At 48.6% G+C, this 230,686-nt stretch carries 188 protein-coding genes and 1 tRNA gene (2 of these 189 only partly in view); 112 read left to right on the top strand and 77 right to left on the bottom strand.

What is annotated here, in order from left to right:
• The 3 genes in view from HHL17_RS13140 to HHL17_RS13150 are tightly spaced (at most 55 nt apart) and all read right to left on the bottom strand, a layout consistent with a single transcriptional unit that may run on beyond the window.
• Positions 1 to 541 carry the 5' portion of a TetR/AcrR family transcriptional regulator gene (locus tag HHL17_RS13140; RefSeq protein WP_169225167.1) on the bottom strand. The gene continues 38 nt to the left of window position 1, outside the view, so the window shows 541 of its 579 coding nt (coding positions 1-541); the start codon lies at positions 539 to 541; the stop codon falls past the left edge of the window.
• Positions 542 to 596: 55 nt separating this feature from the next.
• Positions 597 to 1,283 (bottom strand): LytR/AlgR family response regulator transcription factor, encoded by a 687-nt coding sequence (locus HHL17_RS13145; RefSeq protein ID WP_169225168.1) that lies wholly within the window; start codon positions 1,281 to 1,283, stop codon positions 597 to 599.
• Positions 1,261 to 2,316: a sensor histidine kinase gene (locus tag HHL17_RS13150; RefSeq protein ID WP_169225169.1), complete on the bottom strand. Its 1,056-nt coding sequence runs from the start codon at positions 2,314 to 2,316 to the stop codon at positions 1,261 to 1,263. Before HHL17_RS13150 ends, HHL17_RS13145 begins: the two co-directional genes overlap by 23 nt.
• A 190-nt stretch (positions 2,317 to 2,506) precedes the next feature.
• Between HHL17_RS13150 and HHL17_RS13155 the strand changes: the two genes are divergently transcribed.
• Positions 2,507 to 3,922: an alpha/beta hydrolase family protein gene (locus HHL17_RS13155; RefSeq protein WP_169225170.1), complete on the top strand. Its 1,416-nt coding sequence runs from the start codon at positions 2,507 to 2,509 to the stop codon at positions 3,920 to 3,922.
• 39 nt (positions 3,923 to 3,961) lie between these two features.
• Here HHL17_RS13155 and HHL17_RS13160 read toward each other — a convergent pair whose 3' ends face one another.
• On the bottom strand, positions 3,962 to 6,337 hold the full coding sequence (locus HHL17_RS13160) for an ABC transporter permease (protein WP_169225171.1): 2,376 nt from the start codon (positions 6,335 to 6,337) through the stop codon (positions 3,962 to 3,964).
• A gap of 223 nt (positions 6,338 to 6,560) precedes the next feature.
• On the opposite strand from HHL17_RS13160, the gene HHL17_RS13165 reads away from it, so the two are divergent.
• Together HHL17_RS13165 and HHL17_RS13170 are read left to right on the top strand one after the other, a co-directional pair.
• The gene (locus tag HHL17_RS13165; protein ID WP_169225172.1) at positions 6,561 to 7,136 is read left to right on the top strand and encodes a DUF4256 domain-containing protein; all 576 of its coding nucleotides are present in this window, start codon (positions 6,561 to 6,563) and stop codon (positions 7,134 to 7,136) included.
• A gap of 82 nt (positions 7,137 to 7,218) precedes the next feature.
• Positions 7,219 to 8,493, top strand: coding sequence for a MutS-related protein (locus tag HHL17_RS13170; RefSeq protein WP_169225173.1), 1,275 nt, complete (start codon positions 7,219 to 7,221; stop codon positions 8,491 to 8,493).
• Positions 8,494 to 8,567: 74 nt separating this feature from the next.
• Here HHL17_RS13170 and HHL17_RS13175 read toward each other — a convergent pair whose 3' ends face one another.
• The gene (locus HHL17_RS13175; RefSeq protein ID WP_169225174.1) at positions 8,568 to 10,928 is read right to left on the bottom strand and encodes an ABC transporter permease; all 2,361 of its coding nucleotides are present in this window, start codon (positions 10,926 to 10,928) and stop codon (positions 8,568 to 8,570) included.
• 221 nt (positions 10,929 to 11,149) lie between these two features.
• Between HHL17_RS13175 and HHL17_RS13180 the strand changes: the two genes are divergently transcribed.
• Entirely contained in the window at positions 11,150 to 11,641 is a 492-nt protein-coding gene (locus HHL17_RS13180) for a hypothetical protein (protein WP_169225175.1), read from the top strand.
• A gap of 50 nt (positions 11,642 to 11,691) precedes the next feature.
• Here HHL17_RS13180 and HHL17_RS13185 read toward each other — a convergent pair whose 3' ends face one another.
• The 4 genes from HHL17_RS13185 to HHL17_RS13200 all read right to left on the bottom strand — a co-directional run bounded on the left by HHL17_RS13185 (position 11,692) and on the right by HHL17_RS13200 (position 14,840).
• On the bottom strand, positions 11,692 to 12,324 hold the full coding sequence (locus HHL17_RS13185; protein ID WP_169225176.1) for a DAPG hydrolase family protein: 633 nt from the start codon (positions 12,322 to 12,324) through the stop codon (positions 11,692 to 11,694).
• 17 nt (positions 12,325 to 12,341) lie between these two features.
• Positions 12,342 to 13,460, bottom strand: a complete 1,119-nt coding sequence (locus HHL17_RS13190) for an MFS transporter (protein WP_169225177.1) — start codon at positions 13,458 to 13,460, stop codon at positions 12,342 to 12,344.
• 27 nt (positions 13,461 to 13,487) lie between these two features.
• On the bottom strand, positions 13,488 to 14,174 hold the full coding sequence (locus HHL17_RS13195; protein WP_169225178.1) for a DAPG hydrolase family protein: 687 nt from the start codon (positions 14,172 to 14,174) through the stop codon (positions 13,488 to 13,490).
• A 78-nt stretch (positions 14,175 to 14,252) separates the two neighbouring features.
• The gene (locus HHL17_RS13200; protein WP_169225179.1) at positions 14,253 to 14,840 is read right to left on the bottom strand and encodes a Crp/Fnr family transcriptional regulator; all 588 of its coding nucleotides are present in this window, start codon (positions 14,838 to 14,840) and stop codon (positions 14,253 to 14,255) included.
• 74 nt (positions 14,841 to 14,914) lie between these two features.
• On the opposite strand from HHL17_RS13200, the gene HHL17_RS13205 reads away from it, so the two are divergent.
• Together HHL17_RS13205 and HHL17_RS13210 are read left to right on the top strand one after the other, a co-directional pair.
• Positions 14,915 to 15,277 (top strand): DUF1801 domain-containing protein, encoded by a 363-nt coding sequence (locus HHL17_RS13205; protein WP_169225180.1) that lies wholly within the window; start codon positions 14,915 to 14,917, stop codon positions 15,275 to 15,277.
• 357 nt (positions 15,278 to 15,634) lie between these two features.
• Complete coding sequence (locus tag HHL17_RS13210) at positions 15,635 to 16,501, top strand: 2OG-Fe(II) oxygenase (protein WP_317166552.1); 867 nt, start codon at positions 15,635 to 15,637, stop codon at positions 16,499 to 16,501.
• Positions 16,502 to 16,573: 72 nt separating this feature from the next.
• Here the strand turns inward: HHL17_RS13210 and HHL17_RS13215 are convergent, their stop codons facing one another.
• The 9 genes from HHL17_RS13215 to HHL17_RS13255 form a co-directional block, all read right to left on the bottom strand.
• On the bottom strand, positions 16,574 to 18,235 hold the full coding sequence (locus tag HHL17_RS13215) for an ArnT family glycosyltransferase (protein WP_169225181.1): 1,662 nt from the start codon (positions 18,233 to 18,235) through the stop codon (positions 16,574 to 16,576).
• A 139-nt stretch (positions 18,236 to 18,374) separates the two neighbouring features.
• Positions 18,375 to 19,304, bottom strand: coding sequence for a DUF5007 domain-containing protein (locus HHL17_RS13220; RefSeq protein WP_169225182.1), 930 nt, complete (start codon positions 19,302 to 19,304; stop codon positions 18,375 to 18,377).
• A gap of 37 nt (positions 19,305 to 19,341) precedes the next feature.
• The gene (locus tag HHL17_RS13225) at positions 19,342 to 20,016 is read right to left on the bottom strand and encodes a hypothetical protein (protein ID WP_169225183.1); all 675 of its coding nucleotides are present in this window, start codon (positions 20,014 to 20,016) and stop codon (positions 19,342 to 19,344) included.
• Between the two features lie 28 nt (positions 20,017 to 20,044).
• Entirely contained in the window at positions 20,045 to 21,514 is a 1,470-nt protein-coding gene (locus HHL17_RS13230) for a RagB/SusD family nutrient uptake outer membrane protein (RefSeq protein ID WP_169225184.1), read from the bottom strand.
• A gap of 10 nt (positions 21,515 to 21,524) precedes the next feature.
• Positions 21,525 to 25,055 (bottom strand): SusC/RagA family TonB-linked outer membrane protein, encoded by a 3,531-nt coding sequence (locus HHL17_RS13235; RefSeq protein ID WP_169225185.1) that lies wholly within the window; start codon positions 25,053 to 25,055, stop codon positions 21,525 to 21,527.
• 44 nt (positions 25,056 to 25,099) lie between these two features.
• Positions 25,100 to 26,284: a FecR family protein gene (locus HHL17_RS13240; protein ID WP_169225186.1), complete on the bottom strand. Its 1,185-nt coding sequence runs from the start codon at positions 26,282 to 26,284 to the stop codon at positions 25,100 to 25,102.
• Positions 26,285 to 26,370: 86 nt separating this feature from the next.
• Entirely contained in the window at positions 26,371 to 26,943 is a 573-nt protein-coding gene (locus HHL17_RS13245; RefSeq protein WP_169225187.1) for a sigma-70 family RNA polymerase sigma factor, read from the bottom strand.
• 219 nt (positions 26,944 to 27,162) lie between these two features.
• Positions 27,163 to 29,436, bottom strand: coding sequence for a hypothetical protein (locus HHL17_RS13250; protein WP_169225188.1), 2,274 nt, complete (start codon positions 29,434 to 29,436; stop codon positions 27,163 to 27,165).
• 127 nt (positions 29,437 to 29,563) lie between these two features.
• Complete coding sequence (locus HHL17_RS13255) at positions 29,564 to 30,700, bottom strand: serine hydrolase domain-containing protein (protein ID WP_169225189.1); 1,137 nt, start codon at positions 30,698 to 30,700, stop codon at positions 29,564 to 29,566.
• Positions 30,701 to 30,884: 184 nt separating this feature from the next.
• Here HHL17_RS13255 and HHL17_RS13260 point away from each other — a divergent pair, with 184 nt between their 5' ends.
• On the top strand, positions 30,885 to 31,439 hold the full coding sequence (locus HHL17_RS13260) for a dihydrofolate reductase family protein (protein ID WP_169225190.1): 555 nt from the start codon (positions 30,885 to 30,887) through the stop codon (positions 31,437 to 31,439).
• Positions 31,440 to 31,457: 18 nt separating this feature from the next.
• Here HHL17_RS13260 and HHL17_RS13265 read toward each other — a convergent pair whose 3' ends face one another.
• The 4 genes from HHL17_RS13265 to pxpB are packed head-to-tail and all read right to left on the bottom strand — an operon-like array spanning position 31,458 to position 35,056.
• On the bottom strand, positions 31,458 to 32,633 hold the full coding sequence (locus HHL17_RS13265) for an NRAMP family divalent metal transporter (RefSeq protein WP_317166553.1): 1,176 nt from the start codon (positions 32,631 to 32,633) through the stop codon (positions 31,458 to 31,460).
• The gene (locus tag HHL17_RS13270; RefSeq protein WP_169225191.1) at positions 32,630 to 33,370 is read right to left on the bottom strand and encodes a 5-oxoprolinase subunit PxpA; all 741 of its coding nucleotides are present in this window, start codon (positions 33,368 to 33,370) and stop codon (positions 32,630 to 32,632) included. Before HHL17_RS13270 ends, HHL17_RS13265 begins: the two co-directional genes overlap by 4 nt.
• Positions 33,357 to 34,349, bottom strand: a complete 993-nt coding sequence (locus HHL17_RS13275) for a 5-oxoprolinase subunit C family protein (RefSeq protein ID WP_169225192.1) — start codon at positions 34,347 to 34,349, stop codon at positions 33,357 to 33,359. The genes HHL17_RS13270 and HHL17_RS13275 overlap by 14 nt, the downstream gene beginning before the upstream one ends.
• Positions 34,346 to 35,056 carry a 5-oxoprolinase subunit PxpB gene (pxpB, locus tag HHL17_RS13280; protein ID WP_169225193.1) on the bottom strand — a complete coding sequence of 237 codons (711 nt, stop codon included), beginning with the start codon at positions 35,054 to 35,056 and terminating at the stop codon, positions 34,346 to 34,348. Before pxpB ends, HHL17_RS13275 begins: the two co-directional genes overlap by 4 nt.
• A gap of 464 nt (positions 35,057 to 35,520) precedes the next feature.
• Between pxpB and HHL17_RS13285 the strand changes: the two genes are divergently transcribed.
• The 3 genes from HHL17_RS13285 to HHL17_RS13295 all read left to right on the top strand — a co-directional run bounded on the left by HHL17_RS13285 (position 35,521) and on the right by HHL17_RS13295 (position 38,551).
• The gene (locus HHL17_RS13285; protein ID WP_169225194.1) at positions 35,521 to 37,152 is read left to right on the top strand and encodes a WD40/YVTN/BNR-like repeat-containing protein; all 1,632 of its coding nucleotides are present in this window, start codon (positions 35,521 to 35,523) and stop codon (positions 37,150 to 37,152) included.
• Between the two features lie 247 nt (positions 37,153 to 37,399).
• On the top strand, positions 37,400 to 37,960 hold the full coding sequence (locus HHL17_RS13290) for a YybH family protein (RefSeq protein ID WP_206155976.1): 561 nt from the start codon (positions 37,400 to 37,402) through the stop codon (positions 37,958 to 37,960).
• A gap of 282 nt (positions 37,961 to 38,242) precedes the next feature.
• Positions 38,243 to 38,551: a YdhR family protein gene (locus HHL17_RS13295; RefSeq protein WP_169225195.1), complete on the top strand. Its 309-nt coding sequence runs from the start codon at positions 38,243 to 38,245 to the stop codon at positions 38,549 to 38,551.
• Between the two features lie 245 nt (positions 38,552 to 38,796).
• Here HHL17_RS13295 and HHL17_RS13300 read toward each other — a convergent pair whose 3' ends face one another.
• The 3 genes from HHL17_RS13300 to HHL17_RS13310 all read right to left on the bottom strand — a co-directional run bounded on the left by HHL17_RS13300 (position 38,797) and on the right by HHL17_RS13310 (position 41,152).
• The gene (locus tag HHL17_RS13300; RefSeq protein WP_169225196.1) at positions 38,797 to 39,942 is read right to left on the bottom strand and encodes an MFS transporter; all 1,146 of its coding nucleotides are present in this window, start codon (positions 39,940 to 39,942) and stop codon (positions 38,797 to 38,799) included.
• Positions 39,943 to 40,021: 79 nt separating this feature from the next.
• Positions 40,022 to 40,594 carry a Crp/Fnr family transcriptional regulator gene (locus HHL17_RS13305; RefSeq protein WP_169225197.1) on the bottom strand — a complete coding sequence of 191 codons (573 nt, stop codon included), beginning with the start codon at positions 40,592 to 40,594 and terminating at the stop codon, positions 40,022 to 40,024.
• A 195-nt stretch (positions 40,595 to 40,789) separates the two neighbouring features.
• A complete protein-coding gene (locus HHL17_RS13310) occupies positions 40,790 to 41,152 on the bottom strand; it encodes a nuclear transport factor 2 family protein (RefSeq protein WP_169225198.1) in 363 nt (120 codons plus the stop codon).
• A 609-nt stretch (positions 41,153 to 41,761) separates the two neighbouring features.
• On the opposite strand from HHL17_RS13310, the gene HHL17_RS13315 reads away from it, so the two are divergent.
• The 7 genes from HHL17_RS13315 to HHL17_RS13345 are packed head-to-tail and all read left to right on the top strand — an operon-like array spanning position 41,762 to position 57,725.
• The gene (locus HHL17_RS13315) at positions 41,762 to 42,484 is read left to right on the top strand and encodes a DUF6577 family protein (RefSeq protein ID WP_169225199.1); all 723 of its coding nucleotides are present in this window, start codon (positions 41,762 to 41,764) and stop codon (positions 42,482 to 42,484) included.
• Positions 42,484 to 44,499, top strand: coding sequence for a methylation-associated defense system DNA methyltransferase MAD2 (mads2, locus tag HHL17_RS13320; protein WP_169225200.1), 2,016 nt, complete (start codon positions 42,484 to 42,486; stop codon positions 44,497 to 44,499). Before HHL17_RS13315 ends, mads2 begins: the two co-directional genes overlap by 1 nt.
• Positions 44,496 to 45,902, top strand: coding sequence for a methylation-associated defense system restriction endonuclease subunit S MAD5 (gene mads5 / locus HHL17_RS13325; protein WP_169225201.1), 1,407 nt, complete (start codon positions 44,496 to 44,498; stop codon positions 45,900 to 45,902). The genes mads2 and mads5 overlap by 4 nt, the downstream gene beginning before the upstream one ends.
• A complete protein-coding gene (gene mads6, locus HHL17_RS13330; RefSeq protein WP_169225202.1) occupies positions 45,887 to 50,032 on the top strand; it encodes a methylation-associated defense system protein kinase MAD6 in 4,146 nt (1,381 codons plus the stop codon). Before mads5 ends, mads6 begins: the two co-directional genes overlap by 16 nt.
• Positions 50,033 to 50,034: 2 nt before the next feature.
• The gene (gene mads7 / locus HHL17_RS13335) at positions 50,035 to 51,597 is read left to right on the top strand and encodes a methylation-associated defense system protein MAD7 (protein WP_169225203.1); all 1,563 of its coding nucleotides are present in this window, start codon (positions 50,035 to 50,037) and stop codon (positions 51,595 to 51,597) included.
• The gene (gene mads8 / locus HHL17_RS13340; protein WP_169225204.1) at positions 51,598 to 57,024 is read left to right on the top strand and encodes a methylation-associated defense system ATP-binding protein MAD8; all 5,427 of its coding nucleotides are present in this window, start codon (positions 51,598 to 51,600) and stop codon (positions 57,022 to 57,024) included.
• Positions 57,021 to 57,725: a PP2C family protein-serine/threonine phosphatase gene (locus HHL17_RS13345; protein WP_169225205.1), complete on the top strand. Its 705-nt coding sequence runs from the start codon at positions 57,021 to 57,023 to the stop codon at positions 57,723 to 57,725. The genes mads8 and HHL17_RS13345 overlap by 4 nt, the downstream gene beginning before the upstream one ends.
• Before the next feature lie 79 nt (positions 57,726 to 57,804).
• Here HHL17_RS13345 and HHL17_RS13350 read toward each other — a convergent pair.
• Positions 57,805 to 57,878, bottom strand: a tRNA-Pro gene (locus HHL17_RS13350).
• A 78-nt stretch (positions 57,879 to 57,956) separates the two neighbouring features.
• Complete coding sequence (locus HHL17_RS13355; protein ID WP_169225206.1) at positions 57,957 to 58,772, bottom strand: AraC family transcriptional regulator; 816 nt, start codon at positions 58,770 to 58,772, stop codon at positions 57,957 to 57,959.
• A 100-nt stretch (positions 58,773 to 58,872) separates the two neighbouring features.
• Here HHL17_RS13355 and def point away from each other — a divergent pair, with 100 nt between their 5' ends.
• Positions 58,873 to 59,445 (top strand): peptide deformylase, encoded by a 573-nt coding sequence (gene def / locus HHL17_RS13360; RefSeq protein ID WP_169225207.1) that lies wholly within the window; start codon positions 58,873 to 58,875, stop codon positions 59,443 to 59,445.
• 16 nt (positions 59,446 to 59,461) lie between these two features.
• Entirely contained in the window at positions 59,462 to 59,959 is a 498-nt protein-coding gene (locus HHL17_RS13365; RefSeq protein ID WP_169225208.1) for a hypothetical protein, read from the top strand.
• On the opposite strand, the gene HHL17_RS13370 is transcribed toward HHL17_RS13365, so the two are convergent.
• The gene (locus tag HHL17_RS13370) at positions 59,956 to 60,417 is read right to left on the bottom strand and encodes a hypothetical protein (RefSeq protein ID WP_169225209.1); all 462 of its coding nucleotides are present in this window, start codon (positions 60,415 to 60,417) and stop codon (positions 59,956 to 59,958) included. The two genes, HHL17_RS13365 and HHL17_RS13370, sit on opposite strands and share 4 nt — an antisense overlap.
• A gap of 80 nt (positions 60,418 to 60,497) precedes the next feature.
• Between HHL17_RS13370 and HHL17_RS13375 the strand changes: the two genes are divergently transcribed.
• The 12 genes from HHL17_RS13375 to HHL17_RS13430 all read left to right on the top strand — a co-directional run bounded on the left by HHL17_RS13375 (position 60,498) and on the right by HHL17_RS13430 (position 81,200).
• Positions 60,498 to 61,406, top strand: coding sequence for a LytR/AlgR family response regulator transcription factor (locus tag HHL17_RS13375; protein WP_169225210.1), 909 nt, complete (start codon positions 60,498 to 60,500; stop codon positions 61,404 to 61,406).
• A 254-nt stretch (positions 61,407 to 61,660) separates the two neighbouring features.
• Positions 61,661 to 64,411 carry a TonB-dependent receptor gene (locus HHL17_RS13380; RefSeq protein ID WP_169225211.1) on the top strand — a complete coding sequence of 917 codons (2,751 nt, stop codon included), beginning with the start codon at positions 61,661 to 61,663 and terminating at the stop codon, positions 64,409 to 64,411.
• Positions 64,412 to 64,434: 23 nt separating this feature from the next.
• Entirely contained in the window at positions 64,435 to 65,715 is a 1,281-nt protein-coding gene (locus tag HHL17_RS13385; protein ID WP_169225212.1) for a parallel beta-helix domain-containing protein, read from the top strand.
• Positions 65,716 to 65,792: 77 nt separating this feature from the next.
• Positions 65,793 to 66,845 (top strand): SO2930 family diheme c-type cytochrome, encoded by a 1,053-nt coding sequence (locus tag HHL17_RS13390; RefSeq protein ID WP_169225213.1) that lies wholly within the window; start codon positions 65,793 to 65,795, stop codon positions 66,843 to 66,845.
• 606 nt (positions 66,846 to 67,451) lie between these two features.
• The gene (locus tag HHL17_RS13395) at positions 67,452 to 68,009 is read left to right on the top strand and encodes an RNA polymerase sigma factor (protein ID WP_169225214.1); all 558 of its coding nucleotides are present in this window, start codon (positions 67,452 to 67,454) and stop codon (positions 68,007 to 68,009) included.
• Between the two features lie 69 nt (positions 68,010 to 68,078).
• Entirely contained in the window at positions 68,079 to 69,284 is a 1,206-nt protein-coding gene (locus HHL17_RS13400; RefSeq protein ID WP_169225215.1) for a FecR family protein, read from the top strand.
• Between the two features lie 247 nt (positions 69,285 to 69,531).
• Positions 69,532 to 72,852, top strand: a complete 3,321-nt coding sequence (locus HHL17_RS13405; RefSeq protein WP_240975215.1) for a TonB-dependent receptor — start codon at positions 69,532 to 69,534, stop codon at positions 72,850 to 72,852.
• Between the two features lie 19 nt (positions 72,853 to 72,871).
• Complete coding sequence (locus HHL17_RS13410) at positions 72,872 to 74,506, top strand: RagB/SusD family nutrient uptake outer membrane protein (RefSeq protein WP_169225216.1); 1,635 nt, start codon at positions 72,872 to 72,874, stop codon at positions 74,504 to 74,506.
• Positions 74,507 to 74,516: 10 nt separating this feature from the next.
• Entirely contained in the window at positions 74,517 to 76,040 is a 1,524-nt protein-coding gene (locus HHL17_RS13415; RefSeq protein WP_317166554.1) for a sulfatase family protein, read from the top strand.
• Positions 76,041 to 76,052: 12 nt separating this feature from the next.
• Positions 76,053 to 77,555: a sulfatase-like hydrolase/transferase gene (locus HHL17_RS13420; RefSeq protein WP_169225218.1), complete on the top strand. Its 1,503-nt coding sequence runs from the start codon at positions 76,053 to 76,055 to the stop codon at positions 77,553 to 77,555.
• Between the two features lie 213 nt (positions 77,556 to 77,768).
• Complete coding sequence (locus HHL17_RS13425) at positions 77,769 to 78,596, top strand: Rossmann-fold NAD(P)-binding domain-containing protein (protein ID WP_169225219.1); 828 nt, start codon at positions 77,769 to 77,771, stop codon at positions 78,594 to 78,596.
• Positions 78,597 to 78,821: 225 nt separating this feature from the next.
• The gene (locus tag HHL17_RS13430; protein WP_169225220.1) at positions 78,822 to 81,200 is read left to right on the top strand and encodes a TonB-dependent receptor; all 2,379 of its coding nucleotides are present in this window, start codon (positions 78,822 to 78,824) and stop codon (positions 81,198 to 81,200) included.
• Between the two features lie 77 nt (positions 81,201 to 81,277).
• Here HHL17_RS13430 and HHL17_RS13435 read toward each other — a convergent pair whose 3' ends face one another.
• Positions 81,278 to 82,252, bottom strand: coding sequence for a DUF6268 family outer membrane beta-barrel protein (locus HHL17_RS13435; RefSeq protein WP_169225221.1), 975 nt, complete (start codon positions 82,250 to 82,252; stop codon positions 81,278 to 81,280).
• 56 nt (positions 82,253 to 82,308) lie between these two features.
• Entirely contained in the window at positions 82,309 to 82,770 is a 462-nt protein-coding gene (locus HHL17_RS13440) for a hypothetical protein (protein WP_169225222.1), read from the bottom strand.
• Positions 82,771 to 82,804: 34 nt separating this feature from the next.
• Here HHL17_RS13440 and HHL17_RS13445 point away from each other — a divergent pair, with 34 nt between their 5' ends.
• Positions 82,805 to 83,746 (top strand): DUF6528 family protein, encoded by a 942-nt coding sequence (locus HHL17_RS13445; RefSeq protein ID WP_169225223.1) that lies wholly within the window; start codon positions 82,805 to 82,807, stop codon positions 83,744 to 83,746.
• Between the two features lie 38 nt (positions 83,747 to 83,784).
• The gene (locus tag HHL17_RS13450; protein ID WP_169225224.1) at positions 83,785 to 85,113 is read left to right on the top strand and encodes a DEAD/DEAH box helicase; all 1,329 of its coding nucleotides are present in this window, start codon (positions 83,785 to 83,787) and stop codon (positions 85,111 to 85,113) included.
• 83 nt (positions 85,114 to 85,196) lie between these two features.
• Here the strand turns inward: HHL17_RS13450 and HHL17_RS13455 are convergent, their stop codons facing one another.
• From HHL17_RS13455 to pepE, 3 genes are read right to left on the bottom strand one after another with little or no spacing between them, the layout of a single operon-like run.
• Positions 85,197 to 85,535: a hypothetical protein gene (locus HHL17_RS13455; protein ID WP_168869028.1), complete on the bottom strand. Its 339-nt coding sequence runs from the start codon at positions 85,533 to 85,535 to the stop codon at positions 85,197 to 85,199.
• A 6-nt stretch (positions 85,536 to 85,541) separates the two neighbouring features.
• A complete protein-coding gene (locus tag HHL17_RS13460; RefSeq protein ID WP_169225225.1) occupies positions 85,542 to 86,132 on the bottom strand; it encodes a TetR/AcrR family transcriptional regulator in 591 nt (196 codons plus the stop codon).
• Between the two features lie 40 nt (positions 86,133 to 86,172).
• Positions 86,173 to 86,880: a dipeptidase PepE gene (pepE, locus tag HHL17_RS13465; protein WP_169225226.1), complete on the bottom strand. Its 708-nt coding sequence runs from the start codon at positions 86,878 to 86,880 to the stop codon at positions 86,173 to 86,175.
• 162 nt (positions 86,881 to 87,042) lie between these two features.
• On the opposite strand from pepE, the gene HHL17_RS13470 reads away from it, so the two are divergent.
• A complete protein-coding gene (locus HHL17_RS13470) occupies positions 87,043 to 88,203 on the top strand; it encodes an aldose epimerase family protein (RefSeq protein WP_169225227.1) in 1,161 nt (386 codons plus the stop codon).
• 48 nt (positions 88,204 to 88,251) lie between these two features.
• Here HHL17_RS13470 and HHL17_RS13475 read toward each other — a convergent pair whose 3' ends face one another.
• Positions 88,252 to 89,727, bottom strand: a complete 1,476-nt coding sequence (locus HHL17_RS13475) for a RagB/SusD family nutrient uptake outer membrane protein (RefSeq protein ID WP_206155977.1) — start codon at positions 89,725 to 89,727, stop codon at positions 88,252 to 88,254.
• Positions 89,728 to 89,738: 11 nt separating this feature from the next.
• On the bottom strand, positions 89,739 to 92,738 hold the full coding sequence (locus tag HHL17_RS13480) for a SusC/RagA family TonB-linked outer membrane protein (RefSeq protein WP_169225228.1): 3,000 nt from the start codon (positions 92,736 to 92,738) through the stop codon (positions 89,739 to 89,741).
• Positions 92,739 to 93,795: 1,057 nt separating this feature from the next.
• Between HHL17_RS13480 and HHL17_RS13485 the strand changes: the two genes are divergently transcribed.
• Positions 93,796 to 94,860: a hypothetical protein gene (locus HHL17_RS13485; protein WP_169225229.1), complete on the top strand. Its 1,065-nt coding sequence runs from the start codon at positions 93,796 to 93,798 to the stop codon at positions 94,858 to 94,860.
• Between the two features lie 12 nt (positions 94,861 to 94,872).
• Here HHL17_RS13485 and HHL17_RS13490 read toward each other — a convergent pair whose 3' ends face one another.
• Positions 94,873 to 95,469: a DUF4159 domain-containing protein gene (locus tag HHL17_RS13490; protein WP_206155978.1), complete on the bottom strand. Its 597-nt coding sequence runs from the start codon at positions 95,467 to 95,469 to the stop codon at positions 94,873 to 94,875.
• Positions 95,470 to 95,644: 175 nt separating this feature from the next.
• Here HHL17_RS13490 and HHL17_RS13495 point away from each other — a divergent pair, with 175 nt between their 5' ends.
• From HHL17_RS13495 to HHL17_RS13535, 9 genes are all read left to right on the top strand, one after another.
• The gene (locus HHL17_RS13495) at positions 95,645 to 96,628 is read left to right on the top strand and encodes an AAA family ATPase (protein ID WP_206155979.1); all 984 of its coding nucleotides are present in this window, start codon (positions 95,645 to 95,647) and stop codon (positions 96,626 to 96,628) included.
• A 5-nt stretch (positions 96,629 to 96,633) separates the two neighbouring features.
• Positions 96,634 to 97,518, top strand: a complete 885-nt coding sequence (locus tag HHL17_RS13500; protein WP_206155980.1) for a DUF58 domain-containing protein — start codon at positions 96,634 to 96,636, stop codon at positions 97,516 to 97,518.
• A gap of 27 nt (positions 97,519 to 97,545) precedes the next feature.
• On the top strand, positions 97,546 to 98,877 hold the full coding sequence (locus HHL17_RS13505; protein WP_169225232.1) for a BatA domain-containing protein: 1,332 nt from the start codon (positions 97,546 to 97,548) through the stop codon (positions 98,875 to 98,877).
• The gene (locus HHL17_RS13510; RefSeq protein ID WP_169225233.1) at positions 98,870 to 101,005 is read left to right on the top strand and encodes a DUF4175 family protein; all 2,136 of its coding nucleotides are present in this window, start codon (positions 98,870 to 98,872) and stop codon (positions 101,003 to 101,005) included. Before HHL17_RS13505 ends, HHL17_RS13510 begins: the two co-directional genes overlap by 8 nt.
• Positions 101,002 to 102,441 (top strand): hypothetical protein, encoded by a 1,440-nt coding sequence (locus tag HHL17_RS13515; protein WP_169225234.1) that lies wholly within the window; start codon positions 101,002 to 101,004, stop codon positions 102,439 to 102,441. The genes HHL17_RS13510 and HHL17_RS13515 overlap by 4 nt, the downstream gene beginning before the upstream one ends.
• A 166-nt stretch (positions 102,442 to 102,607) precedes the next feature.
• Positions 102,608 to 104,245: a TldD/PmbA family protein gene (locus tag HHL17_RS13520; RefSeq protein WP_169225235.1), complete on the top strand. Its 1,638-nt coding sequence runs from the start codon at positions 102,608 to 102,610 to the stop codon at positions 104,243 to 104,245.
• 10 nt (positions 104,246 to 104,255) lie between these two features.
• Positions 104,256 to 105,590 (top strand): TldD/PmbA family protein, encoded by a 1,335-nt coding sequence (locus HHL17_RS13525; protein ID WP_169225236.1) that lies wholly within the window; start codon positions 104,256 to 104,258, stop codon positions 105,588 to 105,590.
• Between the two features lie 213 nt (positions 105,591 to 105,803).
• On the top strand, positions 105,804 to 107,438 hold the full coding sequence (locus tag HHL17_RS13530; protein WP_169225237.1) for a TldD/PmbA family protein: 1,635 nt from the start codon (positions 105,804 to 105,806) through the stop codon (positions 107,436 to 107,438).
• Between the two features lie 3 nt (positions 107,439 to 107,441).
• Positions 107,442 to 108,779, top strand: coding sequence for a TldD/PmbA family protein (locus tag HHL17_RS13535; RefSeq protein ID WP_169225238.1), 1,338 nt, complete (start codon positions 107,442 to 107,444; stop codon positions 108,777 to 108,779).
• A 54-nt stretch (positions 108,780 to 108,833) separates the two neighbouring features.
• On the opposite strand, the gene HHL17_RS13540 is transcribed toward HHL17_RS13535, so the two are convergent.
• The gene (locus HHL17_RS13540) at positions 108,834 to 109,244 is read right to left on the bottom strand and encodes a hypothetical protein (protein ID WP_240975224.1); all 411 of its coding nucleotides are present in this window, start codon (positions 109,242 to 109,244) and stop codon (positions 108,834 to 108,836) included.
• 103 nt (positions 109,245 to 109,347) lie between these two features.
• On the opposite strand from HHL17_RS13540, the gene HHL17_RS13545 reads away from it, so the two are divergent.
• Genes HHL17_RS13545 through HHL17_RS13555 form a run of 3 tightly spaced genes read left to right on the top strand, consistent with a single transcriptional unit; the run spans position 109,348 to position 111,570 of the window.
• Positions 109,348 to 110,166, top strand: coding sequence for an alpha/beta hydrolase (locus HHL17_RS13545; RefSeq protein ID WP_169225239.1), 819 nt, complete (start codon positions 109,348 to 109,350; stop codon positions 110,164 to 110,166).
• Between the two features lie 57 nt (positions 110,167 to 110,223).
• Complete coding sequence (locus HHL17_RS13550) at positions 110,224 to 110,580, top strand: hypothetical protein (RefSeq protein WP_169225240.1); 357 nt, start codon at positions 110,224 to 110,226, stop codon at positions 110,578 to 110,580.
• A 3-nt stretch (positions 110,581 to 110,583) separates the two neighbouring features.
• The gene (locus HHL17_RS13555) at positions 110,584 to 111,570 is read left to right on the top strand and encodes a hypothetical protein (protein WP_169225241.1); all 987 of its coding nucleotides are present in this window, start codon (positions 110,584 to 110,586) and stop codon (positions 111,568 to 111,570) included.
• 175 nt (positions 111,571 to 111,745) lie between these two features.
• Here HHL17_RS13555 and HHL17_RS13560 read toward each other — a convergent pair whose 3' ends face one another.
• A complete protein-coding gene (locus tag HHL17_RS13560; protein ID WP_169225242.1) occupies positions 111,746 to 112,462 on the bottom strand; it encodes a 3-ketoacyl-ACP reductase in 717 nt (238 codons plus the stop codon).
• A gap of 105 nt (positions 112,463 to 112,567) precedes the next feature.
• Between HHL17_RS13560 and HHL17_RS13565 the strand changes: the two genes are divergently transcribed.
• Together HHL17_RS13565 and HHL17_RS13570 are read left to right on the top strand one after the other, a co-directional pair.
• Entirely contained in the window at positions 112,568 to 113,437 is an 870-nt protein-coding gene (locus tag HHL17_RS13565) for an aldose 1-epimerase family protein (protein ID WP_169225243.1), read from the top strand.
• An 8-nt stretch (positions 113,438 to 113,445) separates the two neighbouring features.
• Positions 113,446 to 114,120, top strand: a complete 675-nt coding sequence (locus HHL17_RS13570) for a hypothetical protein (RefSeq protein WP_169225244.1) — start codon at positions 113,446 to 113,448, stop codon at positions 114,118 to 114,120.
• 188 nt (positions 114,121 to 114,308) lie between these two features.
• Here the strand turns inward: HHL17_RS13570 and HHL17_RS13575 are convergent, their stop codons facing one another.
• The 7 genes from HHL17_RS13575 to HHL17_RS13605 form a co-directional block, all read right to left on the bottom strand.
• Positions 114,309 to 114,725, bottom strand: a complete 417-nt coding sequence (locus HHL17_RS13575) for a hypothetical protein (protein ID WP_169225245.1) — start codon at positions 114,723 to 114,725, stop codon at positions 114,309 to 114,311.
• Positions 114,726 to 114,768: 43 nt separating this feature from the next.
• The gene (locus HHL17_RS13580; RefSeq protein WP_169225246.1) at positions 114,769 to 114,972 is read right to left on the bottom strand and encodes a hypothetical protein; all 204 of its coding nucleotides are present in this window, start codon (positions 114,970 to 114,972) and stop codon (positions 114,769 to 114,771) included.
• 148 nt (positions 114,973 to 115,120) lie between these two features.
• Positions 115,121 to 115,624, bottom strand: a complete 504-nt coding sequence (locus HHL17_RS13585; RefSeq protein ID WP_169225247.1) for a hypothetical protein — start codon at positions 115,622 to 115,624, stop codon at positions 115,121 to 115,123.
• A 62-nt stretch (positions 115,625 to 115,686) separates the two neighbouring features.
• Positions 115,687 to 118,812, bottom strand: a complete 3,126-nt coding sequence (locus tag HHL17_RS13590) for an efflux RND transporter permease subunit (RefSeq protein ID WP_169225248.1) — start codon at positions 118,810 to 118,812, stop codon at positions 115,687 to 115,689.
• 10 nt (positions 118,813 to 118,822) lie between these two features.
• A complete protein-coding gene (locus tag HHL17_RS13595; RefSeq protein ID WP_169225249.1) occupies positions 118,823 to 119,872 on the bottom strand; it encodes an efflux RND transporter periplasmic adaptor subunit in 1,050 nt (349 codons plus the stop codon).
• Between the two features lie 10 nt (positions 119,873 to 119,882).
• Complete coding sequence (locus tag HHL17_RS13600; RefSeq protein WP_169225250.1) at positions 119,883 to 121,391, bottom strand: TolC family protein; 1,509 nt, start codon at positions 121,389 to 121,391, stop codon at positions 119,883 to 119,885.
• A 388-nt stretch (positions 121,392 to 121,779) separates the two neighbouring features.
• Positions 121,780 to 122,394, bottom strand: a complete 615-nt coding sequence (locus HHL17_RS13605; RefSeq protein ID WP_169225251.1) for a TetR/AcrR family transcriptional regulator — start codon at positions 122,392 to 122,394, stop codon at positions 121,780 to 121,782.
• A gap of 430 nt (positions 122,395 to 122,824) precedes the next feature.
• Here HHL17_RS13605 and HHL17_RS13610 point away from each other — a divergent pair, with 430 nt between their 5' ends.
• The 4 genes from HHL17_RS13610 to HHL17_RS13625 are packed head-to-tail and all read left to right on the top strand — an operon-like array spanning position 122,825 to position 127,900.
• Positions 122,825 to 125,371, top strand: a complete 2,547-nt coding sequence (locus HHL17_RS13610) for a GAF domain-containing hybrid sensor histidine kinase/response regulator (protein ID WP_169225252.1) — start codon at positions 122,825 to 122,827, stop codon at positions 125,369 to 125,371.
• A 23-nt stretch (positions 125,372 to 125,394) separates the two neighbouring features.
• On the top strand, positions 125,395 to 126,216 hold the full coding sequence (locus HHL17_RS13615; RefSeq protein WP_169225253.1) for a CheR family methyltransferase: 822 nt from the start codon (positions 125,395 to 125,397) through the stop codon (positions 126,214 to 126,216).
• Between the two features lie 3 nt (positions 126,217 to 126,219).
• Positions 126,220 to 126,807: a chemotaxis protein CheB gene (locus HHL17_RS13620; protein WP_240975231.1), complete on the top strand. Its 588-nt coding sequence runs from the start codon at positions 126,220 to 126,222 to the stop codon at positions 126,805 to 126,807.
• Complete coding sequence (locus HHL17_RS13625) at positions 126,797 to 127,900, top strand: sensor histidine kinase (protein WP_169225254.1); 1,104 nt, start codon at positions 126,797 to 126,799, stop codon at positions 127,898 to 127,900. Before HHL17_RS13620 ends, HHL17_RS13625 begins: the two co-directional genes overlap by 11 nt.
• Positions 127,901 to 127,904: 4 nt before the next feature.
• Here HHL17_RS13625 and HHL17_RS13630 read toward each other — a convergent pair whose 3' ends face one another.
• The 3 genes from HHL17_RS13630 to HHL17_RS13640 form a co-directional block, all read right to left on the bottom strand.
• Positions 127,905 to 128,744: a hypothetical protein gene (locus tag HHL17_RS13630; RefSeq protein ID WP_169225255.1), complete on the bottom strand. Its 840-nt coding sequence runs from the start codon at positions 128,742 to 128,744 to the stop codon at positions 127,905 to 127,907.
• A gap of 26 nt (positions 128,745 to 128,770) precedes the next feature.
• Positions 128,771 to 129,226 carry an alpha/beta fold hydrolase gene (locus tag HHL17_RS13635; protein ID WP_169225256.1) on the bottom strand — a complete coding sequence of 152 codons (456 nt, stop codon included), beginning with the start codon at positions 129,224 to 129,226 and terminating at the stop codon, positions 128,771 to 128,773.
• A gap of 101 nt (positions 129,227 to 129,327) precedes the next feature.
• Positions 129,328 to 130,323, bottom strand: a complete 996-nt coding sequence (locus HHL17_RS13640) for a YncE family protein (protein ID WP_169225257.1) — start codon at positions 130,321 to 130,323, stop codon at positions 129,328 to 129,330.
• Between the two features lie 76 nt (positions 130,324 to 130,399).
• Between HHL17_RS13640 and HHL17_RS13645 the strand changes: the two genes are divergently transcribed.
• Positions 130,400 to 131,053, top strand: coding sequence for an HAD family hydrolase (locus tag HHL17_RS13645; RefSeq protein WP_169225258.1), 654 nt, complete (start codon positions 130,400 to 130,402; stop codon positions 131,051 to 131,053).
• 66 nt (positions 131,054 to 131,119) lie between these two features.
• Positions 131,120 to 131,755, top strand: a complete 636-nt coding sequence (locus HHL17_RS13650) for an NUDIX hydrolase (RefSeq protein WP_169225259.1) — start codon at positions 131,120 to 131,122, stop codon at positions 131,753 to 131,755.
• Between the two features lie 162 nt (positions 131,756 to 131,917).
• Here HHL17_RS13650 and HHL17_RS13655 read toward each other — a convergent pair whose 3' ends face one another.
• A complete protein-coding gene (locus tag HHL17_RS13655) occupies positions 131,918 to 133,792 on the bottom strand; it encodes an alkaline phosphatase (RefSeq protein ID WP_169225260.1) in 1,875 nt (624 codons plus the stop codon).
• A 154-nt stretch (positions 133,793 to 133,946) separates the two neighbouring features.
• Positions 133,947 to 134,492 (bottom strand): RBBP9/YdeN family alpha/beta hydrolase, encoded by a 546-nt coding sequence (locus HHL17_RS13660; RefSeq protein WP_169225261.1) that lies wholly within the window; start codon positions 134,490 to 134,492, stop codon positions 133,947 to 133,949.
• 423 nt (positions 134,493 to 134,915) lie between these two features.
• Here HHL17_RS13660 and HHL17_RS13665 point away from each other — a divergent pair, with 423 nt between their 5' ends.
• Positions 134,916 to 135,722, top strand: coding sequence for a DUF4350 domain-containing protein (locus HHL17_RS13665; RefSeq protein WP_169225262.1), 807 nt, complete (start codon positions 134,916 to 134,918; stop codon positions 135,720 to 135,722).
• On the opposite strand, the gene queG is transcribed toward HHL17_RS13665, so the two are convergent.
• The gene (gene queG / locus HHL17_RS13670; protein ID WP_169225263.1) at positions 135,719 to 136,639 is read right to left on the bottom strand and encodes a tRNA epoxyqueuosine(34) reductase QueG; all 921 of its coding nucleotides are present in this window, start codon (positions 136,637 to 136,639) and stop codon (positions 135,719 to 135,721) included. The two genes, HHL17_RS13665 and queG, sit on opposite strands and share 4 nt — an antisense overlap.
• Before the next feature lie 75 nt (positions 136,640 to 136,714).
• Between queG and HHL17_RS13675 the strand changes: the two genes are divergently transcribed.
• A complete protein-coding gene (locus HHL17_RS13675; protein WP_169225264.1) occupies positions 136,715 to 138,742 on the top strand; it encodes a DUF3858 domain-containing protein in 2,028 nt (675 codons plus the stop codon).
• A 4-nt stretch (positions 138,743 to 138,746) separates the two neighbouring features.
• Positions 138,747 to 140,648, top strand: coding sequence for a DUF3857 domain-containing protein (locus HHL17_RS13680; protein WP_169225265.1), 1,902 nt, complete (start codon positions 138,747 to 138,749; stop codon positions 140,646 to 140,648).
• A 123-nt stretch (positions 140,649 to 140,771) separates the two neighbouring features.
• On the opposite strand, the gene HHL17_RS13685 is transcribed toward HHL17_RS13680, so the two are convergent.
• On the bottom strand, positions 140,772 to 142,055 hold the full coding sequence (locus HHL17_RS13685; protein ID WP_169225266.1) for an OmpA family protein: 1,284 nt from the start codon (positions 142,053 to 142,055) through the stop codon (positions 140,772 to 140,774).
• 400 nt (positions 142,056 to 142,455) lie between these two features.
• On the opposite strand from HHL17_RS13685, the gene HHL17_RS13690 reads away from it, so the two are divergent.
• From HHL17_RS13690 to HHL17_RS13705, 4 genes are read left to right on the top strand one after another with little or no spacing between them, the layout of a single operon-like run.
• Positions 142,456 to 143,559, top strand: a complete 1,104-nt coding sequence (locus tag HHL17_RS13690) for a hypothetical protein (protein WP_206155981.1) — start codon at positions 142,456 to 142,458, stop codon at positions 143,557 to 143,559.
• Positions 143,560 to 143,573: 14 nt separating this feature from the next.
• A complete protein-coding gene (locus HHL17_RS13695; RefSeq protein ID WP_240975238.1) occupies positions 143,574 to 144,779 on the top strand; it encodes a quaternary amine ABC transporter ATP-binding protein in 1,206 nt (401 codons plus the stop codon).
• An 11-nt stretch (positions 144,780 to 144,790) separates the two neighbouring features.
• Positions 144,791 to 145,624 (top strand): ABC transporter permease, encoded by an 834-nt coding sequence (locus HHL17_RS13700; RefSeq protein WP_169225267.1) that lies wholly within the window; start codon positions 144,791 to 144,793, stop codon positions 145,622 to 145,624.
• Between the two features lie 7 nt (positions 145,625 to 145,631).
• Complete coding sequence (locus tag HHL17_RS13705) at positions 145,632 to 146,477, top strand: glycine betaine ABC transporter substrate-binding protein (RefSeq protein WP_169225268.1); 846 nt, start codon at positions 145,632 to 145,634, stop codon at positions 146,475 to 146,477.
• Positions 146,478 to 146,690: 213 nt separating this feature from the next.
• Here HHL17_RS13705 and HHL17_RS13710 read toward each other — a convergent pair whose 3' ends face one another.
• On the bottom strand, positions 146,691 to 149,033 hold the full coding sequence (locus tag HHL17_RS13710) for a PDZ domain-containing protein (RefSeq protein WP_169225269.1): 2,343 nt from the start codon (positions 149,031 to 149,033) through the stop codon (positions 146,691 to 146,693).
• A gap of 208 nt (positions 149,034 to 149,241) precedes the next feature.
• On the opposite strand from HHL17_RS13710, the gene clpB reads away from it, so the two are divergent.
• The gene (gene clpB / locus HHL17_RS13715) at positions 149,242 to 151,842 is read left to right on the top strand and encodes an ATP-dependent chaperone ClpB (protein WP_169225270.1); all 2,601 of its coding nucleotides are present in this window, start codon (positions 149,242 to 149,244) and stop codon (positions 151,840 to 151,842) included.
• A 114-nt stretch (positions 151,843 to 151,956) separates the two neighbouring features.
• Positions 151,957 to 152,436: a nucleoside deaminase gene (locus HHL17_RS13720; RefSeq protein WP_169225271.1), complete on the top strand. Its 480-nt coding sequence runs from the start codon at positions 151,957 to 151,959 to the stop codon at positions 152,434 to 152,436.
• Positions 152,437 to 152,561: 125 nt separating this feature from the next.
• Here the strand turns inward: HHL17_RS13720 and HHL17_RS13725 are convergent, their stop codons facing one another.
• From HHL17_RS13725 to HHL17_RS13740, 4 genes are all read right to left on the bottom strand, one after another.
• On the bottom strand, positions 152,562 to 152,915 hold the full coding sequence (locus HHL17_RS13725) for an anti-sigma factor family protein (protein ID WP_169225272.1): 354 nt from the start codon (positions 152,913 to 152,915) through the stop codon (positions 152,562 to 152,564).
• Positions 152,916 to 152,933: 18 nt separating this feature from the next.
• Positions 152,934 to 153,515: an RNA polymerase sigma factor gene (locus HHL17_RS13730; protein WP_169225273.1), complete on the bottom strand. Its 582-nt coding sequence runs from the start codon at positions 153,513 to 153,515 to the stop codon at positions 152,934 to 152,936.
• 148 nt (positions 153,516 to 153,663) lie between these two features.
• Positions 153,664 to 154,782: a zf-HC2 domain-containing protein gene (locus HHL17_RS13735; RefSeq protein ID WP_169225274.1), complete on the bottom strand. Its 1,119-nt coding sequence runs from the start codon at positions 154,780 to 154,782 to the stop codon at positions 153,664 to 153,666.
• Positions 154,775 to 155,344, bottom strand: coding sequence for a sigma-70 family RNA polymerase sigma factor (locus HHL17_RS13740; protein ID WP_169225275.1), 570 nt, complete (start codon positions 155,342 to 155,344; stop codon positions 154,775 to 154,777). The genes HHL17_RS13735 and HHL17_RS13740 overlap by 8 nt, the downstream gene beginning before the upstream one ends.
• A 91-nt stretch (positions 155,345 to 155,435) precedes the next feature.
• Between HHL17_RS13740 and HHL17_RS13745 the strand changes: the two genes are divergently transcribed.
• A complete protein-coding gene (locus HHL17_RS13745) occupies positions 155,436 to 156,212 on the top strand; it encodes a C40 family peptidase (RefSeq protein WP_169225276.1) in 777 nt (258 codons plus the stop codon).
• A gap of 95 nt (positions 156,213 to 156,307) precedes the next feature.
• Here the strand turns inward: HHL17_RS13745 and HHL17_RS13750 are convergent, their stop codons facing one another.
• The 4 genes from HHL17_RS13750 to purE all read right to left on the bottom strand — a co-directional run bounded on the left by HHL17_RS13750 (position 156,308) and on the right by purE (position 159,316).
• Positions 156,308 to 156,847 carry an inorganic diphosphatase gene (locus tag HHL17_RS13750; RefSeq protein WP_206155982.1) on the bottom strand — a complete coding sequence of 180 codons (540 nt, stop codon included), beginning with the start codon at positions 156,845 to 156,847 and terminating at the stop codon, positions 156,308 to 156,310.
• Positions 156,848 to 157,080: 233 nt separating this feature from the next.
• Positions 157,081 to 157,560 carry a DUF4878 domain-containing protein gene (locus tag HHL17_RS13755; RefSeq protein WP_169225277.1) on the bottom strand — a complete coding sequence of 160 codons (480 nt, stop codon included), beginning with the start codon at positions 157,558 to 157,560 and terminating at the stop codon, positions 157,081 to 157,083.
• 242 nt (positions 157,561 to 157,802) lie between these two features.
• Positions 157,803 to 158,762 (bottom strand): PhoH family protein, encoded by a 960-nt coding sequence (locus HHL17_RS13760; RefSeq protein ID WP_169225278.1) that lies wholly within the window; start codon positions 158,760 to 158,762, stop codon positions 157,803 to 157,805.
• 98 nt (positions 158,763 to 158,860) lie between these two features.
• Positions 158,861 to 159,316: a 5-(carboxyamino)imidazole ribonucleotide mutase gene (purE, locus tag HHL17_RS13765; RefSeq protein ID WP_169225279.1), complete on the bottom strand. Its 456-nt coding sequence runs from the start codon at positions 159,314 to 159,316 to the stop codon at positions 158,861 to 158,863.
• Between the two features lie 288 nt (positions 159,317 to 159,604).
• Here purE and HHL17_RS13770 point away from each other — a divergent pair, with 288 nt between their 5' ends.
• Positions 159,605 to 162,253 (top strand): PAS domain-containing sensor histidine kinase, encoded by a 2,649-nt coding sequence (locus HHL17_RS13770; protein ID WP_169225280.1) that lies wholly within the window; start codon positions 159,605 to 159,607, stop codon positions 162,251 to 162,253.
• Between the two features lie 8 nt (positions 162,254 to 162,261).
• Positions 162,262 to 162,651, top strand: coding sequence for a response regulator (locus tag HHL17_RS13775; protein WP_078670933.1), 390 nt, complete (start codon positions 162,262 to 162,264; stop codon positions 162,649 to 162,651).
• Here the strand turns inward: HHL17_RS13775 and rpe are convergent.
• From rpe to HHL17_RS13805, 6 genes are all read right to left on the bottom strand, one after another.
• Positions 162,632 to 163,297, bottom strand: a complete 666-nt coding sequence (gene rpe, locus HHL17_RS13780) for a ribulose-phosphate 3-epimerase (protein WP_262889049.1) — start codon at positions 163,295 to 163,297, stop codon at positions 162,632 to 162,634. The two genes, HHL17_RS13775 and rpe, sit on opposite strands and share 20 nt — an antisense overlap.
• Before the next feature lie 61 nt (positions 163,298 to 163,358).
• Positions 163,359 to 164,366, bottom strand: a complete 1,008-nt coding sequence (locus HHL17_RS13785; protein ID WP_169225281.1) for a tetratricopeptide repeat protein — start codon at positions 164,364 to 164,366, stop codon at positions 163,359 to 163,361.
• Between the two features lie 23 nt (positions 164,367 to 164,389).
• Positions 164,390 to 165,685: a threonine synthase gene (gene thrC / locus HHL17_RS13790; RefSeq protein ID WP_169225282.1), complete on the bottom strand. Its 1,296-nt coding sequence runs from the start codon at positions 165,683 to 165,685 to the stop codon at positions 164,390 to 164,392.
• A 20-nt stretch (positions 165,686 to 165,705) separates the two neighbouring features.
• The gene (locus HHL17_RS13795) at positions 165,706 to 166,632 is read right to left on the bottom strand and encodes a homoserine kinase (RefSeq protein WP_169225283.1); all 927 of its coding nucleotides are present in this window, start codon (positions 166,630 to 166,632) and stop codon (positions 165,706 to 165,708) included.
• A 76-nt stretch (positions 166,633 to 166,708) separates the two neighbouring features.
• Positions 166,709 to 169,153, bottom strand: coding sequence for a bifunctional aspartate kinase/homoserine dehydrogenase I (gene thrA, locus HHL17_RS13800; protein ID WP_169225284.1), 2,445 nt, complete (start codon positions 169,151 to 169,153; stop codon positions 166,709 to 166,711).
• Positions 169,154 to 169,761: 608 nt separating this feature from the next.
• A complete protein-coding gene (locus HHL17_RS13805; protein ID WP_169225285.1) occupies positions 169,762 to 170,424 on the bottom strand; it encodes a hypothetical protein in 663 nt (220 codons plus the stop codon).
• A gap of 476 nt (positions 170,425 to 170,900) precedes the next feature.
• Here HHL17_RS13805 and HHL17_RS13810 point away from each other — a divergent pair, with 476 nt between their 5' ends.
• From HHL17_RS13810 to HHL17_RS13915, 22 genes are all read left to right on the top strand, one after another.
• Positions 170,901 to 172,058, top strand: coding sequence for a homogentisate 1,2-dioxygenase (locus HHL17_RS13810; protein WP_169225286.1), 1,158 nt, complete (start codon positions 170,901 to 170,903; stop codon positions 172,056 to 172,058).
• Positions 172,059 to 172,150: 92 nt separating this feature from the next.
• Positions 172,151 to 173,281 carry a 4-hydroxyphenylpyruvate dioxygenase gene (gene hppD, locus HHL17_RS13815; RefSeq protein ID WP_169225287.1) on the top strand — a complete coding sequence of 377 codons (1,131 nt, stop codon included), beginning with the start codon at positions 172,151 to 172,153 and terminating at the stop codon, positions 173,279 to 173,281.
• A 505-nt stretch (positions 173,282 to 173,786) separates the two neighbouring features.
• Positions 173,787 to 174,602: a hypothetical protein gene (locus HHL17_RS13820; RefSeq protein ID WP_169225288.1), complete on the top strand. Its 816-nt coding sequence runs from the start codon at positions 173,787 to 173,789 to the stop codon at positions 174,600 to 174,602.
• 274 nt (positions 174,603 to 174,876) lie between these two features.
• On the top strand, positions 174,877 to 175,626 hold the full coding sequence (locus tag HHL17_RS13825; protein ID WP_169225289.1) for a L,D-transpeptidase family protein: 750 nt from the start codon (positions 174,877 to 174,879) through the stop codon (positions 175,624 to 175,626).
• 181 nt (positions 175,627 to 175,807) lie between these two features.
• Positions 175,808 to 176,383 carry a gluconate 2-dehydrogenase subunit 3 family protein gene (locus tag HHL17_RS13830; RefSeq protein ID WP_169225290.1) on the top strand — a complete coding sequence of 192 codons (576 nt, stop codon included), beginning with the start codon at positions 175,808 to 175,810 and terminating at the stop codon, positions 176,381 to 176,383.
• A 76-nt stretch (positions 176,384 to 176,459) separates the two neighbouring features.
• Positions 176,460 to 178,157, top strand: a complete 1,698-nt coding sequence (locus tag HHL17_RS13835; RefSeq protein WP_169225291.1) for a GMC oxidoreductase — start codon at positions 176,460 to 176,462, stop codon at positions 178,155 to 178,157.
• A gap of 124 nt (positions 178,158 to 178,281) precedes the next feature.
• The gene (locus tag HHL17_RS13840; protein ID WP_206155983.1) at positions 178,282 to 179,979 is read left to right on the top strand and encodes a GMC oxidoreductase; all 1,698 of its coding nucleotides are present in this window, start codon (positions 178,282 to 178,284) and stop codon (positions 179,977 to 179,979) included.
• A gap of 99 nt (positions 179,980 to 180,078) precedes the next feature.
• Entirely contained in the window at positions 180,079 to 181,887 is a 1,809-nt protein-coding gene (locus tag HHL17_RS13845; protein WP_169225292.1) for a glycoside hydrolase family 35 protein, read from the top strand.
• 363 nt (positions 181,888 to 182,250) lie between these two features.
• Positions 182,251 to 182,694: a CBS domain-containing protein gene (locus HHL17_RS13850; protein WP_169225293.1), complete on the top strand. Its 444-nt coding sequence runs from the start codon at positions 182,251 to 182,253 to the stop codon at positions 182,692 to 182,694.
• A 225-nt stretch (positions 182,695 to 182,919) separates the two neighbouring features.
• Positions 182,920 to 183,396 carry an NADH-quinone oxidoreductase subunit A gene (locus tag HHL17_RS13855; RefSeq protein ID WP_206155984.1) on the top strand — a complete coding sequence of 159 codons (477 nt, stop codon included), beginning with the start codon at positions 182,920 to 182,922 and terminating at the stop codon, positions 183,394 to 183,396.
• 46 nt (positions 183,397 to 183,442) lie between these two features.
• Entirely contained in the window at positions 183,443 to 184,081 is a 639-nt protein-coding gene (locus HHL17_RS13860) for an NADH-quinone oxidoreductase subunit B (protein ID WP_169225294.1), read from the top strand.
• A 93-nt stretch (positions 184,082 to 184,174) separates the two neighbouring features.
• Positions 184,175 to 185,920: an NADH-quinone oxidoreductase subunit C/D gene (nuoC, locus tag HHL17_RS13865; protein WP_169225295.1), complete on the top strand. Its 1,746-nt coding sequence runs from the start codon at positions 184,175 to 184,177 to the stop codon at positions 185,918 to 185,920.
• 107 nt (positions 185,921 to 186,027) lie between these two features.
• Positions 186,028 to 186,492 carry an NADH-quinone oxidoreductase subunit NuoE gene (gene nuoE / locus HHL17_RS13870; protein WP_169225296.1) on the top strand — a complete coding sequence of 155 codons (465 nt, stop codon included), beginning with the start codon at positions 186,028 to 186,030 and terminating at the stop codon, positions 186,490 to 186,492.
• Positions 186,493 to 186,508: 16 nt separating this feature from the next.
• Entirely contained in the window at positions 186,509 to 187,789 is a 1,281-nt protein-coding gene (gene nuoF / locus HHL17_RS13875; RefSeq protein ID WP_169225297.1) for an NADH-quinone oxidoreductase subunit NuoF, read from the top strand.
• A complete protein-coding gene (gene nuoG, locus HHL17_RS13880; RefSeq protein ID WP_169225298.1) occupies positions 187,770 to 190,463 on the top strand; it encodes an NADH-quinone oxidoreductase subunit NuoG in 2,694 nt (897 codons plus the stop codon). The genes nuoF and nuoG overlap by 20 nt, the downstream gene beginning before the upstream one ends.
• Positions 190,464 to 190,467: 4 nt before the next feature.
• Positions 190,468 to 191,421 (top strand): NADH-quinone oxidoreductase subunit NuoH, encoded by a 954-nt coding sequence (gene nuoH, locus HHL17_RS13885; protein ID WP_169225299.1) that lies wholly within the window; start codon positions 190,468 to 190,470, stop codon positions 191,419 to 191,421.
• A gap of 16 nt (positions 191,422 to 191,437) precedes the next feature.
• Positions 191,438 to 191,953 carry an NADH-quinone oxidoreductase subunit NuoI gene (gene nuoI, locus HHL17_RS13890; RefSeq protein WP_169225300.1) on the top strand — a complete coding sequence of 172 codons (516 nt, stop codon included), beginning with the start codon at positions 191,438 to 191,440 and terminating at the stop codon, positions 191,951 to 191,953.
• Positions 191,954 to 191,965: 12 nt separating this feature from the next.
• Positions 191,966 to 192,496 (top strand): NADH-quinone oxidoreductase subunit J, encoded by a 531-nt coding sequence (gene nuoJ / locus HHL17_RS13895; protein WP_169225301.1) that lies wholly within the window; start codon positions 191,966 to 191,968, stop codon positions 192,494 to 192,496.
• Entirely contained in the window at positions 192,493 to 192,801 is a 309-nt protein-coding gene (nuoK, locus tag HHL17_RS13900) for an NADH-quinone oxidoreductase subunit NuoK (protein WP_078670908.1), read from the top strand. The genes nuoJ and nuoK overlap by 4 nt, the downstream gene beginning before the upstream one ends.
• 31 nt (positions 192,802 to 192,832) lie before the next feature.
• The gene (nuoL, locus tag HHL17_RS13905; RefSeq protein WP_169225302.1) at positions 192,833 to 194,728 is read left to right on the top strand and encodes an NADH-quinone oxidoreductase subunit L; all 1,896 of its coding nucleotides are present in this window, start codon (positions 192,833 to 192,835) and stop codon (positions 194,726 to 194,728) included.
• A gap of 24 nt (positions 194,729 to 194,752) precedes the next feature.
• Positions 194,753 to 196,204, top strand: a complete 1,452-nt coding sequence (nuoM, locus tag HHL17_RS13910; RefSeq protein ID WP_169225303.1) for an NADH-quinone oxidoreductase subunit M — start codon at positions 194,753 to 194,755, stop codon at positions 196,202 to 196,204.
• Entirely contained in the window at positions 196,191 to 197,630 is a 1,440-nt protein-coding gene (locus HHL17_RS13915) for an NADH-quinone oxidoreductase subunit N (protein ID WP_169225304.1), read from the top strand. Before nuoM ends, HHL17_RS13915 begins: the two co-directional genes overlap by 14 nt.
• On the opposite strand, the gene HHL17_RS13920 is transcribed toward HHL17_RS13915, so the two are convergent.
• The 3 genes from HHL17_RS13920 to HHL17_RS13930 all read right to left on the bottom strand — a co-directional run bounded on the left by HHL17_RS13920 (position 197,627) and on the right by HHL17_RS13930 (position 201,954).
• The gene (locus HHL17_RS13920) at positions 197,627 to 200,065 is read right to left on the bottom strand and encodes a TonB-dependent receptor domain-containing protein (protein ID WP_169225305.1); all 2,439 of its coding nucleotides are present in this window, start codon (positions 200,063 to 200,065) and stop codon (positions 197,627 to 197,629) included. The two genes, HHL17_RS13915 and HHL17_RS13920, sit on opposite strands and share 4 nt — an antisense overlap.
• A 62-nt stretch (positions 200,066 to 200,127) precedes the next feature.
• Positions 200,128 to 200,406, bottom strand: a complete 279-nt coding sequence (locus tag HHL17_RS13925) for a hypothetical protein (protein WP_169225306.1) — start codon at positions 200,404 to 200,406, stop codon at positions 200,128 to 200,130.
• A gap of 279 nt (positions 200,407 to 200,685) precedes the next feature.
• Positions 200,686 to 201,954 carry an aspartate kinase gene (locus tag HHL17_RS13930; protein WP_169225307.1) on the bottom strand — a complete coding sequence of 423 codons (1,269 nt, stop codon included), beginning with the start codon at positions 201,952 to 201,954 and terminating at the stop codon, positions 200,686 to 200,688.
• A 144-nt stretch (positions 201,955 to 202,098) separates the two neighbouring features.
• On the opposite strand from HHL17_RS13930, the gene fbp reads away from it, so the two are divergent.
• From fbp to HHL17_RS13955, 5 genes are all read left to right on the top strand, one after another.
• Positions 202,099 to 203,109 carry a class 1 fructose-bisphosphatase gene (gene fbp / locus HHL17_RS13935; RefSeq protein ID WP_169225308.1) on the top strand — a complete coding sequence of 337 codons (1,011 nt, stop codon included), beginning with the start codon at positions 202,099 to 202,101 and terminating at the stop codon, positions 203,107 to 203,109.
• 167 nt (positions 203,110 to 203,276) lie between these two features.
• A complete protein-coding gene (locus HHL17_RS13940) occupies positions 203,277 to 203,765 on the top strand; it encodes a CAP domain-containing protein (protein ID WP_169225309.1) in 489 nt (162 codons plus the stop codon).
• A 182-nt stretch (positions 203,766 to 203,947) separates the two neighbouring features.
• Complete coding sequence (locus HHL17_RS13945) at positions 203,948 to 204,712, top strand: ABC transporter ATP-binding protein (RefSeq protein ID WP_169225310.1); 765 nt, start codon at positions 203,948 to 203,950, stop codon at positions 204,710 to 204,712.
• Positions 204,713 to 204,723: 11 nt separating this feature from the next.
• The gene (locus HHL17_RS13950; protein ID WP_169225311.1) at positions 204,724 to 205,251 is read left to right on the top strand and encodes a YfiT family bacillithiol transferase; all 528 of its coding nucleotides are present in this window, start codon (positions 204,724 to 204,726) and stop codon (positions 205,249 to 205,251) included.
• Between the two features lie 15 nt (positions 205,252 to 205,266).
• Positions 205,267 to 205,818, top strand: a complete 552-nt coding sequence (locus HHL17_RS13955) for an NUDIX hydrolase (RefSeq protein WP_206155985.1) — start codon at positions 205,267 to 205,269, stop codon at positions 205,816 to 205,818.
• Here the strand turns inward: HHL17_RS13955 and HHL17_RS13960 are convergent, their stop codons facing one another.
• From HHL17_RS13960 to HHL17_RS13970, 3 genes are all read right to left on the bottom strand, one after another.
• Entirely contained in the window at positions 205,819 to 207,108 is a 1,290-nt protein-coding gene (locus HHL17_RS13960) for a bifunctional folylpolyglutamate synthase/dihydrofolate synthase (protein WP_169225312.1), read from the bottom strand.
• 9 nt (positions 207,109 to 207,117) lie between these two features.
• Entirely contained in the window at positions 207,118 to 208,566 is a 1,449-nt protein-coding gene (locus HHL17_RS13965; RefSeq protein ID WP_169225313.1) for a DUF5723 family protein, read from the bottom strand.
• A 137-nt stretch (positions 208,567 to 208,703) separates the two neighbouring features.
• Positions 208,704 to 209,600: an energy transducer TonB gene (locus HHL17_RS13970; protein ID WP_169225314.1), complete on the bottom strand. Its 897-nt coding sequence runs from the start codon at positions 209,598 to 209,600 to the stop codon at positions 208,704 to 208,706.
• A 140-nt stretch (positions 209,601 to 209,740) separates the two neighbouring features.
• On the opposite strand from HHL17_RS13970, the gene HHL17_RS13975 reads away from it, so the two are divergent.
• Together HHL17_RS13975 and HHL17_RS13980 are read left to right on the top strand one after the other, a co-directional pair.
• The gene (locus tag HHL17_RS13975; protein WP_206155986.1) at positions 209,741 to 210,970 is read left to right on the top strand and encodes an MFS transporter; all 1,230 of its coding nucleotides are present in this window, start codon (positions 209,741 to 209,743) and stop codon (positions 210,968 to 210,970) included.
• A gap of 68 nt (positions 210,971 to 211,038) precedes the next feature.
• A complete protein-coding gene (locus HHL17_RS13980) occupies positions 211,039 to 211,968 on the top strand; it encodes an AraC family transcriptional regulator (protein WP_169225315.1) in 930 nt (309 codons plus the stop codon).
• Here HHL17_RS13980 and HHL17_RS13985 read toward each other — a convergent pair.
• From HHL17_RS13985 to HHL17_RS13995, 3 genes are all read right to left on the bottom strand, one after another.
• Positions 211,965 to 213,260: a radical SAM protein gene (locus HHL17_RS13985; protein ID WP_169225316.1), complete on the bottom strand. Its 1,296-nt coding sequence runs from the start codon at positions 213,258 to 213,260 to the stop codon at positions 211,965 to 211,967. The genes HHL17_RS13980 and HHL17_RS13985 overlap by 4 nt on opposite strands.
• A gap of 117 nt (positions 213,261 to 213,377) precedes the next feature.
• A complete protein-coding gene (locus HHL17_RS13990; RefSeq protein WP_169225317.1) occupies positions 213,378 to 213,965 on the bottom strand; it encodes a hypothetical protein in 588 nt (195 codons plus the stop codon).
• Between the two features lie 4 nt (positions 213,966 to 213,969).
• Positions 213,970 to 215,013: an agmatinase family protein gene (locus HHL17_RS13995; protein ID WP_169225318.1), complete on the bottom strand. Its 1,044-nt coding sequence runs from the start codon at positions 215,011 to 215,013 to the stop codon at positions 213,970 to 213,972.
• Between the two features lie 238 nt (positions 215,014 to 215,251).
• On the opposite strand from HHL17_RS13995, the gene HHL17_RS14000 reads away from it, so the two are divergent.
• From HHL17_RS14000 to HHL17_RS14030, 7 genes are all read left to right on the top strand, one after another.
• Positions 215,252 to 215,650, top strand: a complete 399-nt coding sequence (locus tag HHL17_RS14000) for a cytochrome c maturation protein CcmE domain-containing protein (RefSeq protein WP_169225319.1) — start codon at positions 215,252 to 215,254, stop codon at positions 215,648 to 215,650.
• 102 nt (positions 215,651 to 215,752) lie between these two features.
• Positions 215,753 to 218,281, top strand: coding sequence for a cytochrome c biogenesis protein CcsA (gene ccsA, locus HHL17_RS14005; protein WP_169225320.1), 2,529 nt, complete (start codon positions 215,753 to 215,755; stop codon positions 218,279 to 218,281).
• Between the two features lie 105 nt (positions 218,282 to 218,386).
• On the top strand, positions 218,387 to 219,388 hold the full coding sequence (locus HHL17_RS14010) for an alpha/beta hydrolase (RefSeq protein WP_169225321.1): 1,002 nt from the start codon (positions 218,387 to 218,389) through the stop codon (positions 219,386 to 219,388).
• Between the two features lie 90 nt (positions 219,389 to 219,478).
• Positions 219,479 to 220,105, top strand: coding sequence for a DUF4294 domain-containing protein (locus tag HHL17_RS14015; RefSeq protein WP_169225322.1), 627 nt, complete (start codon positions 219,479 to 219,481; stop codon positions 220,103 to 220,105).
• Positions 220,106 to 220,123: 18 nt separating this feature from the next.
• The gene (locus HHL17_RS14020) at positions 220,124 to 220,624 is read left to right on the top strand and encodes a hypothetical protein (RefSeq protein WP_169225323.1); all 501 of its coding nucleotides are present in this window, start codon (positions 220,124 to 220,126) and stop codon (positions 220,622 to 220,624) included.
• Between the two features lie 48 nt (positions 220,625 to 220,672).
• A complete protein-coding gene (gene bshB1, locus HHL17_RS14025) occupies positions 220,673 to 221,401 on the top strand; it encodes a bacillithiol biosynthesis deacetylase BshB1 (protein ID WP_169225324.1) in 729 nt (242 codons plus the stop codon).
• A gap of 147 nt (positions 221,402 to 221,548) precedes the next feature.
• On the top strand, positions 221,549 to 222,454 hold the full coding sequence (locus HHL17_RS14030; RefSeq protein WP_169225325.1) for a serine hydrolase: 906 nt from the start codon (positions 221,549 to 221,551) through the stop codon (positions 222,452 to 222,454).
• Between the two features lie 25 nt (positions 222,455 to 222,479).
• Here HHL17_RS14030 and HHL17_RS33720 read toward each other — a convergent pair whose 3' ends face one another.
• Entirely contained in the window at positions 222,480 to 222,605 is a 126-nt protein-coding gene (locus tag HHL17_RS33720; RefSeq protein WP_262488163.1) for a hypothetical protein, read from the bottom strand.
• A 274-nt stretch (positions 222,606 to 222,879) separates the two neighbouring features.
• On the opposite strand from HHL17_RS33720, the gene HHL17_RS14035 reads away from it, so the two are divergent.
• The 9 genes from HHL17_RS14035 to HHL17_RS14075 form a co-directional block, all read left to right on the top strand.
• A complete protein-coding gene (locus HHL17_RS14035) occupies positions 222,880 to 223,434 on the top strand; it encodes a peroxiredoxin (RefSeq protein ID WP_169225326.1) in 555 nt (184 codons plus the stop codon).
• Between the two features lie 73 nt (positions 223,435 to 223,507).
• The gene (locus tag HHL17_RS14040; protein WP_169225327.1) at positions 223,508 to 224,095 is read left to right on the top strand and encodes a carboxymuconolactone decarboxylase family protein; all 588 of its coding nucleotides are present in this window, start codon (positions 223,508 to 223,510) and stop codon (positions 224,093 to 224,095) included.
• 205 nt (positions 224,096 to 224,300) lie between these two features.
• Positions 224,301 to 224,537 carry a 50S ribosomal protein L28 gene (rpmB, locus tag HHL17_RS14045; protein WP_078670880.1) on the top strand — a complete coding sequence of 79 codons (237 nt, stop codon included), beginning with the start codon at positions 224,301 to 224,303 and terminating at the stop codon, positions 224,535 to 224,537.
• 31 nt (positions 224,538 to 224,568) lie between these two features.
• Positions 224,569 to 224,751, top strand: a complete 183-nt coding sequence (gene rpmG, locus HHL17_RS14050) for a 50S ribosomal protein L33 (RefSeq protein WP_089896023.1) — start codon at positions 224,569 to 224,571, stop codon at positions 224,749 to 224,751.
• Positions 224,752 to 224,821: 70 nt separating this feature from the next.
• On the top strand, positions 224,822 to 224,995 hold the full coding sequence (locus HHL17_RS14055) for a DUF4295 family protein (RefSeq protein WP_078670879.1): 174 nt from the start codon (positions 224,822 to 224,824) through the stop codon (positions 224,993 to 224,995).
• Between the two features lie 234 nt (positions 224,996 to 225,229).
• A complete protein-coding gene (gene ftsY / locus HHL17_RS14060) occupies positions 225,230 to 226,192 on the top strand; it encodes a signal recognition particle-docking protein FtsY (protein WP_169225328.1) in 963 nt (320 codons plus the stop codon).
• A gap of 214 nt (positions 226,193 to 226,406) precedes the next feature.
• Complete coding sequence (locus tag HHL17_RS14065) at positions 226,407 to 227,288, top strand: cupin-like domain-containing protein (protein ID WP_169225329.1); 882 nt, start codon at positions 226,407 to 226,409, stop codon at positions 227,286 to 227,288.
• 355 nt (positions 227,289 to 227,643) lie between these two features.
• Positions 227,644 to 228,951, top strand: a complete 1,308-nt coding sequence (gene rimO / locus HHL17_RS14070) for a 30S ribosomal protein S12 methylthiotransferase RimO (RefSeq protein WP_169225330.1) — start codon at positions 227,644 to 227,646, stop codon at positions 228,949 to 228,951.
• Positions 228,952 to 229,028: 77 nt separating this feature from the next.
• On the top strand, positions 229,029 to 230,686 hold the 5' portion of the coding sequence (locus tag HHL17_RS14075; protein WP_169225331.1) for a DEAD/DEAH box helicase. The gene runs 115 nt beyond the window's last position; 1,658 of the gene's 1,773 nt are visible here — the first part of the coding sequence; the start codon lies at positions 229,029 to 229,031; the stop codon falls past the right edge of the window.

Below are 230,686 nucleotides of genomic sequence, written 5' to 3' on the forward strand. Positions count from 1 at the left end.
TTTCCAGCATGGCTTTATCGTTATGCAGCAGTTGCATTTGCCAGATGCTGGCAAAATTGGCTACAATGAAAGTGGCCAGCTGTGTGGCGTCTTTACTGCGGCTGACCTGCTTTTCGGCCTGCGCTTTGTTGATCCAGCTGGCCATCATATTGACCATGGACTTATTCTGTTGTTGCAGAAACACCCTTACTTCCGGGTCTTTACCAGCCAACTCAAAGGTGGAACGAACTACCAGGCAGGCCTTTTTCTCCTTGAGGGAACGCCTCACCGCCGAGTGAATAATGGCCTTGATGGCGTCGAGGGGAGAGGCTGCACTACGGGCTGCCTGCTCATAATCTTCCATCGTTTGCACGCTGTACATTTTCAGGCTTTCCAGGAACAACTGATGTTTGTCCCTGAAAGTACCGTATATACTGCCGGGATTCAAAGACATAGCGTTGACGAGGTCCTTCATGGACGTATTGTAATACCCCTTGTCCCAGAATACGTCCTTTGCATTTTCAAGGCGTTCTTCCAATACAAATTCTTTGTTCCTTGCCATAATGATGCAAAGATATGTTTGTTGAATGAATGTTCAAGAATTATTTTTGAAGCCGTTATTTGCGGTTTAACCGTTCGAGGAACTGTTGCCGGTAGGTGAGCCCTATCGGTAATGACAGTTTATGTAACATCACCATGTTTTTTTCGTACATCGTAATATGCCGGAGGGATATGACATAAGATTTATGTATCCGGATGAAATGCTGAGCAGGCAATAGTTCCATCAGTTCGTTCATGCTCATCAGGGCCATCAGTTTTTTCTCTGCCATATGAAACTGCATATAATTGCCGGCAGCTTCAATATACAGGATGTGATCTATCCGGACGCGGTGCCACTGCGAACCGCTTTTGATCACGATCTCCTCGTCCGCAGGGGTGCCGGTTGATCTTGTGTTGGCGGCTGCGATGGCTTTATTAACAGCTTTCAGGAAGCGGGGATAGTTAATGGGTTTTAGCAGATAGTCAACAGCGTTATACTCATAACTTTCTGCCCCAAATTCTGCATAGGCGGTGGTAAACACCACCATGGGCTGCACTGGCAGGGAAGCCAGCAGGTGCATGCCGGACAATCCCGGCATATTGATGTCGAGGAACAATAGATTTACCTCCTCCCGCAAGAGATAGTCCATGGCTTTAAATGGATTGGTAAAGCTGCCGGCCAACTGAAGCTGGGGCGTTTGTTCAATGTACCGTTGCGTTAATGCCAGGGCTAAAGGTTCGTCATCCACCACTATACATTTCATGGCTGTTTAAATTTATTTCAAGCAGGATATCAAAATGATGATCACTGTTATGGATATGCAGTTGATGTGCTGAAGGGTATAGCAACGAGAGCCGCTTTTTTACATTGGCCAGTCCTACGCCGCCCACCTGCGGCATGGCTGCTGCCGGCGTTCCTCCTGCACTGTTTTTTACATAGAAAGATAATATATTGTCCACCACTGATAACTGTATGTCGATGTAGGAGAGTTCTCCCAGCCTGATGCCATGTTTAAAGGCATTCTCCACAAACGGAAGCAATAACAGCGGCGCAATTTGATGATGGCTGTCTGCCTGGTGGTGAAACCGGATATCCGCCCGGATCTCATCGGATATCCGGTATTGTTGCAATTCAATATAATCTTCGATGTACGTGATTTCCTGCTCCAGCAATACCCGGTCTTCATTGCTTTCATACAACATATACCTGATCAGGTAGCTGAGTTTATCGATAATACCAGCGGTACGGGCATCGCCATATAGGGTGGCGCTGGCATAAGCGGTATTGAGCGTGTTGAAAAGAAAATGTGGATTGATCTGCGCTTTCAGAAAGTTCAGTTCAGCTTTCAGTTTTTCCTGTTGCATCACCTGCTGCTGCGCTTCTTTTTTTATCCAGGTACGTGTGAAACCATATCCCATGGCGAGGCTTAGCAGGATGAAATCGAAGACGATATTAATGATTATCTGCTCTTCAAAAGGTTCTTTTTGTGTAGACACGATGCTGTCAAAAAAGAGAAAATCGATCACAGACTTCAGGATAGTAGTGCCAATAAAAAGTAACAGCAGTTGTAACACCAGTGGTTTCTTGTTTTTCAGTGCTGCTCCCCGGGGGATCATGATGAGCGATGCTGTATAAAACATAGCAGCATTGATCAGCGTACCCACCGTCAGCGGATAAAAAAGCGTATGCTCTCTGCTGCTGAAAACGCCAATGGTATTGGCTACAAAGGCAAAGAGCAGATAGGCGCCGGTCCAGATGAACACGTGAATGATAACCTCTATGCTTTTTCTTTTCAAGTGCGGTGATTTGCGGATGAATGTAAAGCTATTCCGGTGTATGGGGAAAAAGAGTTGACGAACTGTTGTTTTTTTATTTGAACTGCGTTGACAGTTTTAACCGGAAGGTACGGATAGCCGTCCCCGTTGTTGGTGTAATGGCCGTGACCGGCGTTGGATACATGGCTAAGTTTGCCGTAAATCACAACACATGAAACGGTATTTTACATCACTCTTGTTACTAACGCTAACGTCTTCCATCAACGCACAGGACCTGAAAGGTATTTGGGTAGGAACGGTGAACCTCACCGGGATGGAGCCTCCGGAAGTAGCCTTTGAAATTTCTGCGAACAGCGCGGGACAGCTCCGGTCACGCATGCATATCATCAACCAGAAGGTTTTTAATATCGAAACGGAGAACCTGGTCGCCGCCGGGGGACAGCTGAAAATGGACATCCCGGCCATGAGCACACATTATGAAGGCCGGCTGATCAACGACAGTACCCTTTCGGGCTTTTTCCTGATGAAGGACAAACGCAAATTTTCATTCGAGCTGAAAAAGCGTGACGCGCTGCCGGTTGCTGCGCAGAAGCGGCCGCAGGAGCCGGTCCCGCCACTGCCGTACCAGGAGGAGGAGGTGACGTTTGAGAACCGCCATGCGGGCGTATCGCTGTCAGGTACGCTTAGCCTGCCTACAGGGAAAGGCCCCTTCCCGGCAGTGGTGCTTATTCCCGGTTCCGGCCCCAGTGACCGCAACGAAACAATTTTCACCCACAAGGTTTTCCTGGTGCTGGCGGATTACCTCACCAGGGCAGGCATCGCGGTGCTGCGGGCAGATGACCGCGGCGTGGGTAAAAGTACCGGGAATTATGAATCTGCTACCAATGAAGACTTCGCGGAGGATGCGCTGGCAGGGGTACGTTACCTGCAATCCAGGAAAGAAGTGAATCCTCGTGCCATTGGACTGATAGGGCACAGCCTCGGCGGAGAAATAGCGCCTATCACCGCGGCTTCACCAGATGTGGCCTATGCGGTGCTGATGGCCGGCAGCGCGTCGGATATGGCCACCGCCTATAATGAATCCATCACGGCCGTCGGCAAGGGGAGTGGCGCCAGTGCAGCGGCTATTAAAGTAAACGTCAGGCTGATGGACAAAGTCCTGGAAGTGATAGGAGCGGAACCGAATGACAGCATCGCGAAAATAAAACTGGCGGCGGCATTGCTACCGTTCGATAAGGAGGTGGCCCAACTCTCTGCCCGCGACCGGGAAATCATGGAACTAACGCAACCTCTGCATGCAGAAGAGTTTTATCCTTTTTTGTCAGGCCCAAGGCGGGCAGACTTTTTCCGTAACCAGGCCGCGATACTGCAAAAAGTGAAATGTCCGGTGTTGGCCATCAACGGCAGTAAAGACGTACAGGTGTTGCCGGCACAGTTGCCCCGCATTGAAAAAGCATTGCGTGACGGGGGCAACAAACAAGTCACCATTAAATTGTTTCCCGGGAAAAATCATTTGTTCCAAAACGCTAAATCAGGGCTTCTTGCTGAATACCCGGACATTGAGCAAACGATCGCTCCTGATGTATTGGCTTATATGGCAGCATGGATAAAACACAGGGTCTATTAATTAATAGCGGCCATTATCAAATGGCCGCTATTATATGTTTTACTCTGCCTTCAGGCTTTTTACCGGATCTGCCAGTGCTGCTCTGATGGACTGAAAACTCACGGTTATAATGGTAATCGTCACCGCGCCCAATGCGGTAATGAGCAATACGCCGACGCTGATATTGATCCGGTACTCATATTGCTGTAACCACCGCTGCAACACATACCAGGTGAGTGGTGCGGCAACGATACAGCTTAATACCACCAGGACTACAAAATCTTTGGAAAGCAGCAGCCACACCTGGGATATGGAAGCTCCCAACACTTTCCGGATACCGATTTCTTTGGTGCGTTGCTCTGCCATATAAGCCGCCAGGCCGAAGAGGCCCAGGCAGGAAATGAAAATGGCCAGTACGGCAAACACGCCGGCCAGGTTACCTACCAGTGTTTCGAACCTGAACTTGTCGGCATACGCATCGTTGATGAACTGATACCGGTAGGAATAGAACGGGTTATGTTTGTTGAAGACGGTTGTCAGTGTGGCGATCGCTTTATCGGTAGGTACACCCGGCGATAAGCGGTAGGTGATGACATTCGCCCAATCAGGATTGTAAAGGAACATGCAGGGTGGTACTGATGAATAGGGAGAACCCATCAGGGCGTCTTTTACAACACCAATCACTTTCTGGACTTTCACCGGGTCGCTCCAACGGATGATCTGATCGATAGGGTCTTTGAGGCGCATACGTTTAACGGCCGATTCATTCAGTATCACATAGTTGGTGTCAGCTCCCAGGTTGCCGGAGAAGTTCCTGCCGGCAACAATCGTCATGCCGGTGGTTTTAAAGTAATCTGCATCGGAAACGGCGGTGGTGCCTAATTCCAGCGATTCGCCGGGTTGTTTGCCCTGCCATTCCCGGATGTTATTGGTCATCCAGATACCGGTAACCGGGCTGGAAGACTTAGTGACGCTGGCTACCACGCCGGTTTGCAGCAGGTCGTTTTTCAGCGCTTCGTAGTTTTGGTTTATGTCCGGACTGTTGTCAGTCATCATCAGCCGTTGCGCATCGTAACCGGTAGGGCGGTCTTTGGCATGTTGTATCTGCTGATAGATGACAATCGTGCTGATCATCAGTGCAACGGAACAGGTGAACTGTACCATCACCAGCGCTTTTCTCGGCAATGAGGCGGCTTTTCCGGTTTGCATGGTCCCTTTCAGTACCTTCACCGGCTGGAAGGAAGAGAGATAGAACGCTGGCCTTCCTCCTGCCAACAAGGCTGTCAGCAGCACATAGGCCATCAGTATACACCAGAAAACAGCACTGTCGTAAGGGATACGGATATGCGTGTTGGTAAGGGCATTGAAAGCCGGAAGTGTCACCTGTACCAGCAGCAACGAAATCATAAAGGAGATCAGGGTAATCATCAGTGATTCCAATAAGAACTGGAATACAAGGTCATTGCGGTGAGAACCGATCGCTTTTCGTATACCCACTTCCCGTGCCCGTTTTTCAGAACGGGCGGTAGAGAGGTTCATAAAATTGATACAGGCAATCAACAAAACCAACAGCCCGATAATACTGAACATCTTCACATAGTCCAGTAATCCGCCTGCAACTACGCCGTTCTTAAATTCTGCCTGCAGGTGCCACTGTTTCATCGGTTGCATGAACAGCTCGCTTTTGGCGATGCTGTATTCGTCCACGCTATATTTTTTCAACAGCATCTTCATGTTGGCAGATACCTGGTCAAAAGAAACATTAGGCTCGAGGCTTACAAACGTCTGGAGACTGTTGTTGCCCCATTGGGTGCCCCAGTGCTGCACTTTTACCATGTAGTCCAGTGGTATGATATAATTGAACTGGAAAGTTGAGTTGGTGGGTACATCTTCCAATATGCCCGTCACTTTTAAGTCTGTCTGGTTATCGATACGGACGATCTGATCGATAGGGTCTGCATCACCGAACAGTGATTTTGCAGTGGATGCTGTGAGTACAATGGAATGCATGTCATTCAGCACATCGCCGGCTTTGCCACGCAACAGCGGATATTCAAACACTTTCAGGAAATCGGGGCCGGCTGTTACGCCATTCAGGTACAACTTTTTCTCCTTTGCCACCAGTCCGTGTGAGGATGTCCAATCTGTTTGCACTACATACCGGACACCGGGGACTTCCTTTTTTAGTACTTCCGCCAGCGGATAGGCGGTAGACCGCTGCGTGAGGATATCGCCGTTATAAACGGTCCTGTACATTACCTGGTTAGTATGCTGATAACCCGGCAGAAAACGGTCATAGGAAAACTGGTAGTGTACCCATAACCCAATCAGCAGCGCTACTGCCATCCCGATGGCCAGTCCGAAAATGTTCAGTGCGCTATAGGCTTTGTGGTTGATCAGGCTGCGCCAGGCTGTTTTGAAGTAATTCAGCAACATGAAAAAGGAGTTAGTCTGCGGTCAGGTCTGAATAATAATGCCATAAAATAATCTATTTAAATGTAATGAATTATGATTTATAAAATATTTTATATTGTTCGGTTTTAAAACAACTATGTCCGGTTTTAACAGGCTTATTATCTTTGAGACAAACTATCTGATTAACCGGAGCCAGCACGCTTCCCCTACGTGGTGATCCTTCATCCTCCAAACAACCTGTAATATGGGCAAAAGTAACAGTAACAAACAGAAATTATCACCGGAGCAACAGGCTACGCTGTTGGCTACACTGAAATCACGTTTTGAAAAAAACATGCCGAGGCATAAAGGCCTGGAATGGAAAGAGGTGGAAGCAAAGCTGAAAGCCAGCGGCAACAAACTATGGTCGCTTCAGATCATGGAAGAAACCGGTGGAGAACCGGATGTGGTGGGGTTTGACAAAAAGACGGGGGAGTACACATTTTATGATTGTGCCGCGGAAACGCCCGCAGGGCGAAGGAATGTGTGTTACGACCGGGAGGCGCTGGACGCCAGGAAAGAACATAAACCGGGAGACAGTGCGTTGGACATGGCAGAGGCCATCGGCATCACCTTGCTGACAGAAGAGCAATACCGGGAATTACAACAGCTGGGGAAATTTGACCTGAAAACATCCAGCTGGATAGAAACGCCGGCCGCTATCAGGAAATTGGGCGGAGCACTGTTTTGTGACCGCCGTTATGATCATGTTTTCGTTTATCATAACGGGGCATCTTCTTATTATGCGGTAAGAGGATTCAGGGGGGCGTTAAAAATATAAACTTACGTTGAATACTATACGAAAATGACCAGGGCTTAAGAAGGCTTGATTTTTGCAATCAGGCCTTCAAAGTCTCTTTTGAATGATGACAGAGAAAACCTATATCAACCGGGAAATAATATCGTTGTTTGATTATACCAACAATTCCGGCGCAAAAGCATCCCTGAATGCGCTGTTTGACAGAGCAGGGTTGACCCGTGATCATGTGATGGCCAGACAGGTATTACTGCGCGCTTTTGTGGAACAATGGGATATACTGGAAGATCTCAGGTATCAACGGTACGATTTTGAGGAAGTTCACCGCTTCACCACAACGTTGAAACACTACTACGGAGAAGAAGGGCCGGACAGGTTTTTTTTGATGTTCAGTAAGGATAAACACCGCCTGAAGGCGAGTTGTGCACAGACGGTCCTGTTTTTTGATCGCTTATACAAACAATATTTTGAGAAGATAGAACAGGTGAAATTTCCAGGGGCATTTCAATCTTGTCCTGAAAGGATTTGTACCTTCCTCTCCGGAACCGAAACCGCGCAACTGGCCATGGCGGTAAGCAGGGGAACGGCGTTATCCATCCATGATATTTCCGGGTTGTTGAAATGGCTGCTGAAGAAGGATGCCAGCCATGAGCTGGAACATTTCTGGCAATCCTTGTTTGAGTTTGAAGCTATCTGGTCGGTGGCGAAAGGCATTAAAACACGGAACTTTGTTTTCCCGGTATTCACGCAGGAGGTATTGCTGTTGGAGCAGTTTTATCATCCCATGCTCAAAAATCCTGTCCGCAATGATTTCAGTACCCGCAACAATGTGATGTTGCTGACAGGGCCTAACATGGCTGGCAAATCCACAGTCCTCAAATCTGTCACTATTTGCGTGCTGCTGGCGCACCTTGGCCTGGCCGTGCCGGCACAACGATGCGAAGTGCCATTTTATGATGAGTTCCTGATTTCCATTAACGTGACGGATGATATCCAAAGTGGTTACAGCCATTTTATGCAGGAGATCATGAACCTGAAAACGATCATGCAGCAGGCTGTAAAAGGGAAAAAGTGTTTCGCGGTATTTGATGAGCTTTTCTGCGGAACAAATATTGACGACGCGATTGATATCACCTGTTCTACGGTAAAGGGATTGTCACAACAGAAAGGCTCCCTGTTTATGGTTTCCACACATCTCTATCAGCTCGATGATCTCTTGCCCAGCGACAGCTTTGAAGCTTATCAGTTGGAAGCCATGATTGAAGAAGGGATGCCCAGGCATACCTACGTTTTGAAAAGAGGTTGGTCGCGGCTGAAGTTTGGTAAATTACTGTTTGAAAAGGAAGGACTGGACAGATTGCTGAATGGGATACCGGGATAAACCTGGACGGAGGTATTTGATAAAGGCAACCTGAAAAAATCCATGTGACCGGAATAGGACCACTGCCAGTGATCTTATTCCGGTTTTATACTTTTAACCGGATTAGCGAGTGCCGCTTTGATGGCTAGTGAGCTGACCGTTAAAAGAGCTATGATGATCGCGAGCATACCGGCTGCGATGAATATTCCGATACCAGGTGTTATCCGGTAGTAAAACTCCTTCAGCCATTGTTGACTGATCCAGTAGGCAACAGGGGAAGCTATCAGAACGGCTATCACCACCAGTTGCACAAAATCCCCCGATAGCAATACTACAATATTGCTCACAGAAGCACCCAGCACTTTCCGGATACCGATCTCTTTGAAGCGGCTTTCAGCCATAAACGCTGCCAGCCCGAATAATCCAAGGCAGGAGATGAAAATGGTGAGTCCTGCGAAGATGGCCGCCAGTTTACCGGTGAATTGTTCATTCCCGAATTTGCTGGCATAGGCGTCGTGGGCAAAATTGATTTCCAGAGGAAAAGCGGGGTTATATTTTTTGAACACCTTTTCCATGCCAGCAATATTGGCGGCAAGGGGCTGTTGATCGTTCAGCTTTACGAGAACCGTTCCTGTCCAGCTTTTCGGGCCTTTTATGATGATGGGCTTTACGGGCATGTACGGTGACTCCTGTATGAAATCTCCGACTACGCCCACTACATGAAAGTTGTCCGGGTCATCAAAAATTTCCTGTCCGATGGGATCTTTAAAGCCCATCAGTTTCACGGCCGCTTCATTGATCAGGCAGGCGGTGGAATCAGTGGGGTATTGTTTTAAGTCGATGTCTCTGCCCTGTATCAGCCGCATGCCGGCTGTTTTGACCAGGTCGCCCTCCGAAGTATACCGGTTCACCTGCACCTTCATGTTTTCCGGTTTGCCCTTCCAGCGCAGGCTCAATCCATACGCCCAGTTTTCAGATAACGGCGACATGACTTTGGATACGGAGGTGGCATAGCCTGAAGCAATCAGTTCCTGTTTGATCAGGTGGAAGTTCTTGTTCATTTCATCATTCAGGAATACATGCACGAGATTGTCCATGTCGATACCGGTTTTCCTGTTCTCCCCATACCTGATTTGTTTGGTAACAACGATCGTGCAGATGATCAGTACAATGGCGAAAGTAAATTGTAATACCACCAGGGCACGGCGTGGCGTGATGAGCGTATGAACGCCTTTGTTCGATCCTTTGAGTGCGGATACGGGTTTGAAACCGGAAAGGAAGAAAGCAGGATAACTGCCGGCCAATGTGCCGGTCAGTATGATGAAACCAATACCGGACAACCAGTAATATGGGTTACTATATTCCAGGTGCAACTGTTTGCCGGTGATCTGATTAAAAGCAGGCAGGCTGATGGCCACAATAAGCCACGCTATCAGACCAGCTATAACGGCCAGTGTGATAGATTCTGTCAGGAACTGGAGGATAAGCGAATGTTTCTGTGCGCCCACTGCTTTACGTACGCCTACTTCCTTAGACCTTTTACCGCTTCTGGCAGTGGACAGGTTCATGAAATTAATACAGGCAATCAGCAGGATAATCATGGCTACCAAAAAGAATGTTCGTACGGTGGTAATGCGGCCACCCACCGGTATGCCGTTCTCAAAATGGTCGTATAGCCGTAGGCGGCTGACAGGGTACAGGAATGATTCGGTGCCGGCATCTTTGGCATGTTCGGGGGCTATACGCCGGATTTTCCGGTTGATTACCTCCATGGAGGCGTTGGGGCGCAGCAGCGCAAAAGTAGAAACGGAAACGTTGCTCCAGTCTTTATCGATATGACCGGCCAGTGTTTCTTTTTCGTAGGAGAGCAGATACTCCGCATAGCTGAATTGTGTGTTGTCCGGAAGGTTCTTCAGGATGCCGGACACTGTATAATCTACGCTGCCTGCTTTTATTATTTTCCCTATCGGGTCATCATGTTGAAAAAGTTTCTGTGCTAATTTTTCCGTGATGACAATATTGTTCGGGTCTTTTAATACAGTTTGTTCGTTTCCTGCCAGGAGCGGGAAGGAAAACATGGAGAGAAAACCGGGATCAACCACCGCACCGGCGGACATCAGTTTTCTGTCCTGTTGCGGGGCCAGCAGCAGGTTGCGTGTCCAGCGTACACGCGTGGCTTCTTCTATCTCCGGGTAATCGGTTTTCAGGGAGGGAGCCATGATTTCCGGGGTAATGGCCATGGACCTGATCTTACCTTGTATGCTGTCGTTGGACCATACCTGGTATAACCGGTCTGATTTGCTATGGAAGCGGTCGTAGCCGACTTCGTCTTTCACCCATAGTAAAATAAGGATGGCACTGGCCATACCAATGGCTAATCCGCCGATGTTGATCAGCGAAAAACCTTTATTGCGGAACAGGTTCCGAATAGCGATGTTGAAGTAGTTCCTGAACATGTTACCCGGTACGACGAAAAAGATGCCAGCCTCTTAAGTTTTTGGTTATAATAGTATTATGAGTTGGTAAACCTCCGGAAATGTCCGTTTTTGGTACAGGGAAATGTACGATTGCGGACATATTAATTGCGTCGCTAAAATAGCGGTATAACCGCTGCATAACCGCTGCATAACAGATAGCTCTTAAGGTAAATTCTATTTTCGTTGCTTAAAATAATTTTATGGGCAAACGGAAAAATATAGAGCCATTACTACAATTTCTAAAGCGCCGAGACTTTTTATCAAGCCTTGTTTTGATAGTTGTCACACTGATGGAAAAATTCAATTTCAATTTTTTGGATGCTCCTAAATTTTGTGGTTTCTTGTTTGTCGCAGTCGGAATGAGGATCTATTACGGAATGCAGGAGAAAAATGGTATCATCAAGTGGTTGATTTTGCCACTAGGATTGCTGGTTGGGTTGCAGGTACTAATATGGGGTCTTAGCTTTTGGCGTCCCAGCCCTTTGCTGACGCTGGTGTCGGAACTTATGATACTTTATCTGTTTAGCTTTCTTTTACCCGGATTGGTGGATGCAACTATCCATTTTTATAAACAGAAAGGTTGGCTTAAAAAGCATAGTCCTATGTTGATAGCATATCTCGGTATTTATACAGTGCTGGTTCCTGCAATTCTTGGTCATATGTGCACTACATGGACCTTAATCGTCCGCTAGAGATTTCATAAACCCTCTGTTGGCGGGTAAAACCAACAGAGGGCTGTTGATCACCCATGCTGTGACTTGTATAGCTCCGGCAGGAACTGCCCGAGGATGCTCATTTCTTCGTGGCAATGTTTCTGTAAACCGATACCTACTTCATCAGGGTATATGCGTACCCGTGTGTCATAGTCATTTTGCAGATGGTTGTCAGCGAAGCAGCCGAGCCAGAAGCGGCTTCTCATTTCGCAGCCGTAGGGGGTGTCTCTTACGAGGTGGACCATTTTAGCTGTCCAGCCGGGGGCGCCATCTTCTCCGAGGCGCGCATGTACGGCGGTGCTCACGCCTGCCGCTGCAAAATGTTCGATTGCCAGCAGTTCAGCAGGAGGGCGGAAATTGATTTTCAGTTTGTGTACCGTATCACCGCCCAGCCTCTCATGTGCGATGTGGGTGCCTCCGATATAGTTGCCGGTGCCACGTTCCCCTATCCAGTCGCTATACACATGATCTTCCGGATGCCATTGTTTGTATTGTTCGGTGGTATGCACGTAGCTGAACCACCAGTCGATCATATGTCCTTTTACGTTAATAAGGCTGCTGCGTGCGGCTACTAAAAGAATACCGTTGTCGAGTCTTTGGTAACCGGCTTCAAAAGGCAGGTAGCCGGGTTGCAGGAGTTGATTTGCTTCTTCTGGTTTCATAAAAATATATTTCAGGATTATTGATTTTTTTTCATTGACGGGATGATGATCATCAGGGAGATGATAACACCGCCGATACCTGTGAACAGGAAGAGGTGCGGCAGTATCACAACGAAGACGGCGAGGAACTGTCCTCCGAAAACAGCCATGGCATAATATCCCAGGCTGGCGCCCCGGTTGTCGGCAGTGCTAACGTTGACGGTCATATGATTTAATAGTGGTATGGTAAATCCGAATCCGCCGCCAAGACAAAGGGCTGCGAGCAGCAGCGGTGGCAGTTGACCGGCGCTGTTCAGTAACAGGTTCCCGGCTGCCAGCAGCGCAAAACCGGTAGCAAGCGTAAATCGTTCTGAAGTACGTTTTACCATTACTGTTAGTCTGCCTGCGGCGATCACCGCCAGCAGGGACACGGCGCCCATATAGTAGCCCGTCTGCGTGGCGCTGAATTGAAAACGCTGGTGCAGTAGTTCCGGCAGTTGAAGGATACACGTGAAAAAGAGCAACATGGCTGCCGCTGCTCCGGCTACAATCACATAGACTGCCGCGGGTGCTGTCCCCTTACCGGAGCTGTTTGCCGCCTGGGGTTGCGGGCTTTGCGGAACGGTGCCCGTCATCATCAGCCACAGTACCCATGCCAACAGATAAATACAGAAGGGTAGCCGCCAGTCGATATCGCCAAGTATGCCGCCGGCGAGGAGGAACAGCGCGCCACCTAGTTCAATGGCCATGCCTTGCGCTGCCATTATTTTGAGCCGTGCTTCTCCCTGAAAATGGGTGGCCAGCAAGGCGGTGCCGGCAGCCATGACGGCTGCGGTTGCGCCTCCCAGCAGGAAGCGGATAGAGAGTATCAGCATGGGGGGCAACGGAAGCACCGCTGCTATGCCCAGCAGGCCGTAGCCTGCCAGTCCGGCCTGCATGGTGGTGTAAGCACCCCTGCGGTCTATCAGTGCCCCGGTAAGCGGAGAGAATACTATCACACCCAAAGATGGTAAAGTGATCAGCCATTTGCCCATCGTGTCCATATGCAACCGGGGGGCTATGATGTTGAGCGATGGCGCAATGGCCGTTCCTACCATAATGGTCAGGCAGCTGGTCAGCAGGAGCGTGGCGGTGCCTGTTACAGATAATTTCTGCATAAGTATTGAAATCGGATGAAGAAGAGGCTACCAGAGCTTGGGCGCGTGGTCGCCGTTTTGATTTTCCGCGTAATAGAGCGATGGCAGAAAGTGGGAGAGGTAGCTGAACTCGGAGTAACAATGTACCATCAGTTGTAACCCTGTCTCGTCCGGTACAGGATGTTGTGCGCCAAGGTAGAAACGGCTCCGCAGCACGCAGCCCCATGCTGTATCGCGCAGTATGTGAAACATGTAGCCGTCAAGGGGATCTCCGTTGGCGTCCTGCGGGGTGTCCTTACCGAAGCCGATACGTGCATATACGGCGGCGGATACCTCGTTCCGCGCATAGGCTACTTCCAGCTGATGCGGGTTGAATACTTCCGCCGGATGATGGAACTTGATGGTGGCGGGCACGGGTGGGATACTACCCAGCGACTCGGTGGCCTGGATAGTGGCGCCAATATAGTTCTCATGCCGCTTCCAGTGCTGGTCCCAGCCACCGTGCTGCACGTGGTCATGCGGGTGCCACCATTTGATATGCTGCGTGGTCTCGAAGAATTTAAACCACCAGTCCACCATACGGCCCCTGCAACCGTGGAGGTCTGTGCGCACGGATACCTGCAACATACCATTGGATAAACGATGGATGCCTGTTTCCAGCGGCAGTGGCCGGGCTGAGAGTAAATGGTCAATATCTGTAAACAGTTCTTTCTCCAATGCTGTTCCTGTCTTCATATGATCTTCTTTTTGATGAATGATTAAAATGACAGATCAAATGTAGACTGGACAGGAGGTTGGAAAACTTGATCAGGGTTAAGTTTTATGCTGGCTTTTTTTGAGTATGCGGCTATAGGCTTCCGCGGTAATGCCCAGGTACATGGCGATATGTTTATAGGGTACCAGCCGGATAATATCGGGGTAATGTTCCCGCAGCTGGTGCACCATTTCTTCTTTACTGTAGAGGAGTTTCATATCGGTCAACCAGATATCTTCCGCCATGATCTCCAGGATCATTTTCCTGAACAGCACACCGGGGCCATTGCTCCGGTAATAGTGCCGGAGAAACTCCACCGCCGGGATACTGATCACCTGACAAGTAGTAACGCTCACTATCTGAAACCGGGAAGGCACCTGTGTCAGCAGGCTGTCGAAATTGCTGCAAAGGGCGCCGGGGAGAAAGAACCGGCCAATCACCGTTTTGTCTTCCACACTGAATTCGGAGGCCAGAATACCTTCGGCTACCAGTAATACTTCTTCACTTCGTTTACCTCTTTTCAGGATGACTTCATTCTTTTTATAAGTGCGGACACTGGCACTGTCCATCAGGCTGCCCCATTCCGGGTCTTCCGGCTGAAAAGAGGGGCCTGCCTTCATTTGCAGGTAAGCTGTTATCTCGTCCATGGTGGTTACACTCTCCGGGCGAATATAGCCATAATAATTTTTTGAGGTAACTTACATACAAGCGCTGATTTTTTATGAAGATGGACACAGACATATTATCCTTCCTGGACGCTTATCCCGCAACAGTGGCCACCCGGGTGAAGGGCCTGCGCGACATGCTGCCAGGTATCATGGAGCAGCTGGATGTGCCGGCCAAAATGATCGCTTATAGTTACGGTCACAAATACACGGAGATGATCTGCACCATTATCCCTTCGCAAAAGGGCGTAAAACTGGGGTTCTATAAAGGCAACGAGCTGCCTGATCCTGCGGGCATATTAAAAGGTACCGGTAAAATATCCCGTTATGTGGAGATTCCCGATGAAGGCGCCATACACAGTGCCGCGCTGAAAAAGCTGGTGGACGCCGCGCTGGCGGCATATAAGAAAAGGGTATAACAGCTTACAGGTGAAAAATAAGTAACGAAAAAATAACGCAACGCGACTGAAATGATGACCTATTTGTACACGGCACAAATATCTATTTTTGTTCACTCGGTCAGGAGGAGGATAGGATTACGCTCGCCTATGCCATATATGCAAAAGACAGGCCCTGGATTGAATATCCCATATACTTCGGCAAGTAGCGGGCTCTTACGCCTGATGACCCTGAAAGCGGGTGGTTACTGTCAGGTGGCCCTGAAGCATGGCTGGTGGGCGCAGGGGGAAAATATTTTGACGATCCTCTTGCTAAAACGAATAATATTTACATTATATTTATGGCTCCTTTGAAGGTCATGCCTAAAAACTCACTAAGTGCAAACTATCACTGAAACAGCGGAAAACACGCAATTATTCGATTATGCTCATTGGAATGCTCAGTTGCCTACGCTAAGCAATGATTACCAGGGGGCCAGTCCTTATCCTCATATTGTATTGGAAAATTTCATGAATCCCGATGTGTTGGCTACCTGCGCCCGGGAGTTTGATAAATTGAATGAGGAAGAAGGATGGATCAACTATGTTCATTACAATGAAAACAAAGCCGGGTTGAATAAACTCGACCTCTTGCCAGCCACTATCAAGCGGACGATCAATGAACTGAATTCTCCCGAATTCCTGGAATTTCTTAGTACGTTGACGGGCATCAAAGGTTTGATGAAAGATGACCTCCTGGAAGGAGGCGGCATACATCAGTCCAAAAGAGGCGGTTACCTGAATATCCATGCCGATTTCACGGTACATCCGCACCATCGTCACTGGCAGCGCCGGGTAAATGTGCTGGTATACCTCAACCCCGACTGGGTAGAGGAGTGGGGCGGTAAGCTGGAACTGTGGGATACACAGATGAAGGCTTGCGAAAAGAAAGTGTTGCCCATTTTTAATCGCTGCGTGATTTTTAATACAGACGCCGATTCCTACCACGGCCATCCGGAACCGACTACCTGCCCGGAAGACCGCCACAGGAGATCCATCGCGCTGTATTATTATACCGAAGAAGCTCAGCCTTTCCGCAGAGCTACCCATTACATGGTACGCCCCGGGGAAGAGAAAAAGAAATTTATGGTGAAACTGGATAATACCATGGTGGCTGTTTATACAGAAATCAAAGGTATGCTGGGGTCAAACGATAAAGTGATCAGTAAGGTATTGCGGTTCTTCTCCCGTAAGAAAAAGAAATAGCATACCGGCTTCAAATAATAAAAGAAAAGGCGTTGAAATTATTTCAACGCCTTTTTTTTATCCTATAACCGGTTACTTCACCGGTATTTCTCTTTTCAGGAATACAAATCCATTCTTACGATACAGCTCTTTTAAGGAATATTGTTTGTAATCATCTACCCGGTCTACTTTGGTGACAAAATAAGTCGGTTTGTCAATATCGCCTGATAACAGCCAGGATTCCTCATAAGAGTTTGGATTCGTTGGCTTCTCTTTGTGGGTATAGAAGAAAGGGGCGTAGCTCCAGTAACCTAAGCAGGTCACATAACAATCTTCTCCCTGGCGCTGCTCGAAAAACTCAATTGCGGCGGCTTGTGAGTACTTCTCCACTTTCGGCACAATGATAGCGGCGGCCATGAAAATAACCAGGCCTGTTCCTACAAAGTAAGCGGTGGCAGCTTTGATAAAGGCGTGTTTGCGCAACTGTATTAATCCTATAATAATAGTCACTACCATCAGGATGCCCACTGAACCTTCCAGTCCGCTCCAGTGTACATCGGCAGCCATATTGGCCTGCGCAAAGGTGTCGTGAACATAAGGTATCAGTCGTTTGATATTGAGGGCAATCAGCGTAACAGCCAGCAGTACGATGGCAATAATCGCTCCCAGGATGGTGGTTAATACGCCCACATATTTTTTGTAATCCATCTCTTTTCTATCCCATTTATAAAAGGAATAGGCGGCGAGGAAGGTAACCGGGAACCAGGCGAGCGACGAGTAGTGGATAATACGGGATTGTACTATGGTAAACAAAACCGTTACCACCCAGAACAACAGGATCATCCAGATTTTAAAATCTTTATCATACTTGCTGGTGTAACGTCCTTTGAAGAAGGCGGGGATCGCAAAAAGAGAGGCCGGGAAACAGCCGATGAGCAGCACTATGTAGTGATACCCGAAGAAGCCTGCCTGTCCGGCATCGTGAGTGGTAAAGAGACGGTATTGGTACTTTAAGAACTCAGTAATAAACCACGGGCCGTTTTTGGCTGTTTCGTATCCGTACCAGGTGAGGGTAACCAAAGCTGTCACGATCAGGAACAGCAACGCATGCCACCAGTTAAAATAGATCCTGAAACGGTTGTAAATGAAATACACGCCCAATACCATCAGGAACACCATCAGCGCTACCTGTCCTTTGGTAAGGATGGCCAACCCCATAAAAATACCCGACCAAACGGCATAAACGACCGGTTTTTTATCCAGCCCTTCCTTATCAAATCCGTTTCGCTTCCAGTGGTACAATATGAAGTAGTAGAGTGCCAGGAAGGTAAACAGGTTAAACCACGGATCGATAATACCGGATTTAAAGTACATATTAGGGAAAAGGGAGCCGCCAAAGGCCAACGCCCAAAGAATACCAAACTTTCTATCGTATAACCGGGTACCACAAACGAAAAGTACTATCAGCGTTACGATGCCACAAACAGCGTTGGGAAAGCGTGCAGCAAATTCATTGACCCCAAATATTTTCATGGACAAGCTTTGCATCCAGAAGAACATGGGCGGTTTCTCCCAAAACGGCTTAAAATTGACATAAATCCTGGTATAATCGTCCAGCTTCAGCATTTCCCTGGAACATTCAGCAAAGTTGATCTCGTCCCAATCGAACAGGTGCACACGCCCCAGGAAAGGAATGAAAAAAAGCGCTGCAATCACGGCCAGTAATAGAATAGTCGATAGTTTGGGTGTACGCATATGTACTATATGTAAATGATTGTATTGAACAAATATATGTTGGTATATTATCATTTACAAATCTGCCGGGGAAATGGCTGCCATCAATCCCCTGCTGCCTCCCTGGAAAGGAAGCAGGCAGGGGGATTTGATTCAGGGCTCAATTATACTTCAGTTGGATAGTGATTTTCCATATACCAGGTTTCCGGATAGCAAAGTCAAACCAGAAATTAAAGTAATCGCCATTAATATCACCGTTGTTGTACAGGTCAATTCTGCGCACCTTGCCCTGCACATAAGGTATCGGAAAGGTCTCCACTTCCAGTTCCAGGTGGTCCGGGAAAGCGGTGTACTTCGTCGGGTTGTTCAGTCCCAGGTGATGCCAGTCCCTTAGGTCCTCCACTGCGGGATCAGTGGAGTAATCATATCCTATCAGTTTTTCCGGGTCAACAGGCGTGCCGTCTTTTTTTAAGACATATACCAGGATTTTATTACCGGTTTCTGACAACCTTTCAAAAGTGCCGTCAATACCGGTTAATTTCCCATCAATACCGGGCGATAAAAAGGAGTAGGGCAATGCATAGCTGATATCCAATTTCATGGCACTTTTCAATAGTTGCTCGCCTGCACTGTTCTTCACTTTTACATCAATGAGGTATTTGCCTTTGGTAAGCCGGAAGGAATCCGTTGCTTCGGGATATATAATGATGTCGCCATTCTCCGGGTTGATATCAATAGCGGGGCGGTTTACTTTGGTCCGCTTACCATCTGTTTCCTGTGCTGTTTTATCTTTATCGGAGTACTCAGCATTCCAGAAGTAAGTATCTACCCTGTAGTTCATCACTTTGTCGGCTATATCACCATTTTCATAACGGATAGCCTCTATGGTAAACTGCAACGGCTTGGTGGATTCATCTGTTACCATGGCGCCTGTCCGGATAAGTGTTGCGCCAACACTCACCTTGACCGATGGATTGGTGTATTTGAGCGCCGGACTTAAGAAACCATCTGTCTTGTCTTTCTCGCAGGAAATAACAAACAGCGGGACCATCAGCCACAACAGGTATTTTATTGTCAGTGTTTTTTTCATGATGATAATAATTGAAACATGATGTAATGGCTGTATCCTATCGGTTATACAGCTGCTTTAACCCGGCACCGAAACTGGAACCTTCATTCAGCACATGTACAACGGCATTGGCGGTGATCAGGTTATGTGTCTGCATCTTGCCGACATATTTTACGGTATCTGTTCCGGGGATTTTGAGGTGTTCAAATTCAATGGTGAAGGCCGACGTTTGTATTGTGCTTCCGCCGGGTTTTATCCCGCCGTCAGTACCATAGATGTATAAGCTGTCTCCGTTGCCGGCACGGTAGAATTTCTTCTTGTCCTTTACAGCCTGCTCCAGCGTTATTTTTGCGTTGGGGATAATAAACCTGTTGAGCAGCAACAGCAAGGTGTCTTTCGGAATTTCGGCCAGTGGTTTGGGGGCTTGTTTGTCATCCGGCACATAATTCAGCTGGAGGCGCCTGATGCCTTTATTAGGCACTGCAAAAAAAGTGATGTTCGCCTGGTTGACAAGCGCCTTTGAATTGGTGAGATCAATGATCTTTACCAGTGAATCAAACATGTGGTTGGACCTGCTCGCGAGAAAATCATATACAGAAAGATTTTTCTCGGCTTCTGACTGGCCTGACAACCCTCCGTCCATATAGTAATTGTCCTTTCTGCAGGAAGCCAGTGCCACAGCGGCAGCTATTATAACTAATACGATTGTTCTAATTGAAATATTCTTTTTCATACGATATCATTTTCAGGGACTGTAAAAATTATCTCCAGAAATCGTTTTGCGTGATCATAAAATTACTTTTCGCGATGATGTTCTGATCGATCGGAAGCAGCCATGCACCGCGTTCGTACCAGTCGGTCATGGTAATCTTCGAATCTTTGTTCAGCTTCCTCGTCCTTACCAGGTCAAAGAAATACTGCCCTTCTCCGATCAGCTCTTTCCTGCGTTCCAGCAGAATAGTATCTCCCAGGATGCCGCCGCCCGTATAAGCGGGAGCAAAGGCCCGGGCCCTTACCTGGTTCAGGAGCAAAATAGCTTCGCCGGTCCTGCCTACCGACGGATGGGCGAGCGCCTCTGCACGCAGCAGCAGGATATCCGGCAAGCGGGTAATGATAATGTTGGACTCATTGATATTTTGTGAAGAGGTATCGCCTTTCAGTTGTAACGTTCTGTATTTGCCTAGAAATACCCGCTTTTCAGCACCTACAGGTTGCAAAACAGTTTCTTTGATAAACCAGGTAAAGAAGCGTGCATCACGGACAGCTGTAGGGAACATGGTCGTGAGTTGCACCTGGGAAGGAGAAAGAATGAACCTGTCAGTTCCACCACCGCCATCTGAAGCATCGGTGTACCAGGGCCTGCCCAGTGTTCTGTTAAATACGCGGTTTTTCTGCAATTCCCTCGAAGCAGCATCAAAATTGAGTTCGAAGATGCTTTCTTTTGATTTGCCAACGAAGATGCTCAGCAGGTTGGTGGTATCAGTAACAAGGCTATACGTTCCTTTGGTAATAACACTGTCGCATAATTTTTCACAGCCGGAAAAATCCTGCAGCCATCCTAGCACGTGCGCCTTGATAGCCCATGCCGCACCCCTGGTAGCTCTCACTGCTCTGTCACCATCGCCATAGTCAATGTCCAGGTTGGCAATAGCCACGTCCAGGTCTGCCTTGATCTGATCGAATACTGCTGCCTGCGGTGTCCTCGCAAGATTTTCTATATTCACGCTTTTAAGGTTCAGTGGTACATCCCCCCAGAAACGCACGAGATAAAAGTAGGTGAGCGCACGGATAAAACTGGCTTCCCCGGTATGTCTTTTTCTGAGCTGCTCGTCGTAATTATTGATCAGCGGAATTTTTTCCAGTACCAGGTTACATTGTGCTATCACGGTGTAGAACTGTGCCCAGTTGCCACCACCGTTGTTGATAAGGGCATTGGCCGAATTGGTGGCAATGGGTGTTTCCACACGAACGTTTACACTCTGGCTATAGCTGGAGAACACATCTGCACGTACATCGCCCATGAGAAATATCTTATCGGGAACGACTGCACGAAGAAAGGAGTAAGCTGCGGCGATCCCTTTTTCCACGTCTGCGGAAGAGGTAATGGCATTCTCCGCGGTAGGCAGTTCTATGACGGCAGGTTCCAGTATCTTTTTGCAGGAGGAAACGAACGCAACAGACACCAGCAAAACGATGATCAGTATATGTTTTGGGTAATATATCTTTTTCATATGACTAAAATTAAAAGTTGAAACCACAGTTAAATTTGTAGGGGATCGGGTACCCGTTTCCAAGGTCATAACCGTAACTGTCTACGTTCTCCGGATCTACCCCGCTGTACCTGGTGAGAATAAACACATTGTTCATACCACCGTATACCCGCAACCTCCTGATGTGTAAACGGCTCAGCATGGAGGTGGAAAAATCATAGGCGAGGTTGACGTTATTGAGCCTGATAAAGCTGCCGTCTTCCAGGAACAGGTCTGTGTTGGTTTCGTAGTTGCCGATGAAATCATAGCTGGACAAGCCATAGTACCGCCATGGATTCAGTACTGGGTATTTGGCATGGGTATGATCGGGGCGCCAGAAATCAAGGTCCGATACGTCCAGCAGGTTTCTTTGTCCGCCGGGATAGTTCACATTTTCGCTGGCAGTCCAGCTGACGGCTTTGATACGGTCGGCCAGTACTTTATTGAAAACTTTTCCGCCAACAGAATAGTTGAAGAAGAGGTCCAACTGTAGGGTGGAGTTGTTTTTGAACCGGTAACTGAAATTGTGTGAAAAGCTGCCGGAAAATTTAGGATTGGGGTCGCCGCAGTAAACACGGTCTGAATTGTCCATCACACCGATTCTGCCATCGCCATTTACATCCAGCAGCGCAATGTCTCCTGCACGGTACGGGTCCTGCGAGGCAAAGCCGCTTGTATTGGGATACAGCCGGGTGCCGGTATATTTATTGACCGGAACAGATGCATCATCCGGATATACTCCCAGGTACTTCAGCAAATAAAAGCCATTTAGCGGACGGCCTATCTGCAGGTAAGGTTGACCAACGGCATAATTGCTCCTCGACACACTTCTGCCGAAATCGGGTAATCGCGTCAGCTCATTGCGGTTGACGGCGCCGATGAAAGTGGTGGAATACTGGAAATTTTTCCCCGGCCTGGTAATATAGGCGGTGATAGCGGCTTCGTAGCCATAGTTCCTTACAGCGCCACTGTTGACAAAGCGGGACGCATATCCGCTGGTGCTGTTCAATGCATCCGGGAACAGGAAGCCGTCGGTGTTCTTGTTGTAATAATCGAGCGTCATGGTTAACCGGCTGTTGAAGAACTCCAGGTCCAGGCCAATACCCTGATCTTTGGTCGTTTGCCAGGTAAGCTGAGGCAGCGCTATACCGTTGCCACCACCGTAGTTCGGCGCCAGCAGGGGTACATTGTTGTAAGTGGCATTATCGCCGCTCTTTGTTTGATAGGCTCCTACTGCCAGGTAGTTGTCTTCATACTGCGTACCGGACTTCCCTGTACTAGCCCTGATCTTACCGAAGTTCAGCCAGCGGCCGATATTTTTGCGCACGAATTTTTCTTCTGTAAACACCCATCCTGCTGACAGGGAAGGGAAATATCCCCATCGGTTGTCCTTACCGAATTTGGAAGATCCGTCAGCACGGATCACCCCTTGCAACAAATATTTTTTATCATAGTTGTAAGACAGCCTGGAGTAATAGGACAGCAATCCATATCTGATATTATGTGTTTCCAGTTTGAGGTTGGACTGCGGATAACCCTGTATTACCTGCTGTGCGTCGCTGGGTCCGCCGGTGGCAGCACCCAATATGTTATTGTTCTCACTGGTGTTGATGGTATTCCCCACCACAACATCAACGCTATGTTTGTGGAACGTCTGGTAATAGCGGAGGAATGTTTCGCTCAACAGGTTGACCCTTTCCTGTGAATAATAGGACGCTGCCGCTTTATTGTCCGTCCTGGTAGCAGACGGCTCAAAGTTGCGTGTGCGGTAGAATTCATAGTTACCAGAGGCCCTGGAGGTAAGGTTCAGGAATTTGAAGATATCATAACTTACTTCCAGTTGTGCCAACACTCTCCTGGTAAGATCGATGTTCACCCCCTTATTATACGATTCCAGGAATGAATCAAAAAAGCCGCTATTGGGGCCCGGACGGAAAGAAGAAGAGAAGTTGTTGCCCACTACTGCGGCATTGTAGGTATCGCCTCTTTTCTGGCTGGCGTCTGTCTGGCTTAAATTGGCACGACCGGTAATCGTTAATCTCGAAGTAGGTTTGAAGATGCCGTTATAGGTTAAAGAGAACCTGGAGAAACCGGAGCCGAGCACAATGCCTTTCTCCTTGTAATAGTCCACTCCAATGCGATAGCTGGCGTTTTCCGTAGCGCCGCTGATACCCAGGTTTATGTTTTTTAGGTCAGCATCGCGGAAGTATAACCGCTGCCAGTCGGTAGAATTATTATAGAAACTGTTCAGGCTATCTGTGAGTTCGATAGGCATATCGGTAGATCCTCCGCCTACCTTGGAGGATTTATATTGATTATAGAGTGCTATTTTATAATCACGTTCTGCTTTACCTCCCAGCGTCTTACGGAGAGAAGGGTAATAGGTTAAGCCATATTGTGCATTAAGCGTTACAATAGGTTTGCCTATTTTACCGCGTTTGGTGTTGATGATGATAACGCCGTTGGCGCCTCTTGATCCGTAGATAGCTGTTGCGGATGCATCTTTCAGTACATCTACCGATTCCAGGTCAAAGGGACTGAAACCTGCGAGCACACTGGTAATTGCCTGACGGGGATCAGAAGGGTTGAATACATCCTGTTCCAGCGGCACCCCGTCAATGATAAAGAGGGGCGTGCTCACCACATTCGAATTGGCGGAATTGGAGAAAGAGGCAAGCCCCCTGATCTGTACCATGCTGCGTCCTCCTGGCATACCGGAATTATTCTGTACCAGCAATCCCGGTGCAAGGCCCTGCAACAACCCCTCAATAGAAGCGCTGGGTTTATTTTGTAATTGAGAGCCTTTGATGGTGGAGATGGCCGCCGTGGTTTCCCGTCTTTTTTGGGTGCCATAACCTACTGTTACGTTCACCTCCTGTAGTTGAGAAGAGGTAGGTTGCAGGGTAATGAGCAGGCTTTGTAAGGTGTTTCTTACCAGCTGATGTTTCTGGGAGGTATTGCTGACGCTGATCTGGCCATTGTTTAGCCGGAGCACAAGCGGATCAAATCCGACGGAAGTGATAACGAGCGCGCCGTTCTCCGGAACACGTGCGAGACTGAATTTCCCGTTTTCATCAGCGGTGGTGCCTTGCCGGGAGCCCTGTACCATCACGGTAGCACCGATAATAGGCTGATTGTCCGGACTGAGAATACGGCCGGCGACCGATACCATCTGCTGCGTTGCCTGCTGTGCAGCGAGCACTGTGACGATCTTGTCATTGATTTCAAAAGTAAATGGTTGGTCCTTGAAAACCTGTTCCAACGCGTTTTGCAGCGAGGTGTTCTTCAGGTTTACGGTCACGGGCAGCGCATTTTGGGCAAACCGTGCATCGAACACAAAGGAATGTCCTGTTTGGGCACGGATAGTAGCAAGTACCTGCTCCAGCCGGGCGCCCGTGACCTGGATATTTACTGGCTGTGAAAAGGCCGCTGCAGTAGTTTCCAGAAACAGGCAGGCCGAGAGTATGACCCAACGGGCATAGCTCTTCCAATGGCCCACCACGTGGCCACATGTAGTCCTCATAAAAATTGATTTTGGGTGAGTGAATCTTGGTTGATATCCCCCGGTTATTGTTTATCTACTGATAACCGGTCATTGTTCAGTTTAAACTTTATATTGCTTGTTTTCTCAATGGCGCTTAAAAGCTGTGGCAATGGCGTGCTTCGTGGCAACTGACCATATAATCTTCCGGCGGGCAGAGAAGAAAAATCTACCTCCACATCATACCATCGTTGCAACTGATGCAGTACTACACTGAGTTCCGTGTTGGAGAAATAAAACAGGTCTGACATCCAGGCAATACCTTCCTGTGGGTCTGTTTTTTTTACCCGCAGCAGACTGTTTTCCAGTGTCGCCTGTTCTCCGGGAGCGAGTACGGCTGCTTTGCCGCCGTTTTCCGGTTCAATGCTGATGCTGCCTTCTACCAGGGAGGTGTTGGTATATGGTTCGTCCGTATAGGCTTTGACGTTAAAGGAAGTCCCCAGCACCCTGACGGCTTGCTGGCTTGTTGCTACCAGGAATGGTCTGTTGGCATCTTTGGCCACTTCAAAATATGCTTCTCCGTCCAGCTCTACTTTCCGCTGTGCATTATTGAAAAGAGTGGGGTAACGCAGGGAGGAAGAGGCATTGAGCCATACCCGCGTACCGTCGGGGAGCACTACTTTAAAATGTTTACCTCTTGGTGTGGAGAGCGTGTTATACGTGGTGGTGGCTCCGCCCGTTGTTGACTGCGCGATATAGGTAAGCGTTCCTTTTTCACTGTTGACGGCCTGTGTGCCCTGCTGGTCAATGACACGCCCGCTGGCAGTGGTGTCCAACGTCACCTGCCGGCCATCGGCAAGTACCAGCGTAACGCCGGCATGTTTATGTATAGGTCCGGCGGCAGCCAGTGTTGCTTTTTCACCTGTATGACGGGATGGTATGAAAAAACGATAGGAGATAACAGACAACAGCAGGGCCAGGCTGGCGGCGGCCCCGATCAATACCGGCTTTAACCGGAATACGGGCTTCTTTTTCCCGGTTTCCTGCATGCCACTGCTATGGGCTATCCTGCTTAGCAAAGCGGCTGCTTCGCTGGCGGAGAACATGTTTTCCTGCGCGGCGGTGAGGTCCGGCAACTGCGCAAACAGTTCATCATACCGCTCCCTTGCGCCAGGATCGGCGAGTAGCTCATGCAGCTCCTGCCGCTCCGCGGGGGTAATGCGGCCATCTATAGCCCGGTGAAACAAATAATTCAGCCTGTCTTCCTGCATAGGGAGTCCTTTGATTTTGGTTGTCTGTATATATAAAGACAACAAAAGGGGCAAAAAAGGAGATATGGAAAGGAAAATATTTTTCGCTATTTAAAAAAATCGCTGGCGGCGAGCGAAAATAATATGGTGACACGTAGACTTATAAACTGATGGATAAACCTAAGTGCCAGCTGATTGTATTTCTTTACAGAATCGGTGGACAGGTTCATACGGTTGGCAATTTCCGGGTTCTTGTAACCCTGGGCCCGCAACAGGAAAACGGTCCGCTGCTGCGCGGGAAGCGCATCTATGGCTTTATCCAGGATATCCAGGCGCTCATCGGACTTGTTGTCCTGCTGTAATACGTTCCTGAAATATTCTTCCTGTTTCTTTCTTTCTGTAACGAGCTTTGTAAGATAATTAAGCGTGTGATTCCGTAAAATGATAAAGAGGTAGGCGTTGAACTGTTTGACCTGCAGGAGTTTTTCCCGGTCTTTCCACAGCTTTACAAATACATCCTGCAGTATTTCCTCTGTTTGTTCCCGGGAACAAACAATCGCATTGATGACAATGCCCGCGTTGTTAACGTAGCCATGAAAAAGCTGTGCGAACGCCTGCTCACTGCCGCCGGCAATTTGTCTTATTATTTCCTGCTCATTATCTATACTCTTCAGACTCATGGTTGATATAGAATATTGGTTGGCTGTGATTTTGGTAAGTCTGGTGGGATACAAGGCAATATTAGCTATCCTGGTTGAAATAATGAATTATTTTTTAACATTAGACTATTGTAAATTATCCGTGTAACGAATTTAATCAAAAAAAAACCGGACAAAGGAAGAATAATTCCACTTTGTCCGGTTGCCGCCGGAAGCGAGCTTATTATTGGGTCGTTTTCATCAATATCCGCGGGCTCTTGTCAGCCGTACAAACAATTTTTTCCCCGAGCCATCACGGTTTGTTTTATACAAATTCCAGGTGTTGGCATCTACCGCCTCCAGGTGAAATGACATGGAAGGCTTCGCTAGTTCTGTTCTTACCCAGCGGGGGAAGGCATTCGCAGCCCTGGCATCTTCCCAGGTCCTTATCGTCTTAAAAATCTCGTTCTTCTGAGGGCAGCTCTCCACATCCTTCTGGTTCAAATATAAACTATAGGTGGTGCCTACCCCTACGGAAATGGCCTGTATGTGTTCATATTGTATAGCGGTTGAATGGGCCTTGATAGGGAAATTACCGCCCATGCCTACCGGGAAAAAGTTGGCATAAGTAACGTCCCGGAGATCTTTACCCTGGCTGGTGGTGCTTCCCCACTCCCTGGTATCGGCATCGTACAGGTTCTTTCCCCCGCCTACATTCCAGATACTTTGGTAGTGCCAGGAACCTTCCGATAAAGTAGCGCCGGTAAAGCGGATGGATGGCAACCCCAGCTTAGCGGCTCTTTCAAACATCTTGCGGAAGAAACGTTTGGCGGAGTAGTAGCCATGTCCATTGTTAAACAGAAACTCCTGGCCATCGAGATCATAGTATCTTAAGCCATTGAGGTGGCAGACATCCGCATAGTACGCCGCAATTTCATCCTGTAACTGCATATTCGGAATGATGCCGTCATATCCATAATTAATTGTTACCTGGAGTTTATAGACGGTATCCCTCACCTGATGGCTGGCTGGTTGTGTATGCCAGTAGCCCCGTTTTACATTGAGCAGCCGGTAAGGCGCCTTATCCGAAACGCCCAGGTAGTGGATCAATTCCTTCCCGATTTTTATCATATTGAGATTGGCGCAATGTCCTTCCCAGCTGGCAATTTCTTCCAGGTGCTTAGGGTCATCCACTACAATGATGGTGTCGGTAGGGCTAAGGGCTGTCATCAGCAAACGGCGCTGCTGGTAGCACAGGCTGTCACTCGGTACAGGGCTTGCGTCCAGGGTACCCGGCGCCAACGCATTGGTGATCGTGGTCCTTCCTATGGTAACACCATGTTTAGCGGCCATGTCGGCAAATGTTTTGTGCGACACGTTGCCTGCGGTCAAATGTATGGGCTGCTTCTCAAAATTCTTTCCATCGATGTAACCACTATTGCCCCGGTCGGGTCTTAAGAAACCCTGATCATATAAGCTGATGGTCTTAAAGCCCAGCCTCGCCGTATAGGATATAATGCTGTCATACAAATTGCCGCTGGTAATAGCGTCCGGAACATAGGCCGCCGGGTCTTTTACCCATCTGCCATTAATCGTTGGATAAGGAAGTTGCTCCGACAGTACAATACGCTGTACCACGTCCAGCAAAGCAGTACTGTCCGGGCTGCCCCATAAGGCGATGGAAGAGCCTATATAATCCACTCCCGGTAATGGCTGCACTTGTATGTGGTTAGGAATGTTGGCCGGCATATTTGGGATCAGCGAATAGTTCACCTCTCTTTCAAAAGAGCGGTCCCTCGACTGGTAAATAATGGATATCCTTCCTTTGGCGTCAACGCTGGCCGCATTGCCATACATGATCCTGTAATAGGGTTCCTTGTGGGCATAAAAAGCTACGTCGCTCACGCCATCGCCGCCCAGCGAAAATACCTGGCCTTCATGCAGACTGTCAGGCAAGGGGTAACGTTTGGCATCAGGAGAATGGATAATATATTGGAACGGCGCCGCGTCAGCGATAGTTTCCGCGGTCCCTCCCAGGGTATTGTCATTTAAGGCAAACATGCCAATGGCGTAATTCACGGCACGACTGGTGTCGCGGCTCACGCCAATGATTTCGCCGAACAGGTTGGTGATATTGGTATGATACGCCCCCCATTGAATGACATCGATGCCATTCCGCGGAGCAAGCGATTGCAGGGTTAGTTTGAAATATTTTTCCTGTGGCAGAATGGCAATTTTTGCCACTGATCCGTTGGCGTAACTAAGCAACAGGGTTTTATCACCCTTGTTATAGGTAGCTTTTATGGGTTGATAGGATACTTTTTGCTGGCTGTTATATAAGCTCATCAAAGGAGAAGGCTTGTCGGCCGGACTGAATTCCCTGTTGGGTGTCACGGTGGTATTCTTCATACTGGTGATCCATCCCTTGCCATCAATGTGAATTTTAAAATAAGCAGTATTAAAATCACATTGCGCAAAAAGGCCGGTGGTAAGCGTGCATGCAGTAACCAGCGTAATAATTTTCTTTATGACCATTGTGTAAAAATAGGGAAGAAAGGGGGCGGAATACAGTGCGAAATTAGCTAATTCCTATGTTTTATTTGCCCGAGGGCCCTTCTTCCCGCACAACAGTAGCAGATTTTACGCCGGAGCGGTAAGGTGGCTACTGCATGAATTTCCGGATGTTGTTTTCCAGCTGTCCCAACCTTTCCTGACCGGCCACATCGTTGGCAATAAGAACGATCCCCAATTGTTGGTCCGGGTACAGGGTACAAAGTGTATTGAATCCAAGTTTGGTGTTTCCGTCGTGATAAAAATAACGTTGCCCGTTTTCCAGATTTGTCATCCAGCCGAGGCCCAGCCCAAACCCGTCTGTTGTTTTATGAAAGGTGATCTGATGAGACAGCTTTACAGCCTTGTTTTTCTCTGCCAACTGAGCCTGCAGATAACTGACCATATCACTGATCGTCGCATTCATGGTAGGGCCTATAAAATAGCCTTCCAGGTTAATGTATGTTACCTGGTTGCCCTGGCGATTGTATCCCTGCGCCGCATGGCTTAGCTCAGCCTGGGTAAGTATAGGCGTGGTATGCGACATGCCAAAGTGCTTTTGCAGGTAGGTGGTTACTACCTGGTCATAGGGCTGCTGATAAATCCGTTCCACTATCCATGTCAGTAACATATAGGCTGCACTGTTATACCTGAACCTGGCGCCTGGTAAGGTGTCGGGCTTCAACTTATGAAGGTCAGCGAGCAGGCTGTCCTGGTTGTAGGTGGCGAAAAAGGCAGCCTGTTCAGGGAGTGATTTCCCTTTGAGGAGGTTGGCGGCCCAGGAATAGTCATGAAACGTGGTGGGCAAGCCGGAAGTATGATTCGCTAAATCCACCAGCCGTATGGGCTGACCGTTGAATTGCAGATTGTCGAATGTTCCGGGTAAATATTTCCGGATATCGTCCTGGAGGTCCGCTTTTCTGTCAACCACCGCCGCAGCTAGCATGGTTGCAACAAACGTTTTAGCCACGGAGCCGATATTATAATAAAGCTCCGAAGGCATAAGCTGGCCACTGCCTTTTACATTTTCGCCATAACGGTATAGCTGCCGATGTCCGTTTTGGGTTAATCCGATGACCAAACCATTGGCAGAGCTGTCTTTCAGATAAATCAGCGCTGCCTGGTGCACCGCTGAATCAAGCTTGCTTTTTAAGGGATTATCAGTCAGATTGTTTTGTTGGGCACGGGTTTTAACGCCTGCGAATAAACAGGTTATGGTGATGACGCTTATGCTAAGGGCGCTTTTCATATTTTGTATGTTTATAGTAAAGTTGGACCGGCGGAGTTTGGTCATGTGAATATAAGTAAACGGATAACAGCAGGCAATAAGGGGCCATACATTCCAGTCATAATATCCCCCTCATAATGTCGTATCTTCCTACTGTGGTTGCGAAAAACCATGGTTATCTTTATCAAACAGAATCCAAAAAAAAATGAGGAAATTAATTGCGGCAATCAATATGACGCTGGATGGCAATTGCGACCATAGGGCGGGGATAGCGGATGATGAACTACATCACCATTATACGGAACTGTTACGCCATTCCGACACCGTCCTGTATGGAAGAATAACTTACCAGCTGATGGAAAGCTATTGGCCGGATGTGGTGAAAAATCCTACCGGCAACCCATCAACGGATGAATTTGCGGTAGCAATGGAGAATATCTCCAAAGTGGTTTTTTCCCATACGCTGAAACATCTTGACTGGGAAAGCGCCACACTGGCGAAGAGAGACATTGAGGAAGAGGTTTTAGCGCTGAGGCAACAACCCGGCAAAGATATTTTGGTAGGCAGCCGGAGCTTAATTATAACCTTACTGAACCTCCATTTGATTGATGAATTCCAACTCTGTATTCAGCCAATTATAGCAGGAAAGGGCCTGTCATTATTCGAAAACATCAACGATAGAATTGTTCTTCACCTCAAAAAAACAAAGACCTTTGGCTCAGGCGCGACCGTGTTTTACTATGAACCCCGTAAACCGTGATGTTGCGGTATATCGTGATTACTTTATCCATGCTATCAGCGTTACAGCGCTTAGCCACCCCATAATGAGCACCACGCACCAACCTATCACCTGCATCCATACCGGGTACCTGTAGTCGCGCATCAGTTTCTTTTTTACCGTAGCTATCAATATAACGGCCAATGCTACCGGTAAGATAAGGCCATTTAATGCACCGGCTGTAATTAGGAGCTGTACCGGGTTTCCAACGAAAACAAAGATGATGGTGGAGAAAACAATAAAGAAAGATATGACCCAACGTTCATAGGCTGATATCAGCGGGTGAAATGTTTTAAGAAAAGACACAGAGGTATAAGCAGCGCCCACAACTGATGTAATGGCTGCGCTCCACATGACCACCCCGAAGAACCGATAGCCTGCTATGCCCGCCACTATGCGGAATACGGAAGCCGGTGGATTGCTGCTGTCCAGTGAAATGCCTTTGGTCACTACGCCCAGCGTGGCAAGGAATAGTACGGTGCGCATAATACCGGTGATGATGATGCCGCTGACAGCGCTCTTGTTGACCAGCTTTAGCTGCCCCGTTCCGCTGATGCCTGCATCCAGCAGCCGGTGTGCGCCGGCAAAACTGATATAACCGCCAACGGTCCCGCCAACCAGTGTAATGATCGCTTTGGTATCGATAACGGAAGGCCAAACGGTTTGCCGGATGGCTTCTCCAAGTGGAGGCTCGGAGCTGATGGCGATGTAGATGGTCAGCAATACCATCAATAGGCCCAGCCAGCGGGTAAACTGATCGAGCATATACCCCATCTCCTTTATCCAGAAAACGAACAATGCAATACCACAGCTGAGTAGCGCTCCATAAATTGTGTCCATGCCTGTGATCACCTGTATGCCTAGTCCGCATCCGGCTATATTTCCGATGTTGAAAGCCAGTCCGCCAAGTACTACCAATGCGGCCAGCAGGTAACCCAGTCCCGGCAACAGGTCATTGGCGAGGTCCTGCGCGCGGCGTTCCGTGATAGCCAGCACACGCCATATGTTGAGTTGCGCGCCGATATCCAGTAAGATGGATATCAGCACCACAAAGCCGAAAGCAGCGCCCAGCTGCCAGGTGAAAACAGTGGTTTGTGTCAGGAAGCCCGGCCCGATAGCGGAGGTCGCCATCAGGAAAGCGGCGCCCATAATGGCGGAAGATTTTTGTTTACTCACGGATGTTGGATAGTTAAATGATGATCAAGCAAGGCTGTATGTATGGCGCGGGCATATTCCAGGGCATGTGCACCATCTCCGTGCAGGCAGATGGTTTCCGCTTTCAGCGGAACAATTTTCCCGGACAGCGCGGTCACCTCCTGCCGGGTGACCATTTGTAATACCTGTTTAACTGCCAGCGTTTCATTTTCAATCATAGCGTCTGGTTGTGAGCGGGCCGTCAGTGAACCGTCATCCTGGTACGTTCTGTCGGCAAATACTTCGCTGACGGTCTTCAGTCCGGCTGCTGCCGCTGCACTGATCAGCAAACTGTTACTCAGTCCGAAGAGCCGTAAACGGCTATCGACATCCTTTACGGCTTTTGCAATGATTTGCGCCATCGCAGGTATACGGGCGGCCATATTATACAGTGCGCCATGTGGTTTTACATGATGCAGTGGCACGCCATGGACGCGGCAGATAGTCTGCAGGGCATATATCTGCGCGCACACCAGGTCATAAAGCGCCGGATCTGTGAGCTGTTGTTCCCTGCGTCCGAAGTGCTCCCGGTCTGCAAATCCGGGGTGTGCTCCTATGGCTACTTTATGTTCTGTTGCCAGCAGTACGGTTTTGTTCATGATGTCTGCATTGCCGGCATGGTAGCCACAGGCAATGTTGGCACTGGAGATAAAGGGCATGATAGCTGCGTCATTGTCCAGCCCTTCGCCCATGTCACAATTAAGATCAATATAATTCATATGGCAATAACCATTTTTCCAAATGTAACTGACAGGCATGCCGGAGGTAGCGTATCGCTTTTTCCTGTTGCCATAAAGCTTGTTCCGCCGCTTCAAGGCCGGTGATACTGAACTGCAATGATTGCCCCGGCTGATATTGGGCCAGCGTAGGCATATCGGCGGTCATGACATGTGCTGCTACCGGATAACCGCCGGTAGTCTGATGATCAGCCATCAGTATGATCAGCTGACCGTCGGGGAGGAGCTGTATGGCTCCTCTGCATATACCGGCAGACAACTGTTCCTCTTTTTTAATGGTGTGCAGGGGCGCACCATTCAGCCGGAATCCCATACGGTCGCTGTGGGGACCTATCCGGAAACTGCTGCTGATGAGTTGTTGTTGTGACGGAGCGTCCAGCATATCCCAGCAGGCGCCAGGCAATACGCGGATGGTGTCTTGTTTATTGTACAGGTGATCAGTGGCTGCTGTCCATGGGAATATTTTCGGTTGTTTCTCACCGACAGGCTGTGGTGATGTATCGAAAGGTAGTTTATCGTTTTTCCGGAGGGCCCTGCCTTTAAAGCCACCCTGCGCTACCTTAAGATGTGTGCTGCAGCTGCCGAGCCATGGTGTCAGTGAGAAGCCATGACGCACAGCCAGGTAACAACGTGCTCCGGTGCGTAGTTTTTCAAAAGCAAGTGTGGCGCCTGCATGAACATATAGTAGTTTGTGCAGTGGTACGGCCTGTCCGTCGATAGTCGCGCCGAAATCCGCTCCTGCCAAGGCAATCAGGGCTGGGGTTTCAAACAGGTATTTGCCTGCGGGAAAATGTAATTCCAGTACCGCTTCATTGCCAGGGTTACCAGTGAGTGCATTTGCTACGGCCATGGCTATACGGTCCATGACACCGCCGGGATTGATCCCCAGGTGTTGAAAACCATATCTGCCGCTGTCCTGTATGGTGTCCATGATGCCCTGTTGTAATACTACTATGCTCATGGCTGCTGTTGTATCTGTTTGAAAACTTCCAGTGTAACTGGTATGAATTGTACACGGTCTCCGGGCCGGCAATAACAGGGATCTGCCCTGGTGGCATCAAACATCCGCAATGGTGTTTGCCCTATTATATTCCAGCCTCCGGGGGAGGCCAGTGGATAGATGCCCGTCTGTATGCCTGCGATGCCAACGCTGCCGGCGGGCACGTGTAGCCGTGGCTGTTGCCTGCGCGGGGTTTGCAGCGCTGCACAGACTTCTCCCATATAAGGAAATCCCGGCAGGAAACCTGTCAGATACACCGTGTAAATTGTCTGTGAATGCCAGGCGATGATATCTGTGATGGTTACATTCCGGGAAGCGGCCATCTCCGTTATGTCCAGGCCCAGGGAAGGATCATAACATACCGGAATTTGCAGCTCCCGGGGAGCAGGAGAGGCGATGGCTTCCTGCGTCGTGGTTTTCTCCCGGATATAGGCCGTCATCCACTGCAACCCTGGTACACGTTCGTTGCACCTGAGCTGCGCCGCATCATACACGATGGTCAAGGAGGCATATGCCGGTATCAGGTCAAGGATATAGGGACATGACCGGGAGAGTAGGCTATGATAGGTTTTCATGACTTCCTGATGGACTGCCATACTTATTTTCTGCTCCCATTTCAGGATAACAGCACGGTCTCCAAGCGGATGTACGGCATAATCAGGATTCATAGTAACCAAGATAATGAATTTCTGATTGGTATCAGGGTGATTTATTACCTTAATACATCATAACCTTGTTCTGTATTAATTTATCAAGTGCCAATGATACTGCTATGAACAGAATTATTATATCCCTTACGCTATTGCTCTGCTGGGGCGCCAGTCAAAAAACCAGTGCACAGCAATCTCAGTCACCCTTCCGGTTTAAAAGTTATGCCAGAACGCTGAATGTATCTCCCCATGGGAGCATGTCCATCACCACGAGGGCCGGGGAAATCGCTTATGCCGACTCGGCCAGTGGACTATGGCGCAGTATATCACCCATGGATGGAGGAACGAATTCCTATGGATGGTTATTGGAACGTACAAATCTGTTTAATAATGATACCGCCTTTACATCAGGGTTCATCGAAAACGAACGTAAATATGATGTCATTTACAGAACGGAGAATGGGGGAGAGAACTGGACCCGGGTGTATTTCGGACAGGACGGATGGATAGATGCAGCTGTAAGCCTTTCCAATGGGGAAGCCTGGATGACCGTCGCAGGAAAAGGTATTGCGCATACAGCTGATTTTGGAAAAACCTGGGAAATTTCACCGGTAGCGGATTTGAAACAGCGTTATACCAAAATGTTTTGCAATAATAAGCAGGAAGGAATAATGGGGGCTGGTTGGAACTCGCTGGCTTATTCTTCCAATAACGGTAAAAGCTGGAAGTTACTCGCTACTCCGTTGGACCAGAAAAAATATAATAAGACAATACCAGATAAGCGGCCGGAGTTTGATGCTGTTGCCATCTTTAAAAACTACTTTCTCGTGAAACAGGAGGGGCTGGTTTTTATTTCTGAAAAGGATTCTTTAGCATGGAGGCATATCAGGAATATAGAACATTTTTACGTAGATCCGGAACATGATGAATTGTACCTCCGGTTGAAAGATAAATCTATTGTACATGTAGATGAGCGACTGGACACGGTTGCAGTAGGTAAAGTTACAGATGAGCCATTTTCGGGAACTTGTATAAACCGTAAACTTTATTTGCTCGCCGGTAATAATCTTCTTTGTATATCGGGAGATAAAAGTATGAAGCAGTTTCCTATCCTGAGCGCAGGTGTTACTAAGGAGGAACCTTCAGTATTTGGGACATCTCCCGATGGTAAATACTATTATGGTATTTCTGGTGATGTAATTTATAAAAAGAAACTGGAAAAGGATAAATGGGTGCCTGTACTGAAACTTCGGCTACAGCCTGATCTCAATACATTGACATTTAATCCGCAAAAGAATGAAATCGCATTCGGGGCGAACAACGATTCTATTTATCATGCAGATATAGACAATGGTAAGATGAGGGTTAATCGGAGTGGGCAATATCTATCCCTGTTTCAGCAGCATCCTGTTAGCCGGATAATTGTCTCTTTGGGTAGCCAGGGTTGTTTTCATGGCTATAGTGACAATCTCGAATATGAGAGAAACGGGAACGAATTTGTATTGATGGATAATAATTCCAAAGGAACGGATCATACAAAAAAAATAAATTCTTCGGTGGAGGTAATACAGGCAGCTGACGTGGACCAGTTGGTGAAAGCTGTATGTAATGATAACAAAAGGATGCCGGGCATTGTTGATTTTGGATTTACGCAGAAGGAATATGAACAGTGTAAAAAGGATATTCAGGCGTTTAGTGTTGATAGAAAAATAAAGAACGGGCCAGGAAAACCTTCTTTCTACATCGGAGAAAATAATGTTGATTTTAATAAACTGATTTTATTAGTAGACAGTGTCCAAACGCTGGACAGTGCTGCTATCGGTAAAATCCTGCTGAATAGTGATCCTTTCATAAGTACTACTACCAACTGGATGTCAATCATGCTGGTGAATGATAATGAGGAGGTTTTGCAAATACAGTATTCCTATTCCGGATATCCCAATGCCATGCGTTTACCATGTGCTTTGGTTTTTAATGAAGAAAGGTTGCCTGCGTTTACACCGGAGATTACCCGTTTCCTGGATAAAAATTGCCCTCCCTTAATGAAAGACAGGAACCGAATGCCATTGTTGTATGATATGGTAAAGTACCTGTATTCCTTGAAGATGGAATAAATAAGGGATAGTCCAACGTATTACAATCAAAAGCGCAGGCACTACTGCCTGCGCTTTTATTTCCCGAATACCTGATTTAACACCAAGTACCTCAGCAAAAGTAGTTTTAGGCAGCTCTGCCATTCAGCGGGTAAAACCAATGAAAAACGCCTGATGGCAAAAATATTTCCCTTGCCGCTGTCCAATTTCCCTATTCCCGGTTGTTTTTATAATGAAACAATTTATTCCTGACAATAATATTTTTACCATGAACAGAAGAAAAGCAATTTTTGGATTGATGATCCTCTGCAGTGTTGCACTTCCGGGGGTAAACTACGCTCAAACGCCGCCAACAGTAAATAAATCAAAAAAGGAGGTAATTATGACAACCGAAAAAAACAAAGCAAGGGATGAAGCCCGGATTCGGCAACAAATCGACAATTTTGTTAAGGCGTTTCGCACTAAGGACTTGAATTTGATGATGTCTCTTTACGCTCCTGGATTCGTAGCGTTCGACATCGTGCCTCCGTTGCAGGACGTGGGAACGGATACGTATAGAAATGTTTGGGAAAAAGTATTCGTTTTTTTTCAGAACCCTATTGATTTCGAGACACGCGACCTAACCATTGCCACGGGCACTGACGTGGCATTCAGCCACCAGCTCCTTCGGCTACAGACAACAATGGCGAACGGGCAGAAGGTTGATCGTTGGGAACGTCTAACCTTTTGCTTCCGTAAAATTGATGGAATTTGGCTGATTGCGCACGAGCATGTTTCGGTGCCTGCTGACCTTGGCAGTGGTAGAGCGATACTGGACCTCCAACCTTAAATAAGACCTTATCCACGATCAGTCATCGCATATTGTTTTCAAACCTCCAGATGTTTATCCGGTAAAACAAAATGTCTGCTTAAGTGTTTTACCTACAATAGATAAGCTTAATCACGGTCCGTATATATTATCATATTATTGGTCATCACCTACCAAACAAAACCCGCAGCTATTGCTGCGGGTTTCTTTTCATTCGTCGGGATGACTGGACAAGATTTGTATATTTTTTAGACAGTGGAACACTTTTACTTTAGCATCATTATAAACTTAAAAAATAAAATAATGCAAGCACAATTAATCACGTATCAATTAAAAGATATTTCTCAAGCGGAATATCTTAAGCAAATGGTAGAACCAGATGCACCAATTTTAGCGGAAGTAAATGGGCTTATTTCAAAAGTTTGGTTGGCAGACGAAGAAAAAAATACTTTTGGCGGCTTCTATTTATGGGAAAACAAAACCGCAATGGAGGACTTTATGCATTCTGATCTGGTAAAAGCAATTGTAAGCCGACCGTTCGTAAAGAATGTTTCTTCAGTTGACTATGAAGTAAATCAAAAGGCTTCATTAATTACCCGGGGACTCAAATAGGAAGTAGATCTTCTATTGTGGTGACAGAAGCACTATCGCTAACATAGGTTTGGCGTAATGGGAGGCTTTGCAAATACAGTATTCGTATTCCGGATATCCCAATGCCATGCGGGGGATAGTCCAACGTATTTTGATCAAAAATGCAGGCAATATCACCTGCGTTTTTGATTGACAGTCCTCTTTTGAATTGGTTACATGTTTCCTTCCTGGGTCTTATCCCTGTTCCAGTTCCATAAACTAAAGCCTCAGGCCACGACAACAAAAATCCCTCCTATCCATGGTGTTGCTTTTAATGAAAGCGAACTATCCACTACCATTCCTCCGATAAACGAGCCGGCAGCAGCGCCTATATTGAATGCGGAAACACTTAATGCGGAAGCAATACCACCACTTCCGGGAAATTTGCTTTCTGAAAATTTCACTGCCAGTAACTGTAATGCAGGAACGTTGCTGTAGGCAAAAAAACCGAACAGCAATAACGCGACGATAATAACCGATTGGCTCATCATCACAAACGACAAAATGAATAAGATAATGGCGTGAAAAAGGAAAAGGAAAACCAGCACTTTTGATGGTCTATGGTTGGAAATATGTCCGCCAACGATATTGCCCAATGCCACACCTATGCCAAAAACCAGTAGTATATAATTGATGGTGCCCAATGAAAACCCTGTGATGTTTTCCAATACTGGTGACAAGTAGGTGAATAGTACAAAAGTGCCTGTATAGGCGAAGATGTTGGCCAAAAGTACAATCAATACAGCACGGTTTTTTAATACTTTGGGCAGGTCTTTCAGTTTCAGCGTATCAGTGGGTTTAGGCTGTTTAGGAATGGAAAAGCTTAAAACAATCAAAGCTGCCAATCCCCAGACTATAATTGCCAAAAATGTCATTTTCCACCCATAACTTGAACCGATGTATGTACCTAACGGCACCCCGACGACTGTTGAAATCATCAGCCCTGCAAATACTAAAGCGATGGTGGTCGCCTTCCGGTTTGGTGAGACCATATTGCCTGCTATTACGACCGCATAGGCGAAAAATACGCCGTGCGTGGTTCCTGTAATGACGCGACTGATTTGCAATAGCAAAATATTATTGGCAAAGAAAGCGATAGCGTTTCCTGTAATGAAAACCGCAATGGTAACCAGTAACAATTTTCTATGGTCGGTTTTGCCTGTCAACGCTGTAAATACAGGGCCGCCGATGGCGACACCCAAAGCATATAACGTAACCAATGTGCCCGTAGAGGAAATAGAAATGGCCAAATCATTGGCGATAGCAGGCAGTAAACCTACGAGTACGAACTCCGTTGTACCGATAGCAAAAGCACAAAAAGTTAATGACCAAATAGCAAATGGAATTTTGGAGGATGATGGCTGTCCTGTCATTGTAGAAGAATTTTTGCAAAATTCTCCTTAAGGACCAGGGTGGGGAAGGATATATGTCACAAAATGGACGTGATAAATATCACGGCTGTTGGGACGTTAGCCGGCTCAGTGTTTCCCTTGTAATGCCTAAATAAGAGGCGATCAGGCTTTTCGGTACCCGTTGCAATAAGCCGGGATATTGCTGTTGTAAATATTCGTAACGTTCTTTTGCATTAAAGCTGATGAGCGACAGGATGCGGTTTTGGGAGGCGATATAACCTGCGGTTGTTTTCCTGCGAAAAAAATATTCCATTTTACGCATTTCGGTGCAGAGCTTTTCCCGGTTTTCCAGAGAGATAGCCAGCGTTTTGCTGTCCTCCAGGCAATCTACGTTCAGGGTTGACTTTGTTTGGTTGTGAAAAGCCTGAGGGTCGGAGATCCACCAGTTTTCAGTTGCAAAGAGTACAATGTGGGCTTTGCCTTTGTCATCTATGCTCCATGATTTCAGCAGGCCGCTTAACACGAAGTAATCGTTCCTGACATAATCGCCTTCCTGAATAACATATTGGTTCTTCAAAAATTCTCTGTAAGTGAAATGTGACAAAACGTGTTCGAATTCTTCGTCCGTCAGTGTTACGATTTCTTCGATATGCTGCCTTAGTTTTTCGCTCATTTTCGACGTCAGGGAAGTTTATATATGCTTCAAATTTACAAATTATTATATGCTGTGTGCGTTTTAAAATGGCAAATTCATCCAAACCTTGCCACCAGAAAATGTCCCTTGAACATACCACTGTGTGGAAAATAATGCCCATGCCAGGCACCTGTTATTACGCCGTCAAAAAGAGTGTATAGCGGCACTTCACCTTTACTTGTCTTCCAAATCGCTTTCGGTGTGCATAGCGCAAACCCAACCTCCATTTTCTTTTATCCAGGTTGATGTACAGGCGCATTTCATTACCTGTCCATCGTAGTCCAGTTCAATCAGATAGCCAATCATCGCATGGTCCTCGCCGGTTTGTACCTGTTCGTCGGAAGTGCTTTTTACCTTCATGGTTTTGTTGCTACCCTGCTCGAACATTTTTTTGAAACTGGACTCGTCAATGCTCGCCACACCTCGCCTTCCTGCTACAATACAAGGAAACTTTGTCAGGCTCCTCATCGTTTCATAATCCTTTTTGGACATGGCGTTCCAATACTTTTTTTCGAGATCAAAAATTTCATTTTTCATAACATCTGTTTTGAATAGTAAGACAAAAATTAGGCCTGGCCGGCCATTAAGGATGTTAAAGCAAAATGGCACAGCACGGGGAAAAACTCGTTTCGCAGGTTATGTGGTTTGCACAGATAAAAAACGAGCAGATGTTGGAGTTGCGGGCAGGTATCGTAACCTCCTGAAAGTTGGCTGTCGCAAGGGACGTATCGATAGATCGTTAAAGGAAATCCGGCAGGTAAAACCAATAAAAAAAAGCCAGATGTACATCACTGTACGCCTGGCTTCTTGTCGGGATGACTGGATTCGAACCAGCGGCCTCTTCGTCCCAGATTTTATTTGATATGTATTTTAATTAATTGATAATTCATTTGTTATGAATATTTTTGAGTTTGATCATCCCAATAATCTGTCCCGTTAAACAAATGATAATTATTTGTTATGCAGTGGTGTAATTATTAAGTGGTATCAAAGGGAATAAGCGAAATAAGTAGCAGATGTTCAAAGAGGTATCCCATGTTATTTCAACTTCGATATCATGATTTGGTACTGGTGTTTTGGCAATTATTGCATTAGTATTGCCAAAGTTTTGTTTTGTTTCTAAAACAAGCTATATTCGCAATAGTTATGAAAAATCCAGATTTAATAATTTGTCTGCGAAAGTATTTAAACGGAAAGCAGGATTTTACCACCAAAGAAGTGACAGGTGTACTTCAGAAGTATCTTCCTGATTTGTCTGGCAGTACGATAGCGTGGAAGCTTAATCAACTTAAAAAAGATAAACTACTCTATCAAAAAGGTAGAGGTCTATATACCTTTGATTATAAGCCTAAATTTTCATTAGATCTCAGCTTAAAATCTAAAAGGATTTACAATCGCGTAAAAGGCATTTATGCTGGTGAAATTGTCATGTGGGATACCATCCTACTGAGTGAAATTAGTGGTGAGGAGATCTCCAAGTATTGGATATTCCTTGCTCTCAATAAGGATGATTTGGACTTCTTATTCGGTGAAATGCTCTCCTTTAGTAAAAAGGTTTATCTACAACCGGACAAGGAAACTACTGCCAGATACCTTCTTCCTCAGGATGAAGCGATTATTCTCATTTCTTTGATCTCTGAGACTCCAACGGAGCGGTCAGGCGACTACTTGTCTCCCACCATTGAAGGTGTATTGGTCAATGCATGGTTTGAGTATGAGCAGTATTTGCAACCTATTGGATTAGACATTCATAAATTGTATGAACAGGCATTTGCCAAATATAATGTGAATAAAAGCAAACTACTACGCTATGCCGCTAGACGGGATAAGAGAAAAGAAATTAACGAACTATTAAACACTTTGGAATAATGATAACAGATGAATTGGTAGAAGACGATATTGTTTTGGAAGACAACCAGTTGGTATGTATCCTCACTGGTGAAGTCAAAAAGGCAAAACCACAGGAAGGTAATCTGCAATCAGTAATTCTGATGCTTAATGAAGAGTATGGTTTTGATCTTGCCGACATGGAGCGTGATTTTACCATCCAATACACCGATGCCGATACTGGAAAGTCAAAAAAGCAAAAGGTCGAGCTGGTTGTATTTGAAAAAGGTAAACCGCATGGGAAGGATTTCATCATCCGCATCTGCGTAGTTCAGGATGATAAAGTGAAAGATACTGATAAGAAGAAGGGGGTAAAACCCACATTGGAAAACGCCATGGGGGCGGTGGTAAGCTGTGAGTTTGGTCTTTGGGCAAATGGCTCCAGCTATCATTACTTGCAGAAGGAAGATGATGCCATGGGCTTTGACTATGAGTTTGTAGATCTTTCCGATTTTCCTGGAGAGGGGGAAACACTTGATGATCTTGACAGAGCAGATCGTTCCTCAAGTAAGAAGCCTGCCAATGACTCGCTAATTAAGGTTTTCAAGCGTTCTCACGACTATATTTATGGCAATGAAGGACGTAAGAAGGACGCCTTTTGGCAATTGTTAAACCTGATCTTCTGTAAACTATATGATGAGAAACGCAGGTTCATGCTCTCTGAAGATAGCTATCGCAGAAAGTTTTGGGTTGGCGTAAAAGAACAAAATACAGAAGAAGGACGTAAAGCGGTAGCTAAACGAATTAAAGGTCTTTTCAAAGAACTGAAGGGTGATGGAATATTTTCAGAAGTCTTTGACGGAAATGAAGCTATTGGCTTAACGGATAAAGGAATTGCCTTCATTGCCGGAGAGCTTTCCAAATATTCCTTCCTGGATGCCTCCGTGGATGTGAAAGGTATGGCTTATGAAACGATTGTAAGCAACACACTGAAACAGGCAGCTGGTCAATTCTTCACACCAAGGAACATTATCAAAGCAATGGTAGAGATGATGAATCCGACAGAAAATGATCGAGTGCTTGACCCTGCGTGTGGATCGGGGGGCTTTTTGGTTATGGTCCTTGACCATGTTAGAAAACAAATTGCCGCTGAGTTATATCCGGATTTAGACGGACCATTACTGGCGGAGAAGTTCAATTCTGTGGAAGTGAGCCAGCGAGTTAAGTTGTATGCTGAGAGAAGCATTTTTGGCTTTGATTTTGACCCTGACCTGAAAAAAGCCGCTAGAATGAACATGGTGATGGCGGGGGATGGACATGCAAATATCTTTCATGTCAACTCCCTGGCTTACCCAAATTGGGAACATCCCACAGAGATTGAAAAAATTCAGGCTGCAATTGGGAACAGCCTGTTAGAGATGAAGGATATTGAAAGTAGCTTTGGTAATGATGCACGTGAAAAATTCGACATCATTTTCACCAATCCTCCATTTGGGGCGAAAGTAAAAGTAGAACCGGAAATTGCCAGCGGGTATTACTTGTCCAAATACAGTGATGCCCCGGAAGTATTGTTCATTGAAACTTGTTACAACTTCCTAAAACCTGGTGGCAAAGTAGCCATCGTATTACCTGATGGAATACTTGGAAATCCCAACACGCTCCCTGTCCGGGAGTGGATACTGGACAAATTCAAAATACTTGCTTCCGTTGACTTAGCTGTGGAGGCATTTTTACCGCAGGTGGGTGTTCAGGCATCTTTGCTCTTCCTGCAACGAAAAACGGAATTAGAAAGACAACTTGCTCAGAATAGTGCGGAAGACTATGAAGTTTTCATGGCTATTGCCGAAAGGTTGGGCAAAGATCGGAGGGGTAACCCTATTTATGTTCGTGACCAAGATGGGGCAGAGATTCTTTTTGATACGGAAACCCAATACGTGGTTCATAAAAAGGGGGGATCGATTGATGTGAGAATTAGAAGGGAAAAATCAAAACAGCTGGATGATGATCTTCCAAAGGTTACAAAAGAATATTTGAAATTTTTGAATGGAGGCTTATGATCACTGGTAGTATAAAATTACATAGCATTGATAAAGATTTACGGTTTAATGGGGCATACTTTTTAAACAAAGATGCGCTTAATAGCCGTGTTTTGGAGGAGAATATCGACGGCTGTTCTAGATTAGGAGATCTGGCAAAAGTTTGGAACCCTCAAATATTCAAAAGACAGTTCTGCCTACCAGGTATTAATGCTGTGCCTTATTGCCAAAGTAGTGATGTATCAAACACACTTGAAGGTAGTGAGATTTACGTAAATAAATTTCAAGCGGATAAGGTAGGATCAATAGTGGAGGAAAAACAAATTCTGATTACTGGCTTTGGTACCATCGGAAACATTCGTCTGGTAAATGAGCTCAGTAAAGGAATGTGTTATGCTAATAACGTGTGTAGAGTTGAAGCGAATTTTGATATCCCTTATGGGTATTTGTATGCAGTTCTCCTCTCAAAATATGGTCGTTCTCAATTAAATAAAAACGCTTCTGGTTCTGTAGTAAGATATATTGAAGCCCCTGGAATAAAGAAGACCCTTATTCCCAAACTTACTCCGAGAATTCAAAAACAAGTCCACGAGTATGTTGTTGAGGCATCTGCTTTAAGAGTAGATGCAAATAACTTCCTTCGAGATGTACAAGTTAAATTAAAGAATAAAGCCGGCTTAAAAACACTTTCAACATCTGACTATGAATACTTCGGTAGTCACAGTAATAATAGAAGAGTGTCCGTCTTTAAGAAGAAATTTAATGAAATATCATCTTTATCAATTAACGCATTTAACTATTCAAAGCGGATTGAATGTCTTGAAAACGAAATTAAGGAGAGTGAATATAAACTCCTATCAGCATGTTTAGATGAGAATCTGTTTTTTTCAAGTGGATCATTTAAAAGGCTGGAGCTTAGTTCTCCAAATTCTATCCGATTATTAAATCAATCAGATATTTTCAATTTAAGAAAGCAGGGCAAGTTGCTCGCCAATCTCTATGCTAAATCTGATAGGCTGGTTGAGTACGGTGAAGTCTTAATAGCAGGTGTTGGAACACTTGGAGAAGGTGAAACTTTTTGCAGAACAATATTCGCCAGTGAAGAACTGGAAGGGCAATTGATTTCAGGTGAGTTTATACGCATGAAAACAAATGACAAAGTTCCATCAGGTTATCTTTATGCGTGGTTGGCATCCGATTACGGTTTTCGGCTTATTCGGAAAACACAAACAGGAACAAAGCTTTGTAGGCCAATCCAGGAGCTGCTTAAAAATATTCCTGTCCCAATTATCGATGAGGAAGAAATGCTAAAAATTGATCGCCAGGTCAAAAAAGCGCATACCATGCTATATGAGGCATTAAATGCGGAAAACAAAGCAATCGAATTAGTAGAAAACGAAATTGAATCATGGCAAAAATCATAGTACCACCTTATTTTGAGTCGGTTGTGAATGCCGGAGAAAGGCGTTTGCTGAATTACTTGCAGGTAAACCTGCCAGATAGCTTTTATCTGGTACCTAATGTGGAACTTGCCTCCACCAATCCACGAAACAACCGGACACAATATTGGGAATATGATTTATTGATAGTCGCCCCGCATGCCATTTACAATATCGAGAACAAGGACTGGAAAGGACGAATCGAAGGAGACGATAACTACTGGTATGTCAATGACCGTCAGCGTCAGAACCCTTTAAAAACAGGAAGACAGAAAACGGCGATTTTAGCCTCCAAATTGAAGGAGTACGAGCCTGCCTGGGCAAGGGCGTGGGTGCAGAATATGGTTACCCTGTCTTATCCCAATACTTATGCTCCTTCTCTTTTGCAGGAATCTACCAAGCTCACTTTTCAGCTAAATGAAAGGCTGATCAATTATCTGACAGATCCTGAGCAAATTGGTAAATTAGAAAATGACATTGTTGATATTTATGAGGAGATCGTTAAATATCTTGATGGAAGCCAGAGCCAAAAAGCCCCGGACGAGAAACGGGAGGTAGAAGGTTATGAAATCATAGAAATACTTCAGCAGGAACCTAACTTCAAAGAGTATCTGGTAAAGCCCAAAGGAGTTACCACCGCTATCCGCAAAAGGGTCAAAGAGTATGCGCTACAGGTGGCTGGCCTTTCCCTGGCTGAGCTGATCAACCGGGAGGAGGTCATTAAGAATCAATACAAAGCCCTCCACAAGATCAAGGCGAAACCTTTTATTCTGAACGTGGAGTTCAAAATTGATGATGAAAACCATCTGTTTTATGAAATCTCTGATTTTTTAGATGAAAATTCTCTACGGGTAGAGGCCAGATCCAAGACCTTCACCTTTCAGGAAAAGCTGAGTATTATTCGGAATGTGATGGCCGCGTTGAAAGAAGCTCACAAAGAGAATATCTTTCATAGGGACATTAACCCGGATAACATATATATGAGCAGTGGTTACGCCTACCTGGGCAATTTCGGGAAGTCTTACTTTACCGATCATAACCAACAGGGCTATACGGTGATGGCCACTATCAATGAGTCCAATGCCACCCCTTACCACCCTTTGGAATTGATCGTAGGTGATGCCTCACGCGCCTCTGATATTTACTCGCTTGGTGTACTTATTTACTGGCTTTTTACAGGAGATGAACCTTTCAGGAACCCCTATGATCTTGATAGAATGGGTGGGAGACTACCAATAGATAAGTTGCCTACTACACGCAATAAAGCACTGCCGAAATGGTTGGATGAACTATGTCAAAAAACCATACTGACGGATGACCTAAAAAGGATGGATAGCATTGAGGAACTTGAACAGTTTATAGAAGATGCTCTCCGGGAAAATGATAGTGAGATTATCCGATCCAGGCGAATTACCCCAACACCGGCCACGCCATCTGCTGATATCTGCGAGCTAAAAGTTGGAGACAAGATCGGAGATTATGTTATCCATCAGATGCTTGGCAAAGGCGGTTATTCCAGAGTTTTCAAAGTAAAACACCAGCTCCAGGGCAAATACTATGCTTTGAAGCTCTTCCATGAAAGCGTAAACGCCAGTTCGGTTATAGATGAGTACAATGCTTTGGTAGGGTTAGCGCATCACAATATTGTCAAATTTGTTTGGAATGGAGAAACACCTAACGGACAGTTTTATACCTTAATGGAGTTTTTGGAAGGTGAAAACCTCAGCACCTATTCTAGAACGGATGCAAAGCTTCCGATATACCGGGTATATCAGCTCGCCAAAGATATACTCAGTGCTTTGGTTTCCATGCAAAGCCTAGATAAACCCATTCTGCACCGGGATATAAAGCCTCAGAATATCATCTGGGACAAAGAGAAGCGTTTTGTACTAATTGACTTCAATGTGGCCTCATTTGTAGATGATAACCAGGATTTTGTTGGTACAAATCCTTATTTGGCACCAGACCTCATTGCAGAGGGATATAAAGTAAAATGGGATGAATCGGCAGACACATTTGCACTTGGCATTACCCTTTATGAACTGGTATGCAAACAGTATCCGTGGAGCCCTAAGAGAATGCCTGCCCTCAGCATAGATCCTACCAATTCCAAAGATGTTGAACCAAGAATCTCTGATGCTTTTGCCTTGTTTCTAAATCGGGCAATATCTCCACGTTCTGCAAACCGGTTTCCCAATGCCCAGGAAATGTTAGATGCCTTATTAGCTGTTGGTGAAGATGGTATCTTACATGAAACTCCAACAATCTCTCCTGCAATAGAAACCAGAGATGAAGGAGGGGACTTTATCAAGTACATCAATTCACTATACAGTCAGTCTAAAGGTGGAAACTTTGGTACACGGGCCAGTGAACATATCAGTGAGTATGACCGGTTAACCTATACTCCTTCTAAATTGGATAAGAAATTACTGCCTGACATCCTTGATGGTAAATATAAACTCCTGATTATAACCGGAAATGCAGGTGATGGAAAAACTGCTTTCATCAAACGTGTTGAACGCGATCATTCGATAGAAGACCTGGATACCCACAAACATAAGAATGGAGCGAGGTTTAAGATCAGCGGTGTTCAGTTTGAGAGCAACTACGATGGTTCTCAGGACGAAGATCAACGGGCGAATAATGATGTGCTGGAGCGCTTTTTTGAGCCATTTGAAGGTTTGTCCAATTACAATGATGCTAAAGAAGGACGTATCATTGCCATTAATGAAGGACGTTTGGTAGAGTTCTTAAAAATAACCGGCAAACACAAATCCCTTCATGATACTATTGAAAATTACTTCTACAATGAAGGACATCATGATCTTCCTCCCGGACTGATGATTATCAACCTTAATTTAAGGTCGGTGGCTGCCCTGGATAATCAGGAGTCCAGTCTTTTCAGAAGTCAGGTGAAAGCCCTGACGCAAAAAGAGCTATGGACAAAATGTGCGGCCTGTCCTCTTGCAGGCAAATGTTTTATCAGGTATAATGTATACTCCTTTAACGATACAGCATCCGGAGAAGAAATAATTACCCGCATGGAATGGTTGTTAAGAACGGCCAGCCTCAAAAGAGAGCTGCATATCACGATGCGTGATTTGCGTTCATTTATTGCATATGTACTCACCAGAGACCATGAATGCTCAGATATTGGACAATTGGTGAGGGAAAGCCAGCTTCAACCGGAAAATTATTGGCAGTATTATTATTTCAATATAACCAATCCATCTGTTGACTCGGGTAGCCAGGACCGATTAATAAAACTACTGAGGGAAACTGATATTGGTGAGGTAACAATACCGGATAAAGACCGAGATCTGTTCTTCGGCCAGCATGAGCCGAGTGAATATTTGGAGTTTTCTGATCGTGAATATACGCTGATTGATGAGTTTAACAACAATAAAATATGGGTACCGGCACATGAGCAAAACGACTCATTGATTAAAAGAATCAGGATCATCCAGAAAGTATTCATCAGACATCAGTACTTTGAAGGTAAATCACAATTGTTATCGGTAGAAAATGGATATATACCAACGCCTACCGAATCGGAAGAGGTCATGCTTCCTTCCTATCTTCTACGTCTGCCATACCAATCGGTATTTAAATTTGTGAGTGTACTCTCTAAAGAAGATGAAGGCGCGAATACCAAAGTCAGTATATCAAGGGCTATATCCTTAAATGAAGGATGTGATAATCCGGGGATAGATAAAGACCATCTTGTACTAGCTTCAACAGATATTCGAGATCCATACAGTAAGTCCTTCAGACTATTTAACCTCAATGATTTTGAGCTGTTTGTAAACAGAACTGATCATTTGGTAAAGTACTTGGAATATGAATCCGATAGCTTAACCTTCAGACATAAAAAAGAAAAACATATCAAGCTTATCATCTCACTGGACCTGTACGAAATGTTATACTTCATACAACAAGGATTTAGCCCGTCGCTCAATGATTTGAGAGGTAAGTTCATAGAATTGATCATTTTCAAGAATTTGCTGGAAAATCTTATCTATACAGAAGTAGTGGTGACAAGCGATAATTTGAAATTTTATAAAATCAGGAAAGACGAACAAAATCGCCTTTCCTTTGAACCCTTGCAAGTATAGCTATGGCCATTAAATTAAATAAAGAGGAAAGCCTTTTCCGTAATGAGTTGATATTTACGGTGGACGCCAAGGCTGTAAACATAGACAACACACTTGTTAACTTGTTTATGCTTTTGAAGCATAATGGCATGCGTCCTAAACAAAGAGCAAGACCTGATTCTAATTCCTTTATCAACCTGGAAACCCTGAAAAAGGTACTTTCTAAACTGGAAAAAGAAGGCGCCATAAAAGGGTTTAATGATAATCAGGACGCTGCGGAAATGTGGTTGCGTAGCAATTTAGTCAACATGGTGCATAGGGGAAACCTTGATAAAGAGAAAATATCCTCATTAAGGCCAATTCACCTGGAAAGTTACAGGGTTCGAAATGCTGCTAATACCAGAGATTACAATACAGCTGATCAGGTTTATTTGATGCTTGGTGCTACGCCAATAGTGAGGGAGGACTTGAAAAGCTTCTTGATGGAAGGTTGGGACCAGACGACCAGTAAAATTAATTCAGGGAATTATCTTGACGTAGATAGTGTTGGCCTGTTACATATTATCAAAAATATAAACCCCGGTTTCCTTGAAAGTAGTTCTAACCTGAATCAGATCAAGCCTCTTCTGAATGAACAGGCAGAACTTTATTGTGATGATGTTCGCAGACTGCTGGTATACAAACGGCTGATTCCAAGAAATGTCTTAATAGATTATCTCAAGACCATTACATCTTTTCACCTCTCCATCTACATACAAAAGTTAATTCATAGTTTGCCACGTATGGTGGAGGAAGGTACTAGCAGCATCGGAAACGATTGGAATATTGTAGTTGATACTACAGATGATATTGAAAGTAAAATCGCCCGTATTTCAGCGGAAGATGCAGAAATCCTGAGTAACAATGTTTACGACTATATAAAGGCCACTTTTCAGATCAATGCTGCGCTGAGGAAGTTAAAGCTCGATAAAATCAACTCGGATAACCTCCGCAGAGCCCTTGAACTATTGAAAGAAAGAACGCAGGATTTCGAGATATACTTCGAAACCCAATGGGATAATCTCTGTCATACACTTGATAGAGAAGATAGAAGTATGATAGAGGAGTGGGTGAAATATGAGAATACCTATTTCGACAAATACATTGAAGCAATCATAAAAATTAGAGGAAGTTATCAATTTCGTTTTCACCGGGAATTGATTGATAACCTATGCCAGAAGAATAATGAACGGGGTTTTCTCGCTCAGGGCCGGGGACGGAAACATCCAAGGAGGTTTGTTTTGGGAACAAGATTGTTAGAGACACTGGTTCAGATTCTTGTTCTTGAATCAGACGGTTCAAATTTCCAGACGAGAACTCTCTCTATTGAAGAACTGATGCAGAACATCAGTGATCGCTACGGATTAATCATCAATGGATTAACGGAGGAACGATTTAAAGAGGCTGATCTTAATACTCACCTTGCCTTTAAAGAGAATGTGGAGGCTTTTAAGCTGAAACTTAGGCAAATAGGCTTTTACAATGACCTTAGTGATGCTTATATCCTTCAAAGAATTAGACCACGCTATGAATTAAATGTTAAGTAAATGCAGATGACAACCCAAATAAACACCTATTATCAGCGGATCATCGACCTGATTCTTGAATTATATCATGATGATTTGAGCAAAGCCATTCCTGGCCATTGCATGAAAATCACCGGACTGGGACTTGCCGAGGTAAAGTTTTTGTGGAGACAGATAAAAGAAAAGTATAGCAATATCAATACATTCATCGTAAGTGGAGACGTCCCTGCAGATGAGCGGTTTATTTCTGCTACCAAGCTCATAGAGCTAAGAAACAAACAGGACGCCCCGCTGCTTGTCCTAATACCTTCAAATAGCAGGACATCTGCGGAAGATTCTTATGGTAATGCTACCTTCAAGGAAATTTCACTGGAAGGAATTGAAGAGAAGTTGAAAGACCGCCTGATAAATGACATACCTGCTGAATATGCTGCAATCCTAAAAAATGAAATTCTCGGATATTTGAGCCTATATCAGATTGATTCAGTAAGTGTGATCAATTATCTGCTCTCACTGCAGGAAAAAAGTTATTCAAAGGAATCTGTTGGTAATCAATTGTACCTGTTGAACTTATTGCCGGATTCCGCTTTGCTCGATAAAAGTGATAAGATAAGATCGAGGCTGAATTTCAATTCAAAAAGTATTGATCTGCTGTGCTCATTCTATAAACCGCTATACGACCGTATTATAGAGCTTCCTTTAGAGCCTGACTCTCTTCAAAAGGAATTAGTAAATTTTATTAAAACAGAGAATAATGCCAGATGTGCCGCTGATATCGGCTACCTGATATACAGCAAATATACCCACCTGAACTTTGGAAAATGGCAGATTCCCGATCTCGACTTTTCTCATATTAAGCTTTATGCTAAGGAAATCAGTTCTGCTGATCTTTCTATTGAAGAAGGCCGACTCGTACTGAAAGCCAGAGCTAATTCAACCACTAAAGTTAGAGTCCGGGTTACCATGAGTCAAGATCCTAAAGACATATCCGATCTCGCTTACTTTAAGATCATTCTGATGGCTGTTAATGGTGGCGCCGGCGAGGAGATACAGATACTTCGTAAAGTTAGGAAAACCGCATCCAACCGGCCATATCGTGATATTACTGTTGATTTGAATGGGAATATTTTAGAAGAAGGTGCTTACTTCTTCAAGGTGTGGGCAGAAGATGAGCATGGTAATATTCTCAATAACGATGATGATTTCAAAGAACCCAGGATTCAGGCTGCTTGGGAGGAGGCAAAGGTCAACGACAACACTGTTTCAAAACAGTCCTTTAATTATAAGTTAACCTGCGATACAGATGATTTTGTCTATGTAGTGGAAGAAAATCCGGAGCGTGAAGAGAATCAGAGGAAAGATAAATTGAATAATGTCTTACAGGCCTACTTTAAGCTGCGGATCGATAAATTGAAATCCGGAATGGAGCCTGATGTGCCAGTACCATCAGAAACATCCAATATATGGATTACGGAACCGGGCAAGCATACTTCAACGTTTCATATTAATTATTCTGATCGGCATAATTATCAGGTTAATCTATCCTCTAAGTTGAGGTTTATAGAGGATACTATTTTAAAAAATGGAGATCACTTTGGATATGTAAAGGCAACACTGAAAAGCAATTCATCCGCCGTAGGATTTAAGAATATTGCATTTATAATAAGTGAGGTGTCTTCCATAGTCCCCAGGGATATCCTTGCATTGCGTAGCGAAATTTTCAGAAAGATAAGGCGGTCCAATAAAACTGATAATGGAGTATTAGAAACTGCAGATATATTCAACTTCACTGATATAATTCGGTCGTACCTTGAAAAAATCAACAATTGGATTGCTTCTCTCCAAAAACAAATTTTGAAAGAAGAAACGGAAGGTGCCGAAAAGTCCGGTATTCAGGATTTACTGGTTGAAATTCAGATGCTTGACCTGGTAAAAATCAGGAGCAAGCTCCCGGATGGTAAACCGGCTGAAGCTTTCTTGTTATCACCACTACATCCGTTACGGTTAGCCTGGTGGGTTCAATTAATTGATACATTTTCTGATTGGGAGAAAAGAACACACGATTATCATAGCTATAGAGATGCATGGGCTAAAGGACTATCGGATCTTTTTGAAGGGCAGCTGACACCAGAAAACAATCCATTGGTCCTGGTAGAGCCCGATACATTTAAAGCTTTTCATTACTCTGGTGAACTTGCTTATGGATGGGCACTTTATCTCGACGTGCTTACCGAAGAGTCAAAAAACGGAATGACTTCTGTTTCACGGCAGATGAAACATTATTTCCGTCAGCTTTTCAATATTACAAAGGAAAACTATGTTGAAACAGAGGTAAGCCAAAATCTGGTTGTTAGACATATCAAGAACTACCTCGCTCAGCACCCATACACGGATAAATTGATTATTAATCTTTTTAATGCGGGCGATGCAGGTGTGTTTGCAGATTCTTTGGTTGAGTTGGAAAGAGAGATAGGTTTTCAGAATATCAAGTATGAAGTCAGGATTTTCAAAGGTGATGATAAGATTATTGAACATGGCGAGGCACTGAGGACATTAATTAACCCGGAGTCTAATATTTCTGAGGAAGCGGAAGCGTTCTCGCAGCCATCAGCAAATAGGTTGTTCCCCAAAATGAGATTTTCTATCAATAGTATTTCAGATTATCTCAAGTCACCGACACAATATTCAGCACATTTGAGCTTCCTGATTGGCCCATTCTCTATTACGGTTGAATTGACTAAACCATACAAGCAGGATAGGAACTTTTACTTAAATGGGCTAATTGTTTCTCCAACAATTGCTGTTGATGACATCGGTAGTGAAATTAAATGGAACAGGTATATAAAAGGCAATGAAATATTGCCGGATTACAGCGGGTCCGGAACAATTGGGGTGAATTTGTTTGGTCGTCTACAGGCCTTTATTGCCGGCGCTTTAGCGTCCAGATTCACGGAGTCTATACCTTCCACGCAACTCCGCCTGAATGATAAGGACAAGGTTTTGCTAACCCATTTGCATGACTATTCAGATTGGGTTATTACATTCGACAAAAACCTTGGACCGCAGGTATTTGATCAACCATCTAAAGACGGGAAAATTCCGTTTCTTTTAGATTATGTTCCTGGTGAAGAGATCACAGGAATTTCATCCTATCTGACTACCAGGCCGACGTCTGAAATTCTGGGGCTTTTAGGTCCTCATTTTGAAGAATTTAATGTTGACATTCATGACCCAAAGGACGAAAAGCAAGTCAAAATACTTTTGGAAGATTTGAGGGCAGTCTCAAGTTCCCTGGTGTTACAACTCAATTCTTCTAAGAACAAAGCATTTGAAGTAATAGGTTCAGCATTCACCAAACGGGTTTTGGAAAAAAAAGGATTACTGGAAGAATCTTTCCTTATTCCAATAGATCTTCATCATAACCTTTTTGAAAATTTACCAACTGAAAGCAAAAGCCGGGCAGATAATCTATTGGTTTCCATTAATCCGGAGAGTAGAGACATTCAAATCACCGTCATTGAAGTAAAATGCAGGAGGAGTCTGGGAGTGGCTGAAACGGATGATTTGAAAACGAAAATGCGCCAGCAAATTGAAAACACAATTTTGGCGCTTCGCCTGCATTTTGACCCTGAATATCATTTGTCATTTGACCGCTTAGATCGGGAGATTAAAAATAAGGAACTGAAATCCTTGTTATGCTTTTATCTTGAAAGAGCTTATAGGTACGAATATTTGAACGAGACTGCCTATGTGGGCTATAATACATTTTTACAAACGCTTAATGCTGGATTCAAGCTCTCATTCAAACAACTCGGCCTTATCTTTAATTTCTCTGCTGAAAAGAAACACCATAAAGAGTCAATCGACGATGAACTCACCTTCTTTACTTTTGGGGGTAATCTGATTGAGCAGATTCTTGACCCTGCTTCTGATTTAAACACCAAACGCCTGGAGGATCGTGAACTGGGTATGGAATTAAGTGAAGCTATCGGAATGAATACCAGGTTAAGACCTTACATACAAAAACTTAAATCAAGAGAGCTTCATGATCAGAAGGACGAACAGGTACCAAAGCCAAACGATGAAAAACCGGATGGGGAAGATGGCGGAATAGCAAAACGGATAGAGGATCCCCTGGATAATACGCCGGGCAGCCCATCTATGACCGTTGATAGATTACAGGAACCAGACGTTCCACAGGCTGTCGATAATGATCTTGATTTACACGCCCATCCGCCGGACTATGATATTCTAATCGGGAAAAACTCAGAAAGCGACCAGTACGGCATATTGGGGGAAAGCGTCCATGGAAAGAAGATCGCCATAGATTTAAGCGAAACCAATACCATAAGTTTATTTGGAGTTCAAGGAGGTGGCAAAAGCTACACCATAGGAACAATATCAGAAATGGTATTAAAACATTTCAACAGGATAAACAAGCTCCCTTCCCCATTAGCCGGAGTCATTTTCCACTATAGTGAGAGTATGGATTATGAACCGGAGTTCACATCTATGAAACAACCGAACGACAAAGAGGCTGAACTTAAGAAACTCAAAGAAAGATATGACGCAAATCCTGATAAAATTGAAGATGTCATTATCCTGACGCCTAAAGATAAAGTTGAGGAGAGACGTGCTGAATATCCATCTATTGAGGTGAAACCAATAGCATTTAATTCAAAAGAATTAAATGTACAGGATTGGATGTTCTTGCTGGGTGCTGTCGGGAATGACTCGACCTATATAAAGCAGCTTAAAGCAATCATGAAAGAGCTACGGAAAGATTTATCACTCGATGCGATTGCTCAAGCTATAGAAGAATCGGCGCTTCTCTCAAATGCACAAAAAGCACTTGCGAGACAAAAACTGAGCTTTGCCCGTGAATACATTGATGACAAATTTACATTGCGTGAAACATTAAAGCCAGGCAGACTAATCATTGTCGACCTGCGTGATGAGTTTATTGTCAAGGATGAGGCGTTGGGATTATTTGTAATTATGCTGAACATCTTTTCTGCCGTAAAAAATGTTAACAATGCCCACTTTAATAAATTTATAGTATTTGATGAAGCGCATAAATACATGGACAATAAAGATTTGACGGGGAACATCGTAACGGCCATCAGAGAAATGCGACATAAAGGAGTGAGTATTATGATAGCCAGTCAGGACCCGCCAAGTCTACCGAACGAAATTATTGAGCTTAGTTCCATTGTACTGCTTCATAAGTTCAACAGTCCGCAATGGCTAAAGCACATTCAAAAGTCTATAACGCAATTATCATCGCTTGCACCGACAGATATGAGTTCTCTTTCGCCGGGAGAAGGTTTTTTATGGGCGACTAAAGCTACGGACAAGGGGATCTCATCCAAACCACTGAAAATTTCTACCAGACCAAGGGTAACCAGACATGGCGGTGCAACGATAAAAGCAACTGGAAAAAAATGAAAGCTTTAACAGTATCACATGCAGGTAGGCGAGGTATAAATCAAGATTTAATCCTTGAGTATGTTGCTATTGATGGCTCCTATCTTTTTGCTATAATAGATGGCATGGGAGGGTATGATAATGGAGGAATTGCTGCTGAAATAATTGAAGAAAGTATTGAAACCTACTTATCTACGATAGATACCATTGATACTTTTCATATTCAGAAGGCTATTAATAAATCAAATTTGGCAATCAGGCAACGGAAAACTGTTTTGTCTGACAATATGGGCGCAACCATTGGCGGGATCATTTTAAAGAAAAATTCCGTTTCCTATTTTTGGGTGGGGGATATCAAAATATTTCATTTCAGGGATAAGAAATTACTTTTTGAATCCATGCCGCACAGTTTAGTTAATGATTTAATAGGCAATGGTTCGATCACTGATCCTACTCAATTAGCGAAATACAGGCATGTTGTTACCCGGTCCATACAAGGAGATATTAAAACTTCTCAAGCAGAGATTAACATTGGCGCCTTTCAGGAAAAATCAGATATGGTGATAGTGTGTTCAGATGGTGTACACGATTTATACGATGGAATTCAGATTGAAAATCTTTTAACGAAGAGTAAAACTTTTGAGGATTTGTTTGAATCGATGACATCCAGGCTTTCACGTGAAGCAAGTGACAATTTTTCGCTGGGTTTGCTTTTCATGTAGGCGCTTGCCTATTGACCTTATCCAGCTGTAAAACCAATAAAAAAGCCAGATGTACATCATCTGTACGTCTGGCTTCTTGTCGGGATGACAAGATTCGAACTTGCGGCCTCTTCGTCCCGAACGAAGCGCGCTACCGGGCTGCGCTACATCCCGCTTTTGCTCGGGGCCACAAATTAACCACGATTTTCTTAAAAATCCAACTTTTTTTAAGGTAAAAGGCGGAACATTTTACTATATTGAATTCTGCCGGAAGTTACCCGGAGCTGCACCGGTAAACTGTTTGAACTCTTTGATCAGATGGTTCTGGTCGTAGTAGCCATGTTCCAGTGCGATGGCCATAAAATCCGCCGGTTGGGGATGCAGCAGTGGCAGGCATGCCTGCACAAAACGATGCTGCCGCAGGAATACTTTGGGCGAGAGACCGGTGTAGAAGCGGAAGTTACGCTCCAGCCATTTGTAGTTAACGCCCAATAACGAGGTCAGTTCCTTCACAGTGACGACTCCCTTACATTGACAGATATACGAAAACGCGGCTTCCAGCAAACCGTTATGCCCTGGCTGTTCCGGCAGTTGCGTAGCGGCCCATGCCTCCGCGGCTTTTATTTTCCCAGGCAGATCAGGAGCCGCTGTTACCTGTTGCAGGAGGGTAGTGCCATCGCGCCCCAGCATGTCCGGCAGGCTCCAGGCGGAGCCTTGTTGTAAACGTCCGGGCAATAGCGGCCAGCGTTGATAAAAAAGCACGGGGTTGAACCGGATGATGAGCAACTCGCCATACGGCTGTTGCAGTTGCAGTGTCGTCTTTTCCAGGTACTGGCTGCTGATCCAGGCGCCGGTGAGGGTGACGGTACAGTTACCAGTGATGAAAGTGACCCGGTCATCCGGATGCGGCAGGAAAGCGATGGCCGGCATCCCGTCGCTGACAGCCAGGCATCCTTCCTGCAGCCGGCTGGCGGGCAGTACATAAAAACCGGTGATCAGCCGCGACAGCGTAGCGGCCGGCCGGATCATCTCCAGGCTTTGCATGTATTGGAACAGCGTCACGGGCATATCACAAATGTACAGGCACAGGTGCGGCTGGAGAAATAAATTAATGTCTAATATTTACTACACGGCTATGGAAGGTCGCTGCATTTTTGTGGTCAAAAACATGATACTTCCTATTATCGCTTACGGGCATACGGTATTGCGTACGACCTGTACGGACATACCGGCGGACTTTGACGGTCTTCCTCAACTGATGGCGGATATGTGGCAAACGCTGGAGTCATCCAGGGGCGTTGGTTTGGCGGCACCGCAGGTCAACCGGCCGCTGCGGCTGTTTATCGTGGAAAGCCAGTCTACTTTTGAGCATCTCGATGAAGATGAACGCCTCACCCTTTTCCCTGATGGCGGCGGTATCCGCGAAACCTTCATCAATCCTGTAATTACGGTGGCATCAGCACAAACCTGGGAAGACGAGGAGGGATGCCTCAGTATCCCTGGCCTGTGGGCGCGGGTGAAACGCCCATGGAGCATCACTATTGAATACCTGGATGCCACGCTGCAACGGCAGGTACGGACTTACACCGGCCTCACGGCCAGGATGGTCCAGCATGAATATGACCACCTGGACGGCCGCCTTTATTTCGATCACCTGCCGCCGTTACAGAAAAAGCTGCTGGCGGGTAAACTGGAAAAGGTGCGTAAAGGCCACTACAGGGCCGCCTACCCGATGAAATAAATCGTACCTTGCCGGTATGAAAATGAGCCAATATCTGCGGCAGGGGAAGTCCGAGAACTATCAGGATGCGGAAGAGAAAGGTCTGCTGAAAGCGGGTGACGTGGCGCGCCTGCTGACGAAAAAATTCAAGGAGAAAATATCGGCAGCGGAACTGACACCTTTTGCTTCGGAATGGCATCATGCCGGGGTGTTTAAATCCGGTAGCTCCCTCAAAGGAAAACGGATCTACTTTTTTTCACCGGCGGCTATTGAAAAGATAACGCCGGAGCAGGTCCTGGCCGGCCGTCAACAACCGGTAAAGGATACACGCGCGGTGAAAGGATGGTACCCGCAGTATTTTCGTATGACCGACCCCGTGAGCCGGCGTACTTACAATAAACGTTTTGTGGGCATCTACGAAGGACCAGCACATAAAGCTCCCAAAGGCTTTAAAGCGTTGCCGGAAGAGACGTTTAAAAAAGCCGTGCAACAGAAGGGAAAAGAGCTGAAAGCTGGGGAGGACCCTGTCTTTTAAGCCTGTATCTCTGCTTTTATCTGACGGTAGCCTGCGGTAAAAACGCCTGCGGGCGAGTAGCGTTCTATGCGGTCAAGGATTTCCAGGAAAGGTCCCTTTCTGAAAAAAGGGCGGTCCAGCTTCAATTTACGGTCGCCATAACGGATGGTTAACTGCACTTCACTGTAACGTCCTACACGCGCCATATCTATGCTGGTTATATCTGCCCAGTGAAAATGATGCGGCCGCAAGCCCCCGGTAAACGCCACCTCCTGTGGACTAAGAACAAGCTTCAGCCGCGTATAGGTGTACATGGACCACGCCAGGAAAAAGAAGGCGAAGCTCACGAAAATGATGTTCTGTCCTTTGATCTGCGTGAATTCCACATAAATAATGAAGACACCCATACACAACATAAACACGGCGCCAACATAACAAAAGCCCCGAAACCAGTCCGGAATGGTAAATGTTTCCTGCATATAACGAATATATTACTTTCGCGCATGCTTTGTCGTTTTGCGCGAAAAAACGTATATTAAATACCGAAATACGCCATGGTATGAAAAGTTTGCCAACACTTCCGCTGGTCGCAGACCAGCCCCGCTTCAGCCTACTGGACCCGGTGCGGAACAGGATTGAACTGATCATTTTTTGCAGTGTTTTCAGTTTTTGCTTCATGTATATTTTCCTGCCCTTTAATATCAATATGTGGTATGAAGGACAGCATCTGCACCTGGTGGTGTTCTTCGGTATATTTACCGGTTGCGGGATACTGGGGCTCACCATTTCGCAATTCCTGCTGGCAGGCTGGAAGATACGCCGCAGGCTCACCAACGCTACCTATCTTTTCTGGCTGCTGGGCGAAATTGTATTGGTGGCATCTATTGTTACCATGGTAGACGTGCTGCTGACCGATACTTTTTTCTTCACCTGGAGCGAGTTTATCAACACCCTGCGGTATACCGCACTGATTATGCCCCTGCCATATATGATCTCCCTGCTCTGGTTTTTCTCCCGGGAGAAATATAAGCAGTTGAAATCACTGGAAAACAGGGTGTCACAAACACCGGTACCACCTGCCCCGGTGGTGAGCATACCAACGCCTCAGCCGGTGCCTGTGCCGGACAGCTGCCTGCAAATCAAAGATGAACAGGGAAAGACAGTCCTGTCGGTACATCCGGCCAAACTACTCATGATCAAAGCGGAAGATAATTATGTACAGGTGTTTTACCGCAACGGTACTACCATCAGCAAAGAACTGGTGAGGGTGCCCCTCAAAAAAATGGAAGTACAACTGACGGCCAACGGCTTCGCCCGGGCGCATCGTTCCTATCTGGTCAACCTGTCTAAAGTGGTACTTTTTAAGAAAAATTCAAAAGGCTGCTTTTTACATATCGAAGGAATGGAAGATACCCCCGTTCCCGTATCCGGAACTTACCTGCCGGTATTTCAGTCAGCCTTCGGCTGATGATATACCGCATACCGAAAGCGAGTCCTCTATAATCACGAAATATCAAAATAACAGCATATCGAAATGGCAAAATAATCAACAGCCTGTCCCTCAATCGTCATCAAATATCGACATCTCAAAATAACCCAATTCGTAAATCTAATTTTCACCCCATATGTGCCTGATTTCGCCCCAAACCCGCCGCCGTGGGCATGTTGCCACGGGTGTTTTTGGTAATATCGCCTTTGTCAACCTGTCTAAATTCCACCCTGATGTTCAAAGTCTTATTATCAACCATTATTTGTCTGATGGGTTTTATCCATCTGTCGCAGGCCCAGATCACGGTCTCGGGCAACGTGCGCAATGCGGACACCAAAGAGGTGGTCCCCGCCGTATCAGTGACCATGAAAGGAGCGCCTAACGGCGACTATACCAATGATCAGGGAAACTTCCGCTTTTCTGCAAAGAAACAGTATCCCGTTACCCTGTTTTTTTCATCCCTTGGATTTGAAACCAAAGAGGTGACCGTCAGTAGTGCCGGTACACTGAAAATAGAGCTCACCCCCGTGTCTGTACTGGGACGCGAAGTGGTGGTCTCTGCCAGCCGCTTTACCCAAAAGAAAATTGAATCCCCCGTCACCATCGAAAGAATCAGCACCAAAGAAATCATCAACTCCCCCCAGCCCAGTTATTTTAATATGATACAGGGCCTCAAAGGAGTAGATGTCACTACCTCCAGCCTCACCTTCACCACCATCACTACACGCGGTTTTAATACCAGCGGTAACACCAATTTCACCCAGATCGTAGACGGGATGGACAACCAGGCCCCCGGCCTCAACTTCCCGCTCGGCACGGCTATCGGCCTCACTGAACTGGATGTGGACAACCTCGAAGTGCTCTCCGGCGCCTCTTCCGCCCTCTACGGCTCCCGCGGCCTCAACGGCACCCTCGTCATGACCGGCAAAGACCCGTTCAAATACCAGGGCCTCAGCGCCCAGATCACCCAGGGCGTGAACCACGTCAGTAAAGGCAAATCCAATGATCCTTTTGGACCATCACCTTATTACGACTGGACCGTCCGCTGGGCTAAAAAAGTGAACGACAAATTTGCTTTTAAGATCAACGTGCAGTACATACAGGCTAAAGAATGGATGGCCACCGATACCACCAATACCAATGGTCCCGGCGGCCCGCTCACCGACCCCAAATACAACGGGGTGAATATGTATGGCAGTAAAACAACGGTAGACATTAATCCGTTCCTGCAGGCAGCTCTCCAACAAACGCCGGAACTGGGGCCTCTCATCAACCCGCTGCTGGAAAAAGGCAGCAACTATGTGGCCCGCACCGGTTACCCGGAATACGGCTACCTGAGCAACGACGCCAAATTATTGAAGGCCAACGTAGAGCTGCGCTACAAAATCCGGCCACGGCTGGAAGCCATTATTTCCGGCACCTTTGGTAAAGGCAATGCGGTATACAGCAACGACACCCGCTATGCCCTTACCAACTTCGAGCTGGGCCAGTACCGCGCGGAACTGAAAGCGGAACACTGGTTCCTGAGAGGCTACACCACCCGCGAAAACTCCGGTAACACCATTATCGCCAGTCCTACAGCACAACTGATCAACGAAGCCTGGAAGCCCAGCTTCAACCCGGCTACCAGCGACGGCTGGTACCCGCAATACACCGGCGCACTATTGGAAGCGATGGCCGGTGGTAAGAGCTACCTCGACGCAAGCAACATCGCCCGCGCTTTTGCTGACCAGGGCCGCCCGGATGCGTCCAGCCCCCTGTTCCAACACCTGAAAGACAGTATCTCCGCCCTGCCCACTTCCAAAGGAGGCACCCTGTTCCTCGACAAAAGCAAACTGTATAATGTAGAGGCACAGTATAATTTTACCCACCTCGTGAAATTCGCGGAACTGATTGCAGGCCTCAACTACCGCCTGTACCGCCTCGATTCCAAAGGCACCCTGTTCCCCGACAACGACGGTCCTATCGATGTGGCAGAATACAGCGCTTATGTGCATGCTACCAAAAAAGTGCTGAAAGATAAACTGAGCCTGAGCGCAGCTTTCCGTTATGATAAAAACACCCTCTTTGAAAAGCCACGCATCACCACCAGGGCATCGGCTGTAGCAGAGGTCAACCGTGAAAGCTTTATCCGTTTCTCTTACCAGAACGCCTATAGTTTCCCGTCTAATATTCAGGCGCTGCAAAGCACCCCGGTAGATTATAACAGCTTCGCCTCCGGCGGCTCTTCCAGGTTGCTCAATGGCGTGTACCAGTTCGACCGCTACCCGGCCTATACCCTGGAAAGCGTTACCAAATACCAGCAGAGCAACAACCCGGCAGACCTGCAAAAGTTCGCGCTCAACGATATCAAACCACAATCCGTTGATGCCTTCGAGTTAGGTTATTCCTCCCTGATCGCTAAATGCGTGCTGATAGATGTGCTGGGCTACTACGCCACCTGGAAAAATTTCATCGGCTATGTGAACGTGGCCAATACGCCCGGTACCGACAATCCTACAGCATTTAAGGACCACAGCACCTATATGGCCTATAACATCGCCTACAACGGCGCAGAGAAAGTGAATACCTATGGTTACGCCGCCAGCGTCGCTGTGGACATGACACACAACTTTATGGGGAAAGTCAATTTCTCATCTGACTTCCTAAAAAACAGGAACAACAGCCAGGTCAACAATTTTAATACACCTAACTATAAATTCAATATCGATTTTGGCAATACCGGTTTTGGCAGCAAAGAGCGTTTTGCTTTCAGCACAACTTTCCGTTACCGTCCGGGTTATTTCTATCAGATAGGGTTCGCTGCCGGTAACGTGCCAGCTTCCGCCGTGATAGACGCGCAGATAAGCTACCGCCTGTTGCAGGCACATTGCAGGGTTAAACTGGGCGGTACCAATATCACCAATGTGTATTACCGTAACGGCTTTGGCAGTCCGGCCATCGGCGCTATGTACTATGCCAGCTTTGCATACAACGTATTTTAATCATTTATAAAAATGGAAATCAGATGAAACGATACAACAGATATCCTATCCTGGCCCTCGCCCTGGCAGGCCTGCTGATGGCATGCCACTCGTCGCAGGAAGACAAGGACGGTTACAAAACCAAACTCACCTTCGGCCCCGGCGATGAAACCAAAATAGCCGAAGCTTTCCTGACCCTCAAAGACAGCAGCAGCATCTTCCTCAAAGAAGGGACTTATAAGTTTGATAACCTGAGCATCGCACAGGTGAAACATATCCGCATAGAAGGCGCCGGTCCGGATAAAACGGTGCTGGACTTCTCCTCCCAAAGCCAGGGTGGTGAAGGTATCCGCGTGACAGACGTGAACGGATTTTCCATTCACGGCATGACACTGAAAGACTCCAAAGGAGATCTCATCAAAATAAATAAAAGTCAGAAGGTGGTCATCACCTACCTGAACGCCATATGGTCTGTGTCAGATTCCACCAGCGGCGGTTACGCCATCTATCCGGTGATGTGTAAAAATGTACTGATAGAAAACTGTTACGCACAGGGTGCTTCCGATGCGGGCATCTACGTAGGACAGACCGACAGTGCTGTTGTACGCAACTGCAAGGCCTACAAAAACGTGGCTGGCTGTGAAATAGAAAACACTTCCAACGCACAGGTGTATGACAATGACTTCTATGGGAACACGGCCGGCTTCCTCATTTTTGACCTGCCCGACCTGTCCCAGCGCGGCGGACATGTGAAGGCCTACAACAATCATTTTCACGACAACAACGAACGCAATTTTGCCAAGGCAGGCAGTTTCGGATCTACCTGGGGCGTGGGGAACGCTGCTCCCGGCAGTGGAGTGGTGATATTATCGGCCTCCGATATTGAACTGTACAACAACCGTATCATCAACAATAATTCCAGCGCTATCTCCGTAGTGTCCGGGTTTTTTATTGATCCCAATGCGGGAGCTAAAATGAATGATCACTATGACCCTATACCTAAGAACATTCGCATCCATGACAATGAAATGCAGGTGGGCGACAGCTTTCCACCAGCTGTCTATGAGCACCATACCGGCAAAATATTGGTGGGGCTCGAACAACAGTTGAACGCGCAGGACCCTGCCCGTAAGAATGCCCGCCTGCCTTTCATTACCTACGACGGTATCACCAGCAATGTGCTCACAAAAGGTACCGCCGCCAACCCCGATTCCATCTGCATCAGCCAAAAACAACCTAACCTGTTTGTGAATGTGCGTGCACTACAAATGGGGACTAAAGAATGGCGTCCTGATACAGATGTGACACCGTTTTTGTGTAAGTAAAAGTTTGATTTTTTGATTTTCGATTTTTTGATTTTCGGATGTCGCTCACCAATATTTGTTTTTAATTTTTTAGCGAGATGAGGAAGCCTTGTTTGCTGTTATTGATGTTTGTTTCACTGCTGGCATGGCTCAACAGCTGCCAGCAGAAACCTGCCGGGCAGGAGAATACCGGTTTTCAGTTTAAAGCAAAACTGTCTGATTATGGATTTTTTACCGGCGATCTGAAAACACTGACGCCCCGCAAAGGAGTGGTGCATTATGAGTTGTCAACGCCGCTGTTTACCGACTACGCAGTGAAAGACCGTTTTGTCGTGCTGCCGGAAGGAAAAACGGCGAAATATACAACCCATGGCGCGCTGGATTTCCCGGATTCCACTTTTATCATCAAAAATTTCGCGTATACCAGTCCGGAACACAAGAAAGTAATGATAGAAACCCGGCTGCTGTTTAAAGATCCGGCAGACAAAGGCTGGAAAGTGATGAACTACCTCTGGAACGATCAACAGACAGACGCCGTGAAGTGGATACTGGGCAAAAAAATTCCGATCACCCTGCTGGACGATAACGGAGAGAAAATTTCCACTACGTACCAGATGCCCAATACCAATGACTGTAAACGTTGCCATATCAACAACAGTGTGCTGACACCTATCGGCCCGAAGGCACGTAACCTCAATTTTACATTGGTAGGACAAGCGTCTAATCAGCTGCAACAGTGGGCTTCCGCTGGTCTGCTGCAGGGACTGCCGGCATTGAAGGACGTACCGCAGTTGCCTGACTGGAAAGACAGTGCGCATTATTCCGTTGACCAGCGTGCAAGGGCCTACCTCGATGTTAACTGCGCCCATTGCCACACCAAAGGCGGCGATGCGTTTAATACGGGCCTGTTCCTGGAGTATGAGCAGACCGGCCATGACCAACTCGGTATCATGAAACAACCAGTATCGGCCGGCGGCGGCGCCGGAGGACTGGATTATGACGTGATCCCCGGTGATCCGGTGCACTCCATACTGGTGCATCGCATGAACAGCACCGAACCAGGTACCGCTATGCCGGAACTGGCACGCACCGTGATCCACAAGGAGGGCGTAGCGCTGATACGCCAGTGGGTGGCAAAAATGCCGCTTTAGATTAACAGCTGCATATCTCCATACCATCGCAAATAGAAGAGGCCGGCCGATTTGGTCGGCCTCTGTTGTTAATACGCTTTGGGAAAATGGTAATGTCGTAGCCCCAGGGCTTTAGCCCTGGGATGGCGAGCATCAATTCCCAATCATCAATCGCTCATCAATTCGCAATTCCAATTCGTGATTATCATCCCCATTCAAATCCCAGGGCTGATGCCTTGGGCTACGTTGTTTTTCAAGGTCTTTCGATGCATAAGAAAAAAGTATTGGTTTAGGGTTTATTTTACGGCGGTTGGCAGGGAGATACGTATAGGATATACGAAGGATAGGTGAAGGATAAGAGAATGATACCACTTCAAAATAATGTAAATCAATGGATTGTAAATATTTGAAAAATAATAATATCTCAAAAGCTGGTGGTATTTTATCTTAATTTCTTGTTTTTTCTTTATGCTCTTTGTTCTCTTTACAACCTCTGCGAGACTCCTTTGCGCCTTTGCTGCTTTGCGAGAACCTTTTGCGCCTTTGCAAGAACTCCTTAGTTTTACGGGGAACAATGATCGAAGCTACATGAATAGCGTGCCATCAGAAATTGTCATATGTGAGCGCTTGGCGGCGGGGGACGGGGATGCATTTACCTGGCTGTACGAACATTATCAACCAAAACTGTACCTTTTTGTCTTCCCGTTGACGGGTTTTTCCAGGCAGGACACCGACGAGGTGGTCCAGGATATTTTTGTAAAACTATGGCTGAGAAAAGAAACACTGGTCACGGTGCAGTCGCTGCAGGCCTACCTTTTTATGATGGCCAAAAACCGGCTGTATGACCTCCGCATGGCGGCTGCCCGGCAATCCAAAGCCCGCGACGTGTTGTTACAGCAACAGGAGGAAGCGCACTCGGATGTACAGGAAAAAGTACAGTTCAACGAATACCATGAAATTGCCCGCAGGGCTATCGACGGACTGACGCCGCAGCGCCGCCGTATCTTTATGCTCCGCAATGAAGGCGGCCTCTCGCTCGATGATATCGCCATGGAGTTGAATATCTCCAAGTTTGCCGTAAAAAAACAATTGTATGAGGCGGTACGGGATGTAAAGACTTACCTGAAAAAACATGCCGGTCTGGATGCAGTTATGCTGACCCTCATTTTCACCTCTCTGAAATAATTTCTCAAAAAAATATTTTCTTTCAGGTGTCCTTTCCGGATTCCTGTCAGTCTTATTATTAACAGCATTATGGAACAGGAACAAATCTCAGCCTTACTGGAGAAATTTGCCGGCGGCAATACACTGACGGAGCAGGAGCAACAGGCCTTATCGCAATACCTGTCGTCCTTGCCGGATGAGCAGTACCGGGCATTGATGGACGGTTACGAGCAGGTGGTGCTACAGGCGCCGGTGGCCCCGGAGCCGGACAGGCAGCTGCTGGCGCAGGTCCGTGAAAGGATAGCGGCGCTGGAAACGGAGCCACAGCCGGTAGTGCGCTGGTGGCGGTATGCCGCGGCAGCCGCGGTGCTGGTGGGGGTACTGTCTGCCGGATGGTATTTCCTGGACCAGCGGAACAAGGCTGCGGATACAGCGATAGAGGCAGACCAGCTGGCCCGGCACGATATCGCGCCGGGAGGCAACAAGGCGGTGCTCACACTGGCCAATGGCCATACCATCGTACTGGACGATGCAGAGAACGGAACGATCGGTCAACAAGGCGCTGTGAAAGTCATTAAACTCAATAACGGCCAGCTGGCCTATGCCGGAGAGGATGCTGCCGCTGCCGGGAAAATACTGTACAACACCATCGTTACGCCAAGGGGCGGCCAGTACCAGGTGGTATTGCCCGATGGCAGCAAGGTGTGGCTCAATGCCGCTTCCTCCCTGCGTTTCCCGGTTACCTTCCGGAACGACAGCCGGGAGGTGGAACTTAATGGGGAAGCTTATTTTGAAATTGCCAGTATCACAGCGCCATCAAAAGGCGGCGGTACACATAAACGCCCTTTCCGCGTGAAAACAGGTGATATGGCCGTGGATGTGCTGGGCACCCATTTTAATATTGCCGGCTACAGCGATGAACAAACCATCAAAACCACCCTCACCGAAGGTTCGGTGAAACTGGTGAAAGGTAATGCCAATACAGTGATCCGCCCAGGCGATCAAGGTATTCTGTCTAACAACGCGCAGGCATTTACCGTAGTGCCGGCCAATGTGGAGGAAGTACTGGCCTGGAAAAACGGGTATTTCTTTTTCGATAAGGCAGATATACAAACCGTTATGCGGCAGGTGGCCCGCTGGTACGATGTAGAGGTGGCCTATGAAGGTACGCCTACTGCCCGCGAATTTGTGGGCACTATCAGCCGGCAGGAAAAACTGTCGAAAGTGCTGCGCCTGCTGGAGTTAAGTCATGTGCATTTTAGAGTGGAAGGAAGGAAAATTATAGTCGTCTCGTAATAAAAAAACATCAACCAAAACCGGCAGTTATGAACAAAAGTCCGTGAACAATGAACTGCCCGGAAATAAAAAACCAGGAGCGTTTCGACCCGCCCCTGGTGGACTATTGCCGGGAGATTATCAACCAATGTTTCCGCTAAGATCAATCGATTATTTAATTCCCTAACACAACAAATGTATGCATTCCCTTCGTTATGCAAAAGCTTCGCCACCAAAGGGGCTTTTATCAAGTAAAAGTCTGCTTATTATGAAATTGACTGTACTGCTACTGGTGGCTTTTTTACAAGTTAATGCCATCGGCTATTCCCAGGCAATCAGCCTGTCGGGAAAGAAAATGCCACTGGAGAAAGTCTTCAGGGCCATCGAGCACCAAAGCAATTACCGGTTCTTTTATGATTACCGGGAATTGAAAACATCATCGGCCATAGATGCCGATTTCAGCAAAGCTACTGTTCAGGAAGTGCTCACCGCCTGCCTGAAAGGCCAGCCCTTTACCTTCACGATCGAAGACAAAATGATCGTTATCTCCCGGAAGCCGGCAACACCGGCTACTCCGGTTGTCAACGCGGTTGTGCCTGCAGACATCCGTGGCACGGTGAAAGATGAACAGGGCAACCCCATCCCCGGCGTATCTGTCGGCGTAGTAGGCACGGCCCGTGGTATTATCACCGATGCCAAAGGTGCTTTTGTGATCAGGGCCACTGCCGGCGAAACGCTGAAATTCACGATCCTGGGCTATAAGCCGTATACGGTGCAGGTAGGGGAGGGCACTACGCTCAACGTGGTATTGCACCCCGAAGCCAGCGCCATCAGCGAAGTAGTGGTAGTGGGTTATGGTACCCAGAAAAAATCACAACTCATCGGATCAGTATCGCAGATCAACGCGGAGAAAGTCAATAACAGGACAGTGCCACAACTGTCCAACGCCCTTACCGGCCAGATGCCCGGCGTAACGGTGATACAGCGCTCCGGCAGGCCCGGCGCGGCTGGCGGCGAAATACAGGTGCGTGGCGTGGGTTCTTTCGGTGCAGGCCCTGGTGCGCTCATCCTCGTGGATGGGATGCCGGTCAACTCCTTCAATGATGTAAACCCCAACGATGTGGAAGCGGTATCTGTGCTGAAAGATGCTTCTTCGGCCGCTATCTACGGCGCCCGGGCGGCCAACGGCGTGATACTCATTACCACCAAATCGGGTAGCGCCATCGGTAAACTCAAACTGAACTATAACGGTTACGTAGGTACGCAGAAACCAACGGCACTGCCGCAGTCTGTCAACTCATGGGAGTATGCACAAGCCATGAACGAAGCGGTGCCCGGCTCTTATTCGCCAGCGGAGATACAACAGTTTAAAGACGGCAGCAATCCGGACAACTATCCCAACTCCAATTTCTACAAAGATTTCTTTAAACCATACGGTATACAAACAGGCCATAACATTTCCCTGGCCAATGGTAACCAGGTCAGCCAGTACCAGCTGTCTTTCGGGTATATACGGCAGAACGGTATCGTGGAAAGGAACAACTACGACCGCTACAACGTGCGCCTGAACATGCTCACCAATATCACCCGCAAACTGAAGCTGACGACCCGTATTGCGTCTTCCCTGTCTACCACGAATGAACCGGCGCCTCCCGCAACATTGGATTACAACAACATGCTCGATATGATAGGGCAGGTGGTACGTTACGCGCCGATATATCCTGTTCGCATGAGCAATGGCGACTGGGGCGTGGGCATCAATGGTAAAGGCACACCGGTGTCCAATCTGGAAAGTGAATCTTTTTATAAAGAAAAAGGTATTGACCTGAATGGCAACCTGCGGCTGGACTGGAACGTGATAGAAGGCCTCAAGCTCTCTGCTGTAGGCGGCGGTTACATCAACTACGGCGATAACAAACGTTTCCTCGCTACGCAATATCTCAATGCCAATACCATACTAGGTCCGTCCACTTTAAACCAGGGTACGCGCAACTCCAATTACAAAACCATGCAGGCGTTGGCGGAATACAATAAACGGTTCAATAAACACAGTTTTACACTGTTGGCCGGTTATTCCTTTGAAGAATTTGTGGTAGACTCTGTGAGTGCTTTCCGCAGAAACTTCCCCGGTAATTCACTGACGTCTATTAACCTGGGATCGGCTGACGGTCAGACCAATGATGGCGGCGCTGCTTCCTGGGCTTTGTCTTCCTTCTTTGGCCGCCTGCAATACAACTTCAATAGCAAATATTTTGCAGAAGGCGTGCTGCGTTATGATGGCTCCTCCCGTTTCCCTGCCACCAAAAAATATGCGTTCTTCCCCGCGATGGCAGTCGGTTGGCGGATTTCAGAAGAGCCATTTATGAAAAACAATATTAAATGGGTAGATGAACTGAAAATAAAGGCTTCCCGTGGTACGCTGGGTAACCAGAACATTGCTAACTACGGCTGGCAGAACATCCTCAACACTGGTACCAGGTATAACTACAGCTTCGGTGATCAGGTAGCTACCGGCGTGATGTTGGTGAACCTGGCAGATCCTACGCTCCGTTGGGAGTCTACCCGTTCTACCGATTTGGGTGTGGACTTTACCTTGTTGCACGGATTGCTCACCGGTAGTGCTACTTATTTCGATAAATATACGTACGATATCCTCGTAAGCCCGGCCGGCAGCGTATCCAGCGTACTGGGCTTTACCGTGGGGGTAAAGAATTCCGGCAGACTGAAAAATACTGGTTGGGAGTTTACCCTGGGGCATCATCATACCGTGGGTAAATTCAGTTATAACATTGATGGTAATTTCAGCATCATCAACAACAAAGTACTGGATGTGGGCGTAGGTAACGTGGTACAGCCCAATGGGCTGGTAGGTAATGCTAATACGCCGTTGTTTATCGGTTATCCGGTGAATGCTTATTATGGATATGTGGCTGACGGATTGTTTGTAGATGCCGCTGACGGAGCTTCCTGGGCAGATCAGTCGGCACTGGGTTCCCAGAAGAAGCCGGGCGATATCCGATACAAAGATATCAGCGGCCCTGATGGCAAACCAGATGGTAAGATCACGCCGGCGTATGACCGGGTGGTGCTTGGCAGCCGTATCCCGCGGTATACTTTCGGTCTGAACCTCGGTGGCAAATACCGCAATTTTGATCTCAATGTGCTGATGCAGGGCGTGACCGGTGTGAAAGGTTACCTGGAGGGCTACGCCGGTATTGCGTTGAACAATACCGCTACTGTACAACGCTGGCAGTTTGACGAACGCTGGACACCGGAAAACCCGGACCGTAACGCCAAATATCCGCGCATGGAGCTGGTGCCCAATACCGGTACCGGTAATACCGTTGCGTCTTCCTACTGGATGCTGAATGGTTCCTATCTCCGTATCAAAAACATACAGCTCGGCTATACGCTGGCCCCGGCTGTTACACGGCGTATAGGCATCGACGGACTACGTGTGAGCCTGGCCGCAGAGAATTTGTTTACGTTCAGCCGTTACCGTAAGGGATGGGACCCGGAAGTCAATACCGGCGGTGCCTACTATCCCATTTTGCGTAACTATACGTTGGGTGTAAATGTTAGTTTCTAAATCTTCAAACGACTGAAAAATGCGAGTACATTACAGATATATAATAGCCGCCTGCCTGTTGTTAACGCTGGGCAGCGGTTGCAGCAAAAAGCTGGATAAAGCGCCACTGTCGCAGTTCTCCAATGAGAGCTTCTGGAAATCCGAGGGCGACGCCATGCTGGCGCTGGCAGCGGTATACCGGGGTAATATCGCCGGCGGCACTGAAACTACTATGTCCGACTGGTGGTCCTATTATGGGCTGTTGCTGCTGGACATGTCTACCGATAATCTCTATGACCGCCGCGGTGACAATTCTGATGTGAGCAAACTAACCAACGGCGGTCTCACAACCACTAACGGTCAGGTAGCTATCTACTGGACCTCGGGTTATACCCGCATCGCCCGCTGTAACTACTTCCTGGAGAACGTCAACCGGGTACCGGCATCTCCCGAAAAAATCAAAAGAATGACAGCAGAAGTCCGTTTTATCAGGGCTGCCATCTTCTTTTATTTCTCCCAGTATTTTGGCAGTGTGCCGCTCACTACCAAAACCATGACGGTGGAGGAGGCGAATTCCGTGAAAAAAGCCACCAAACAACAGCTCGTTGATTTTGTAACAGCCGAGCTGACAGCTGCAATAGCCGATCTGCCAAGGTTTAAAGACATCGCTGCCACCGAAAGAGGCCGCGCCAGCAAACAGGCTGCACTGGCATTCCTGGGCCGCCTGCAACTGGCTGAGAAAAAATACAGCGATGCTGCAGCAACCTACAAAACCATCATCGATTACAACGACAATCTCATCGATCCGAACTATAAAAGCCTTTTCGATGGTACCAACGAAACCAGCAAAGAGTTGGTCTTCGCTATCCAGTACGTCCCTAACTTAGTCCCCAACGGGATGTTGCAACATTTCTTCCCGGCCATCAACAGCGGATGGCACCTGCTAAATCCGCTGGGCAGCCTCGTGGAAAGTTATGAGTTCAGGGATGGCACGCCTTTTTCGTTTACAGATGCCCGTTATAATCCAAAGGATATCGGCCAGAACCGCGATCCGCGGCTGACGTACACGGTACTCTATAATATGCAGACGTTCAACGGCCGCCCTTATATCTCTCATCCGGATTCCACCAAATCGGTAGATCAGCTCACGCTGACCCGTCAGGCTACGCGTACCGGCTATTGCATCCGCAAGTTCCTGCCGGATAATTTCTCCGGCGACTTACAGAATTCGGGCATCGATGTGCCGGTGGTCCGTTATGCGGAAGTGCTGCTCAGCTACCTCGAAGCAAAACTGGAGGGCGGTGAGCCCATCGATCAGGCCCTGCTGGACGCTACCATCAACCAGGTGAGAGGTCGTGCTGCTGTAGGCATGCCAAGGGTAACGACCACCGATGCGGTGGCGCTGCGCGTGGTCCTGCGCCGCGAACGTAGAAATGAACTAGCTTGCGAAGGGCTTCGTTATTGGGACCTGCTCCGCTGGGGGACTATCGCACAGGTGATGAATGGTGATTTTTATGGGGCGCCTTTCCCGGGAGCAGTAAATTTGCGCAAGAAAGGCTCCAGTGTAGATCCTTACAGCCGCTGGTTCGTAACGACCAAAGCTTTCCGCGCCGGTACCGATGAAAAATGGCCGGTGCCGCAAAGCGAACAGGACATAAATCCTAATCTGAGATAATATGCATTACGTGAAAAAATTACTCTTTACCGCCGTCCTCACGGGCGTGGCCCATGTGGCGGTAAAAGGCCAGCAGAAAGGACAACAGCCCAATGTGATCATCATCTATGCAGATGACCTGGGATATGGGGATATCAGCTGCAACGGCGCCGCTCGTGTGAAAACGCCGCATATCGATCAATTGGCATCGGAAGGGATACGTTTTACCAACGGCCACGCGACGGCTGCTACGTGTACTCCTTCCCGTTATTCCATCCTCACCGGTGAATATGCCTGGCGTAAAAAGGGGACCAATATACTCCCCGGCAACGCGGCGCTGATTGTGCCAACAGACCGCACCACGCTGGGCAAAGTGTTCCAGCGCTCCGGCTATCGTACGGCCTGCATCGGTAAGTGGCACCTCGGACTGGGCACACAGGGAGAACCGGACTGGAACGGGGAAATCAAACCCGGTCCGCTGGAAACAGGCTTCGATTATGCGTTCTTTTTCCCCGCTACGGCCGACAGGGTGCCTACGGTATATGTAGAAAACCACCGCGTGGTGGCCCTCGATCCGAAAGATACCATCCAGGTCAACTACCAGCATAAGATCGGCAACGAGCCTACCGGCAAGGAAAACTCGGAGCTGCTCAAAATGCATTCTACCCCCGGACAAGGACATAATCAGACCATCGTGAACGGCATCGGCCGCATCGGCTGGATGACCGGCGGTCAACGGGCCCGCTGGACAGACGAATCACTGGCCGGCGACTTTGTGAACCAGGCGCAGCACTTCATCGAAGAACACCGCCGTCAGCCTTTCTTCCTTTACCTGGCGCTCAGCGATATCCATGTGCCACGCATGCCGGACACCCGCTTCAAAGGAAAAAGTGAACTGGGCTACCGCGGCGACGTGATCATGCAACTGGACTGGTCAGTAGGAGAGATCATGAAAACGCTCGATTACCTCGGCATCGCTAAAAATACCATTATTGTTTTCAGCAGCGACAACGGCCCCGTGCTGGATGACGGTTATCTCGACGGCGCTGTGGCCCAACAAAACGGCCACCAGCCGGCCGGCGCCATGCGCGGCGGCAAATACAGCATCCTCGAAGGCGGCACCCGCGTACCTTTCATCGTTCGTTGGCCCGGCACCGTGAAACCTGGTGTTTCCGGTGCGCTGGTAAGTCAGGTCGATCTGTTGGCTTCTTTTGCAGCCATGCTCCGCCAGCCGTTGCCCGAGAGTGATGCACCGGACAGCTGGAACATACTGAGCACTTTGCTCGGAAAATCACAACAAGGCCGCAGCAGTTTTGTGGAGCAAGCCAATACAATGGCGCTCATCAAAGGCGACTGGAAATACATCGCGCCACAGCGCGGGCCTAAACTGTTCGAGGCGGTGAATATTGAATCCGGACTGGATACTATTCCCCAGCTGTACAACCTGAAAAACGATCTGGGAGAAAAGAACAACATGGCTGCCGCACATCCTGACATGGTGAAAGAAATGTCCTCCATGCTGGAAACGATCAGGAGCAGTGGCCGCAGCCGCTAAAAAACATCGCCCATGAAGCAGTATTTGTTATGTCTGAGTGCTTTCCTCGTCACTGTCACCGCTTCGGCACAGTCGGGGAAAGCGCCCCGGCCCAACGTGATCTTTATCTATACCGATGATATGGGCCGCGGTATGTTGTCCGGCTACGGTCAACAGATCGTGAAAACACCCAACATCGATTTCCTGGCACGTGGCGGTATGCGGTTTGACAACATCTATGGCAGCATGTATTGTGCGCCTGCCAGGGCCAGTATGCTCACGGGTTACAGCGATGTGAGAAAAGGGAAGTTTACACTCAACCGCGCCGGTATCTATATTAACTATCTCCAGGGCAAACTTACCCTGCCGGAAGTAGATGAGCGCCTCGCGCTCTTTGAACAGTCGGAACATCCGGGAATGGTGCTGCCACAGGTGTTTAAGAAAGCCGGTTATGTGACCGGCGAAATCGGTAAACTGGAATGGGGCTTCGCCACATCACGCAAGCAGATGACCGCCCACGGGTGGGACTATTATTATGGCTACCTCGATCACCGCATGTGCCACGGTTTCTACCCGATGGTCATGTTTGAAAACGGGGAACCGGTGCGCATCGCCGGCAATACGCGGCCAGACTCATACCCCGACAGCGCAGCCTTGCTGAACGGCAAAGAAAAGCCGCAGTATGCCGAAAACCTGTTCATGGATAAAGCCCGGCAGTTTATTGTCGGCAATAAAGACAAACCCTTCTTCCTGTATTACCCGACCAACCTGCCACACGGACCGGTATCCGTACCCGCCATTGATCCTGCATTTGCGCACAATGATCAGTTGACGGAACGCCAGAAGATGTACGCTTCCATGGTGAAAATGGTGGACGATAACGTGGGGACCTTTATTCACCTGATAGATTCATTGGGCCTTACGAAGAATACCCTGATCATCTTCGGGTCTGATAACGGTCATTGGTTATATTATGAAGGCAAACAGCGGCGCATTGATAATATTACCACACGCTTTTTCAGCGATGATGGTGCGGATATCTTTAACGGTAACAGTGGTCTGGCGGGTCTGAAGGAGACCAACTGGGAAGGCGGTGTAAGGGTGCCGTTTATCTGCTATTGGCCTGGCAAGGTGCCGGCTGGAACGGTAAACCGCAACCTGGTAGCTGGTTACGACCTGTTGAGCACGATGGCTGACCTGCTGCAGGTGCGCGTGCCCGATCAGAAAGATGGCCGTTCTTATCTGCCGTCTATGCTGGGAAAGAAGGCTGTGCCCCGTGATAAAGTGGTGTTCTCCTCGTTTATGGGCCCGGCACTGGTCACCCGTGACGGCTGGAAGCTTCGCACCTATCTGCTGGACAATAAAAATATCTTCCAGTTATATCATCTGCCAACAGATAACCGGGAGACAAAAGACCTATCCGCGCAATACCCTCAAAAAGTGGATTCGCTCAAACGGGTGCTGACAAAGGCCTGCGACGGGCAATTGCAGAACGGGATATTCTATTTCAACCGGCTGCCGGCCACGGCGCTATAGCATTTAGGGATTTTTTGATTTACGATTTTTTGATTTCATAGATCGACAGTAGCGAAGACCAAAGCGGGTAATAGAACCGCTTTGGTCTTCGCTTTTTTATTCGCGAAATCAGAAAATCGTAAATCAAAAAATCCCAAAATGGCTTCGTGTCGGTTTTGTTCTATTTTCCGGGTATCCGGTGTGCTAGTTTTGACATATAAAAACAAACAAACCATGAAAACAGCACCCGTTTTAATATTAGGAGGTACCGGTAAAACCGGCAGCAGGATCGCACAACTGTTAGATGAAAAGAAATGGCCTTTCCGGATTGGCTCCCGTTCCGGTACACCGGCATTTGACTGGGAAAATCCCGCTACATGGCGGGCTGCGCTCGACGGCATTTCGTCCGTATACCTGAGCTATTACCCTGATCTCGCAGTGCCTGGCACAGCAGACACTATTAATGCCTTTGTGCAGCTGGCGGTCGTTGTAGGCGTAAAGCGGATCGTATTACTGTCTGGTCGTGGCGAGCATGAGGCTGAGGCTTGTGAGGTGGTGGTGAAGAAAGCCGGTGTGGAATGGACTATCCTCCGCTGCGCCTGGTTCAGCCAGAATTTCAGCGAAGGTTACCTGCTGGAGCCTTTACAGGCTGGTATTGTGGCGCTTCCTGTGGGTAATGTGCGTGAACCCTTTATCGATGCCGACGATATCGCTGAGGTAGCGGTGGCTGCCCTGACCGAAGACGGGCATGCCGGAGAACTGTATGAACTGACTGGTCCCCGTTTGTTGACCTTTGCCGAGGCGGTGGCTGAAGTGGCCAATGCAACGGGCCGGCAGATTACCTATCAACCGGTGAGCCTGGGCGACTATACTGCCATGCTGAAAGAGTATGGCCTCCCGGATGACCATATCTGGCTGATATCCTACCTTTTCTCCGAAGTGCTCGATGGTCGTAATGAAAGTCTGACCGACGGGGTACAGCGTGCACTCAAAAGGGCTCCCCGGGATTTTGGTGACTATGCACGTACTACTGCCGCGTCCGGAATCTGGAATCAACAGTAATCAAATCCGGAAAAATATCGGAAATCCGGAATGGACGATGATCAAATCGGGAAAATATCAGGAACTAATGATTAGTTCCTGATATTTATAAAATATGTAAATGATTGATTTTTAGTGTTAATTGTTTATCGAGTACAAGTTTTTCCGCTTTGCGTAAATGGTTTTCCCGATTCGCCGGGTATATAAATCAACCTTGACGTTCCTTTGCGCAAAATTTATTGAACGTTGAAAAAATTATACTTCATTATTGGTTTGGTTTTGATGAGCGTAGCCGCTATGGCGCAGAACGGTGTTATCAAAGGTAAAATCAATACAGCCGATGGCGAACCTGCAGCATTTGTTACAATTGGATTGAAAGATACCAAAAGAGGCACCGTTACTAATGAAGACGGTACTTTCTCCGTTAAAAACGTTAAGCCGGGTGTGTATACCCTCGTTATATCCTGTACTGGTTGCCAACCCATCCAGAAAACAGTTACTGTAGGACCTGATCAATCTGTAGAAATCCACCTGGACCTGCAGAACACGTCCAGCCAGCTGAATGAAGTAGTAGTAGACGGGACACGTACCCGTACGATCAACCGCAAACCGGTGTCCATCGGCAAACTGCCGGTACCGGTGATGGACCTGCCTCAGAGCGTGGCCATTATTGGTCACGAAGTACTGGAAGACCAGCAGGCACAACGCCTCAGCGATGTGGTGAAAAATGTGAACGGCGTATATATGGCTTCTCAGCGCGCTGGTACACAGGAAACTTTCAATGCCCGCGGTTATGGCTTCTCCAGCACCAACATGTTCAAAAACGGTACCCGTGTGAACTCCGGTGCGATGCCTGAAATGAGCTCCCTCGAAAGAGTAGAGATCCTCAAAGGCAGCGCTGCCATCCTGTATGGTAACGTAGCCCCCGGTGCGGTGATGAACATGGTGACCAAACAACCGAAATTCAACTTCGGTGGTGAAGTAAACCTGAGAGCTGGCAGCTATGGCTTGCTGAAACCGGCTTTCGATGTGTATGGTCCTATCTCTTCCAAAATTGCTTACCGCGTGAATGGTACCTTCGAGACAGCTGACAGCTACCGCGACCAGGTACATTCCAAAAGATATTATGTAAACCCTTCCCTGTTGTTCAAACTGAGCGACCGTACCGAATTAGTGGTACAGGGCGATTACCTGAAGCACGACTTCACACCTGACTTCGGCCTGGGTTCCATCGGTGATACGGTGATCAATAGAGCATCACGTAATACTTTTTATGGTGCACCATGGCAGTATGCCCGCACACAGCAGTCTACCGCTTCTGCCAACATCAAACATAAATTCAATGAAAACTGGTCTATCAGCGGTCTGGTATCTTACTCCAAATATGCCCGTGATTATTATTCTATTGAAAGAATTCAGGCAAAGTCAAATGGTGACTGGGCTCGTCCGCTGGGTAAAAACGCCACCAATGAAGATTATTACGCTGCCCAGGTTGACCTGACCGGTAAATTCAAAACCGGATCTGTGGAACATACCGTTATGGCTGGTGTGGATGCAGACCGTTACCTTACCGGCCAGTACGGCTATAAGGTACCTGCTTCCTATGATGTTATCAACGTATTCGATGATTCAAAATATGTCCGTCGTACAGATATGCCGGATGCTCCGTTGGTGAGTGTAACCAACACGCCTATCAACAGGTTGGGTGCTTATGTTCAGGACCTTGTCAGCATTTCTGAAAAACTGAAGGTACTGGCAGGAGTGCGCATGTCTTATTTGCAAAATGAATCGCCGGTTACTTACAACTTCGCAGATGGCAGCCAGGCAAGAACCGGTTCCAAATACGATAATGCAGTATCTCCCCGCTTTGGTATCGTTTACAAACCGATTCCGACAACTGCATTGTTTGCCAGCTATTCAACTTCCTTTACACCTAATTCCGGTACAGATATATGGCTTAAAAACCTGAAGCCGTCTATTATCAGTCAGTACGAAGCGGGTATTAAGAACGATTTCTTTAAAGGGCTATTGTCTGTTAACGTAACTGTATACCGTATACACAACAGCAATTACGCACAAACTGCACCACTCGACTCTAATGGTAATGAGAACAGCAATACTGCCTTCAAAGCACTGATTGGCGAAACCCTCAGCCAGGGCGTAGAAGTAGATATCGCTGGTCATCCGCTGCCAGGCCTGGACGTAATTGGTGGTTACAGCTACAACAATATGACCGTTGAAAATACACCTAATACCAAAGGTTCTGTGATTGCCGGTCAACGTCTGGTAGGTAATCCTAACCATACTGCCAATGCGAGCATTTTCTATACTTTCCAGCAGTCGGCTGTAAAAGGCCTGAAACTGGGTGCTGGTTTCTATTACATCGGTCAGCGTTTTGCTGGTTGGAACAATACTGTGCAACAAGCCCAGACATATGACCGTCTGATCTCCGTACCGGGTTATACCACCCTCGACCTCAGCGCTGGTTACTCTTTCAAACGTTTTGCTGTAATGGGTAAAGTATCTAACGTTACCAATACTTACAACTACTACGTGCACGAAAACTACAGCATCAACCCGATTCCGCCTACACAGTTTGTAGGTACTGTTTCTTACAAGTTCTAGTGGATACTTTTTTATAGCCAGCAAAGAGGCTGTCTCGGTAGAGGCAGCCTCTTTCGTTTTTTCACATCTCCGGAAAATCAAAACCTGCAACGGATACCTGCGCTGATATACAGATTCGTTGCCAGCCGGTGTTCCGGACGGGTAGAGAATATATCAGATATCTTTTTATCCCTGAAGGTAACGGAGCGCAATAGCACCGTGCCACCGGCGAGATTGAAGTCAATTTTTTTGCTGAGATGAAGGGTGTTTTCCAGGCCCAGGCTCATTTCCTGGTAGCCCATCAGGCGTTTACCGTCTTTTCTGTTTTCCACATCATAAGCGCCACCGTTGAAGCGGAAAGCGAGCGCCAGGTCGTCGTATTTGTTGAGGGAACTGCTGACACTGATTTTTTCGGGGAAGTTGATATCTACCCTGAACTTGTTGCCGGTGCGCCACTGTACCAGCAGGGCGGGCAGTATCATGGGAGTACCGAAACTGTTGGTGAGGGCGGCGCCCACGCCAAGGTTTAGTTTGCGGTTGATTTTGCGGATGAAGATCACACCGCCGGTGATAAAAACATCTTCGTAGGTGATTTTCTCCAGGTCGGTATATAATCCTACAGACACCATGCCCATCAGGCTCCATTTGGGATTGAGCGTACGCATATGTTGCAGCGCTATTTCCCCGCCGAACAACTCTTTCGGGAACACATGCTGTTCGTAGTCCTTATTGGAAAAACTGGTGTAAGTGCCCATTACGCCAAGGTTCCACATACGCATCTTGCCAGTGGTGGTATCTATCTTTTGTGAGAGCGTGAAACCCGCTCCCAGTGTGAAACGGCGTTGTACAGTAGTAGCAGGCATTTTGAGGGAATCTTCCGGACGGATATAATGACTGGAAGGCTGATAATCGGCATTGATGGCGATACCCGGACCATTGAGACTGCTGGCGCCCAGCTGCGCTCTGGCACTGCCGGCCAATAGTAAAAGGCCCGGCAGCAGCCAATAAGCAGGTTTGTTAAGGACCGGCTTTTTAATAAGCCGTGTCTGAATGCTGGAAAGTAGGTGTACCATATCGAAAAAAAATATTCAGTTTCGATATCGACACCTTACTTCTTATCTACCCCTATTTACTTGCAGGAAATTTTTGAAAGAGGCTCCACATCAAATTTGAGCGCAGCATCATTACCGGCGAAAACGGGGATGCCTTCGGGATTAATGCTGTCAGGCACCGCTTCATAGGCTTTGTCATCCTGCAGTTTGAACACAACGGGGCGTGTGCTTTGTACGCCTTCGCTCATAAAAGTGTATTGTGCATGGATAATATTATTGCGGATGCTGCCGCTGATGGTGCCGGTGTTTTTATCTTTTTCAAAATAACGATAGCTAAGGTCTCCGTTGATGCTGGTATCTTGTATGTGTACCTGTAACAGCACGCTGTCTTTGCCGGTGGTCTTCAGGAAACAGGCGTCGCTGTTGCCGCTGATCATCTCAGTTTTTAAACTGTCGGTATTTTTATTAGCTTGGTTGCCCGACTGGCTGCAGGAAGTGACCACGGCGGCCAGTAACAAAAAGAATGGAAGTGTTTTCATAAAATTTAGACGTTTGAAAAATAAAAGTAACCAAATGACCAAATTTCTGCCTGTTTTCCTATTGTTATTTTTTTTACGGGGGATGTGTGCTGCCTCGCCGGACACGGCTGCTGCCGGCTGCCAGCGCTGTATCGTACTGGCTGAACAGGCGGAGCACCGCATCGCTATTGCCGATGTGGATTCCGGGAAAATTATCTGGGAATGGAAACCTGCGTTGTGCGGCGTGCTGCCGGAACATGTAAAATGGTTCAACAATCCCAGCGAAGCCAAAGCGGTTCACAAAGGGAAATATATCCTCATGACCGCCTCCGGTGGCGGCGTGGCGCTCATCCGCATCGCTGATAAAAAGACGGTCTTCTACGGCTATGCTGGCGGGAATACCCATTCCGCCGCCATCCTGCCGGATGGCAATATCGTCAGTGCTTCCAGCACGGGCAACTACCTGATGTTGTTTAAAACGGATACTACGGGATATAATGCCAATGCCTATACGAAAAAGATACCGGTGGCCTTTGGGCATAATGTGGTATGGGACGCGGCACACAAGCGGCTGTGGACGGCCGCTATGGACAGTATGATCGTGTACCGTTACAACTACGACCGCGCGGCGCCGGACCTGTTGCGTGATACCAGTATGCTGTTGCCCGGTACGGAAGCGCATGACCTGTACCCGGAATATGGCACCAACAGCCTGTGGCTGACCAATACCACCCATGTCTATCGGTTTGATGTCAATACCCGGCAACTATCTCCCGCACCGGTGATACAGGAAAATATCAAAAGTGTATCCTCCGGCCCGGCACAGCCCAGGGCTTCAGCCCTGGGGTACCCGGTGATCGTCTGCAAGCCCAAAGTGTCCTGGTGGACGGACGAAGTACTGGATGCACAGGGAAAACGGGTGTTTATACAGGCAGGGCTGAAGATTTATAAGGCCCGCTGGGTATTGCCGGACCCTTTTAGTGAATTGGCACGGTAAAAGCAGCCCCAATTTTTATTTTCGTACTTTTGCCGCAAATGCATAAAGGAACATACTCATTAGGAAATATTCTTTCCAATCTTAAGATCGACGCGCTCAACGAAATGCAGGAGGCATCTGTAGCCGCCAACCAGCAACAGCAGGACGTTATCCTGTTGTCAGCCACCGGCTCCGGTAAAACCCTTGCCTTCATGTTGCCCGTGCTCGACCGGCTGGACCCGGACCTGAAAAAAACACAGGCTATGATCGTAGTGCCCTCCCGTGAGTTGGCGTTACAGATAGAAAAAGTGTTTAAACTGATGGGCACCGGCCATAAAATCACGGCCACCTATGGCGGCCACCTCCGGGAAACAGAAGAAAACAACCTGGTACAGCCACCAGCCCTCATTGTAGGCACCCCTGGCCGTATCGGCGATCATATCCGCAGAGGCAATATCACCACCGATACCATCCAGACGCTGGTGCTCGATGAGTTTGATAAAACCCTCGAACTGGGCTTCCAGGAAGAAGTAGGCTTCATCGTCGAATCACTGCCGAATGTGAAGAAAAGGATACTCACCTCCGCCACCGAAGCGGTAGAGATTCCCGACTTCGTGCAGCTGAACGAGCCGCAGAAACTGAACTTCCTGCCGGAAGATGGCACGCCACAAGCCCGGCTGACCTACAAACAGGTGCTGTCGCCGGAAAATGACAAGGTAGATACGCTCTTCCGCCTGATCTGCCACCATGGGAACCGCTCCACCATTGTGTTCTGCAACCATCGCGATGCGGTGGAACGCACCAGCACCATGCTGAGCGATAAAGGTATCCTCAACGAGTTCTACCACGGCGCCATGGAACAGCGCGACCGCGACGCGGCCCTGTGCAAGTTCCGCAACGGTACCGTTAACGTTCTCGTTACCACCGACCTGGCCGCACGCGGACTGGACATCCCCAATATCCGCTATATCGTGCATTTCCACCTGCCGCATACAGAAGACAGCTGGACGCACCGTAACGGTCGTACCGCCAGAATGGAAGCCAGCGGCACCGCCATCGTCATCCTTGCGCCAGATGAGAAACTGATGCCTTACGTGACTGAAGACATAGAAACCATCGAACTACCGGAGACGGCTGTCCTGCCGCAGAAGCCCAAATGGACTACGCTGTACATCTCCGCAGGGAAAAAAGACAAAGTCAATAAAATTGATATCGTCGGCTTTCTTACCAAAAAAGGCATGCTGAAGAAAGAAGATGTGGGATTGATAGAGGTGAAGGACTTCTTCTCTTTTGTGGCTGTCGTGAAATCAAAGGCCTCTCATCTTTTGCAGTTGATTAAAGACGAGCGGATAAAGAACAAGAAAGTGAAGATTGAAGTAGCTAAATAATTATGATAGCAGAAGGCCGGAAGTGATTCCGGCCTTTTTATTTTTTGGTCGCCGGCAAAAAGGCAACAGCGGATTCTTTGGACTTACTCGTACCGGTGCGTTACCTCAATCAGCCCCACAATATTGTCATTCATGGCTTCCAGCTCTTCTGCCGGTATCCACAATTCATCATGAATAACGCCACCGACGTTCTGCACCGGGTAAGCTTTCAGAAAATCAGTATTGACTTCAAAGCGGGTCACGTAGCCTTTGCCATAAGCGGGCACATTCCATTCGGTGGTGATCTGAACGGCATATGCTTCGTTCATAACAGGATAGAAAATGGGTTGCTCCGGCAGGCGGGGAGGAAAACGTTTCCAGCCGGATTGTTCGATCAGCAGCAGTTCTGCTTCTCCTACGGGGCGGTATAAAGTAGTTGTCATAAGGGGTTAAACAATTTTTAATGATAAGATCGTCCGTTCAAAAGTTTGTTTCAGTACAGCCTCGCTCAACTTGAACGGTTTGTCGAAGAAAGGGTTGTTATGCACATGGAAACCGACGAGCGTATAAAATGGCCCGTAAGCCAGCGCCCAGTATACTTCTACCGGAAGATCGGCGATCTGTTTGCGGCGTATGGCATTGGCCGTAAACTGCTGCATCGCTTGCCTGAATGCATCTTTCCCGATGGCTGGATGGCGGATCAGCGGCGAGTGACGGAACTGCTCGGAAAACAGGTAGTGCAGCGGATACTGCCGGATATAACGGTAACGGTTGACCCATTGCAGCCAGAGGCCCGCTTCAAAGTCCATTTCCGGATCAAAGTCCTGTAGCGTTTCGCGGACAAATACCGCCATCACATCGATGTACAGCTGGTTGAGCAGGTCTTCCCTGTTTTTGAAATAGATGTATATCGTAGATACGGATATGTCGACCGCTTTGGCCAGTTTGTGCATACTAAGGCCATCGAAACCTTCGTGCACGATCATTTCGATGGCCTTTTCCTGGATAAGGGCGGCTTTTTGCTCGTCTTTTACACGCATAACGCCACAAAGATAAGCGAATAACCGTTCGTTTTATATTTTAGTGAAGAAAATTCAGACTGCTGCCGGGATCTACTTCATAAGGCGCTTTACCGGCTTCAAATATGCGGGCAGTGGGCCTGCCTTCCAGCGTGATGATATCGCCTTTTACCAGTATCCAGCCGCCTTCGCGCAGTCCCAGTACCGGCGTGGCATGCTGGGTATGGAACTCTTTAATACGTGTTTCGCGTGTTTCGCCCATATGTGGCAGATCGGGGATAGGATCGAGGTAGTGCGGGTTCAGGTTGAAAGGCACCAGTCCCATCGTCCGGAAATCAGGCGGATGCACGATCGGCATATCGTTGGTCGTTTGCATGGAAACGCCGCCGATATTACTGCCGGCACTGCATCCCATATACGGACGCCCTTCTTCCACGGCAGCTTTCAGTTTGTCCATCAGTCCGCGTTCCAGCAGTTCTTTCACCAGAAGGAAAGTATTGCCACCACCGGTAAAGAACCCCTGTGCCTCACGGATGGCCGTAGCAGGATCAGCAAAAGTATGCAGCCCTTTCACCTGTATCTGTAACGGTGCAAAGGCCGCTGCGGCTTTTGCGGTGTATTCATCATGGGAAATGCCACCCGGACGGGCAAAAGGCACAAAAATAATTTCACTGACACCAGCGAACAATGTCTGCATCACCGGTTGTAAATAAGCCAGATAACCTTCTCCATAAAGGGTAGACGTGCTGGCCAGGACAATATGCTTCATATAACGTTTTTCTCGAAGGCCAAAATTAAGGGTTCAGGCGGAGAAAAACAGGCTTATCCCGAAGCAGAAAGCTGATTAATCATGATTAACATCTCCCTATTTCTTCTTTTCCCTAATTATCACGATATTTAACGATACTATTCACTTAACCTTATATACGTTATGGAAATCAACCTCAGGGGGCTCTCGGCCCTGATGATCTCAGGCGCTGCCCTGTTGGGCGCCTGCAATGGGACAAACGCGCCTAAAGAAAGCAGTAAGACCGGCACAGATACAGCCGCCGCTATTACCGCCACTACTGCTCATGCTTATGGACAAGCAGACGGACAGGAGGTGTTGCAATACACCCTCCGCAATGCTGCCGGTATGGAAGTTAAAATTTTGAACTATGGTGGTATCATCACAGATATCATGGCGCCAGACAAACAAGGACAGAAAGCCAATGTGGTATTGTCTTACGACTCGCTCAGCGGCTACCAGCAAAAAGGGCAGCCTTACTTTGGCGCACTGATAGGCCGGTATGCTAACCGTATCGCGAATGCCAAATTCAAACTGGATGGTAAGGACTATTCGCTGGCACCTAACGATCACGGCAATACGCTGCACGGTGGTGTTAAAGGCTTTGATAAGGTGATATGGTCTGCCGCACAATCGGGCGACAGCTCTCTGCAGCTGGAATATACCAGCAAGGACGGGGAAGAAGGATATCCCGGCACTATGAAAGCGACGGTGTTATACACGCTCATGCCGGATAATGCACTGAAGATCCATTATACCGCTACCACTGACAAAGCTACACCGGTGAACCTCACCAATCACAGCTACTTTAACCTCTCCGGCGGAAAAGACAGCACCATCCTGAACCAGGAACTGGAACTGAAAGCCAGCCGCTATACGCCGGTGAATGATAAACTGATCCCCACCGGTCAACTGCAACCGGTGAAAGGCACCATAATGGATTTTACTGCGCCTAAAAAAGTAGGAAAAGACATCGCTGCGGTGAAAGGAGGATACGACCACAACTTTGTGCTCGACAAAGCAGCGGGCAACCTGGAACCGGTAGCTACGCTCTATGACCCTGCCAGCGGACGTTTTATGGAGATGTCCACGACGGAGCCGGGCGTACAGTTCTATTCAGGTAATTTCCTGGACGGTACGTTGTCTAATACCCGCGGCGGACAAAAATATGTGCAACATGCGGGGCTGTGCCTGGAAGCGCAACACTTCCCTAACTCCCCTAACCAGTCCGATTTCCCCACGGTGATCCTGAAACCGGGAGAAACGTACGAACAAACAACGGTGTATAAATTCTCCACCAAATAATAAAACAAAACCGGTGTTGCGGCCATATGCTGCAACACCGGTTTGTTTTTAGTAGTTAGGATTCTGTACCAGCGTACCTTTGCTCTTATCTATTTCCGTTTGCGGCATCGGGAAATAATAATGTTTAGGCCGTATAAATTTGCGCGGTGATCCGCCTCTGCTCATCTCCGTACCATCATAAGCCAGCTTGGGCTGATTGTTGATGGCCACAATGTCAACCAGCTTCGCTTTGTCCCATCTCAGCAGGTCCTGCTGCCTTTCGTTTTCTCCACACAGCTCTACCCGCCGTTCATGCATCAGTTCTTTCATACCGGCATTATGCACTGCTGGTAAGGCGGCGGAGGCACGGGTGCGTATAGCCTGTATTTCAGCATCGCCGGCGCCGGGGCCGTTGAGCCGTATCTTCGCTTCTGCCACCAGCAGATAGATGTCCGCGCTGCGCAGGAGCGGGGTTTTAAGCGAATAGTTAAGACCTCCGGAAGGTTTCCACGCACAGAATTTTTTGTAGTGATAACCGGACCAGGAAAGGTCTGCTGTAGCGGTTTCTATGCCGGTGCCCACATTAACCTTGTCGCCAGGGGCCATGATACAGATTTCTTTCCGGGGATCACCTGCCTCAAACTCATCTACCAGCGCTTTGGTGGGATAGAAGAAACTCCAGCCGTTCCATTTGCGGGGTGCATGGTAAGTGACGAAGTCAGAGTAACCAGCCCCGTCAACGCTCTGCACGGCGAACAGCATCTCGGAGTTATTGCCGGTAGCTACGCTGAAGTTATCGGCATACCGTGGCGCCAATGCATAGTTGGCGTTGTTGATGACTTTGTTGCCTACGGCGATGGCCTTGTCCAGTTGTCCCCATTCCATATACAGCTTGCACAGCAGGCCCCATGCAGAACCTTTGCAGGCACGGCCTTTATCGGTTTCGCTATAGGTTTCCGGCAGCTCGTCTGCGGCCAGCAACAGATCGGATTCTATCTGTTTGCGCAGTTCATCGGAGCTGACTTTTGGTTTGTTATAGTTGACTTTCGTCACATCATCTTCTGTGATGATGGGCACTTCTCCATATATCAGCAACAGGCGCCAATAAGCGAAAGCGCGGAGGAAATGAGCCTCTCCGAGGCAACGTTGTTTGATGGCGGCGTCGATGCTGCTGATCTTCGGAATATTGATCAGCGCACTGTTAGCGCGGTTGATGGTTTCATATTTCCATCGCCAGCCGGCACGCACGGTAGGCGTGGAGGCGTCGTAAGTGAATGCCTCGATAGCGTCATCATAATCATGGTCGCCACCACGTACCTGGTCATCTGAACAGTTATCAAAAACAAATTCATTGAAACCGGTAAAATCTTCTTCCAACAGGATGTTGTAAATACCGGTGATGCCTTCTACGGCCTGGTCCTGGTTGCGCCAGTAGTTGCCGGTGGTGAAGTTGCCCTGAGGCTGTACATCCAGCACATTTTTACAGCCGGATAAAAAGGTGGCGGCGGTAAGGCCGGCCAGCAGTATATATTTCATTGATTGCATGGTCGTCAGTTTTAGAAGTTGAGCGTAGCGCCAAAGGTGAATGTTCTTGCCTGCGGATAGGCGGCCACATCTACGCCGCGTTGTTTGTTTCCGTCTTTGGTGTCATCATTATAACCCAGTTGCGGAGTAAGCCCGGAGTAGGAGGTAAGGAAAAACAGGTTCTGCGCGGCTACGTATACCCGTACATCGGAGATGCCTGTACGGCCCCATACTTTAGACGGAATCGTATAGCCGAGTGCGATATTACGCAGGGAGAGGTAATCACCTTTCTCCACGAAACGGTCAGAAGTGCGGTTATTGCTGTTGTCACTGGAGAGGCTCATGCGTGGCACGCTGTTGCTGGTGCCGGGGCCATGCCAGCGCTGGAGCGCTTCTGCATACATGTTGTACGGGTAGGTGGGGTCCATGCCCTGCATTTTATCGGCGTTGTACAGTTTTATGCCGCCTACACCGGCAAAGGAAAGGCTCAGGTCAAATCCTTTATACTGTGCGCCAGCCTGGAAACCATATACTACGCGCGGATTGGGATCACCGAGGTTGGTACGGTCCAGCTCATTGATGATACCATCACCGTTGATGTCCACAAAACGTACATCACCGGGTTTGATGTTTCCTTTGTTGGGATCTTTGGCGATATAAGGATCACCATCGATTTCCTGTTGGGTTTGATAGATACCATTTGTTTTCCAGCCATAGAAAGACGCCAGCGGCTGTCCTTCGTAGGTGCGTGATATCTCCTGGTTTTGCCGGCCGTAGTTGGTAGAGGAGATATAGGAGCCGGATTCATAGAGCCGGGTAACGGTATTTTTGATAAAGGACGCATTGGCGGAGAGGTTGTAACGGAACTTTTCGTTGCCGCCCTGGTAGCTGACTTCCAGCTCCCATCCTTTGTTGTTCAGCTGACCGATGTTCTGGTCAGGGATAGCAGCGGTGCCGTGCAGGTCCATGGCTGCGGCGGGCACCAGCATGTCTTTGGTGTTTTTATTGAACCAGGTGATGACTGCATTCAGCCTGTTTTCAAAGAAGCCGGCTTCCAGGCTGATGTTGGTCATTTCGGCTTTCTCCCAGGTGATGCCGGGGTTGGCGAGACGGGAATTCCATATGCCTACATAGGGACTTTCGCCGAAGTTGTACCGCCTGTCTTTGTTCACCGGTGCGAGGTATTGGAAATCGCGTACATTCTGATTGCCCAGCTGGCCCCATCCGCCGGTGATTTTCAGGTTGCTGACGAACTTCACGTTGTCTTTAAAGAATGTTTCATCCGAAACGCGCCATCCGGCAGAGAAAGCGGGGAAGTAGCCCCAGCGTTTGCCTGGTGCGAAGCGGGAGGACCCGTCGGCACGGAAGGTAACGGTGAGCAGGTACTTTTCCTTGAAGCCGTAGAATCCTCTTACAAAGCCTGATGCGATGGCATTTTGCGGGTTGAAGTTGCCGCTGGCGTCATGGATTTCGTTGCCGTTGTCGAGCACCCGTACGTCCGGTGATTCGTCGGCAAAGCCCCAGCGTTCGCCCTTAAAGAAGTAACCTTTGGCTTCCTGTTGGGAGTAACCGCCGGTGAAGGTAACGTGGTGCTGATGGAAAAATTTGTTATAGGTAAGAAACACTTCACTCAGCTGGGAGCTGTTGGACTCGCTGCGGTTCCACAGTTGGGCGCGGTCACGGGCACGCGTCTGGTCCAGTACTTTGGGTACGAAGTTGGACTGGTTGTAGATGCTGCCGTCATAACCGTAGTTGCCACGAAGGGTAAGGCCGTCCAGGATTTCCAGTTCTGCATATACGTTGGCCAGCATGCGGTAGTTCTTCGCCCATCCGTCGGTGGTTTGTGCGGTAAAGACAGGGTTGTTGATATCTCCCAGTTCATTGCTGGCTTTGGAGGAGCCGTAGCTGCCGTCCGGATTGAATACCGGGATGGCCGGATTAAAACGCAGGGCGCTGAAGATAAGGCCCGTCTGGGAAGAGTAGGTGTCGAAGCCTTCATTCTGACGGTAGGTCAGCTGCAGGTTTTCACCGACTTTCAAACGTTTGCCTAGTTTATGTTCAGAATTGATGCGTACGGTGTACCGTTTGAAGTAGGTGTTTTGAATAATGCCTTTTTCATCGTAGTAGCCGGCGCTGAAGAGATAGTTGGAACTGCTGTTGCCGCCACGGAGACTCACATCGGCGTTGGTCACCTGGCCGGAGCCGAGCAGGGCGCGCTGCCAGTCGGTACGCTGTTGGGCATAATAGGGATCGTTCCAGATGGGATCTATCTGTTTGCCGTCGTTGGTGTAACGTTCTTTTTTCAGCATCACGAGCTCGGGTGCGGTAAGCAGTGGAATGTAGCGGATAGCATTGGATACGCCTTTGTATACGTTCACGGATGCTTTCAGTTTTTCACCGTAATTACCTTTTTTGCTGGTGATGATGATGACGCCGTTGGCCGCCCGTGTACCGTAGATAGCAGAGGAGGAGGCGTCTTTCAGCACTTCCATGGAAGCGATGTCATTAGGGTTGATATCGCTGAGGCCTCCGGCAGGTACACCGTCTATGATGACCAGCGGTTCTGCGTTATTGATGGTACCGGTACCGCGTATACGAATACTGGGGGCGCTGCCGGGCTGTCCGTCGGACCGTACGATGTCTACGCCGGTAACGCGGCCCTGCATGGCCTGGGCAGCATCGCTGACCGGCAGGTTTTTGATGTCGGCGCCTTTTACGGAGGAGATGGTGCCGGTGAGGTCACGGCGGGTTTGGGTGCCGTAGCCTACTACCACTACTTCGCCCAGCCCTTTACTGGTGGATTGCAGCGCGATGTTGATCACGTCCCGGTTGCCGATGGTGATGGTCTGTGCCTCGTAGCCCAGGAAGGAGAAGGTCAGCGTTTGTGCCGTGGCGGGTAACGGTAACTTATACACGCCGTTGGCATCAGTGCTGGTGCCGGTGCTGGTACCAGGCACGGTGATGGTCACGCCCGGCAGGCCCTGACCGTCAGTGGCGCCGGTTACTTTGCCGGTGATCGTTCTTTGTGCCATGGCCACTGCGGTGATTGCGCAGAGAAAGGCCAGCAAAAAGCCCGTTTTTCTAAGAAAGGAAAACTTCATAATGAATTGAAATGAGCGGTGAATGAAAACTGTTTGTAAGCGTTATGATGGATCGTTCTGTCAGGCAGTTGGTCTTTTATACTTTGGGATAAATAAGGTTTAGTTTTTTGGCAAAGGTTTGCATTGATACGTTTTCACATAACCGGCCCCGTTAGGTTATCGTTACAAGCGCTTTCCTGGTCCCGTGAACTCCACTACACTGCCTGCGCCTTAACTATATCGATTTAGCTAAAGAGGACCGCTTTAACATCTCTCTAAAAATGCAAGCGCTAAAATCTTAATGGAAAATACAGTTGTTGGTTTTTCTTTTTTGGTCGATGCTGTTTGGTTTTAAAACAAGTTAATGAATTATGTAAATTAAGTGTATAGTTTTTTCTCAACAGGTTACAGCATGTTAATTATCTATTAACAGTTGGCTGAAAAACATCAGGCTGCCTGCCATGGAGCTGAATTTCATGGTACACGTTCGCTGTGAGCGCCGATACCAGACTGTTTCCACTATTGCCGCATGCAGCCAGGGGATATTTTTTACTGAATATGTTCAATGAAAGTCAGGAAAGTTTTGCTCAGCTTTAGGATGGGTTTATTCACAACAGGTGATATGTTCACGTGTGCTTTACGCCTGTCCCAGGAATCTTTAAGTATTTATCCGTTCGGTATTCAGCCTCAGGTCCTTTGGCTTATCCGTCAACTGTTGCGCAAGCGTTGCTGATACGTTTCTTTTTGCATGCTGTAATTTTCCCTGCTATGATGGTGCAGTAGCTGTGCTGTTTCTTATCATGCTCATATAATGTTAGTGGTTTCCGTATACAATAGTTATCTATATCTATACATTTATCCAGCCTCATACCATTACTGGCCATCCGCCAAAACCTTTCTCTCCGCCAAAACCTTCTCCTAACTCCAACCTTGTAAAAACATCAACATGAAAGATCGCTTTGAAATACAAAGTACTTTCTATAACTTTGGATTTTGTAATCCTGTTAGTATGAATGAATATCCCTCGGGCACGCTGCTCGTTATTTACCGTATTGGCCTTCTCTTGTTAGCTGCTTATTTAGCCTTTTTGGGGTTGTACTATTATTTATGGAACGAAAATGGGCTGGAGAGAGAAATAGTATTCCTGACGGTGGCAAATGTTATCTGGCTGGTGGTAGCTGCCATCCTGAAAGGGTTAAAACGGGGATGTCCGCTCAGGCGGAAAATAGCAGCTGTATGGCTTTGTATGTACATGCTTTCGGCGCTATGGGTGAACAATACCATGTACCATGCATTTGCATCGTCAGCAGGGTGGTATGCCATTGCATTGTTGCTGATATGGTTGAATACCTTCCTGTTGTCTTACTTCGATGATATGTCAGCGCGTTTTAGGGAAATACAAGCTTTTGTATTAGGCATCACTACCTGGATTTTATTGTACCTGATTATATATCTGGGTCCCGTATACCCGTTTGCGTTAATGGCTGCTTTTGTTTTTGGTATTTCGCTAACGGTATTTGCCCCCCTGGCGTTGACCTGGTATAACTGGCGGACGATCAGGTATATGCTTTGGCAAAACAGCCGATATCGTTGGGCCTTCCTGCTGGGGGCCGGCATATCTTTGATGATCGTTACCTGCTTCTGTATTTATTTCGGTGTGGTGCAGCACAATATAGAGAGACGTTACGAGCAACTGGTAAAGAGCGCTGCTGTTGAAGACCCGGAAGCGGCGCTTGCCCGCGAACTTTCCGGTGGCTTCATGGAAAAACGTGTGTTGAAAGCGGGTATCGTATATACTACGCCGTTATTTCATCCTACTCAGTCATTATTTGGAAGCGATGAAAGTGAGGACCTGGACATGTCCAAAAAAGAAATACATGATCCCCTGATTATGATAGCTGCGCTCCTTTGTGGAGAGTCTTCCATTTCGCAGGGAGACAAGGAAATAATTGTCCGGCTAATGTCCGGTGAGAAACTGCCGCCACGACCCAAATTCATACCACCGGTCATTGTCGATACCACCGAAGGCCATACGACCTGGCATCTGCCTTCCGCACATATGGCGGACGATTGATGGTCATCGCGGCTACTGCAACGCATACACGATAATATTCACGCCAAACTTCGTATTGTCCTCTGCCAGAAAACGTTTGTTCCGGAAATCATAATCCCATTCACAGCCGTAATCTTTATTGCTGTACAACACGCCAATACGGCCATTCACTTCAATGGCTTTCAGGTAATCGTGCACCAGGTCATCGCCCCAGCCGTTCAGCTCAAAGGAAGTATTGGGCGGCCCCTTTTCAAATTTGAAGAAACTGTTGTAGACGGCATGGGTGGAAGGGATTTTTTTTAAGGCATGTGCCCCAAATAACTGCGCCATCTGTGTTTCAAAAGAACGGGCAAACAGTCCGTCGATATCGTGGTTGCAATCATCCACAAAAACAAAGCCGCCCCTGTTGACATACTGTTTGAAGTTGGCCGCTTCTGCTGCGTCAAACTGTACCAGCTTATGCCCGCTGAGATAACAAAACGGATATTGAAACAGCTCGCTGCTGCTGAGATCTATCACCTTCTCCTGCATGGCCACCGGGATGGTGGTATACTCAATCAGTGAATTGAGCAGGTTGGAAGGCATCCGCTGATCAGTGTCCCAGTCGCCCGACCGGTATCTTAATCTCACAAATGTAAATGTATTCCCTTGCATGCGTTTATCATTGGCTGTTGCCGTCAGTCTAATTTTTCTTCAATTTCATATTTTTATTTCGTTATTTACTAATTTATTATTTGGTTATTTTGTGTGAGAAGAAACCTGCGGGAAATTTAATAACCCGATGCCAAAATCAGAAAGAAATCAAATGGGTATACAATTGCTGGAGAAATTACCGCTGCTTAAAGAGGAAATCAGAAAAGTTATTGTTGGCCAGGAAGCCGTGCTGGATGAAGTGCTGGTAGCCATGATGGCCGGCGGCCATTGCCTGCTGGAAGGCGTGCCGGGACTGGCAAAAACATTGATGGTCCGCACCCTGTCACAGGCATTGCACTTGTCTTTCCGCAGGATACAGTTCACCCCCGACCTCATGCCCACTGATATCATCGGCACGGAAGTGCTGGAAGAAGATCATGCTACAGGCAAAAGGTTTTTTAAGTTCAACAAAGGCCCCTTATTCGCCAATATTATATTAGCTGACGAAATCAACCGTACGCCACCCAAGACGCAATCCGCGCTGCTGGAGGCAATGCAGGAGTTTGAAGTCACCTATGCCGGGCAAACCTACGCACTGGACAGGCCGTTTTTTATCCTGGCCACCCAGAACCCGATAGAACAATCCGGTACCTATCCCTTGCCTGAAGCGCAGCTGGACCGTTTCCTGCTGTACGTCAAAATAGGTTATCCGACTGAACAGGAGGAAACCGCTATCCTCACAGGAACTACCGGCACTCGTAAAGTTGACGTGCAACCGGTGCTGGATGCCAATGATATCAAACAATTACAACAACTGGTACGGGAAGTATCCATCGATGCGGACCTGGTATCCTGGGTAAGCCGGCTGGTACGTAATACCCGTCCGGATACGACCACTGTCGACTATGTAAAAGAATGGGTGCGCTGGGGCGCCGGTCCCAGGGCCGGACAGGCACTGGTCCTCACCGCCAAGGCACACGCATTGCTGCAAGGCCGCTATGCTGTTACCACCGCTGATATCACCGCGATGGCTTATCCCGTTTTACGTCACCGCATCCTTATGAACTTTAGAGCGGAAGCGGAAGGAGTGCATCCCGATAAAGTCACAGAGAAACTGTTACAACAAGTTGAACGAACGGCCACCCGCTTATCCTGATCATTATGAGCAACCTGCTGGACCCGAAAGTATTGCTGGCCATCAAAGACCTGCCGCTCGCTGCTAAAACAGCGGTCGATGGTTTTATGGCCGGAATGCATGCCAGCAGAGTGAAAGGGGCAGGGCTGGAATTCAGCCAGTACCGCAGCTATCAGCCGGGAGATGATCTTCGTTGGCTCGACTGGAAAATGTATGCCCGCTCCGACAGGTATTATATCCGCGAATCAGAAATGGAAACCAGCATCGACATCAGTTTTTTGATAGATGCCAGCAATTCCATGTTACATACGGAAGACGGTATTTCCAAAATAGATTATGCCCGTTACCTGGCAGCCTCTCTCGCTTATCTGGCTCACTTGCAGGGCGATGCAGCAGGACTGGCAGTTTTACATAATGGCCGGTTGCTGACAATGACCGCCAGAAGAGAGGCGCAACACATGGCCCGCCTGTATTACCAGCTGGAGAAAATACAGCCCGGCGGCACTTTTACGGAGCCAGCCCATTACCGTGATCTCTTCAGTGGCCCGCATAACCGGCAGTTGCTGGTATTCATTACTGATTACTATGAACAATCAAATGAAATCACCACGCTGTTGCAAACCTTATCTGCCCTGGGACATGAGATACTCGTGTTTCATTTGTTAGGAGACAAAGAACGCCGCGGCGATTTCCGTGGCTACGACGCGGTAGAGGACCTGGAGACAGGTCAACGGCTGGAACTGACGGGCATAGCAGATACCGACTATCCTTCAAAGCTTGAACAATACAACGATCACCTGCGTACACAGTTGTTGCAGCGACGTATCTATTACCGGCAACTCCTTTTGCAGGAGCCACTGGATACGGCCCTGCGCGACTTTCTGAACCAGCGTAATAAAATAAGAAAATAACAAAATAAAAAAATAGCAAAATAATTTGTGCTGCACCTGCTACAACCCATATGGATGACACTCGCCACCGGAATAGCTGTTCCGGTGTTTATCCATTTGTGGCATCGTCGCCCGGGAAAGGTGCTCCGCATCAGTAGCGTGCAACTGCTGGCGGCTTCTTCTGTACGGCATGCCCGCAGCTGGCGTTTGTCTGACTGGTGGCTGCTGTTGCTGCGCTGCCTGCTGATCATCCTGCTGGCATTGCTGCTGTCTCAACCGGTATGGCGTCAGCCGCTGACTGCCCGCACCGTGAAAGGCTGGGTGGTAACGGAGCAGGCGGCATATCCCGCTTTCCGCCACCAGATCGATTCCCTGTTGCAGCATGGTTTTCAGCTGCATGCCACTGATACCGCTTTCTCCCGGCTGCGCCGGCCGGAGGAGCTTACGCCGGATACATCGACCACCTCTTACTGGCAACTGTTACAGGCGCTTTCCCAAAAGGTGCCGGCTGATTTGCCGGTGTACCTGTTCACCGGCAACCGCCTCGCCCGTTTCTCCGGACCGATGCCGGCCGTAGCGCTAACGCTGCACTGGCAAACCATGACGCCGGTAGATTCGGTTGTTAACTGGAACGACTATACGTATCTGCTGGACAACGACAGCCTGCGCATACGAAAGGGGCGAAGCTCCCCATCAGGGACTGTTTTTAGTTATTACGATACCCTGCGGGGTAATAATGATACCACCACTTTACATTGTACCATTTATACGGATAAATATCCGGAAGATGCCCGCTACCTCGAAGCCGCATTGAAAGCGGTACAGCAATATACCCACCGGAAAATTAGCCTGCTGCTTGTCAGACAGGTAACCGCTGTTCCTGCTTCGCAGGACTGGCTCTGGTGGCTGTCGGACAGTCCATGGCCTGCCGGTGTCAACGCCGGAAGGACCATCCGTTATGCCACTGGTAAACCACAGTCCGTATCCGGCACTATCGGGAACACCAATATTCAGCTATTCCGGCGCCTGCCGGTAAACGATACTACCGGCGCCACGTGGCTTGACAGCTACAGTAACCCGCTGCTGACAAGAGACAGCCTCTACACTCATTTTGATCCAACATGGAATGAACTTCCCTGGAGTGGAGAATTCCCGGAAAAGCTGCTGGAACTGATGTTCCCGGCTACCTGGGCGAAACAATATGACCGCCGCAGTATAGATGCCCGGCAACTGGTGCTGCCGATGCATGCAGCTGCTGTTAAACCGGCAGTCTTGCCACAACAGGAAACCTCGCTGGAGAAAACAATTTGGATAATCCTGTTCATCACATTTTGCGCTGAACGATATCTTTCATCCAAAACAGCTGTAAAAAGTGAGTAACGTCAACGGTCATATGAAAATAGCTGCCATCCGTGCCCGCTGGGTGCGTAGCCAGCTATTGCGTTATGGCTTGTTGTCAATAGCATTGGCAGCGCCGTTGGCGCTGTTTGGGGCCGTACCGGCTATTGTCGGGGGAGTATTGGCGCTCACAGCTCAACTCTGGTGGCACCAGCCCTGGCGCCTGCCGGAGGAAGAAGTGGCGCGTTACCTGAACCAAACATTCCCGGAATTGGAGGACAGTGCGACCTTGTTCTTAAAACCCACGGCGGACCATAACCTGTTGGGAACCCTGCAGGTAGAAAAAATTGCGCCAGCGCTGGAAAACCTGCAACTGCCCGGGAAGTTCTACAAACCGCTGCGGCAGGCGGCCATGACAGCTTTGTTCATGCTATTGTTCACACTGGGTTGGTATGGGCTGAATACCCGCATTACATCGCTCCCGGCCGGTATGACAAATACAAACGCCCCAACCAATCACCCGGAGAAAGTATTGCCGGGTATCAACGGGATACAGATCACCTTGCAGCCGCCGGCGTATATGCGCCGCCCGGCCCGCACGCAATCGGCATTTAATATTACTGCTCCCGACAGTGCTTCGGTAAAATGGACGCTGCATACCAATAACCAGGTGCAGGAACTGACATTGTTGTTTAATGACAGCACACGGCTGGCATTACAACCAGATGCGTCGCATACCACGTGGACGGCTACACGGACTGTGCACAAGTCCGGTTTCTACCAGGTGTCCATGAACAGCCGCCTGTCTGAATTATACCAGTTGCAGCTGATACCTGACCAGCTGCCGGTAATACGCATGACCAGCCCTAAACCTTATACAACCATAGAATTCGGGCAATCCACTAAAGTTAATGTGCAGGCTGCCCTGTCCGACGACTATGGCATCCGGAATGCATACATCTCGCTCACCATTGCCAGCGGCAGCGGCGAAGCTGTTCGTTTCAAAGACCAGGAATTGCCTTTCGATAATAACTTTAGCGCACAACTGCCCCAGTACCAGGTCAGCAAAACACTAAACCTCTCCGCCATGGGGCTGAAGCCGGGAGATGAGCTGTATTTTCATATACGCGTGACCGATACCCGGCGGCAGGAAAACCGCTCCGACGTTTATATCGTAACACTGCCGGACACCGCACAGCTCTTCAGTATGGAAGGCATGGTGACCGGTGTGGCCTTTAAGCCTGAATACTTCCGCAGCCAGCGTCAGATTATCCTTGATGCCGAACAGCTGCTCCGGGAAAAAGACAGCCTCGGCAAGGAAAAATTCAACAGCCGCAGTAACGATCTGGGCACAGACCAGAAACTGCTGCGCCTGCGCTATGGTAAATTCCTCGGGGAAGAATCGGAGTCCAATATAGGCGATCCCCGTGTGGCCGCGGAAGAAGGCCATGATGACCACGACCATGATCATCATGGGAAAGAAGAGCATGGGGCAGCAGACCCCAAAGACTTTGGCAATGCCGCCAAAGTGCTGGATGAATTTACGGACAAACATGACAACGCTGAAGATGCCACTTTCTTTGATCCTGAGATAAAAAAACAACTGAGAGCCACTTTGACCGAGATGTGGAAGTCGGAATTGCAGCTGCGACTCTATAAGCCGCAGGAGGCATTGCCGTTCGCTTACAAGGCGTTACGCCTGCTGAAAGACCTCCAGCAGCAATCCCGCGTATACGTGGCTAAAACAGGCCTTAAAACCACGCCGCTGAAGCCGGAGAAACGGCTCAGCGGGGAGCAGGATAAAATTCAGCCACGGCAACAAAAGGAAACGGTCACCTACCAGGACCAGCTGCTGGCCGTGCGTCAGGCGTTAGCCGTCCTCGATGCTATGAAGGCTGGCGATACCAATGTGAATACGGCCGTTCTCCGTGATGCGCAACAGGTGCTGACCACACAGGCTGCCGCTACACCGGCGGTGTACCTGCCCGCATTGGAAGCCATGCGCCGCATACAAATGCATAAAGGCACGGAGAAGGATATACGTACTGCTCAACAGGGGCTCCAGAAGATATTGAAAGCGCCGCCGTTGCAACCGCAATCAGCACCGGCGCCAGTATCTCCTTCGTTGCCGCAACACTATTTCCATAACCTTAAAACCGGTACGCCATGACCAGCTGGAACTACTTCCTGTTAGTCGCGGGCCTGGTGGCCGCCGGCTGGCTGATTACACGGGAGATACGCCGTCCCAGGAAAGACCGGCTGATAGGACGTGTAACCGCTACCGTTATCGCTGTAGTTTGTGTAGTGCTGGCAGGCTGGCCGTTGTACGTCTCCCATAAAGCGTCGGCACCGAAACAGTTGGTGCAGGCGGAAGCCCCGGCCACGGGCATCATTGCCTGTGACTGGCCCCGGAGCCTGACCTCCGGCAGCGAATGGGCAGTGCAGGGAAGATACCGGAACACCACAAATAAACTTGTCACCTTACGGCTGGCTGGTTTTGATACCACGCTGGACTCCGCGGTGATAGCGCCTCAGCAAGACTCCTCTTTTTCCCTCAAAGCATGGCCTTTACATCAGGGACGGGCGGTATACGGGATTACCGCCATCTCTGGCAGGGATACACTGGAACAGCAGCCATTGCCGCTGGAAGTGAAGTCCGCTGCGCCGCTTACAGTGCTTTTCCTGGCACAGTCCCCCGACTTTGAAAACCGCTTCCTGGCTGATTGGCTGGTGCAACAGGGAAATGCCGTCGCCATGCGTACCCTGGTGGCGAAAAATAAATACCTGCTGCGTTTCTCCAATTTCCCGGAGCAGTCGCTTGATGCCCTGACGCCAGCCCTGCTGGCTAAGTTCGACCTTGTGGTGGCACAGGGTGGGGCTATCGACAAAAATACCCGCGCCCGGCTCGAAGATGCAGGCATCGGACTGGTATTAAAAGCAGACAGCGCCGGCACACAGCCACGGCCCTTGTCCCTGAAGCTCCGCTCAGGACAGCGGTTACCTGTCTTGTCAACTGATCCCGGACAAGTTTTGCCGGTGGGCAACAATCAGCTGCCGCTGGTAACAGACAGCCTGCATCGCGCTTATGTGACCGTATCGCTCGCAGGTGCGGGCAAACTGGTGCGCACACATCTCCTGAATACCTATAGCTGGCAACTGGAAGGGCAGTCAGCTGCTTACGGACAGTATTGGTCGGCCATCCTCGAAGCTGCCGCCCGGAAAAAGGCCGCTGCGGAAAAAGTAACTTTTGCTCCGGCCATAGCCCATGTGTACCAGCCGCTGGACATACAGCTGGAAACTACCGCTACACCGGTATTGCGGGCGGGTGGCATCGCCCTGCCTGTAGCGCAGCATCCCTGGCTGGCTTATCGTTATACCGGCACCTGGTGGCCCGTAAAATCCGGCTGGCAACAAATCGTTACTGGTACGGGCACCTCATGGAATTATATTTTTCAGGAAGATGACTGGAAAAACCTGCCTGTCACGGTGTACAGAACAGCTGCACCAGTATCCCGGCAAATGACCCTCGTACGGCTGTCTCCCGTTTGGTGGCTGGTCCCGCTGTTCCTCGCGCTCATCTTTTTATGGTGGGAAAAGAAAATGTGACGAATGGCTAAAAAAAGTAAGAAAAAAAAATTAGCTTAGGATTCTATAAGGGTTACAAGGTTTTATGCTCATGAGAATTGCATCACCATGCTACTGATGGTGCATGGAATCACAGATACCCACTGTCAACTAAAATCTAAACCAAACTAAACCGGAGGACTTTCAATTGAAACGTAAAGATTTTATCCAGCTATCCGCTATGGGGCTGGGAGCACTTGTCCTGCCGAATTTTTCCGCTTTCGGCACACCCGTCGACCCATCACGCTTTCTCAATGATGGCATGGACGTAAAAATCAAGAAACAACTGGCAGATGTGGCGCTTAACACCGCCCGCAGCAAAGGAGCCACTTATGCAGATGTACGCATCGGCAGGTATCTCAACCAGTTTGTCGTAACCCGCGAAGCCCGCGTGCAGAACATTGCCAATGCGGAATCTTTTGGCGTGGGCATCCGCGTGATCGCCAACGGCTGCTGGGGATTTGCTGCTACCAACGTGGTCACGAAAGAAGCCATCGCTAAAGCCGCGGAAAGGGCTGTGGCAGTGGCTAAGGCAAACTCCCGTGTGACCACCACGCCTGTGCAGCTCGCCCCGCAAAAAGGCTATGGTGAAGTAGCGTGGAAAACGCCCATCGTACAAAATGCCTTCACCATTCCGGTGAAAGATAAAGTAGACCTGCTCCTGAATGTGAACAGTATCGCCATGAAGGGCGGCGCCAACTTTGTCAACTCCGCCATCCTGGCCATTAATGAACAGAAATATTTCGCCTCTACGGACGGCTCTTATATCGATCAGGATATCCATCGCCTGTTCCCCACTTTTACGGTCACTAAGATTGACCGCGGCAGTGGCAAATTTGAAACCCGTAAGTCGCTCAGCTCTCCTGTAGGCATGGGGTATGAGTACCTGACGCCTACGGCAGATAATAAAGTTGGCGGTATCGTTACCCGTTATAAAGACAGGTATGATATGCTGGAAGACGTAAAAAATGCTACCGCAGATGTTGACCAGAAACTGAAAGCCAAATCAGTGGAACCAGGTAAATATGACCTGGTGCTCGATCCTTCGCATCTGTGGCTGACCATCCACGAATCGGTGGCACACCCCACGGAACTGGACCGCGTACTGGGCTACGAAGCCAACTATGCAGGCACCAGCTTCCTCACACTCGATAAATGGAAGTCACGCAATTTCCAGTTTGGCAGCAAACTGGTCAACGTAGTGGCGGATAAATTACAGCCCGGCTCCCTCGGCGCTGTAGGCTACGACGATGAAGGCGTGCAATGCGGCAAGTGGGACCTGATCAAAGACGGTGTGCTGGTCAACTATCAGGCTATCCGTGACCAGGCGCATATCATCGGCCTCGATCACTCACAGGGATGCTGCTACGCTCAAAGCTGGTCTGATGTGCAGTTTCAGCGTATGCCCAACGTATCCCTGCAGCCGGGAAAAGAAAAACTCAGTGTGGACGATATGATCAAAAACGTGGAAAAAGGCATTTACATCATCGGTGACGGCTCCTTCTCCATTGATCAGCAACGGTACAATTTCCAGTTCGGTGGACAAACATTCTACGAAATCAAAGAAGGAAAGATTGCCGGTATGCTGAAAGATGTGGCCTATCAGGCCAATACGCAGGAGTTCTGGAACAGCTGTACGGCCATCGCAGACAAGAGCGACTACCGCCTCGGCGGCGCTTTCAACGATGGTAAAGGACAGCCCGGCCAGTCCAATGCCGTGTCCCATGGCAGCTCCACGACCCGTTTTAATGGTGTAAATGTTATTAACACAGCAAGAAAAATCTGATCTAACGCACATGGCTATATTAAAAAAAGAAGAAGCAAAAGCATTACTGCAAAAAGTGCTCGCTCACTCCAAAGCAGATGAATGCGAAGTGTCGCTCCGCGGGGAAGAAGGCGGCAATATCCGCTATGCGCGCAATGCCATTTCCACAGCAGGAGATATCGACAATACCACCCTGTCCGTAACGTCTTACTTTGGTAAACGCTCCGGTACTGCTACGATCAATGAATTCAATGATGCTGCCCTCGAAAGGGTAGTGCAGCGCGCGGAAGAGCTGGCGCGCCTCGCGCCGGAAAATCCGGAGTATATGCCGCTGCTTGGTCCGGCGGATTTTAAGGAATCTAAAACCTATGTGCCGGCTACAGCGGCCATCACACCGGATACCCGTGCAGACGCTGTTGCAAAAAGTATACAGGTAGCGAAAGAGGCACAACTGGAAGCGGCCGGTTTTATTGAGAACACCACCAGTTTCTCGGCCATACTCAATTCCAAAGGATTGTTTGCCTACGATACTGACACTAACGTAGTGTTTACGATTACTACCCGTAACAGTGCCGGTACCGGCTCCGGTTTCGCGGCCCGCGGGTATAACGATATCAGCCGGCTGGATACGCTCTCCGCTACTAAAACTGCGGCTGCCAAAGCCAACAGCTCCGCTGGCGCCAAAGCGATAGAACCAGGTAAATACACGGTGATACTGGAGCCGGTGGCGGCTACCTATATGCTCGAAAATATGTTCCGGGGCCTCGATGCCCGTAATGCGGACGAAGGTCGCAGCTTCATGAGCAAACCCGGTGGTGGCAACCGTATCGGGGAACAACTCATGGACGATAAAGTGACGATCTATTCTGATCCTTTCCATCCCGATCTTCCCGCTTCTACCTGGAACCGCGATGGATTCCCCCTGGAGAAAACAGCCTGGATAGATAAAGGCGTGGTGAAGAACCTTGTTTATTCCCAGTACTGGGCTAAAAATAAAGGCGTACAACCGGTACCCCAGCCATCCAATATCATTATGGAAGGCGGCAATGCTTCGCTGGAAGAACTGATCAAAAGCACAGAGAAAGGTATCCTGGTGTCCCGCCTCTGGTATATCCGGCTGGTGGACGCGCAAACATTACTGCTGACAGGCCTTACCCGCGACGGGACTTTCTACATTGAAAACGGTCAGATCAAATACCCGATCAAAAATCTCCGCTTTAATGAAAGCCCGGTGATCATGCTCAACAACGTAGAGGCGCTCGGGAAAACGGAAAGGAGCATCAGTATTGAGTCTTACCGGAGTTACCTGATCCCGCCGATGAAGATCAGGGACTTCACCTTTACGTCTCTTTCCGACGCTATTTAAAAGATTATCTTGATTGAATTGATGGATGTTTTGTTCGCTGTAACTTGTTATCTTTAAGAATAATGAAGACAGCCAACGGGACATCCATTTCTTTTCGATAATACACGTCACCCAAATTCTTAACACCAAATATGCTCCCATGTAACAAAGCTCAACACAACGTACTAATCCCTTATTGCTAACATTCAAGATCACTCCTTTAATCCTGCTATAATGAAAAGAAGAGAATTTCTCCATTACACAGGCCTCGGATTGGGCGCAGGGCTGCTGTCCCAGATCCCGATCATCGGAAAAGCGGTTCCGCTGGAAGCTCCCTGGTACACCATCGACGTGGCAAAGAAAAAAGAGCTCGCCGATGTGGCCCTCAACGCTGCCCGCAGCAAAGGCGCTACCTATACCGATGTACGCATAGGCCGTTATCTCAACCAATTTATCATCACCCGGGAAGACAAAGTGGAAAATGTGGTCAACACTGAATCCTATGGCATCGGTATCCGCGTATTGGCCAATGGCAGCTGGGGCTTTGCCTCCACTGACCAGATGGACAAAGACAGCATCGCCCGCGCTGCTGCCACCGCTGTGGCTATCGCAAAAGAAAATGCCCGCCTGCTGACTACTCCCGTACAACTGGCCCCACAAAAAGGTTACGGCGAAGTCAGCTGGAAAACACCTATTGAAAAAAATGCTTTTGATGTACCGGTGAAGGAAAAGGCAGACCTGCTCCTCTCTGTCAGCGATGCTGCCATGAAAGGCGGTGCTGATTATGTAGGCTCCTTTATGTTCCTCGTAAATGAACAGAAATACTTCGCTTCTTCCGACGGGTCTTATATAGATCAGGATGTACACCGTATCTGGCCTACGTTCCAGATCACCAAAATAGACAAGGCCACCGGCAAGTTTGAAACACGCAACGCCCTCAGCTCCCCCCGTGGTATGGGCTATGAATACCTGATCCCCCGTGAATCAGATAAAATACGCGGCGTAACAACGTTATACCGTGACCGTTATGATATGCTGGAAGACGCCCGCCAGGCAGGTACCCAGGTGGGAGAGAAGCTGAAGGCCAAATCCGTGGAACCTGGGAAATATGATCTGGTGCTCGATCCTTCCCACCTGTGGCTGACCATCCACGAATCGGTAGGACACCCGACTGAACTGGACCGCGTATTAGGCTATGAAGCCAACTTTGCCGGCACCAGCTTCCTGACGCTCGACAAATGGGAAACCAAAAAATTCCAGTTTGGCAGCCCGCTCGTCAACATCGTGGCAGATAAAACACAACCCGGCTCCCTCGGCGCCGTAGGGTATGACGATGAAGGCGTGGCCACCCAGAAATGGGACCTGATCAAAAACGGCGTACTGGTCAACTATCAGGCCATCCGTGATCAGGCACATATCATCGGCCTTAATCAATCACAGGGCTGTTGTTACTCGCAAAGCTGGTCAGATGTACAGTTCCAGCGTATGGCCAATGTATCATTGCAACCTGGTACTGCTTCGCTCACACCGGCAGAACTGATCAAGAACGTGGAAAGAGGCATCTTCATCGCAGGCGACGGTTCTTTCTCCATCGACCAGCAACGCTACAACTTCCAGTTCGGCGGCCAGCTTTTCTACGAGATCAAAAACGGTCAGATTGTAGGGATGCTCAAAGACGTGGCTTACCAGAGCAACACACAGGAATTCTGGAACTCCTGTAAAGCCATCGCCGACAAGAGAGACTACCGCCTCGGTGGCTCTTTCTTCGACGGAAAAGGCCAGCCCTCACAGGTGAGCGCCGTATCCCATGGCTCAGCGACTGCCCGCTTCAATGGCGTAAACGTTATTAATACAGCTAGAAAAATTTAATATATGCCGATACTCACTAAAGAAGCAGCACAGGCATTATTGAAAAAAGTGCTTGCTTATTCAAAAGCAGACGAGTGCGAAGTCTCTATTTTTAGTGGCGACTCCGGCAATGTGCGTTATGCCCGTAACGAAGTGTCCACCAGCGGCGCCAATAGCAAAAACATGCTGGTCGTTTCTTCCGCCTTTGGAAAAAAACTGGGCACTGCCACTATCAATGAATTTGATGATGCCTCGCTCGAAAAAGTAGTCAGAAGAGCGGAAGAACTGGCGCGCCTGGCGCCGGAGAACCCGGAATACATGCCTATCCTAGGGCCGCAACAATATGGAGAGGGTTCTGGCGGCTATAATAAGGATACAGCAGCAGTAGATCCTGCTTTCCGGGCAGACGCTGTAGCCAAAAGCCTTACCATCACCAAACAAAATAAACTGGTGGCGGCTGGTTACCTGGAAAATAATATGGCCTCCTCCGCCATGATGAACTCCAAAGGACTGTTCGCATACAACAGTTCAACAGACATCAATTTCAGTATCACGGTCCGCTCGGAAGACGGTACCGGCTCCGGCTATGCCTCTAAAGCATACAACGATGTCCGGAAACTGGATGCGGCCAAAGAAACCAGTATCGCGGCACAGAAAGCCAGCGGCTCCAAAGGCGCCAAAGCCATTGAGCCAGGCAAATACACCGTGATCCTCGAACCGGCAGCTTCCATCGTACTGATCGAACAGCTCATCAATAACCTCGATGCACGTAGCGCGGAAGAAGGCAGGAGCTTCCTCAGCAAAGCCGGCGGCAAAACCAAGCTGGGAGACAAACTGATGGACGACCAGGTGACCATCTATTCTGATCCCTGGCATCCGGATATGCCCACTTCTCCCTATAATAACGATGGCCGGCCACAGGAAAAAATCACCTGGATCGATAAAGGCGTGGTGAAAAACATGTACTATTCCCGCTACTGGGCGCAGAAGGACAATGTAAAAGCCATTCCCGGCCCGGATGGATTTATCATGGAAGGCGGTACCGCTTCCCTGGAGGAGCTGATTAAAAGCACGGAGAAAGGTATCCTGGTAACCCGCCTCTGGTACATCCGCCCGGTTGATCCGCAAACTCTGTTGTTTACAGGTCTTACCCGCGACGGGACTTTCTACATCGAAAATGGTGTGATCAAACATCCGGTGAAAAACTTCCGCTTCAACGAAAGCCCGGTGATCATGCTGAACAACGTGGAAGCACTGGGCAGGCCGGAAAGGGCTGTCAGCGGGGAAAGCAACCAGAGTGCCATCCTCCCGCCCATGAAACTGCGTGACTTTACATTCACCTCTTTATCAGATGCTATCTGACAACAAAGGCAAAATAAAAAAGCGAAGGTCAACAGGCCTTCGCTTTTTTTATGATTACATGATCTCTTCTGTTTCTTTATGTCTAGGATGATACCAGATGTAATAGTAGGCCAATATCAACAGGCCCGACACAAACGGTATCAGTGCCAGATGTTTGTACGTGACCGCTCCCCATATTGTCAGCATATCAAAGTGGAAGAACTCGCTGATCATCCAGTAGGAGTTGGCCGTTATCCACAAGGAAATAGCCACATTATGGCATAACTCCGACATAAACTGCCGCGTACGCCAGGCAATCACAATGGAAATGATCAGCGTAGGAAAGATCATGGCCACACCCAATGGTTTCCATATCATACACCAGCTGATATCTTTTAATAACCAGAATACGATATGCATGTTTTCCATTTTCCGGTAACTCAGGGGGATACTGTATACCGGAGCATCTTTGATGTCTTCACTCATGCTGTGTGTCAGATTTTAAGTTGATAAGACCGCAAAAATATAAAAACAGCTGCACAACCAAAGGCGAAATTTTGCATAGGAATAAATGTTTATATTCGCTGGCATGAACGAATTTTACTGGTCATTCCGGAACACCCGTTTTCATGGCATCAGCTGGATACCTGGGCAATTCAGCCGTGTGATGATCATCGTGCATGGCATCGGTGAAGAGGTAGGCCGGTACGATCATGTGGCCCGTTTTTTTAACGGGGAAGGATATGCGGTACTGGGCATCGATCATTATGGCCATGGAAAGACTGACGGTAAACGGGGCGCTACACCCGGTTTCGAATACATGTTCGACTATGAGGCGGCTTTCCTGGCTTATGCAAAAGAGTTGTACCAGAAACCGGTGGTCATGTATGGGCATAGTATGGGCGGCGGCCTGCTGACCGGCTTCCTGTTACGCAGGACCCCCGATATCCTGGCAGCGGTTATTTCCGCGCCGGCGCTGATCGTCGCCAAACGTCCCGGAAGCTTCCTGCATGGCCTGCTGCGGGTACTGAACAGGATCGTGCCTAACCTCCGGTTGAACCAGGGCCTCGATATCACCAAAATTTCCCATGACACGGATGAAGTGGAGAAGTTCCGGCAGAACCCTCTCCGGCATGATAAGATGAGTGTACGCCTGGCCAGTGATATGATACACAACGGCCTGTGGTGCCTGGAACATGCTCAAACCCTGAAAATACGCTCCCTGCTGATTCATGGTGGTGAAGATGAATTTACCGCGGTAGACGGCTCCCGGCTTTTCGCTGAAAGAGCACCGGCCAGCCTGCTGACCTACCGCGAATGGCCCGGCGATTACCATGAGCTGCATAATGAAATAAACCGCCAGGAAGTACTGCTTTTTGTGGCAGGATGGTTAAGCGCTTTACGCTAGTGCAGATACCCTGCGTAGTAATGACCTACTTTCGTATTGAACAACAGTTAATATCCTATGGCCATCAGAAAACGAAAGGAGAGTGCCGACCTTACCGTTAACCCGGGATCGGACGTTATCCTCAACATCACCATCGGTAATGCCCAGATTGGCGCCAGCGTGGTCCGCTTCGACAAGGATACTGACGCCCTCGCAAAGGGCGAGATCCGCAACCTCCGGCTTGGTACAGCGGCAGACCTGAAAGGGAAAACGCTGAAGGTGACCACCAACGTGCTGGACACCAACAGCCTCACTAACGGCATTGTCGTTACCTACGCTTTCAGCACCTGCACCCCCTCTGTTATCCTTTATCAGGATGAAGTGAAGACAGATGGAGATATTATGTCTTTTTTGCTGGACTTTAATTTTAAGTAAACCATGAAAAAGTTATTCTGGTGGGTGTTGCTCCTCGCAGCCGCCCATCCCGGCTATGCCCAGTTAAAGGATTCCCTGAAGATATCCGATATGACTATGCCTTCGTCACCGGGACTCATACTGGCCGACAAAGCACCGGCAGCTATCGATAAACCCAGCAATCCTAAAGCCTTTGGGATCAGCCTCATTAACCTGTGGCAGGGTGGTGCGATAGATGTAACCCCCTACTGGCTGACCAACAAACCTAATCTCACTTTTGAACGCTATCTGAACAACAAATTCCCGATACTGCAAACATTCAACGTATCGGCAGCTACGTTCAGAACAGATACCACTACCAGTATCTCCGCAGGCTTCCGCACACAGGTGTTCCGGTTTTATTACCGCCGCAACCGCGAAGCCATGCTGCAAAAGAAAAAGGAAATAGAAGCCCTGCTGGCAGTGGAAGATCCATCGCAACTGGATACCGTGGCACTGGCCCAAAAGAATAAGGAGTTACGCGATATGTTTGATGTGCAGCGCAACAAAGGCCTCGTCATCGTGGAACTGGCAGGCGCACTGGCTGGCAGCGCACCGGGCAACCGCTTCAAGGACCTTGCCTCCAATCGCTCCGGCATATGGACCAACATCCGTTGGGCGCCGGGCAAATTCCCGCTCGATTTCATCGCCCTCGGCCGCTATATCTGGAACAGCCAGGACGTCTCCATCGGCAGCTTCCCCTATAACAACCAGCTGCTGGACTATGGCCTCTCTGCTAACTACCAGAAAGGCCGCTTCGATCTCTCCGCAGAGTATGTGAACCGTCACGATCTGAAAAACGGCCAAAACTACGACCGCCTCGCCTTCGTGACCAACTTCATGATCAGCGATAGTTTTTATGCAGTAGCTGCCTTCGGCAAAAACTTCGACAAGCAGGATAACATCCTCGCTATTCTGGGCATCAAATTTGCGCTCTCTAAAGAGATTGTACGTCTTAACAACGGTCACTAACTAACCCATTATGAATAAGCCCCCGGTGAAATCTTCACCGGGGGCTATCTGTTTATGCTTGTGTCGTATAACTCCCGAGTTGTGTTGTCCCACTGCATCACGACAAGTAATCTCTGTCACTAACGAATTTGAACAACATCGTAGCCCAGGGCTTCAGCCCTGGGAACCCTGGCAATTATGGGTTCGTAGACCACATAGAAGCCGTCTTCAGCACCACTCTTCTGTTCATCTTCAGTTGCGCTACAATCAGCTCTGCCAGGTCTTCAGGTTGCAACACTTTCTCCGGGTTGCCGTCTGTCAGGTTAAGTTCTTTGGCCATGTCAGTAGCGATGGTGCTCGGTGTGAGCGCGCTTACACGGATATTGTGTTTTCTCACTTCCAGCATTAATGATTCGGTAAGACCGAGCAGCCCGAACTTGGAAGCGCTGTAGGCGCTGGTGAGTGGAGCACCACGTTGGCCAGCGGTAGAAGATATGTTGATGATATCGCCGGTTTTACGGGTAATCATATCAGGCAATACAGCACGGGTTACGTAATATACGCCGAGCAGGTTCACCCGGATGATGTCTTCCCATTGTGTGGGCGTGAGGTCCATGAAGCCGCCGAAAGCCGCAATGCCGGCGTTGTTGATCAGGATATCGATACTGCCCAGTTGCTGTGTGAGACTGGCAACCGCTTTGTCCACTTCTTCCATCACCCCTACGTCTGCGATAGCGTAGGCCGCCTTCACACCGATATCAGTGAGTGTTGCAACGACTTCCTGTAATGGGCCTTCGCTGCGTCCTATTAAAGCAATGTCTGCCCCTTCCTGTGCCAGCGCCACCGCTACAGCACGTCCAATGCCTTTGCCACCACCGGTGATCAGCACTTTTTTTCCTTGTAATGATTCCATATGAAACTGCTTTTAAGACCACAAAGATAACATGCATGAAGCGAACAGCAGGCAGGAGAACGCGTTAATTTTTGTTTATCTTCGTTTTTCTAAGGCTTTACACGTATGATAACAATTTCCAACGATCAGCTGACTATCTCGCTGGCTGCCGCCGGCGCCGAACTGCAACACATCATCCGCAAAGACAACGGACTGGAATACCTCTGGAGCGGCGATCCTGCTGTATGGGGGAAAAAAAGCCCGGTGTTATTTCCCATCGTAGGCGGATTAAAAAATAATACGTACACGTATAACGGTAACAGCTATACGCTGGGAAGACATGGATTTGCCCGTGAACAGGAATTTGAAGTGCTGGCACAATCCGCTACGGAAGTAACTTTCCGGCTCACGGACAGTGAGGCTACTATGGCCGTATATCCGTTCCAGTTCGATTTTCGTGTACGCTACATGCTGGACGGCGATACGCTGAAAGTAACCTACCAGGTGCAAAATACAGACAACAAGGAGTTGCTGTTCTCCGTGGGCGGCCATCCGGCATTTAAAGTACCCCTGACAGATGGTACAGACTACGAAGACTATTTCCTCACCTTCAACAAAACTGAAACAGCGGGCCGTTATCCATTGTCACCCGGTGGACAAATAGAGCTGCAGCCCGTGCCCATGCTGGACCACACCCAACATTTGCCACTGAAAAAATCATTGTTCCTGGAAGATGCCCTCGTCTTTAAAAAACTGGCATCTGATGCCATCAGCATCAACAGTGGTAAAACCCCGCATGGCCTCACCGTAACATTCGGCGGTTTCCCTTTTATGGGCATATGGGCGGCGAAGAACGCGGATTTTGTGTGCATTGAGCCGTGGTGCGGCATTGCAGATAATGTGGCCGCTACCGGCGAACTGGCGGAAAAAGAAGGCATCAACCGGTTGGCTCCCGGGGCTTCATTTGAACGTACCTGGACAGCGACCTTTTTCTAATCTATACCATGAATTATAAGATCATCCAGGATGAAGAAGCCCTGAAAGCCTTCATCGACTGGCTCCCTGATTGTAATGAACAGGAACAATACTATCTGTCGCTGCTGGCCCGCACCAAATATCTGGAAGAAGGCCACGGTTTTAAATCAGACAAACAACAACTGAAACGGTTTACCAGCAAAAAAGAAAACATGCTGGAGAAAATCCGTCAGCTCGAATGTGCCGTAGGCGCTTATACCCAGCGGGGAATACTGGTCCCGCAGGAGGCCCTGGCATTGTACATCAGCATCAATCCCCGTGATCTGTGGAAAGCTACCTTTGCTTCACTGGTCACCTTCGCGGAAAATATTCAGGCCAATGCCAGCGCGAAAAATCCACATCAGGAGGTGATGAGCGCTATTCAGCAATCCTGCAGCAATAAGTACTACATGGATATCGATGTGGATGCGAAAGACCCGGCTATTCTGGAAAAAATAAAGGAATATGTTAATCCTTCCTGCCTGACGGTAGTGGAAACAAGGGGTGGTTATCATGTGTTGGTGGAACTGGCAGCAGTGGACCCCGCTTTGCGGAAATCATGGTATCCCAATATTATGAACCTGCCAAACGTAGATCAGAGCGGAGATAATATCATCCCGGTGCCGGGCTGCACGCAGGGCGGGTTTACACCGAGGTTCATTTAAACAACATAACAAAAAGCTTACCGCTGTTTCATCTCAGGAGCTATAATAAATTTGTAGTTCCTGAGGTGCTATCGTCTACCAGTTTTGATTCAACCTTAAAATCAGTGTGATTGGGAACGCCTGCATTTTCAAACCAATTAATTTCTTTTAGATTCATCTTATTACCTGGCTGAAAATCAAACTAGTGCTTATTTTTTCTCAAAATAGGACACGATTTTTTTTGCAATATCCTGCTCCGGATCAGGTGACTTTCTGTAATCGTAAAACCTCAAAAGGGGACCTTCAGCGTATTTGTTTACCAATACAGGCAATTGCTCGGAAGCCCATTGCTTTGAATTTGACAGATAAGCTGCTATGTAGGCAATAGCATATGCATCTTTAAGACAGATAAGAAATTCTTTGTTGTCAAAGTATGGTAATAATGACTTGTAATCTTTACAAAGAGCTGTTGCCAGGGGCAAAACAAATTCATCAAAATCAGAAAGGATATGTGATACTACGTCTTCTGGTTTTACAGCGGCACATACGATATAACGATCATTCCTGTTTATTGATTGGGGCAAAACATACATGTCTTTGCCAAAGTACAACAACGGATGGTCCATGGAGCTTGTGCCCGTTTCCTTTTTAATGTTGTATATCTCTGTGTTATTGACCGTTAAGGAGGTAGCTAAGCAGAAAAGCTCCTTTCTCCTTAATACCGGCATTTAAAGTATCAAATCTAATTTCAAAACTACTTTCATTTCCAAATGTAATTTGCATCCTGTCTGGCTGAAAAACAGATTTAGCTGATAAACCATGATACTTTTCTTCCAGTTTAGCTGATAGCAGGTTTAATGTTTCTTTTTTCATATTTCAATAATGTTGGGTTATTTCCACACATCCTATTTTCAGCAACAGGATGGGCAAAAAAACATTGGGGCTGACCTTTTTCGATCAGCCCCAATGACATACACGTTAATAAATGGTATCAATAAACCAAATATCAAAATGGCTTAATTTAAAAATTATATCCGGCTTTCAGGCCAAAGAAGCCATGGGTGCCATCTTTAAACCAGGCTTCATATTTTCCTTCCACATCCAGGCCCAGTAAACGGATACCGATGCCGGGAGCGAATAACCCACCCATACCATTGTTGTAATCGCCGGTAAAGTTCACGGTACCGCCTTCTGCTTTTACATACAGGATAGATATCAGGTTGTAGCGAAGACCCAGCCTTACCGGTATCGCTTTCACAGAAGCATACTTAATGTTGTTGTCGCTTTTGCCTTTGAAATACATAAAACCGACAGAACCTACAGCGGTCAGTCCTGCCACGAGCTTCACGTCAGCACCCAGTCCAACGCCGAAACCAGGCTTGTGGGTGTTGGTGAAATCACCGGTAGGAAAACCAGCTTCTACATAAGGACCGATACTGAATCGCTTTAACTGTGCCTGCGATTGCTGGGCACCGATGCATACCGTCAACATGACTGCGATAAACGCCAGGATGTTTCTTTTCATAAGAACAAATTTTCAGAGGAAATGGTGGTAGTATTCGTAATAGTCCCAAAAATAAGGAAGAATTACGAATTCAGCACCGCTTCCTTCGGAATAGGCAGCTGATGCCCATGGCCATTGCCGTTATACTCCGGTGGTACCGGCTGGTCAACGGCTATTTTCGGAGGCATCAGCTTATACACCACCGGTGTAACAATTCTTGATAAGAGGGTAGAGCTGATCAGGCCTCCTATCAATACAATGGCCAGCGGCGCAATCATGGGATTGGTGGAGATAGCGATAGGTATCAGCCCGCCGATGGCGGTCAGCGATGTTAACACAATCGGCAGGAACCTGATCTCGCCGGCTTCCCGTATAGCTTCTTCCAGTGATTTGCCCTGTGCCCGCAACTGGTTGGTGAAATCCACCAGCAAAATGGTGTTCTTCACTTCAATGCCCGCAAGGGCAATCAGTCCAACGATGGCTATAAAAGAGAGCGAATTGCCTGTCAGCCACAGGGCCACGGCGGCACCCACAATTCCCAGCGGGATCACGGACAACACGATCAGCGTGCTTTTGAAGGTCTTGAATTCCAATACCAGTACGGCAATGAATAGGAATATCGTTACGATGATGATGCTCATGAAACCACCGAAGGAATTGTTCCTGCTTTCCACTTCACCCCCCATTTCGTAGGTATAACCTTTCGGAAGCTGCAACTGGTCCATCTGCCGGATAACATCATTGATAACACGGTCTGGCAGAAATCCTTTTTTTACAAAAGCACCTACTCCCACCAGCCTGTTTTTCTCCTGGTGATTGATGCTCAAAGGGGAGGTCTCCAATTTTACGCTGGCTACCTGCGACAGCGGAATGGCGGTACCGGCAGCATTGTTCACGTACAGGTCCCTGAACACGTCCAGTGTGGGTTTGCCGCTTTTTTGTTTGGTGACAAGGATGTCATAATCCGTATCGTTTTCGTCATTGTACCGGCCCAGGTTAATACCGGCGATGGCTAAACGTACTGCCCGGTCTATATTAACAGTGGGAATGCCCAGCTGTTGCGCTTTTTCGCGGTCAATATTCACACGGATGTCTGATTTCAGTGTGCTGACCGGGTTGTTGATATAGATGGTGCCTGGTGTTTTCTCCAGCATTCTTTCCACCCGTCCGGCCAGTGTACGCAGGGTATCCAGGTTATCGCCAAACAGCCTTACTTCCACGGGAGCGGTAATAGGAGGGCCCTGCTCAAAGTTCTTCACTTCCACTTTGGCGCCGGGATAAGGCGTCCATTTTTTACGGAGTTTTTCGATCAGGGCTAATTTATCATCCGGACTGGTATTCGGGTCCAGCTGGATAAACAGCTGTGCATAGTCGCTGTGCTCATTTTCCTGTACCTCGTTGTAATAGATGCGGGGATTGCCTTTCCCGATATTGCTGGCTACATAACGGATACTTTTTTCCTGTTTCAGCTCTTTCTCCAGCTTTTCCACAATGCTGTTGGTATAGGCGAGATTGGACTGGGGCGGCGTGAGCACGTTGATCAGGAACTGTGGCTTCTCTGAAGCAGGGAAGAGGCCAAAGCCCACTGCTTTCATGAGTACCATGGAACCGCCGAACAGTACCAAAGACACGAGAATGGTCAGCACCGGGCGATGCAGGGCTTTATCCAGCAGTCTGGCATAACTGCCATGGATCAACTTTTTCAGCAGGCGCATGAAGATGTTGCCTTCAGGATGACCGCTATGTGTTTTCAACAAACGGCTGGCAAGGAAAGGAATGATCGTCAGCGATACCACCATGGAAGCCAGTACGCTGAAGATCACGGCCAGCGGCATACTGCGGATAAAGTCACCGCTGCCCTCCGGCAGGAACACCAGCGGCATAAACGCGATGATAAGCGTGGCGGTGCAACCGATAACGGCCATGCCTATCTGAGAAGTGGCTTTCAGTGTGGCTTCCATCCGGGAGTGCCCTTCCAGCATCCAGCGCTCTATATTTTCAATCACCACGATGCTATCGTCTACCAGCAGGCCGAGGGCTACCACGAGGCCTACGATGCTGAGCTGGTTGAGGTTGTAGCCGAATAGGCGCAGCAGTACAACACCAATGGAAAGGGACAGGGGAATGGAGATCATCACAATGAGCGCTGGGCGCTGACCTAACGGTAACAGGGTAAACGCTACCAGTGCAATCGCGATCAGGAAGTCTTTACCAAGGCCGCTCAACCGGTGGTTCACGGCTTCTGCCTGATCAAAGTACTGCACCATGTCTATGTTGGCGGGCAGTGTCTTTTTAAACTGCTCAATGACGGGTTTGTATTTCAGTTGTGTTTTACTGATATTCTCTCCGGCTTTCTGTGCGGCAGACACGCTCACACTGCGGTGCCCGTTGAGCCGGGCGAAATATTTCTCATCTTCAAAACCATAATACACCCGGGCGATATCTTTCAGGAAGATATTTTTGCCATTGGCGGCGGTAACAATCGTGTTGGCGATTTCGTCGATGTTTTTGTAGTTGCCGCTGGTTTTGATATTGAAGCTTTTGTCGCCCGCATCGATGCTACCGCCGGGGATATTGGCCATCTCACCCTGGATAGCGGCCATCACGGTGCTGGAGGGCAGATGCAGCTGCGCCATTTTGTCCAGTTCCAGTTCCACACGTACCTGCTGGTCGGGGAGGCCATGTATCTTCACATTTTTGAGGCTGGAAACTTTTTCCAGGTCTTCCTGTAATTTTTCGGCATAGTATCGCAACTTATCTCTGGAAGCATTTTCTGATATCAGTGCTATCTGGAGTACGTTCACATCAGAGGGCTCTTGTTTTTTCACTTCTATGCTGTAAATGTCGGCGGGCAGGGAAGCTTTTTTGTTGTTGATTTCCCTGACCAGCTCCTGGTATTTCTGGTCTACGTTGGATTCGTATTTGTATTCCACGCGTAGTACGGCCACACCATCGCTGATGGCGGTGCGCAGCCGTTTGATATCAGCGAGGCCATAGATATCTTTTTCGAGTGGGTCTACTACGAGGTCTTCCATGTCTTTGGGACTGGTGCCGGGGTAGATGACCACTACGGTGAACTGTGGTGCCTGCATTTCCGGGTCTTCGGAGCGGGGCATATTGAGGATGGTTGTGATGCCGAGCACAACGATCATCAGGAAGATGACGAGGGTGAACTGGTAGTTCTTGACGGCATAACCGGATATTTTCATGGCGGTAGTGTTATTGGATGATACGGATGCGGGATTCGTCCTTCAGGTAGGCGCTGCCGGAGATGATCAGGGACTGGGCCTGTTCCATGCCCTGGCTGATGAGCACCTGGTCTTTTTCCATGCCGGCGATGGTGACAGGAATGCGGCGGGCGGTTTTGTTGTCGTTGGTGACAAACACATAGCCGCTGTTACCGTTGCCATCGAGCAGGGCGGCGTAGGGGATGCTCCAGGCAGTGCCGCCGCCGGTGCCGCCTGCGGTGATGTGGCATCTGCCGAACATACCGGTGGCAATGGCGGCGGGCTTGCTGCCGCTGAGTTGTACGTCTATCACGAAGGTGCCGCTGGCGGCATCAATGCCTTCGGATTTGCGTGTTACACTGCCGGTGAAGGTTTCACCTGGCAGGGAAGGGGTTTCAACGGTAGCTTTGTCGCCGGTGCTGACCTGTGCCCACTCTCTGTCGGTAACGCCTATACGGAGCAACCAGTGGGCGCTGCGGGCGCCGTTGATTTGTAATACGGAAGTTCCTGCGGAAACAAACTGGCCGGGGTTGGCGAGTTTGCGGAGTACGTAGCCGTCCTGTGTGGCGCGGATGGCGGAATAGCTTTTGTTGAACTGAGCGGAGCTGAGTTGCTGCCTGGCCATGTCCAATGCTGTTTTGCTGTTTTGCAGCTGTTCCAGGGTGGCCACGCTGTCATTGTGCAAATTGAGCGTGCGCTGATAGTCACGTTGTGCTTTTTCAAATCCCAGTTGCGCCTGTTGCACCTGCGCATCTATCTCGGTCATGTTGAGGGTGGCCAGCAACTGTCCGCTGTGAACGGCATCACCTTCTTTGACGAGGATGGTATGAATGATACCATTGGTTTTGAAAGACAGGTTCACTTCATCATCGGTGGTGAACTGCCCGGATGCATGGATGGATACGGCGCTGCCACGTTTCTCCAGCGGTATCACTTTTACCGGTATCACATCGGTGCTGTCTGCATTGCTGGCAGCGGTCTTTTTGTCGCCGCAGGCAAAGAGCAGCAGGGAGAGTGGAAGCAAAAGAAAAGTATTTTTCATGGAGGTATTTTTATAGTTGAACGGATTCGATATTGTAAGAGGCTTGTGCACGTTCTACACCGGCGTAAGCTGTTTGTACGGCGGCCTGTGATACGGCCATTTGTAGTTGTGCCTGCGTGAGCTGGTTTTGTGCATCCACCAGCTCGATGTAGAGCAGCTGTCCTTCCTTGTATACTTTCAGTTGATCGCGGTAATAACGCTGTGCGAATGACAACTGGCTTGCTGCAGTGGTCAGGTTGCGCAGCGCGGTACGATAGTTATTGCCGGCCTGATATAATTGTAGCTGCAAAGCGTCTGTAGTTTGTGCGGTGGCATTCTCGATGGCCTGTATGTCGAGTGTGGCCTGCTTGATGCGGTATTTGTACTTATGGGAGCCAAACAGCGTCCATTCGAGGTTCACGCCGAAGAGGTAGTAGCGGGACTTGTCATCGAAACGGAAGCCTGTGGATTGTGAGCCGAGATCTAGAAAAGTGCTCAGGCGTGGGATGATATAGGCTTTCTGTAATTTTTCGTTTAGGCGGTATGCGGTAGCGGCGCTTTTGTATTGCTGTAGCTCTTCTCTTCCGCTGATGTTACTGCCGGTGAGGGTAGGAGGCGGGTTGATCAGCAGGCTGCTGTCCAGCGCAATATCCGCGTTCAGCTCACGGTTCAGCAGGAAGTTGAAATACGCCTGGGCGTTCTGTTGTTCGTTAAGTGCCTTGCTGATGGAGGCATCCGTTTTCTCTTTTTCGGTCTGGGAGCGGTATAGGGCGGTGTTATTGCGGACACCGTTACGTACCATGCTTTCATTGATGCGGATACTTTCCTGTATCAGGGAGAGGGCGTTGCGGTAAATGGCTACGGCCTGCGATGCCTGATAATACTGGAAGTAGGCGGTCTTGATGTCCTGTACCAGTTGTCTTTTATATACATTGATTGCCGCTTGCTGCCGGGTCAGCTCTTCCTTTTTGATCTTCTGGTTGTAGTAGATCTCCGCATTGATCAAAGGTAGACTGGTCCTGAATTTAGCGTCATAGAAGTTGTCGGGGTTCAGCAATACGGACACGTTGTCCACCTGGGGAAACTGGTGACTGTTGGTCAATTGGTTCAGGCTGGAATACACAGGATTCAGCAGGTCGCCAATGGGCATGTCGATGGTGCGGCCGCCGCCGGCTTTGGTGTAGCTGCCCATGAAGGTTACATTGGGCCCAAAAAGACTTTTGGCTTCCTGCAGTGCTGCCAGTGATTTGTCCAGCTGAAAACGCTGGTCCTTCAGGCCTTTGTTGTTGGTGAAGGCCTGCCGGATATATTCGTCGAGAATACCGGCGCTGTGCTCGAAGCGGGAGATAGTGCTGTCGCCGTTCTGTTGTGTAGCCGGACGTATCGCGGCCGCGCCATCAACAGTTGAGTACGATACCCCAGGTGCTGCCACTAGTGCGTTTTGAGGAGGAATTCCTTTCCCCGCATATTGGGCCATCACACTCAATCCCGCGACCAGCAACGGTATTAACATTGCTCCTTTTGTGATGATTGTTGACATAATGAACGGTGTTTATTTATCTTGAAAAAAATAAGCCCGAAGGGCAGTGATTGTCAATGTTTATATACTGAACAGTGTTTAATACTGGTGCTTTAAAAAGGCCCATGGGCCTTTTTACGCGCTGCTTTATCAGCAGTCTGACATGCTTTTCTTTTGAGCGCTTTAACTTCGCTTCAGATATTTTCCTGTTGTCTGTAATTACTTTCCAGTGTTTCTGCCACTTTCAGTCTTTGTCTTTCTCGTAACTTTTCTGCCCTTCGGTTTTCTGCTCTGAACGTTTTCTTCTCCCCGCGATTTTTCTTCCCCTCGGTCTTCTGCTCTGCACTTTTTCTTCATCTTGAGACCTTCTCTCTCTGGTCTCCCTTATGCTTCTGGCCTTTCCTTTGCCTCAACACCTGACTACATCCAGGTATGCCTTGATAGAATCATCTATACTGACATTCAGTGTTTTTTCCGGCAGCTTGCATACCTTCAGCCGCGAACGGAGGTCCAGGCTGATCAGGCCGTGCGCAAAGGCCCAGATAGACATCGCTGCAACGGTAGGGTCCTTGAAGCGTATCACTTTCTTCTCCACACATTCTGCCACAAGATGGTACAATGCATCATAGGCAGAATCACCGTTTTTCCATTTTTCTTCTTCGCCTTCCGCATTCATCGGTGCTTTGATGATAAACATCAAATCATATAACTCGGGATTCTGCCGGTAAAAACCAATGTAAGCCCATGCAAGTTGTTCCAGCCTTTCCAGCGGGTCTGCCGCGGTAAGGTTGCGCGCAAAATGCTCCGCCAGCATGGCAAAAGCCTCCTTCTGCACGTCATATAACAGCTCGTCTTTGTCTTTGTAATACAGGTAAATAGTGGCAGGGCTGTATTCTATCTTGTCTGCTAGATTTCTGATAGATACTTTTTCGTAACCCTCTTCCACAAACATTTTAATCGCTGCGTCCACAATGCGTCTGCGCATATCTGCCCGCTCACGCTCTTTTCTTTCTGCAATGCCCATGTGAGAATGTTTACGCTGCAAATATACTGAACGGTGTTTATTTTCCAAATCGTTGATGAAAGATTTTCACTCTTTATTCTTAATATATTTTAAATGAATATGTTATATATGTTGTTTTTGTTTTTGGGAGACAACTAAATATGCCTCACTCCAAAGTCTCCCTGAAAAGCAAAACAATCCTCCCTTAAAATTTCAGCCAAAGCACCAGGTACGGTAGTGGTGATCTTTTGATCGCTCCACGTACAGGAAAGTCTCACCGTGATGCTGTGTTGGATGTATCGGTTTTGCTTTGTCAATGACCGCGTCCTGCACAACGCGCGTGGAATATGCCCGGTCGGAGGGCCTGGTTTCATCGATATAGGTTAATGGTTCCCTGTCGCGCAGGTACGTTACTGCAACCTAACAGGACAGCACGTTGTTATCCAGATATATGAAACTATCACCTGCAAAGAGATTATATCTCGGTCTGGCTGCTGTTACCTTGCTCATGCTGCTGGGTGGCATTCTTTCCTGGTGGCCCTTCCCGCTACGTTCACGCGTTACCGGCTTTATACCCCCATTGAATACTGCTATTATCATCTGCATTGGTTGTATTCTGATGTATTTTTTTTACAAAGAATTTTATCATGGACAGCTGGTCCGGAAAAAACTCAACAGTAAACTGCAAGAAGTGGTCATGCTCAACAGGGAATCGAATGACCGTAACTGGTTGCTCAGTAGGCTGAACGATATGAAGGAAAACCTGCTGGGCATTCATAAGCCGGAAAGCCTGGCGTATAAATGTTTGCTGTCATTCACGGAAAATGCAGGCTTCGTGGCGGGTGCGCTGTACCAGTATGAAAAAGACGAGGCTGTTCTTCGCTTGTGCAGCAGTATTCATCTGCCTGCAAATATTCCGGTGCAGTTTGCGCTTGGTGAAGGTCTTCCTGGCAATGCGGCTACCGGTAAGGATATATGCATCATCAGCCAGCTGCCTGTCAACTACCGGGGTATGGTTGCCGCTGGTACCCGGATATCTCCCGGTATGCTGGTATTTGTTCCGCTGTTAATGGGAGACGAGTTAATCGGCGTATTGGAACTGGTAACGGCCAAACCTGTTACCCCACTTCAGTTGCAGCTCCTTGAACTGGTATCCGGAGATGTGGCTGTGGCGCTGCATGCGGCGTACGAACGTGAAAAAGGACTAGTCCTCTTGCAACAGGTACAGGAGCAGAGAGAAGTCTTGTATTGTCAGCAGGAGGAGCTACGCCAGTCCAATGAAGAGCTGAGCCGCCAGTCTGAAATTCTTCAGGCATCTGAAGAAGAGCTGCGTGTGCAGGAAGAAGAACTGCGGCAGGTCAATGCTGAAATGGCGATGAAAAACACAGAACTGGAAACCGCCCGCCAGGCCCTTTCTCTCAAAGCAGCAGAACTGGAAGCCAACAGCCGTTATAAATCCGAATTCCTGGCTAATATGTCGCACGAACTGCGTACGCCGCTCAACAGTGTGCTGATACTGGCTAAAATGCTGGAGGAAAACAAGGAAGGTAATCTGTTCCCCCGTCAGGTGGAATATGCAGAGATCATGCATAAATCAGGTTCAGACCTGCTACGGCTGATCAATGATATTCTCGATCTCTCCAAGATAGAAGCTGGTAAGGTGGAGCTTGCGCTTGAACCGGTGCGTATTGCGGCCGTTATCGAAGACCTGGATAATCTTTTTGGGGTAGTGGCCCAGCAAAAACAAATACAATACATCACGGAAGTAGCCGCAGCCGTACCGGCAGAGATCACGACCGACAGGCTGCGGCTGGAACAGGTAATACGCAACCTGTTGTCTAATGCTTTTAAGTTTACGCCAGTCGGTGGGCATATCAACCTCTCCTGGTACTTGCTGCCTGAAAATGCGCTTTGTATCAGCGTTAAAGATACCGGACCGGGCATCCCCGCAGAAAAACAACAACTGATCTTTGATGCTTTTCATCAGGGAGATGGCGCCACTACCCGGAAATACGGCGGTACGGGCCTGGGGCTGTCCATTAGCAGAGAACTGATGTTGTTACTAAAAGGGGCCATACATCTCGAAACCAGCAGCTCACAAGGCAGCACGTTTACCGTGATACTGCCACTGAATGCTGAACCACTACAACTCCGCGATAACGAAGCGCCTGCTTTAATACGATTTCCAGCCGAACAAAATGATGACCACCGTCATCTGTTTGCCGGCGGTCAACAAATACTGGTCATCGGTACGGAAATATTCGCTGGCAATAAACTGAACGTCCATTATGATGTGGCCGTCAATATGGCTGCAGCAGCGGATCTGCTGGCAGTTGGGAAATACGATTGCATCATCCTGGACATGGGTTGCCACCCGGAAGCAGGTAAAGCTGCCCTTGCTGATTTAAAACAAATGAACACTGTGGCCCCTGCGCCTGTTATTGTATATATCGATCAGGATATATCAGCTTCCGAAGAACAACAGATTAGAAAACAGGTGGCAGCTATTATACGTAAAACCCCGTTCCTGACAGATCGCCTGACCGATGAACTGGAACGATTGCTGAATAACAGAAAGCTGCCGGAGGCTGCTCCTCATCCGCATAGCCATGCCCCTAAAAATTTACTCGCCGGAAAACGGGTGCTGTTGGTAGATGATGATATGCGCAATGTATTTTCTATGAGCGCATTGCTGGAAGAACAAGGCGTCTGTGTACTTACCGCCGCAGACGGCAGAGAGGCGCTCTCTGTGTTGGACTGTCATCATAGCGTGGATCTGGTCCTCATGGATATGATGATGCCGGAAATGGACGGTTTCGAGGCCATCCGGCACATCAGAAACGACCGGCGATTGATGCAACTACCTGTCATTGCCATCACGGCTAAAGCGATGCCGGGCGACCGGCAACACTGCCTGGATGCAGGCGCATCGGATTATATCGCTAAACCGGTAGATAGCATCAAACTATTATCACTATTGCATGTTTGGTTATCCTGAATTGATAAATACTTCCGATACCTATGATAAAAGAAATCAGTAATGAAGAACTGGAAACATTAGTTAGCCTTATTCACCGCCAATATGGCTACGACTTCAGCGATTATGCGCGCTCTTCCCTGAAGCGCCGCTTCCAGCGCTTTATGGGATACGCTTATATAGGCGGGGTGACAGAACTGTCAGACAGACTGCTACAGGATGCGGCATTCTTTGAGCGCATGGCACAGTTCATCACCGTCAATGTAACGGAAATGTTCCGTGACCCGCTCTTCTATAAAACACTCAGGGAACTGGTACTGCCCCGGCTGGCGACTTACCCCATTATTAAAATCTGGCATGCCGGCTGTGCTACAGGCGAAGAAGTATTTTCTATGATCATTCTTTTACAGGAAGCCGGTCTGCTGGAACGTTGCCGCATATATGCCACGGACCTCAATGCTGTCAGTCTCCATAAGGCGGAAAAGGCGCTCATACCCTTGAAATGTATGAAAGACTATACCCAGAACTACCTGCAGTCAGGCGGAATGGAAGATTTCTCCAACTACTATATGGCAGATGATGAGCATGCTGTTATTGATCAGGCGCTGCGTCGCAATATTGTTTTCTTTCAACACAACCTTGTCACTGATCAGGTGTTTAATGAGTTCCAGTTGATCTGTTGCAGGAATGTATTTATCTATTTCAACAAACAATTACAGGACCGGGTGCTGCGGTTGTTTTACGACAGCCTGGCGCCGTTGGGCTATCTCACCCTGGGATTAAAAGAATCAATGATGTTTTCCGAAGAAAGCGCCCGGTTTGACGCCGTTAGTGCTGTCCATAAAATTTTCAGACGTAAAAGCTAAATCTTGCAGATAACATCACCATATGATATGATCGCCATTGGTGGCTCCGCCGGCAGTTTGCCGGTGCTGGCTGAATTACTGGAACAATTGCCGGTGTCCATCGACTGCACGATGATGATCATTGTACACCGGCTGAAAAATGTGCCCAGTGACCTGGACCGCCTGTTGTCACTCAAAGCGCCCATCATTGAGCCGGAAGATAAACAACCAATATTATCCCGCAGGATATATCTCGCACCACAGAATTATCACTTGTTGATAGAAGATGAAGGCACTTTTGCATTGGATTATTCTGAGCCTTTGCATTACAGCCGGCCCTCCATCGATGTGAGTTTTGCCAGTGTGGCGGAAGCCTTCGGGCCACGCGCATTGGGCATCCTGTTGAGCGGCGCCAGTAAAGACGGTGCTGCGGGTATGCAACGGATCATCGCGGCAGGTGGTACCGGTATTGTACAGGACCCTGCTACAGCCTTGTTTGACACGATGCCACTGGCTGCCCTTGAGCTTTGCCCGGAGGCACTATCCATGAGCATTACAGATATGGTACATTTTTTAACGGAACTGAAAATGAGCGCAAAACATGACCAGTGATCCCCGGAATAGTTTTGCCATTTTACTGGTAGATGATAAAATGGAAAACCTTATCTCCCTGCAACGAATGCTGGAAGGGGATAACCGTTACTTTCACCTCGCTACGTCGGGCAACGAAGCGCTGAAAACAGTGCTCCGCAATAACGACATCGGCCTCATACTGCTGGATGTGCAAATGCCGGAAATGGACGGCTATGAGGTGGCCCGCCTGCTGCAGCTCAATCCCAAAACCCGCGATATTTCCATCATTTTCGTCACCGCTATCAATAAGGAAGAACAAAATGTCATCCGTGGTTTTTCCGCGGGAGCGGTAGACTACCTGTCCAAACCACTCGATGTAAATGTCACCCGCGCAAAGGTCAACGTATTTGAAAAATTATATTTCTCCCGGCAGGAACTGAAAGACGCGTTAGCAGAAAAAGAAAAAATCAACAAACAACTGGAGCGATTTACCTACATGGTGGCACATGACCTGAAATCTCCGCTGGCCGGCGCTATCAGCATGTTGTCCATGATCAGGGAGGAGGACTGTATACAACAGTCGCCGGAAATAAAAGATCAGATGACCACCGTGCTCAGTGCTACTAATCATCTTACGGAAATGATCTCCGCTATACTGGACTATGCCCGGCAGAATGATACTACAGAGACGATGGAAACAGTGGATATAAAACTGCTGATCACCGATATTTCTAAGTTACTGTTCCTGCCGCCCAATATCCGGATTGTGGCAGATGGCCCGCTACCGGTGATTACCGCCACCAGGCTGAAACTGCAACGGATATTCCAGAATCTTATCTCCAATGCCATCAAATACAATGATAAAGCTGATGGACTGATTGCTGTGGGCGCCACGGACCGAGGCGAGTTTTACGAGTTTTATGTCAAAGACAACGGTCCCGGTATGCAGCAGCGGGATACGGACCGCGTGTTCCGCCTGTTTGAGCGGTTGGACTACAATGGTAAAGAAGAAGGCTCTGGTATCGGCCTGAATATTTTTAAAATGCTGGTAGAAGAACAGGGTGGAAAAGTGTGGGCCGAGTCGGAACCGGGACAGGGCAGTATTTTTTATTTTCTGTGGCGCAAAATCTGAAAGGTTACTCTTCAAAAATCCAAAGGCGGCCGCTGATACGCTGGGAAACTACCGGCAGGCAAGACACCCGGTACGTCCTGGGTGATTCCCCGTCCAGCTTCCATTCCCAGCCGCTGATAGCATTTTCCGGCGAGGCGAACAACTGTATGGCGGTATTGTAAATATCTTCTGTATTCATTGCTTTGTTACGCAGGTGTGTCATCGCGTCGGAGAGGATGGCGGGCAGCTGTTCGCCGGGCCCGGCTAGTTCAAGTATGTCTGCGGCCTTTTGATTTACCCAGCCCGCATATCCGTCATTGTTGATAAATACCACTGCGTGGGGCAGGCTGTGCAGAATAGCGGCAAACCTGACGGCTATGCCCTGGAAGTACAGCCGCTCCTGTGTTTGGGTGAGGATCTCCTTGAGCCGCAGCCGGATGGTTTCAATACAATCCTGAAACCCCTGGTCAAATTCCTGCGGGTCAGACCAGCCCAACAGCAACAGGCTGTTGTGAGGTTCTATATTGATCGGGATAATTACAGCACAAAGCAGGTCCTCTAATTGCTCCTTCAACGGATTGTCTGCCGGAAACTCAGGCCAGTAAATCGTTTTGAAGGCATTACGGTAAAGCAGCTGTCGTACGGGGTCGGGGTTTACGACTGCTCCGTTATGGAAATTAGGGGAAGCATTTTTTACTTTGGCGGAATGCTCATTCTCAAAATCCAGTTGCAGCGCCACATCTGCCTGCAGCAGATTTTTGACCAGCGAAATACTGAAAGCCAGAAAGGAGGAGATATGTTTTTCCTTATCCCAGCGGCTGGTCTGGTTGATAAAATCGAGTGCTTTACTTTCCCATTTAATCACGGTATAAAGGTTAAATACTGAATAAACTATACAAATGATTGCAGCGCAGCGATCACTTCATCTGGTGCGCTGATCTGCGGAAAATGGCCTTGTGCGTTTATTTTGATTCTTTTGCTGCCGGGAATATGCCGTTCCATATATTCACTCACGACTGGAGGCACAACGATGTCGTTGGCCGCCATCATGCCACTCACGGAATGCCCGATGAAAGTGGTATGCGTGCCCCGGGTGAAGGCCATGATGCCCGTCAGGTCTGTAACATAACCTTCCAGCGTTTCATAACGCTCATAGTTATACGAAGAAAGGTCTGATTTTCCACCACCTGCATTATCATACAGTACGATACGGTAATCCTGTTCAAAAGCGGGAACGATCTGGGAAAAGGACTGTTGGTCTATGCCAAATCCATGTCCGAAAACGAGTGTTTTACCAGCTTGAGGGTTACCGGCAAAATGGATATTATGTTTTTTGCTGAGGTCCATTTTTCGAATAGCGCTTTATCTTTTGCGATGCCTTTCGGCCGCAGCTTTCATAACGATGGTCTGTAACGTTTTCAAATATAAGTAAATAGTTCCGTTCGGAACTATTTACTTACAGCCAGTACCCGGAAGGTACCTGGGGCGATGCCGGCTTTTCCGTCGGCACCGGCTGCCTGGCGGTCGGCCACGGGCAGAAATACGGTATGGGTCAGCGGGTCGACGGTCAGCGTTTTGGCGCCTTTGGCGGTGGGTACCTGGGCCACAAGCTTGTACTGATCAGCTGTCTCCTGATGGTATACAGACAAATTACCTTCGCCGTTGGCGGCAAACACCGTTTGCTCGGCAGCATCAAAGGCTACGCCGTCACAACCATCGCCAATAGGCAGGGTGGCTATTATCCGGCCATCATGCTCGTCCAGCACAATCATCAGCTTGTTGTCACAGCCGGCGAAAAGCCGGTGATGTACGGTGTCAATGGCCAGCCCGGTAGGCGCTTCACCTTTGCCCAGCGGCCACTCTTTTTCTACCCGGAAAGTGGTCATGCTTACCACGGCAATACGGCTTTTGTCTTCCAGGTTCACATACAGGTGGCCTTTCCCGTCGGAAACAGCCGTTTCCGGCCTCGCCTGTAAAGGCACGGTAGCCACTACTTTCTGCGTATTAGGATTGATAATGCTCAGGTCTTTGCTGGCGCCGTTACAGGTGATCACCTTATCAGAAAACGGTTCAAACAGGATGGCATCCGGGTTGTTGCCAACAGGAATTTCGCCCTGCACCTGGTTGGTATGCAGGTCAAAAACAGTAACGGTGTTGAGCTTGCCGTTGCTGATGAAACCTTTCCCGAATGGTACGGCGAAAGCCGTCCCGTGTACCCCCGTGGTATGCGGGATGACACCCACCTCGGCACCGGTGGCCTTATTCAGGATATTCACTTCGGTACCGTGCGCAATGTATAACTGTTGCGTTACAGGACTGACAGCAATGTAATCCCATTTCCCGTCGCCTTTTACGGGATAGGTGGCGGATACATGCCAGGAGGATGTTTGCGCGGATGTTGAGATAACAGTGAACAGCAAAACCGGCAACAATAGTTTTTTCATATCAGGAGCTTTTGTCTTCAAAACTCCGCTTTAATTCTGGAGAGAAACTGTAGGCGGATATATTATCTTTGCGGCCATGAAAGCGTTTATTTTCGATCTCAACGGGACCATGATCAACGACATGGAATTTCATCTGGACGGCTGGCACAGCATGTTAAACAAACTGGGCGCCAATATGAGCCGGGAAGAAGTAAGAGGCCATATGTACGGTAAAAATGAAGAACTGCTGGTGCGCATTTTCGGAAAAGACCGCTTTACCCTGCCGGAAATGCTGGATATCGCCCATCAGAAAGAAGTGCTGTACCAGGAAGCTTTCCGCCCTCATCTGGAGCTGATTGCCGGTTTACCCGTATTTCTCCGCGAAGCGGCTGCCAAAGGTATCCCGATGGCCATCGGTTCCGCAGCCAACCGTTTTAACATCAACTATGTACTTGATAACCTGCAACTGCACGATTTTTTCACAGCTATCGTCAGCGCAGAAGACGTAACGACCAGTAAGCCCAATCCTGAAGTGTTCCTGAAATGCGCGGCTGCTTTAGCTGCTGCACCGGCGGACTGTATCGTTTTTGAAGATGCGCCTAAAGGTGTGGAGGCCGCACTGAACGCGGGTATGGAGGCTATCGCGTTAACGACCATGCATACACGGGAAGAATTTGCCAACTATCCCAATATCAGGGCTTTCGTGTCTGACTATAATGATCCGGTGTTACAGCAACTGCTAACAGCATAACCCACCAAATGTTTTTTTAATATCATCCTGGTGACATAAATTGCTGCTGTCAACTGTTTAACTGTTATGAAACATCATACCGGGTGGTCTTCCCTGCTGGTAACGGTAGCAAACATTATCTTCGGTTTCGACGGTCAGGACCTGAAACTGTTACTGGTAAAGCATACTGAAGGGCCCCTGAAAAACAGGTGGTGCCTGCCCGGCGACTGTCTGCAATCTTCGGAAAATTTCGATCAGACGGCTGCCCGCATTCAGCAGACACTTACCGGCCATGAAAAAATCTACCGGGAACAGCTGGGCGCCTTCGGCCCGTCTAAACGCACTGCCGGTGAACGGAAAGCGTCTGTCGCATTTTTCTCACTGATGTATATCCGCAGAGAGAAACTGTTCCCGTTGCATGGCGGTCGCCCGGAATGGCACTTGTTTCAGGAGCTGCCATCGCTACCCGCAGATCATCATCATATACTGGAAGCGGCATTGCAGCATATCCGTTACCAGTCATCCACGCCTCCGTTGCTGTTCAAACTGCTGCCGCCAAAATTTACCATCCCACAACTGCAACTCCTATACGAAATGGTGCATGGGCATCCTTTCGATAAACGGAACTTCAGCCGTAAAATGCTGTCCACCGGTTTGCTGATAAAACAATCAGATAAGGAGAAACTGAGCTCGAAGCGGGGAGCATTTTATTACAAGCTATAACCGCTGATAGACAGGATTACTGCTGATCTTCCTGATTTTCGAAGATTGTTATATGTTGTAAACCAGATTCTTTCTTTTACTTAGATTGATAAAAATGGGACAGCCATTGATTTCTTTATCAATGGCTGTCCCATTTTTATTAAATCCGGTTACATAAGCAATTTATTTTGATCTTCGGGAGTCAGGGGAATCAGCGGTAATCATGTCCATCACAGTCAATATCTTCTTAAAGATTTCATTGTTCTCATACACGCCCTGGAACTCCTGGCTGTTGGGGCCGTAGGCAAAGACCATTACGGGAATGCCAGTATGGTCATTGGTTGCAAAATGGCCGCGCAATGTGCCATTGGCAATGCTGCCATCCATCAGGGCGAGGCCGCCGGTTTCGTGGTCCGCGGTAACAATGATGGTGGTCTGTTTGTCTTTATCCGCAAAGCGCAGGGCTTCTCCGATCGTGTCGTCGAAGTCCAGCATTTCCCGCACGAGGTAATCGAGATCGTTATGATGACCGCCATGGTCTATACGGGAGCCTTCTACCATCAGGAAGAAACCTTTGCCGGAAGCGTTGAGTTGCTGCAACGCCTTTTTAAGGGCGTCTTTAAGATAGGAGCCACGGCCGTCGCGCATGGAAGTAACGGTTTTGTCAGAAAGGATAACGAGGGTACGGCCTTGTGTGGTGGCGTCCCAGGCATTGAGATCATCATAGAAACGAATGCCGGACTGGGCAAGTGTTTGACGCAGGTCTCCCTTTACATCGCGGGCAAAATCTTCCTTGCCGCCGCCAACAGCCAGCTGCAGTTTGCTGTTGATCAGCTGTTGATGGAGGATTTGCGTGTTGTCGCGGTCAGGCGTGTGACCGTAGAAGCCGGCGGGCGTGGCGCCCGTAATTTCTTCCGTCACGATCACGCCGCTGGGAATGCCTTTGGCAGCCAGTAGCTCAGGCAATACCGGAATAGCATGGTACGTATTGTCCATCCCTATTTCCCGGTTGTTGGTTTTAGAGCCGGAGCTCAGGGCGGTGGCGCCTGCGGCGGAATCAGTATGATAGTTATCGGTGGAAGCCGTTTTGGACAGGCCCAGATGCCGCATCCGGAACAGGTTCAGATCACCTTTATTGGCGGTATAGCCGGCAAACATCTCCGCCAGACCGGTACCGTCGCCGATGAAGAGGATGACGTTTTTGGATTTCACGCGGGTGGCGTCAGAGGCATAGGTAGGTGTATATACCGGGTGTACGGGCAGATTGCCGGTGCTGGTGTTAGCCGTGTTTTTAAGCACGTCTGCCAGTTCTTCGGGATAGTCTGTGCCAATCACATCGGCGCCCAGGTCCATCAGTTTGTAATAGCATGTTTTGGCGGAAGGGGCGCCCCAGAAGCGGAAAGGAAAGCCCTGCTGGTGCACTTTGGAGATCACGCCTTTTACTTTTTCCAGTTCTGCCGGCAGGAAAGTGCCTTTGCCATTCCATTTGCTGAACAGGTGGAAGTCGGTGCTGACCAGTGCCACGCGCTGTTTTACGGCAGCAGGGTAGGTGCTGTCCGGACGGCCGTCGAAGAAAAAGAGTTTATCGAAATCTGACCAGGCGCCTACTGGTGGAATGTTTCCGGAAAGGATCACCTGTACCGCGTTGGGGTTTACCGACGGATCAAAGTACTGGCGATAAGGGAGCAACAGTGTCTGCAAGGCCTGCAAGGTAGGCACGCCGGCAGTTTTGATGTCTACCAGCAACCGCAGGGGAGTGCCGTCTGCATAGGCTTTGCCGTCGTTCAGGGCAAACTGCCGGATGACCGGCTCCAGGTACAGTGTTTTGAAAGTCCGGTTGGACTTGATATCCCGGGTGTCGTGGGCCACATATAATTCACCGTCTTTCAGGTGGATGTCTGCCTCTATGTAACCAAACTGCAGGGCTGCGGCCTGATAGAAAGGTGTTTTGCGTTCGTAGTCGTTATGGGAATGGGCGTTAGCCAGGGTGTAGGTTTTCGTTTGGGCGTAGGTGTTAACCGACAACCACGCGCTGCATAAGAGAATGATTTTTTTCAATTGTCTGGATTTTAACGGCTTAACTATGAAAAGGAAGGGGCAAAGGTAGTCGCTGGAAGGGTTCCTGTAGGGCCCCCTGTTTTATGTTTATGTTAATTGTCCACCTTAAATCCCTGTAGAAAATCGATTTAGGAGCCAGGGGTAAAAAAACAGGCTATAGGGTAGGCCAGTTTTGTACCAGTTCTTTCAGCAGCCGCTGGCCTTCCAGCCATTCTCCGAGGTTGGAGCTGGCGTTGATATGCCCTTTGGGGCCGGCATTGACAAACCTGCTGCCCCACTGTGAAGCGAGGAAAGAAGCACGGGTAATACCGCAATAGTCGTCATTGGTGCTGGCTACCACAATACTGCGGAAGGGCAATTCCTGTAAAGGGATAGGGGCGAAACCAGTGGCTTCGGATGGGAAACCCGGCCTCTCTGCATCGGCAGGGGCTACCAGCAAAGCACCGGTGATGTGCAACCGCGTTTGTACCGCCCAGTGCGCCAGGGCTATGCAGGCAAGACTGTGCGCGGCAATAACTACCTGGGGACCGGCTTCTGCCACCGCTGCTTCAATGGCCGCCACCCAGTCTGTACAAACAGGACGGTCCCAGGAATGCTGCTCTATCCGCCGGGTGCCGGGTATGGAATGCTCCCAGAGGGTCTGCCAGTGCAACGGGCCGGAACTGCCCAGCCCGGGAGCAGTCAATACTTTTATTTCCATGCCAAAACGGTTGTGAAGTGTTTAAGTTGGTTGCTGAAGATAGCGCTTTTGCATGATTTCCGGAAATCACCTCCTGAAAACCAGTGACAGCATGCGTATGGCCACGACGATTACTATCCCCCCCAAAAAAAGAAAAAAGGTCGAAAGAATTCGACCTTTATCGCTAAAATTCCACGTTATGGCACTCAGGTCCATAAAAAGTTGAATCAGTTATCTTCCGGCGAAACCGGGATATATATAATTGATTAAAAGCTTTTACCGGGTACAAAAGTAGGTCATGCTAAATCTATTGTCAAGTATTTAGCAGATATTATTTTGTTAAAAGATGAATGAGTCTTGTTAACAATATATGCGGATAATTTAATACGATTGTATTACCCTTTTACAGGGATAATCTGTATTTTTTAGCCCTAATTCCATGTGATGATAAAACAATTCCTCGCGGTAGTATCCGGCTGCATGCTGGCTGCCCTCGCCGCCAGCGCTCAACAGGACCGCCGCCAGCCGGTGGTGACGCTGGATTACCACTACAACTACGAACACAAAAAAGATAAAGCCGGCAATACCATCCGCTGGCACTATATCTGGGACGAAAATGATAGTGGCGGCCTGTCCATATGGGGCCATATCTTCGACTCACTCGGCATCCGCCGCGATACCCTCCACGAAGCGCCTACAGCAGCCAATCTCCGGGGATCAGATATCTATATGATCATTGACCCCGATACGGATAAAGAATCGCCCGCACCCAATTATATGGATCCGGCAGCAGCTAAAGTTATCTACAACTGGGTGAAAGCAGGCGGCGTCCTGGTGCTGTTACAAAACGATTCGCTCAATGCGGAGTTTGATCACTTCAACCAGCTCAGCGACCAGTTCGGGATTCACTTTAATGGCGACAGCCGTAACCGCGTACAGGGCCGTAACTGGGAACAGGGCGCATTTGTATTGCCACAAGATCATGAGATCTTCCCCGGAGTAGGGAAAGTATACATTAAGGAATTATCTACGCTTACGCTGAAAGCACCTGCTAAAGCAGTTTTTAAGGATAATGGCTTTAACATCATGGCAGTGGCCAAAGTAGGGAAGGGGACTGTCTTCGCTGTCGGTGATCCCTGGTTCTACAACGAGTATGTAGATGGGAAAAGGCTGCCAGCTGAATACCGCAATTATGAGGCAGCGGCAGCACTCACTGCCTGGCTCAAAAAACAGATACCGGCAAAACGTTAAGGTTTGGTGTTCAGAAAATGAAGGTTCCTGCGGATACCGGCATACTTACTGCGTTTTAAGGGGGAGTGCCGGAAAATTTCCCGGAAAGCCTCTTCTGTCATATCTTCCCAGTCCTGTGTGCTGAAATTGAGGATCGCCGGTACAGGCGTAAATTCCGCCTCGGAATGAGCCTTGGAGAAACGGTTCCAGGGACAAACATCCTGGCAGGTGTCGCACCCAAACATCCAGCCGTCAAACTGGCCCTGCATCTTTTCGGGGATCAGCTGCTCTTTCAGCTCTATCGTAAAATAAGAAATACAACGACTGCCATCCACCACGCCGGGCGCTACCAGCGCCCCGGTGGGACAGGCATCCAGGCAACGGGTGCAGGTGCCGCAGTAATCACCGACGGGACTGTCATATTCCAGCGGTATGTCCGTGATCAGTGTGGCGATAAAAAAGAAAGAGCCTGCCTGTTTGTGGATGAGGTTACCGTTCTTGCCAATCCAGCCAAGGCCGCTACGGCGGGCCCAGCTGCGTTCCAGCACCGGAGCGGAGTCTACAAACCCGCGTCCCTGCACCGGCCCGATATGTTCCTGCATCCGCAACAACATGGTTTTGAGCCTCGCCCGGATCACTTCGTGGTAGTCCTGTCCATAGGCATACTTGGAAATTTGAGGCGCGTCCGGCCGCTGCCGTTCGGACGGGAAATAGTTAAATAACAGCGTGATCACTGACTGAGCACCTTCTACCAGCTTACGGGGGTCTATCCGCTTGTCGAAATGATTCTCCATATACTGCATGTTGCCATGCATTCCCTTATTGAGCCAACGCTCCAGCCGTCGGGCATCATCGTCCAACTGCTCCGCCTTTGCAATGCCGCAATGGTCGAATCCCAGTTCAGCCGCCAGCTGTTTAATATATAAGGTATTGTTCATTCCCGCAAAATTACGGATAACAAACACGCGATGCATAATTTCTATTATCTTCGTTTCTCAATCCCCTATACCTATATGAACTGCAAGTCCGGTTTATTAACCTTTGTTCTGGGTTGTCTCTATGCCATAACAACCCTTGCGCAGGATGGCGCTAAAATTAAATATGGTAAAGTTTCCAAAGAAGATTTTACAGTTGCCCCCGTCGCCGGCGATTCCGGAGCGCATGCTATCATCCTCTCCAGGATTGGCTCCTCCCGCTTTGAGTCTGATGGAAGCTGGTTCCGGATGGTGTATAAAATCCATGCCCGTATCAAAATCATCGACAAAAACGCTTACGACCTGGGCACAGTAAAAATAGGCCTGTATAAAGACGGCTCCGATGAGGAAAAAGTACAAAACCTGAAAGCAGCTGCCTACAACCTTGAAAATGAGGAAGTAGTGGAAACAAAAATGGACAGCAAAAATGTCTTTACGGATAAACAGGATAAAAACTTCGTCGTGAAAAAATTCGCGATTCCGGCCGTGAAAGAAGGTACTATTATCGAGTACACCTATACGATTTTGTCTCCCTACTACCATCGCCTGCGTTCCTGGGAGTTCCAGGGACCTTATCCTGTCCGCTACAGCGAATACAGTGTAGGTATCCCGGAGTATTTCGATTATATCCAGATTCCCCAGGGATATGAGAAATTCGTGTTCTCCAAAGAGCAAAGCCGTACTACGCTTACTTTCCGCTCGGAAGCCAGTAATGGCTATGGCGGTGCCGCAGGCTCTCCCTCCCAGGTAACAACCGTCACGCCCAGCGTAATGATCTATAAATGGTACCTGCAAAATGTACCGGCTATGCGGGAGGAAGATTACATCACCACGACTGATAACTATATCAACAAGATAGAATTCCAGCTGGCTTCCATTAACTGGCCTAATACGCCTCCCAAACCGATAACAAACACCTGGCCTAAACTGATGGAGGAACTGATGAAAGATGAAAACTTCGGTTCGGCCCTGGGCAATAACAACGGCTTCCTGGGTGATGTGGTGGATGGTTTGGTGAAAGATGCCAAAACAGACGAGGAAAAAGCGAATGCGATCTATCACTGGGTAAGAAGCAATTTTACCTGTACCCAACATTCCGGCGTGGGAATTTCCAGGACATTGAAAACCATTTTCAATAGCAAAAATGGTACAGTTCCGGAAGTAAATCTGCTACTGGTAGCGATGTTGAAAAAGGCAAAACTGGACGCTTACCCGGTTATCCTCAGCACCCGTGATAACGGTCATATCTATCCGTTCTATCCGCTGCTGTCCCGCTTTAATTACACCATCGCCGGTGTACGGCTCAACGATAAGTTTGTCAGCCTGGATGCCTCCGACCCGCTGCTGGGATTCGCCCGCCTTTCTCCCAACTGCTACAACGGGCCTGCCCGTATTGTGGATGAAGGCGCTTCCGGCGTATCTTTCGAAGCCGATTCCCTACGCGAACAAAAGTTCACCAGTGTGATGTTTGGCAAGCTGGAAAACGGCATGCTGGAAGGGTCTTTCCAGCAAAGGCCTACCTACTTTGAATCCTACAAAGTCCGCAAAACGGTAAAGGAAAAAAATCAGGATGAGTTCTTCGATAAGATACGTAAAGGTTTTATAGGTGAAGTGGAGCTGGCCAACAAAGAGATCGAAGACCTGAAAACACTGGAGTCTCCTGTGTTGCTGAAGTTTGATTTCAAAATCAGGCTGGACAATGATCAACTGGTATATATCAACCCCATGTTTACGGAAGCTAACCGTTCCAACATTTTCAAATCAGCGGAGCGCAAGTTCCCGGTTGAAATGGAATCAGTGTTTGACGAGATCTATTCTTTTAACATGGAGGTGCCGGAAGGATATGAAGTGGATGAGCTCCCGAAACCGGCTATGGCAAATTACAACGAAGACGAGGGCGTTTTCCAGTACCTGATCCAGCAGCAGGACAACCACATTCAGCTGCGCTCCCGCGTGAAACTTAACAAAGCCAACTTTGCGCCGGAAGACTATCCGTCCCTGCGTGAATTTTTTGATCTGATCGTGAAAAAACAAGCCGAACAGATCGTCTTAAAAAAGAAAAAATAACCCCATGTATAAATTATTGTCATCCCTTGCGGCCGCATTGTTATGCTGTACCAGGCTGATGGCCGGTGATCCGGTATATCCTGTAAAGGCCATCCCGGACTCTATGAAGGAAAATGCCCACCTGGTAAAACGGTTCGAGGAAATTGTCCAGACCATTTCCGGTCCGAAGGAAGTGAATGTGGTTACCCGCTATGTGCTCACCGTGCTCGACGAAGAAGGGGCAGAGGCTACTACGCTGGTACAACACTATAACAAACAGATAGAGGTAAGGTCCATCAGCGGCGCATTGTACGATGCTGACGGTAAACTGGTGAAAAGACTGAAACAGTCAGATATTAAAGATCTGAGCATGGATGGTGATGGCAGCCTGATGACCGACACCCGCTACAAAGTACACCGGTTCTATCATAACATTTACCCCTACACGGTGGAATATGAAGTGGAAGAACGGATAAACAATACCTATAATCTCCGCTCCTGGGCGCCGCAGTCTGAAAGCGACTGTACGGTGGAATCATCACGGTTTGTAGTGGTAACGCCGGCGGATTATAAACTGCGTTACCTTGCCTCCCGTGTCAGCGATAAACCGGCTGTGACGGAAAAAGGGAAACTGGTATATACCTGGGAAGTGAAAAATATTCCTGCTTTAACAGAGGAATCTTATGCGAGAGAGTTTGTAGAACTGAATGCCAATGTGCTATTATCGCCTTCTGCTTTTAAGATCGATGATTATGAAGGCAACGGTACCACCTGGGAGGGACTGGGCAAATTCGGTTATACCATCAATGCCGGTAGGGATGAACTTCCGGATAATATCAAACAGAAGGTACAGGAACTGATAGCCGGTCAATCTTCCAAAACACAGAAGATACAGACGTTGTATAAATGGTTGCAGCAAAACTACCGTTATATCAGTATTCAGCTGGGCATCGGCGGATTACAGACCTTTGATGCCAAAACCGTTGCAGCAAAAGGTTACGGAGATTGTAAAGCGTTGTCCAATTACATGATGGCGCTGTTGAAGGAAGCAGGTATTAAATCTTACTGTGCCTGGGTAAAAGCAAAAGAAGGCGAGAAATATCTCAATGAACAATTTCCGGATGACGACTTCAATCACGTGATCCTGTGTGTGCCGGATAAAGATACCACCTGGCTGGAATGTACCAGCAATACGCTTCCTGCAGGGTACCTGGGCGGTTTTACGTCTGACCGGGCGGTATTGCTGCTTACAGAAGAAGGTGGAAAACTGGTGCACACGCCTGCATTGGGTATGAAAGATAACCGGCAGGTACGTACTGTTAATGCGGTGATGCAGGACAACGGCAACCTGAAAGTGTCAGCCGTTACAATGCGCAGCGGTGAGGAGCAGGAAACGCTGCATGACGCGCTGCATGTGCTCAGCAAAGAAAAACAACTGGAGGTGATGCGCAAATCCCTTGAGCTGTCAAGCTATGATGTGGGTAAATTTGAATGCAGGGAGATACCTGCGGTTGTTCCCGAGATTGAAGAACAGTTGGACCTTAACTGCAACGCCTATGCAACGGTAACGGGCAAACGAATTTTCATTGTGCCTAACATCCTGAACAGGGCAATACGTAAACTGGACCCTGATAGTAGCCGTCTCTCTGATGTAGTGCTGAAATTCGCGTTTGAACATACCGATTCTGTCAGCATTACCGTGCCGGAAGGCTACAAAGCGGAATCGATGCCTGCGCCGGTTTCCCTGCAAACGAAATTCGGTAGTTACAGTGCCACCGCCACCATGAAAGGGAATACTATCACGTATATACGTAAACTGCAAAGGAAAGCCGGTACTTTCCCCGCTACTGACTACAACGAGTTTGCGAAGTTTTATACCACTATCTATCGGGCAGACCGCAACCGGATGGTGCTGATAAAAGAATAATGAAAGATTATATAAAATCAAAAGCGTCTGACAATCCATTTGTCAGACGCTTTGATTTTTATACAATCTTCGCACAGATCTTCGTTAATCAGGCGAATCAGTAGTAATCATGACCATCACAGTTTATTTTTCCCGTACGCTCACGGAGATGTGCCTGTCTTTTTTCCTTTCTTCGTCCGGAGCAGTAGCTTCCGCTTTGGCAAACTGTGAGCCGTAGCCTTCGGCGCCAAGCAGCTGTTTCATGTCTGCTTTTTCATTTTTCAGCGCCGTTTCCACCGCTGTGGCGCGTTCCTGCGACAGTTTCAGGTTTTTGGCGCTGTCGCCGGTACGGTCTGTATAACCACCGATCTTGATTTTGGATTTGGGGAAAGCTTTGAGAATAGCAGCGATGTTTTTCACCTGTTGCATACTTTCCGGTGTGATCTCTGCGCTGCCGGTTTTGAAATTGAGGTTATCGAAGTCAAACCAGACATCTTTTCCGGCCGGACGGGTGTCATCTTTAAGGAAAGTCACCAGCTGGTCTTCAATACCACCCTTATAAGCCTGAAGCACAGTGCCATCGGGCAATGTTACCTGGATGTTTTCACGGCTTACAACAGGACCGCCTTCTGTTACGTGGGCAGCAGCGGAATCTGCCAGTTGACTGGTGGTGATACTGTCAGTGACAGCGGTGCTTTCCGGTTTGTTGCCACCACAGCCTCTCATCAGGTACCACAGCAGGATAATGGCCACCAGTATCAGCAGGAGCGACCAAATCCAGCGGCCGCCACTGGCTTGTTTAACGGTATTGGCTGCGGCTGTTGCTGCTCCGAGACCGGCGCCTCCAATGCCGGCAGCGAGGCCGCCCAGTTTTTTGCCGAGGTCGCCGAGGCTGGAGAGGCCTAACATGCTGGCCAGGTTAAGTCCGCCAGGCACGGCGTTTAATATGCTGTCTTTTTGTGTATTCAGGAAGGAAAGGAAAGAATTGGGGGTAAGGTTGTTCTGTGCCGCATATTGCCCTGCTGCGCCTAATGTGGCGGGAGTGGCTGTTTGCAGTAAGGTGCTCGCAGAGGATTCCTTGATGCCTGCAAAAGACGATAACATACCCGTAATGGAGCTGATTTTGTCACCAAAGAGGCTGCGCAACAGGTCCCCTCCTTTGGCCAGCAGCCCGCCGCCGCCGCTTTGTAAAGCGCCTGCTACGGCTGATGGATTGGCGTCACCGGCTACGCCTTTGATCATATTCAGTAAACCACCGGCGTCTCCACCAGAACCGGCCTTATTTAACAGCCCCGTTAATACGACCGGTATAATCCCACTTAATGCTTTTTGTATGCCGCCTTCGCTTTCTCCCAGTTGTGAGGAAGCCTGACTAACGACATTACTGTTAAAAATACTTTTTGCACTTTCAAGTAAGTCAAATGACATAATTGTAGGGTTTAATGATGAAGAAATTGTGCTGGAACAGATTGGAATTCAACTGACCTTATAACAATCACTACTGCGAGGTTGTTTGATGTTTTTCAAAAAATGCTTGGTAGCTGAGCCATTTTTTCGTATTTTTGCAAAGCTTAACGCAAAATCCGACTGTTTAAAGTGCCTTCCGAGCACAACGCATTACGCTATAACGGTCAATATTTTATTGGAAATTTGATCATTTGTCGGGCCATTTCGCGCCCGGTTTTCCTTTTACGCTCGCTGTCAACAGTACAGTGGCATGCTCATAGGTCCCCTATGTCGCCCAGGAACAGATCAGCTTAAACATATTAAATAATTGATGGCTATGATGAGATCATTGCATTGGTTGTTGCTATGCTTATTGCTTCTCTTGCCTAGTTTGGTTATTGTTGCACAGGATAGTACGGAAACCAGAAAAACGGATAAACCCACTTTTCACATCGGAGGCGCACTGCGCTTCAACTATAACCTCTCGTCCTGGAAAAAGGAACAGATGAAAAGAGGAGGTGACTTCGGCTTCGATATGTTCCGCGTAAATGCAGACGCCTCCTGGAAAAAATTATCGCTGCACGCTGAATACCGCTTCTACTCAAAAGATTTTGGCGGCAGTTTTCTCAAAGAAGGATATGTGCGGTATCACTTCAACGATAGTACGCACATCGATATAGGGCTCACACAGGTACCCTTCGGTAACGTTACCTACAATTCCCATAGCTGGTTCTTTAACCTGCCTTATTATGTGGGAAAAGAAGATGACTACGATATGGGGATCAAGTTTGAACGCCGCGCCAACCGCTGGCTGTATCAGCTGGCATTTTTCAAAAATGCGGAAGAGCTCAACTTTGGCGATAAGTCAGCCATTGACCCCGGCCGCTATTCCTACGATGTGGCAGGCCGCAATAAAGAAGTCAATCAGGGAAATGCCCGCGTGGAATATTTCCTGGATAAAAATAACAGTATAGGCGCTTCCGTAATGCTGGGCGGATTGTATAACATCCCCTCCGGAAACATGGGAAGCCACTGGGCCGCGGCGGTACACAGCAATCTGAACAAAGACCGCTGGAACCTTAAACTGCAATCCATGTATTACCGTTACAATGTGGCAGACTCGGCTCATCTGGAGAATCATGTGGAAATGGCCGCCTATGGCTCCTCCTATCAGGTAGTCACGGAAGCATTTATGCATACGGCCTCCCTGTCCTATACACAACCGGTACACTGGGGCCCTGTCAGCGCATTGACGTTTTATAACGATTACTCCTATATGCAGAAACAGGGTAAAGGGTTGCATAACTCCCAGATGAACGTGCTGGGATGTATGATTACGGCGGGCCACATATTTACTTATATCGACTGGGCTGCCGGTAAAAACCATCCCTGGCTTGGGCCTGTATGGGATGAAGCCCTGGCTACAGGCACACCCGATGCACGCTGGCACAGCCGCCTGAACCTGAACATCGGGTACTATTTCTAAACGCTAAAATCACGATGATGCCTAAACTAAAAATAGAAAACCTTACGCTGATCTTCGGCCGCGAACAACAAGAAGCGCTGCAGATGCTCCAACAGGGCAAATCAAAGGCGGAAATACTGGAACATACCGGTGCTACCATAGGTGTGAAAAACGCTTCCTTTGAAATTGAAAAAGGAGAGTTTTTTGTGATCATGGGTCTCTCCGGTAGTGGTAAATCCAGCCTCTTGCGCTGCCTTAACCGCCTCATAGAGCCCAGTGCCGGCAAGGTGCTGCTCAATAACGTGGATATCACGGCCCTCCCTGATGCGGACCTGCAAAAGGTACGCCGCAAGGAAATAGCTATGGTGTTCCAGAAATTCGGCCTGCTGCCGCATCGCTCTGTATTGGAAAATGTGGCTTTCGGCCTCGAGCTGCAAGGCACGCCGGCAGCGGAAAGACTGGAGAAGGCGCGTAATGTGATCGAACTGGTAGGCCTCAAAGGCTATGAAAATATGATGCCCGCTGAATTGTCGGGCGGTATGCAGCAACGCGTAGGCCTGGCCCGTGCTCTGGCCAACGAGCCGGAAGTACTGCTCATGGATGAAGCCTTCTCGGCCCTGGACCCACTTATCCGCACGCAGATGCAGGATGAACTGCTGGACCTGCAGGAAAAAATGCATAAAACCATTGTGTTCATTACCCACGACCTCGATGAAGCTATCCGCCTGGGCGATCGCATCGCTATCATGAAAGACGGTGAAGTCATTCAGATCGGTACCCCGGAAGAAATCCTCACCACACCGGCCAATGAATATGTGAGCTCCTTCGTGGAAAAAGTAGACCGCAAAGCGATCATCACCGCTTCTTCCCTGATGGATACCAAACCCACTACGGCCGTGTTCCGGAAAGACGGCCCGGAAGGTAGTCTCCGTAAAATGAGGGCCACCGGCCTTAAAATACTGCCGGCTGTTACGGTAGATAAACATTTCCTTGGCTTTGTATACCTCCACGAAGTGCTGGAAGTAAAACAACGGGGGGATAAAACCATCGAAGCGGTCATCCATCGTGATGTACCGGTAGCACATCCGGATACTACCGTGGAACAAATGCTGCCTTTCATCGCGGAAACAGATAAGCCGGTGGCAGTTGTAAACCCTGCCAATAATAAGCTGCTGGGGCTGATATCCCAGACCTCCCTGATAATTGAAACCATGGGTAGCCAGGCTAACCCACAAGCATAAACGAATTTTGTATGATTAGAATCGGAAAATATATAGAACAATTTATCAATTGGCTCACGCACAATTTCAACCCCTTCTTTAAGATGGTGAAAGTTGGCGTGGAAACCATGGTAGATGGGGTGGTGGGACTGTTCACCTTCCTTCCCTTCTATGTGGTGATTGCACTGGTGGCTATTCTCGCCTGGCGACGCGCCGGATGGGGCATCGGTGTGGTCACAGCATTGGGCCTGTCCCTCATCTATGCGATGGGCTACTGGGTGCCTACTATGGAAACACTCTCCCTCATATTGGTGTCTGCCTTTATTGCTTTGATCATCGGTATTCCGCTGGGCATATGGGCGGCAAGAAGCAAAACAGCCGGCCGCGTGATGCGCCCGCTGCTGGACTTCATGCAAACCATGCCGGCCTTCGTGTATCTTATTCCTGCGGTACTTTTCTTTGGACTGGGAAAAGTGCCTGGTGTGTTTGCGACCATTATCTTTGCTATGCCGCCTGCGGTAAGGCTGACTACGCTGGGCATCAGCCAGGTGCCGGAAGATATTGTGGAAGCTACCCGCTCTTTTGGCGCTACGCCACGGCAATTGCTCTTTAAAGTGGAACTGCCGTTGGCATTGCCGACTATTCTGGCAGGCGTCAACCAGACGATCATGATGTCACTCTCTATGGTGGTGGTATCGGCGATGATCGCGGCGGGCGGCCTCGGAGAAATAGTACTGAAGGGCATTACCCAGCTCAAAATAGGATTGGGCTTTGAAGGCGGTATCGCCGTGGTGATACTGGCCATTATACTAGACCGTATCACACAATCGTTCGGTAAAAAGAAACTAAAGAAAAACGCTAAATAAACATAGTATGAAAAAGATTCTCCTCCTCGCGCTGACTGCGGTAACGCTGACTTTTGCCGCCTGTCAGCAGGGCGATAAAAAAAGCAGTAAGAAAATTACCATCGGTTATGTCAACTGGGCGGAAGGGGTAGCCATGACCAACCTGGCCAAAGTGCTCCTGGAACAACAAGGCTACACTGTCACACTGAAGAATGCCGATGTGGCACCCATTTTCGCGGCTGTCGCCGGCGGCGATGCTGACGTGTTCATGGACACCTGGATGCCTGTCACCCATAAAACATATATGGAAACGTTCGGTGATAAAGTTACGGTGCTCAACACCAACTTCGACAGCGCCAGAATAGGCCTGGTGGTGCCAGACTATGTCAGCGCCCGCACCATCGAAGATCTCGCTAAACAGAAAGCTGCTTTCGGCGGTAAAGTAGTAGGCATCGATGCCGGCGCCGGTATCATGACCAAAGCGGAAGATGCCATCCGCGCATACGATCTGGACTATGAGTTACAGTCCTCCAGCGAAGCGGCTATGATAGCCACCCTGAAGAAAAGTATCGATGAAAAAATGCCGGTGGTGGTAACGGGTTGGGCGCCACATCACATGTTTGCCCGTTTCAAGCTTCGTTTCCTGGAAGATCCTAAAAAGGAGTTCGGTGAAATGGAAAAAATAATGACAATCGCTAACAGCGAATTCACTGTGAAAGATACGGTAGCAGTCAATTTCTTCCGCAAGTTCAAACTCAATACGGAAGAGTTAAGCTCCCTCATGAATGTCGTGGCCGATGCCGACGGCAGAGAGGATGCTGCCGTGAAACAATGGATCAGCCAACATGAAGCGCTGGTAAAAGAATGGATGTAATAGCGTAGCCCAGGGCTTCGGCCCTGGGATTTGATAGAAGGATGATTGAAAAGGGCAGACACCTCGAGGTGTCTGCCCTTAATTTTTTATTATTTGTTATAACCTCGCTCCAAATAGCTACAAGACGCGCTACATTAGTATACCTTACTGCTGCAATAGATAACTGAACAACATCGTAGCCCAGGGCTTCAGCCCTGGGAACGGAATCGCATATTAATCAACAATCTGTTGCCGTTGATTCCGGAAGATCGTCAGCTTTTTAGCTTTATCACCCTGACGGCTATACGCATTCAGAAGATCACTCACTTTTTGCACAGCTGTATCTCCTGCTTTTAAGATCACATCGCCAGCCTGTAACCGGTAAGGGAAATTGTCCGGCACGCTCATAATGTATACGCCGTTATTGTCCGGTAATCCCGCTGCCGAGCGTTCTCCCAGTGTTTCAATGTTTTTGATGCGGGCGCCCAGCCAGGTGGTTTCGGAAGTGGTGAGCAGGCGTTGTTGCGCCAACATCGGCAACGGTGCTTTTTTTGCAAGCAGGCGCAGCTCCGGGGACACTACGCCGAAACTGTCCATCGGGAAGTTGTTGAACACGATCCGTAGGGCAGGAGAGCCGGCTTTTACCCGGTAATCGCCCGCGATCGGATTGACAAATCCGGGGTCGCCCGAGAGGGAATGTTTGTCAGTTTCTGCGGGAAGGGCCGTGTTTTCCGGGAATAGATTGTTGTCTGTTTCATCGCCCCAGTAACGGATGCCAATGGGTTTGTAGGCAGTGGTGACGATATTGTGCCGGAAGATATCATGGCTGTTTTTAAACCATACATGCGGATGGAAAGAGTTATTGAGGATGATGTTGTTCTCTACGGTCCTGTAGAAACCTTCGCGCAGTTTAAGGCCACCATTGAGGCATACGTTATTGTAGATATAATAATTGGAGGAGCCATCGTCCAGGTCTATGTCCCAGCCGTGATCGCAGCGGAAGCGGTTGTAGTGCAGCCGTGTGGTGTAGAGGGCGTCCAGCAGGATAAGCTCCGGACGGGCTGCTGTAAGGCTGTTCATGGTATCACGGTTCGGATGCCAGTAGCGGTCGCGGCCCCAGGAGTTGAACGCGCCGTGGTCACCTGTTTCCAGTACGGTGTTAAATACGTCATTGTACGCAATGTCATGGCCGCCGAAGGTACCCTCACTCACGTTGATGCCTGCACGCGGTACATCGTAGATGGTGTTATGTAGTACGCTGATGTTCATGGCCATGGACAACTGTACACCGGCTGTTTGTTTTTCGATGGTGCCGGTGCGGTAAATCAGGTTGTTGTAGGCGGTACAGGAGTCGGGATAGTGGTTGGTTTTAGGCCCGGGTACGGTATCAATGGTGGCCAGCGGCTGTGACTCATTGTATTCAAACAACGGGGAACGAACGGCATCCGGATTGCCGACAAAACAGATACCGCTGCCACCTGCATCATGGATATGGCATCCGCTGATGAGGGCGTGGCGGTTATAGTTGCTCACGAAGACGGCGTTGCCGCCGTTATGGTCAAACTCGCAATCCCGGATGGTGCAGTGTTCGGTGCCGTCCAGCAGGATAGTGCCGCCGCGGTAAATGGTCCAGTCGCTGCGCAGCAGCGGTTCCCGTGTATCCATGAACGTAGGGGCGGTATGCGCAAAGCGCAGATTAGCGATGGTAACATTCCGTACTGGGTTGTCTGCGCTGCCTTTCAGGGCTATCACCTGCTGCAGCCGTGACACTACCACGCTGGCTTTGGACAGGCGGGTACCGGGCGCCGGTTTATAATACAATGTTTTATTAGGTTGATCATAGAACCATTCCCGGGCGGTGTCCAGCTCTTCGAAGATGTTCTCCACAAAACGATGGGTGGCATGCATGCCCATCTGCCGGTTGTTCTGATAACCACCTTCCAGTTGCAGGGTATTGTCTGGGTTTACGCCGGTGATGCGGTAGTGGTAGCCGCCCCATTCTCCTTTATGTAAGGAGTGAACATACCCGCCCTGCGGATGTTTCCAGGTTTTTATCCTTTCGGGGCTTAGGGCGTCGGCGGCACTGCCGTTGTAATGCCGTGCGCTGCTGTCATAGTTGGGATAGCGGGCGCGTACCTGTTGTATGTCATTGATGTACAATTGATCAAAGTTGTAAGGCAGGTCGAGGGTCGCTTTATAGATACCTTTTTTCCAGCGCCGCCATTTAACGGTTACAGGTCGGCCGCCGCTGAGGGTGACGCTGTCTCCCGGATGGGTAGGCATAAAAACAATAGCGCCGTTACCGTTAGCCAGTTCCGGCGTGATGACCAGTGTGGTGTCTATATAGTAAGTGCCGGGCTTCGTAAACACGATGGCCAGTGTTTTACCTGGGTAAGCTTCCCGCTGCTCCCGGAGAAAGTGCTGTACCCGGCCCGCACTACCGTAAAGCGGCGGCATATAGTCCGAAATGTCTGCGGGTATATATACGGTGTCGTTAGACACACGCCCCTGGGCCGCGGTGGCCAGAGACCCCGTCAGGGACATCAGCAGGAGAAGATAGAGGTTGATAGATTTCATTCGCTCACATATTAAAGAAACGCTAATATACGGTGTTGATTCAAAGTCTTTAATGCAATTTTAGCAGTTAATAACCTTATCTTCTGCTAAAAATGCAGGAAACTTATACATAATATGTCATAATTTCCGAAAAACAACATTGGTTCAGGCTTTGTTAATACAACAGCACGTTTGTAAATCACTAAAAAAAGGAGCAAAACATTAATATATGAATCTGAACAACTTCACTATAAAATCGCAGGAAATACTGCAACAAGCACAGCAACTGGCATTTAATAACCAAAACCAGGCTATCGAAACAGGGCATATCTTAAAAGCCCTGCTGGAAGATAACGACAGCCCGGTGGAATACCTGCTGAAAAAGAATGCTGTCAATACCAGCCTGCTCAACACCAAACTCAATGAGCAGCTGCAGAAATACCCTAAGATCGTGGGCGGCGAAGCCGGACAGGTATTAAGTCGCGACGCCAACAACGTTTTATTGCGTGCAGGCGCCACCATCAAGGAGTTTAAAGATGAGTTTGTAAGCGTGGAACATCTGTTGCTGGCCCTCCTCGGCGGTAGCGATGACACCTCCAAACTGCTGAAAGATGCTGGTCTCACCGAGAAAGGCCTTAAAGCAGCTATCAAAGAATTACGTAAGGGCGAGACCGTTAATTCCCAAAGCGGCGGCACCCAATTCAATACATTACAGAAATACGCTAAAAACCTGAACGAGCTGGCCCGTGAAGGCAAGCTGGACCCGGTGATCGGTCGCGATGAGGAAATCCGCAGGACCCTGCATATCCTCTCCCGCAGATCTAAAAACAACCCGATACTGGTAGGTGAACCAGGCGTAGGTAAAACCGCTATCGTAGAAGGGCTGGCACATCGTATCCTCAATGGCGACGTGCCGGAAAACCTGAAATCAAAAACCATCTACGGCCTCGACATGGGAGCACTCATGGCCGGCGCTAAATATCGCGGTGAGTTTGAAGAAAGACTGAAAGCAGTGGTGAAAGAAGTGACCGACAGCGATGGGGACATCATCCTCTTTATCGATGAGATACATACGCTGATCGGTGCCGGTGCCATGGAAGGCGCCATGGACGCTGCCAACATCCTGAAACCGGCCCTGGCCCGTGGTGAGCTGCGTGCTATCGGTGCTACTACGCTCAACGAATACCAGAAATATTTCGAGAAAGATAAAGCGCTGGAACGCCGCTTCCAGAAAGTATTGGTAGATGAGCCCAGCGTGGAAGACGCCATCTCCATCCTCCGCGGCCTGAAAGAAAGGTACGAAAGCCATCACCATGTACTGATCAAAGACGAAGCGATCATTGCTGCAGTGGAACTGTCGCATCGCTACATCACCGATCGTTTCCTGCCCGACAAGGCGATTGATCTGATCGATGAAAGTGCTGCTAAACTGCGGCTGGAAATGAACTCCATGCCGGAAGAACTAGATGAACTGGAAAGAAGGATTCGTCAGCTGGAAATCGAAAAAGAAGCGATCAAAAGGGAGAATGATGAAGATAAACTCAGGGAACTGAGTGAAGAAATAGCCCGCCTCAGCGAAGAACGGAATACGTTCAAAGCCAAATGGCAGGCAGAAAAAGAAGTGGTAGATAAGATCCAGGGCGCTAAGTCAGCCATCGAAAACCTGAAACTGGAAGCTGAACAGGCGGAACGTAACGGTGATTTCGGACGCGTGGCTGAAATACGCTACGGTAAGGTGAAAGAACAGGAAAAACTGGTACAGGACCTTACGGAAGAACTGAGTACAATATCTGCGCACAACAAACGTCTTCTTAAAGAGGAAGTAGATGCGGAAGACATCGCGGAAAATGTGGCCAAAGCGACCGGTATCCCAGTGGCTAAGATGATGCAGAGTGAAAAAGACAAGCTGCTGCATCTCGAAGAAGAGCTGCACCGCCGGGTGGTTGGACAGGAAGAAGCGATCATCGCTGTGTCCGATGCTATCCGCCGCAGTCGCGCTGGTTTACAGGACCCGCGCAAGCCTATCGGCTCCTTTATCTTCCTGGGTACTACCGGGGTGGGTAAAACCGAGCTGGCCAAAGCATTGGCTGAATACCTGTTCGATGACGATCAGATGATGACCCGCATCGACATGAGCGAATACCAGGAAAAACATTCCGTAAGCCGCCTCGTGGGCGCGCCTCCGGGATATGTAGGATACGATGAAGGTGGTCAGCTCACAGAAGCCGTACGCCGCAAGCCGTACTCTGTAGTGCTGCTCGATGAAATCGAAAAAGCACACCCGGATACTTTTAACGTTTTGTTACAGGTACTTGATGATGGCCGTCTGACCGACAACAAAGGCCGCGTGGTGAATTTCAAAAACACCATTATCATCATGACCAGCAACATGGGTAGCCATATTATCCAGGAGAATTTTGAAAACATTAACGATTCCAACAGAGCGGAAATAGTAGATAAAACCAAGGAAGAAGTAATGGGGTTGTTGAGGACCACCATACGGCCGGAGTTCCTCAATAGGGTAGATGAAGTGATCATGTTCCAGCCACTGATGCGGGATGAAATTAAAGGAATAATTAACATTCAGTTACAGCAACTGAAGGACATGGTGGCAAAAAATGGCATGATATTGGAATTTTCTGACTATGCAATGGAATATCTTTCTGTACAGGGTTATGATCCGCAGTTTGGAGCAAGGCCACTGAAAAGATTAATACAGAAAGAAATCATCAACCTGCTCAGCAAAAAAATACTGGCAGGGGACATTGATAAATCCAAACCCGTGCTGATCGATGTGTTCGACGGCGTGGTTGTCATCAGAAACAAATAATACAAGCAATTCTAAATACGACGATACATAGTTAACGATAAACCCCGCGATTCTTCGCGGGGTTTTTTATGCCTTCTTTTCGGTAAATTTGAATGAATCAATATTTGTAGCGCTATGATAGGAGAAAGAGAACGGAAATTCATGCAATATGCAGTGGCTTTGTCCCGCAAGGGGATAGAGCAGGGAGATGGTGGGCCTTTCGGGTCTATCGTTGTAAGAGGAGAGGAGATTATCGGGGAGGGGTGGAACCAGGTGCTGTGCGAAAATGACCCTACCGCTCATGCGGAAGTAATGGCTATCCGCGATGCCTGTAAAAGGTTAGGTACCTTTCAGCTGACGGACTGCGAAATCTATACCTCCTGCGAGCCTTGTCCCATGTGCCTGGGAGCTATCTATTGGGCACGGCCCTCAAAAGTGTATTACGCCAATACCAAAGAAGATGCTGCGGCGATCGACTTCGATGACTCTTTCATTTACCGTGAGATCGCAGTGCCGCATGAAGAAAAGAAAATCCCGCTGATTGAATTGCGGGATGAAGAAGCGCTGAAAGTGTTCCTGCAATGGAAAGCGATGAATAATAAAACCCTGCATTGAGCTATTTAGTCATTTAACTATTTTTTTATGGATTTAAGAATTTAGGAATTTTTTGATTTTGAAATTTATTCGCTGACATCACTCGCTGCATTCCAAATATCAAAGTTCCAAAATCCGTAAATGACTTAATGTTTTATAGCAAAATGGTACGCCCAGAACATCGCCAGTACCAGGAAAATGATACAGAGGATGATAACGGCGAGGGATATATAATTTTCCGTTTTCCTGCGGGTGCGGTATTTCTTCCGTAATTTTTTCAGGACGTCCCATTTCATTTCACTGATCCATCCGGGAATTTTTTCCTTGTCTTTGATATTAGACAGGCCTTCCAGGGCTTCACTGCAAAACTCACAATCAGTCAGGTGCATTTCCACCTCGTGCTGTTCTTCCGCAGACAGCTTGCCCTGCACATAGTCCAGTAGCTGCTGTTGTGTAGGACAGCCCGTTGTGACAAATATATCATTGAAATGCTCGTTCATATCGTTATTTGATGCAAATTAACGCTTGTTTGCGCGTTGTTGTTTTTCCAGTATTAATTTGAGATTACGTTTGCCATTCTGGATATAGCTTTTCACCTGCAACAGGCTGTAACCGGTCTGGTCGGCTATTTCCTGGTAGGATTTCTTTTGCAGGTAGAAGAGCTCTACGCAGACCTTCTGCTCCGGGTTCAGAAAAGCCAGGGCCTGTTCCATACTGTTAAGCATCAGGTCTTTTTCCTGATGCGACCGTTGATCTTCCTGATCTGCGGCCAGTTCCCCGGCATGTTTGTCAGTAATCTCTTCCCGATATTTCAGATGATGCTGCCGTAACTGCATGAGGCAATAGTTTTTGGCAACCTGGTATATCCAGGCGCGAAAAAACTGTATCTCATGTTTGTTGACGTCAGACAATACCTTAAGAAAAATCTGTTGCACGGCGTCGCGTGCATCTTCTTCATTTTTCAGGTATTTCATGCACATACCCAGTAATAGCAGGGCATATCGGTCAAAAAGCACACCTATCCATTCACTGTTTTGATCAGTTTTGAACCGTTGCAGTAACTCCTGGTCTGTTAGTTGTTGTATCGCTGGATTATTCACAGGCTAAAAAGAATGCTGCCTGTAAGATGCAGACAGCTAAAAAATCCATAAAACTAAGAAATTATGGATTGTAAATATGTATACTTAAGATAATTCCAAAGGCAGTGATCAAAATCAATGAATAGCTGAATATCAAAATCACACAATATTACATGCTGTCCAATGCCTGTTGCGCGTTGTTTTTGAGAAAACCGTCCATCCGTATTACCTCGCGGAACAGACGGCGGGCTTTGCCCATTTGTCCTTTGCTGCGGTAGCAGATAGCCAGCTGATAGGTGGCCATTTCTGCGTATTTGCCGGAGCTGTTGGCGGCAATCCGTTTGTATCTGTCAATGGCCTCGCCGAGGTTGCCCTGTTGTTGGTATACCATGGCGGCCTTATAGAGATATTCGTCACTATTGATAGGCTCAGCGGCAGGAGGGGCTTCTTTTTTAGGCTGTGGCGCCGGTTCTTTGATTTCCTGTTTGGGTTCAGGTTGTGGTTCCGGTTTTTTGTTGTCGCTGTCATTTCCCTTTTCCTTCTCTTTTTTCAGGGAGTCCTGTTGCTTCTGAAGGGCCAGGGCCTTGCGGATGCTATCGGCAGCATGTTTTTTCTGCTGTGCTTTCAATGCAGCGGCTTTGGCTTTGGCGATGGAGTCTGCTGCTGTGGGGCGTGGTGGTGCCGGTGCGGCTGTTGCCGGCGGATTGGCCGTGGTGGCAGCAGGTTTGGCAGCCGGAGTGGTGGTTGCAGGCGTAGCGGCTGTCTGATGACCGGGCGCTGGCGCCGGCTGTTCCGATGTAACGATAGGCTGATTGGTCACTTCTCCGGAAGGGGGAGTGGCCGTGTCTTTCGCGGCAGGCTGTGCAGAGACCAGCGTACGGGGCGGTGGCGGCGGTTGATTGCGCAGATGGCCGCGCAATACATACACGCTGGCTATCCCGATCACCAAAAAGGCGATCAGCCAGAAATATACCAGCAGGCTTTCCTTGGTCTTTTCCTTTTTGGTGTACTGCGCCACCTTATGGACATGGGAAACCGGTTGTATACTGTCATGTATAAAACGCTGGAGTTTTCCGGTCAGGTCCTGGTACTGCTCATTACCCTCCTGTTCCAGTGCCTGTAGCGCGCCAAAACACAGGTCGCAGTCGGCAAGATGTTGCTCTACGAGGTGTTTTTCAATGTCTGTCAGCCTCCCTTCCATATAGCGGGGCAACTGATCTTTGCTAAGACAACGGATGCCGGAAAATACCTTTAAAATTTTTTCATTGTTTGGTTTACTACTAAACATAACCCTGATTCATATATAGCTTGGCAAGTTTCCCCTTGGCTGCTTTCAGCTGGTCCCTCAGTTTCTCACGTGTTAATCCCATGGCAGCGGTCAGATCGGCAAAGCTTTTATTATCAATATAGAACTGTGTTATCAGATCACGGTCGTCGGCAGTCATCCGCTGAAGGGCCTGTTCGAGCCTTACGGCCAGGTCCTGGCGGTCGATGATATTGGTACCTGCTTTTTCGACTTTGTTCTCAATATGCAACAGGTCCCTGCCATCCCGTGACGGGTAGAAGGGGATATTTTTGTCAGGATTATTGAAATATCCTTTCTGAATGTGCAATATCCATTCGTTGGCTTTGTAAATAGTCTGGGTTTTAAGACTGGCGCTGAGCCGTTGCAAAAGGGTGGGAAGTACGATGTTGGGGTCTGGCTTTGGGGCTTTATCCAGATAAGGTAGTGTAATGGCAACCAGTAAATGACTATACCTGTCCATTAGTACACCTTCTGCTTCCCGGTCTTGCTTCCGGGCACGGGATATAAGTTCCTTATCTGATAAATTGGTTAACTGTTGGTGCATAAACTTAATACTCTATATTTACGTATAAAAGCGGAAAAAGTTCATTCAGACGCGAGATTATTGGATTAAAAAACGGAATTATACAATTAATATGCCATACGCGATCGTTGTTGTGCCTGTAGCACCCCTCAGAGCCACCGCCGCACACAGAAGTGAAATGATTTCCCAGCTGCTTTGGGGCGAAGGCGTGGAAATCGTCAACACAGCCCCCGATGGATGGGTGGAAGTGGTGAACCAGTATGACGGTTATACCGGCTGGGCTTCTCTCTCTCATCTTGAAGAAGTATCCGAAGAGATATACCAGGCCCCGGCTACCCACTACCTGCCGGAATGGAACAATGAAATTCTGCTCAACGGTCAACCTATGATCGTACCCTTCGGTTGCTTGCTGAAAGGGTATACCAACCTTTCAGCAAAATGGGGAAATACACAGGTGACTTTACTGGAAAAACCTCACATATTACCTGCTGCAGGAACACCGGTGAAGACGAAACATCTGCTGGCAGATGCAATGAAATTTCTGAATACGGCTTATCTCTGGGGCGGCAGGAATGTTTTTGGGGTGGATTGCTCCGGTTTCGTACAAAATGTATTCAAACTGTCCGGGATACCTTTACTGCGGGATGCGTCTCAACAAGCTACACAGGGTACCACGGTTGACTTTCTGCAGGAAGCCCGGCTGGGGGACCTCGCTTTTTTTGATAACCCGGAAGGAAGGATCACCCACGTAGGACTGTTGCTCGATGATCACCAAATCATCCACTCTTCCGGAAAGGTACGCATAGATCCGATTGACAACCAGGGTATCATTAATGCCGATACTCATGTCAGAACGCACCAACTGCGGATTATCAAAAGATTCTTCTGAAAATTTTGGGATTTTCGATTTTGGGATTTTGAGATTTTGTCGGACATCTCCCGAAATCCCAAAATCCCAAAATCGAAAATCCCAAAATCGATTATTTAGCTCTGTTTGAAGATTTTTCTGTAATCTTCAAAGCTCTGGTTAATGATCTGTTCAGCTTTTTCCTTGTTCTGGAATTCTTCCACGATCACAGATTTTTTCTCCAGTCTTTTGTACTCTTCAAAGAAGTGTCTCATCTCATCAATAAAATGAGGAGGCAGTTCGGAGATATCATTGATGTGGTTTACGCTCATATCGTTAGCTGCCACGGCGATGATTTTGTCATCCGCCTCGCCACCGTCTACCATCTGCATTACACCAATCACTTTGGCTTCAACGATGCACATAGGCACACATTCCACCTGAGACAGTACCAGGATGTCCAGTGGATCGTGGTCATCGCAGTAGGACTGAGGAATGAAACCATAATTGGCAGGATAGTACACGGAAGAATATAAAACGCGGTCCAGTTTCAGCAGGCCGCTTTCTTTGTCCAGTTCATATTTGGCACGGCATCCCTTTGGAATCTCGATAATAGCATTTACAATGTGTGGCACCTGAGATCCAGGGCTTACACTGTGCCAGGGATTTGTCATCATAATAGTCTACTTTTCTGCTTTTAAGGTTTATTGTTCAATATTGTATTAATGTTTGAAAAGTGAATACAGTATTCACCTCACTTTTCATGAGGATATGGTCAGTGGTTTCCCTCGTTGGCCTTTGGAAATCAATCACCCCTGCCCATTCATGCATCGGCAAAATTAAGGCAACTGATGGTTAATAGCTAAAAATTATCCCTTTCTTACTTAAAAAAGCGCCGAAAGAGGCAAAATCATTTAACTGCAGGAACTCCCATGCCGCCGGCAGTGGTGTCCGGCGTTAGTACAGTAGTAGAGTCCAGGCCCTGACTGGCCGGGGGAATATAGTTAGGTATGATACTTTCAAATGTTAGTGAAATCTTCCATTGACCACTTTCCTTTACCAGTTGCAGGATTTCCTGCTGATTGGCGGAGGAGTTCTGGATGGTCACGGAAGCTTTGTTGCCGTTTTCTTCTACGCCAACGACTTCTATTTTGGCCTTCCGGATTTTTTCCCTTTCCGCATCGCTGCGGCGGCCGTCAAAAATGGAGTAAATCTGTATTACCTGTTGAGACTCTTTGGTGGCATAATCTCTTGCCTGGTCGAAGTTCGAATCCTGTATAGCGTGCATAAATGCCAGCGCTACCTCTTGAGGGGTGGCCCGTTTCTTACAGCTGCTCAGCAGCATCATTCCCATCACTGCCAGTGTCAGAATTCGACGATAATTGGTCATGCGGTCGATAATTATTATATCAGAACAAAAATAGGGTTAAACATTCAAATCTGCAAAGTACTATCACCGCAATACTGAATCACAGGCTTCCGAACTGAATTATCCCCTTAAAAACCAGGTAACTTACTGCAAAGACCGTTAAAAAAGCGTTAATATTAAAATATTTTTTGATTTTCGATTTAGGGATTTAGTGATTTCGTATTCAAATCAAAAAATCCCCAAATCAAAAAATCGTAAATTTTTTAATCTCTCTCCTTGTCTGCCTCATATGCCCGGATAATGGCTTTCACCAGGCGGTGGCGCACCACGTCTTCCTCATCCAGCTCTACAGACCCGATACCATCGATATTACGCAGGATACGGGTAGCTTTTTCAAGGCCCGATTTCTGGTTCTTCGGCAGGTCAATCTGGGTAAGGTCGCCAGTGATGATGGCTTTGGCGGAGGCGCCGATACGTGTCAGGAACATTTTGATCTGCAGGTCAGTGGCGTTCTGCGCTTCGTCCAGGATAATAAAGGAATTATCCAGTGTACGGCCACGCATATAGGCCAGTGGTGCTATTTCTATGACACGGTTGGTCATATAATAGCTCAGCTTCTCTGCCGGGATCATATCGTCCAGCGCATCATATAATGGCCGCAGATAAGGATCAATTTTTTCTTTCAGATCGCCGGGAAGGAATCCCAGGCTTTCACCTGCTTCCACTGCCGGACGGGTAAGAATGATTTTTTTAACAGCTTTGTTTTTTAATGCACGTACTGCCAATGCTACCGCCGTGTAGGTTTTACCCGTACCCGCCGGTCCAATAGCAAATACAATGTCATTCTTGTCCGCCAGTGCGACCATTTTTTTCTGGTTGGCTGTACGGGCCCGCACAGTACGGGCATTCGGACCAAATACCAGCACCTCGTTAGGGTTACGGTCGCTGAAATGATCAACTGCCGTTCCCTCTTCATCCCCTAGTATCTGCTCAAAGTAATTCTCTGTCAGATTACCATTACGCTCGAGATATTTTACGATTTGACTGATTTTTTCCTCCGCTGTGGCCACTTCTTCCGGCGCCCCACTCAATTTTAACTGGGTACCCCTGGACAGGATCTTCAGCAGCGGGAATTTTTTCTTCAGCAAATCCAGTTTTCCGTTATTAACACCGAAAAACTCAATGGGATTAATACTATCTAAGTTAATAATGGATTCAGTCAATGATTCAATGATTTAAAGTCCAGGAAAATATTCGAAAATTCTCACTCCGAATATATGAATTTAAAGACAACCTGGAGAGCAGTATTGTTAAGCAATCACTAAATTCTGTAACCGTTTTGTTTGAACGCTTCCACTTTCGCAGCAATGGCATCGTTGGTCAACGCAAACATACGTGCAGCCAGTACCGCAGCGTTGCGCGCACCTGCTTTACCTACTGCCAGAGTACCTACCGGTACGCCCGATGGCATTTGAACAATGGAATACAGGGCGTCGATACCGCCAGGCAAACCTCCTTCCAAAGGTACACCTAACACCGGCAGGGAAGTGAAGGCAGATACTACACCAGGCAAATGCGCCGCCATACCGGCTGCCGCGATCACCACGCCGAAACCTTTTTCCTTCGCAGTAATACACAGTTCTCGTACTGTTTCCGGATTACGGTGTGCGGATGCTACTACCATTTCACCTTCAATGCCAAAGTATTGGAGATATTTTTGTGATTCTTCCATTACTGGTTTGTCACTCTCGGATCCCATGATAATCAGAACTTTCATTAATCGATGTTTTATTTTATGTGAAAATTAGTTTATTTGTAGCCCCGGCTCTGCCGGAAATTGAATGCGAAGATATTGATCAATCAACAAAATCTGAAAACTGAAAATCCACAACTGGTGGATAATTCCCTGAACAACAAGCACTACCGGAAAACAATCGGTTTTAAAAAACAGGAAAATCATACCGGAAGTTGTACCTTTTACTATTGTAATGACGCTTTTTTGTCATATAATGTCTATTTTGAGCTTAAATACACAACGATCTTAGAATCCCGCTAGTAATTATAAATGAAGGACGTTATGCTGGAACAGCATTACCGGCATCTGCAGCATCTGGAAGCTGCCATCAATGCCTGCGCATTGTCTGTGAACTTGGATGCCGCTGAATGCATTACTACCCTGAACCCGCGAATGGCCAACGCTTTGCAGCAACCACCGGAACTAACCACCGGACGCTACTTCAGGGAACTGCTCTTGCCCGCCGATGAAAAACAGTGGGCCCGGATCTGGCAACAACTACAGACCGGACAATCCATACAGGAGCAAATCTGCTTTCTGCTGCATGGGGACACCCAACTGTGGCTGGAATCAGCTATCTATCCGGTAATGGGCAACGATGGCCTCCTGCAGGAATGCCTCCTCGTAGGCCTCGATATCACCGACCGTAAACTGCCCGAGCTCCGGGTCATGGAAGATGAACAATATTTCCGCCAGATACTCGAAAACCTCCCCGTAGGCCTGCAACAATTCGAACCAGACGGCACCTGCGTGGAGATGAACAGCCGCCAACGCCAGATATGGGGCACGCAACACGCATTCCTCCATAACCCGGAATACAAATGGCTGCAAGACCCGTTCTATCGCCTCAATGGCCTCGCCCGCATGTTTGAGGAAGCCCGCGATACAGGTAAAACACTGAAACGCGAAATTCTGCTCAACTACGCGGAAAAGAACTACGGCAACGTTACCCGCCTGTTCCCACTGTACTACGAAGCCACAATCTTCCCGGTAACAGACCGGCACAGCAGAATGGCCAACTACTTCCTCATCCTCGACGACATCACGGAGAAAAAAGTAGCGGAAATAAGCCTCCAGAAAAGCGAAAGACTACTCGACAATATCATCGAAAATTTGCCCATCGGCTATATCCAGTTCGATAACTTCGGCTTTATCCGCCGCATTAATCAAACGCAGCGATTTTTCTTTAATACCCCGCATCCTGCGGCCCGCCGGAACTTCAACGTAATGAACGATGAACTGGCCACCCGCTTTGAACTGGACAAACTGTTCCTGCAGGCGCTCGAAGAAGGGAACCCGCTACGCGTGGAAAAGAAAATTGACTTCAGTCAGGATGAACGCTGGACCACCGTTGGCCGTGAAGTGTACCTCGACCTCACCGTATTCCCGGTAATTGAACCGGTGGACAAAGAGATGATCGTGGTAGCCCTGGTAAATGATATCACAGATAAGAAAGTGCAGGAACTGGAGAATGTCAAAAACCAGGAATTCCTGCTGCAAACAGGCGAAATCGGGAAAATCGGCGGATGGGAAATGGACCTCGATACAGAAGAAGTACGCTGGTCTTACGAATCCCATAAAATACACGACACGGAACCGGATACGCCGATCAACTACCGGATGGCCATAAGCTTTTTCTCGCCGGAATCCCAACCGGTACTGGAAGGACTGGTGAAACAATGTATTGAAACCGGCAAACCGTTTGACGCACAGCTGACCATCATCTCTGCCAAACAACAAACAAAAAGAGTTCGTTGTATCGGTCAGCCAGGATATGACAATGGTATACGTACACGCCTGTTCGGGGTGGTACAGGATGTAACAGAACAATCGGCCATCCGGGAAGCATTGACCCGCAACACGGAACTGATGCGCCTCTTCTTCGATACGGTAGACATGGGGTATGCGGCGATGGAGAAAGATGGCAAACTCAACTTCCTCAATCAGAAAGCCGAGAAAATGATCGGCCAGAAAGTAGATATAGGCGGCAATATTTTCGAAGTGTTTCCCAAACTGTCCGGCACCGTGTTCTACGCACGTCTGCAGGAATGCATACAGCTGCAACAGTCACAATCTTTCGGTATTTATTTCCCTAAGCCGGACAAATGGTATGACTTCCTCCTGACACCCATGCAGGATGGCGGTATATCGGTCTTCATGCGCGACATCACGGAAAGCCGCAAAATGCAGAAAGACCTGCGCAAAGCAAATGACCAGCTGTCTAACCTTAACAAAAACCTGGTCAACCAGAACAAACAGCTGGAAGACTTCGCCCATATTACTTCCCATAACCTGCGTGCACCGATCGCCAATCTGCGCGCGCTGATGCAGATGCATAATGAGGCTTCCTCCCAGCAGGAAAGAGAGCTGTATCTGGGCATGCTGCACGAGGTGATCAAAAAGATCGATGAAACGCTCAACGACCTGGTGGAAGTGGTGCAGATACGGAAAGATGTGAATGTGGAAAAAGAAAAACTGTTTTTTGCAGAGCGGGTACAAAAAGTGAAAGATATTCTGTTGGTAGATATCGAAACCAGTAACATCAAAATTACCTATGATTTTGACCAGGCGCCGCAAATAGAGTATCCGCGGGTGTATCTCGACAGTATCCTGCAGAACTTTATTACCAATGCGATCCGCTATCGTTCCCCCGAACGGGAGCCGGAATTGCATTTACAGACATTGAAAGAGAACGATTACATCGTGCTCACGGTGCAGGACAATGGCATCGGTATCGATATGGAACGTTTCGGCAACAAGCTGTTTGGCTTCCGGAAAACCTTTCACCGTAACAAGGATGCAAAGGGTATCGGATTGTTTATCACGAAAACACAAGTGGAAGCAATGGGTGGAAGTATCAAAGCGGAAAGCAGGCCGGGACAAGGAACCAAATTTATTATTACATTTAGGCCGGAATAATCCCTTTTATGAAGCTGATCAATATGATTTTTATAGTAGACGACGACCCAATTCACCAGCAAATTGCTAAAATCATGATAGAACGGCAGGGGATATGCACCAATATCAGGGTGTTTTCAGATGCGCAGGATGTATTGGACCATATCCGGCAGCATGCAGATAAGGTGGACGAGCTACCCGACCTTATTCTGCTGGACCTCAATATGCCGATTATGGATGGCTGGGAATTCCTGGATGAATACAGCGTTTTCCATGACCAGCTACCCAAACAAATCCGCATCTTCGTGCTGACTTCTTCTATTGATGAGAAAGACAAAGAGCGTGTTCGTCACTACCCGGTGGTAAATGGCTACCTTACCAAACCCCTGTCCAAAGAGATTATTGAGCACCTCTCTTAAGTGTAGCGATTGTTTTTTCGGGATCTGCTGAAGCAAAGATGGAGCTGCCTGCCACCAGCACATTAGCGCCTGCCTGCACCAGCTGGCCGGCATTCTCTGTACTGATACCACCATCCACTTCTATCAGGGCCGTTGCTTTATTGTCTTTGATCAGCTGCCGTACCTGTCTTATTTTCTGATAGGTTTGCTCAATGAATGTTTGTCCGCCGAAGCCCGGATTGACACTCATCACCAACACCACATCAACATCGCGGATCACGTTTTCCAGTACCACTACCGGCGTATGCGGATTGAGGGCCACACCGGCTTTCATGCCCAGGCTTTTAATCTGTTGGATGTTGCGGTGCAGGTGTATGCAGGCTTCTGCATGTACGGTAAGAATATCTGCGCCGGCTTTCTTGAATTCGGCTGCATATTTCTCTGGTTCTTCTATCATCAGGTGTACGTCGCAGGGCTTGCGGGCTACCTTTTTGATCTGTGCGATCACTGGCAGGCCATAGCTGATATTGGGCACAAAACGGCCATCCATTACATCGAGGTGAAACCAGTCAGCTTCGCTGCGGTTCACCATTTCCACTTCTTTCCCCAGTTCAAGGAAATTGGCCGCCAGCAAGGACGGCGCTATCATTACAGGAGCGTTTTCCAATAGTAATCGGTTTTATATACTAAATGTAAGCATTGCGGGGGACATAACACGGGTGGCGCTTTTAGCGGCTCAATCGTTGCATGGCCTCTTTTGCTTCTTTAAAATCTTTTCTGAAAGATGCCGCTTTGGCATAATCGTCTATCGCCTCTTTTTTATTGCCCAGCTGTTCCTGGCACCTGGCCCGCTGATAGTAAGCCTGCGCATCGGTGGGAGCGGCTTTGGCCGCGAGGTTATAGAAGTTATAGGCTTCCTTCCATTGGCTCCTGCTGCTGTGAATATTGCCCAGTGCCATGTAGGCGGGTGCAAATCCGGGATCGGCCACGATACATTTCCGGTAGGTGTTCATGGCGGCATTGGTATCACCCAGTTCTTCCTGTACCTGTCCTGCATCATAGAGCGGTGCTGCATTGAGGGAGTCCTGGTGCCATGCTTCCGTATAGTAACGGACAGCTTCCGGTGTTTTGCGGGCACGCAGCAGATCGGCCAGTTCCATCACGGCTTCATACTCTGCATGCGGTCCTGCAGCGGCGATGGCTGTTTTCAGGTGCTCGACGGCGGCGGTAGTATCCCGACGGTCTTCTGCCATCCGGGCCTTCAGATAAAAAGCTTTGGCCCTGCCTTCGGCGGTGCCGGCCAACACATTAGCCAGGCTGTCTGCCTGCGCGGTATGTTTGTTCTCCAGCATGGCCGTGGCCAGTTTATACTGAAGATACGTATAGGTGGGAGCGTTAGCCAGCGCTTTGCTGAAATAGCGCTCTGCCTTGTCGTAGTGGTTCTCCAGCAGCGCGGCTTCTCCTGCACCTGCCCAATAGTCGGGGTTCGCCGGTTTCAGGCTGGCAGCTTTTTCGAAGTCCGCTTGCGCGAAACCGGGATTGGTATTGAACAGCAGCAATGCGCGGCGGTAGTACAGCGCGTCCTGGTCCGGGAAATGTTGAATAGAATCTGTCACCGGCCGGATAATATCGCTATACAGCACGGAGTCTGCATCAGACTGCTGTTCGGGCTTTTTGTGGTCATTATTGCAGGCCACGATGCCAGCCATGGCCACCAGGATAGGTAAATATTTCATACGCCGCCAAAACTAAGAAATCCTTAGCGCATTAACCAGTTTTTGAATGCGTCATAATCTGCCGGTAACAACGTGGCATTTTTTTCTTTGCCATAGAGCGACATCACGCGGGGTGGTGTGTGAATTTCGTCACGCACGGCTTTGGGCGCGGTATCTTCAAATTTTACCGGGTGGGCTGTTTCCAGGAATACGCCGGTCAGCTCAGGGGCTTCAGCCAGGAACTGTTGCAGGCCGAGGTAACCTACGGCGCCGTGAGGGTCCAGCATATAGTGGTGTTCTTTCCATACCTGTTCCATGGTACGCGCGGTGTCCTTGTCGGTGTACGCGTAAGCGGTGAATTTTTCTTTTAATGCCGGGAGGCTGTTGCCGAATAACTGTAATACCCGTACGAAATTGCTGGGGTCGGCCACGTCCATGGCGTTGGAAAGGGTAGGCACGGCTTTGCCCGGTTCGTATTGGCCGTTTTGCATAAAACGGGGCACCGTATCGTTGATATTGGTGGCAGCAACGAAATGAGATACCGGCAGGCCGATGGCGGCGGCCATCATACCGGCGCAAATGTTGCCAAAATTACCGCTGGGTACAGCAAACACCAGCCGCGGATGAGCGGCTTTCATCTGTTTGTAGGCCAGGAAATAATAAAACATCTGCGGCAGCCAGCGGGCCACATTGATGGAGTTGGCGGAGGTGAGCTGCCGGTGCGACTGTATATCTGCATCGAGGAAAGCGCTTTTCACCATACGCTGACAATCATCGAACGTACCCTGTACTTCCAGTGCCCGGATATTGCCGCCAAGGGTAGTCAGTTGTTTTTCCTGTAAGGTGCTTACTTTTTTGGAAGGGTAGAGGATAACCACATCCACACCGGGAACATTATAGAAACCGCTGGCCACAGCGCCGCCGGTGTCGCCGGAAGTGGCTACCAGTACGGTTACCGGACGATTACTGCTACGGCGGAAATAACCGAGGCAGCCAGCCATGAAACGGGCGCCTACATCTTTAAAGGCGAGGGTAGGGCCGTGGAATAGCTCCAGTGCATAAGTGTGGCCGGTGACCTTCTGTATCGGAAAAGGAAAATGCAGTGTATCGTTCACAATCTTTTTCAGTGCGGCCTCGGGTATCTCATCGCCGATAAACGGACGGATCACTTCGTAGCCAATCTCCTGGTCCGTATAGGTGTGCAGGTGAGTGATAAATTCCGGGTCCAGCGAAGGGATCTGCTCCGGGAAGTATAACCCTTTGTCTGGTGCAATGCCCTGTATAACGGCGGTTTCGAATGATGCTTTATGCTGTGGGTCCTGTAAACTGTAATACTGCATGCGATATGGATTGGTGAAAATTAGTCAATGATTTTAACGCCGGCGGTGTTGATGCGTGATACATATATTTTATAGTCCACTCCCAGTGGCGCATATACGTTGTTCATCGTCTCGGCTACGCTACGGGCGTTAGCTTCGCCTCTGCAGAGCATGAACACGGACGGCCCGGAGCCGGAGATGCCACCACCGAGAGCGCCGGCTTCTTTGCATTTGAGCTTCAGCTCCTGGAAGGCCGGAATGAGGATGGACCGTACTGGTTCCACGATCACATCTTCCAGTGAACGGCTGATCAGGTCATAGTCTTCCTGGTAGAGGCCTGCTACCATGGCGCCTACATTGCCCCATTGGCGGATGGCGTCTGTCATCAGCACTTTCTGTTTGAGTATTTCGCGGGCATCGGAAGTTTTGACTTCTATCTGTGGATGGATAACAGTCACCCATAGTTCTGCGGGCGTATGCAGCGTGGTGATGTCCAGCGGGCGGTAGCTGCGTACCAGCGTGAACCCGCCGAGGATGGCCGGCGCCACGTTGTCGGCATGCGCAGAGCCACAGGCCAGTCTTTCTCCTTCCATGGCGAAGCGTACCAGTTGTTTTTTGTTGAACGGTTCACCCAGCAGGTGGTTGGCGGCTACTACGGCGCCGGCACTGCTGGCGGCGCTGGAACCGATGCCGCTGCCGGGATGGATATGTTTGAATATCTCTATTTCAATACCTATATCGGGGTGGTCATATTTCTGCAGCAATGCCTGGACTGCCACGCTGGCCACGTTTTTGGCCGGGTCAACGGGCAGATCGGCGCCATGCACGGCTTTGATCCTGATGCCGGGTGCACTGGTGCGGCGAAGGATCATCTCATCGCCGGGAGCGTCCATAGCCAGACCGATAACATCGAAGCCGCAGGCTACATTGGCAACTGTGCCGGGGGCGAATACTTTTATACTTTCCATATGGGAAGGATTGCGTTCATTAATTTAGTCATTCAGTGTTGCTTGTACAACGAGGTTACAGAGATTTAACAGGCCATCATAAACGGGCTGACCGGATGATGTCTGCGAAAATTCCGGAAGCCGTTACGTCTGCGCCGGCTCCTGCACCTTTTACAATCAGCGGTTGCTCCTGGTACCGGTTGGTAGTGTAAAGCACGATGTTGTCTTTGCCTTCCAGTTTATAGAAAGGATGGTCCGGCGCCACGCATTGCAGGCCTACAGAAGCCTGGCCATCAGCATAGCGGGCCACAAACTTCAGCCTTTTGCCGGCATTGGCAGCTTCGTGGTACAATTGCTGAAAATGACCGGCATGTTCATCCAGTGTTTCGTAGAAGTCAGCTACGGATGGTGCATCCAGGCAGGCTTCCGGCAGGAAGGAGTGATTGGTGATATCATCCATTTCGATAGCGGCGCCACTTTCGCGGGCCAGTATCAGGATTTTGCGCATCACGTCTTTGCCGCTGAGGTCTATGCGTGGGTCTGGTTCGGTGTAACCTTCATCCTGTGCAGCTTTCACCACACTACGGAAACTGTTTCCGTTCACAAAATGATTGAATACAAAGTTGAGGCTGCCGGAAAGTACTGCCTCGATGCTTTGTACCCTGTCACCGCTCCTGACGAGGTCGTTGAGGGTGTTGATGACGGGCAGACCCGCGCCTACATTGGTTTCAAAGAGGAAAGAGGCATTGTATTTACGGGCCAGGTCTTTCAGTTTTTTGTAGTAGGCATAGTCTGAGGAGCAGGCTATTTTGTTGCAGGTCACCACGGAGATGCCATGTTGCAGGAACTCGTGGTACACTGCCGCAACATCACCGCTGGCGGTATTGTCTACGAAAACGCTGTTGCGCAGGTTCATGGATTTGATGCGGTCCACAAATGCGGATAAATCCATGGCGTCGCCTTGTGCCAGCTGGTTTTTCCAGTCGTGGAGGCCGATGCCGTATTCGTTGAACAGGGCATTTTTACTGTTGGCCATACCGGCCACTCTTATCTGTAGTCCCAGTTCTTCCTGCAGGTAATGTTGTTGCTGTTGCAACTGCTCCAGCAGCTTGCTGCCTACATTGCCTACGCCGGCCACGAACAGGTTGACCTGTTTGAGTGGTGCTTCGAAAAACGCTTCATGTATCAGGTTGAGCGCTTTTTTGAGATCGGATTTATTGATCACTGCGGAAATGTTTTTCTCCGTAGAGCCTTGTGCGATAGCCCGTACATTGACGCCGTTGCGGCCGAGGGTGCCGAACAGTTTACCGCTGGTGCCGTGGTGGTTTTTCATTTTGTCGCCCACTACTGCCACAATGCAGAGATCCTTTTCTACCTGTAGCGGATCGATGCGTTTTTCGTGTATCTCCTGTGCAAATTCACTATCTACGGCAGTTTTGGCTTTCAGCATATCTGCTTCGTGTATACCTACCGTGATAGAATGTTCAGAAGAGCTCTGGGTAATGAAAATAACGTTGATGCGTTCCTGTAAGAGCGCTTCAAACAGTCTTTTAGAGAAGCCGGGGATGCCGACCATGCCGCTTCCTTCCAGGGTGAGCAGGGATATATGTTGAATGCCGGATATGCCGGTCACCGGGAAAGAGCGTTCTTCAGTGTCTTGTATCAGGGTGCCGTAATCGTCCGGGGCGAAAGTGTTTTTGATCCAGATGGGAATTCGTTTATCCATCACCGGTTGTATGGTAGGTGGATAAATTACTTTAGCGCCAAAGTGCGATAGTTCCATCGCTTCTTCATAGGAGATGTGGGCGATGGGGAGGGCCTGGGATACCAGCCTGGGGTCGGCGGTCATCATGCCACTCACGTCTGTCCAGATGTCGAGCAGGTCGGCGTGTACCGCTGCAGCAATGATGGCGGCGGTATAATCGGAGCCGCCGCGGCCGAGGGTGGTGGTGTCGCCATTGGAAGCTGCGGCCACAAAACCGGGCAGCACTATATAGTCAGCCGGATGTTGGGCAAAGTATTCTGTAATAAGATGGTTGGTAGCCTGGAAATTAACTGCTGCGTGGCCATAGTTGTTGTCAGTAACGATCAGTTCCCGGCTGTCTTTGCAGGTAGCGGAGAAGCCTTGTTGTTTGAGTTTTTCCGCAACGATCACGCAGGAGATCAGTTCGCCGTAGCTCATGATTTTGTCGAGCGAGCGGGCGCTTAGTTCTCCTACCTGGAAGATGCCGTCACACAGGTTTTCGAGGGCGTTGAGTTTTTTCTTCAGTTGGCTGATCATGCTGCTTTGCGCAGTGATAGGGAACAATTCGCGGATAGTGTCCAGGTGCCTGTTTTCTATTTCCTGTAGTACGGACTTGTATTGTTCCTGGCCTTCACCGGCCAGCTGTCCGCAGCGTATAAGCTTGTCCGTAGTGCCGCCCAGCGCTGATACAACGATGGCATAACGGCCTGCCGGCTTATTTTTTTGGAGGATTTGACAAACCTGGTCAATGGCTTTGGCACTTCCAACGGAAGTACCGCCAAACTTAAGTACTTGCATAGTGAATAAAGTTTATACGAATGGATATTCCGGGTTTCCGGTTGTTACCACGGGTGTGGTCGCTGGATGATATGTGAAAACTAACCCCGCATTGGGGTTGTAATGGTGGTGGTCGTGATAATAGTGCTCAGGCACCCCCGTTGGAAGGAGGGAGTGGCGGAGGAGAGATGATATGTAGCTACTGCTTGCACTATTATGACGATTGTGTAACAAAAGTCTGGAATTCTACCGGTAAATAAAAGTGCAGTGGGTATATTTTCAAATTATCTAATTAATGTAGTTATGGTTAGATTTTGTTTAAATATTTTGGTTTATAGTGGATTTTAATATCGTTTATTGCGGTTTTGTTTGAAAAGGTTGATGCTTATTTCTTTAATATACATTGCCTGAAAGTATTTGATAAGACAATATTGTGACAAATATGTCCAAAAATAGTTGAAAAATGAGCCCGGGTTTTGTCACGGGAAATGTGACAATGGAAAAGGTCAAACAAAAAAGAGGCTAACCTTTACGATCAACCTCTGCTGAATAAATAACCTGAAAAACATCGTAGCCCCGGGCTTCAGCCCGGGGAATCGGAATCCGAATGTCGATTGGAACCGGAACGATTAATAATAAATCGTCTCCTTACACTCCGGCATATGCAATTCATTTTCCCCGAACTTAAATGTATCCAGCAGGGGAAGGGTAGTAAATGTATGTTTGTATTGCTTGCGGCTCTTCTTGGGCTGGATACTTTTCTCTTCATCACAGCCGCCGTCAGGAACGACCGAAACCACCACGTCGCCGGTAGAGAAATTAATTTCGAAAATCTGTGCACCCCAACAGTTTGTGTTCAGCGAGGTCCTGGAGCCAATCAGGTACCAATCATTTTGCTGAAAGCGGAAGATATGGGTGTATTGTGTCAGGTTCCTGCCACCGGGATACTCTTCCTGTTTAAGCACGATGGTATTGCGGTTAATTGCAAGGTCCTTAACATCCGTGTACTGCGGCATGGAATGGGCGGGCAGGATAGCCAGCACTTTTTGTTTCCACAGACTTAATCCACCGTCTGTTATCCGGCAGATATATAATATCCTTTTAAAATTATCCTCCTTGTCCGGCTCCGTGTCATAGATCATCACCTGTTCATCCTTACCATCCTTGTCCAGGTCACCGGTAGCCTCGGCCACCTTTTTATAGCTTTTAGGGATGTTCAACAGTTGGTTAGGCGCTTTTGTCTGTGCCAGGACAGTGAAGGGCAACAAAAACAATAACAATAGATATTTCATGATATATATAGTAAAGAACACTAAGATAGTTTTTTATGAATTGCCATAAAAACGGCGTGTACGGTTTTGGGTGCTAATATTTTTTTGCTAAAACAATAATTTACTTGGAAGGAAATAAAATATCCTTAACTTTAGCTGACTAAATTATTTGCCACTTGTCCGTTTCACTGAAATATACAAGCAACAGTCAGCTTAACTACTACTTTCTCATGGCCACTCTCGCCATGGATTCGGCTCTGGCATAACCCTTCCGAAACAGCCCCTTCCGGCTGCTTTTCCTGTTTATATCGCGTAACTTTGTAATAGCTTTTTCCTATCGCTATTGCTGCATTGCGCACATCGTTTTACCGGCAATTTGTCTTTTAGCATCAGCCTTTATTGTGCTGCGTGATAATATCCAATACAGCAAGTTTTTGCAGCGTCATACACCAATTCAACTTACATACACCAAAACAATCTTTTAATCAATACGTGTCATGCCACATTATCATCAACTAGGACAAATCCCATATAAACGACATACCCAGTTCCGCAAACCGGACGGGGGACTGTATTCGGAACAATTGTTTTCTACGGAAGGTTTTTCTTCCAATTCCAGCCTGCTGTACCATTGCCATCCGCCTACTGAAATAGTGAAAGTGGATGAGCCATACTCTGTTGCTCCGAAAGTAGCGGAAGAAAAAATGCTGAAACACCGCAGCTTTCAGGGTTTTAATATTCAGCCGGAAGATGATTTCCTGAAAAGCCGCAAAGCCGTACTGGTAAATAGTGACCTGCATATCGTATTGGCTGCGCCACGTAAAAGCATGGAGACATACTTCTACAAAAATGCGGATGCGGATGAAATGATTTTTGTGCACGAAGGCAGCGGATTGCTGAAAACACAATACGGCCAACTGGAATTTGGCTACGGTGACTATCTGGTGATTCCCCGCGGGACCATTTATCAGATTACTTTCGCTACGGAAAACAATCGTCTTTTTATCGTGGAATCGTTTAGCCCTATGCGTTACCCGAAAAGGTATCTCAGCAAATACGGGCAACTGCTGGAGCACGCTCCTTATTGCGAGCGCGATATCCGGCAGCCGAAAAATCTCGAAACGATAGACCAGGAAGGGGATTTCCTGATCAACATAAAAAAGAAAGGCGTGATTTACCCTATTCATTATAAACATCATCCTTTCGATGTGGTAGGGTGGGATGGTTGTGAATATCCTTTCGCCTTCTCCATTCACGATTTTGAACCTATCACAGGCAGAGTGCACCAGCCACCACCAGTACATCAAACCTTTGAAGGTAATAATTTCGTAGTATGTTCCTTCTGTCCGCGTTTGTTTGATTATCATCCGCAGGCTATTCCGGCGCCTTACAATCACAGCAACATCGACAGTGATGAAGTGCTCTATTATGTGGATGGCGACTTTATGAGCCGCAAACACGTTACCCGTGGCATGATCACGCTGCATCCGGCCGGTATTCCGCATGGCCCGCATCCCGGAGCGGTAGAGAAAAGCATTGGTGCTAAAGAAACCAAAGAGCTGGCAGTAATGGTGGATACCTTCCATCCCCTGCAAATCACCGAGGTGGCGCTGGGTATTGAAGACGGCGGATATGTGATGAGCTGGGCAGAATAAAATATAGTATCAGCAAAACGATCAACAGATAAACACCAAAACAACTTAAACACCAAAACAACTTAAACAACAAAAATCTAAAACACTGAATTATGGAAACCGTAGTAGCAAACGCTTCTAGCCTGACCGGTCAGCAGGACTTTCTGCCATTGAACGGTACTGATTATGTTGAGTTTTACGTAGGAAACGCAAAACAGGCAGCCCACTATTATAAGACCGCTTTCGGTTTTCAGTCAGTGGCCTACGCCGGCCCTGAAACCGGTGTAAAAGACCGGTCTTCCTATGTGTTGGTACAGAACAAACTGCGCTTCGTACTGACCACCTCCCTGTTGCCCGATACCGACATCGCACGCCACGTGGCCAAACACGGCGATGGTGTAAAAGTGCTGGCACTCTGGGTAGACGATGCCCGTTCTGCTTTCGAAGAAACCGTTAAACGCGGCGCTACACCGTACCTGGAGCCAGTAGTGGAAAAAGATGAGTTTGGTGAAGTGGTACGCAGCGGTATCCAGACTTATGGCGATACCGTACACCTCTTTATTGAACGTAAAAACTATAACGGCCCGTTCCTGCCCGGTTACAAAGAATGGAAAACTGCCTACAATCCGGCAGATACCGGTTTGCAATATGTAGACCACTGCGTGGGCAACGTAGGCTGGAACGAAATGAATACCTGGGTGTCTTTCTATGAGCGCACTATGGGCTTCAAAAACCTGATCTCCTTCGATGACAGCGATATCTCTACCGAATACTCGGCACTCATGAGTAAGGTAATGAGTAACGGTAACGGTCGTGTGAAATTCCCGATCAATGAGCCTGCTGAAGGAAAGAAAAAATCCCAGATCGAAGAGTACCTGGATTTCTATGGCGGCCCGGGTGTGCAACACGTAGCTATCGCTACCAATGATATTATCAAAACCGTTTCCGATCTGCAGGACCGCGGCGTAGAGTTTCTGACCGTGCCTGATAGTTACTATGATACACTGCTGGAAAGAGTAGGTGCCATCGATGAGTCTATAGAACCGCTGCGTAAGCTCGGCATCCTGGTGGACCGTGATGACGAAGGGTATTTGTTGCAGATTTTCACCAAGCCCATTCAGGATCGTCCGACCGTATTTTTTGAAATCATCCAGCGTAAAGGTGCCCAGTCTTTCGGTAAAGGCAACTTCAAAGCTCTGTTTGAATCCATCGAAAGAGAACAAGCCCTGCGCGGTAATTTATAATTGTTAAGATAGAACAGCGGCCCAAAGCCCGGCTTTGGTTACAACCTCCATCGCAAGCCTGCTAAATTGCTGAAGGCTAAAACAAACACAACTCCTGCACCGCACTGTGGAAACGCAGTGCGGTTTTTTATTGCACTTGATGACATAGAGGGCCCGGCACTATGGGTTTGTTGCGGCATCCGCAGGTTACAGGCAATATACCCAGGTGATTCTTTACCATCTTTTGTGCCGCCACCTTCCGGCTTTCCTTTTTTACAAGCGTACTCATCAGCTGTTCTTTAGACCTGTCTTTATATCTTCCCAGATTGTTATAAAAACAAAATATATATTATAATTTATAATGTATTTTTATTATCTTCACTAAAACCATTTTACGTCGTTTTCCGTAGATATATCCGACGAAAATCAATGCTTTAATAAAAACCATATTCCCTGGCTTTTTCCCTATTTGTATATATAATATTTTAAAATATTTAGATAGATAAATTTTTAAATATATACACCTATGCTACATTATGCCAACGCCCAATGGGCTACCTGCGCCTTGTTGTTAACATCAATGGCCTTCGCTACTGCTTTCCGGACAGATAAAGACACGCCCGGCGGCACTTATTTGCACAAAATATCATCTCCGGCAGGCAATACCTCGCTGGAGTACAACCCGGACAAGACACTCCGTAAGATCGTTCAGGTACATCAGGCGGAAGACGGTTCCACCTGGCAGGATATACAGCTGCCGGTATATGAGAACGGCCGCCTCGTTAAAACACTCTCCACCGACGATGCCACAGCCCTCACCGGCGATCTGAACGCGACCTTCAGCTATGCGCCCGGCGGCAATCAACTGCAAACGATCAGCTATTACCGGAACAATGCGGTATACACCGTGGATTCCCTCGTGTACAACGCTGACGGGAAAATCAGTGCACGTTACCATCTGGCGGTGCAGCCGGCTAAACGGGAAATCACCGGTTATCAGCAGTATACCTGGGATAAGGACAATAATGTGGCCCAGATGGACAATTATGGCAAACAGCCCGGACAAAACCGTTTTAACCTGACCTCCACCGTGACTTATACCTACGACCGCCAGCAGAACCCGCAACAGCTTTGCCCTGAACTGGCTTATCTGATGGACGTGACACCCGCCAACCTGTCGGCCCATAACGTACTGTCCGAAAGCATCAGCACCGCCCATTCTTCACGGACTTACACCCACACCTATACCTACGCCTACAATGCCAGCAAGTACCCGGTACGCGGCACCTTCCGCAATTGTATGGATGAAGGAACTGTTAAACTGGAATGGACAAAACTTTAAGGATAACAATATTCGCGTAACTTTACAGTACAATATTCATATTAACTGTTTCGTTTTTTTATGAGCATACAAACACTGTTTGGCGTACTGTTTTTATTAGGTGGGATTTTTCAGGCATTTACGGCGATATTGATCTATCAGGGGCACAAGCACTATATATTGAAGATAGCCAACAGAAAGGTAAGTATGGTGATATATTTCATTTTGTCATTCTTATTGTTTTATCTTGCCTACGTAAATCTGGTGTAATTCTTAAAATTTTGTGAAATCTGATATGAAGCGATTTATTGTTTTGGCTATGTTGTTGTTGGGGGTAGGTACCCTTTCGGCTCAACAGTCTTTCCTGGATAATCAGAAAATGTTCCCTAAAGTAGGGGAGGCATACCGGGAAAAAGAAGAACTACTAAAGAAGGAATTTGAGAAAAAAGGCCTTACTTATCCCGCCAAATACATTTTTGTCCGCTCATTCAAGCTGGACAGTGAAATGGAAATTTGGGTGAAAAATAGTGTGGCCGATACGTTCCGCCTGTTTAAATCGTACCGGGTATGTACCCTGTCCGGTAAAATGGGGCCTAAAAGAAAAGAAGGCGACCGTCAGGTGCCGGAAGGATTCTATTATATCAACGACTTCAACCCGAATAGCAACTATCACTTGTCGCTCGGTATCAACTATCCCAACTTTTCCGACCGCATCCTGAGCGATCAGAAAAAGCCGGGTGGTGAAATCTACATCCATGGCGATTGTATCACTGTAGGCTGCATTCCATTGACCAACGAATTCATCGATGAGGTGTACATCCTGGCTGTAAACGCTAAAAATGCCGGACAGGACTTTATTCCCGTGCACGTGTTCCCCGTGAAATTCGGTAACAGCCGGTCACTGGAGTACCTGGGCAACTTCTCCCTGACAGACAATTCCTCCAAACAGTTCTGGACAGAGTTGAGGTCCGCATATGATTATTTTGAGAAACACCACCGTCTGCCGGTTGTTATGGTAGACGACAGAGGCAAGTATATTATGTAGGCCGGGAAAGTCTTCCTGACCACTGGTAAAATAAAACGAAGATCCGGGCATATAATAATTTGCCCGGATCTTCGTTTTTTTCAACGATTCGGCATCTATCAAGCGTATTTCATCATTATTCTATTTGTTTTTTAGATTTTTTTTTTGAAACTTGTCCGAAGGTCAAATCAATATACTATTTATGCACAGAAGAGACGCAATCAGGAATGTGGCGATTTTGTTGGGGACTGCCATTTCCGCTTCCACGTTATCAGCATTAGAAAGCTGCACCGGTTCCGCACCGAAAAACTATGATTTGCACAAGCCTGAAACCAAAGCGTTACTGGCTGAAATAGCGGAAACCATCATACCCACCACCAGTACTCCTGGTGCCAAAGCCACCAAGGTTGATGATTTCATTGTAGTGATGATGAACGATTGCTACAAAAAAACTGACCAGGAGGTATTCCTCGAAGGCCTGAAAAAAATTGATGCTGCCAGCCAGAAACAGTTCAAAAAGAACTTTATGGACATTACCCCTGAGCAGCGTACCGAATTACTCACCCAGATCGATAAAGAGCGGGTAGAGTACAACAAACGGAAAGACAAGAAAGAAGGCGACCCTACCCACTACTTCCAGTACCTGAAGGAACTGACCCTGCTGGGGTATTTCACTTCCAAAGAAGGCGCTACACAGGCATTACGCTATGTGCCGGTACCTGGTAAGTATGAAGGCTGCATCCCCTACAAAAAAGGTGATAAAGCCTGGGCCGTTTAAGCTGTCATTGCAGATAGACGGAATGGCTGGCCTGCGCCGGCCGGTATCTTTCTTTTCAAACCCATAATGACTTTCCATGAACTTAAATATCAAAGCACAGGAGCAGAACACCTACGATGCCATCGTCATCGGCTCCGGTGTAAGCGGTGGCTGGGCTGCCAAAGAACTGACTGAAAAAGGCCTGAAGGTATTGATGCTGGACCGTGGCAAGAAACTGGAACACGTGAAGGACTACGAAACAGCGACCAAAGACCCATGGGAATTTACTCACCGTGGCCGCATAACGGTAGATCAGCGCGAAACCCATCCTAAACTGAGCCGCGATTATCCATATAGTGAGCACAACGAAAAATACTGGATCAACGACTCTCAAAGCCCATACAACGAAGTAAAACGCTTCGACTGGTACCGTCCGGACATCGTGGGCGGTAAATCCATCATGTGGGGCCGTCAGTCCTACCGCTGGAGTGACATTGACTTTGAAGCCAACCTGAAAGACGGTATTGCTGTTGACTGGCCGATCCGTTATAAAGAAATTGCGCCCTGGTACGACTATGTAGAGAAGTTTGCCGGTATCAGTGGCCAGAAAGAAGGACTGCCTCAACTGCCGGATGGCCAGTTCATGCCCGCTATGGAAATGAACTGCGTGGAAAAAGACGTGAAAAAAGCCATCGAAGGCAAATATAAGGGCCGTATCATCACCATGGGCCGCGTGGCAAACATTACCAAGCCACTGCCCGGCCGTGAGAGCTGCCAGTTCCGTAACCTGTGCAGCCGCGGATGTCCGTTTGGCGCCTACTTCAGCACCCAGTCGTCTACACTGCCGGCAGCCATGGCCACCGGTAACCTGACGCTTCATCCGGATGCCATCGTAAACTCCGTTATCTACGACGAGAAACAAGGCAAAGCAACCGGTGTAAGGGTGATCGACAAAAACACCAAAGAAATGGTGGAATACTACGCTAAGATCATCTTCATCAACGGTTCTACACTTGGCTCCACCTTTGTGATGCTTAATTCCACTTCTTCCCGCTTCCCCAATGGACTGGGCAACGACAGTGGCGTACTGGGCAAATACCTGATGGACCACCATTTCCGTACAGGCGCTTCCGGTACCGCAGAAGGCTACGATGACAAATACTTCTTCGGCCGTCGTGCAAACGGTATCTACGTTCCCCGCTATCGCAACATTGGTAACGACAAGCGCGACTATCTCCGCGGTTTCGGTTACCAGGGTGGCGCCGGTCGTGGCGGATGGAGCCGTGGCATCGCTGAAATGGGCGTAGGTAAAGACTTCAAGGAAATGCTCACCGAACCCGGCAACTGGAGCATGGGCCTCGGCGGTTTCGGTGAATGTCTGCCGTACGAAGACAACATGGTCACCCTCGATACTTCTGTGAAAGACGCATGGGGCCAGCCAGTGTTGAAATTCGATGCCGAATTCAAAGAGAACGAAAAGAAAATGCGCGTGGACATGATGAACGACGCTGCCGAAATGCTGGAAGCGGCCGGTCTCAAAAACGTGAAAACATACGATAACGGCTCTTATCCGGGGATGGCCATCCATGAAATGGGTACCGCCCGTATGGGTCGCGATCCAAAAACTTCTGTGCTCAACGGCTTCAACCAGATGCACGCAGTGAAAAACGTGTTCGTAACAGACGGCGCCTGCATGACCTCCGCGGCCTGCGTAAACCCGTCCCTCACCTACATGGCCCTCACCGCACGCGCTGCTGACTATGCTGTGAAGGAACTGAAGAAAGGCAACATCTAATTATTTGATTATCGACATATTGATCATTTAATTTTTGATTTAGTAAAATTTAGGGAAAACTGAAATGCAGCGGTATCACTCGCTGCATTTCAATTTTTGATTCCACACCACACTTCAACATATCATGAACCTTAATATAAAAGCGACAAAAGAAAATACCTACGATGCTATCGTGGTAGGCTCCGGTATCAGCGGCGGCTGGGCTGCCAAAGAGCTCACGGAGAAAGGATTAAAGACACTGGTGCTGGAAAGGGGCCGTAATGTGGAGCATATCAAGGATTACACCACTGCTACCATGGACCCCTGGGAGTTTAAACACCACCTGCAGACCAGCAATGAGATGCGGGAAAACCATCCCATCCAGAGCCGTTGTTATGCATTTGACGAAGCTACCCAGCAATTTTGGGTGAATGATAAAGAGAACCCTTACAACGAAGTAAAGCCATTCAACTGGCTGCGCGGATACCATGTAGGTGGCCGTTCCATCATGTGGGGCCGCCAGGTGTACCGCTGGAGCGACCTCGATTTTGAGGCCAACGCGAAAGACGGTCACGGTGTGGATTGGCCTATCCGCTATAAAGACATCGCGCCTTGGTACGCCTACGTTGAGAAATACATCGGCGTAAGCGGACAGGCGGAAGGACTGCCGCAATTACCTGATGGTGTTTTCCTGCCTCCCATGGAAATGAACTGCCTGGAAAAACACGTGGCTGCCCGTATCAAAGAGAGATTTAATGACCGCATCATGACTATCGGTCGTGCTGCACATCTTACCAAAGGCCTCAATAACCGTGGCCCTTGTCAATACCGCAGCATGTGTGCCCGCGGTTGTCCGTACACCGGCTATTTCAGCAGCAACGGCGTTACCCTGCCGGCTGCCGCCGCTACCGGTAACCTCACGCTGCGCCCGGATTCCATCGTGCTGGAAGTGCTGTATGACAAAGATAAAAGTAAAGCTACCGGTGTTCGCGTGATGGATGCGCATACACTGCAAACAGTAGAGTACTACGCTAATATCATCTTCCTGAACGCTTCCACGCTGGGTACTACCTGGGTCATGCTCAATTCCGTATCTGACCGTTTCCCTAATGGCTTCGGTAATGCCAGCGGACAGCTGGGCCACAACCTGATGGATCACCACTTTGGCGTAGGCGCCGGCGGAGAGTTTGATGGCTTTGAAGATCAATACCATGGCGCAGGCCGTAGGCCCAACGGTATCTATATTCCCCGCTTCCGTAACGTGAACGAACAAACGAAACAGAAGGATTACGTTCGCGGGTTCGGTTATCAGGGTGGTGCCGGCAGAGGAAGAGGCGAAAGCTTCGACGGTATCGGCGCAGCATTAAAAGAAGCACAGGAAGGCCTCGGCAAATGGGGCATGGGTATTGGTTCCTGGGGTGAACACCTGCCATACTTTGAAAATAAAGTATCGCTCAACAAAGATAAAAAAGACAAATACGGCCTGGCTACGCTCGATATCGACTGCGAATTCAAGGAGAACGAAAAAGCCATGCGTAAAGACATGCAGGAGAGCGCCAAAGAAATGCTGGAAGCAGCCGGACTGAAAAATGTACATGGTTATGACTCCGCACCACCTCCCGGTCACTGTATCCACGAAATGGGCACCGCCAGGATGGGTAAAGATCCGAAAACCTCCGTGCTCAATGGTTTCAACCAGGTGCATGAAGCGAAAAATGTGTTCATCTCTGATGGCGCGTGTATGGCTTCTTCTTCCTGCGTAAACCCATCTATCACCTACATGGCGCTGACAGCAAGAGCCTGCGACCACGCAGTAAGTGAACTGAAGAAAGGAAACATCTAAAAAAGATAATTGTATTCAAGGAAAGCGAAGACCCTGGCAGGAAACATTTGCCTGGGTCTTCGCTTTTTTGATACTTTGCAACAGCTTAACAGTGGACCAATGAAAAAAACAATACTCGCACTGGCTTTGTCCTGCTGCCTGGGACAGGCCGCATCTGCGCAACAAAAACACACTTTCGCCTTCAGCAAATCGGAGTTCCTGCTGGATGGTAAACCATTCCGGATGATCAGCGGGGAAATGCACCCGGCGCGTATTCCGCATGAATACTGGCGTCATCGCATTAAAATGACCAAAGCCATGGGCTGTAATACTATTGCCGCATATGTGTTCTGGAACTACCATGAGCAGGCAAAAGGACAGTTTGATTTTAGTACCGGCAATCACAACATTGCGGAGTTTATCCGCATAGCACAGGAGGAGGGCATGTGGGTGATACTGCGCCCCGGTCCGTATGTATGCGCCGAATGGGAGTTTGGCGGACTGCCTCCCTATCTGTTGCAGACGCCTGATATCAAAGTACGCTGCATGGACCCGCGTTATATGGAGGCGGTAACACGTTATGTAACGAACCTCGCCGCTGAAGTGAAACCCATGCTGGTGACCCAGGGTGGCCCGGTAGTGATGATGCAGATCGAAAATGAATATGGCAGTTATGGCAATGACAAAAATTACCTGCAGGCACTCAAAAACCTATGGGTGAAAAACGGCATCGACATACCTTTTTATACTGCTGATGGCCCTACTGCCTTTATGCTGGAAGCTGGCACCGTAGCTGGCGCCGCTATTGGCCTGGATTCCGGTGGGTCGGAGGCTGACTTTGCGGCGGCTAAAAAACAAAATCCCAATGTACCGGCCTTTAGCAGCGAATCGTATCCTGGTTGGCTGACGCATTGGGGCGAAGCCTGGCAACGGCCAGGGGCGGAGGGTATCGTGAAAGAAGTGAAGTTCCTCATGGATACCAAACGTTCGTTCAATCTGTACGTGGTCCATGGTGGTACCAACTTCGGTTATACCGCCGGCGCCAACTCAGGTGGTAAAGGCTACGAACCCGATGTGACCAGTTACGATTATGATGCACCGATTAACGAACAGGGAAGGGCTACGCCTAAATACGAAGCATTGCGCCAATTGCTGGCTTCTTATCTCCCTAAAGGCAAAAAATTGCCCCCTGTGCCGGCACCCATTCCCGTGATCAGCTTTCCGGAAGTGACCCTGACACCCTTTACCAGTTTGTGGGACCATCTTCCACAGGCAGTGCATGACGTACAGCCCCGCCCATTTGAGGCTTATGGCCAGGATTATGGCTTGATGCTGTATAAAACAACCCTCATCGGCCATAAAAGCGGAAAACTGGTGATCAGGGACCTGCACGATTATGCTACTGTGTTTCTCAACGGACAATACATTGGTAAAATAGATCGCAGGCTGGGAGAGAAGTCAATAGAGCTGCCTAAAACCGACGTTGCTGATCCCATCCTGGAAGTGCTCGTGGAAGGAATGGGGCGCATCAACTTCGCTGACGCGATCATAGACCGTAAAGGCATTACAGAGCGGGTTACGCTCAATGGTATGACCCTGATGAACTGGGATGTATATGGTTTGCCGCTGACAGACAAAGATGTTGCTGGTCTTACCGCTTCCTCCGGGAATACCAGCAAACCCGGACAGTTTTTCAAAGGTGCTTTCAACCTGACGCAAACCGGCGATACCTACATTGATGTATCCGCGTGGAAAAAAGGGCTGGTATGGGTAAATGGGCATAATCTGGGCCGCTATTGGGAGATAGGCCCGCAGCATCGTTTGTATTGCCCCGCTTCCTGGCTGAAAAAAGGCAATAATGAGATCGTTGTGCTGGATTTACACCAGGACAAGCCCGCTGTGGTAAAAGGCGTGGAAACATTGTACTAGTAGTATGCTATATCGTTATATAGGACCCCGGACTAATTACAGTTCGGGGTCTTTCATTGAAACTACACTCATATCATTGCACAACTCCATTTTTTTCATTAAAACAGCCTGAATAACATCATAGCCCAGGGCTTCAGCCCTGGGTTTCCGGGGGGCGGAGAAATCCGTGAATCCGTGTGATCGCATCGGAATCCGCGAATGCGGATGGGGATTGGGGCTTTGCCCGCGGGCATATTTCATCCGCCGGGCTGAAACCCGGGGCGGCAGGGCGGTTTGAATTCCTGCTTGATATTCCCGGTTAAATTGCTTAACTTAGGTAAACTTGGTTTTTCATATTTCTTAACCTTCTAAAACAGGCTTGCCATGGGAAAAGTACGTAATATCCTGCAGGGCAAGGGTCATGCAGTTTACTCTATCCGCCCGGATAACACCGTTTTCGAAGCCCTGCAAATGTTGGTAGACCGTAATGTGGGCGCACTCACCGTAGTAGACGAGCATGACAGATTCCTCGGGATCTTTTCTGAACGGGATTATGCCCGCAGAGTTATTTTAAAGGGTCGTGCGTCCAAGGAAACACTGATCCGTGAAATCATGACAGAGCGTCCTATCACTGTTACTGAAGACGACTCTATTGAAGACTGTATGGTGAAGATGACAGACAAACGTATTCGTCACCTGCCTGTTACCGATGAGCAGGGAAGACTGATGGGCCTTATTTCCATTGGAGACGTGGTGAAATTTATTATAGACGATCAGCGCCATATCATTACCAGTCTTGAATGTTATATTACCGGCACGCATACATGATGCAGGGAAAACATTTTTGTTTTTTTGCCGGATTGTTTGTAATTTCAGATTAACATATAGCCTATACCGTTATGAGGTTTCTGACGTTATGATAACTAACTATGAAACAATATTTTCTTCCTACCCCAAAACGGTTTTGATTAAAGACACAATTCTTCAATAGCAGACTCAAAAGATTGGTAATAAACGGAACTTTAAAGCCAATCGCTCGGGAGGGCGAACACCTTGCAAAGCGCTGTTAATGATACCATCCCTGTTTGGCCATTTGTAGCATATGGCGGCATAGTATTGATACTGGTTAGTCTCATACTGGGGCTGTCTTATGTACTTGGGCAACGGCATAAAGACCGTGCTACCGGTGAAGCATATGAATCCGGTATAGTTTCCACGGGCTCTGCACGACTTCGCTTCCCTTCTCAATTCTACCTGATAGCGATGCTGTTTGTCATTTTTGACATTGAAACAGTATTGATCATTTCCTGGGCTATCGCCTACCAGGAAGTGGGATGGGTAGGCTTCGCAGGCGTATCCGTATTTATTCTCATCCTACTGGCCGTGTTGATATACGAGTGGCGGAATGGTGCGCTGGACTTCGGTCCGGATGGCCGGAAGATTTTACGCGCATACAAGAAACGCAAAAAGGAAAGCCAGGCACAAAACGATTCTTTTACGCCGCTTCAACAGCAACAGGCCGTGACCTAATACCGTATGCTCCGTGCTCATTGTTCAACAATAACACCTGCATAATATGAAATGGTGGTTAACAAAAGCCGGGGACCCCGCTGGTAAAACAGCTGGTAACACCTCTATGGAAGACGTGGTGCAACAAAGCGTGTTGTTCTCCAGCGTAGAACGCCTCCTCGGCTGGGGACGGCAAAACTCCATGTGGCCCTTTCACTTCGGTCTGTCTTGTTGTTTCGTGGAAATGGCCACTGCCATGACTCCCAAATACGATCTCGCCCGTTTCGGCGCCGAAGTGATCCGCGGTACTCCCCGTGAAGCAGATGTGATGATCATCGCTGGTACCGTATTCATCAAAATGGCGCCCGTCATCAAACGTCTCTATGAACAAATGATGGAACCCCGCTGGGTCATCTCTATGGGTTCCTGCGCCAATTCCGGCGGTATGTACGACATCTATAGCGTCGTACAGGGCGTGGATAAATTCCTCCCGGTAGATGTATATGTACCCGGATGCCCGCCACGGCCCGATGCTTTCATGCAGGGACTGCTCCTGCTGCGCGACAGCGTAGGCAAGGAACAACGGCCACTCAGCTGGGTAATCGGCGATCAGGGCGTGATACGCCCGGAAAAGACATCCCAACGGGACCGGCTACACGATCATAGACAACAAATGACACAGTTTAAAACACCCGACGAAATATAAAATTATTTACTAACAGTAACGGTTGTATGAATAATACTTAAGCACGAACGAACCAACAACAATCCTGTCCCTCACAGTCAAACTTAATACGCCATGCCAGAGAGCATTGTAGCGGAATTAAGCTCCCGTTTCGGCGAAGATATCATCGCGCCGCTCACTACACGGGATGAGACGCCCACCCTCAGGACGCCACAGGAGAAGATTGTGGCCATACTACAATACCTCAAACACGATATCAAAATGCCTTTTCGTATGCTCTATGACCTGACGGCCATCGATGAGCGTGCGTACAAAAAAGAGCAAAACGGCCACAAGCCATTTGATTTCACGCTGGTATATACCCTCTTCTCCTTTGACAGAAATCAGTTCTTACGCCTGAAAGTCGGCCTCCACGGCGAATTCCCTTCCCAAGACACCATCACCCACCTATGGCCTGCTGCCAACTGGTACGAAAGGGAAGTGTTTGATATGTTCGGCATCCGGTTCAACGGCCACCCGCATCTGCAACGTATCCTGATGCCCCGCACCTGGCAGGGCCACCCGCTTCGTAAGGAACATCCTGCCCGCGCTACTGAAATGGGGCCGTTTAAACTCTTCGATGAAAAGGTAGACCGTGAACAACACGCTTTGCAGTTCAGTCCCGAAGAATGGGGCCTGAAGCGCCATAGCGACGATGCCGACTTTATGTTCCTTAACATCGGTCCCCAACACCCGGGCACACATGGTGTGTTACGCATTATCCTGCAACTGGATGGTGAAAACATCGTCGATGCGGTACCGGATATCGGCTTCCACCATCGTGGCGCCGAAAAAATGGGCGAACGGCAGTCATGGCATACCTACATCCCTTATACTGACCGCATTGATTACCTCGGTGGGGTCAACAACAACCTGGCTTACCTGCTGGCCGTGGAAAAGTTGGCCGGTATTGAGGTACCGCTGAGGGCACAGGTGATCCGCATCATGCTTTGTGAACTGTTCCGCATTGCCAGCCACCTGGTATGGTACGGCACTTTTGCACAGGACCTCGGCCAGCTGTCGCCTGTATTTTACATGTTCACCGACAGGGAGCGGGTATTTGAAATCATCGAAGCCATCTGCGGCGGCCGCATGCACCCCAACTGGTTCCGCATCGGCGGTGTGGCACAGGACCTGCCCAAAGGATGGGATACGCTGGTCAAAAATTTTGTGGAATACTTCCCGCGTAAACTACGGGAGTATGATAAGATGGTGATGAAAAATTACCTGTTTAAAGTACGCACCAAAGGTATTGGTATTTATACACTGGAAGAAGCCATAGAGTGGGGCGTTACAGGCCCCGGGCTGCGCGCCTGCGGCCTTGAATGGGACCTGCGTAAGAAAAGGCCCTATGGCGGCTACGAAAACTTTGCTTTCGAGATCCCGGTCGCCCATAATGGTGATTGTTACGACCGCGCGGTAGTACGGGTGGAAGAAATGCGGCAGAGCCTCCGCATTGTACAACAATGTCTGGAATATATGCCTGCCGGCGATTTTAAATCGCACCACCCGCTGGCTACCCCGCCGGTAAAACAACACACCATGCACGACATCGAAACGCTCATACACCATTTTCTCAATGTCAGCTGGGGACCGGTTATACCACCGGGAGAAGCCATGGTATGCACGGAAGCTACCAAGGGATGGAACAGCTATTACCTCATCAGCGATGGTAATACCGCTTCCTACCGTACCCGTATCCGTACGCCGTCATTCCCCCATATGCAGATGATACCGCTCATCAGCAAAGGTTACACCGTGGCCGATCTATTGTCAATACTGGGCGGAATGGATTATGTGCTGGCTGATATAGACCGATGACATTTAGCCATTGGGTTATTTGAATACTTAATTATTTCAGTAACGAATGGCGACGTTGCCAAGCAACAAAATATCAAAATAACAAAATATCAAAATTTCTGAATGATATGTTGTCTGCTATCGAAATAGAAAAGATCACGCACGAGCTGCAACAGGTGCCCGTCAAAAAGGCCGCCTGTATTGAAGCACTCAAGATTGTGCAGCAGGAGCGGCGCTGGATATCTGATGAAAGTGTGGCTGATATCGCTGTGATACTGGAGATGAGCACCGCTGAAGTAGATAGCGTGGCAACTTTCTATAACCTCATCTTCCGCCAGCCGGTAGGCCGCCATGTGATCCTGCTGTGTGACAGTATCAGCTGTTACGTGATGGGATATACGGGATTACGGCAACGGTTAAACGAAATATTACTGATTGGTTATGGGCAGACAACACCCGACGAGCGGTTTACCCTGCTGCCCAACGCCTGCCTCGGTACCTGCGACCATGCGCCGGCGCTGATGATAGACGACGATCTGTACCGCGACATCCAACCGGGAGACCTGGAACAAATACTGGAAAAATATCACTAACCCAATTTTATATACGATGGAAAGACCACTCACACAACATATTCCTGACAACGGCGCTGCCCTGCATCTCCGGGAGTACGAAGCCGTGGGTGGTTATACCGCCTTGCGCAAAGCGTTGCGTGATATGGAGCCGGCACAGGTCAGCACGCTGATCAAAGATGCCAACCTGAAAGGCCGTGGCGGCGCCGGTTTTGCTACCGGGGTGAAATGGAGCTTTGTGCCCATGAACGTGCCCGGTCCCAAATACCTGATCGCAAATGCGGATGAAATGGAGCCAGGCACTTTTAAAGACCGCTGGTTGCTGGAAGGCAATCCGCATCAGCTGCTGGAAGGTATGATCCTCGCAGCTTATGCTATCCAGGCTACAGATGCATTTGTGTTCCTGCGCTGGGCTTACAAGGATGCTGCCCGTGAAATGCGCCGCGCTATCGCCGACGCCTATACGGCAGGGTATCTCGGTAAAAATATCCTGGGCAGCGCTTTCAGCCTGGAAATGCAGCTGCATACGGGAGTGGGCAGGTATATGTGTGGAGAAGAAACCGCGCTGCTCAACTCTCTCGAAGGCAAACGCGCCACCCCTCGCGCTAAGCCGCCATTTCCGCAGGTAAGCGGACTATTCGGAAAACCTACCATCGTGAATAATGTAGAAACCCTCTGTTGGATTTCCCATATCGTCAATAATGGCGAAGCATGGTTTAAATCCCTGAGTTACACAGCCGACGGAGGTACGAAAATTTATGGCGTCAGTGGCAGGGTCAATAAACCCGGTGCATGGGAGCTCCCAATGGGTATTACTATGCGCGAACTATTGGAAGAACATGCCGGCGGTATGCGGAACGGCTATCGCTTTCGCGGGGCCTTGCCAGGTGGCGCGTCCACTGATTTTCTGACTGATGCCCACCTGGACGTGAAAATGGATTTTGCGGGCGTGGCTGCCGCTGGCAGCAGGCTGGGTACCGGCACGATGGTCGTACTCGACGACCACACGTGCCCCGTCGGTTTTGTGCATAACCTTGAGCACTTTTTTGCGCAGGAGTCCTGCGGCTTCTGTACTCCCTGCCGGGAGGGACTGCCCTGGACGGAAAAGATATTATGGTCGCTGGAAAACGGTACCGGCGAACCGGCTGATCTGGAATTGCTGGAAAGACATACCAGGCTGCTGGGGCCCGGCAATACGTTCTGCGCCCTGGCGCCCGGGGCCATGGAGCCCCTGCAGAGTGCCCTGAAATATTTCAGGGAAGATTTTGAACAACATATCAAAGAAAAAAAATGTCCGTATGCCCATCATCAACATTGATAATATTCCATATGAGGTGAAGGAAGGAAAAAACCTGCTGGAAGCATGTTTGTCGCTCGGCCTCAACCTGCCTTACTTCTGCTGGCACCCGGCCCTCGGTTCGGTAGGGGCCTGCCGCCAGTGTGCTGTCAAAATCTTTAAAGATGAACAGGATACCCGTGGTAAACTGATGATGGCCTGTATGGAGCCTGTGAAAGACGGCATGCGTTTATCCGTTAACGATAGTGAGGCGGTGGCTTTCCGCGGCCATGTCATCGGATGGCTGATGACCAACCACCCGCATGATTGTGCGGTATGCGATGAAGGCGGTTCCTGCCATTTGCAGGATATGACCGTCATGACTGGCCACGCCTACCGCGATTATCATTTTTCTAAAAGGACCTACCGTAATCAAAATCTCGGTCCTTTCATCAATCACGAAATGAACCGCTGCATCCAGTGCTACCGCTGCGTGCGTTTCTATAAAGACTTTGCCGGCGGTAAAGACCTCGATGTTTTTGCGGCACATAACCACGTTTATTTTGGCCGCCAGCAGGATGGCACGCTCGAAAATGAATTCAGCGGCAACCTGGTGGAGGTCTGTCCTACCGGTGTATTCACCGATAAAACACTCAAGCAGCATTATACCCGTAAATGGGACCTGACCACGGCGCCGTCCATCTGCCAGGGCTGTGGACTGGGATGTAACATCATTGCCGGCGAACGTTATGGTTCTTTGCGGCAGATCACCAACCGTTACAACGGGGCGGTGAACGGTTATTTCCTGTGCGACAGGGGCCGCTACGGATATGAGTTCGTGAACAGTAAAGACCGTATCCGTGAGCCGTTGGTGGTACATGCTCCGGATGATAAAGCCAATGGCCTGCCCGTGCTGCAGCATGTGCGGAACCGGATGAAACCCGGAAAAATGATCGGTATCGGCTCTCCACGGGCTTCTGTTGAATCGAACTATGTGCTGAAAGAACTGGTAGGAGAGCATAACTTCTACCTGGGCATCGGGGAAATAGAGCATGAGCTGATCCGGCTGATGCTGAAATTATTAAAAGAAGGCCCGGTGCGGTCAGCTTCTTTACAGGAAGCGGCTGCCGCTGATGCGGTGGTGATACTGGGAGAAGATCTTACCAATACTGCCCCGATGATGGCCCTGTCTGTGCGTCAGGCGGTACGCCGTATGCCGGTGGAAAATGCAATCAGCAATATCCACATGCCGGCGTGGCAGGATGCAGCGGTACGGGAAGCTGTACAGGAAAACAAAGGGCCGCTTTTTATCCTCAACGTAGTAGAAACCAAACTCGACGAAGTGGCGACCGGTGCTTATCACACCGCGCCTGATAATATTGCGCGTATAGCCTTTGCTGTTAGTCATCTGTTAGACGGTACCTTACCGGAAGTGACGGGGATGTCTGATGAGGGGAAACAGGCCGCTGCTACCATCGCTGCTGCGCTCAGGGGGGCGAAGAGACCGCTGGTAATAGCCGGCTATGGAGGCGGTAGTGAACAGGTGATCAGGGCTGCGGCCAACCTGGCCTGGGCCCTGAAGCAGCAAGGCGCTGACGCGATGCTGTCTTTTACGGTGCCCGAATGTAACAGCATGGGCCTCGAAATGCTGGGAGGCCTCCGCCTGGAATCGGCGGTAGACGCGGTGTTGAATGGCAGTGCGGAAACGGTGCTGATCCTCGAAAATGATCTGTACCGCCGGCTGGACCTGCATACGGCCAACCAGTTCTTTGGGCATTGTAAAGAAGTGATCGTGCTGGACCATCTGCATAACCCTACTACAGAACGGGCTAATATCGTGTTGCCTGCCGGCACTTTCGCAGAAGCTGACGGCACGCTGGTCAACAATGAAGGCCGTGCCCAGCGCTTCCTGCAGGTACTTAGTCCCCAGGGATCCGTACAGGAGAGCTGGCGTTGGCTGTTACAACTGGGGGATATCTGCGGCCATACGCACCTCCGCTCGTTATTACATTATGATGATCTGCTCAAAGCCATTGCGGCCAAATATCCGGTATTTGCCGGCATCGATACCATCACGCCACCAGCTGATTTCAGGATAGCCGGACAGAAGATACCCCGAGAACCGCATCGCTACAGCGGCCGCACCGCTATGCTGGCCAATATAAATGTGAGTGAACCTAAACCTGCGGAAGATGGAGATACTGCGCTGTCTTTCACCATGGAAGGATACCGTGGCGAACCGCCTTCTTCTGTCATCCCCTTCTTCTGGGCGCCGGGCTGGAACTCGGTACAGTCGGTCAACAAATACCAGGTGGAAACCGGTGGCTCCCTGCACGGCGGCAATCCCGGCAAACGCCTGCTTGAGCCTAACGTAAACGGTCAAACGAAATTTTATACCAATATACCCGACCCGTTCATACCGGTGGGTGGGCACCTGCTACTGGTACCGCTCTACCATATTTTCGGATCAGAAGAGCTGAGCATTCATACGCCGGGCATTGCCCAACGGATGCCTGCTCCTTATATCATGCTGCACAGTGAAGACGCACGCCGTTTTCAGGTGGCAGCCGGACATCTGCTTTATTTCATGGATAACGGACACCAGTATGCGCTGCCGGTAGTCATCAACGATACCCTGCAAAAAGGGGCCGCCGGTATCCCGGTAGGGCTGCCGCATATGCAGGTGGCGGAAGCGCCGCAACTGGTTAAAATTTAAAGCTATGATAAACGCCTGGTGGATTATAGGAGGAGTACTTTTTGTACTGTTGAATACAGCCGCAGGACTGATATGGCTGGAACGCAGGATGCTGGCCCTTTGGCAGGACCGCTACGGTCCCAACAGGGCAGGCCCTTTCGGTCTGTTTATTGTGCTGGCAGACACGCTGAAGCTGTTTTTTAAAGAAGACTGGATTCCGCCGTTTGCGGATAAAGTGGTGTTTGTATTTGCGCCTGCCGTGGTAGTGGCCAGTGTGCTGATGAGCTTTGTGATTGTGCCCTTTGCGCCAGGTATTGTAGTGGCCGACCTGAACATTGGCATCCTCTTTTTCCTCGCCATGTCATCGTTAGGCGTGTACAGCATTGTGCTGGGCGGCTGGGCCTCCAACAACAAGTACGCCTTGCTGGGCGCCATGAGAGGCGCCTCGCAGATGATCAGCTATGAGGTGTTCATGGGACTGGCATTGATGGGCGTGGTAGTGCTCAGTGGTAGTTTTAACCTGCAACAGATCGTCGAGTCGCAACGTACCGTGTGGTTTGTCATACCGCAGTTGCTGGGCTTCCTCATTTTCATGGTGGCAGGGGTTGCGGAAACACACCGTCTGCCTTTTGATATCCCCGAGGCAGAAAGTGAGCTGGTGGCTGGTTTTCACTCGGAATATTCCGGGATGAAGTTCGGTATGTTTTTCATCGGCGAATACCTGGGTGTTACGCTTATCTCCGCCATGGTGGTGACGCTGTATTTCGGAGGCTGGCTGGGACCATCATTTCTGCCGCCTGTGGTCTGGTTCGCCATTAAAACGTTTGCATTCATCTCGTTATTCATATTGCTGCGGGCATCTATGCCGCGGCCACGGTACGACCAGCTGATGGAATATGGCTGGAAAGTGTTGTTCCCGTTGTCGTTGCTGAACCTGCTGGTGACAGCAGCAATCAAACTCTGGTTAGTAACTAAATAACTAAATACCAAAATGTATGTTTAGTCTATTGCGTAGTATGTGGCTGGTGTTTCTGCATATGTTCCACAAGCGGGACACATACCAGTATCCGGAACAGAAGGCACCGCTGCCGGCACGGTGGAGAGGCCGTATCGCGCTCACGCGCGATCCTGACGGAGAAGAACGTTGTGTGGGCTGTTACCTCTGTGCAGCAGCCTGTCCGGTGGACTGTATCTCTTTACAGGCTACGGAGGATGAACACGGGCGGCGATACCCGGAATTTTTCCGGATTAATTTCTCCCGCTGCATCTTTTGTGGATTCTGCGAAGAAGCTTGTCCTACATATGCTATTCAGCTGTTGCCCGATTTCGAAATGGCCGAATATAACCGTCAGAACCTGGTATATGAAAAACATGATCTGCTGATCCCCAGTCAGGGTAAGTATCCGGGATACAACTATTACAAAGTGGCGGGCCTTGCTATTAAAAATAAAGACAAAGGAGAAGCGGAACATGAAGAACCACCGGTAGATATTAAAAGCCTGTTACCATAAATCTGTAGTGTTATGGACATCGCATTTATCGTTGCTGCGCTGATAGCCGTGGCGGCCACTGTAAGGGTCATCACCTGTTACAATATCATGCACGCACTGTTATACCTCGTGGTATCGCTGCTGGCGGTAGCAGTTGTATTGTACACCTATGGCGCGCCGTTTATGGCGGTGCTGGAGATCATCATTTATGCCGGGGCGATCATGGTGCTCATTATCTTTTTTGTGATGATGCTCAACCTGGGACTGGAAACAGCAGAACATGAAAAAGCCTGGCTGCGGCCACGGATATGGATTGTGCCGGGGATATTTTGTGTGGTGCTGCTGGGGGAACTGCTATACCTGATCCTGCAAAACAAGCAACCATCAGCCGGTATTCAGGTAGTGCCACCCAAACAGGTAGGCATGGCTTTATTCGGCCCCTATCTGATCGCCGTGGAGCTGACCGGTATCCTGTTGATGGCGGGTATTGTAGGCGCGTATCACCTGGGACGGCAGCATAAGAAAACTGTACATCGATTTCTTGAAAATAATCTGAACACATGAACCTGCATCCTACAACGGCGGGCCTGTTACTGGCCGGTATCCTGTTTGTGCTGGGATTGATCAGCGTATTGATCCGGCGCAATATCATCTTCATGCTGCTGTCGGTAGAGATTATGCTCAATGCCGCGGGACTCGCTTTTGTGGTGGCTGCTTCCCACTGGGGGCAGGCCGATGGGCAGGTGATGTTTATGTTCATCCTCGCGATGGCTGCTGCGGAAGTGTCGGTCGGGCTGGCGCTGATTTTACAGCTGTATCATCAGCTCCGTACGCTGGACAGTGATGAAGCCAGCAGGATGAACGGTTAATGAATCATTATCACCATTAAAACTTTAACAGATGTTGCCTGCACTCATACCTGCCATTCCTTTTCTCGGCGCATGTATACTCATGCTTTGCTGGAAACGTATAAGCCGTAGTGCCGTTACCGTTATTGGTTGTGGCAGCGTGGGCTTATCAGCCGTGGTGGCGCTGGTGGTGGCGGCAACAGTAGCTTCTTCCGGGAAAGAACCGCTGGTGCAGCATGTGTGGCAATGGATACAGGTGCCGGGCTTCGCTGCGGGCATCGATTTCCGGATGGACGCTTTGTCGGTGGTGTTTACACTGGTGATTACGATCGTTGGATTTTTAATACATGTATATGCCACCGGTTATATGCATGATGACGAAGACTATGGCCGTTTTTTCGCGTGCATGAACCTGTTTGTCGGTTCCATGCTGGTGTTGGTCATGGCAGATAACCTGTTGCTGTTGTACCTGGGCTGGGAAGGTGTGGGCCTTTGCAGTTACCTGCTGATCGGCTTCTGGTATAAAGATCCGGAGAATAATTATGCGGCCCGTAAGGCATTCATCGTAACGAGGGTGGGAGATACTGCTATGGCCATCGCTTTGTTCCTCCTGTTTGAACACATGGGTACGCTCAATATCCAGCGCCTGTTGCAGGAAGCGCCAGTGTTGTGGGCCAAGGGAGATCCGATGGTGACCCTTATAGCCTTGCTGCTGTTAGGCGGTGCGGTGGGCAAGTCAGCACAACTGCCGCTGCAGACATGGTTGCCCGATGCGATGGCCGGCCCTACGCCGGTAAGCGCATTAATCCACGCTGCTACCATGGTGACAGCGGGTGTGTACCTCATAGCGAGAATGCATGTGATATTTGAATTATCGCCTGCTGCACAAACCGCTACGGCCATAATAGGCGGCGTTACGCTGCTGATGGCAGGCGTCAGCGCCCTGGTGCAGACAGACATCAAACGGGTGCTGGCATATTCTACCATCAGCCAGATCGGATATATGTTCCTCGCGCTGGGATGTGGCGCCTGGTCGGCTGCTATTTTTCACTTTGTGACGCACGCGTTCTTTAAAGCTTTGTTGTTTATGGGCGCCGGCGCAGTGATCGTTGCGCTGCATCATGAACAGGATATGTTTAAAATGGGAGGACTGAAAAAAATGTTGCCCGGCGTGTTCTGGGTATTCCTGATCGGTTGCGCATCGCTTACCGCCATACCATTTGTAACGGCAGGCTTCTATAGCAAGGACCAGATCATCTGGCTGTCATGGGCCGCTGTCGGCGGACATAAAGCCTATTGGCTGGCTGGCGTGCTGGGAGCGCTGCTGACAGGCATGTATACTTTCCGCATGTTTTTCCTGGTGTTCTACGGAGAAGTTAAAACGAAAGTACATCATATACCCGGCCCCGTGATGATGGTACCGTTGTATATTCTCGCCATGCTCTCTACCATAGCCGGATTTATTGAACTGCCGCATACGCTGGGGCATGTAACGTTATTCAGCAACTGGTTGGCGCCGGTATTGCCCGCGGTGCAGATGGCGCAGGAAAGTGTAGCCCTGGAATGGGCATCCCAGTTGATATCGGCGGTATTGGCGCTGGGTGGTATATGGCTGGCTTATGTGTGGGTCGTGAAAAGGCCGCAGGGCATGGTGGATTTCCTCAGCATGCCAGGGCAGGTATGGTTACAGGGTTTCTGGCGGCGTGGCTGGGATATAGACGCACTCTATGATGCGCTGATCGTACAGCCTTTTGTTTATCTCTCTAATATCAATCGTAAAGACCTGATCGATAAAATATATACCGGAACGGCACAACTGATGGAAGCGTGTCATAACGCGATGGCACGTACGCAGAGCGGCATACTCCGATGGTATATCATGGGGGTGGTATTGGGTGCGGTGGCCATCTTGTCAGTATTGATATGGCGGCTACATGAGGTTTCCTAACGTTAACGGCTAAATGTTGAAACAATGATTCTCCTGTTACTGATCATCATTCCATTGGCTGGTGCGCTGTTATCCTGGATAGCAGCATCACGGAATGCGCTATGGTCAAGGTATATAGCGCTGGCGTGCCTGCTGATCGATCTGGCCATCACAGGTCAGATATGGGCTACGCATGAGGCTTCCGGCGGACGGTGGTTATACCAGTACAAAGTGGACTGGGTGCCACATTTTGGTATCAGCCTTAACCTGGCCATGGATGGCCTGTCATTACTGATGCTGGTACTTACGTTTTTCCTCGGGGCACTGGCGGTGCTGATCTCATGGAAGGAAATCAACCAGCGGGTGGGCTTTTTCCATTTTAATCTGCTGTTTGTGTTGGCAGGCATCACCGGTGTATTCCTGACCATGGACCTTTTCCTCTTTTATTTTTTCTGGGAGATGATGCTGATACCGATGTATTTCCTGATTGGTATCTGGGGACATGAAAACAGAGAATATGCGGCCAACAAGTTTTTCCTTTTTACACAGGCCGGCGGTTTGCTGATGCTACTGGCTATTCTGGCATTGTACTTTATACATGGTGCTAACACCGGCGTATATACGTACGATTATTTTTCGCTGCTGCATACCCCTATGCAGCAGGAAACCGCCCGCTGGCTGATGCTGGGCTTCCTGATAGCTTTCCTGGTGAAGTTGCCTGCTGTGCCTTTTCATACCTGGCTGCCGGATGCGCATACTGAAGCGCCTACAGCCGGCAGTGTGATTTTGGCGGGGCTGCTGCTGAAAACAGGCGCTTATGGTATTCTGCGGCTGGTATTACCGCTTTTCCCTGAAGCATCGGTATACTTTGCGCCGTGGATCATGTTCCTCGGTGTGCTGGGGATCATCTATGGCGGTATGCTGGCATATGCACAAACAGACCTGAAGCGGCTGATAGCCTATACCAGCGTGAGCCACATGGGATTTGTGCTGGTGGGTGCTTTTTCTTTTAATGCGCTGGCCTACGAGGGGGTAGTGATGCAGATGATTGCACATGGTATCAGCACCGGAGCGTTGTTTATCATCGCAGGTGCGCTGTACGAGCGTATCCACACCCGCAACATACTGGAGATGGGTGGGCTGTGGTCCAGGATGCCGGTCATGGGAAGTGCCGCCATGATATTTGTGATGGCATCGTTGGGCTTGCCGGGGCTGGGCAATTTTGTAGCGGAGTTCCTCATTCTGCTGGGCAGTTGGCAGGCCAACCGCTGGATAACCGTTTTTGCGGCTATCGGGTTGGTGGTGGCTACGGCCTATTCCCTGCGTATTATGCAAAAAGTGTTTTTCGGGCCGGGCAACCAGCAATATGCGCCGGCAGACCTTAACAAACGGGAGCTGGTGATCATTGTGGCATTGGTGATGGCCATTCTTTTATTGGGATTACATCCGCAACCGGTTTTGAATACTTCTCAAAAAACTGATTATGTCGTTCGCTGATTTCATAAGCCTCGGGCCATTGATCACCCTGTTTACCGCGGTGGTGATCTCCATGCTGTTGATTGCTATCAGACGCAATCACCGGATTACGTATGCCTTTTCACTATTGGCCTACCTGATGGCGCTGACGGCTATCATACCGGCGATGTTGTATATCCCCCATGCCGTGCCGCCGCTGTTGGTGGTAGATGAGTTTTCACTCTTCAATACCGGACTGGTGCTGACTTCGGGTTTTATCATCTTACTGTTATCCTACAACTATTTTCAAGAGCGGGAAGAACGCAAGGAGGAATATTACCTGCTGTTACCGCTGGCTACCACCGGGGCTTTGGTACTGGTGGTGAGCCGCCATTTTATGTCTTTGTTCCTTGGCCTGGAGATACTCAGTATCAGCCTGTACGGACTGATAGCCTATCTCCGGGCACGCGAACGGTCAGACGAGGCGGGCATCAAATACCTGATACTGGCGGCATTGTCTTCTGCGTTCCTGTTGTTTGGTATGGCGCTCGTATATGCGTTTACGGGGCATATGGATTTTCCGGGCATTGGCGCGGCCCTGCGACAGGCGGGATATATACCTGTCACCGTGTTGGCAGGCTTCGGTATGATGCTCATCGGCATCGGCTTTAAACTGGGTGTGGTGCCGTTCCACATGTGGGCGCCTGATATCTATGAAGGCGCTCCGTTGCCGGTATCGGCTTTTATCGCTACCATCTCCAAAGGAGGCATGCTGGTGGTGCTGATCCGTTTTTATGTGGATATTCACGGCAACGACTACTCGATGATATGGTGGATGCTGGCTATTGTGGCGGTGGCTTCTATGTTTGTGGGCAACTGGCTGGCGTTGACACAACAGAATATTAAACGTATACTGGCTTATTCTTCTATCGCCCATATGGGCTACATTCTGGTTGCTTTTCTTTCAGGTGTGCAGACAGGGCTGGAGGCAATTTCTTTCTATCTGGTGGCTTATTTTATTACCAGCATTGGTGCCTTCGGTGTGTTGATTGTCATGAGCAGTAGTGTGCAGGATGCGGAAACACTGGACGATTACCGCGGTATGTTCTGGCGTTATCCCTGGGTGGCGACGGTATTTACAGCGATGTTGCTGTCGCTGGCGGGCATCCCGCTGACGGCCGGGTTTATCGGGAAATTTTATATCGTGATGGCTGGGGTGAACGGGCACATGTGGTTCCTGTTGTTTATGCTGGTCATCAACAGTGTGATTGGTCTGTATTATTATATCCGCATTATTGCCATGATGTTTAAAACACCGGCTACAGGGGAGGTGACTTATATCAAACCCTCGCTGCCTGTAGCCGGTAATATCACGCTGATGTTGCTGACGCTGGTATTGATTGGACTGGGGGTATATCCCACCGCGATGATGCAACTGATCCAGCAGATGATGAAAATGATTGTTTAACCTGCCCTTTTCTGTTCATCACTGGTGCCTGTTTTTCTTTCACGGGCGGCTTTGATGCTGCTGCTGCCAAAGCGATAGCTGAAGTAGATGCTGGCTGTCCTGAACTGCCATGTGTTAAAGATGTGCAGCGCCAGGTTGCTGTATTGCGCAATACCTCTGTAGGATTCATTCCGCAGGATATTGTTGTAGTTGAGTTTGATGGTCGCTTTTTTATCCCAGAAAGTTTTCTGTATGCCCAGGTTCAGGTTGTATTCCGCATAACCCTTGAAGATGGCGTACACAAAGGGTGAGTTATAGTAACCGGCTACTTCCAGTTTAAAGTCTTTCGGCAGCGTGATGGTATTGGTGCTGTTGAAGCTGTACGTGAAGCTGCTGGTCATCTCCGGCTGGTTCTTGTTGTTGTTGAAGTAGTAATCGTTATAGGCAGCATTCAGGTTGTTATCGCTCATCCACCATTTGGTGACCTGGAAAGGCAATGTCACAGCGAGGCTGTACACATGGCTTTTCTTATAGTTCATCAGGGTGCTGGTAGATGTTTTGGCGCTGTCGTCCTGGTACAGGAATTCGTTGATCACATCGGTGGTCCGGTTGTATCCCAGTGTGGCGATGTATTTGTCTTTGAAGGTGTACGCCAGCTCCACGTTGTTGGTGTATTGTGGTTGCAGGTACGGGTTACCGCGGAAGAAAGTATATCTGTCGAGGTAGAACATGAACGGGTTCAGCTGGCTGTATTCCGGACGTTCAATACGGCGGGAGTAAGCGAGACTAATTTTGTTGTTATCGTTCAGTTTTTGATCGATGGTAAGGTTGGGGAAGAAGTCGGTGTAGTTACGTACAACCTGGCTTTTGAGTGTTACAGAATACCCGTCAGATTTAGTGTTCTCTACCCTCAATCCTGCCTGGATACCGGTTTTGGGCGTCAGTTGTTTTTTATAGCTGGCATAGGCTGCATATACATCTTCCTGGTATTTAAATTCATTGCTTTGGCTGGGTGCAAAGATATAATCGCCGTTTTTGAGGGAATCATAAGCCAGTCTGTTGGTAGTGGTCACCAGGCTGGCTTTTAAACCAGCTTCTACTTTTCCGTTTTTGCCCAATGGCCAGGCAAAATCGCCTTTCAGGCTTTTGATGGTGATTTGTGTGCCGCCCTGGTTGCGGATGCCATTAGGATTACGCACAAGCTTGCTTTTTACGTCCAGCATACTGTCGTTCAGTACCAGGGACCGGTCGGCGTTGAAGCGGGCGTAGTCGGCGTCTACACTGTATTCGCGGCCGGCCGTATCCAGTACTGCCTTGTAATTCAGGTTGATGGCGATATTATTGAAGTGGTTATTGTTAGTCGTGTAAGAGTTGACGATGGAATCAGCCGGTGCGCCCGGTGTATTCATGAAATTGGTATTGCTGTAAATCTGGTTATTGAAACGGTTCTTGAACCCATTAACCAATACACCTATGGTGTGTTTGTCATTAAGGAAATAGTCGAGCCCGATTTTAGCGGCATTGCGCTGGAACCGGTTCCGCTGGAAGATGTCCTGTGTTTGTTCGGTGGTAACGCCTTTATCGTTGAAGGCCCTGCTGTATTTACGGGTGATCTGGAAAGGGCGGTCGGTCCTGCCGAGATCACCAAACAGGTTGAATTTGGGCGTGCGCCAGTTGAAGGTGCCGTTGGCGCTATAGGTGCCGTAGCGGGACTGTGACAGGGTGGCGTTCACTGTACCATTGATACCGGTGAGTTTCCCTTTTTTTGTTTTTATGTTGATGATCCCGCCATTGCCGGAGGCGTCGTATTTCGCGGACGGGCTGGTCAGGATTTCTATTTGTGCGATAGACTCCCCGGGTGTGTTTTTCAGCAGGTTGGTCAGGTCTTCGCCGCTGAGGTAAGTAAGTTTTCCATCGATCATCACAGTTACCGTCTGACCTTTCATTTTCACATTTTCATTGTTATCGATCTGTACGCCGGGCGCCCTTTTGAGGATGTCGAGCGCGGTGTTGCCGACGGCGGTAACGCTGTTTTCCACATTGAGTACGGTCTTACCGGCGCTTTTTTCGATGAAAGGCTTGGTGGCGGTCACATTCACCGTTTGCAGGCTCTTGGAGAGCGGCTGCAGGGCAATGGCCGGCAGGCTAACGGAGGTATGGGAGGCGTCCAACGCAAAATTAGCGGCATAGTGGGTGGTAAAGCCCATCTGTGACACCTGCAGGTAATACTGGCCAAAGGGTATTTTTTCAAAACGGCCTTCCCCGGATTCGGAGCTCATTTCCCCTTTTACCTGTACGGAGTCTTGCGTTTTGCGCAAAAGCACGCTGGCAAAGGGAAGTGGCTTGCCGGAGGCGTCTGTTATTTTAAAGGAAATGGTGCCGGTGGAACTTTTTTGTGCGAAAGAACTCATGATAACGGACATAAGTATCCCCAGCACGATGATGAACTTTTTCATACTATCGTTTAGATTTTCTCAGAAGCGATTCCAATAAGTTGATTAGGAAGACAGTCTATCGGTTACTGCCGGATCTGGTTTTGTGAACGGTATATATCGAATATAGTTTTTACAGCATCTCGAATGGGTTCGGTCCTCAGCTGCGCATTATCGGGGGTAACGGTTGCATTGGCCTGGGCGGTGGGTGGAACACCAGGGCAGTTGGCATTTGTTATCACAAATAAAGGCAGTATGTCTGGTGGACTGCTCTGTACCGGCGCCATATCTTTCAGGAGGCCTTTAGAGGCAACAACCAGCGCGATACAGCAGGTAACTATCAGCAACAGGGCGGCTTTTTTCATATCATAGCGCATTTAACATCTTAAAGACGACCTGTCTGAAAAAAGGTTGCACCTCCGGGCAAAAAAAATTTTTCCAGCGGGTGCAGGGGGGCACATATCCAATCTCAAAGCAGTGGAAACCAATATAAAATTAAGCAGGGAGATTATTCTAAAACGGGGAATGGTATGGCTGTTAAAATCCGGGGATGAGCGGTTAATTTTTGTGTGGTATTATCGAGCCGGGAGGGGAATGCCGAAATCAGCCACCATCCTGGAAGTGATGGTGGCCGACTTGATGATTTATTTCTTTAAAAGCCGTTGTACGGTTATGCTGGAACGTTGTTCCAGCAGCACGGTGTGGTGGTTGCTGAGGTCTTCCAGGAGGCCGTCCTGGTAGTAGCGCACGGTCAGCAGTTCAAGGGATTCGTTATAAGAGATCTTAAAGTCGTTGTGCAACGCTTTGATCAGCAGCTCAATCTTTTCCGGGTTGTGGTCAATACAGCAGGAGAAGGTGATGGCGCCATTCTGCATCAGGTTGATCTTCACTTTCAGCCGGTGGAAAGTTTCGTAGATATCGCTGATCTTATCTTCTGTGATAAACGCGTAGTCTTTGGAGGTGAGCGTCAGCAATACCTGGTTCCTTTTCAGTACGATGATCGGAGGCAGCTGTTTGGTGTCTGCCTGTTCTTTGATAACGGTGCCGGGCAGGTTCTTATCAAGGAAACATTTCACCAGCAACGGTATCTGTTTGTTCTGTAAAGGTTTGATGGTTTTCGGGTGGATCACCTGGGCGCCATAGTAGGCCATTTCAATCACTTCCCCGTAGCTGATCTCCGGAATATTGACGGTATTGGGGAACAGTTTAGGGTCGGCATTTTTAAGGCCTTCCACATCTTTCCAGATGGTTTGGCTTTCTGCGTCGAGCATATTGGCGAATACAGCGGCGGAGTAGTCGGAGCCTTCTCTGCCAAGGGTAACGCTCTCGTTCTGGTCGGTGCTGCCGATGAAGCCCTGCGCAATCACGATGCTGGTTTGATTAAACAACGGCACTACTTTGTCGGTCACCTGTTTCTGGGTAAAGGCCCAGTCGATATTGGCATCCCGGAAGTTATCATCGGTACGGAACACGTCCCGGACATCTACCCAGGTATTGGATAAACCTATGGTGTTAAAGAAGGCGCTGACGATAGCGGTGCTGAGTAGTTCGCCCATGCCCACCAGCTGATCGTAGTAGTAGTCATACGTCCGTAACGGTTTTTCGCCCAATGTCCATTCCGCTTCGGTAAAGAACTGTTGCAGTTGCTGGAAAAGCGGATGCTGACGGGAACCCAGCAGGGACTCGGCCACCTGGATATGGTGTTGCTCCACATTGTACAGCAACTGAGCGGCGATCTCCCTTTTACGCATGTAAAAGTTCTGCGCCACCTTTTCCAGTTCATTGGTCGTTTTACCCATAGCTGAGATAACGATCAGGAGTTTATCGTCCGGAAATGACTGGACGATCTGTGCTACTTGCTTAATGCGTTCAACACTTTCTAAACTTGCGCCGCCAAACTTGAAAACCTTCATATGATAGTTTGTCCTTTTAAAAAATTATTTGGCAAAGTAAGGCAAGTTTAGAATTGTTTTAAAATCTGTTTACAGAGAAATGACATTTCCCTTAAAATAAGCGCTTATTCCTTTAATTTCGTCCCGGAAAACTGAAATAACGTTATGAATCACAAGGAAAAGGTAATGACACTGGATGAATTCACCATCCAGGAATTACGTAACTATCCCGGTGCTACCGGCCAGTTGTCAGGTTTACTGCGTGATATTGGTCTGGCGGCAAAAAGGGTAAATGTGGAAGTAAACAAGGCCGGTATCGCCGATATTCTGGGTGAAGCCGGGAAAACCAATGTTCAGGGTGAATCCGTAAAGAAGCTCGACGAATTTGCCAATGCACAGTTTATCAATTCACTGCGTACCAGCATTTACTGCTGCGGAGTAGCCTCTGAAGAGGAGGAACACTTTATCGCCTTCACAGACGAACACTCAAAAAAATCCAAATATGTGGTATTGCTCGATCCGTTGGACGGCTCCAGCAATATCGATGTGAATGTTTCCATCGGGACCATTTTCTCCGTTTACCGCCGCCTGTCGCCGGAAGGGGAGGAATGTAACCTGGAAGATTTCCTGCAGCCGGGCACGCAGCAGATTGCTGCCGGCTATATCATCTACGGTTCTTCCACCATGATGGTGTACGCTACCCGCCGCAGTGTGCAGGGCTTTACCCTTGATCCTTCCATCGGGGAGTTCTGCCTGTCGCACCCCAACCTGAAATGCCCGCCGGAAAGCGATATCTTCTCTGTCAATGTAGGTTACTATTACCTGTATGAAGAGAAAGTGCGCCAGTCCATCGACCATTTTATGGCGCGGGATGAAAACGACCGCATCTACCGGCATCGTTTCGTAGGTTGCATGGTAGCGGAAATACACCGTACACTGATACAGGGCGGTATCTTCATGTACCCGGCTTTCGGCAAGTACAAGTCAGGCCGTCTGCGGCTCTGTTACGAGTGTAACCCCATGTCTTTCATCATGGAAAAAGCAGGTGGCATGTCTATGGCCAACAGCCGTCAGCGCCTGCTGGAGCTGAAACCGGTGCAGCTGCATCAGCGGGTGCCTATTTTCATCGGTTCCAAGAATATGATGGAGACCTGGAAAGACATTATGAACAAATAGCGGAAAACGCGCTTTGTTAATTGCATATTGAAAGAGGCCCGGGCGTACAATAGTAACGTCCGGGTCTTCGTTTTTTTAATGCGCCGTAAGAAAGTTATCCACGCTGGATAATTTGGTACAGCGCTTGCTTGCATTCGGGAAATTATCATTATTAACCATCAGTTTTTATGTCCATTTTGAAAAGCCGCAGTACCCTTGTATTACTGCTCGCACTGTTTGCCGCATTTCAGGTAAGCGCGTGTTCACGTGCCACCAGCCGTGCAGACAGCACCACAACAGGAGGAAGTCTTGAAGAACAGATCCTCTACTACACCAACAAATTCCGTCAATCCAAAGGACTGAAACCGCTGCAACTGGATGAGACCATCAGCCAGCAGGCGCGCCGCCACAGCCGCGATATGGCTAATGGCAGCACAGGCTTCGGGCACGAAGGTTTTGAGGACCGCGTGGCTTATGTCTCCAAAAAGATGGGCAGGGTAGGGGCCGCCGCGGAAAACGTGGCATATGGCACCCTCGATGCCGAAGCCGTAGTGGATGGCTGGATCAAAAGCCCCGGCCACCGGCGCAATATGCTGGGTGACTATAACCTGATCGGGATAGGTACCGCCGGTAAAGGAAGAATTACCTTCTTTACACAAGTGTTCATCAAACACTAAAACAATTGCGAATTACGAGTGACGAATTACGAATGGAGTGCCTGTTTTATGTTCGAGTTTTCTATTGATAGATAATAAGATATATAGCTCGAATATTTCTATGCTTAAAAGAAGCAAAAGCTAAACAACCCTCATTCGTAATTCGTAACCCGTAATTCGTAATTCTTTTATAATTTGGTGGCATGGAAAAGAACAAGATCATTGAGGTGAAGAACCTGGTGAAAAAATACGGGGAATTCACTGCAGTAAAGGGTATCAGCTTTGATGTGTACGAACATGAGATATTTGGCCTGTTAGGCCCTAACGGCGCCGGCAAGTCCACTACCCTGGAGATCATTGAAACATTACGCGAAAAAACAAACGGCAAGGTGACCGTCGGAGGATTCGACCTGGACGCCGCCCCTAACGATATTAAAAAAATCATCGGTGTACAGCTGCAAAGCTCCGGTTATTATCCCGGACTGAACCTGGTGGAACTCATCGAGATGTTCGGCGGATTGTACAACCAGCCGGTGGAACCCATAGAACTGCTGCGCCTCTTCAATCTCGAAGACAAGGCTAAGTCCAAATACAAAGAACTTTCCGGTGGCCAGAAACAACGTTTCTCTATCGCCACCACCCTGATCAACAAGCCCCGCATCATCTTCCTCGATGAGCCCACTACCGGCCTCGATCCGCAGGCAAGACGTAATCTGTGGGACCTCATCCTGCAGGTACGGGCACAGGGCACTACCGTTGTGATCACCACCCATTACATGGATGAAGCTGAATTCCTGTGCGACCGTTGCGCCATCGTGGACAGCGGAGAGGTGATCGCCATTGACTCGCCCGACGCCCTCATCGATAACCTCGTGTCTAAAGGGTTCGAGCGTAGTAAAGAAGTGAAGAAAGCCAACCTGGAAGATGTGTTTATCCATCTCACCGGGAAAGATCTTCGCGAGTCTTAATAAACCCGCTTATGGAAGCATTACAATATCCTATCGGTCGTTTTGAACCGCTGCCGGATTATAGCCCCGCCATGTTGCGGGAATATGTCAATGATATCCGCGACCTGCCCACCCTGGTGGAAATGGCCGTGCAAAGCCTGGACGCTTTCCAGCTGCAGAAGCCCTACCGGCCCGGCGGATGGAATATTCAACAGGTGGTACATCATCTGGCAGACAGCCATATCAACGCCATTACCCGCATGAAAATGGCGCTGACGGAAGAAAAACCTATTATTAAACCATACGATGAAGCTGCCTGGGCTGAACTGGAAGATGTGAAAAACACACCCATCAACGTGTCGATCACACTGCTGCATGCCCTGCACACCCGTTGGGCCAACCTGATGGACCGCCTGACACCCGAACAATGGGAACGTTCTTTCATTCACCCGGAACATGGCCGGCGCTTTAACCTGAAAACCATGGCCGCTAACTACGCCTGGCACGGAAAGCACCACCTTGGCCATATCCAGGGACTGAAGGAACGCATGAACTGGTAAAGTATTATTATGAATATGGATTGGAAACTGCTGTCGTCTGAATATCTCTTCAAAGACGATTGGTTAACCGCACGCAAAGACAAATGCATTACGCCGCAAGGAACAATTGTTGAACCTTACTATGTACTGGAATATAACGATTGGGTAAATGCTGTGGCCATCACAGAAGACGGTCAGGTGATCATGATCCGCCAATACCGTCAGGGTATCGGTCAAACACTGCTCGAAATTCCCGGCGGTACCATGGATAAAACAGACCCTTCGCCGGAATTTGCCATGGAACGTGAACTGCTGGAAGAAACCGGCTATGAATTCAAAGAATTGATATCACTGGGGAAAGTGGCTGCCAATACGGCCTCCAGCAACAACTACACACATATGTTCCTCGCTACCGGCGGCCGTAAAGTGAAAGAACAACAGCTGGACCACCACGAGGAAATTGAAGTGGTGCTGATGTCTGTTCCCGATGTGCAACAGCTGATACTGGACAATAAAATTGTTCATAGCCTGCATGTGACCGGCCTCGTGTACGCACTGATGCACATGGGATGTATGGAAATGAAATAATTACATCGCTTCTGCCACAATAAAGAAGCTGCCACATACCAGGATCATATCTTCCGGTTTGGCATGCTGGCGGGCTGCCTGCAATGCGGCTTGCACCGACTCGTAAGCCCTGCCCTGCAACCCATGCCGGGCGCCCATTTCAGCCAGCGCTACTTCGTCCATGGCCCGGGGTATTTGTGCCCTGCAGAAATAATAAGTGGCCGTGGACGGGAAAAGCGGCAGCACATTGTCTACCTCTTTATCTTTTACAAAACCGGTGACAATATGCAGCTGCTGGTAGTTGACATGCTCCAGTTGCTGCACTACCTCTTTGATGCCGGCTTCATTATGGCCTACGTCCATCACCGTGAGCGGATGATCGCTCACTACTTCCCAGCGCCCCCGCAGCCCGGTCAGCTTGCGTACATGCGATAAGGCGGCTGATACATGGTCCCACGTAATATGCCAGCCCTGCTGCTGCAATATTTTGACGGCCGACAAAACGCCCATCACATTTTTCTCCTGGTATTGCCCACTAAGGTCCAGCCTGAAGTCATACATGATGCCTTTTTGTGTGTCCAATACCATTAGGTTGAGATGGTTGTCTTTAATAAGGATGCCGTCCACCATCCATTCCTGGTCTGCAAAATGAATAGGGGAGCCGGTTTCAACCGCTTTGTCACGGAATACCCACTTGATTTCAGATTGCGTTTCGCTGATCACCACCGGCACACCGGGTTTGATGATGCCGGCTTTCTCGGAGGCAATCAGGAAAAGAGTATCTCCCAGAATATTTTTATGGTCAAAGCTGATATTGGTAATGACAGACAGTTCCGGCGTGATCACATTCGTACTGTCCAACCGGCCGCCCAGTCCCACTTCTATAATAGCGATGTCCACTTTTTCCTGCGAAAAATATTGAAAGGCCATGGCTACGGTCAACTCAAAAAAAGAAGGCGCAATGGTTTCAATGAACGGCCGCATATTATTGGTGAAGTCCACCACAAAGTCTTCCGAAGCTACCTGCCCGTTAATACGGATACGTTCCCGGAAGTCCAGCAGGTGCGGGGAGGTGTACAAGCCGGTCTTGTAGCCTGCCTGTTGCAGGATGGCCGCCAGCATATGACTGGTAGAGCCTTTACCGTTAGTACCGGCAACGTGTATGGTTTTGAAGGTATGCTGCGGATTGTTGAGCTGTTGTAATAGAGCGACCGTATTGTGCAGGTCTGTCTTATAAGCACTGGCCCCTACTTTCGTAAACATGGGCAGCTGTGCGTAGAGATAATCCAGTGCTTCCTGATATGCGTTCATAAAGGTAAATTAATAATTTACCGGACATCCCAGCTGGCCTTTGCTTTTATCGCGTTTACCCAGCATGCCCGGATTGAGCCGCAAAGCTACGAAAGCATCTGAATGGTTGATGCGTTGTTGGAAAAGCGTGGTAAAAAGACTGTAGGAACCCACTACCAACGGACCGATACGGAAGCCAGCCCCAACATCGGCCTGCCCGTTGTGGTTAATGACAAACGGCATATAGGCACCAAACAGCTCGGTTTCGTAGCGTGGTGTAATTAACAACTGGGTCATGGCATATGTTCTGGCCAGTCCGTTTTTTCCCGCATTCAGTGCAATGACGGCATTGGCGCTGACAAAGAAACGGCTGTCGATGTTATAGTCGGCCATCAGGTTGAGAGAGGCGGGTAAAACCATCACAAAGCTGCTGTCATCATTGCGGATAGGCGTGAAATAGCGGTTCAACCGACGGGAGTATTGTTTCAGGCTTTCTTTGTCTTTGTAAGTGATATCGTTCGGGTTGATATTTTCTTTCTGGAGATCGAGATCAGTGTTATAGGCGCCCTTTTGATATTTAATCCGGCCGATGTCGTTGATAGACAGGCCAAGGCGGAATTTATATTCATCGGCGTCGGTGCCTTCAAACTTACCGAAGCCGCCGTTGTCGGGGCGGTATTCATAAATAACGCCAAGGTCAAAGCCTACGCCGTTGTTATGAAAGAGCTGCAGGTTACGGGTATACGGTTTTTGCCAATGGTCCAGTTCTTCGCTGTAGGCATAACGGAGCGTACCACTGGTGATGTCTGCATTGCGTTTGGCATTGAGTACAAAATTAACATCGGCAGCCTGTGCATAACCCGCTGCTATACCACTTAGCAGTTTTACAGTAACGCCGGCTTTCCAACGGCTGGTGTATCCTTCATGAATGGTGCGGGCATAGCTGAAGCCCAGCTCATTCCAGGCGTGCATGCCAGCGCCTACTTTTTCGAGGGTCAGATTTTTACCGCGGTATTGCAGGTTGGGAAAATCGTGTCCGAAGAAATTGGCGAGTGGAGTGGTAAGGTTCCCTCCGCTGGCACTGGCGCGCACCCGCCACACGAAGGAAACGGATTGTTTTTCGTCTATTGTATATAATACAGAAGGCATGACGATTTCGGCCATTCCCCATCCGTTCTGCTTGCGGTTGGCGGTGCTGTCCAGGAAATAATCCTGGTTACGCACCCATTTGTTGCTCGGAGGAGGATTTAACAGGACGGATTTAGGCACTTTCACATACGTGTTGCCCCCTTTGACATCGGCGCCGATGATGTTTACGTCCCACTTGTAACGATACCCTGCTGCGCTGGCGGGGTTGGAGAGTACACCATAAATACCGGCATAGTTGCTGGTATTGTAACCGGGAAATGATTGGGCCATGGCGGCATAGGCCGGCCATAAAAATAACATAGTGCTGAACAGGATTCGGTGCATTCTCATCGTTGGCGAATAAAAAAACGGGTTTCTCAAAAAGATTTATGATCCACTTTTGATAGCATAGGATATAAAAAGGACATTTTTTGATCTCCTCACTTCCAATCAAAAAATCCTTCCATCAAAAAATCACAAAATGTTGGCTATTCTGCTTTAAAATAAAAGCGGATAGTACCGAACTGCACTTCAGGCGCGTCCGGATTGGCATTGTATTTTAACTGACCGTTGAGCGCAGCTTTCCGCGCAATGTCTATCAGTTGCGGATTGCTGAGGGTAGACCCTTTCATGCTGAAGGTGGCCGCGATCACATTTCCTTTCTGGTCTACTTTGATATTGACAGCTATGTAGCCGGACTCGGTGCCGTCGTAGGTAACGCTCGGCCGGCTGATAAGATTACGTCCATTGAGGCGGAAATCGGAGCGTCCGCCACCGAGGCCTCCGCCCGTGTAGCCTTTGGCGTTAGGGTCGCCATTGAGCTGGCCTCTGTCACCGGGTTTACCGGTATTGCCCTCGCCCGTGGAGTTATTGGAGCCCTGTGCGCCATTGCCACTGTTGGCATTAGTGCTGGTGCCGCCGGAATAAACCGCTTTAGGTTGGGGTTTGGGTGCAGGAGGAGTTGGTTTGGGCTCTGCTGCCGGCTTCTTCACCGGTTTGGTCACCGGCTTGGGTTCCAGCTTTTTAGGCAGTTCCTTTGGTTTTTCCACTGGCTTCTCCGGTTTTTTTATTTCCGGTGCTTCTTCATCATCCTGTGTGGCTACTTCCTGCGGGGCGCTGTTATCTTTTTCAGTGGCAGCGGGTTGTTCACTTTCCGCGGGAGCAGGAGTGGACGTTGCTGCGCTGGGAGGATTGGGGTTGAGTGGCTGCTCATCGCCCATCCCGTCATCGGAGGTACCGAGGTTTACTTCCATCCCCAGGTCCTGGTCGGGCAGGGGCGGTGGCGCCGAGAAACCGGCAAATACCAGTGCTACTAACAGCAGCGCATGTACGCCGATCGTTACTCCTAATGCCTGAATATTTTTTTTACGGTTGTTTTCCTCCATGATAGCTGATTAAGCGCCAGTAAGCGTCAAAGTTAAACTTTTGAATGAAAAAAAATATAGATACAGCGATCTGAATTTATCATCTTTGCAAAAACTATGCTGTTAATCCTAATTGTTGCATTTTATTTTGCGGCTGTTGTATGAATTTGCTCAAACAAACTATCCGTCTTTACCAGAACGCCTATACGGGACTTTCTCCGGCTACCTGGTGGCTGTCACTGGTGTTGCTGATCAACCGCAGCGGCGCTATGGTGGTTCCCTTCCTGACAGTATATTTGACGGCTCATCTGCATTTTTCCATCGCTCAGGCCGGACTGGTCATGGCCTGTTTCGGTAGCGGCGCTATTGTAGGCGCTATGTTGGGCGGTTGGCTGTCTGACCGTATCGGCTTTTACCAGGTACAGTTCTGGAGCCTCCTTTCTAACGGTTTATTGCTCATTTTATTGGGACAAATGCGCACCTTTCCGCAGATATGCCTGTGCGTATTTGTGTTAAGTTCCGTGGGAGATGCTTTCCGCCCGGCCAACAGCATCGCTATTGCCGCCTACAGCGCGCCGCAGAACCGCACCCGCTCTTATTCGCTCAACCGCCTGGCGGTCAACCTTGGATGGTCGGTAGGGCCGGCCCTGGGAGGGATATTGGCCAGCATCAGTTACCAATGGCTGTTCTGGGTGGATGGTGGCACCTGCATCGTGGCGGCCTTGCTGATGCGTATTTTCCTGCCGCCGGTGCCGGCGCCGGCTAAACCGGAAAAAGCGGCTGCTACAGGAAAAACGGAGAGGGTATGGCAGGACAGCCTGTATCTCTGGTTCCTGTTATTCGGAATGATCAACGCCATCTGCCTCTTTCAGTTTTCCAGTATGGTGCCGCTTTATTTCAAAGAGGTGATACACATGGAAGAATGGGCCATCGGGCTCAATATGTCCCTCAACGGCCTGTTGATCGTGATGGTGGAGATGGTGATGATACATCATCTGGATGGTAAACTGCCCAACCTGTCATATGTCTCCAGGGGCGCCATGATGGTGTGTTTAGCCTACCTGTTGCTCTGTGTGCTGCCACCGGTATGGGGTATAGCCGCGGTGTTTATGATAGTAGTCACTTTTGGGGAGATGCTCTGTCTGCCTTTTATGAACAGCTTCTGGATTAGCCGCAGCCAGGACCACAACCGTGGGCAATATGCTGCTCTTTATACGATTTCTTATTCCCTGGCTACGGTAGTGTCACCTACCAGCGGGGCTTTTGTTGTGCAGCACGTAGGCTTTACCTATTGGTGGGCTATTACCGCAGGAGGCTGTATCCTCTCGGCTTTAGGGTTCCGGTGGCTGCAACGGAAGCGGGCACGGGCAGAACAAATGGTAGCAGCGTAATTGTTCAAGACTTAGCGGATATTGTCCGGGAATGACTAATTTTGCCCAAAAAGGAGTAAAATTGGTAAATGAAAGTAATTCAATTTACTGTTCCGGTAGCTGAGGAAGGGTCTGTGGTCATCCAGGAGGACATACTTCCTTATTTCTACAATTACCTGCACCGTCATAAAGAGGCGCAGCTTACCCTCATCATCAAAGGGGAGGGTACCCTGATTGCGGGCAGTTACACGCAGCCGTTCAAAGCCGGCGATATTTACGTGATCGGCGCCAACCAGCCGCATATGTTCAAAGGCGATGCCCGCTACTTTGAAAACCTGAAAGAAAAGAACATCCACGCTATCCATATTTTCTTCGATCATGATAATGCGCTGAAAGGCATGCTGGCATTGCCGGAGCTGGAGTCTGTCCGTAAGTTCCTGCAACTGACCCGTTCCAGCCTGCAACTGCCGGCGGTTTATGAGGAGAAAACTGCCGTGGAAATCATGCGGCTCTGTAAGCTCACCGGGGCGGAAAGGCTGTTTGCCTTTATGTCGCTGCTGACTTATTTCTCCCGCCAGGTGAAGGACTGGAAATCGTTGTCCACCGGCTTCCTGCGTCATGCCTACAGCGAATCGGAAGGGCTGCGGATGAATGATATTTACCAGTATACGCTGGAGCATTACGCGGAAAACATTTCTCTGGCCAGAATCGCTTCGGTGGCACATCTGACCACCTACGCTTTCTGCAAGTACTTCAAGAAACATACCCGTAAAACTTACCTCGAATTCCTCAACGAAATCCGTATCAATGCGGCCTGCAAGAAAATCATCAATGGCGATGCGGAGAGTATAGCCTCAGTGGCATATGCTACGGGGTACAACAATCCCATCACTTTCAACCGGGTATTCCGGAAAGTGACAGGCATGTCACCGTCTGCCTATGCGCGTCAATACCGTTTCGGGCAAGAGAACGCGCAAAGGAGCGGCTTTATCAGTGAGTGGGAGGAAGTAGCGCTTTAGTGAGCGAAATCTGCCATGTAATCGCCTTTGATACGTTCCATGGGTGGGTTGAAATAACCAAACTTCAGGTCCGGAAATTCTTCCTGTATCATTTCCTGTAACTGCTTAATGCCCATGCAAGGGCCGGGGTCCGTAATGCCCAGTTTGCCCAGGTACCAGTCAGGATCAATATTGAAATTACGCCACTGGATCATGTTCAGGCCGGTTTCCCGGATCAGTTTACGCAGGGCTTCATATTCCTCTTCTGTGTCGGTCATCCCCGGAAAAACAAAATAGTTGATAGAAGTCCATCCGTTAAATTCCCGCACCACTTTCAGGCTTTCGATGATATCCTCAAATGCATAGTTATTGGGACGGTAATACGGTGTGTAATACTTTTCCTGGGCGGAATTGAGGCTCACACGGATACTGTTGAGGCCCGCTTCACAGAGGGCACGTACAGCATCGGGTTTACTGCCGTTGGTGTTGATATTGATACTGCCTTTAGGCGTATGCTTGCGTATCTCAATGATGGACTCACGGATGGTTTCCCACATCAGCAGCGGTTCGCCTTCGCAACCCTGGCCGAAGCTCACGATCGGGTAAGGGGCTGTTTCCAGATGGGGTACGGTAAATTCCACGATTTCTTCCGCGGTAGGCTTGAAGCGGAGGCGGTCCTGTGTAGATACGATGGTCTCGTCTTCCGGCTGGAAGGAGATACAACCTACGCAGTTAGCGTTACAGGCCGGAGAGGAAGGAATCGGGCATTCCCATCTTCCCATAAAATAGTTACGGGCGGCAGGACATTCGTAAGTAAGGGCGCAGTTTTCTGCCAGGTGCTTCACCAGCCTGTTATGCGGATAAGCTTCTATCAGCTGTTTAACGCCTTGTTTTACTTTTTTGGCATCAAAGCCGGCGCATTCCTGGCGGATATCGGCTTCGATACGGGTGGCGGGCACATAGAACTTGCCATCGAGCCAACCTACTGCGGTGTAACAAAACAGTGGCAGGGTAGGAGCGTCAGGCATGGTTTCATACGCTGCGAGGTAAAAACCGGTATGGGCAGGCGGAATAAACGCCGCTACGGCCCAACCTTTGTCACACAGGCCCATTTCGCCGGTAGCAACGTCTATACCGATACCACGGCGGCCGGGCAGTTCATACAGATTACCGCCTTCAGGAAGCTCGATCCATTCTTCAGGATCAACGGGGAAAGCATCCCAGCCACTACGGCCTACCACCTCCATAGAGGTGTCTTCAAAGATGTTTCCTTTCCCGTCGGAGTATAATATGTAAGGTGTTTGTTTCAGCATAAATTTATTTATTCATTTTACTATTTTGCTATTTAGATATTCTATCGCCGTTTGTTGTTAAGCCAGTGCTAATCAGCCACTCAATGATAAAATATCCAAATAAAAAAATAGCAAAATCTATTTAAGTCTTTCACGGAAAAATCCGTTCATTTTTTCACGTTGTTCCTGTCCGGGTTCATCCAACACTTCCAGCTGGATGATCTTGTTGGATTTGAAATCCATGGTGAACAGGTCATTACGCAAAATTACATTATTCAGCTCGTTCCAGCCAATGCGTTTCTCAGAGAACGTAGTAGGCAGTGTGATGCCGGTATTGTCCATCTTTACATATACTGGCTGGAAGATTTTGTATTCCATCCAGCCGATGTAGGCTATACCAATGCCTACCACGAACATCAGCAGACCGGTAATGGGCTGCTGATGTCCCAGAAAATACAGGCTGCCGCTTCCGCAGATGAATGCCTGTATAAGCCTGGCGATACTGTTGGTTTCACTGAATTTCCGCGTGCGCTTCACGATAAACGGGAAGGCAAGGGAAAGAAGTCCCACGGCCATAAAGAAGCCTACCAGCAACCAGTTGGGCTGCGCTCCTCTATAACTGCCAATGGCATCGAAGAGGAACAGGATGCCTACCAGGCCATGCATGACCGGCAATAGCCGGAGCCTGCTGGATGTTGCCGGCTGCAGGATACGCAAACTATACATAAGCTTATGAATTAGCGCTAACCAGCAGGTTACAGAGTTTGAACAGTACGCGTGCACCTACGTTTGCGTCCCAGTCGTCATGAGAAGCGCTCACCTCGTTGAGGTCAAAGCCAATCAGCTGACGGCCGCTGGCCAGCAAGCGTTTGAAAAGATAATATACCTGCTCTGCCTCAAAACCGCCGGCTACCGGTGTACCGGTGTGCGGGCACAGTTTAGGGTCAAGGCCATCGATATCGAAACTGATGTACACCTGCTGTGGCAGCGTTTCTACAATGCTGTCGCAGATGGATTTCCAGGTTTCTCCTTCAAACTGGCGTTCTTTGATCTGTTTGTCGAAGAAAGTCACCACACGGCCATTGCTGGCGTTGATATAATCCACTTCTTCCTCACAGTAGTCACGGATGCCCACCTGTACCAGTTTAGTCAGTTGCGGCACTTCCGCCAGTGCATTGTACATGATGGAAGCGTGGGAGTAATGGAAGCCTTCGTAGCCGTCACGCAGATCGCAGTGGGCATCTATCTGAAGGATGCCAAAATCGCCTTTATGTTCGCCGATGGCTTTGAAGAAGCCCAGCGGGGTGCTGTGGTCGCCACCAAGCAGACCTACCAGCTTACCTTTTCCCAGCAGCTGTTTGGTCTGGTTGTATACCCACTCGTTCATGGCGCGGGTACCATTGTTGACATCTACCAGCGTTTTCTTCAGGAATTCATTTTCAGAGATATCTCCGCCTTCGGTCAGGAATTTCAGGTACAGTTCCGCTTCCTTGCGCAGGTAATCACTGCGCAGCAGCAGGTGTTTGTCTGGTTCACGCATGAAAAAGCCCTGTTTCCAGCCATCCTTTACATCGGCATCGTACAGGTCAACCTGGAAGGAAGCCCTGAAAATACGTTCCGGTCCGCGTGCTGTACCATTACTATAAGATACGGTCACTTCCCAGGGTACTGGCAACAATACCAGCCTGGCCTCTTCTTCAGAAAAAGGCAAACCAAAAACGTTGTTGGACAACAGCCCCACCGAGTTAGGGTCAAATTGAGATAAATCAGCCATGATATAATCTTACTTTTCAAAATTCCGCGCAAAGATAGGATTATGTTTACTTACAGCCTTCCTTCCCATAAAAAGAATTGCCTTTTATATAAATTTTGTCGGAAGACGGTCATTTTGCGTTAATTTTGCCCCGTGAATTGGAAAGAGATAAATGCAGGTAGGGTAAGATAAACGGAGAATCGTTGCTGGTAGCGGATTTTACAACCTGTGTCACAACAATAGGGAAGATAATTTTCATATGAAAAAAACAAATATTATTCTGCTGGTGGTCATTGCGGTTGCAATAGGTGTGATTGTAACCATGGTAGGCGATTTTAGTACCTATGAGACTTTTGCCACAGCGCGCGAGAAAGAGGGGAAAGAGTTCCATGTGATCGGTAAGCTGGACACCCTGCAGGCGATGCATTACGATCCTATAAAGGATGCTAACTTATTCAGCTTCTACGTACACGATAAAACAGGCGAAACCCGCAAAGTCGTTTTCTACGGCGCCAAACCTACAGATTTTGAAAAAGCGGAATCCGTGGTCCTCACCGGAAAAATGAATGGAAATGAGTTCCATTGCAGCAAAATTCTCATGAAATGCCCGTCTAAATACAAAGACGATCAGGTTGTAGTGAGCAACAAACAGCTTTAAAAATTTTCAGATTTAAACATTTTGTCATTTAGCTATTGATTTTCAATAAGAAATAGTTAGATAATAAAATATTTAAATTCTTCAATCTATATATCATTTCTCATGAAATTTGAAGGGGAACACTTATTGCCGGGCCAACTGGGCCATTTCTTCGCCATTCTGGCATTTGTAGCATCATTGGTAGCGACGATCTCTTATTATAACGCTGTTAAAGTCAAAGAGCCGCTGGTACGTGATTCATGGAAAAAGCTGGCCCGCTGGTCATTTGTGATACAGTCAGCTGCCGTGATCACCGTATTCAGTTGCCTTTTCTATATTCTTTCCAATCACTACTTTGAATATAAATACGCCTGGCGCAATACTTCCCGCGACCTGCCTACACAATACCTGTTCTCCAGCCTCTGGTCTGACCAGGAAGGCAGCTTCCTGCTCTGGAGTATCTGGAACAGCATTCTCGGTATCATCCTGATCCGCACTTCCAAAAACCTGGAGGCGCCGGTCATGACGGTATTCTCCCTCGCACAGTTGATCATGGCGAGCATGTTGCTCGGTATCTTCGTCCTGGGCTATAAAGTGGGCAGCAATCCGTTCATGTTGCTCAGACATGCCCCTGAAAATCAGGCTGCGCCTATCTTCCAGGAGGCTAACTATATGCAGCATATTCATGATGGTAATGGGCTCAACGTCACGCTGCAGAACTACTGGATGGTGATCCACCCGCCTGTACTGTTCCTGGGCTTTGCTTCCATGATCATCCCGTTTGCCTTCGCTTTCGCCGGCCTCTGGACCCGCGATTATACCGGCTGGGTAAAACCCGTGCTGCCCTGGACCCTCTTCGCGGTGGCGCTGCTGGGCACCGGTATCATGATGGGTGCCGCCTGGGCATATGAGTCGCTTAACTTCGGCGGTTACTGGGCATGGGACCCGGTGGAAAACGCTTCCCTGGTGCCCTGGCTGACGATGGTGGCGGGCTTGCATACGCTCCTGGCTTATAAACACACCGGCCATGCGCTGAAATCGACTGTCTTTTTCTTCTTCATATCCTACGTGCTTATCCTGTACTCCTCCTTCCTCACAAAAAGTGGCGTACTGGGAGATACTTCCGTGCACTCCTTCACTGATATGGGTATGACAGCCCAGTTGCTGTTCAGTATGCTGGTGTTCACCGTGCCTTCCATCTTCCTGCTGATTGCGCGGAGAAAAGAAATACCAGGCAACAACAAAGAGGAAAGCACCTACTCCCGTGAATTCTGGCTGTTCGTTGGCTCACTGATCCTGCTGATCGCTGCTATCCAGATCACATTTACCACTTCCATCCCGGTATGGAACAAGCTGTTGTCTTTAACCGGGCTGAAAGGACTGTTCAAAATGGATGATATCGCGCCGCCATCAGATGTGATGTTCCATTACAATAAAATCCAGATCTGGATCGCCATCGTACTGGGCGTACTCACCGCCGTGGTGCAGTTCCTGAAATACAAAGACACCCCTAAAGGTTTCTTTACCCGCAAAATCTGGGTGCCTACAGCACTGGCGATAGTATTCACAGCCCTGATCGCCTGGAAAGGCCCTATCACTTACGATAACTACGGTGCAGGCTTCCTCACCGCTATTTATATCATGCTGTTCGCCAGCATCTATGCGATTGCCGGCAACTTTACCTATATCTTCAGTGGCCTCAAAGGCAAACTGAAAAATGCCGGCGCCTCTGTAGCGCACATCGGCTTCGGCATGGTGCTGCTGGGTGCATTGATCTCTTCTTCCAAAATGGAAGTGATCTCCATCGACAGAATGAAGATGCTCAACGATGGCTTCTTCCGTAAGGAAAGTAAACAGAACCCGCGTGAGAACATTATGCTGCCGAAAGACGTGCAGGTGCAGATGGGCGACTATCACGTTACCTATGTAGGTGACTCCACCGCAACAGGAGATCCTAAAACCTACTATGTGATGCACTATGAGCGCAAAGACAAAACCACCGGCGAAGTGAAGGAAAGATTTACCCTCTATCCCGATGCGTTTGTAAACCGTAAGGAAAATGCACTGTCATCTAACCCGGCATCCAAACATTATTTCACAAGAGATATCTTCACCTATGTGTCTGCTGCGCCTAACAAAGCGGAAGCTGCCACTGCGGACACGACGGCTTATGTGGCACATGAGATAAAAGTAGGCGACTCCATTTTCTTCTCTAAAGGTTTCATGGTGCTGAAAGCATTAGAGCCGGCGCCTAAAAACAAAAACTACATCGCAGAGAAAAATGACCTGGCAGTAGGCGCTAAACTGGAAGTGCATACGCAGACAGATGACCACTTTAACCTGCAACCAATTTATTTCATCCGCGACAGCAGCTATCAGTACAGCGTGGAAGACACCCTGGCACCGCTGAACCTGAGCGTTCGCTTTACGAAGATCATGCCCGCGGAAAATAAAATTGAGCTGAAAGTGAAAGAGGCGGCCGGTTTCAGCGACTATGTAGTCATGAAAGCGCTGGTATTCCCATATATCAATGTGTTGTGGCTGGGTGTTATCATCACGATCGTAGGTACCGGTATGAGCATCGTACAACGTACCAGGAGAACAGAGAAAAACGCCAATGCGTCAACAAAGAAAACACCGGTAAATATTTAAGGATTTTTTGATTAGTTAATAAAGGGGATCCGGATTGCTTGAAAATTTTACGTAGATTTTCAGGTAATTCAGGTCCCCTGGTCATTTAAATCAATTCATCCCGCTATGAAGCGATCGCTGCGCATATCGTTGCTCCTTATCGCCTTATTGGCCGTATTATTCCTCGTGGGCCCGCATCCCGCCGCTCCGGTGTATTCACTCGCCCTGCCGGCGGTACCGCAGGAAGGCCGCGCATTGGAACAATACATCTACGACAAGGAAGCCACTCACCGGCTGAAGCCCAACAATGAAGCCCGGATCGTGTGGGCTGATTCACCTTTTCATACTACGCCTTATGCGGTGGTGTACCTGCATGGTTTTTCCGCCAGTCAGGAAGAAGGTGACCCTATCCACCGCGACTTTGCCAAACGTTATGGCTGTAATCTGTACCTCAGCCGGTTGGACGGCCACGGCATCGATACTTCAGATGCGCTGCTTACCATGACGGCCGACGGGCTGTGGCAGGATGCCAAAGAGGCTTTGCAAATAGGAAAGGCATTGGGCCGGAAGGTAATCCTCATGGGCACTTCCACCGGCGGCACCCTGGCCCTGAAGCTGGCCGCCACCTATCCGCAGGACGTATATGCCGTGATTAATATGTCGCCTAATATTGCCATCAACGATGACCTGGCCTTTCTGGCCAACGATCCCTGGGGGCTGCAGCTGGCCCGGCTCGTGAAAGGAGGCAAATACAAGGAGTCCAGCGATACCAATGCCGTCAGGGCGCAGTATTGGAACAACAAGTACCGCCTTGAAGCCGTCGTGCAACTGCAAAATCTGCTGGAAACCTCCATGACGCCCGCTACTTTTAAAAAGATACATCAGCCGGTATTGAACCTGTATTATTATAAAGATGAATTGCACCAGGACCCTACCGTTCGTGTATCCGCCATCCTTAAAATGGAGCAGGAGCTGGGCACGCCCGACAGCCTGAAGGCTGCAGTGCCCATTCCAGGCGCAGGCGCTCATGTGATGGGCAGCAGGCTGACAGGCCACGATCTGCCCGCTGTGGCAAATGCTGTTAACCAGTTTGCCGATTCCGTATTGAAAATGAAGCCGGTGCATTGACCGGTTTTTCAAGCCCTTTTTAGTTGTTATTTAATCTGAAATGTTTTTTAACTTGTGGTAACATTTACCCATTAGCATCGTTAAAAAAGTATGCATCGCCGTAAAATCCTTTTATCCGCCATCCTGGTCCTGGGCATCCTGTTTTGCCGGCAGGAAGCCAGCGCACAGTCGCAGGCGCCACATGGCGTGGATACCGTGGCGCTGCATGCGGTCGTGGTAGGGAGTGATACCATCCCGGTGATCACACTGGCTATTTTCGATGTGGTGGAGCGAATGCCCAAAGCCCTGCGGAAAGAAAAAGAACGTTATAACCGCTTGCGCAATGCAGTATACGTTACCTATCCATACGCCCGCACCGCTGCCCGTCTCCTTAAAGATGTGAACAGCCGCCTCGCTACCATGTCTTCCAAAAGAGAGCGTAAAGCTTTCCTGGCCTCCAAGGAAAAGGAAATGAAAGAACAGTTCGGGGATAAACTGCAAAACCTCTCCGTATATCAGGGTAAAGTCCTCATGAAACTGATTGACCGCGAAACGGGGCAGAACTGTTACGAGATCATCAAAGAGCTCAAAGGCGGTTTTAATGCCCGCGTATGGCAAACAGTGGCATTCTTCTTTGGCGGTAACCTGAAAAGCGACTACGATAAACAGGAAGACAAAGACATTGAAGTCATTGTCCAGGAGCTGGAAATGTACCAGCGGTACCGTGCTTATAATTAATATGGCTATCTTAGCTATATGAAGAAAGCTCGGATATTGTTATGCAGCCTGTTGTTGACCACGCTGGGCGCAGTGGCACAAAATGAAGAAACTGATGTGCCGGTGTACGTAATAGACAGTGTACTGGCAACGCCCGCCCTGATGGAAAACCTTCCCCCTGACCAGATCGGTCTGATCACCATTGCACACGGACAAAAAGCTATTCTGAAATATGGCAGCCAGGCTGCCAACGGCGTGGTATATGTGGAAACCAAACCCTTTGCCCGTAAAAGGGTGCGTCGCCTGCTCAGCGCTGCTGCGCCGGCATACGATAGCCTGTTGCGCCGTTATGGCAATGACAGCAGCTTTCAATACATCGTCAATGACCACCTTATTACGCCTACAGACGAAACCCGCCTGATGACGCTGGACAACAAAACCTTTGTTTCGCTGGAAATCGTTTCCCCTAAAGTGTTGGAAGAACGCTATCATATCAAAAACCGGCAGGCTGGTGTGCTGATCGTCAGCACCGAAAAGTGATGCGGTAAACAATTATTTCCCATCTTTGCACCTCAATTTATTTACAGCATGAAACTGGATATACTCGCCATCGCTGTACACCCGGACGATGTGGAACTGGGTTGTGCAGGTACATTAATGATACACGCGCAGCAAGGCATGAAAGTAGGGGTTGTTGACCTTACCCGTGGAGAACTGGGAACCCGTGGCACGCCTGCGTTACGGGAGAAAGAAGCGCAGGACGCTGCTAAGATCATGGGACTGGAAGTAAGGGAAAACCTCGGCCTGGCTGATGGCTTCTTCAGGAATGACACCATGGAACAAATGGCGATCATCACCGCCATCCGCAAATACCAGCCTGACATTGTGCTGGCCAATGCGATGGATGACCGTCATCCGGACCATGGCCGCGCCGGTAAACTGATTGCCGACAGCTGTTTCCTGGCAGGACTGCGGAAAGTAGAAACTTCCGTGGATGGTGTAGCGCAACAGGCATGGCGCCCTAAACAGGTGTTCCATTTCCTGCAGGACCGTTATCATGAGCCTGATTTTGTAGTGGACATCACGCCGGTAATAGAGAAGAAACTGGACGCCATCAAGGCATTCAGCTCTCAGTTCCTGGCCCCGAAAGACAATGAGCCGCAGACTTATATTTCCGGCTCCGGCTTCTTCGACAGCGTTGTTTACCGCGCCAAAATGCTGGGTAAAATGGTAGGAGTGGACTACGCCGAAGGCTATACGTCTGCCAAAATGATCGGCATCCGCAATTTCGCAGACCTGATCAATGAAGTGACCTGATAACGGTCACGCCAATACGTAATCATGACCGGCACTGACCGGAAAGATACCGCCCCGGGGCCTTTGTGGTGCCCGGGGTTTTGTATTATATTGGATTGACAGGATATGCTGATTGTTTCATTCCCTTCGGGGCAAATCAACCAAAATATGCAAAAGATCATCTTTTTCCTCTTTTTCGCTATCATATTGCAGCGTGCCTCTGCGCAGCAGACAGACAAGCGGTTGTATGACAAACTGGCGCCATTGCTGGCGGCGCACCGCGGTCAGGCTGGCGTATATGTCCATCACCTGAAAACCGGCAGTACGGTGGCTATAAACGCCGATACGGTATTTCCCACGGCCAGCATGGTGAAAATGGCGATACAGGTGGGTGTTTTTAACAAGTTACAGGAAGGGGCGTTGCAGTACCGTCAGTTGTTGACCTACCGCGATTCGCTGTTGTACCCGGGAGATGACATCCTCGGTTCTTTCCGTGACAGCCAGCAGGTGACGCTGGACAAGGTGGTGATGCTGATGCTGACGATGAGTGACAATACCGCCAGTTTGTGGTTGCAGGCGCTGGCTGGGGGAGGGGCGCAGATCAATACGTGGCTGGAGGCGCATGGCTTTGCGCATACGCGGGTCAATTCCCGGACGCCGGGTAGGGCAGGGGACTGGAAAATGTATGGCTGGGGGCAAACCACTCCGCGGGAGATGGCCACGCTGATGGCGCAGATTTACAAGGGGGAAGTTGTCAGCCATGCGGCGAGTGAGCGGATGTACCGTAACCTGACCCGTAATTTCTGGGATACAGAAGGGTTGCGGATGGTGCCTCCGAATATCCGTACCGCCTCCAAAAACGGGGCGGTGGACGCGTCCAGGTCTGAAGTGGTCCTGGTAAATGCGCCGCACGGCGACTATGTGTATTGCATCATTACAAAAAACAACGCAGATGAGCGTTGGGACCGGGATAACGAGGCTTGGGAACTGTTAAGGAAAGTAGGGGGTGCAATATGGCAGCATTACGAACCAAACAGCAAATGGAGTCCTGACCCCGGTCTGGGGCGGTATTGATCGGCACAATGGGACCGGCTAAACACTAGATGAACAGATCTTTGGTAGCGTCAAATTCATCCTGTTTGATGATGCTGTTTTTAATAAACGGAATCAAAGCTAGTCCAATCGTAATAATCACCAGTAATACGTATTTTTTTTTCATTTCCATGCTGTTGTTTAATTTAAAAATCTCTGCTTATATAACTAAATAACGTGCCAAAAAGTTACAGAAATGGCATTAAAATGTTAAGTCCGGGAGATTTTTTTTGATTATAGGGAAAACGGGTGCGGATATCCTTCCTGTGCCTGCTAAAAGGAACATATATAGACAAACTCAATGTCACATTTTAAAAATCTATTTGACTAATAATGAATGTAAAGTGATCTTTGCGCCGGTAATTGATACAATGCCTTGTCTGTAAATCAAAAATCGATATAGAATTATGAAAAATGTTATTTTATCCGTAGGGTCTGAGTTTCCCGAATTCAAAAAAACGTCTGTTGTTTCCATCGAAAAGGGTAAAGAGTTTTATGATCTGTCTTCCGAAGAGCTGAAAGCTTCTGGCAAATGGATGGTGATGTTCTGGTGGCCTAAGGATTTTACTTTTGTTTGTCCTACTGAAATCGCCGAATTCAACAAACACTCCCAGGATTTCGCTGACCGTGACGCGGTACTGATCGGTGCTTCTACTGACAGCGAGTTTGTACACGCTGCCTGGAGAAGAGACCACGAAGATCTGCGTGATCTGAAATTCCCAATGCTGGCTGACACTTCCAAATCCCTGGCTACTGAACTGGGTATCCTGGAATCCAACGAAAAGGTGGCTTACCGTGCTACTTACATTGTAGATCCTCAGGGTATCGTACGTTGGGTGTCCCTGTACGACCTGTCTGTAGGCCGTAACGTAAAAGAAGTACTGCGTGTACTGGATGCACTGCAGACAGATGAGCTGTGCCCTTGCAACTGGAACAAAGGCGAAGCTACCCTGGCTGTTTAATTTTATTTGAATAATAATCCGCAAAGCAGCAAAGAGTCCTTTGCTGCTTTGTTTTAAATAAACGGAATAAATTATGTTTGCAACTACCAATCAGGATACGGCTGTTCAACTGCTGGAGGCCGTGGGCCTTGCAGGAATCACCCCATCCGCAAGCCTGCAGGCGCTGGTGAATGCCGATGCGCGTTACCTGAAAGACTTAAAGATAAACGTTACCAATGCCCTGAACGCGGGCACACTGACCAAAAAAGAAGCTTACCTGATCGGGGTGGCTGTGGCGGTCAACGATAAACAGCCTGTGCTGCAGGCTTCCTTTGAGAAACTGGCCACCGCTGAAGGTGCTACCGAAAAGGAAATTGCAGAAGTGATCAGCTGTACCTCCCTGATGAGCGCCAATAACGTGTTTTACCGTTTCCGTCACTTCGTCAATAAAGAGTTTTATACCGCTACTCCCGCTGGTATCCGGATGAGCATTATGGCCAACCCGGTAATCGGCAAAGAATTTTTTGAGCTGTTGAGTTTGGTGGTATCTGCTTTGAATGGATGCGAAATGTGCGTAACTTCGCATGAAGAAGCCGTACTGAAACAAGGTACAGAACAGCTCCGTGTGTTGGAAGCGGTTCGTCTTGGTGCTGTACTGCGTAGTCTGGTCGTATTGTTATAAAATTTATATAAAAAATATTGACCTCGTCCGGACAGATGTAAATTTGTCCTGCAACAATTGATAATCAATGGTTTGCACTGTGTTGGTTTTCTTACTTGACACCTGGGATTAAACGGGTTTAGCCAGATTGTGAATAAATTCATCTAATAATATTTGCAAAATCAATAAAAAAGTTTGACTTTTGCATTCCTAAATTTTTTAAATCATGGCAAGAGTATGTCAGGTGACAGGAAAGAAGCCGATTACAGGTCACCATGTTTCCTTCTCCAACATTAAGACAAAGAGAAGGTTTCTGCCCAACCTGCAGAAAAAGCGCTTTTTCCTCGCGGAAGAAGACAAATGGATATCTTTGAAGGTATCTGCTGACGGTTTAAGAACCATCAACAAAAGAGGTTTGTATGCAGTAGTCAAAGAATTGCGTGCAGCTGGTACGGAAATCTAATTCTAAAGGACTCACTTAATTTGTATACAAAATGGCAAAAAAAGGTAACAGAGTACAGGTAATTCTGGAATGTACAGAGCATAAAACCTCTGGTCAACCCGGAACTTCCCGTTATATCTCCAACAAAAACAAAAAGAACACTCCTGAGCGTCTGGAGTTGAAAAAGTACAATCCTATTCTCAGGAAAGTGACTGTACACAAAGAAATTAAATAAGTAATTGTGAAATGGTGAATGGCTGTTCTGGATAGCCATAGCGCCATTAGACCATAAAAACAATAATACAATGGCAAAAGCAGCTTCAAAGAACTCGAAAGTAAAAGATGCTAAGGCAGCAGCTGAATCTAAAGTGTGGACTAAGGTAATCAGAGCGGTACGTTCTCCTAAAACCGGTGCATATACTTTCAAAGAAGCAATTGTGCACAAGGACAAAGTTCAAGAGCACATTAATCAAAAGTAATTCGGCTTTACTAATAATACTGAAAAGCTGTCCCCTTAAAGGACAGCTTTTTGTGTTGTTACCAGGCGTGTCCCTCAATATTACCATAAGATTGTCTCTTTATCCCCTTGGGTGCGATTGTTAACACAAAAGCTGTATTTTAGCAGCCTGTTTGGAACAGTTCGAATGCTGCCTGCCAGCACCCGGATAATGCAGATAAGGGAATCAAAGATTCCAGCCCAATTAAACTAAACTATGAGCTTTTTCAACAAACTATTTTCCAGGGAAAAGAAGGAAAGCCTTGATCAGGGGTTACAGAAAACCAAAGAAAGCTTTCTCAGTAAGATAGGACGTGCCATCGCCGGTAAGTCGACCGTAGACACCGAAGTACTGGACAACCTGGAAGAAGCCCTGGTTTCTGCCGATGTGGGCGTTGATACAACGGTTAAAATCATTGACAGGATCGAACAACGGGTAGCTAAGGACAAATATCTGGGAACCAGTGAGTTAAGCAGATTGCTGAAGGAGGAGATTGCAGCTATCCTGGTGGATGCGCCCGATAGCGGCTTCCGCGAATTTGATGTTCCCGCCGGTAAAAAGCCTTATGTGATCATGGTCGTAGGGGTGAACGGAGTAGGGAAGACCACCACTATTGGTAAACTGGCATATAATTTCAAGAAAGCCGGCAAATCCGTACTGTTGGGCGCTGCCGATACTTTCCGTGCCGCCGCCGTAGATCAGCTGACCATCTGGAGCGAACGCGCAGATGTGCCTATCGTGAAACAACAAATGGGTTCCGACCCCGGTGCAGTAGCTTTTGATACGGTACAAAGCGGCGCTGCCCGTGATGTGGACGTGATCATCGTAGATACCGCCGGTCGTTTGCATAACAAAGCCCACCTGATGGATGAGCTGGGAAAGATTAAACGGGTCATGAAAAAAGTAATTCCCGATGCTCCCCATGAGGTTTTACTGGTATTGGACGGTTCTACCGGACAAAATGCCGTGGAACAGGCCCGTCAGTTCACCGCTGCCACTGAAGTGACTGCATTGGCTATCACCAAACTGGATGGTACCGCTAAAGGCGGGGTAGTACTGGCCATCGCCAATCAATTCAAAATCCCGGTAAAATATATCGGTATCGGGGAAAAAATGGAAGATTTGCAAGTCTTTGATAAAGAAGCGTTTGTAGAAACACTCTTTAGTCTAAATGATTGATTATTATAGTATTGTGTGTGCTGTTTTGAAACCTGAATCAAGCCCACTTATAATTTTACTTTAGGTAAATGAGATATCCGGGCTTAACTTGTTAGCCCGGATATTTAATTTTTGGCCACGTTTTCGCTCTTTACATTTTGTCCGTTTATAAGTCTGCATTTGTTACATTTGAATTATAGTATTTTTTTGTAATCCTACTTAACAATTCGTAGTTATGATCATAAACAACATAGACCGAGTTGACGACATCACACCTGAGGAGTTTCGCAAAAATTATTACTTACCCCGTAAACCCGTTGTCATCTCAGCAGCAGGGCTGAGTAAACAATCACCTGCCTACAGCAAATGGACCTGGGACTACTTCAAGCATATTGTCGGGGACAAGAAGGTGGGCGTTTACAATAATGAACGTGCCGGAGCCAATACGCTGGTGAATGGAGCGGATGACTACATTACCTTCGGAGAATATATTGATATGGTGAAAAAGGGCCCGGTACAACTGCGGATATTCCTGTTCAATATTTTTCAACACGCCCCCCAACTGGTACAGGATGTTGTTTGGCCCGACCAGTACGCCAAAGGTTTTCTCAAAAAATACCCCATGCTGTTTGTCGGCGGAGCCGGGTCAGTGGCACATATGCACTATGACATCGACATGTCGCATATCTTCCATACCCAGTTCATTGGCCGTAAGCGGGTATTGTTGCTGGAGAATAAACAGTCGCCCTACATCTACCGCATGCCTTTTACCGTGGAGAGCGCTGCTTCCTTTGTCAACTGGCATGAAAAGCTCGATGAGGAACAGTATCCGGCGTTAGCGCATGCCCAAGGGCTGACAACTATACTGGACCATGGTGATACCCTCTTTATGCCGGGTGGCTACTGGCATCATATGGAATATATGGATGGCGGCTTTGCCATGAGCCTTCGTGCTCTGGACGACCTGGCCGGTAAGCTCAACGGGCTATACCATATAGTGGGTCTCCGGGGCATCAATAACCTGATGATCAAACTGGCGCCACAATGGTGGTACCACAAAAAACGCGAACTGGCCTACCAGCGCGCTGATAAGACCCTTTCTCATTTAGCCATCTAAATATTTAGATATTTTATTATTTTATTTACGGATTTTGAGATTTTTTGATTTGGGAATTTAACCGGAACATTGAATAACATTAATTTGTCAATTTAAATATTTATATATAAATGTTGGTCTTCGACCTGGCTAAATTCCCCAATCCCCAAATCTCAAAATCCGTAAATCCAATGATAAAATGACCAAATAGCCAAATAACCAAATAATTTCCCTACCTTTGCACCTTCCTTACTCAACCCCCACTAAGGCTCAAAGTCACGTACAGTAAGTCTGCTGTTTTATACAATTAGTGTCTGTGTGTCTTCGTGGCGGTAGCGGGCCGAAAAACCGGCCGCATGCTCTAAAACATTCGCCCTTGAAGACGAAAACTTTAAAGAAAGACAAGGTTAACATTATTACGCTTGGTTGTTCGAAGAACATGGTAGACTCAGAAGTGCTGAGCGGGCAACTGCTGGCCAATGAGATCGATGTTGTACACGAAAGCACCAAACGGGACCACAACATCGTGGTAGTGAACACCTGTGGGTTTATCGACAAAGCCAAAGAAGAATCCATCAATACCATCCTGGAACAGGTTGAACTGAAGCAACGCGGAAAGCTGGACAAAGTATATGTGACCGGCTGTCTGAGCGAGCGTTATCGTGGCGATCTGGAATCAGAGATCGGCGGCGTAGATGCCTGGTTTGGCACCATGGAACTGCCTCTACTCCTGAAAAAATTCGATGCTGATTACCAATCCGAACTGATCGGCGAACGTTTATTGAGCACACCTTCCCATTATGCTTATCTGAAGATCGCGGAAGGGTGTAACCGTACCTGCTCCTTTTGCGCTATTCCCCTGATGCGCGGCGGCCACGTGTCCCGCCCTATCGAGGAACTGGTGAAAGAAGCGGAAAAACTGGTCCGTTCCGGTGTAAAGGAAATCATGCTGATCGCGCAGGAGCTCACCTATTATGGCCTGGACCTGTATAAACAGCGCCGCCTGGCCGATCTTATGCGCGCACTGGCCCAGGTGGAAGGCCTGGAATGGATACGCCTGCACTATGCTTATCCCACCAAATTCCCGATGGAAGTGCTTGATGTGATGAACGAGTTCCCTAACATCTGCAACTACCTCGATATGCCTTTGCAGCATGCTTCCAATGCCATGCTCAAAGCCATGAAACGCCAGATCACCCGCGAGGAAATCGAAGAGCTGGTCCACCAGATCCGCGCCAAAGTACCCGGTATCTGTCTCCGTACCACCCTTATCGCCGGCTTCCCCGGTGAAACGGAAGACGATGTGGAAGAACTGAAAGGCTTCCTGGAAAGAATGCGTTTCGACAGAGTGGGTGTATTTACATACAGCCATGAAGAAGGAACCAGCGCTTATGAGCTGGAAGACAATATCCCTGCCGAAGAGAAAGAAAGAAGAGCACAGGAGATCATGGAAGTACAGCAGGAAATCTCCCTGGAGAAAAACCAGGAAAGGGTAGGTAAAGTACTGAAAGTCATCGTTGACAAAAAAGAGGCAGGTAGATACCTGGCCCGCACCGAGTTCGACTCCGTGGAAGTAGACAATGAGGTGATCATCAGTACCACCAAACGCCTGAAACCCGGCGAATTTGTGAATGTACTTATCACCAAGGCGTTTGACTACGACCTTGAAGGTGAACTGGTATAGAAAATATTTAAACAGCCCGCCGCCCGCAGGCGAAGGGCCTTACATGGCTCCCGACGGAGCCCGATTAATGCAAATCAATGACAACATTTGAATCACTGGGCTTACAAGAGCCTATTTTGAAGGGAATTACGGACCTGGGTTTCGTTTCCCCAACACCGATCCAGGAACAGGCTATTCCCGTTCTTTTAACCGGAGACCGCGATTTTGTGGGATTAGCCCAGACGGGCACCGGTAAAACCGCTGCTTTTGGCTTACCATTGCTGCAGCAACTGGACCTGAAAATCAACAAACCACAAGGACTGATCCTGTGCCCTACGCGTGAACTGTGTCTGCAGATCACCAACGACCTCAAAAACTTCAGCAAATACCTTGGTGAAGTAAACATTGTGGCGGTATATGGCGGTTCCAGCATCGTGCAACAGCTGCGCGAGCTGAAAAGAGGCGTACACATTGTGGTAGCCACCCCAGGCCGTCTGCTCGATATTATCGATCGTGGCGCCATCAACTTCGATAACGTACGGTATGCCGTACTGGACGAAGCCGATGAAATGCTGAACATGGGATTCCAGGAAGACATCAACAGCATCCTGTCCAACACGCCGGAATCCAAAACAACCTGGCTGTTTTCCGCTACGATGCCACAGGAAGTGCGCCGTATCGCGAAAAAATACATGGAAGATCCGTTTGAGCTGACCGTTGGTACCAAAAACAGCGGTAACGTCAACATCGAACACGAATACTATGTGGTACGCCCACGTGATAAATACGCTGCCCTGAAACGTATCGTGGATTATAACCCCGATATCTTCGGCATCATCTTCACCCGTACCAAAATTGAATCTCAGGAGATCGCTGAATCCCTGATCAAGGATGGTTACAATGCTGACGCCCTGCATGGCGACCTGACCCAGCAGCAGCGTGACAAGGTGATGAAACGTTTCCGTGAAAAAGCCCTGCAGGTACTGGTAGCTACCGATGTGGCTGCCCGTGGTATCGACGTTGACAACGTAACACACGTTATCAACTACGACCTGCCGGATGACGTGGAAAACTACACACACCGTAGCGGCCGTACCGGTCGTGCCGGTAAATCCGGTGTATCCATCGCTGTTATCAGCAGCCGTGATACCGGAAAAATCCGCCAGATCGAAAGAGTGATCGGCAAAAAATTTGTGAAAGCTGAAGTGCCCGATGGCTTCGCCGTTTGCGAAAAACAACTGTTTGGCCTTGTGCATAAAGTACACAACGTTACTGTCAACGAAGAACAGATCGAACCATACCTGGAACGTATATACGAAGAGTTCTCCACGATGACCAAGGAAGAGCTGATCAAACGTTTCGCTTCCCTGGAATTCAACCAGTTCCTCGAATACTACCAGGATGCTCCGGACCTGAACACGAAAGATGACAAACGCTTCGGTGAGGATGGTCGCGGTGACCGTCGTGGTTCCGGCAAATACACCCGCCTGTTCATCAACCTCGGTTCCGTAGATGATTTCAACCGCGGCGACATGCTCCGTTACCTGTGTGATAACACCGGTGTTCGTGGCAACAAAATCGGCCGTATCGATCTGAAAGGTGTTTACTCTTTCTTTGAAGTGGAAAATGACGAGCTGGACAAAGTGACCCAGAGCTTCAAAAAAGTAGAATACAATGGTCGTGCTGTACGGATTGAAATGTCTCAGGACGGTGACAAACGTGGCGGAGGCGGCGGTGGTGGCCGTTTCAATGGCAA

The organism is Chitinophaga fulva, from assembly GCF_012927205.1.
In the GTDB taxonomy this organism is placed as follows: Bacteria; Bacteroidota; Bacteroidia; order Chitinophagales; family Chitinophagaceae; genus Chitinophaga; species Chitinophaga fulva.

Excerpts from the sequence above, each read along its gene's own strand:
- HHL17_RS13775 (WP_078670933.1), top strand. The coding sequence starts at position 162,262 with ATGAAGCTGATCAATATGATTTTTATAGTAGACGACGACCCAATTCAC.
- HHL17_RS13275 (WP_169225192.1), bottom strand. The coding sequence starts at position 34,349 with ATGAGCATAGTAGTATTACAACAGGGCATCATGGACACCATACAGGAC.
- HHL17_RS13920 (WP_169225305.1), bottom strand. The coding sequence starts at position 200,065 with ATGAAAAAGTTCATCATCGTGCTGGGGATACTTATGTCCGTTATCATG.
- HHL17_RS13940 (WP_169225309.1), top strand. The coding sequence starts at position 203,277 with ATGTCCATTTTGAAAAGCCGCAGTACCCTTGTATTACTGCTCGCACTG.
- HHL17_RS13290 (WP_206155976.1), top strand. The coding sequence starts at position 37,400 with ATGAACAGAAGAAAAGCAATTTTTGGATTGATGATCCTCTGCAGTGTT.
- HHL17_RS13625 (WP_169225254.1), top strand. The coding sequence starts at position 126,797 with ATGACCAGTGATCCCCGGAATAGTTTTGCCATTTTACTGGTAGATGAT.
- HHL17_RS13530 (WP_169225237.1), top strand. The coding sequence starts at position 105,804 with ATGAAAAGAAGAGAATTTCTCCATTACACAGGCCTCGGATTGGGCGCA.
- HHL17_RS13435 (WP_169225221.1), bottom strand. The coding sequence starts at position 82,252 with ATGGTACACCTACTTTCCAGCATTCAGACACGGCTTATTAAAAAGCCG.
- HHL17_RS13610 (WP_169225252.1), top strand. The coding sequence starts at position 122,825 with ATGAAACTATCACCTGCAAAGAGATTATATCTCGGTCTGGCTGCTGTT.
- purE (WP_169225279.1), bottom strand. The coding sequence starts at position 159,316 with ATGAAAGTTCTGATTATCATGGGATCCGAGAGTGACAAACCAGTAATG.
- ccsA (WP_169225320.1), top strand. The coding sequence starts at position 215,753 with ATGAAATTTGAAGGGGAACACTTATTGCCGGGCCAACTGGGCCATTTC.
- HHL17_RS13145 (WP_169225168.1), bottom strand. The coding sequence starts at position 1,283 with ATGAAATGTATAGTGGTGGATGACGAACCTTTAGCCCTGGCATTAACG.
- HHL17_RS13180 (WP_169225175.1), top strand. The coding sequence starts at position 11,150 with ATGGGCAAACGGAAAAATATAGAGCCATTACTACAATTTCTAAAGCGC.
- HHL17_RS13225 (WP_169225183.1), bottom strand. The coding sequence starts at position 20,016 with ATGAAAAAGAATATTTCAATTAGAACAATCGTATTAGTTATAATAGCT.
- HHL17_RS13220 (WP_169225182.1), bottom strand. The coding sequence starts at position 19,304 with ATGAAAAAAACACTGACAATAAAATACCTGTTGTGGCTGATGGTCCCG.
- HHL17_RS13540 (WP_240975224.1), bottom strand. The coding sequence starts at position 109,244 with ATGAGTGAAGACATCAAAGATGCTCCGGTATACAGTATCCCCCTGAGT.
- mads5 (WP_169225201.1), top strand. The coding sequence starts at position 44,496 with ATGATCACTGGTAGTATAAAATTACATAGCATTGATAAAGATTTACGG.
- HHL17_RS13390 (WP_169225213.1), top strand. The coding sequence starts at position 65,793 with ATGAGGAAGCCTTGTTTGCTGTTATTGATGTTTGTTTCACTGCTGGCA.
- HHL17_RS13270 (WP_169225191.1), bottom strand. The coding sequence starts at position 33,370 with ATGAATTATATTGATCTTAATTGTGACATGGGCGAAGGGCTGGACAAT.
- HHL17_RS13635 (WP_169225256.1), bottom strand. The coding sequence starts at position 129,226 with ATGGACCTCAGCAAAAAACATAATATCCATTTTGCCGGTAACCCTCAA.
- mads2 (WP_169225200.1), top strand. The coding sequence starts at position 42,484 with ATGATAACAGATGAATTGGTAGAAGACGATATTGTTTTGGAAGACAAC.
- nuoK (WP_078670908.1), top strand. The coding sequence starts at position 192,493 with ATGAACCTGCATCCTACAACGGCGGGCCTGTTACTGGCCGGTATCCTG.
- HHL17_RS13705 (WP_169225268.1), top strand. The coding sequence starts at position 145,632 with ATGAAAAAGATTCTCCTCCTCGCGCTGACTGCGGTAACGCTGACTTTT.
- nuoM (WP_169225303.1), top strand. The coding sequence starts at position 194,753 with ATGATTCTCCTGTTACTGATCATCATTCCATTGGCTGGTGCGCTGTTA.
- HHL17_RS13860 (WP_169225294.1), top strand. The coding sequence starts at position 183,443 with ATGAAATGGTGGTTAACAAAAGCCGGGGACCCCGCTGGTAAAACAGCT.
- HHL17_RS13300 (WP_169225196.1), bottom strand. The coding sequence starts at position 39,942 with ATGACAGGACAGCCATCATCCTCCAAAATTCCATTTGCTATTTGGTCA.
- HHL17_RS13550 (WP_169225240.1), top strand. The coding sequence starts at position 110,224 with ATGGCCATCAGAAAACGAAAGGAGAGTGCCGACCTTACCGTTAACCCG.
- HHL17_RS13500 (WP_206155980.1), top strand. The coding sequence starts at position 96,634 with ATGAGCAACCTGCTGGACCCGAAAGTATTGCTGGCCATCAAAGACCTG.
- HHL17_RS13160 (WP_169225171.1), bottom strand. The coding sequence starts at position 6,337 with ATGTTGCTGAATTACTTCAAAACAGCCTGGCGCAGCCTGATCAACCAC.
- HHL17_RS33720 (WP_262488163.1), bottom strand. The coding sequence starts at position 222,605 with ATGGAAATGAAAAAAAAATACGTATTACTGGTGATTATTACGATTGGA.
- HHL17_RS14035 (WP_169225326.1), top strand. The coding sequence starts at position 222,880 with ATGAAAAATGTTATTTTATCCGTAGGGTCTGAGTTTCCCGAATTCAAA.
- HHL17_RS13605 (WP_169225251.1), bottom strand. The coding sequence starts at position 122,394 with ATGGGCATTGCAGAAAGAAAAGAGCGTGAGCGGGCAGATATGCGCAGA.
- HHL17_RS13245 (WP_169225187.1), bottom strand. The coding sequence starts at position 26,943 with ATGAGTCTGAAGAGTATAGATAATGAGCAGGAAATAATAAGACAAATT.
- HHL17_RS13600 (WP_169225250.1), bottom strand. The coding sequence starts at position 121,391 with ATGTCAACAATCATCACAAAAGGAGCAATGTTAATACCGTTGCTGGTC.
- HHL17_RS13235 (WP_169225185.1), bottom strand. The coding sequence starts at position 25,055 with ATGAGGACTACATGTGGCCACGTGGTGGGCCATTGGAAGAGCTATGCC.
- HHL17_RS14010 (WP_169225321.1), top strand. The coding sequence starts at position 218,387 with ATGAAGCGATCGCTGCGCATATCGTTGCTCCTTATCGCCTTATTGGCC.
- HHL17_RS13825 (WP_169225289.1), top strand. The coding sequence starts at position 174,877 with ATGAAGCGATTTATTGTTTTGGCTATGTTGTTGTTGGGGGTAGGTACC.
- HHL17_RS13700 (WP_169225267.1), top strand. The coding sequence starts at position 144,791 with ATGATTAGAATCGGAAAATATATAGAACAATTTATCAATTGGCTCACG.
- HHL17_RS13215 (WP_169225181.1), bottom strand. The coding sequence starts at position 18,235 with ATGCGTACACCCAAACTATCGACTATTCTATTACTGGCCGTGATTGCA.
- HHL17_RS13785 (WP_169225281.1), bottom strand. The coding sequence starts at position 164,366 with ATGAAATATTTACCTATCCTGGTGGCCATGGCTGGCATCGTGGCCTGC.
- HHL17_RS13260 (WP_169225190.1), top strand. The coding sequence starts at position 30,885 with ATGAGGAAATTAATTGCGGCAATCAATATGACGCTGGATGGCAATTGC.
- HHL17_RS13525 (WP_169225236.1), top strand. The coding sequence starts at position 104,256 with ATGGCTATATTAAAAAAAGAAGAAGCAAAAGCATTACTGCAAAAAGTG.
- HHL17_RS13925 (WP_169225306.1), bottom strand. The coding sequence starts at position 200,406 with ATGAAAAAAGCCGCCCTGTTGCTGATAGTTACCTGCTGTATCGCGCTG.
- HHL17_RS13595 (WP_169225249.1), bottom strand. The coding sequence starts at position 119,872 with ATGAAAAATACTTTTCTTTTGCTTCCACTCTCCCTGCTGCTCTTTGCC.
- HHL17_RS13575 (WP_169225245.1), bottom strand. The coding sequence starts at position 114,725 with ATGGACCATCCGTTGTTGTACTTTGGCAAAGACATGTATGTTTTGCCC.
- HHL17_RS13735 (WP_169225274.1), bottom strand. The coding sequence starts at position 154,782 with ATGTTTAGTAGTAAACCAAACAATGAAAAAATTTTAAAGGTATTTTCC.
- HHL17_RS13410 (WP_169225216.1), top strand. The coding sequence starts at position 72,872 with ATGCGAGTACATTACAGATATATAATAGCCGCCTGCCTGTTGTTAACG.
- HHL17_RS13170 (WP_169225173.1), top strand. The coding sequence starts at position 7,219 with ATGATGACAGAGAAAACCTATATCAACCGGGAAATAATATCGTTGTTT.
- HHL17_RS13380 (WP_169225211.1), top strand. The coding sequence starts at position 61,661 with ATGTTCAAAGTCTTATTATCAACCATTATTTGTCTGATGGGTTTTATC.
- HHL17_RS13155 (WP_169225170.1), top strand. The coding sequence starts at position 2,507 with ATGAAACGGTATTTTACATCACTCTTGTTACTAACGCTAACGTCTTCC.
- HHL17_RS13305 (WP_169225197.1), bottom strand. The coding sequence starts at position 40,594 with ATGAGCGAAAAACTAAGGCAGCATATCGAAGAAATCGTAACACTGACG.
- HHL17_RS13720 (WP_169225271.1), top strand. The coding sequence starts at position 151,957 with ATGATAGGAGAAAGAGAACGGAAATTCATGCAATATGCAGTGGCTTTG.
- rpmG (WP_089896023.1), top strand. The coding sequence starts at position 224,569 with ATGGCAAAAAAAGGTAACAGAGTACAGGTAATTCTGGAATGTACAGAG.
- HHL17_RS13230 (WP_169225184.1), bottom strand. The coding sequence starts at position 21,514 with ATGAAAAAGATATATTACCCAAAACATATACTGATCATCGTTTTGCTG.
- HHL17_RS13375 (WP_169225210.1), top strand. The coding sequence starts at position 60,498 with ATGAAAAGTTTGCCAACACTTCCGCTGGTCGCAGACCAGCCCCGCTTC.
- HHL17_RS13445 (WP_169225223.1), top strand. The coding sequence starts at position 82,805 with ATGACCAAATTTCTGCCTGTTTTCCTATTGTTATTTTTTTTACGGGGG.
- HHL17_RS13475 (WP_206155977.1), bottom strand. The coding sequence starts at position 89,727 with ATGCAATCAATGAAATATATACTGCTGGCCGGCCTTACCGCCGCCACC.
- HHL17_RS13185 (WP_169225176.1), bottom strand. The coding sequence starts at position 12,324 with ATGAAACCAGAAGAAGCAAATCAACTCCTGCAACCCGGCTACCTGCCT.
- hppD (WP_169225287.1), top strand. The coding sequence starts at position 172,151 with ATGGAAACCGTAGTAGCAAACGCTTCTAGCCTGACCGGTCAGCAGGAC.
- HHL17_RS13190 (WP_169225177.1), bottom strand. The coding sequence starts at position 13,460 with ATGCAGAAATTATCTGTAACAGGCACCGCCACGCTCCTGCTGACCAGC.
- HHL17_RS13665 (WP_169225262.1), top strand. The coding sequence starts at position 134,916 with ATGATAAAACAATTCCTCGCGGTAGTATCCGGCTGCATGCTGGCTGCC.
- pxpB (WP_169225193.1), bottom strand. The coding sequence starts at position 35,056 with ATGAATCCTGATTATGCCGTACATCCGCTTGGAGACCGTGCTGTTATC.
- HHL17_RS13930 (WP_169225307.1), bottom strand. The coding sequence starts at position 201,954 with ATGAAGGTTTTCAAGTTTGGCGGCGCAAGTTTAGAAAGTGTTGAACGC.
- nuoI (WP_169225300.1), top strand. The coding sequence starts at position 191,438 with ATGTTTAGTCTATTGCGTAGTATGTGGCTGGTGTTTCTGCATATGTTC.
- HHL17_RS13805 (WP_169225285.1), bottom strand. The coding sequence starts at position 170,424 with ATGAAATATCTATTGTTATTGTTTTTGTTGCCCTTCACTGTCCTGGCA.
- HHL17_RS13970 (WP_169225314.1), bottom strand. The coding sequence starts at position 209,600 with ATGGAGGAAAACAACCGTAAAAAAAATATTCAGGCATTAGGAGTAACG.
- queG (WP_169225263.1), bottom strand. The coding sequence starts at position 136,639 with ATGAACAATACCTTATATATTAAACAGCTGGCGGCTGAACTGGGATTC.
- HHL17_RS13695 (WP_240975238.1), top strand. The coding sequence starts at position 143,574 with ATGATGCCTAAACTAAAAATAGAAAACCTTACGCTGATCTTCGGCCGC.
- HHL17_RS13295 (WP_169225195.1), top strand. The coding sequence starts at position 38,243 with ATGCAAGCACAATTAATCACGTATCAATTAAAAGATATTTCTCAAGCG.
- HHL17_RS13770 (WP_169225280.1), top strand. The coding sequence starts at position 159,605 with ATGAAGGACGTTATGCTGGAACAGCATTACCGGCATCTGCAGCATCTG.
- HHL17_RS13545 (WP_169225239.1), top strand. The coding sequence starts at position 109,348 with ATGAACGAATTTTACTGGTCATTCCGGAACACCCGTTTTCATGGCATC.
- HHL17_RS13985 (WP_169225316.1), bottom strand. The coding sequence starts at position 213,260 with ATGCTGAAACAAACACCTTACATATTATACTCCGACGGGAAAGGAAAC.
- HHL17_RS14030 (WP_169225325.1), top strand. The coding sequence starts at position 221,549 with ATGCAAAAGATCATCTTTTTCCTCTTTTTCGCTATCATATTGCAGCGT.
- HHL17_RS13585 (WP_169225247.1), bottom strand. The coding sequence starts at position 115,624 with ATGAAAAGAAACATCCTGGCGTTTATCGCAGTCATGTTGACGGTATGC.
- HHL17_RS13840 (WP_206155983.1), top strand. The coding sequence starts at position 178,282 with ATGAACCTTAATATAAAAGCGACAAAAGAAAATACCTACGATGCTATC.
- HHL17_RS13750 (WP_206155982.1), bottom strand. The coding sequence starts at position 156,847 with ATGATGACAAATCCCTGGCACAGTGTAAGCCCTGGATCTCAGGTGCCA.
- HHL17_RS13820 (WP_169225288.1), top strand. The coding sequence starts at position 173,787 with ATGCTACATTATGCCAACGCCCAATGGGCTACCTGCGCCTTGTTGTTA.
- HHL17_RS13310 (WP_169225198.1), bottom strand. The coding sequence starts at position 41,152 with ATGAAAAATGAAATTTTTGATCTCGAAAAAAAGTATTGGAACGCCATG.
- nuoH (WP_169225299.1), top strand. The coding sequence starts at position 190,468 with ATGATAAACGCCTGGTGGATTATAGGAGGAGTACTTTTTGTACTGTTG.
- HHL17_RS13915 (WP_169225304.1), top strand. The coding sequence starts at position 196,191 with ATGTCGTTCGCTGATTTCATAAGCCTCGGGCCATTGATCACCCTGTTT.
- HHL17_RS13175 (WP_169225174.1), bottom strand. The coding sequence starts at position 10,928 with ATGTTCAGGAACTACTTCAACATCGCTATTCGGAACCTGTTCCGCAAT.
- nuoL (WP_169225302.1), top strand. The coding sequence starts at position 192,833 with ATGTTGCCTGCACTCATACCTGCCATTCCTTTTCTCGGCGCATGTATA.
- HHL17_RS13950 (WP_169225311.1), top strand. The coding sequence starts at position 204,724 with ATGGAAGCATTACAATATCCTATCGGTCGTTTTGAACCGCTGCCGGAT.
- HHL17_RS13995 (WP_169225318.1), bottom strand. The coding sequence starts at position 215,013 with ATGGCTGATTTATCTCAATTTGACCCTAACTCGGTGGGGCTGTTGTCC.
- HHL17_RS13485 (WP_169225229.1), top strand. The coding sequence starts at position 93,796 with ATGAATGAATATCCCTCGGGCACGCTGCTCGTTATTTACCGTATTGGC.
- HHL17_RS13850 (WP_169225293.1), top strand. The coding sequence starts at position 182,251 with ATGGGAAAAGTACGTAATATCCTGCAGGGCAAGGGTCATGCAGTTTAC.
- clpB (WP_169225270.1), top strand. The coding sequence starts at position 149,242 with ATGAATCTGAACAACTTCACTATAAAATCGCAGGAAATACTGCAACAA.
- nuoJ (WP_169225301.1), top strand. The coding sequence starts at position 191,966 with ATGGACATCGCATTTATCGTTGCTGCGCTGATAGCCGTGGCGGCCACT.
- HHL17_RS13345 (WP_169225205.1), top strand. The coding sequence starts at position 57,021 with ATGAAAGCTTTAACAGTATCACATGCAGGTAGGCGAGGTATAAATCAA.
- HHL17_RS13555 (WP_169225241.1), top strand. The coding sequence starts at position 110,584 with ATGAAAAAGTTATTCTGGTGGGTGTTGCTCCTCGCAGCCGCCCATCCC.
- HHL17_RS13370 (WP_169225209.1), bottom strand. The coding sequence starts at position 60,417 with ATGCAGGAAACATTTACCATTCCGGACTGGTTTCGGGGCTTTTGTTAT.
- HHL17_RS14015 (WP_169225322.1), top strand. The coding sequence starts at position 219,479 with ATGCATCGCCGTAAAATCCTTTTATCCGCCATCCTGGTCCTGGGCATC.
- HHL17_RS13795 (WP_169225283.1), bottom strand. The coding sequence starts at position 166,632 with ATGGAAAGTATAAAAGTATTCGCCCCCGGCACAGTTGCCAATGTAGCC.
- HHL17_RS13740 (WP_169225275.1), bottom strand. The coding sequence starts at position 155,344 with ATGCACCAACAGTTAACCAATTTATCAGATAAGGAACTTATATCCCGT.
- HHL17_RS13255 (WP_169225189.1), bottom strand. The coding sequence starts at position 30,700 with ATGAAAAGCGCCCTTAGCATAAGCGTCATCACCATAACCTGTTTATTC.
- HHL17_RS13385 (WP_169225212.1), top strand. The coding sequence starts at position 64,435 with ATGAAACGATACAACAGATATCCTATCCTGGCCCTCGCCCTGGCAGGC.
- HHL17_RS13195 (WP_169225178.1), bottom strand. The coding sequence starts at position 14,174 with ATGAAGACAGGAACAGCATTGGAGAAAGAACTGTTTACAGATATTGAC.
- HHL17_RS13685 (WP_169225266.1), bottom strand. The coding sequence starts at position 142,055 with ATGTCATTTGACTTACTTGAAAGTGCAAAAAGTATTTTTAACAGTAAT.
- HHL17_RS13420 (WP_169225218.1), top strand. The coding sequence starts at position 76,053 with ATGAAGCAGTATTTGTTATGTCTGAGTGCTTTCCTCGTCACTGTCACC.
- HHL17_RS13565 (WP_169225243.1), top strand. The coding sequence starts at position 112,568 with ATGATAACAATTTCCAACGATCAGCTGACTATCTCGCTGGCTGCCGCC.
- HHL17_RS13315 (WP_169225199.1), top strand. The coding sequence starts at position 41,762 with ATGAAAAATCCAGATTTAATAATTTGTCTGCGAAAGTATTTAAACGGA.
- HHL17_RS14055 (WP_078670879.1), top strand. The coding sequence starts at position 224,822 with ATGGCAAAAGCAGCTTCAAAGAACTCGAAAGTAAAAGATGCTAAGGCA.
- nuoE (WP_169225296.1), top strand. The coding sequence starts at position 186,028 with ATGTTGTCTGCTATCGAAATAGAAAAGATCACGCACGAGCTGCAACAG.
- HHL17_RS13580 (WP_169225246.1), bottom strand. The coding sequence starts at position 114,972 with ATGAAAAAAGAAACATTAAACCTGCTATCAGCTAAACTGGAAGAAAAG.
- pepE (WP_169225226.1), bottom strand. The coding sequence starts at position 86,880 with ATGAAGCATATTGTCCTGGCCAGCACGTCTACCCTTTATGGAGAAGGT.
- HHL17_RS13660 (WP_169225261.1), bottom strand. The coding sequence starts at position 134,492 with ATGGAAATAAAAGTATTGACTGCTCCCGGGCTGGGCAGTTCCGGCCCG.
- HHL17_RS13535 (WP_169225238.1), top strand. The coding sequence starts at position 107,442 with ATGCCGATACTCACTAAAGAAGCAGCACAGGCATTATTGAAAAAAGTG.
- HHL17_RS13515 (WP_169225234.1), top strand. The coding sequence starts at position 101,002 with ATGACCAGCTGGAACTACTTCCTGTTAGTCGCGGGCCTGGTGGCCGCC.
- fbp (WP_169225308.1), top strand. The coding sequence starts at position 202,099 with ATGAATCACAAGGAAAAGGTAATGACACTGGATGAATTCACCATCCAG.
- HHL17_RS13945 (WP_169225310.1), top strand. The coding sequence starts at position 203,948 with ATGGAAAAGAACAAGATCATTGAGGTGAAGAACCTGGTGAAAAAATAC.
- HHL17_RS13645 (WP_169225258.1), top strand. The coding sequence starts at position 130,400 with ATGAAAGCGTTTATTTTCGATCTCAACGGGACCATGATCAACGACATG.
- HHL17_RS13480 (WP_169225228.1), bottom strand. The coding sequence starts at position 92,738 with ATGGCACAAAGAACGATCACCGGCAAAGTAACCGGCGCCACTGACGGT.
- HHL17_RS13495 (WP_206155979.1), top strand. The coding sequence starts at position 95,645 with ATGGGTATACAATTGCTGGAGAAATTACCGCTGCTTAAAGAGGAAATC.
- HHL17_RS13440 (WP_169225222.1), bottom strand. The coding sequence starts at position 82,770 with ATGAAAACACTTCCATTCTTTTTGTTACTGGCCGCCGTGGTCACTTCC.
- HHL17_RS13560 (WP_169225242.1), bottom strand. The coding sequence starts at position 112,462 with ATGGAATCATTACAAGGAAAAAAAGTGCTGATCACCGGTGGTGGCAAA.
- HHL17_RS13455 (WP_168869028.1), bottom strand. The coding sequence starts at position 85,535 with ATGACAACTACTTTATACCGCCCCGTAGGAGAAGCAGAACTGCTGCTG.
- HHL17_RS13450 (WP_169225224.1), top strand. The coding sequence starts at position 83,785 with ATGCATAAAGGAACATACTCATTAGGAAATATTCTTTCCAATCTTAAG.
- HHL17_RS13355 (WP_169225206.1), bottom strand. The coding sequence starts at position 58,772 with ATGCCCGTGACGCTGTTCCAATACATGCAAAGCCTGGAGATGATCCGG.
- HHL17_RS13200 (WP_169225179.1), bottom strand. The coding sequence starts at position 14,840 with ATGGACGAGATAACAGCTTACCTGCAAATGAAGGCAGGCCCCTCTTTT.
- nuoC (WP_169225295.1), top strand. The coding sequence starts at position 184,175 with ATGCCAGAGAGCATTGTAGCGGAATTAAGCTCCCGTTTCGGCGAAGAT.
- HHL17_RS13710 (WP_169225269.1), bottom strand. The coding sequence starts at position 149,033 with ATGAAATCTATCAACCTCTATCTTCTCCTGCTGATGTCCCTGACGGGG.
- thrC (WP_169225282.1), bottom strand. The coding sequence starts at position 165,685 with ATGCAGTATTACAGTTTACAGGACCCACAGCATAAAGCATCATTCGAA.
- HHL17_RS13745 (WP_169225276.1), top strand. The coding sequence starts at position 155,436 with ATGCCATACGCGATCGTTGTTGTGCCTGTAGCACCCCTCAGAGCCACC.
- HHL17_RS14065 (WP_169225329.1), top strand. The coding sequence starts at position 226,407 with ATGATCATAAACAACATAGACCGAGTTGACGACATCACACCTGAGGAG.
- HHL17_RS13405 (WP_240975215.1), top strand. The coding sequence starts at position 69,532 with ATGAAATTGACTGTACTGCTACTGGTGGCTTTTTTACAAGTTAATGCC.
- HHL17_RS13755 (WP_169225277.1), bottom strand. The coding sequence starts at position 157,560 with ATGACCAATTATCGTCGAATTCTGACACTGGCAGTGATGGGAATGATG.
- HHL17_RS13965 (WP_169225313.1), bottom strand. The coding sequence starts at position 208,566 with ATGAGAATGCACCGAATCCTGTTCAGCACTATGTTATTTTTATGGCCG.
- HHL17_RS13675 (WP_169225264.1), top strand. The coding sequence starts at position 136,715 with ATGAACTGCAAGTCCGGTTTATTAACCTTTGTTCTGGGTTGTCTCTAT.
- def (WP_169225207.1), top strand. The coding sequence starts at position 58,873 with ATGATACTTCCTATTATCGCTTACGGGCATACGGTATTGCGTACGACC.
- HHL17_RS13990 (WP_169225317.1), bottom strand. The coding sequence starts at position 213,965 with ATGTATAGTTTGCGTATCCTGCAGCCGGCAACATCCAGCAGGCTCCGG.
- bshB1 (WP_169225324.1), top strand. The coding sequence starts at position 220,673 with ATGAAACTGGATATACTCGCCATCGCTGTACACCCGGACGATGTGGAA.
- HHL17_RS13640 (WP_169225257.1), bottom strand. The coding sequence starts at position 130,323 with ATGAAAAAACTATTGTTGCCGGTTTTGCTGTTCACTGTTATCTCAACA.
- HHL17_RS13980 (WP_169225315.1), top strand. The coding sequence starts at position 211,039 with ATGAAAGTAATTCAATTTACTGTTCCGGTAGCTGAGGAAGGGTCTGTG.
- HHL17_RS13365 (WP_169225208.1), top strand. The coding sequence starts at position 59,462 with ATGAAAATGAGCCAATATCTGCGGCAGGGGAAGTCCGAGAACTATCAG.
- HHL17_RS13400 (WP_169225215.1), top strand. The coding sequence starts at position 68,079 with ATGGAACAGGAACAAATCTCAGCCTTACTGGAGAAATTTGCCGGCGGC.
- nuoG (WP_169225298.1), top strand. The coding sequence starts at position 187,770 with ATGCCCATCATCAACATTGATAATATTCCATATGAGGTGAAGGAAGGA.
- thrA (WP_169225284.1), bottom strand. The coding sequence starts at position 169,153 with ATGCAAGTACTTAAGTTTGGCGGTACTTCCGTTGGAAGTGCCAAAGCC.
- HHL17_RS13650 (WP_169225259.1), top strand. The coding sequence starts at position 131,120 with ATGAAACATCATACCGGGTGGTCTTCCCTGCTGGTAACGGTAGCAAAC.
- HHL17_RS14000 (WP_169225319.1), top strand. The coding sequence starts at position 215,252 with ATGAAAAAAACAAATATTATTCTGCTGGTGGTCATTGCGGTTGCAATA.
- HHL17_RS13845 (WP_169225292.1), top strand. The coding sequence starts at position 180,079 with ATGAAAAAAACAATACTCGCACTGGCTTTGTCCTGCTGCCTGGGACAG.
- ftsY (WP_169225328.1), top strand. The coding sequence starts at position 225,230 with ATGAGCTTTTTCAACAAACTATTTTCCAGGGAAAAGAAGGAAAGCCTT.
- rpmB (WP_078670880.1), top strand. The coding sequence starts at position 224,301 with ATGGCAAGAGTATGTCAGGTGACAGGAAAGAAGCCGATTACAGGTCAC.
- HHL17_RS13165 (WP_169225172.1), top strand. The coding sequence starts at position 6,561 with ATGGGCAAAAGTAACAGTAACAAACAGAAATTATCACCGGAGCAACAG.
- HHL17_RS13615 (WP_169225253.1), top strand. The coding sequence starts at position 125,395 with ATGATAAAAGAAATCAGTAATGAAGAACTGGAAACATTAGTTAGCCTT.
- mads6 (WP_169225202.1), top strand. The coding sequence starts at position 45,887 with ATGGCAAAAATCATAGTACCACCTTATTTTGAGTCGGTTGTGAATGCC.
- HHL17_RS14040 (WP_169225327.1), top strand. The coding sequence starts at position 223,508 with ATGTTTGCAACTACCAATCAGGATACGGCTGTTCAACTGCTGGAGGCC.
- HHL17_RS13835 (WP_169225291.1), top strand. The coding sequence starts at position 176,460 with ATGAACTTAAATATCAAAGCACAGGAGCAGAACACCTACGATGCCATC.
- HHL17_RS13425 (WP_169225219.1), top strand. The coding sequence starts at position 77,769 with ATGAAAACAGCACCCGTTTTAATATTAGGAGGTACCGGTAAAACCGGC.
- HHL17_RS13590 (WP_169225248.1), bottom strand. The coding sequence starts at position 118,812 with ATGAAAATATCCGGTTATGCCGTCAAGAACTACCAGTTCACCCTCGTC.
- mads7 (WP_169225203.1), top strand. The coding sequence starts at position 50,035 with ATGGCCATTAAATTAAATAAAGAGGAAAGCCTTTTCCGTAATGAGTTG.
- HHL17_RS13205 (WP_169225180.1), top strand. The coding sequence starts at position 14,915 with ATGAAGATGGACACAGACATATTATCCTTCCTGGACGCTTATCCCGCA.
- HHL17_RS13570 (WP_169225244.1), top strand. The coding sequence starts at position 113,446 with ATGAATTATAAGATCATCCAGGATGAAGAAGCCCTGAAAGCCTTCATC.
- HHL17_RS13680 (WP_169225265.1), top strand. The coding sequence starts at position 138,747 with ATGTATAAATTATTGTCATCCCTTGCGGCCGCATTGTTATGCTGTACC.
- HHL17_RS13470 (WP_169225227.1), top strand. The coding sequence starts at position 87,043 with ATGGAAATCAACCTCAGGGGGCTCTCGGCCCTGATGATCTCAGGCGCT.
- HHL17_RS13975 (WP_206155986.1), top strand. The coding sequence starts at position 209,741 with ATGAATTTGCTCAAACAAACTATCCGTCTTTACCAGAACGCCTATACG.
- nuoF (WP_169225297.1), top strand. The coding sequence starts at position 186,509 with ATGGAAAGACCACTCACACAACATATTCCTGACAACGGCGCTGCCCTG.
- HHL17_RS13955 (WP_206155985.1), top strand. The coding sequence starts at position 205,267 with ATGGATTGGAAACTGCTGTCGTCTGAATATCTCTTCAAAGACGATTGG.
- HHL17_RS13830 (WP_169225290.1), top strand. The coding sequence starts at position 175,808 with ATGCACAGAAGAGACGCAATCAGGAATGTGGCGATTTTGTTGGGGACT.
- HHL17_RS13960 (WP_169225312.1), bottom strand. The coding sequence starts at position 207,108 with ATGAACGCATATCAGGAAGCACTGGATTATCTCTACGCACAGCTGCCC.
- mads8 (WP_169225204.1), top strand. The coding sequence starts at position 51,598 with ATGCAGATGACAACCCAAATAAACACCTATTATCAGCGGATCATCGAC.
- HHL17_RS14020 (WP_169225323.1), top strand. The coding sequence starts at position 220,124 with ATGAAGAAAGCTCGGATATTGTTATGCAGCCTGTTGTTGACCACGCTG.
- HHL17_RS13240 (WP_169225186.1), bottom strand. The coding sequence starts at position 26,284 with ATGCAGGAAGACAGGCTGAATTATTTGTTTCACCGGGCTATAGATGGC.
- HHL17_RS13725 (WP_169225272.1), bottom strand. The coding sequence starts at position 152,915 with ATGAACGAGCATTTCAATGATATATTTGTCACAACGGGCTGTCCTACA.
- HHL17_RS13460 (WP_169225225.1), bottom strand. The coding sequence starts at position 86,132 with ATGCGTGTAAAAGACGAGCAAAAAGCCGCCCTTATCCAGGAAAAGGCC.
- HHL17_RS13250 (WP_169225188.1), bottom strand. The coding sequence starts at position 29,436 with ATGGTCATAAAGAAAATTATTACGCTGGTTACTGCATGCACGCTTACC.
- HHL17_RS13810 (WP_169225286.1), top strand. The coding sequence starts at position 170,901 with ATGCCACATTATCATCAACTAGGACAAATCCCATATAAACGACATACC.